The 220756-nt window shown below is 67.9% G+C and carries 220 protein-coding genes, 4 tRNA genes and 4 pseudogenes (1 of these 228 cut by a window edge); 103 read left to right on the top strand and 125 right to left on the bottom strand.

Features of this window, described 5'->3' with window-relative positions:
• Window positions 1–1032, top strand: partial view of a cytochrome P450 gene (locus AB2U09_RS17265; RefSeq protein ID WP_459193972.1) — the 3' portion only. Its footprint begins 318 nt before the window's first position; 1032 of the gene's 1350 nt are visible here — the last part of the coding sequence; its start codon lies beyond the left edge, outside the window; its stop codon occupies window positions 1030–1032.
• A gap of 6 nt (window positions 1033–1038) precedes the next feature.
• Here AB2U09_RS17265 and AB2U09_RS17260 read toward each other — a convergent pair whose 3' ends face one another.
• The 3 genes from AB2U09_RS17260 to AB2U09_RS17250 form a co-directional block, all read right to left on the bottom strand.
• Window positions 1039–1488: a hypothetical protein gene (locus AB2U09_RS17260; RefSeq protein WP_459193971.1), complete on the bottom strand. Its 450-nt coding sequence runs from the start codon at window positions 1486–1488 to the stop codon at window positions 1039–1041.
• A 132-nt stretch (window positions 1489–1620) separates the two neighbouring features.
• A tRNA-Arg gene (locus AB2U09_RS17255) sits at window positions 1621–1693 on the bottom strand.
• Window positions 1694–1822: 129 nt separating this feature from the next.
• A complete protein-coding gene (locus AB2U09_RS17250) occupies window positions 1823–2146 on the bottom strand; it encodes a Sec-independent protein translocase subunit TatA/TatB (RefSeq protein WP_459193970.1) in 324 nt (107 codons plus the stop codon).
• 149 nt (window positions 2147–2295) lie between these two features.
• On the opposite strand from AB2U09_RS17250, the gene AB2U09_RS17245 reads away from it, so the two are divergent.
• The 4 genes from AB2U09_RS17245 to AB2U09_RS17230 all read left to right on the top strand — a co-directional run bounded on the left by AB2U09_RS17245 (window position 2296) and on the right by AB2U09_RS17230 (window position 5637).
• Window positions 2296–2772, top strand: a complete 477-nt coding sequence (locus AB2U09_RS17245; RefSeq protein ID WP_459193969.1) for a redoxin domain-containing protein — start codon at window positions 2296–2298, stop codon at window positions 2770–2772.
• Window positions 2773–2856: 84 nt separating this feature from the next.
• Window positions 2857–3648, top strand: a complete 792-nt coding sequence (locus AB2U09_RS17240; RefSeq protein WP_459193968.1) for an HD domain-containing protein — start codon at window positions 2857–2859, stop codon at window positions 3646–3648.
• 119 nt (window positions 3649–3767) lie between these two features.
• On the top strand, window positions 3768–5060 hold the full coding sequence (locus tag AB2U09_RS17235) for an MFS transporter (RefSeq protein ID WP_459193967.1): 1293 nt from the start codon (window positions 3768–3770) through the stop codon (window positions 5058–5060).
• A 124-nt stretch (window positions 5061–5184) separates the two neighbouring features.
• On the top strand, window positions 5185–5637 hold the full coding sequence (locus tag AB2U09_RS17230) for a hypothetical protein (RefSeq protein WP_459193966.1): 453 nt from the start codon (window positions 5185–5187) through the stop codon (window positions 5635–5637).
• A gap of 177 nt (window positions 5638–5814) precedes the next feature.
• On the opposite strand, the gene gfcR is transcribed toward AB2U09_RS17230, so the two are convergent.
• On the bottom strand, window positions 5815–6450 hold the full coding sequence (gfcR, locus tag AB2U09_RS17225; protein ID WP_459193965.1) for a transcriptional regulator GfcR: 636 nt from the start codon (window positions 6448–6450) through the stop codon (window positions 5815–5817).
• 151 nt (window positions 6451–6601) lie between these two features.
• Here gfcR and AB2U09_RS17220 point away from each other — a divergent pair, with 151 nt between their 5' ends.
• The 6 genes from AB2U09_RS17220 to AB2U09_RS17195 all read left to right on the top strand — a co-directional run bounded on the left by AB2U09_RS17220 (window position 6602) and on the right by AB2U09_RS17195 (window position 13667).
• A complete protein-coding gene (locus AB2U09_RS17220; RefSeq protein ID WP_459193964.1) occupies window positions 6602–7909 on the top strand; it encodes an HAD family hydrolase in 1308 nt (435 codons plus the stop codon).
• Between the two features lie 123 nt (window positions 7910–8032).
• On the top strand, window positions 8033–9097 hold the full coding sequence (locus AB2U09_RS17215) for a Gfo/Idh/MocA family protein (RefSeq protein ID WP_459193963.1): 1065 nt from the start codon (window positions 8033–8035) through the stop codon (window positions 9095–9097).
• 199 nt (window positions 9098–9296) lie between these two features.
• Entirely contained in the window at window positions 9297–10394 is a 1098-nt protein-coding gene (locus AB2U09_RS17210; protein ID WP_459193962.1) for a glucose 1-dehydrogenase, read from the top strand.
• A gap of 155 nt (window positions 10395–10549) precedes the next feature.
• A complete protein-coding gene (gene trmB / locus AB2U09_RS17205) occupies window positions 10550–11608 on the top strand; it encodes an HTH-type sugar sensing transcriptional regulator TrmB (protein WP_459193961.1) in 1059 nt (352 codons plus the stop codon).
• Between the two features lie 350 nt (window positions 11609–11958).
• The gene (locus tag AB2U09_RS17200) at window positions 11959–12741 is read left to right on the top strand and encodes a helix-turn-helix transcriptional regulator (RefSeq protein WP_459193960.1); all 783 of its coding nucleotides are present in this window, start codon (window positions 11959–11961) and stop codon (window positions 12739–12741) included.
• A gap of 86 nt (window positions 12742–12827) precedes the next feature.
• A complete protein-coding gene (locus AB2U09_RS17195) occupies window positions 12828–13667 on the top strand; it encodes a dolichyl-phosphate hexose transferase (RefSeq protein WP_510172082.1) in 840 nt (279 codons plus the stop codon).
• An 8-nt stretch (window positions 13668–13675) separates the two neighbouring features.
• On the opposite strand, the gene AB2U09_RS17190 is transcribed toward AB2U09_RS17195, so the two are convergent.
• The gene (locus AB2U09_RS17190) at window positions 13676–14338 is read right to left on the bottom strand and encodes a gluconate 2-dehydrogenase subunit 3 family protein (RefSeq protein WP_459193959.1); all 663 of its coding nucleotides are present in this window, start codon (window positions 14336–14338) and stop codon (window positions 13676–13678) included.
• Window positions 14335–16347 carry an ArnT family glycosyltransferase gene (locus AB2U09_RS17185; protein WP_459193958.1) on the bottom strand — a complete coding sequence of 671 codons (2013 nt, stop codon included), beginning with the start codon at window positions 16345–16347 and terminating at the stop codon, window positions 14335–14337. Before AB2U09_RS17185 ends, AB2U09_RS17190 begins: the two co-directional genes overlap by 4 nt.
• Before the next feature lie 428 nt (window positions 16348–16775).
• Here AB2U09_RS17185 and AB2U09_RS17180 point away from each other — a divergent pair, with 428 nt between their 5' ends.
• On the top strand, window positions 16776–17567 hold the full coding sequence (locus AB2U09_RS17180; protein ID WP_459193957.1) for a hypothetical protein: 792 nt from the start codon (window positions 16776–16778) through the stop codon (window positions 17565–17567).
• 46 nt (window positions 17568–17613) lie between these two features.
• On the opposite strand, the gene AB2U09_RS17175 is transcribed toward AB2U09_RS17180, so the two are convergent.
• From AB2U09_RS17175 to AB2U09_RS17155, 5 genes are all read right to left on the bottom strand, one after another.
• Window positions 17614–18468, bottom strand: coding sequence for a hypothetical protein (locus AB2U09_RS17175; protein ID WP_459193956.1), 855 nt, complete (start codon window positions 18466–18468; stop codon window positions 17614–17616).
• A gap of 193 nt (window positions 18469–18661) precedes the next feature.
• Complete coding sequence (locus AB2U09_RS17170; RefSeq protein WP_459193955.1) at window positions 18662–19816, bottom strand: ABC transporter ATP-binding protein; 1155 nt, start codon at window positions 19814–19816, stop codon at window positions 18662–18664.
• 20 nt (window positions 19817–19836) lie between these two features.
• Window positions 19837–21447: an ABC transporter permease gene (locus AB2U09_RS17165; RefSeq protein WP_459193954.1), complete on the bottom strand. Its 1611-nt coding sequence runs from the start codon at window positions 21445–21447 to the stop codon at window positions 19837–19839.
• Window positions 21444–22646 carry an extracellular solute-binding protein gene (locus AB2U09_RS17160; RefSeq protein WP_459193953.1) on the bottom strand — a complete coding sequence of 401 codons (1203 nt, stop codon included), beginning with the start codon at window positions 22644–22646 and terminating at the stop codon, window positions 21444–21446. The genes AB2U09_RS17165 and AB2U09_RS17160 overlap by 4 nt, the downstream gene beginning before the upstream one ends.
• A 52-nt stretch (window positions 22647–22698) precedes the next feature.
• Window positions 22699–23859 carry an alpha-1 4-glucan-protein synthase gene (locus AB2U09_RS17155; protein ID WP_459193952.1) on the bottom strand — a complete coding sequence of 387 codons (1161 nt, stop codon included), beginning with the start codon at window positions 23857–23859 and terminating at the stop codon, window positions 22699–22701.
• A gap of 302 nt (window positions 23860–24161) precedes the next feature.
• Between AB2U09_RS17155 and AB2U09_RS17150 the strand changes: the two genes are divergently transcribed.
• From AB2U09_RS17150 to AB2U09_RS17130, 5 genes are all read left to right on the top strand, one after another.
• Window positions 24162–24905 (top strand): beta-ketoacyl-ACP reductase, encoded by a 744-nt coding sequence (locus AB2U09_RS17150; protein ID WP_459193951.1) that lies wholly within the window; start codon window positions 24162–24164, stop codon window positions 24903–24905.
• Between the two features lies 1 nt (window position 24906).
• The gene (locus tag AB2U09_RS17145; RefSeq protein ID WP_459193950.1) at window positions 24907–26547 is read left to right on the top strand and encodes an acyl-CoA carboxylase subunit beta; all 1641 of its coding nucleotides are present in this window, start codon (window positions 24907–24909) and stop codon (window positions 26545–26547) included.
• Window positions 26547–26885, top strand: coding sequence for a DUF8022 family protein (locus tag AB2U09_RS17140; protein ID WP_459193949.1), 339 nt, complete (start codon window positions 26547–26549; stop codon window positions 26883–26885). Before AB2U09_RS17145 ends, AB2U09_RS17140 begins: the two co-directional genes overlap by 1 nt.
• A gap of 63 nt (window positions 26886–26948) precedes the next feature.
• The gene (locus AB2U09_RS17135) at window positions 26949–28100 is read left to right on the top strand and encodes a thiolase family protein (protein WP_459193948.1); all 1152 of its coding nucleotides are present in this window, start codon (window positions 26949–26951) and stop codon (window positions 28098–28100) included.
• Window positions 28097–28474 (top strand): Zn-ribbon domain-containing OB-fold protein, encoded by a 378-nt coding sequence (locus AB2U09_RS17130; RefSeq protein WP_459193947.1) that lies wholly within the window; start codon window positions 28097–28099, stop codon window positions 28472–28474. The genes AB2U09_RS17135 and AB2U09_RS17130 overlap by 4 nt, the downstream gene beginning before the upstream one ends.
• A 167-nt stretch (window positions 28475–28641) precedes the next feature.
• On the opposite strand, the gene AB2U09_RS17125 is transcribed toward AB2U09_RS17130, so the two are convergent.
• The 3 genes from AB2U09_RS17125 to AB2U09_RS17115 form a co-directional block, all read right to left on the bottom strand.
• Entirely contained in the window at window positions 28642–29130 is a 489-nt protein-coding gene (locus AB2U09_RS17125; protein WP_459193946.1) for an HTH domain-containing protein, read from the bottom strand.
• A 137-nt stretch (window positions 29131–29267) separates the two neighbouring features.
• Window positions 29268–30137 (bottom strand): DUF7547 family protein, encoded by an 870-nt coding sequence (locus AB2U09_RS17120; protein ID WP_459193945.1) that lies wholly within the window; start codon window positions 30135–30137, stop codon window positions 29268–29270.
• Window positions 30138–30209: 72 nt separating this feature from the next.
• Window positions 30210–31307 carry a Gfo/Idh/MocA family protein gene (locus AB2U09_RS17115; protein WP_459193944.1) on the bottom strand — a complete coding sequence of 366 codons (1098 nt, stop codon included), beginning with the start codon at window positions 31305–31307 and terminating at the stop codon, window positions 30210–30212.
• Between the two features lie 152 nt (window positions 31308–31459).
• Between AB2U09_RS17115 and AB2U09_RS17110 the strand changes: the two genes are divergently transcribed.
• Window positions 31460–31636 (top strand): DUF7331 family protein, encoded by a 177-nt coding sequence (locus AB2U09_RS17110; RefSeq protein WP_459193943.1) that lies wholly within the window; start codon window positions 31460–31462, stop codon window positions 31634–31636.
• 12 nt (window positions 31637–31648) lie between these two features.
• Here AB2U09_RS17110 and dpsA read toward each other — a convergent pair whose 3' ends face one another.
• The gene (gene dpsA, locus AB2U09_RS17105; protein ID WP_459193942.1) at window positions 31649–32197 is read right to left on the bottom strand and encodes a DNA starvation/stationary phase protection protein DpsA; all 549 of its coding nucleotides are present in this window, start codon (window positions 32195–32197) and stop codon (window positions 31649–31651) included.
• Between the two features lie 158 nt (window positions 32198–32355).
• Complete coding sequence (locus AB2U09_RS17100; protein WP_459193941.1) at window positions 32356–32742, bottom strand: DUF8048 family protein; 387 nt, start codon at window positions 32740–32742, stop codon at window positions 32356–32358.
• Between the two features lie 176 nt (window positions 32743–32918).
• Here AB2U09_RS17100 and AB2U09_RS17095 point away from each other — a divergent pair, with 176 nt between their 5' ends.
• Window positions 32919–35021: an acetate--CoA ligase family protein gene (locus tag AB2U09_RS17095; RefSeq protein WP_459193940.1), complete on the top strand. Its 2103-nt coding sequence runs from the start codon at window positions 32919–32921 to the stop codon at window positions 35019–35021.
• Window positions 35018–36082 carry a phosphotransacetylase family protein gene (locus AB2U09_RS17090; RefSeq protein WP_459193939.1) on the top strand — a complete coding sequence of 355 codons (1065 nt, stop codon included), beginning with the start codon at window positions 35018–35020 and terminating at the stop codon, window positions 36080–36082. The genes AB2U09_RS17095 and AB2U09_RS17090 overlap by 4 nt, the downstream gene beginning before the upstream one ends.
• 257 nt (window positions 36083–36339) lie before the next feature.
• Here the strand turns inward: AB2U09_RS17090 and bioD are convergent, their stop codons facing one another.
• The 9 genes from bioD to AB2U09_RS17045 all read right to left on the bottom strand — a co-directional run bounded on the left by bioD (window position 36340) and on the right by AB2U09_RS17045 (window position 43547).
• Entirely contained in the window at window positions 36340–37044 is a 705-nt protein-coding gene (gene bioD, locus AB2U09_RS17085) for a dethiobiotin synthase (RefSeq protein ID WP_459193938.1), read from the bottom strand.
• Window positions 37041–38252, bottom strand: coding sequence for an aminotransferase class I/II-fold pyridoxal phosphate-dependent enzyme (locus AB2U09_RS17080; protein ID WP_459193937.1), 1212 nt, complete (start codon window positions 38250–38252; stop codon window positions 37041–37043). Before AB2U09_RS17080 ends, bioD begins: the two co-directional genes overlap by 4 nt.
• 63 nt (window positions 38253–38315) lie before the next feature.
• Entirely contained in the window at window positions 38316–38915 is a 600-nt protein-coding gene (locus AB2U09_RS17075; protein WP_459193936.1) for a hypothetical protein, read from the bottom strand.
• Between the two features lie 88 nt (window positions 38916–39003).
• The gene (gene bioU / locus AB2U09_RS17070; RefSeq protein WP_459193935.1) at window positions 39004–40104 is read right to left on the bottom strand and encodes a (S)-8-amino-7-oxononanoate synthase BioU; all 1101 of its coding nucleotides are present in this window, start codon (window positions 40102–40104) and stop codon (window positions 39004–39006) included.
• A gap of 30 nt (window positions 40105–40134) precedes the next feature.
• Window positions 40135–41259, bottom strand: a complete 1125-nt coding sequence (gene bioB / locus AB2U09_RS17065; RefSeq protein ID WP_459193934.1) for a biotin synthase BioB — start codon at window positions 41257–41259, stop codon at window positions 40135–40137.
• 67 nt (window positions 41260–41326) lie between these two features.
• Window positions 41327–41572: a hypothetical protein gene (locus AB2U09_RS17060; protein WP_459193933.1), complete on the bottom strand. Its 246-nt coding sequence runs from the start codon at window positions 41570–41572 to the stop codon at window positions 41327–41329.
• Between the two features lie 82 nt (window positions 41573–41654).
• Window positions 41655–42359 carry a protein sorting system archaetidylserine synthase gene (locus AB2U09_RS17055; RefSeq protein ID WP_459193932.1) on the bottom strand — a complete coding sequence of 235 codons (705 nt, stop codon included), beginning with the start codon at window positions 42357–42359 and terminating at the stop codon, window positions 41655–41657.
• 111 nt (window positions 42360–42470) lie between these two features.
• Entirely contained in the window at window positions 42471–42806 is a 336-nt protein-coding gene (locus AB2U09_RS17050; protein WP_459193931.1) for a DUF7344 domain-containing protein, read from the bottom strand.
• Between the two features lie 75 nt (window positions 42807–42881).
• A complete protein-coding gene (locus AB2U09_RS17045) occupies window positions 42882–43547 on the bottom strand; it encodes a helix-turn-helix domain-containing protein (protein ID WP_459193930.1) in 666 nt (221 codons plus the stop codon).
• A 126-nt stretch (window positions 43548–43673) separates the two neighbouring features.
• Between AB2U09_RS17045 and thrC the strand changes: the two genes are divergently transcribed.
• Window positions 43674–44942: a threonine synthase gene (thrC, locus tag AB2U09_RS17040; RefSeq protein ID WP_459193929.1), complete on the top strand. Its 1269-nt coding sequence runs from the start codon at window positions 43674–43676 to the stop codon at window positions 44940–44942.
• 33 nt (window positions 44943–44975) lie between these two features.
• On the opposite strand, the gene AB2U09_RS17035 is transcribed toward thrC, so the two are convergent.
• From AB2U09_RS17035 to trxA, 3 genes are all read right to left on the bottom strand, one after another.
• Window positions 44976–45647 (bottom strand): metal-dependent hydrolase, encoded by a 672-nt coding sequence (locus AB2U09_RS17035; RefSeq protein ID WP_459193928.1) that lies wholly within the window; start codon window positions 45645–45647, stop codon window positions 44976–44978.
• 132 nt (window positions 45648–45779) lie between these two features.
• Window positions 45780–46859: a hemolysin family protein gene (locus AB2U09_RS17030; protein WP_459193927.1), complete on the bottom strand. Its 1080-nt coding sequence runs from the start codon at window positions 46857–46859 to the stop codon at window positions 45780–45782.
• Between the two features lie 94 nt (window positions 46860–46953).
• Window positions 46954–47406: a thioredoxin gene (gene trxA / locus AB2U09_RS17025; RefSeq protein ID WP_459193926.1), complete on the bottom strand. Its 453-nt coding sequence runs from the start codon at window positions 47404–47406 to the stop codon at window positions 46954–46956.
• A 224-nt stretch (window positions 47407–47630) separates the two neighbouring features.
• Between trxA and AB2U09_RS17020 the strand changes: the two genes are divergently transcribed.
• Window positions 47631–47933 carry a PRC-barrel domain-containing protein gene (locus AB2U09_RS17020; protein ID WP_459193925.1) on the top strand — a complete coding sequence of 101 codons (303 nt, stop codon included), beginning with the start codon at window positions 47631–47633 and terminating at the stop codon, window positions 47931–47933.
• 15 nt (window positions 47934–47948) lie between these two features.
• Here AB2U09_RS17020 and AB2U09_RS17015 read toward each other — a convergent pair whose 3' ends face one another.
• Together AB2U09_RS17015 and AB2U09_RS17010 are read right to left on the bottom strand one after the other, a co-directional pair.
• Complete coding sequence (locus AB2U09_RS17015; protein WP_459193924.1) at window positions 47949–48347, bottom strand: OsmC family protein; 399 nt, start codon at window positions 48345–48347, stop codon at window positions 47949–47951.
• Between the two features lie 95 nt (window positions 48348–48442).
• Window positions 48443–49174, bottom strand: coding sequence for a metal-dependent hydrolase (locus AB2U09_RS17010; protein ID WP_459193923.1), 732 nt, complete (start codon window positions 49172–49174; stop codon window positions 48443–48445).
• A 121-nt stretch (window positions 49175–49295) separates the two neighbouring features.
• On the opposite strand from AB2U09_RS17010, the gene AB2U09_RS17005 reads away from it, so the two are divergent.
• Window positions 49296–49652 (top strand): hypothetical protein, encoded by a 357-nt coding sequence (locus AB2U09_RS17005; protein ID WP_459193922.1) that lies wholly within the window; start codon window positions 49296–49298, stop codon window positions 49650–49652.
• A 39-nt stretch (window positions 49653–49691) separates the two neighbouring features.
• Here AB2U09_RS17005 and AB2U09_RS17000 read toward each other — a convergent pair whose 3' ends face one another.
• Window positions 49692–50033: a hypothetical protein gene (locus AB2U09_RS17000; protein ID WP_459193921.1), complete on the bottom strand. Its 342-nt coding sequence runs from the start codon at window positions 50031–50033 to the stop codon at window positions 49692–49694.
• A gap of 138 nt (window positions 50034–50171) precedes the next feature.
• On the opposite strand from AB2U09_RS17000, the gene AB2U09_RS16995 reads away from it, so the two are divergent.
• The gene (locus AB2U09_RS16995; RefSeq protein ID WP_459193920.1) at window positions 50172–51608 is read left to right on the top strand and encodes a serine hydrolase domain-containing protein; all 1437 of its coding nucleotides are present in this window, start codon (window positions 50172–50174) and stop codon (window positions 51606–51608) included.
• Between the two features lie 18 nt (window positions 51609–51626).
• On the opposite strand, the gene AB2U09_RS16990 is transcribed toward AB2U09_RS16995, so the two are convergent.
• A complete protein-coding gene (locus tag AB2U09_RS16990) occupies window positions 51627–53558 on the bottom strand; it encodes an ABC transporter ATP-binding protein (protein WP_459193919.1) in 1932 nt (643 codons plus the stop codon).
• A gap of 220 nt (window positions 53559–53778) precedes the next feature.
• On the opposite strand from AB2U09_RS16990, the gene AB2U09_RS16985 reads away from it, so the two are divergent.
• The gene (locus AB2U09_RS16985; RefSeq protein WP_459193918.1) at window positions 53779–54939 is read left to right on the top strand and encodes a S1C family serine protease; all 1161 of its coding nucleotides are present in this window, start codon (window positions 53779–53781) and stop codon (window positions 54937–54939) included.
• A gap of 66 nt (window positions 54940–55005) precedes the next feature.
• Here AB2U09_RS16985 and AB2U09_RS16980 read toward each other — a convergent pair whose 3' ends face one another.
• Both AB2U09_RS16980 and priS read right to left on the bottom strand, forming a co-directional pair.
• Window positions 55006–56076, bottom strand: coding sequence for a hypothetical protein (locus tag AB2U09_RS16980; protein ID WP_459194276.1), 1071 nt, complete (start codon window positions 56074–56076; stop codon window positions 55006–55008).
• Between the two features lie 19 nt (window positions 56077–56095).
• Complete coding sequence (gene priS, locus AB2U09_RS16975) at window positions 56096–57256, bottom strand: DNA primase small subunit PriS (protein WP_459193917.1); 1161 nt, start codon at window positions 57254–57256, stop codon at window positions 56096–56098.
• A gap of 103 nt (window positions 57257–57359) precedes the next feature.
• Here priS and AB2U09_RS16970 point away from each other — a divergent pair, with 103 nt between their 5' ends.
• Window positions 57360–58049 (top strand): ZIP family metal transporter, encoded by a 690-nt coding sequence (locus tag AB2U09_RS16970; RefSeq protein ID WP_459193916.1) that lies wholly within the window; start codon window positions 57360–57362, stop codon window positions 58047–58049.
• A 36-nt stretch (window positions 58050–58085) separates the two neighbouring features.
• On the opposite strand, the gene AB2U09_RS16965 is transcribed toward AB2U09_RS16970, so the two are convergent.
• Window positions 58086–58571, bottom strand: coding sequence for a GNAT family N-acetyltransferase (locus tag AB2U09_RS16965; protein WP_459193915.1), 486 nt, complete (start codon window positions 58569–58571; stop codon window positions 58086–58088).
• Between the two features lie 104 nt (window positions 58572–58675).
• On the opposite strand from AB2U09_RS16965, the gene AB2U09_RS16960 reads away from it, so the two are divergent.
• From AB2U09_RS16960 to AB2U09_RS16950, 3 genes are all read left to right on the top strand, one after another.
• Window positions 58676–59674, top strand: a complete 999-nt coding sequence (locus AB2U09_RS16960) for a DUF502 domain-containing protein (protein ID WP_459193914.1) — start codon at window positions 58676–58678, stop codon at window positions 59672–59674.
• Entirely contained in the window at window positions 59671–60084 is a 414-nt protein-coding gene (locus AB2U09_RS16955; RefSeq protein ID WP_459193913.1) for an archease, read from the top strand. The genes AB2U09_RS16960 and AB2U09_RS16955 overlap by 4 nt, the downstream gene beginning before the upstream one ends.
• An 86-nt stretch (window positions 60085–60170) precedes the next feature.
• Window positions 60171–61265 carry a DoxX family protein gene (locus AB2U09_RS16950; protein WP_459193912.1) on the top strand — a complete coding sequence of 365 codons (1095 nt, stop codon included), beginning with the start codon at window positions 60171–60173 and terminating at the stop codon, window positions 61263–61265.
• A gap of 5 nt (window positions 61266–61270) precedes the next feature.
• Here the strand turns inward: AB2U09_RS16950 and AB2U09_RS16945 are convergent, their stop codons facing one another.
• Together AB2U09_RS16945 and AB2U09_RS16940 are read right to left on the bottom strand one after the other, a co-directional pair.
• On the bottom strand, window positions 61271–61468 hold the full coding sequence (locus AB2U09_RS16945) for a hypothetical protein (protein WP_459193911.1): 198 nt from the start codon (window positions 61466–61468) through the stop codon (window positions 61271–61273).
• 166 nt (window positions 61469–61634) lie between these two features.
• Window positions 61635–62018 (bottom strand): hypothetical protein, encoded by a 384-nt coding sequence (locus tag AB2U09_RS16940; protein WP_459193910.1) that lies wholly within the window; start codon window positions 62016–62018, stop codon window positions 61635–61637.
• Window positions 62019–62795: 777 nt separating this feature from the next.
• Here AB2U09_RS16940 and AB2U09_RS16935 point away from each other — a divergent pair.
• A pseudogene (locus tag AB2U09_RS16935) lies at window positions 62796–63305 on the top strand (RtcB family protein); the annotation flags it as partial.
• Window positions 63306–64286: 981 nt separating this feature from the next.
• Window positions 64287–65678: an RtcB family protein gene (locus tag AB2U09_RS16930; protein WP_459194275.1), complete on the top strand. Its 1392-nt coding sequence runs from the start codon at window positions 64287–64289 to the stop codon at window positions 65676–65678.
• A gap of 33 nt (window positions 65679–65711) precedes the next feature.
• Here the strand turns inward: AB2U09_RS16930 and AB2U09_RS16925 are convergent, their stop codons facing one another.
• The gene (locus tag AB2U09_RS16925; RefSeq protein WP_459193909.1) at window positions 65712–66176 is read right to left on the bottom strand and encodes a type IV pilin N-terminal domain-containing protein; all 465 of its coding nucleotides are present in this window, start codon (window positions 66174–66176) and stop codon (window positions 65712–65714) included.
• Between the two features lie 178 nt (window positions 66177–66354).
• Between AB2U09_RS16925 and AB2U09_RS16920 the strand changes: the two genes are divergently transcribed.
• Both AB2U09_RS16920 and AB2U09_RS16915 read left to right on the top strand, forming a co-directional pair.
• Window positions 66355–67206 (top strand): eIF2B alpha/beta/delta subunit family protein, encoded by an 852-nt coding sequence (locus tag AB2U09_RS16920; RefSeq protein WP_459193908.1) that lies wholly within the window; start codon window positions 66355–66357, stop codon window positions 67204–67206.
• Window positions 67207–67309: 103 nt separating this feature from the next.
• Complete coding sequence (locus AB2U09_RS16915; RefSeq protein ID WP_459193907.1) at window positions 67310–67546, top strand: hypothetical protein; 237 nt, start codon at window positions 67310–67312, stop codon at window positions 67544–67546.
• A 51-nt stretch (window positions 67547–67597) separates the two neighbouring features.
• Here the strand turns inward: AB2U09_RS16915 and AB2U09_RS16910 are convergent, their stop codons facing one another.
• The gene (locus AB2U09_RS16910; protein ID WP_459193906.1) at window positions 67598–68344 is read right to left on the bottom strand and encodes a proteasome assembly chaperone family protein; all 747 of its coding nucleotides are present in this window, start codon (window positions 68342–68344) and stop codon (window positions 67598–67600) included.
• Between the two features lie 118 nt (window positions 68345–68462).
• Here AB2U09_RS16910 and AB2U09_RS16905 point away from each other — a divergent pair, with 118 nt between their 5' ends.
• Entirely contained in the window at window positions 68463–69536 is a 1074-nt protein-coding gene (locus tag AB2U09_RS16905) for a mechanosensitive ion channel family protein (protein ID WP_459193905.1), read from the top strand.
• A 43-nt stretch (window positions 69537–69579) separates the two neighbouring features.
• Here AB2U09_RS16905 and AB2U09_RS16900 read toward each other — a convergent pair whose 3' ends face one another.
• Together AB2U09_RS16900 and AB2U09_RS16895 are read right to left on the bottom strand one after the other, a co-directional pair.
• On the bottom strand, window positions 69580–69981 hold the full coding sequence (locus AB2U09_RS16900; RefSeq protein WP_459193904.1) for a universal stress protein: 402 nt from the start codon (window positions 69979–69981) through the stop codon (window positions 69580–69582).
• Window positions 69982–70042: 61 nt separating this feature from the next.
• Window positions 70043–71398, bottom strand: coding sequence for a bifunctional metallophosphatase/5'-nucleotidase (locus tag AB2U09_RS16895; protein WP_459193903.1), 1356 nt, complete (start codon window positions 71396–71398; stop codon window positions 70043–70045).
• A gap of 85 nt (window positions 71399–71483) precedes the next feature.
• Here AB2U09_RS16895 and AB2U09_RS16890 point away from each other — a divergent pair, with 85 nt between their 5' ends.
• The 5 genes from AB2U09_RS16890 to AB2U09_RS16870 all read left to right on the top strand — a co-directional run bounded on the left by AB2U09_RS16890 (window position 71484) and on the right by AB2U09_RS16870 (window position 73863).
• Complete coding sequence (locus AB2U09_RS16890) at window positions 71484–71723, top strand: DUF5816 domain-containing protein (protein WP_459193902.1); 240 nt, start codon at window positions 71484–71486, stop codon at window positions 71721–71723.
• A 168-nt stretch (window positions 71724–71891) separates the two neighbouring features.
• Window positions 71892–72200 carry a DUF7116 family protein gene (locus tag AB2U09_RS16885; RefSeq protein WP_459193901.1) on the top strand — a complete coding sequence of 103 codons (309 nt, stop codon included), beginning with the start codon at window positions 71892–71894 and terminating at the stop codon, window positions 72198–72200.
• Window positions 72201–72287: 87 nt separating this feature from the next.
• Window positions 72288–72926 carry a hypothetical protein gene (locus AB2U09_RS16880; protein WP_459193900.1) on the top strand — a complete coding sequence of 213 codons (639 nt, stop codon included), beginning with the start codon at window positions 72288–72290 and terminating at the stop codon, window positions 72924–72926.
• Window positions 72923–73579 carry a DUF2238 domain-containing protein gene (locus tag AB2U09_RS16875; RefSeq protein ID WP_459193899.1) on the top strand — a complete coding sequence of 219 codons (657 nt, stop codon included), beginning with the start codon at window positions 72923–72925 and terminating at the stop codon, window positions 73577–73579. The genes AB2U09_RS16880 and AB2U09_RS16875 overlap by 4 nt, the downstream gene beginning before the upstream one ends.
• Window positions 73580–73662: 83 nt before the next feature.
• Window positions 73663–73863, top strand: a complete 201-nt coding sequence (locus tag AB2U09_RS16870; protein WP_274323967.1) for a dodecin — start codon at window positions 73663–73665, stop codon at window positions 73861–73863.
• Window positions 73864–73885: 22 nt separating this feature from the next.
• Here the strand turns inward: AB2U09_RS16870 and AB2U09_RS16865 are convergent, their stop codons facing one another.
• From AB2U09_RS16865 to AB2U09_RS16845, 5 genes are all read right to left on the bottom strand, one after another.
• Window positions 73886–74257, bottom strand: coding sequence for a HesB/IscA family protein (locus AB2U09_RS16865; protein WP_459193898.1), 372 nt, complete (start codon window positions 74255–74257; stop codon window positions 73886–73888).
• Window positions 74258–74360: 103 nt separating this feature from the next.
• Complete coding sequence (locus AB2U09_RS16860; RefSeq protein WP_459193897.1) at window positions 74361–74864, bottom strand: GNAT family N-acetyltransferase; 504 nt, start codon at window positions 74862–74864, stop codon at window positions 74361–74363.
• Between the two features lie 59 nt (window positions 74865–74923).
• Window positions 74924–76225 carry a histidinol dehydrogenase gene (gene hisD, locus AB2U09_RS16855; protein WP_459193896.1) on the bottom strand — a complete coding sequence of 434 codons (1302 nt, stop codon included), beginning with the start codon at window positions 76223–76225 and terminating at the stop codon, window positions 74924–74926.
• Between the two features lie 100 nt (window positions 76226–76325).
• Complete coding sequence (locus tag AB2U09_RS16850; RefSeq protein ID WP_459193895.1) at window positions 76326–77489, bottom strand: ArsR/SmtB family transcription factor; 1164 nt, start codon at window positions 77487–77489, stop codon at window positions 76326–76328.
• A gap of 93 nt (window positions 77490–77582) precedes the next feature.
• On the bottom strand, window positions 77583–77843 hold the full coding sequence (locus AB2U09_RS16845; RefSeq protein ID WP_459194285.1) for a hypothetical protein: 261 nt from the start codon (window positions 77841–77843) through the stop codon (window positions 77583–77585).
• A gap of 76 nt (window positions 77844–77919) precedes the next feature.
• Between AB2U09_RS16845 and AB2U09_RS16840 the strand changes: the two genes are divergently transcribed.
• Entirely contained in the window at window positions 77920–78540 is a 621-nt protein-coding gene (locus AB2U09_RS16840) for a hypothetical protein (protein ID WP_459194284.1), read from the top strand.
• A 41-nt stretch (window positions 78541–78581) separates the two neighbouring features.
• On the opposite strand, the pseudogene AB2U09_RS16835 reads toward AB2U09_RS16840, so the two are convergent.
• Window positions 78582–78764, bottom strand: a pseudogene (locus AB2U09_RS16835) (DnaJ domain-containing protein); the annotation flags it as partial.
• 132 nt (window positions 78765–78896) lie between these two features.
• Window positions 78897–79091 (bottom strand): hypothetical protein, encoded by a 195-nt coding sequence (locus AB2U09_RS16830; protein WP_459193894.1) that lies wholly within the window; start codon window positions 79089–79091, stop codon window positions 78897–78899.
• Window positions 79092–79328: 237 nt separating this feature from the next.
• On the opposite strand from AB2U09_RS16830, the gene AB2U09_RS16825 reads away from it, so the two are divergent.
• Window positions 79329–80168, top strand: coding sequence for a CPBP family intramembrane glutamic endopeptidase (locus AB2U09_RS16825; protein ID WP_459193893.1), 840 nt, complete (start codon window positions 79329–79331; stop codon window positions 80166–80168).
• Between the two features lie 11 nt (window positions 80169–80179).
• Here the strand turns inward: AB2U09_RS16825 and AB2U09_RS16820 are convergent, their stop codons facing one another.
• Window positions 80180–80578, bottom strand: coding sequence for a hypothetical protein (locus AB2U09_RS16820; protein WP_459193892.1), 399 nt, complete (start codon window positions 80576–80578; stop codon window positions 80180–80182).
• Window positions 80579–81022: 444 nt separating this feature from the next.
• Between AB2U09_RS16820 and AB2U09_RS16815 the strand changes: the two genes are divergently transcribed.
• A complete protein-coding gene (locus tag AB2U09_RS16815; protein ID WP_459193891.1) occupies window positions 81023–82630 on the top strand; it encodes a GMC family oxidoreductase in 1608 nt (535 codons plus the stop codon).
• Between the two features lie 18 nt (window positions 82631–82648).
• Here AB2U09_RS16815 and AB2U09_RS16810 read toward each other — a convergent pair whose 3' ends face one another.
• A complete protein-coding gene (locus AB2U09_RS16810) occupies window positions 82649–83104 on the bottom strand; it encodes a CopD family protein (RefSeq protein WP_459193890.1) in 456 nt (151 codons plus the stop codon).
• Window positions 83105–83191: 87 nt separating this feature from the next.
• Window positions 83192–83848, bottom strand: a complete 657-nt coding sequence (locus AB2U09_RS16805) for a chemotaxis protein CheC (RefSeq protein WP_459193889.1) — start codon at window positions 83846–83848, stop codon at window positions 83192–83194.
• A 180-nt stretch (window positions 83849–84028) separates the two neighbouring features.
• On the opposite strand from AB2U09_RS16805, the gene hisC reads away from it, so the two are divergent.
• The 5 genes from hisC (at window position 84029) to AB2U09_RS16780 (ending at window position 87435) form a co-directional block, all read left to right on the top strand.
• Entirely contained in the window at window positions 84029–85111 is a 1083-nt protein-coding gene (gene hisC, locus AB2U09_RS16800) for a histidinol-phosphate transaminase (protein ID WP_459193888.1), read from the top strand.
• Window positions 85111–85638 (top strand): adenylate kinase family protein, encoded by a 528-nt coding sequence (locus tag AB2U09_RS16795; RefSeq protein WP_459193887.1) that lies wholly within the window; start codon window positions 85111–85113, stop codon window positions 85636–85638. The genes hisC and AB2U09_RS16795 overlap by 1 nt, the downstream gene beginning before the upstream one ends.
• 13 nt (window positions 85639–85651) lie before the next feature.
• Window positions 85652–86260, top strand: coding sequence for a CDP-alcohol phosphatidyltransferase family protein (locus AB2U09_RS16790; RefSeq protein WP_459193886.1), 609 nt, complete (start codon window positions 85652–85654; stop codon window positions 86258–86260).
• A gap of 64 nt (window positions 86261–86324) precedes the next feature.
• The gene (locus AB2U09_RS16785; protein WP_459193885.1) at window positions 86325–86750 is read left to right on the top strand and encodes an NUDIX hydrolase; all 426 of its coding nucleotides are present in this window, start codon (window positions 86325–86327) and stop codon (window positions 86748–86750) included.
• Window positions 86751–86865: 115 nt separating this feature from the next.
• Window positions 86866–87435 (top strand): helix-hairpin-helix domain-containing protein, encoded by a 570-nt coding sequence (locus AB2U09_RS16780; RefSeq protein ID WP_459193884.1) that lies wholly within the window; start codon window positions 86866–86868, stop codon window positions 87433–87435.
• A gap of 3 nt (window positions 87436–87438) precedes the next feature.
• Here AB2U09_RS16780 and AB2U09_RS16775 read toward each other — a convergent pair whose 3' ends face one another.
• The 5 genes from AB2U09_RS16775 to AB2U09_RS16755 all read right to left on the bottom strand — a co-directional run bounded on the left by AB2U09_RS16775 (window position 87439) and on the right by AB2U09_RS16755 (window position 93208).
• A complete protein-coding gene (locus AB2U09_RS16775) occupies window positions 87439–88224 on the bottom strand; it encodes an SAM hydrolase/SAM-dependent halogenase family protein (protein ID WP_459193883.1) in 786 nt (261 codons plus the stop codon).
• Window positions 88225–88316: 92 nt separating this feature from the next.
• Window positions 88317–89366: an ABC transporter ATP-binding protein gene (locus AB2U09_RS16770; RefSeq protein WP_459194274.1), complete on the bottom strand. Its 1050-nt coding sequence runs from the start codon at window positions 89364–89366 to the stop codon at window positions 88317–88319.
• Complete coding sequence (locus tag AB2U09_RS16765; RefSeq protein ID WP_459193882.1) at window positions 89359–91035, bottom strand: ABC transporter permease; 1677 nt, start codon at window positions 91033–91035, stop codon at window positions 89359–89361. Before AB2U09_RS16765 ends, AB2U09_RS16770 begins: the two co-directional genes overlap by 8 nt.
• A 4-nt stretch (window positions 91036–91039) precedes the next feature.
• Entirely contained in the window at window positions 91040–92221 is a 1182-nt protein-coding gene (locus AB2U09_RS16760; RefSeq protein WP_459193881.1) for a thiamine ABC transporter substrate-binding protein, read from the bottom strand.
• 111 nt (window positions 92222–92332) lie between these two features.
• The gene (locus AB2U09_RS16755) at window positions 92333–93208 is read right to left on the bottom strand and encodes an aldo/keto reductase (protein ID WP_459193880.1); all 876 of its coding nucleotides are present in this window, start codon (window positions 93206–93208) and stop codon (window positions 92333–92335) included.
• Window positions 93209–93331: 123 nt separating this feature from the next.
• On the opposite strand from AB2U09_RS16755, the gene AB2U09_RS16750 reads away from it, so the two are divergent.
• Entirely contained in the window at window positions 93332–93871 is a 540-nt protein-coding gene (locus AB2U09_RS16750) for a multiprotein bridging factor aMBF1 (protein WP_459193879.1), read from the top strand.
• A gap of 120 nt (window positions 93872–93991) precedes the next feature.
• Here the strand turns inward: AB2U09_RS16750 and AB2U09_RS16745 are convergent, their stop codons facing one another.
• Window positions 93992–94552 (bottom strand): response regulator transcription factor, encoded by a 561-nt coding sequence (locus tag AB2U09_RS16745; protein WP_459193878.1) that lies wholly within the window; start codon window positions 94550–94552, stop codon window positions 93992–93994.
• 164 nt (window positions 94553–94716) lie between these two features.
• Here AB2U09_RS16745 and tpiA point away from each other — a divergent pair, with 164 nt between their 5' ends.
• On the top strand, window positions 94717–95367 hold the full coding sequence (tpiA, locus tag AB2U09_RS16740) for a triose-phosphate isomerase (RefSeq protein WP_459193877.1): 651 nt from the start codon (window positions 94717–94719) through the stop codon (window positions 95365–95367).
• 24 nt (window positions 95368–95391) lie between these two features.
• On the opposite strand, the gene AB2U09_RS16735 is transcribed toward tpiA, so the two are convergent.
• Entirely contained in the window at window positions 95392–95775 is a 384-nt protein-coding gene (locus AB2U09_RS16735) for a DUF7344 domain-containing protein (protein WP_459193876.1), read from the bottom strand.
• Between the two features lie 58 nt (window positions 95776–95833).
• The gene (locus AB2U09_RS16730) at window positions 95834–96505 is read right to left on the bottom strand and encodes a helix-turn-helix domain-containing protein (RefSeq protein ID WP_459193875.1); all 672 of its coding nucleotides are present in this window, start codon (window positions 96503–96505) and stop codon (window positions 95834–95836) included.
• Window positions 96506–96621: 116 nt separating this feature from the next.
• Here AB2U09_RS16730 and AB2U09_RS16725 point away from each other — a divergent pair, with 116 nt between their 5' ends.
• Together AB2U09_RS16725 and AB2U09_RS16720 are read left to right on the top strand one after the other, a co-directional pair.
• Entirely contained in the window at window positions 96622–96894 is a 273-nt protein-coding gene (locus AB2U09_RS16725) for a HalOD1 output domain-containing protein (RefSeq protein ID WP_459193874.1), read from the top strand.
• Between the two features lie 45 nt (window positions 96895–96939).
• Window positions 96940–98196: an MFS transporter gene (locus AB2U09_RS16720; RefSeq protein ID WP_459193873.1), complete on the top strand. Its 1257-nt coding sequence runs from the start codon at window positions 96940–96942 to the stop codon at window positions 98194–98196.
• 18 nt (window positions 98197–98214) lie between these two features.
• Here the strand turns inward: AB2U09_RS16720 and AB2U09_RS16715 are convergent, their stop codons facing one another.
• Together AB2U09_RS16715 and AB2U09_RS16710 are read right to left on the bottom strand one after the other, a co-directional pair.
• Window positions 98215–98811: a hypothetical protein gene (locus AB2U09_RS16715; RefSeq protein ID WP_459193872.1), complete on the bottom strand. Its 597-nt coding sequence runs from the start codon at window positions 98809–98811 to the stop codon at window positions 98215–98217.
• A 144-nt stretch (window positions 98812–98955) separates the two neighbouring features.
• On the bottom strand, window positions 98956–101037 hold the full coding sequence (locus tag AB2U09_RS16710; RefSeq protein WP_459193871.1) for a helicase HerA domain-containing protein: 2082 nt from the start codon (window positions 101035–101037) through the stop codon (window positions 98956–98958).
• A 171-nt stretch (window positions 101038–101208) separates the two neighbouring features.
• Between AB2U09_RS16710 and AB2U09_RS16705 the strand changes: the two genes are divergently transcribed.
• On the top strand, window positions 101209–102138 hold the full coding sequence (locus AB2U09_RS16705; protein WP_459193870.1) for a hypothetical protein: 930 nt from the start codon (window positions 101209–101211) through the stop codon (window positions 102136–102138).
• Between the two features lie 53 nt (window positions 102139–102191).
• Entirely contained in the window at window positions 102192–102578 is a 387-nt protein-coding gene (locus tag AB2U09_RS16700; protein WP_459193869.1) for a hypothetical protein, read from the top strand.
• A gap of 42 nt (window positions 102579–102620) precedes the next feature.
• On the opposite strand, the gene AB2U09_RS16695 is transcribed toward AB2U09_RS16700, so the two are convergent.
• From AB2U09_RS16695 to AB2U09_RS16645, 11 genes are all read right to left on the bottom strand, one after another.
• Window positions 102621–103832 (bottom strand): hypothetical protein, encoded by a 1212-nt coding sequence (locus tag AB2U09_RS16695; protein ID WP_459193868.1) that lies wholly within the window; start codon window positions 103830–103832, stop codon window positions 102621–102623.
• A gap of 90 nt (window positions 103833–103922) precedes the next feature.
• Window positions 103923–105224 (bottom strand): MFS transporter, encoded by a 1302-nt coding sequence (locus AB2U09_RS16690; protein ID WP_459194273.1) that lies wholly within the window; start codon window positions 105222–105224, stop codon window positions 103923–103925.
• A gap of 111 nt (window positions 105225–105335) precedes the next feature.
• Window positions 105336–105485 carry a hypothetical protein gene (locus tag AB2U09_RS16685; RefSeq protein ID WP_459193867.1) on the bottom strand — a complete coding sequence of 50 codons (150 nt, stop codon included), beginning with the start codon at window positions 105483–105485 and terminating at the stop codon, window positions 105336–105338.
• Between the two features lie 656 nt (window positions 105486–106141).
• Window positions 106142–106861, bottom strand: a complete 720-nt coding sequence (locus AB2U09_RS16680) for a fumarylacetoacetate hydrolase family protein (protein WP_459193866.1) — start codon at window positions 106859–106861, stop codon at window positions 106142–106144.
• 68 nt (window positions 106862–106929) lie between these two features.
• The gene (dinB, locus tag AB2U09_RS16675) at window positions 106930–108375 is read right to left on the bottom strand and encodes a DNA polymerase IV (protein WP_459193865.1); all 1446 of its coding nucleotides are present in this window, start codon (window positions 108373–108375) and stop codon (window positions 106930–106932) included.
• Between the two features lie 133 nt (window positions 108376–108508).
• Window positions 108509–109219 (bottom strand): hypothetical protein, encoded by a 711-nt coding sequence (locus AB2U09_RS16670; protein WP_459193864.1) that lies wholly within the window; start codon window positions 109217–109219, stop codon window positions 108509–108511.
• A gap of 416 nt (window positions 109220–109635) precedes the next feature.
• Window positions 109636–109803, bottom strand: a complete 168-nt coding sequence (locus AB2U09_RS16665; RefSeq protein ID WP_459193863.1) for a hypothetical protein — start codon at window positions 109801–109803, stop codon at window positions 109636–109638.
• Window positions 109800–110087 (bottom strand): hypothetical protein, encoded by a 288-nt coding sequence (locus AB2U09_RS16660; RefSeq protein ID WP_459193862.1) that lies wholly within the window; start codon window positions 110085–110087, stop codon window positions 109800–109802. Before AB2U09_RS16660 ends, AB2U09_RS16665 begins: the two co-directional genes overlap by 4 nt.
• A 217-nt stretch (window positions 110088–110304) precedes the next feature.
• Complete coding sequence (locus AB2U09_RS16655; RefSeq protein WP_459193861.1) at window positions 110305–112692, bottom strand: type B DNA-directed DNA polymerase; 2388 nt, start codon at window positions 112690–112692, stop codon at window positions 110305–110307.
• Complete coding sequence (locus tag AB2U09_RS16650; RefSeq protein WP_459193860.1) at window positions 112692–112982, bottom strand: DUF8156 family protein; 291 nt, start codon at window positions 112980–112982, stop codon at window positions 112692–112694. Before AB2U09_RS16650 ends, AB2U09_RS16655 begins: the two co-directional genes overlap by 1 nt.
• Window positions 112982–113689 carry a hypothetical protein gene (locus tag AB2U09_RS16645; RefSeq protein ID WP_459193859.1) on the bottom strand — a complete coding sequence of 236 codons (708 nt, stop codon included), beginning with the start codon at window positions 113687–113689 and terminating at the stop codon, window positions 112982–112984. The genes AB2U09_RS16650 and AB2U09_RS16645 overlap by 1 nt, the downstream gene beginning before the upstream one ends.
• Window positions 113690–113896: 207 nt before the next feature.
• On the opposite strand from AB2U09_RS16645, the gene AB2U09_RS16640 reads away from it, so the two are divergent.
• The 6 genes from AB2U09_RS16640 to AB2U09_RS16615 all read left to right on the top strand — a co-directional run bounded on the left by AB2U09_RS16640 (window position 113897) and on the right by AB2U09_RS16615 (window position 124486).
• Window positions 113897–114874: an mRNA 3'-end processing factor gene (locus AB2U09_RS16640; protein ID WP_459193858.1), complete on the top strand. Its 978-nt coding sequence runs from the start codon at window positions 113897–113899 to the stop codon at window positions 114872–114874.
• A 286-nt stretch (window positions 114875–115160) separates the two neighbouring features.
• Window positions 115161–116549, top strand: a complete 1389-nt coding sequence (gene hflX, locus AB2U09_RS16635; RefSeq protein ID WP_459193857.1) for a GTPase HflX — start codon at window positions 115161–115163, stop codon at window positions 116547–116549.
• Window positions 116550–116705: 156 nt separating this feature from the next.
• Complete coding sequence (locus AB2U09_RS16630; RefSeq protein WP_459193856.1) at window positions 116706–118667, top strand: glycoside hydrolase family 127 protein; 1962 nt, start codon at window positions 116706–116708, stop codon at window positions 118665–118667.
• A 578-nt stretch (window positions 118668–119245) separates the two neighbouring features.
• Window positions 119246–120295, top strand: coding sequence for a lamin tail domain-containing protein (locus AB2U09_RS16625; protein WP_459193855.1), 1050 nt, complete (start codon window positions 119246–119248; stop codon window positions 120293–120295).
• A gap of 67 nt (window positions 120296–120362) precedes the next feature.
• Window positions 120363–121127 (top strand): aldo/keto reductase, encoded by a 765-nt coding sequence (locus AB2U09_RS16620; RefSeq protein WP_459193854.1) that lies wholly within the window; start codon window positions 120363–120365, stop codon window positions 121125–121127.
• A gap of 404 nt (window positions 121128–121531) precedes the next feature.
• Entirely contained in the window at window positions 121532–124486 is a 2955-nt protein-coding gene (locus AB2U09_RS16615; RefSeq protein WP_459193853.1) for an MEDS domain-containing protein, read from the top strand.
• Window positions 124487–124645: 159 nt separating this feature from the next.
• Here the strand turns inward: AB2U09_RS16615 and AB2U09_RS16610 are convergent, their stop codons facing one another.
• Window positions 124646–124816 (bottom strand): DUF7576 family protein, encoded by a 171-nt coding sequence (locus AB2U09_RS16610; protein ID WP_459193852.1) that lies wholly within the window; start codon window positions 124814–124816, stop codon window positions 124646–124648.
• A gap of 1 nt (window position 124817) precedes the next feature.
• On the bottom strand, window positions 124818–125084 hold the full coding sequence (locus tag AB2U09_RS16605; RefSeq protein WP_459193851.1) for a HalOD1 output domain-containing protein: 267 nt from the start codon (window positions 125082–125084) through the stop codon (window positions 124818–124820).
• Window positions 125085–125291: 207 nt separating this feature from the next.
• Between AB2U09_RS16605 and AB2U09_RS16600 the strand changes: the two genes are divergently transcribed.
• The 7 genes from AB2U09_RS16600 (at window position 125292) to AB2U09_RS16570 (ending at window position 133867) form a co-directional block, all read left to right on the top strand.
• Window positions 125292–127088 (top strand): DUF7408 domain-containing protein, encoded by a 1797-nt coding sequence (locus AB2U09_RS16600; RefSeq protein ID WP_459193850.1) that lies wholly within the window; start codon window positions 125292–125294, stop codon window positions 127086–127088.
• Complete coding sequence (locus tag AB2U09_RS16595; protein ID WP_459193849.1) at window positions 127088–129454, top strand: VWA domain-containing protein; 2367 nt, start codon at window positions 127088–127090, stop codon at window positions 129452–129454. The genes AB2U09_RS16600 and AB2U09_RS16595 overlap by 1 nt, the downstream gene beginning before the upstream one ends.
• On the top strand, window positions 129451–130221 hold the full coding sequence (locus AB2U09_RS16590) for a chromosome partitioning protein (RefSeq protein ID WP_459193848.1): 771 nt from the start codon (window positions 129451–129453) through the stop codon (window positions 130219–130221). Before AB2U09_RS16595 ends, AB2U09_RS16590 begins: the two co-directional genes overlap by 4 nt.
• On the top strand, window positions 130218–131234 hold the full coding sequence (locus AB2U09_RS16585; protein WP_459193847.1) for a DUF7502 family protein: 1017 nt from the start codon (window positions 130218–130220) through the stop codon (window positions 131232–131234). The genes AB2U09_RS16590 and AB2U09_RS16585 overlap by 4 nt, the downstream gene beginning before the upstream one ends.
• Before the next feature lie 23 nt (window positions 131235–131257).
• Window positions 131258–132211: an AAA family ATPase gene (locus tag AB2U09_RS16580; protein WP_459193846.1), complete on the top strand. Its 954-nt coding sequence runs from the start codon at window positions 131258–131260 to the stop codon at window positions 132209–132211.
• 3 nt (window positions 132212–132214) lie between these two features.
• Window positions 132215–133081, top strand: a complete 867-nt coding sequence (locus tag AB2U09_RS16575) for a DUF58 domain-containing protein (RefSeq protein ID WP_459193845.1) — start codon at window positions 132215–132217, stop codon at window positions 133079–133081.
• Window positions 133082–133165: 84 nt separating this feature from the next.
• Complete coding sequence (locus AB2U09_RS16570) at window positions 133166–133867, top strand: universal stress protein (protein ID WP_459193844.1); 702 nt, start codon at window positions 133166–133168, stop codon at window positions 133865–133867.
• Window positions 133868–134122: 255 nt separating this feature from the next.
• Here the strand turns inward: AB2U09_RS16570 and AB2U09_RS16565 are convergent.
• From AB2U09_RS16565 to AB2U09_RS16555, 3 genes are all read right to left on the bottom strand, one after another.
• Window positions 134123–134299, bottom strand: a tRNA-Trp gene (locus tag AB2U09_RS16565).
• Between the two features lie 66 nt (window positions 134300–134365).
• A complete protein-coding gene (locus AB2U09_RS16560; RefSeq protein WP_459193843.1) occupies window positions 134366–134596 on the bottom strand; it encodes a DUF5795 family protein in 231 nt (76 codons plus the stop codon).
• 421 nt (window positions 134597–135017) lie between these two features.
• Window positions 135018–135914 carry a DUF5794 domain-containing protein gene (locus AB2U09_RS16555; RefSeq protein ID WP_459193842.1) on the bottom strand — a complete coding sequence of 299 codons (897 nt, stop codon included), beginning with the start codon at window positions 135912–135914 and terminating at the stop codon, window positions 135018–135020.
• 395 nt (window positions 135915–136309) lie between these two features.
• On the opposite strand from AB2U09_RS16555, the gene guaB reads away from it, so the two are divergent.
• Both guaB and AB2U09_RS16545 read left to right on the top strand, forming a co-directional pair.
• The gene (gene guaB, locus AB2U09_RS16550) at window positions 136310–137800 is read left to right on the top strand and encodes an IMP dehydrogenase (protein ID WP_459193841.1); all 1491 of its coding nucleotides are present in this window, start codon (window positions 136310–136312) and stop codon (window positions 137798–137800) included.
• An 87-nt stretch (window positions 137801–137887) separates the two neighbouring features.
• Entirely contained in the window at window positions 137888–138319 is a 432-nt protein-coding gene (locus AB2U09_RS16545; protein ID WP_459193840.1) for a GNAT family N-acetyltransferase, read from the top strand.
• A 21-nt stretch (window positions 138320–138340) separates the two neighbouring features.
• Here AB2U09_RS16545 and AB2U09_RS16540 read toward each other — a convergent pair whose 3' ends face one another.
• A complete protein-coding gene (locus AB2U09_RS16540; protein ID WP_459193839.1) occupies window positions 138341–139075 on the bottom strand; it encodes a TOBE domain-containing protein in 735 nt (244 codons plus the stop codon).
• A gap of 64 nt (window positions 139076–139139) precedes the next feature.
• Between AB2U09_RS16540 and AB2U09_RS16535 the strand changes: the two genes are divergently transcribed.
• The 5 genes from AB2U09_RS16535 (at window position 139140) to AB2U09_RS16515 (ending at window position 145504) form a co-directional block, all read left to right on the top strand.
• The gene (locus AB2U09_RS16535) at window positions 139140–140156 is read left to right on the top strand and encodes an extracellular solute-binding protein (protein ID WP_459193838.1); all 1017 of its coding nucleotides are present in this window, start codon (window positions 139140–139142) and stop codon (window positions 140154–140156) included.
• Window positions 140131–140928, top strand: coding sequence for a molybdate ABC transporter permease subunit (locus AB2U09_RS16530; RefSeq protein WP_459193837.1), 798 nt, complete (start codon window positions 140131–140133; stop codon window positions 140926–140928). Before AB2U09_RS16535 ends, AB2U09_RS16530 begins: the two co-directional genes overlap by 26 nt.
• A gap of 884 nt (window positions 140929–141812) precedes the next feature.
• Window positions 141813–143159, top strand: coding sequence for an orc1/cdc6 family replication initiation protein (locus AB2U09_RS16525; protein WP_459193836.1), 1347 nt, complete (start codon window positions 141813–141815; stop codon window positions 143157–143159).
• A 799-nt stretch (window positions 143160–143958) separates the two neighbouring features.
• Window positions 143959–144390 carry a DUF5807 family protein gene (locus AB2U09_RS16520; protein ID WP_459193835.1) on the top strand — a complete coding sequence of 144 codons (432 nt, stop codon included), beginning with the start codon at window positions 143959–143961 and terminating at the stop codon, window positions 144388–144390.
• Window positions 144391–144406: 16 nt separating this feature from the next.
• Window positions 144407–145504 carry a phosphotransferase family protein gene (locus tag AB2U09_RS16515; RefSeq protein WP_459193834.1) on the top strand — a complete coding sequence of 366 codons (1098 nt, stop codon included), beginning with the start codon at window positions 144407–144409 and terminating at the stop codon, window positions 145502–145504.
• A 39-nt stretch (window positions 145505–145543) separates the two neighbouring features.
• Here the strand turns inward: AB2U09_RS16515 and AB2U09_RS16510 are convergent, their stop codons facing one another.
• Together AB2U09_RS16510 and AB2U09_RS16505 are read right to left on the bottom strand one after the other, a co-directional pair.
• Window positions 145544–146638, bottom strand: coding sequence for a DHH family phosphoesterase (locus AB2U09_RS16510; protein WP_459193833.1), 1095 nt, complete (start codon window positions 146636–146638; stop codon window positions 145544–145546).
• 79 nt (window positions 146639–146717) lie between these two features.
• Window positions 146718–147167 (bottom strand): universal stress protein, encoded by a 450-nt coding sequence (locus AB2U09_RS16505; RefSeq protein ID WP_459193832.1) that lies wholly within the window; start codon window positions 147165–147167, stop codon window positions 146718–146720.
• Between the two features lie 122 nt (window positions 147168–147289).
• Between AB2U09_RS16505 and AB2U09_RS16500 the strand changes: the two genes are divergently transcribed.
• Entirely contained in the window at window positions 147290–147727 is a 438-nt protein-coding gene (locus AB2U09_RS16500; protein WP_459193831.1) for a universal stress protein, read from the top strand.
• A gap of 60 nt (window positions 147728–147787) precedes the next feature.
• On the opposite strand, the gene AB2U09_RS16495 is transcribed toward AB2U09_RS16500, so the two are convergent.
• From AB2U09_RS16495 to AB2U09_RS16480, 4 genes are all read right to left on the bottom strand, one after another.
• The gene (locus AB2U09_RS16495) at window positions 147788–148315 is read right to left on the bottom strand and encodes a GNAT family N-acetyltransferase (protein WP_459193830.1); all 528 of its coding nucleotides are present in this window, start codon (window positions 148313–148315) and stop codon (window positions 147788–147790) included.
• Window positions 148312–148677 (bottom strand): universal stress protein, encoded by a 366-nt coding sequence (locus AB2U09_RS16490; protein WP_459193829.1) that lies wholly within the window; start codon window positions 148675–148677, stop codon window positions 148312–148314. Before AB2U09_RS16490 ends, AB2U09_RS16495 begins: the two co-directional genes overlap by 4 nt.
• Window positions 148678–148831: 154 nt before the next feature.
• Window positions 148832–150769, bottom strand: coding sequence for an ABC transporter ATP-binding protein (locus AB2U09_RS16485; RefSeq protein ID WP_459193828.1), 1938 nt, complete (start codon window positions 150767–150769; stop codon window positions 148832–148834).
• A 100-nt stretch (window positions 150770–150869) separates the two neighbouring features.
• Window positions 150870–151385, bottom strand: a complete 516-nt coding sequence (locus AB2U09_RS16480) for a DUF192 domain-containing protein (RefSeq protein WP_459193827.1) — start codon at window positions 151383–151385, stop codon at window positions 150870–150872.
• Window positions 151386–151474: 89 nt separating this feature from the next.
• Here AB2U09_RS16480 and AB2U09_RS16475 point away from each other — a divergent pair.
• The 3 genes from AB2U09_RS16475 (at window position 151475) to AB2U09_RS16465 (ending at window position 153279) form a co-directional block, all read left to right on the top strand.
• A tRNA-Val gene (locus tag AB2U09_RS16475) sits at window positions 151475–151548 on the top strand.
• A gap of 482 nt (window positions 151549–152030) precedes the next feature.
• Window positions 152031–152873, top strand: coding sequence for an aldo/keto reductase (locus AB2U09_RS16470; RefSeq protein ID WP_459193826.1), 843 nt, complete (start codon window positions 152031–152033; stop codon window positions 152871–152873).
• A 232-nt stretch (window positions 152874–153105) separates the two neighbouring features.
• Entirely contained in the window at window positions 153106–153279 is a 174-nt protein-coding gene (locus AB2U09_RS16465; RefSeq protein ID WP_459193825.1) for a DUF7556 family protein, read from the top strand.
• A 237-nt stretch (window positions 153280–153516) separates the two neighbouring features.
• Here the strand turns inward: AB2U09_RS16465 and AB2U09_RS16460 are convergent.
• A tRNA-Lys gene (locus AB2U09_RS16460) sits at window positions 153517–153590 on the bottom strand.
• 117 nt (window positions 153591–153707) lie between these two features.
• Between AB2U09_RS16460 and AB2U09_RS16455 the strand changes: the two genes are divergently transcribed.
• Window positions 153708–155162: a DHH family phosphoesterase gene (locus AB2U09_RS16455; protein WP_459193824.1), complete on the top strand. Its 1455-nt coding sequence runs from the start codon at window positions 153708–153710 to the stop codon at window positions 155160–155162.
• Between the two features lie 84 nt (window positions 155163–155246).
• Here AB2U09_RS16455 and AB2U09_RS16450 read toward each other — a convergent pair whose 3' ends face one another.
• Entirely contained in the window at window positions 155247–155765 is a 519-nt protein-coding gene (locus AB2U09_RS16450) for a GrpB family protein (protein WP_459193823.1), read from the bottom strand.
• 179 nt (window positions 155766–155944) lie between these two features.
• Here AB2U09_RS16450 and AB2U09_RS16445 point away from each other — a divergent pair, with 179 nt between their 5' ends.
• A complete protein-coding gene (locus AB2U09_RS16445; protein WP_459193822.1) occupies window positions 155945–156394 on the top strand; it encodes a DUF5799 family protein in 450 nt (149 codons plus the stop codon).
• A 48-nt stretch (window positions 156395–156442) separates the two neighbouring features.
• Here the strand turns inward: AB2U09_RS16445 and AB2U09_RS16440 are convergent, their stop codons facing one another.
• The 3 genes from AB2U09_RS16440 to AB2U09_RS16430 form a co-directional block, all read right to left on the bottom strand.
• Window positions 156443–156583 (bottom strand): DUF7557 family protein, encoded by a 141-nt coding sequence (locus tag AB2U09_RS16440; RefSeq protein WP_459193821.1) that lies wholly within the window; start codon window positions 156581–156583, stop codon window positions 156443–156445.
• An 86-nt stretch (window positions 156584–156669) separates the two neighbouring features.
• Window positions 156670–157650, bottom strand: coding sequence for an isocitrate/isopropylmalate dehydrogenase family protein (locus AB2U09_RS16435; RefSeq protein WP_459193820.1), 981 nt, complete (start codon window positions 157648–157650; stop codon window positions 156670–156672).
• A 74-nt stretch (window positions 157651–157724) separates the two neighbouring features.
• Window positions 157725–158393, bottom strand: a complete 669-nt coding sequence (locus tag AB2U09_RS16430; protein ID WP_459193819.1) for a cyclase family protein — start codon at window positions 158391–158393, stop codon at window positions 157725–157727.
• Between the two features lie 252 nt (window positions 158394–158645).
• Between AB2U09_RS16430 and AB2U09_RS16425 the strand changes: the two genes are divergently transcribed.
• Entirely contained in the window at window positions 158646–159521 is an 876-nt protein-coding gene (locus AB2U09_RS16425; protein ID WP_459193818.1) for a hypothetical protein, read from the top strand.
• An 87-nt stretch (window positions 159522–159608) separates the two neighbouring features.
• A complete protein-coding gene (locus tag AB2U09_RS16420) occupies window positions 159609–161522 on the top strand; it encodes a HEAT repeat domain-containing protein (RefSeq protein WP_459193817.1) in 1914 nt (637 codons plus the stop codon).
• Window positions 161523–161568: 46 nt separating this feature from the next.
• On the opposite strand, the gene AB2U09_RS16415 is transcribed toward AB2U09_RS16420, so the two are convergent.
• From AB2U09_RS16415 to AB2U09_RS16355, 13 genes and pseudogenes are all read right to left on the bottom strand, one after another.
• Window positions 161569–162396 carry an outer membrane protein assembly factor BamB family protein gene (locus AB2U09_RS16415; RefSeq protein WP_459193816.1) on the bottom strand — a complete coding sequence of 276 codons (828 nt, stop codon included), beginning with the start codon at window positions 162394–162396 and terminating at the stop codon, window positions 161569–161571.
• Window positions 162397–162526: 130 nt separating this feature from the next.
• Window positions 162527–163150, bottom strand: coding sequence for a 3-isopropylmalate dehydratase small subunit (leuD, locus tag AB2U09_RS16410; protein ID WP_459193815.1), 624 nt, complete (start codon window positions 163148–163150; stop codon window positions 162527–162529).
• The gene (gene leuC / locus AB2U09_RS16405) at window positions 163147–164568 is read right to left on the bottom strand and encodes a 3-isopropylmalate dehydratase large subunit (protein ID WP_459193814.1); all 1422 of its coding nucleotides are present in this window, start codon (window positions 164566–164568) and stop codon (window positions 163147–163149) included. Before leuC ends, leuD begins: the two co-directional genes overlap by 4 nt.
• A complete protein-coding gene (locus tag AB2U09_RS16400) occupies window positions 164565–164861 on the bottom strand; it encodes a DUF7989 family protein (RefSeq protein ID WP_459194272.1) in 297 nt (98 codons plus the stop codon). Before AB2U09_RS16400 ends, leuC begins: the two co-directional genes overlap by 4 nt.
• Window positions 164850–165876 (bottom strand): annotated as a pseudogene (gene ilvC, locus AB2U09_RS16395) (ketol-acid reductoisomerase); the annotation flags it as partial. The pseudogene ilvC and the gene AB2U09_RS16400, both read right to left, overlap by 12 nt.
• Window positions 165869–166525, bottom strand: coding sequence for an acetolactate synthase small subunit (gene ilvN, locus AB2U09_RS16390; RefSeq protein ID WP_459193813.1), 657 nt, complete (start codon window positions 166523–166525; stop codon window positions 165869–165871). The pseudogene ilvC and the gene ilvN, both read right to left, overlap by 8 nt.
• 21 nt (window positions 166526–166546) lie before the next feature.
• Window positions 166547–168382 (bottom strand): biosynthetic-type acetolactate synthase large subunit, encoded by a 1836-nt coding sequence (ilvB, locus tag AB2U09_RS16385; protein WP_459193812.1) that lies wholly within the window; start codon window positions 168380–168382, stop codon window positions 166547–166549.
• Window positions 168383–168709: 327 nt separating this feature from the next.
• The gene (locus tag AB2U09_RS16380; protein WP_459194271.1) at window positions 168710–169900 is read right to left on the bottom strand and encodes a LeuA family protein; all 1191 of its coding nucleotides are present in this window, start codon (window positions 169898–169900) and stop codon (window positions 168710–168712) included.
• Window positions 169901–170199: 299 nt separating this feature from the next.
• On the bottom strand, window positions 170200–170448 hold the full coding sequence (locus AB2U09_RS16375) for a hypothetical protein (RefSeq protein WP_459193811.1): 249 nt from the start codon (window positions 170446–170448) through the stop codon (window positions 170200–170202).
• Window positions 170449–170453: 5 nt separating this feature from the next.
• Complete coding sequence (locus AB2U09_RS16370) at window positions 170454–170708, bottom strand: HalOD1 output domain-containing protein (protein WP_459193810.1); 255 nt, start codon at window positions 170706–170708, stop codon at window positions 170454–170456.
• Between the two features lie 121 nt (window positions 170709–170829).
• Entirely contained in the window at window positions 170830–171303 is a 474-nt protein-coding gene (locus AB2U09_RS16365) for an Lrp/AsnC family transcriptional regulator (RefSeq protein WP_459193809.1), read from the bottom strand.
• Between the two features lie 70 nt (window positions 171304–171373).
• Window positions 171374–171658: a hypothetical protein gene (locus tag AB2U09_RS16360; protein WP_459193808.1), complete on the bottom strand. Its 285-nt coding sequence runs from the start codon at window positions 171656–171658 to the stop codon at window positions 171374–171376.
• Window positions 171659–171738: 80 nt separating this feature from the next.
• The gene (locus tag AB2U09_RS16355) at window positions 171739–173229 is read right to left on the bottom strand and encodes an aldehyde dehydrogenase family protein (protein WP_459193807.1); all 1491 of its coding nucleotides are present in this window, start codon (window positions 173227–173229) and stop codon (window positions 171739–171741) included.
• Between the two features lie 170 nt (window positions 173230–173399).
• On the opposite strand from AB2U09_RS16355, the gene AB2U09_RS16350 reads away from it, so the two are divergent.
• Complete coding sequence (locus AB2U09_RS16350) at window positions 173400–174068, top strand: alpha/beta hydrolase (RefSeq protein WP_459193806.1); 669 nt, start codon at window positions 173400–173402, stop codon at window positions 174066–174068.
• 94 nt (window positions 174069–174162) lie between these two features.
• Window positions 174163–175104: a VOC family protein gene (locus tag AB2U09_RS16345; RefSeq protein ID WP_459193805.1), complete on the top strand. Its 942-nt coding sequence runs from the start codon at window positions 174163–174165 to the stop codon at window positions 175102–175104.
• A gap of 25 nt (window positions 175105–175129) precedes the next feature.
• Here AB2U09_RS16345 and AB2U09_RS16340 read toward each other — a convergent pair whose 3' ends face one another.
• The 3 genes from AB2U09_RS16340 to AB2U09_RS16330 all read right to left on the bottom strand — a co-directional run bounded on the left by AB2U09_RS16340 (window position 175130) and on the right by AB2U09_RS16330 (window position 176957).
• Window positions 175130–176080 (bottom strand): VOC family protein, encoded by a 951-nt coding sequence (locus AB2U09_RS16340; protein WP_459193804.1) that lies wholly within the window; start codon window positions 176078–176080, stop codon window positions 175130–175132.
• Between the two features lie 71 nt (window positions 176081–176151).
• Complete coding sequence (locus AB2U09_RS16335) at window positions 176152–176694, bottom strand: DUF1684 domain-containing protein (protein ID WP_459193803.1); 543 nt, start codon at window positions 176692–176694, stop codon at window positions 176152–176154.
• Window positions 176691–176957 (bottom strand): hypothetical protein, encoded by a 267-nt coding sequence (locus tag AB2U09_RS16330; RefSeq protein ID WP_459193802.1) that lies wholly within the window; start codon window positions 176955–176957, stop codon window positions 176691–176693. The genes AB2U09_RS16335 and AB2U09_RS16330 overlap by 4 nt, the downstream gene beginning before the upstream one ends.
• A gap of 119 nt (window positions 176958–177076) precedes the next feature.
• Between AB2U09_RS16330 and AB2U09_RS16325 the strand changes: the two genes are divergently transcribed.
• The 3 genes from AB2U09_RS16325 (at window position 177077) to AB2U09_RS16315 (ending at window position 178614) form a co-directional block, all read left to right on the top strand.
• A complete protein-coding gene (locus AB2U09_RS16325; RefSeq protein ID WP_459193801.1) occupies window positions 177077–177379 on the top strand; it encodes a DUF5779 family protein in 303 nt (100 codons plus the stop codon).
• 93 nt (window positions 177380–177472) lie between these two features.
• Window positions 177473–178150, top strand: a complete 678-nt coding sequence (locus AB2U09_RS16320) for a hypothetical protein (protein ID WP_459193800.1) — start codon at window positions 177473–177475, stop codon at window positions 178148–178150.
• A 53-nt stretch (window positions 178151–178203) separates the two neighbouring features.
• Entirely contained in the window at window positions 178204–178614 is a 411-nt protein-coding gene (locus AB2U09_RS16315; protein WP_459193799.1) for a JAB/MPN domain protein-containing protein, read from the top strand.
• Between the two features lie 34 nt (window positions 178615–178648).
• Here AB2U09_RS16315 and AB2U09_RS16310 read toward each other — a convergent pair whose 3' ends face one another.
• Window positions 178649–178858, bottom strand: a complete 210-nt coding sequence (locus tag AB2U09_RS16310; protein WP_459193798.1) for a ribbon-helix-helix domain-containing protein — start codon at window positions 178856–178858, stop codon at window positions 178649–178651.
• Window positions 178859–179000: 142 nt separating this feature from the next.
• Here AB2U09_RS16310 and AB2U09_RS16305 point away from each other — a divergent pair, with 142 nt between their 5' ends.
• The gene (locus tag AB2U09_RS16305; protein ID WP_459193797.1) at window positions 179001–179426 is read left to right on the top strand and encodes a hypothetical protein; all 426 of its coding nucleotides are present in this window, start codon (window positions 179001–179003) and stop codon (window positions 179424–179426) included.
• A 52-nt stretch (window positions 179427–179478) separates the two neighbouring features.
• Here AB2U09_RS16305 and AB2U09_RS16300 read toward each other — a convergent pair whose 3' ends face one another.
• Window positions 179479–180651: a M24 family metallopeptidase gene (locus AB2U09_RS16300; RefSeq protein WP_459193796.1), complete on the bottom strand. Its 1173-nt coding sequence runs from the start codon at window positions 180649–180651 to the stop codon at window positions 179479–179481.
• 160 nt (window positions 180652–180811) lie between these two features.
• On the opposite strand from AB2U09_RS16300, the gene aroA reads away from it, so the two are divergent.
• Window positions 180812–182101 carry a 3-phosphoshikimate 1-carboxyvinyltransferase gene (aroA, locus tag AB2U09_RS16295; protein ID WP_459193795.1) on the top strand — a complete coding sequence of 430 codons (1290 nt, stop codon included), beginning with the start codon at window positions 180812–180814 and terminating at the stop codon, window positions 182099–182101.
• Window positions 182102–182115: 14 nt separating this feature from the next.
• Here aroA and AB2U09_RS16290 read toward each other — a convergent pair whose 3' ends face one another.
• From AB2U09_RS16290 to AB2U09_RS16280, 3 genes are all read right to left on the bottom strand, one after another.
• Window positions 182116–182922 carry a DUF2071 domain-containing protein gene (locus AB2U09_RS16290; protein ID WP_459193794.1) on the bottom strand — a complete coding sequence of 269 codons (807 nt, stop codon included), beginning with the start codon at window positions 182920–182922 and terminating at the stop codon, window positions 182116–182118.
• 57 nt (window positions 182923–182979) lie between these two features.
• Window positions 182980–183540, bottom strand: a complete 561-nt coding sequence (gene msrA, locus AB2U09_RS16285; RefSeq protein WP_459193793.1) for a peptide-methionine (S)-S-oxide reductase MsrA — start codon at window positions 183538–183540, stop codon at window positions 182980–182982.
• Window positions 183541–183607: 67 nt separating this feature from the next.
• Window positions 183608–184327 (bottom strand): CPBP family intramembrane glutamic endopeptidase, encoded by a 720-nt coding sequence (locus AB2U09_RS16280; RefSeq protein WP_459193792.1) that lies wholly within the window; start codon window positions 184325–184327, stop codon window positions 183608–183610.
• A gap of 228 nt (window positions 184328–184555) precedes the next feature.
• Between AB2U09_RS16280 and aroC the strand changes: the two genes are divergently transcribed.
• Together aroC and AB2U09_RS16270 are read left to right on the top strand one after the other, a co-directional pair.
• Window positions 184556–185782: a chorismate synthase gene (gene aroC, locus AB2U09_RS16275; protein WP_459193791.1), complete on the top strand. Its 1227-nt coding sequence runs from the start codon at window positions 184556–184558 to the stop codon at window positions 185780–185782.
• A gap of 31 nt (window positions 185783–185813) precedes the next feature.
• Window positions 185814–186473, top strand: a complete 660-nt coding sequence (locus tag AB2U09_RS16270) for a uracil-DNA glycosylase (RefSeq protein WP_459193790.1) — start codon at window positions 185814–185816, stop codon at window positions 186471–186473.
• Window positions 186474–186496: 23 nt separating this feature from the next.
• Here AB2U09_RS16270 and AB2U09_RS16265 read toward each other — a convergent pair whose 3' ends face one another.
• The 5 genes from AB2U09_RS16265 to AB2U09_RS16245 form a co-directional block, all read right to left on the bottom strand.
• Window positions 186497–187840 (bottom strand): outer membrane protein assembly factor BamB family protein, encoded by a 1344-nt coding sequence (locus AB2U09_RS16265; RefSeq protein ID WP_459193789.1) that lies wholly within the window; start codon window positions 187838–187840, stop codon window positions 186497–186499.
• A 100-nt stretch (window positions 187841–187940) separates the two neighbouring features.
• Window positions 187941–188375, bottom strand: coding sequence for a universal stress protein (locus tag AB2U09_RS16260; RefSeq protein ID WP_459193788.1), 435 nt, complete (start codon window positions 188373–188375; stop codon window positions 187941–187943).
• Between the two features lie 90 nt (window positions 188376–188465).
• Window positions 188466–190325 (bottom strand): threonine--tRNA ligase, encoded by a 1860-nt coding sequence (locus tag AB2U09_RS16255; RefSeq protein WP_459193787.1) that lies wholly within the window; start codon window positions 190323–190325, stop codon window positions 188466–188468.
• Between the two features lie 77 nt (window positions 190326–190402).
• On the bottom strand, window positions 190403–191314 hold the full coding sequence (locus AB2U09_RS16250; protein ID WP_459193786.1) for a hypothetical protein: 912 nt from the start codon (window positions 191312–191314) through the stop codon (window positions 190403–190405).
• Between the two features lie 158 nt (window positions 191315–191472).
• On the bottom strand, window positions 191473–192378 hold the full coding sequence (locus AB2U09_RS16245; RefSeq protein ID WP_459193785.1) for a PspA/IM30 family protein: 906 nt from the start codon (window positions 192376–192378) through the stop codon (window positions 191473–191475).
• 248 nt (window positions 192379–192626) lie between these two features.
• On the opposite strand from AB2U09_RS16245, the gene AB2U09_RS16240 reads away from it, so the two are divergent.
• Window positions 192627–195428, top strand: a complete 2802-nt coding sequence (locus AB2U09_RS16240; protein ID WP_459193784.1) for a sensor histidine kinase — start codon at window positions 192627–192629, stop codon at window positions 195426–195428.
• Between the two features lie 101 nt (window positions 195429–195529).
• Here AB2U09_RS16240 and AB2U09_RS16235 read toward each other — a convergent pair whose 3' ends face one another.
• The gene (locus tag AB2U09_RS16235; protein WP_459193783.1) at window positions 195530–196120 is read right to left on the bottom strand and encodes a hypothetical protein; all 591 of its coding nucleotides are present in this window, start codon (window positions 196118–196120) and stop codon (window positions 195530–195532) included.
• Window positions 196121–196236: 116 nt separating this feature from the next.
• Here AB2U09_RS16235 and AB2U09_RS16230 point away from each other — a divergent pair, with 116 nt between their 5' ends.
• Entirely contained in the window at window positions 196237–196848 is a 612-nt protein-coding gene (locus AB2U09_RS16230) for a dienelactone hydrolase family protein (RefSeq protein WP_459193782.1), read from the top strand.
• 27 nt (window positions 196849–196875) lie between these two features.
• On the opposite strand, the gene AB2U09_RS16225 is transcribed toward AB2U09_RS16230, so the two are convergent.
• On the bottom strand, window positions 196876–197922 hold the full coding sequence (locus AB2U09_RS16225) for a hypothetical protein (RefSeq protein ID WP_459193781.1): 1047 nt from the start codon (window positions 197920–197922) through the stop codon (window positions 196876–196878).
• Between the two features lie 207 nt (window positions 197923–198129).
• On the opposite strand from AB2U09_RS16225, the gene pyrG reads away from it, so the two are divergent.
• Window positions 198130–199788: a CTP synthase gene (pyrG, locus tag AB2U09_RS16220; protein ID WP_459193780.1), complete on the top strand. Its 1659-nt coding sequence runs from the start codon at window positions 198130–198132 to the stop codon at window positions 199786–199788.
• A 22-nt stretch (window positions 199789–199810) separates the two neighbouring features.
• Here the strand turns inward: pyrG and AB2U09_RS16215 are convergent, their stop codons facing one another.
• Both AB2U09_RS16215 and AB2U09_RS16210 read right to left on the bottom strand, forming a co-directional pair.
• Window positions 199811–201235 carry an outer membrane protein assembly factor BamB family protein gene (locus AB2U09_RS16215; protein ID WP_459193779.1) on the bottom strand — a complete coding sequence of 475 codons (1425 nt, stop codon included), beginning with the start codon at window positions 201233–201235 and terminating at the stop codon, window positions 199811–199813.
• A 121-nt stretch (window positions 201236–201356) separates the two neighbouring features.
• The gene (locus AB2U09_RS16210) at window positions 201357–202676 is read right to left on the bottom strand and encodes a PQQ-binding-like beta-propeller repeat protein (protein ID WP_459193778.1); all 1320 of its coding nucleotides are present in this window, start codon (window positions 202674–202676) and stop codon (window positions 201357–201359) included.
• Window positions 202677–202922: 246 nt separating this feature from the next.
• Here AB2U09_RS16210 and guaA point away from each other — a divergent pair, with 246 nt between their 5' ends.
• The 5 genes and pseudogenes from guaA (at window position 202923) to AB2U09_RS16185 (ending at window position 208299) form a co-directional block, all read left to right on the top strand.
• Window positions 202923–203840, top strand: a complete 918-nt coding sequence (gene guaA / locus AB2U09_RS16205) for a glutamine-hydrolyzing GMP synthase (RefSeq protein WP_459193777.1) — start codon at window positions 202923–202925, stop codon at window positions 203838–203840.
• 502 nt (window positions 203841–204342) lie between these two features.
• The gene (locus AB2U09_RS16200; RefSeq protein WP_459193776.1) at window positions 204343–206976 is read left to right on the top strand and encodes a fibronectin type III domain-containing protein; all 2634 of its coding nucleotides are present in this window, start codon (window positions 204343–204345) and stop codon (window positions 206974–206976) included.
• A gap of 8 nt (window positions 206977–206984) precedes the next feature.
• A pseudogene (locus AB2U09_RS16195) lies at window positions 206985–207134 on the top strand (GMP synthase (glutamine-hydrolyzing)); the annotation flags it as partial.
• An 85-nt stretch (window positions 207135–207219) separates the two neighbouring features.
• Window positions 207220–207564 (top strand): DUF7126 family protein, encoded by a 345-nt coding sequence (locus AB2U09_RS16190; RefSeq protein ID WP_459193775.1) that lies wholly within the window; start codon window positions 207220–207222, stop codon window positions 207562–207564.
• A gap of 54 nt (window positions 207565–207618) precedes the next feature.
• Window positions 207619–208299: a hypothetical protein gene (locus AB2U09_RS16185; protein ID WP_459193774.1), complete on the top strand. Its 681-nt coding sequence runs from the start codon at window positions 207619–207621 to the stop codon at window positions 208297–208299.
• Between the two features lie 31 nt (window positions 208300–208330).
• Here the strand turns inward: AB2U09_RS16185 and AB2U09_RS16180 are convergent, their stop codons facing one another.
• Window positions 208331–209038, bottom strand: coding sequence for an MBL fold metallo-hydrolase (locus AB2U09_RS16180; protein ID WP_459193773.1), 708 nt, complete (start codon window positions 209036–209038; stop codon window positions 208331–208333).
• Window positions 209039–209156: 118 nt separating this feature from the next.
• On the opposite strand from AB2U09_RS16180, the gene AB2U09_RS16175 reads away from it, so the two are divergent.
• Window positions 209157–209822 (top strand): HD domain-containing protein, encoded by a 666-nt coding sequence (locus tag AB2U09_RS16175; RefSeq protein ID WP_459193772.1) that lies wholly within the window; start codon window positions 209157–209159, stop codon window positions 209820–209822.
• 31 nt (window positions 209823–209853) lie between these two features.
• On the opposite strand, the gene AB2U09_RS16170 is transcribed toward AB2U09_RS16175, so the two are convergent.
• The 3 genes from AB2U09_RS16170 to AB2U09_RS16160 all read right to left on the bottom strand — a co-directional run bounded on the left by AB2U09_RS16170 (window position 209854) and on the right by AB2U09_RS16160 (window position 214900).
• Window positions 209854–211959: a beta-glucosidase gene (locus tag AB2U09_RS16170; protein ID WP_459193771.1), complete on the bottom strand. Its 2106-nt coding sequence runs from the start codon at window positions 211957–211959 to the stop codon at window positions 209854–209856.
• A 275-nt stretch (window positions 211960–212234) separates the two neighbouring features.
• Entirely contained in the window at window positions 212235–213194 is a 960-nt protein-coding gene (locus AB2U09_RS16165; RefSeq protein ID WP_459193770.1) for a WD40/YVTN/BNR-like repeat-containing protein, read from the bottom strand.
• 329 nt (window positions 213195–213523) lie between these two features.
• Window positions 213524–214900, bottom strand: a complete 1377-nt coding sequence (locus tag AB2U09_RS16160; protein ID WP_459193769.1) for a MogA/MoaB family molybdenum cofactor biosynthesis protein — start codon at window positions 214898–214900, stop codon at window positions 213524–213526.
• 124 nt (window positions 214901–215024) lie between these two features.
• Between AB2U09_RS16160 and AB2U09_RS16155 the strand changes: the two genes are divergently transcribed.
• The 3 genes from AB2U09_RS16155 (at window position 215025) to AB2U09_RS16145 (ending at window position 218256) form a co-directional block, all read left to right on the top strand.
• Entirely contained in the window at window positions 215025–216071 is a 1047-nt protein-coding gene (locus AB2U09_RS16155) for a zinc-binding dehydrogenase (RefSeq protein ID WP_459193768.1), read from the top strand.
• On the top strand, window positions 216064–216360 hold the full coding sequence (locus AB2U09_RS16150; RefSeq protein ID WP_459193767.1) for a DUF7977 family protein: 297 nt from the start codon (window positions 216064–216066) through the stop codon (window positions 216358–216360). The genes AB2U09_RS16155 and AB2U09_RS16150 overlap by 8 nt, the downstream gene beginning before the upstream one ends.
• A 129-nt stretch (window positions 216361–216489) precedes the next feature.
• Window positions 216490–218256, top strand: a complete 1767-nt coding sequence (locus AB2U09_RS16145; RefSeq protein ID WP_459193766.1) for a sensor histidine kinase — start codon at window positions 216490–216492, stop codon at window positions 218254–218256.
• A 48-nt stretch (window positions 218257–218304) separates the two neighbouring features.
• Here AB2U09_RS16145 and AB2U09_RS16140 read toward each other — a convergent pair whose 3' ends face one another.
• Together AB2U09_RS16140 and AB2U09_RS16135 are read right to left on the bottom strand one after the other, a co-directional pair.
• A complete protein-coding gene (locus tag AB2U09_RS16140; protein WP_459193765.1) occupies window positions 218305–218910 on the bottom strand; it encodes an NUDIX hydrolase in 606 nt (201 codons plus the stop codon).
• A gap of 68 nt (window positions 218911–218978) precedes the next feature.
• The gene (locus tag AB2U09_RS16135) at window positions 218979–219884 is read right to left on the bottom strand and encodes a diacylglycerol/lipid kinase family protein (RefSeq protein ID WP_459193764.1); all 906 of its coding nucleotides are present in this window, start codon (window positions 219882–219884) and stop codon (window positions 218979–218981) included.
• A 50-nt stretch (window positions 219885–219934) separates the two neighbouring features.
• On the opposite strand from AB2U09_RS16135, the gene AB2U09_RS16130 reads away from it, so the two are divergent.
• On the top strand, window positions 219935–220603 hold the full coding sequence (locus tag AB2U09_RS16130; protein WP_459193763.1) for a CehA/McbA family metallohydrolase: 669 nt from the start codon (window positions 219935–219937) through the stop codon (window positions 220601–220603).
• The last annotated feature ends 153 nt before the right edge of the window (window positions 220604–220756 follow it).

Below are 220756 nucleotides of genomic sequence, written 5' to 3'. Positions count from 1 at the left end.
CGCCACCTCATCGGCCCGGCGTTCGAGCCGGACCGCATCGCAGAGTACGCCGAGACGATGGTCGAGCGCACCGAGGAGACCGCCGCGCTGTGGCGCGAGGGCGCCGTCCGCGACGTGAACGCGGACATGATGGAACTCACGCTCGAAATCGTCGCCGACGCGCTGTTCGGCGTCGACGTGGGCCGCGACGTCGACACCGTCGCCTCCGCGCTGCAAGTCGTGATGGACTCCCAAGAAGGGCTCAGCGCCGACATGCTCCCCGTCGACGTCCCGACTCCGGGGAAGCTCAAGCTCCAGCGCGCGGTCGAAGACTTAAAGCGGGTCGTCTACCGGATCATCGACGAGCGGTCGCGCAATCCCGGCGACGACGTGGTCTCACGGATGCTCTCCGTCGAGGACGAGGCGGGCCAGCGCATGTCCCGCGAGCAGGTCCGCGACGAGGTGATGACGCTGCTGCTCGCCGGTCACGAGACCACGGCGCTCGCGCTGACCTTCACCTTCTATCTGCTCGCGCAGCACCCCCGCGTCGAGGAGCGCCTGCTCGACGAACTCGACGAGCACCTCGGTGGCGACCCGCCCACCATCGAGGACGTTCGCGAACTCACCTACCTCGAAGACGTCGTCCGGGAGTCGATGCGCCTCTATCCGCCGGTCCCCGGCATCGTCCGCGAGGCCACCGCGCCGGACGAGATCGGCGGCTACACGATTCCGGAAGGCGCGACGGTCTCGATCAACCAGTGGACCGTCCACCGCGACCCGACGCTCTACGACGACCCGATGGCGTTCCGACCCGGGCGGTGGACCGACGAGATGGAGGGGTCGCTGCCGTCGCTGGCCTACTTCCCCTTCTCCGCGGGACCGCGCCGCTGCGTCGGCGACCGGTTCGCGATGCTCGAAGCCCGCGTCGTCCTCGCCACGCTACTCCAGCAGTACCACCTCGAACTCGTCTCAGACCCGTCGCTCGACCTCGTCGCGACGATCACCGCTCGTCCCCGGAATCCGGTGCAGATGCGCGTCCACGAGCGGACGTGAGATCGGTTATCGGCGCTCCGCCGGTTCCTCACGTTCGGGAACCCACGTCAGTCGCCCCAGCGCTCGTCGGCTTCGGTGGACCGTCTCCTCGGCACCCCAGCGGATGGCGAGAACGTACGCGATCACGGCCGCGACGAGGTAGCCGACGGCCATGATTGAGGCGCTCTCGGTGGACAGCGCGATGACGATGACGAGCGGCACTCGAACGATGACGTCAGCCGCGAAGAACCCGATAGACTCCACAGGCCCGGGCCGCTTGTCGACGACCTCGGCGGCGGCCACGACGACCGCACCGAACACGAGTCCTGCCTCTACCACCGTGAGGGGCAGCGGCCGGCTCACCGACTCGACGAGCCGGGTCGCGATGGAACCGACCGGCAGTCCGACGAAGACGTACGCGACGAGGAGCCCACCGAGATCGAGTACGTCCTCGGTGAGCCGACGCTCGTAATCCATCGGCCGGTTCTTCTGGTTTGACCGGCGTAAGTCTTGTCTTACCAACAAGTAGCCAGCGTACCCGGACGAGACGAACTCGGGCGTTCTGCTGGGGTCGCCGCGGACTGGACCGCTCCGCCGGAAAAAGTGGCACGGGCGTGGCGGGATTCGAACCCGCGATCGAGGGGTTAGGAACCCCTCGCCCTGTCCCCTAGGCCACACGCCCTACCGGTGTGACCGACCGCCGGGAGAAAAACCCTTGCTGTTGCTCGACGGGGTCACGTTCCTCGAAGAAACGAACGGGGGAGACGGTGAGGCCTCTCGGCAGGTCGCGAAAGAGGGGAGAACGGAACCGTCAGTTACTGGACGACGAGGAGTCCGAGGAGTCGATGGCGGCCTCGGTCTCGCGCTCGGCCTCGGTCTTGAGGATTTCGCCGTCCTCGTCGACGATGTTACCCTCGTCGTCGATGGTTGCGCCCTCTTTCATCTCTTCGAGTTCCTGTTCGACCTGCTCGCGACCTTTCTGGAACTCGCCCATGGCCTGGCCGGTCGACCGAGCGAGCTTGGGGATCTTGTTCGCACCGAACAGCAGCACGGCGATCAGCAGGATGACGATCAGTTCCGTCCCGCCCGGCATTCCCCCCATGGGGAACAAGGGGATGAGTGCTTCTTGCAACATCTCTACCCGACGGTTACTCGGTCCCGATTATAACCTTTTTGCTGTCTATCATGGGGGTAGAACGGCTCTCATCAATCTTTCGCCGAGCGGGATCCGGACGGGACATCCGGTGGCACAACGCCCTTGCGGCGGGAAACCAACTATCGATCATGGTCGACGTCGGAGACACCGCGCCGGAGTTCAAAGCACCGCTGGCCAACGGCGACGTGTCCGAGTTCACCCTCTCGGAGCAGTTGGACGAGGCCCCGCTCGTCCTCGTCACCTTCCCGGGCGCGTTCACCGGTGTCTGCACGCACGAGATGGAGACGTTCGAGGAGCGGCTGGACGAGTTCGAGAACTTCGGCGCGTCGATCTACGGGATCAGCGTCGACACGCCGTTCGCGCTCAACGCCTTCCGCGACGACAGCGGCCTGTCCTTCGGGCTGATTAGCGACACTAATCGGCGGATCGTCGACGCCTACGACCTGAGCATGGACTTCGCGTCGATGGGCGTCGAGGACGTCGCCAAGCGCGCCGTGATCGTCGTCGACGGCGACCGCGAGGTCCGCTACGCGTGGGTCGCCGAGGACCCGGGAATCGAACCGGACTACGACGAGGTCCGCGACGCCGTGGAGTCGATGACCTGACTCGGGGTCGCCACCGGAGCGAAACCGGGGAGTCGATCCCCGCCGGGCACGGGGTTTTTGCGTCCGCGGGCGGACCGTACTGCCATGAGCGACCAGTCGTACGACCCCGACGCCGAGCACGACTTCCCCGACGAGCGCCTCAACGAGGTGCTCGCGTACCTCGACGACGACGAGGAGGTCCAGACGTACCTCGACGCGCAGAACGTCAATCCGGTGGCGCGCATGCGGTACAACGACCACGGGGCCAAACACATCAGCATCGTCCGCGACCGCGCGCTGACGCTCTACGAACTGCTCCACGACGGCGGCGTCGAGTTCAACGGCGCGGCCGATCAGGGCCTCGAAACCGCGGACGAACCGGTGATCGTCGGCCTCGCCGCGACGCTGCACGACATCGGCCACGTCGTCCACCGCGACGAACACCCCTACTACTCCATCCCGCTGGCCGCGGACCTGCTCGATCGCATCCTGCCGGAGTTCTACGACACTGCTGACGCGGTCCGAGTGAAAGGGGAAGTCCTGCACGCGATCCTCTGTCACCACACGGAGGAGACGCCGCTGACGACGGAGGCCGGCATCGTCAGAATCTCCGACGGCCTCGACATGGAACACGGCCGGTCGCGCTACCCCTACGAGCGGGGCGGACGCGGGATCAACACGGTGTCGAGCCAGGCTATCGAGTCGGTGACGCTCGAAGCCGGCGAGGACGTCCCGGTGCTCGTCGAGATCGAGATGCACAACGCCGCGGGCGTCTACCAGGTCGACGAGTTGCTGAAGGCCAAACTCAACGGGTCGGGTCTGGAAGCCCACGTCCGCATCGTCGCGCTCAACTCGACCGACGGCGACAACAACATCGTCGAGCGGATCGAACTGTAGGGCCGTCGAGCGGTCCGTCCGCGGCCAGCCGGGCCGCTGGCAGTCGGTCGGGCGGCCGACAGGCGGAAGGGACCGCCGGGGACGAAACGCATTATTCCCTGTAGTCGAAGGGCGATCCAGTGAGCCGCGAGTCCGGCGGATCGCTGCGACTGCTCCGGAACGCGGAGTTTCTGGCACTCGCGGGCACCGCGTTCGCCCGTTCGCAGGCGTACTCGACGATCGCGATCGCGCTGGCGCTGTACGCGGACCTCTTCTCGACCTCCGGGACCGTCGAGGGGCTGTTCGGGACGGCGTTCGCGCTCGTCCAGTTGATCATCGTCCTGCCGCTGGGGCGAGCGATCGACACGGGCAACGCCAAGCGGTACCTGCTGGCCGGCCTCGTCCTGAACGTCGGCGTGTTCGTCGGGTTCGCGATGGTCCAGTCGGTGAGTCACGTCGTCCTGATGCGCGTCCTGCAGGGGTTCAGCGCCAGCCTCCTGTGGATCACGGGGTCGACCGTCGTCGGGGAGATCAGCCCCGACGCCGAGCGCGGGCAGTGGCTCGGGACGTACAACCAGGTCGGCGCGTTCTCCAGCCTCGCCGGTGACCTCGTCGGCGGTATCCTGCTCGCGACGAGCGGGTTCACGCTCACCTACGGCGTCCTCAGCGGCGTGACGCTGCTGGCGGCCGTGGGAGTCTACCTGTTCCTCCGGAACGACCCCGGTGGACAGGCCGACCCCGAGGAGGCGACCGGCCTCGAGACGATCCGACTGTTGCTCGGGCGGTCGGCGATCCGTGCGCTCGTGGTCTTCCGGTTCGGACTGAGCTTCGGGAAGATGGCGGTGATCCTCTTCCTGCCCATCTACGCGCGGACCCGCTACGGGATGAACCCGGTCCTCGTCGGCGGCATCCTCGCGGGCGGGAAGCTCACGAAGTCGCTGACGCAGGGGATGGTCGGGTCGTACACGGACAGGATCGGGCGCAAACACCTGTTCGTCTTCGCGGGCGCGGTGCTGTACGCCGTCGGCGCGGCGGTCATCCCCTTCGCCGAGTACGCGGTCGGGTGGTTCGCGCCGGTGACCGTCGCCGTCGGATCGCTGTCGACGACGCTCCCGCCAGCATTTTTCCCGCTGTTCGGCGCGTTCGCCGTCTGCGGGGTCGCCGACAGCCTCCGCCTGCCCGCGAGCATGGCGCTGTTCGTCGAGGAGGGCGAACACTTCGACGCCGTCGCGGGGAGCCTCTCGCTGCGCTCGATCGCCTGGAAGGTCGGGCAGGTCGTGGGTCCCGTTTCCGTCGGCGCGCTCTGGGACGCCACCTCCGTGTTCGTCGCCTTCTTCACCGCCAGCGCGTTCATCGCCGTCGCCGCCGCCGCGTTCCTCGGTCTCTACCGGCTCGAGCCGGCCCCCGAATACGCTCCGACCACCGGCGACTGAGGGCCATCTCGCCACCGGGATCGAAGCCCGGTGTCGGGCGCCAGACGTGACGAGATACCGGTAGTACCACGCGCATGGTACCCGTTAGCACAATGATTTTTACCGTTCCGCACCAAGTGGACGTATGAGCCAGTCCCCCCTCGACGGGTCCGACAGGGAGGGCCGGAGCGTCGCGGACGCCGACCGGGGAACGGAGTCCACTTCGCTGGTCGGCCGGGTCGTCGAGCGCGTCCGGTCCGTCGGGCGCTCCCTCCGCGCCCGGCTCCCGTCCGTGACGAACCGGCCGGACGAATACGACGCGATCGAACCGTCGGAACCCGACAGACCGGCGCGTAGCGACAGGTCGCGGTCGGTCCAGTGCGTCGGACTGACAGAGGAAGTCCTCGAGGGGGACGGACGCGCAGTGACTGACGATCTCGTTCGGGTTCATGCCGACGAGCGGGACGACCGCGACGGTCCCGACGACGACCGCCCGGAACTCGTCGTCGAGCGGAGCGAGGAGGAGTTGACCCTGAGTGTCCCGGACGACCCCGGCGCGCACATCACCTCGACTCACTGGGAAGACGTCGAGCGGTGAGCGAACCGGCCGCTTCCTGCCCTGCATTGCTTCTGCTCCCTTCTCCGCTGCTCGCGCGAACGAGAGGAAAGGATGGACCGGGCGGTACTGTCGATCGACCGACAGCGAGGGCCGTCGCCGACCCGGAGTGGCGTCGGCGGTCGGTGCTGGAGTTGCCGACCCGAGTTCGAGCGTCGGTTACTCGGACTGACCGACGCGCAGCACCTGGACGAGCGAGTAGACGGGGACGCCCTCGATCTCCTCGACGCCGCGCTTGTCGGTGAGGACCGCGCAGGCGACGGGTTCGCCGCCCTGCTCGCGGATCGCCTCGACCGTCTCGGTCATCGTCGTGCCGCTTGTGATGGTGTCGTCGACTACGTAGCACTCGCGGCCGCGGATCTGCGAGAAGTTCCGCGAGAACGACCCGGAGAGGTCCTCGGTCTCGCCGTCGTCCCACTGGTGTTTGCTCGGCGCGTAGGTCCCGAGATCCGTGTCCAGTTCCCGCGCGACGGTCGTCGCGATGGGCGCACCGGCCTTCTCGATCCCGATGGTCAGGTCGACCTCTTCGCCCTTCTTGGAGAGCAGGTCCGCGACGGCGCGGCCGACGTGGGTGAGTCGGGCGCTGTCGCGGCCGATGGCGCTCCAGTCGACGTGGATGTCGTGGGGGCTGTGAGACTTCTGGGCGGTGGCCGTCGTGGTCGTCGCGCCGCTGCGGGAGACGAGCCATGAGGCGGTCTCTTTCGAGACGTTCAGCTCGTCCGCGATCTCCCCTTTCGAGAGGCCCCGCTCGGCCAGCTCGGCCGCGCTGTCGATGAGATCGTCGATGTTCTTCATGCGTCTTACGTGTGCTTTCGCACGCGGGGGTGTTACCCGTTGTGGGTTCCCGCCGTGCGGTCGCATGCCCCGCACCGCGGGGGCACATACCCGCGAGCGCGCCGGCGCCGACCCCAACCTACACAACGGTCGCCCGCGCTACCCTCGGACAATGGAACGATACGACCAGCTCTACCGGCTCTACGACGAATTCGATACCGAGACGCTGCGAGCCCACCAGGCGTTCGTCGACCTCTTCCCGCCGCTCGACTCCCGGGTCGCGCTCACCTACTGGGAAGACGCCAGCGACGAACTCGAAGCGCGCCGCGCGGAGATCCGCGAGGCCTTCCCGGGCACCGGCGAGACCTACGCGGAGGTCGCCGCCCACGCGACTCGCGATCAGGCGTTCACCGGCCTCGATCTGGCGACCGAGTACGGCAGCCCGGTGAACGCGCTCGTCCTCGACGTCGACGAGACGCTCCGGTCGGCGGGGACCACCGACAACGAAATTCCCCGCGAGACGCTGCACCTCCTGACGGAGTTCCACGAGGCGGGCGTCCCCATCGTGGTCTGCACCGGCCAGACGCTGGAGAACGTCAAGGGGTTCATCGGGCAGGGGCTGGGCAACGCCGTCCTCAACTCCGGGGACGTGAGCGTCGTCTACGAGAGCGGGACGGGCGTGTTCACCCCCGGCCACGGCCCCGACACGAAGCGCCTGCTCTACGAAGAGCTGGACGAGGGGGTCCGATCGGTGTTCGAACGGCTCCGGCAGGGCGTGCTCACCGACGCGCCCGAGCGGGTCGCCCGCGGCTGTCACCTGCAGGGCAACGAGTTCAACGTCACGCTCAAGCCGAACTTCGAGACCGGGAGCGACGCCGCCGGCGACGTCATCGACGAGGCGCTCGTCTACCTGCTCGACCTCCTCGGCGTCGCCGTCGCCGACCACCTCGACGAGGTGAGCGATCCCAGCGACGAGCGAGGAGAGGACGCCTCTCAGGACGACGAAGCCGACGCGGAGATCGTCGGCGCGGCGGCGGGAGAGTGGACCCGCGCGTTCTACGCGGCCCGCGACCCCGAGATCCGGGCGGTACTCGACGAACGCGGCGGCGTGCCCGAGGACGCGACGGTCCCCGATCCGGTGTCGTCGTTCCTCGACCGCGTGGACGTGGCCTACTACGAGGCCGACGCGGCGGAGGTCGTCAGCCGCGAACTCAATAAACCCGTCGGCGTCGACGCGGCCTTCGACGTGCTGGGGATAGACGACCCCTTCGCGCTGGTGCTGGGCGACAGCAAGAGCGACCTGCGGGTCATGGAGTGGATCGCCGAGGAAGACGCGGGCATCGCCGCCGCGCCGGAGCACGCCTCGACCGTCGTCCTCGACCACGTCCGGTCGACGGACGATCTCGTCTTCCCGGCGGGCGACGCCGGCGAGGTACTTCGGACGGTCTACGCGCTCAACCGGCTCGTCGATGCGGCGTGAGCCGACGAGCGATCGGTCGTTCGATCGAACCGATCACACCCGCCACCGTTCGGAGCCACGTATGACGGGATATTTACGGTAGTCCGTACGTACGTTTTCGTAGCACTTCACGGAGTCAATACCATGGTCGATATCTCATCTGTCAGACTCGGCATCGTCGGACTGGGCAACATCGGACACCACCACGCTGAGCGGTTCGTCGATCAGGGGGCGAACCTCGTCGGCGGCGTCGACATCGCGGAGGGCGCCCGCGCCTCCTTCGCCGACGAGTTCGGCGTTCAGACGTACGAGAACCACCACGACCTCTACGAGGAGGTCGACGCCGTCGCGGTCACGACGCCGAACAAGTTCCACGAGCAGTACGTCGTCGACGCGCTCGAAGCGGGCCTCGACGTCCTCGTCGAGAAGCCCCTCGCCAGCACGCTCCCGGCCGCCGAGCGCATCGCCGATGCCACCGAGGACGCCGAGGGGTTCTGCATGGTCGGCTTTCACACCCGCTTCGAGAACCCGGTCGAGGTCATCAACGCCTACCGCGAGAAGGGCCGCTTCGGCGATCTGAGCCACGTCGAGGCCAACTACATCCGCCGACGCGGCGTCCCGGGCCGCGGCTCGTGGTTCACGAGCAAGGAAGTCGCCGGCGGCGGCGCACTCATCGACATCGGCGTCCACGCGGTCGACCTCTCGCTGTACATGCTCGGCTACCCCGAGGTCGAAGAAGTCAGCGGCGTCACGCGCTCGCAGTTCGGCGGCCGCGACGACTACACCTACATCCAGATGTGGGGCGAAGACCAGGGTCCCGAGGGCTTCAACGTCGACGACTCTGCGACGGCCCTGATCCGCTGCGCCGACGACCGCACCATCTCTCTGGAAGTCGCGTGGGCGGTCAACCGACCGAAAAAGCAGGAGTACGTCCTGCGCGGTACCGAGTCCGGCGCGACCTTCCGCCCGGGGGAGGGCGTCACCTTCCACGAGTCCGGCATCGAGGGCGCCGGCCACATGGTCGAGGCGGACATCGAGACGCAGAACCGCGACCCGCACGCGGCCGAACAGACCTACTTCCTCGAACACTGTGCGCGCGGCGAGACGCCCGAGCGCAACACCGTCGAGCAGGGCCTGACCGTCCAGCGCGTCCTCGACGCCATCTACCGCTCCAGCGAGAGCGGCGAAGCCGTCGCCGTCGAGGACTGACGGCGCCACTCCGCTGATTCTGACTACTGCTCGGTTCTCCGCGTTTCGCTGACTTCGCGTTCGCGACTCTCGGTTCGGCCTCCGTTTGCGATCGTCTCCAGTCCCGCTGTCCGCCATTCGTCCCCGAGATAGAAATGACCGCGCAATTGTCCGCCGAAGAAAGGCTTAACTCGGAACAGAGTACATTTTTCAAGAACTGATGAAAGCAATCGCAGTCGAGCGGGGCTCGAAGGGTCCCGCGGTCATCGAGAAGCCCAGACCGGAACCGGCCGATGGGGAGGCGCTGCTGCGGACGCTGCGCGTCGGCGTCGACGGGACCGACCACGAGGTCATCGGCGGCTCGCACGGCGGGTTCCCGGAGGACGAGGATCACATGGTGCTCGGCCACGAGGCCGTGGCAGTGGTCGAGGACGCCAACGGCACCGACCTCGACGAGGGCGACGTGGTCGTCCCGACGGTCAGGCGCCCGCCCGCCGAGGGCTCCAACGAGTACTTCGAGCGCGGCGAGCCCGACATGGCCCCCGAGGGCGAGTACGTCGAGCGCGGCATCGTCGGCGACCACGGCTACATGGCCGAGTTCTTCACCAGCCCGCCCGAGTACCTCGTCCCGTTCCCCGCCGACATGTGGGAGTACGGCTTCTTCGTCGAGCCGGTCAGCATCAGCGAGAAGGCCTTCGAGCACGCCTACGCCTCCCGATCCGCCTTCGAGTGGTCGCCCGAGTCTGCGCTCGTGCTCGGCAACCGCTCGCTCGGGCTGATCACCCTCGCGATGCTGGAGTTCGGCGTCGACAGCGACCGCTCGTTCGCCTCTCAGGACTTCGAGCGGACCTACTGTCTCGGCCGCCGCGAGCGGCCCGACCCGACGGTCGACATCATCGAAGAGATCGGGGCGACGTACGTCAACTCGAACGAGACGCCGCTGGAGGCGGTCCCGGAGGAGCACGAGGCGATGGACTTCGTCTACGAGGCGACCGGCTACGCTCCCCACGCGTTCGAGACGGTCGAGGCGCTCGCGCCCAACGGCGTTGGCGCGCTCCTCGGCATCCCCGACTCCTGGGAGTTCGAGGTCGACGGCGGCCGGATCCACAACGAACTCGTCCTGCACAACAAGGCGCTCGTCGGGACCGTCAACTCCCACGTCAAGCACTTCGAGGGCGCGATCGACACGCTCCGGGAACTCCCGGAGTGGCTGCTCGAGGATCTGGTGACCACCGTCGCGACGCCCGACGACGTCGAGCCCGCCTTCGAGTACGGCCACGACCAGATCAAGGCCATCGTCGAGTTCGACACGCTGTGAGCGGGATCGCGCCGGCGTCTTCCCGGTGACCTCGCTATTATGCGCTCTTTACTGTGAATTCGGTCACTGGGTATCGAGAGCGAGGTGGGAGTCCCGGGGGCAGGACTGTGCGAAGGGACAGACTGATTTAGTGGCTCGCGGAAGGTGCAACCGACATGGCAGGTGACGACCTCCTCGCCTCCCTCGAAGCCGTCTCGGAGCGGTTCAACTTCGGGGAGTACGAGGCGAAGGCGTACCTCACGATCCTCGAACACGGTCAGGTGACCGCCTCGGAGATCTCAAATTACACGGACATCCCGCAGCCGCGCGTCTACGACACGGTCCGGAGCCTCAGCGACATCGGGCTCGTCGAACTCCAGGAGTCCCGTCCGATGAAGGTACTGGCGCTGGACCCCGCGGAGGCGTTCGACGACCTCCAGGAGTCGCTGGACACGCTCGTCGACGACCTCGAACAGCAGTACACGGAACCGGCCCGCGGGACCGAGGCGGTGTCGCTCGTCAAGTCCCGCCCGACGATCCTCCGGTATCTCTCCGAGGTGATCGACTCCGCGAGCTACGAGCTGACGCTGTCGCTGACGCCCGAGCTACTGGAGCGCTTCGAGAGCCAGCTCCGCCGCCAGTACGACGAGGGCGTCGCCATCGAGATCCTGCTGTCGCCGGCCGCGGAGGTGCCGGCCACCGACGAGTACGACTACGAATCGCTCGCGAGCACGGTCAAGAAGCGCCGCGGCGTCACGACGCCCGTGGTCGCCGTCGCCGACGGTCGCTACTCCATCTACGCCACCCGCGAGAGCCTCAAGGGCGATACCGACCGCTACGGCGTCATCTTCGACCGCTCGGAGCTGGGCTTTCTCGTCTCGATGTTCATGAACACGGTCCTGTGGACGACGGCCGACCTCGTCACCGAGAACGGCGAGGAGCTGTCGTTCCCGCGCCGCTACGGGACCATCCGCAGGGCTATCGCCGACGTGGCGACGCTCGACGGCGACTTCTACGCGACCATCGAGGGCCGAGACGTGCTCACCGGCGAGGAGATCGTCGTCTCCGGGAAAGTCACGGAGGCGAATCTCACGCCCAGCCTCGAAGAGGCGTCGATGGTCGTCGAGACCGACGAGGGGCGCATCAACGTCGGTGGGCAGGTCGCCGCCTTCGAGGACATCGAATCGTTCGAGATCCGCATCGGCCGCGGCTCACCGCCGGAACCGGCGGACTGACGGGAACTTGCGGACGAATTCAGAACCGTCGGACTGACGACGCTGTTTCTCCGAGGTGGAATTTTCACGGACGAAGCCCGAGAAGACGTATCGAAAGGCGGTGACGGGTGATCGCCAGGTGGGCCGCTCTCCCCCCTCAAGGTCGAGTAGGCCAGCAGGGACCCTGCATCCCCATCGGACCGCATCCTGTCCTCGTTCCCGCAACGGTATAAACCTTGAACTTTTCACTCCGGTAGAATTCCACGCTGCAAAGAACGTTCCAGAAGTGCAAAGTGACTCCAACACATATGGAATCCGATAATGAGGAAACGAATCGGCGCACCACGGCTGTCGAGGGTGGGGATCAGTCCGTGACAACGGACCAGATCGTCGGGTACGTGCTGAGCTCGTCGGTTCGAACGGACGTGCTCTCGGCGGTTGTCGCCGAGCGCCGTTCGATGGAGGCACTGATCGACGACGTCGACGCCAGCGAGTCGGCGGTGTACAATGCGGTCGGCGAACTCGAACGGAAGGGGTTAGTGCGGACCGTCGACGGCGAGCGGGCGGCGACGGGGAGCGGAAAGCTCGTCGCTGACCTCCTCGAACAGCAGGAGAACCTCTGTCGGCTCCTCGAAGACGACTACTGGCGCGGACACGACATCGGCGCGCTGCCCCGCCGATTCAGGCTCCGACTGACCGAACTCGCCGACGCCGAGGTGTACCGCGCCACCGATACCGACCCCCACGCGGTCGTCAGAGAGGTCAGGGAGCGCGTCGAGCGGGCCGGCACGGACGTCCACATCGTCACGCCGATCTACCAGGCGGAATACGAGGCCGTGATGCCGGACTCGCCGGACGCGCGACTGCTCGTCGACACCACCGTCGCGATGGAGGCGCTCGACCGGATCGAATCGCCCGAAGAGGCCGAGCAGTGGAAGCAGACCCCCGTCCGTGTGCTCGACGTCCCCGTCGGCGTCGGCGTCACCGACCACGAAGCCATGCTCTCGCTGCCCACCATCGACGGCCAGTACGACTCCCGGACGGAAGTGATAGCCGAGAGCGAGCGCGCCATCGAGTGGGGGCGGGATCTCTTCGAGTACTACTGGGACCGCGCCGTCCCCAACGAGGAGTTCCTCGCCGAGCAGCTTCCCTGAACGGCGCAGGCCGCGACCGCTGGACGAAGTGACTGGATTTTGGCGAACCTAAAAACTCAAGGGAGTCGAGTAGAGAGAGGCGAGTAATGAGCCAGCTACGGCGAGACGGGTCGGAACGGTCGGGCGCGGACGAGGACGCCACGACCGGCGACGAGGGACACAACGGCGAGACGGAGTCGAGCGAGGAGGCGGCGAACGAGCGGACCGCGGCGACGACCGAATCGGCAGCAGCTGCCGGGCCCGACGAGGCGTACACGTTCGACGACCTGACCGTGGTGATGGGCACGTACAACGAGGAAGAAGCGATAGAGGCGGTACTGGAGGACGTCGAGCGCGTGACGGACGGGCGGGCAAACGTCGTCTGCGTCGACGGCTCGGACGACCGGACGCCGGATATCGCCCGCGATCACGGCGCTCGCGTCATCGAACAGGAGCCACAGGGATACGGCGTCGCCGTCCGCGAGGCCGTTCTCGCCGCCGACCGGCCGGTCGTCGTCACGACCGACTGCGACGACACGTACCCGATGGACGCGCTGCCCGAGTTCCTCGAAGCGATCAACGACGGCGCCGACGTGGTCAGCGGCGACCGCATCACTCCCGGCGCCGACGCCATGCCGACGCTCAACCGACAGGGCAACCGCGCGTTCGCCCTGCTCGCCAGCGCGCTGATGGGCCGGCGCGTCCACGACACGACCACTGGAATGCGCGCTTACCGCCGCGAGGTCGTCCAGGACATCGCGTGGACCGAGAACACCGGGCTCTCCGCGGAGCTGCTCATCCGGCCGCTCATGCGCGGCTACGACGTGCGCGAACGACCGATCGACTACGACGAGCGCAAGGGCGAGACGAAACTCGACCCCTTCGCCGGCGGCGCCGCCATCGCGAAGTCCATCGTGAAGGTCTGTCTCGAAGAGCGCCGCCGGTAGATCGACTCCTATTCTCCGCCGTTCTGACCGCGCTCGTTCGAACCGCCCTCCTTCGGTCCCCGCCGATAACTCTCCGTCCCGCCGGGGTGACCCTGCGGGTTCTCGATGCCGACCAGCTCGCCGCCGGTCGGCGACGAGTACAGCGCGAACAGCAGTTCGTTGACGACGTAGTAGCGGACGCGCTCGAGGTCGGTCCCCTCCGGGGCAGGGTCGGCCTCGCGGAGGCCCATCCGGTCGAGCGCCCCCTCGCGGTCGTCGGGATCGAGCGAGGCGAACTCGGTCTCGTACCACGCGTCGGTCCACTCGGTCAGGTAGTCGACGGCGTCGGCGACGCCCGCGGCGTGATCCGGTTGCGCGCTCGCTCTCCCGCGGACGAACGTCGCGACGAACTGTTCGACCCCGTCGACCTCGCTCGGGTAGACCGTCTCCGCGATCGCCGCGAGGACGCCGAGATGGTCCGCCTCGATAGGACCGTAAGGGGGTGAGTCGCCGTCGTTTACGTCGGCAGTTGCTTCGGTACTAGCGCCGTCGCCGTCTGTGCCAGGGTCGTCCGCGTCGCCCTCGTCTCGTGCCGCATTCAGGGCGAGCGCGCCGCCGCCAGCGATTCCGGCGGCCGCGAGGGCGGCCAGCGCGTCACGGCGCGTCAGTTCTCTGCGGTCAGTTGGAGTCATGTGTCTGGGTCGGTTGCGGTCAGGTTCGTCTCGACGGAGACGCCACCAGGCGCCGTCTCCGGGATGTAGGCCGCTTCGCCGCCGCAGGAGCGGGCGCCGCGGCAGAGTTCGATCCGCGGCGTCAACGCGCGGACCTCGCCGTCCGACGCGTCGACTGGCACGTCGAAGCGGTACGTGAAGCTCCCGCCCGGCCCGTAGTCGACGAAGGCGCTCAGTTGGACCGTCTCGCGGCCCGAAACGGCGAGTGTCTCGTCCGTCGCGCCGGCCGGTCCGGTGATCCGGGCCTTCCCCTCCGCCAGTCGGAGGCCGAACGTCGCCGTGTCGCTCGTCCGTTGCACGACGTGATAGACGCTCCCGTCGTCGGTCCCGAGCCTGAGCGTGACGCTGTCGGCGCCCGACGGGACGCCGACCGTCGCGTTCATCGCGACCCCCGATCCGGAGACGGCTTCCACGCGCTGGAGCCGCGCGGCCCGCGGCGACCCGTCGAACGGCGCCCACGGCCCCTGATACACGTACCGGTAGCGCGCCCGGTTGGGGAACGCGTCGACCGCCTCGAACGGGCGGTCGTCGAGCGCGTAGACGGCGCGCCCGTCGTATCCGGGATCGTTCCGAAGCGCCTGAAACGGGTGGTTCAGCCAGTTCCCGTAGGGGTCCGGCACTAGGATCAGCGAGTGCTCGGGCGGCCCGTCCGCGAAGGGCTCGTAGGCGGTCTCGTAGGTCTCAGTGACCGCCTCGTTGCGCTCGACGGTGCCACTCGCGTTGCCGACGGTAGCGGCGCCGACGACGGCCGTAGTGACCAGCAACACGGCCGCGAAACCGGCGCGAGCGGCCCGCGCGTCGAAGTCGGCTCTGTCCGCGAGTACGTCACGGACGACCGTGGCGAGCGCAAGGGTGCCCACCGCTGCGAAGGTCGCGGTCGGGACGAGCAGGTCGAAGTGGTAGTACGGGCCGAGGGCGGCGACGAGGCCGTCGCCGGCGCGGTCGAGGTCGCCGAGCACGTTGTAGTTCCCCCAGAAGTAGACGTTCCCCGCGGGGACCGTGAGCCCGATGCCGGCGACGGTCGCCTGTCTCGCGGTGAGTCCCCGACGGACCGCGACCGCCAGTCCGCCCGCGGCGAGGGCAGCACCGACGAGACCCCCTGCAACCCACTTGCTGAAAAACAGCCAGAGGACCCGCCCGTTCGCCTGGAGGGCGAGTGCGGGCGTGTACTCGATCCCGTGATCGAGGATGCGTCGCTCGCCGAACCCGAGGCCGTCGAGCGGGGCGAACGCCTCGTAGGGGAACACCAGCGGCGACCCCGTTACAACCGCGTTGTACCCGAGTGCGACGGCGACGCCCGCGAGGCCGAGCGCCGCCGTGGTCGCCTGCCGCGGCAGGTTCGCTCCGAAGTCCCGCCGGAGCGTCCAGAGGGCGTGGCCGACGAACGGCGTCGCGAACAGGACGGCCGTGTACGGCCGCGAGAAGAAGGCGAGTCCCACTGCCGCGCCCGCCCCGGCCGCCCACCGGAGGTCGCCGGTACGGTCGGCGCGGAGGTAGCAGTACGCGAAGCAGAGGTTCAGCAGCGTCGTCGGCGCGTACGGCAGGAACACCGACGAGTTGAGGACGAACAGCGGCGAGGCGAGGAGGAACGCGGCGGCGACAAGGCCCGTCCGCCGGTCGAAGACTTCGCGGACGACGCCGGCGACGAGCGCGAGATTCCCAGCGGTGATGGCGACGAGGGAGAGCCGGAACCCGCCCGCGAGCTTCCCGAGCGCGAACATCGCGGCGGGGACGGGCGCGTACTTGGGGTAGAGTCCGGCCTCGCTGTCGACGAAGAACCACGGGCGGAACACTCCCTCGACGGGCGGGCGCAAGTAGAGTCGGCCCTCCAGCAACATCGCGGCCTGCTGGAGGTAGACCCCCTCGTCGTGGTTCAGCGAGTGGTACGGGAAGAGGAGGGTGGCGACGAGCCACACGACGACGGCGCCCACGAGCGCCAGTATCGAAATGTTCCTCAGGTGGCGGTCCATATCAAGGCCTTCAAACGGCATCGTCGGCTTGCCCTCGGGCCTCAAAGTTTCTTACGAACGGCCCCACGACAACCTCGGATCTCTCGTGGCACTCTGCGACGCGTCACATCGTGTGTCTGAACAAAGATATAATAAGATCGGATAAATTTATCCGTAATACTGTATTATAAACACATAAATGGGATATAACAATCGTCGGGCACTCAGTTTCGGACTGTCGTCACTATCAGGGCTGGTCATCACCGCGAACGGTTTGGCATCGGGCGAGACAGTCTTCGTAGTCACAGGGATGATGCTGTTCCTGATCGCGGCTGCATTACTCGTCTATCTGATACGGGTAAACTGACTGGGGCGAGTGAAGGATGTATGAGAGACCCACGACAGTCGATGCGGAATTAGAGCGGAAAACGCGGGAGAGGCTCTACAGTATGGAGGAGCGGTTGTCGGAGCTGATAAGGGAAATCCTTGAGGGTATCGAGAGCGAACTGGTTCGGGAGCAGATCAGGACGGTCGCGTTCAACACCAGCAGCGCTCTCCCGAAACGTCAACAGCGCCCCACCGTGAAAATCGAGTTCGTGACGGAACAGCTCGCGTCTGCCCTCGGGGCGACGCGGGAGGAGATCGATCGACTTCACAAGTTCACGCTCGTCAAACAGGAGTACTACGATATCGCAGACGACCTGCTCGACGGCGATGTCGAGGGGCGGCGAGAACCGGAGGTGTATCTCACGAATGAATGCTTGCTGATAGTGCTTATCGAGCGCCTATCCGCGTTGGGGGAACAAGCCGCGGAATACTGGTCGCGTAACGCCGAGACGTTGATCGAAGCACCGTTCACCGAACTGCTCGCCGATCCTGAGTTCGAGCCATACCTCGATATCCTCGACAAACAGGCGCGTCTGTATGGCCTCGTGACCGGCCTCTCAGCCATCGTAGCGGGAGAGCCGGACAGGAAGGGCGCGTTCGAGGACCTCGGGCGGACGTACTATCGGTACGAGCAGTTATTACTGGATCTCCATCAATACGAACGGACGGATTCGGAAGTATGGAACGCATGGACGCTAACGGACGAGGAACGCGTACTGTCGTTGATCAAGGACTACGAGTGGGAGCTGCGAGACGGTCTTCGGACGCTGCCAGACGACCGGTACGAACTTCTCTTGCCGCTCGTCGCCGCCGACGTGGAGGCAATGGTCGCCAGTACAGTCGGTGAGTCCTGACCGAGAACCGGAACCGAAATTCAGTAGTTTCCTTCCGCGGACGCAGTTAGGCCCACCCCCCTCCGCCGCTGTCGCTGTTAATCTCCACGACGTCCTGCAGTCCGTCGTCGAACTTGAGGCGCCACTCGTTGTCTCGGCTGGGGCCGCCCTGGATGTTGACCTTCGACTGGACCTTGATGGAACCCTTGCCGCCTTTCTCCTCGACCTCAAAGTCGCAGTGATGGCCGCCAGAGACGATGTCCATCCCGTCTTCCCCCCACTTCGGAGACGTATTCCACTTGTAGGTGTCGGGTCCGGCACTGCCGTCGTCACCGAGACCGACCATCCCAGCAGCGACCGACGTAGCGCCTAACGCGACTCCAGCAGTGCTCGCACCCGCGATGGAAGCGGCGAGACCGAGCGCACCGGTCGCCACGCTGAATGCGTCGATGCAATCGCATCCCTCCCGTGGTTTCGGATTCATCGCGATCTCGTCGGAGTTTTTCGACGTGAATATCGAGAGTGAGTCCGGATTCTCGTTTTCGAGTCGGATCTGTTGTGATGCGATGGGGATGTCAACGTAGGCGACACTGATTTTGTCGCCGTCCCCGGTTTCGAAGTGGTCCGGAATGTCGGCGTCATCCCCCGTCCAAACGCCCGCGCCCGTGTACTCCCCAGCGATCCTGAAATCATGGTCCCCACTATCTTCCCTGACGTGTTCGACGGCCGAACTCAGGTTGACTCCCCATTGGCTGTAGTACGGATGGGTCGGATGCTTCTCGCCCCAGTTGGCTTCTTGACCCCACGGGCTGTCCGACGCTGCAACCGCTGATTCGGAGAGCAGTTGCGGGATCCCGGTCGACGCCACACCGATCCCGACCGCTCCTTTCGTGAATTTTCGCCGATCATATCTTTTCACCATTGCTACAACTTACACTCAATTGGTTGCGACTTAAACATTGTCTAGAATACATTAACATACCATATATTTTATTGTCAATTAAACACTCCTCGTCAAAGTCGTCATCAGAGGGTAGGACCGTCCGTATCGAGCCTCTATCCTTCCAAAAAACTCGAGTCGGCGTCTCAGCAGTGTTGACGGGCTCGCTCAGGGTCTATTCGGCGGGGAACCAGGCCAGCGGGTGGTCGACGCGGAGGTCGACTCTGACGCGCTGGTCGAGCGCGAGGTCGTCCGCGTGGTTGTGCTCGCAGTAGACGACGTCTCCGCCGTCAAGTTCGACCTGATAGACGAACGACGGTCCCGTGTACTGCCGGTGGACGACTTCGCCGTTGCCCGAGTCCGCGTCGGATTCTGCGTCGGCCTCGAACGACTCCTCCCCGGCCGGCGTCGCCACGAGGTCGTCCGGGCGAACCATCACGTCGATGGTCGCGCCGTCGTACTCCGGATCGAGGCCCTCGATCACGTCGGCGGGGAGCGTCCCGAGGTCCGTCTCGACCGCGCCCGAAGCGAACTCGCCCGTGACGAAGCCGGCCTGCCCGAGGAACTCCGCGACGAACCGCGACTCGGGCTGCTCGAAGACGACCTCCGGGCGCCCGACCTGCTCGACGCGGCCGTCGTTCACGACCGCGACGCGGTCGCTGATCGAGAGGGCCTCCTCCTGGTCGTGGGTGACCGAGACGGCAGTGACGCCCGTCTCCTTGATGATCCTGCGAACCTCCTCGCGCATCTCGACGCGGAGGCTCACGTCGAGGTTCGAGAACGGTTCGTCGAGCAGGAGCACGTCGGGTTCGGGCGCCAGCGAGCGTGCGAGCGCCACCCGCTGGCGCTGGCCGCCGGAGAGGTCGTCGGGGCTGTGCTCGCCGTACTCCCGGAGGCTCACGAGGTCGAGCAGTTCGGCGACCCGCTCCTCGCGCTCGTCGGCCGGCCAGTGCTCGATACCGAAGGCGACGTTCTCCGCGACGGTGAGATGCGGGAAGAGGGCGAACGACTGGAAGACCAGTCCCACGTCGCGGTCGTCCGGCGGGACGAAGGTGTCGGGGCTGGCGACCGTCTCGCCGTCGACGCGGATCGACCCCCTGTCGGGGCGGTCGAGGCCGGCCAGCAGGCGCAGCGTCGTCGTCTTCCCGCAGCCCGACGGACCGAGGAGGGTCAACAGTTCGCCCTCGTAGACGGTCAGCGAGAGGTCGTCGACCGCCCGCTCGGCGCCGAACGCGCGCGTCACGCCGTCGAGTTCGAGCACGGACTCGCCGCGCTCGTGGTCGGAACCGACGCGTTCGTTCGCCGCCGATTGGACAGTGTGTTCGATCATCGTCGGGGGTTCTTGGGGTATCAGTTGTCCTCCTGCGCCAAAAGCACAGCCATCGAGAGCCCGGAGACGACCACGAGCACGAACGCCGGGACCGCCGCCTGCCCGTACATGCCGACCTCTTCGGCTCGCCAGATGAACGTCGCCAGCGTGTCGAAGCCGAGCGGCCGGAGCAGCAGCGTCGCCGGCAACTCCTTCATCGACGTGAGGAAGACGAGCGCGGCACCCGTCACGATGCCGGGGACGATGAGCGGGAGCGTCACCGCCCGGAACGCGCCGGCACGCGACCGGCCGAGCGTCCGCGCGGCCTCGACGAGCCGCTGGTCGACCTGCATCGTCGACGTCCGGATCGAGCCGATGGCCTGGGGCATGAACCGGACGACGTAGGCGAACACGAGCAGCGGGATCGTCCGGTCGAGCGCCGGCGCCACGTCGAGGCTGAACCGCACGAGCACGATAGCGATGACGACCCCTGGCGTCGCGTACCCGACGTAGGGAATCCGGGCCGTCAGCGACGAGAGGCGGGAGTCGCCGGTGATAGACCGGAGCGCGACAGGGAGCGCGACGAGGACGGAGGCCCCCGCGGCGAGCAGCGACACGTAGACGGAGTTCCAGCCGATCGACCACGAGAACGAGAGGCGGGCGAACTCGTAGCCGGGGCCCCCGCGGACCAGCCACATCGCGAAGATGCCGATCGGGAGTACCAGCGCGACGAGGGCCACCAGCGCCGGGAGCACCAGCGCGGGGTAGCGCCACAGGCCGAGGTCGAGTTCCGCGGCGCCACGGTTGCCGCGGCTCGCGTACGCGCCCGAGTCGTCGGCACCGATCCGCGACTCGGCGGCGAGAACGACGCCGGTTACCGCGAGCAGCTGGATCGACAGCAGCGCCGCGTACCCGTGCATGCCGCCCCGATGGCGGCTGAAGATGAACTGGGTGAACACGTCGACGTTCATGAAGTTCGGCGTCCCGAAGTCCGCGAGCGTGTACAGCGCGACCAGCAGCGCGCCCGCAGCGATCCCGGGGAGGATCTGCGGGAGCGTGATCCGACGGAACGCCTCCAGGCGACCGCAGTTAAGCGTCCGCGCCGCCTCGACGAGCGACGCGTCGAGCGAGAGCAGCGACGCGCGCGTCGTGAGGAAGACGTAGGGGTAGGTGTACAGCGTCAGGATCAGCGCCGCGCCGGCGAACCCCTCGACGGTCGGGACAGCGATACCGAGCGGCGCGAGCGCGTCAGAGAGCGCTCCCCGGGGCCCGAACGCCGAGAGCGCGGCGAAGGCGCCGAGGTAACTTGGCACGGCCAGCGGGAGCGCGACGAGCACGGTCCAGAAGCGCCGGAACGGGATGGCCGCCTGCACTGTCAACACGGCCAGCGGGACGCCGATCAGGGCGGCCGCGCCGGTGACGACCGCGACGAGTGCGACGCTGCGAGCGAGGACGGCGAGCGTCTGTGAGTCGACAGCGAGCGCGAGCGCGCGCGGACCGAGGGTCGCGGCGTCGACGGCGAGCCAGCCGAGTGGAAAGACGAGGGCGACGGCGATGACCGTCGCCAGAACGCCGACAGCGACCCCGACGAGGCGGTCGGCGTCACCTGCGACGCGGTCGACCGCCGGTGCGACCCGCTCGCGGACGCTCATCCCAGAACGCCGGCGTCGCGCATGAGTTCCAGCGTCGGTTCGATGTTCGCCAGTTCCGCCAGGTCGATGTCCGGCGGACTGAGCTCGTCGACCGTCGGCAGGCCGCCGACCGGCTGGACGCCGGGAATCATCGGATAGGCGAAACTCACCGTCGCGAAGAACTCCTGGGCCTCCGCCGAGAGCAGGTGTCGGATGAAGTTGGAGACGAGGTCCTGTTTCTCGGTGCCCTTGATGGCGAGCGCGCCGGCGACGTTGACCAGCGCGCCGGCGTCGCCCTCCGTGAACGCAAGGTCGATAGGCGCGTCCGGCCGCTGGTTCTTGACGCGCATCGCGTAGTAGTGGTTCGCGAACCCGGCCGAGATCGCGCCGTCAGCGACCTGCTGGGAGACCACGTACTCGTTCCCGAAGCGCTCGATCCCGGCGTCCTGCATGTCGGTGAGCCACTGCTTGGTGGCGTCTTTCCCCTCGATGAGCCGCATCGCGGTGACGAACGACTTGAACGCGCCGTAGGTCGGCGCCCATCCCATCGAGTTCTGGAGAGCGTCCGCGCTCGGGAACTCGGTAACCGCCGACGGGACGTCGCTGGCGCTCAGTTCGTCGGTGTTGTACGGGACTGCACGGGCCCGACCCGCGACGCCGACCCACGCGTTGTCCGACCCGCGGAAGCCCGACGGGACGGGGTCGACCGCCTCTTCCGGGAGGGGGTCGTACGCATCGTTGTTAGCGACGTAGCCGAGAGAACTGGCGTCGATGGACCAGAACACGTCCGCGTTGGGCGACCCGGCGTCCACCTCGTCGACGATTCGAGAGGCCAGCGACGACGACCCCGCGTCCGAGGAGAAGACGCTGAAATCCGGGTAGATCTCCTGGAGCATCTCGACGAACTGGTAGTAGATGCCGCCCTCCCCGCCGCCGATGTAGAGATTCAGGTCCCCCGAGAGGTCGGGCAGGTCCTGGATAGACGTTCCCTCGGGCGCGGGTCGCCCGGAGGCGAGCGTCCCCGACCCGCGGAACTCCGTGAGCGAGGGGATATCGGCGCTTCCGGACTGGTTCGCGCCACCGTCTCCCCCGTTCGTGTCGCCTCCGTCGGTGTCCGTCGCCGAACCCGGTGCACCCTGACACCCCGCGACGCCGACGGCCGTCCCGGCGGCCAGAGCCTTCAGCATGCGTCGTCGCCCGTACCGCGCGTGCTCTCTCATACTTATTTAGGCTTGCCTAAATAAACAAAAACCTCCCGGTATCGTCCCGCGATCAGTCGTCGGACGCCGCCACGCCCCGCTCGGCCTGTGCGGCGTCGAGCGCGTCGAGACAGGCGAGCCAGTCGCGCATGTGTTCGCCGACGTAGTTGAGGAACTCGCCGTTCTCGTAGTCGAACTCGCCGTCTGCGAGCGCGGTCGCGATGGCATCGAAGACGCCCGCGAAGCTGTCGGCGTCGCCGCCGACGCCGTCGGCGATCTCCCAGACGTGCTCGTTGAGTTCCAGCCCGGGCACCTCGTTGTTCAGGTCGCCGAACGTCGAGCGCGGCGCCTTGTTGTGCTCGCACAGCGGCCCACCGTTGTAGATCTGCTTGCCGAGGACGTCGCAGGCGCGCTTGAGGAAGACGCCGCTCCAAATGTCGTCGAAGCGGCCGACGTCCCACGGGTTGTCGTCCATCGGCAACTGGTAGAAGGCGGGGATCACCTCCCGGCGGAAGGCGAGATTCATCGAGCACACGGTGAGGTACTCGCCCGAAGCGGCGACGAAGTCCTCGCCGTAGTCGTCGGCGGTCAGGCGGGTCTGGGCCTGTCCCTGCAGGTCACCGTCCATGAGGATACGGACGGCATCGAGGTCTGGGACGTTCGTCCACAGGCCCTGCGAGGCGACTACGTCGTCAACCTCGGCGGTACCCGTCTCGACGGTCTCGTCCATCGCGCTGTAGGGGTACCCGCGCGGGTAGAGGCCGTGGTCACCGACGTTCTGGTAGAGGACGTTCACCCAGCGCTCGTCGGAGGAGACTTCCGTGATCTCACCTTCGAACGCGAGATTCGCCATGTGGCGTCCGAAGAAGTCGTCGTCATCGTGGGGCAGCGTGTCGTCGTCGATGAAGAAGCCGTACTCGAAGTCGGCGGCCCACATGTACAGCAGGCCGAAACTCGTCTCGGCGTGGCTCGCCGCCGGGACGACGTGTTCGTACTCTGCAACGCCGTGCTCGCGGTACCACTGCTCGCGCCGCGTCCCGTCGAAGACCTCCCCCGACAGCCCCTCCTCGTCGAGCATCTCGCGCATCGCCTCGGTCTCACAGAAGTCCTCGGTGACCAGCACGACGTGCAGGCGGTCGAGGTCGAAGCCGTGCTCGCGGGCGTTGTCGGCGTAGGCCCTGACGCACTCGTACTCTCGTATCGTCGGTACGACGACGCAGATGTCCCCGGTCATCGGTCTCGTACCAGTACGTGTTTAGGTATACCTAAAGAGTCTGTCGTTGTCCGTCCCGGCGGCCGGATTCCCCGTCGAACTATATTGTTTCCCACGAGGGTACGATATGCTGTTCGCGGGCTGACTTGATATGCGCGATACAGCGCCTTACGGTTTGCAGGGAACATATTCGGAGGGGCTGTCGTCTCGGGGGAGAGAGATGACACGGACATTATGAAAATCAATCAAGGAGAACTATTAACCCGTTTCCGGGGGCCACTGTAGCATATGAGAGCGCACCGACGCGACGGGGGGTGTTCCCCGTGAACCTGGAGGGCCAGACGTGTCTCGTGACGGGGAGTTCCCGGGGCATCGGGAAGGGAATCGCGGTGGACCTCGCCGACCGCGGGGCGGACGTGGTCGTCAACTACCGCTCGTCGGCGGCCGAGGCGGAGGCCGTCGTTGAGTCTATCGAAGACAGCGGTGGGACCGCCATCGCCGCGCAGGCGGACGTGTCCGACTTCGATCAGGTGCAAGCGATGGCCGAGGAGGTGCGCGACGCGCTCGGGCCGATCGACGTACTCATCAACAACGCCGGGGTCACCGTCGACAAGAAGTTCGAGAACATGAACCGCGACGACTGGCAGACGGTGATCGACGTCAATCTCGGCGGCGTCTACAACTGTACGAAGGTCTTCTTCGACGACGTCAGGGAGTCCCAGCACGGCCGACTCATCAACATCTCTTCGGTCGTCGGCCAGCAGGGCAACTACGGACAGGCCAACTACGCCACGACGAAGTCGGGTCTGTTCGGATTCACGCGGACGCTCGCGCTGGAGATGGCCTCCTCCGGGTCGACGGCCAACTGCATCGCGCCGGGGTTCGTCGAGACCGACATGCTCAACGAGGTCCCCGAACGCGTCCAGGAGAAGATCCTGCGGGACATTCCGCTCAACCGCTTCGCGACGGTGGAGGACGTCGCCGGGATCGTCTCGTTCGTCGCCAGCGAGGAGTCGAGCTACATGACAGGACAGGTCATCGGCGTCAACGGCGGCATGGAGTGGTGAGATGAGTCGGAACGACCCAGACGACGAGACCCCACGAACCGACGGCGGGACAGCAGACGAAGCGGCGGCCGACGCGGGCTCCGTGGACACAGACGAAGAAGAATCGGCCCTCGACGAGCTGCGGCGGCGTCGCGAGCAGTCCCGCAAGGGCGGCGGCGAGGAGCGCATCGAGCGCCAGCACGCCCGGGGGAAGATGACCGCCCACGAGCGCGTCGAGTACCTGCTCGACGACGGCACGTTCACCGAGATCGACGCCTTCGTCGAGCACCGGGCAACGTCCTTCGGGATGGACGAGAAGGAGTTCCCCGGCGACGCGGTCGTCACCGGCTACGGCGACGTCAACGGCCGCAAGGTGTTCGTCTTCGCCCACGACTTCACGGTCCTCGGCGGGTCCGTGGGTGAAGTGGTCGCCGAGAAGATCTGCAAGGTGATGGACCGGGCGACCGACGCCGGCGTGCCCGTCGTCGGCCTCAACGACTCCGGCGGTGCACGCATCCAGGAGGGCGTCGACTCGCTGGTGGGCTTCGCCAAGATCTTCGAGCGCAACACGAAGGCCTCGGGGATGATCCCCCAGATCTCGGCGATCATGGGACCCTGTGCCGGCGGCGCGACGTATTCGCCCGCCCTGACTGACTTCACGTTCATGGTGCAGGACACCAGCCACATGTTCATCACCGGGCCGGACGTCATCGAGACGGTCACCGGCGAGCAGGTCTCGAAGGAGGAACTCGGCGGCGCGGGCAGCCACTCCACGAAGTCCGGCGTCGCGCACTTCGCCTGTCAGGACGAGGAGGCGGCGCTGGACAACATCCGGCGACTGCTCTCGTACCTGCCGCAGAACAACATGGAGGATCCGCCGCGGGTGGCCTCGTGGGACGACCCCGAGCGGGAACTCGACGGGATCACCGATATCGTCCCGGAGGCGCCGCGCAAGCCCTACGACATGACGAAGGTGATCGACCGCGTGGTCGACGAGGATTCCTTTTTCGAGGTCCACGAGAACTGGGCGCGCAACGTCGTCGTCGGCTTCGCCCGGATGGACGGTCGCGTCGTCGGCGTCGTCGCCAACCAGCCCCGCGTCAGCGCGGGGACGCTCGACATCGACGCCTCGGAGAAGGCCGCGCGGTTCGTCCGCACCTGCGACTCGTTCAACGTGCCCATCGTGACGCTGGTCGACGTCCCCGGGTTCATGCCGGGGACCGATCAGGAGCACAACGGCATCATCCGCCGGGGCGCGAAACTCATCTACGCCTACGCCGAGGCGACGGTCCCGCTGCTGTCGGTGGTCGTCCGGAAGGCCTACGGCGGTGCCTACATCGTCATGTCCTCGAAGTACCTCGGGTCGGACGTCAACTACGCGTGGCCTGCCTCGGAGATGGCGGTGCTCGGCCCGCGCGGCGCGGTCAACATCCTGTACCGGAAGGAGCTCCAGCAGGCCGAGGACACCGACGCGCGCCGCCAGGAGCTGATGGACGAGTTCCGCGAGGAGTTCGCCCACCCCTACGGCCCCGCCAAGCGCGGCTACCTCGACGACGTGATCGAACCGAAGGACACGCGCAAGCGCCTCATCCGCGATCTGGAGATGCTGGAGCGCAAGCGCGAGGACAGCCCGCCGAAAGACCACGGCAACATCCCACTGTAATGGCCGAAGCAGAACTCTCAGACGGCGGGGACCCGGCGTCGGGCCGACCGGCGGAGGACGACGCGACGGTGACGGTCACCCTCGACGGCGCGGAGGTGGCGGTGTCCATCCCGGCCGACGCCGACGAGGAGGAGGCGGCGGCCATCGCGACGGCCGTCGGCGCGCACCTCCACGACCGGCAGGTGGCTGCGGCCGCCGCGGCCGCCGAGGACGAGGAGTCCGACACGGTCGACGCGTGGAAGCTAGCGAGCCGGATGAAAGCGCGCGGGCGGAGCCGCTGGCCGAAAGACGTGCGCCGCGGCGAGGAGTGGAAGGCCGCCGCGCGGTCGTTCTACTGAGTCGCCGTCCCGTCGGGTGCAGTCACCGTAACACCCACATTCCACCCCTTCGAGGACTCGAACATGACAGTCGCAGTGATCGGCGCGTCGATGACGAAGTTCGGCCAGCGCGACGCCTGGATACGCGAGCTGATCGCCCAGGCGGGCGAGGCCGCGCTCGAGGACGCCGGGATCACCCCCGACGACGTCGAGCACCTGTACGTCTCGAACATGGCGAGCGGGGAGTTCGAGGGACAGGGCGGGATCATGAACGCCCTCGCTCACGACCTGGGCGTCATGCCCGCCTACAGCGAGCGGGTCGACCAGACCTCCTCGTCCGGTGGCGCGGGCATCTACGAGGCGTGGCAGTCGGTCGCCTCCGGCGCCAGCGACATGACGCTGCTCGTCGGCGGGGAAAAGATGACCCACCGTTCGACGGCCGAGGCGACGGACATCATCGCCTCGATCACCCACCCCGCCGAGTACAAACACGGCCTCACGCTCCCCTCGTTCGCGGGGATGACGGCCCGGCACTACCTCGAACGGTTCGACGCCCCCCGCGAGTCGCTAGCGAAGGTCGCCGTCAAGAACCACAAGAACGGCGTCGACAACCCGCACGCGCAGTTCCGGAAGGAGATAGACGTCGAGACGGCGCTTGAGAGCCCGATCGTCGCCGATCCGCTCCGACTGTACGACTTCTGTCCGATCACCGACGGGAGCGCGGGGATGGTGTTCACGACCGAGGAGCGAGCACAGGAGATCACCGACGACTACGCCGTGATCTCGGGTATCTCCGGGGCGACGGACACGCACGTCGTCCACGAGCGCGACGACCCGACCGTCATGGGCGGCGTCGTCGACTCCAGCGACCAGGCCTACGAGATGGCCGGTCTCGGCCCCGACGATATCGATGTGGCGGAACTGCACGACATGTTCACCATCCTCGAGTTCCTCCAGATGGAGGGCTGTGGCTTCGCCGAGCAAGGCGAGGCGTGGAAGCAGATGGACGAGGGCCGCACCGAGAAGGACGGCGAACTGCCGATCAACACCTCGGGCGGACTCAAGTCGAAGGGCCACCCGCTCGGCGCGAGCGGGGTCGCACAGGGCTACGAGATATACAAGCAGCTCGTCGGCGAGGCGGGACCGCGGCAGGTCGAGGCCGACACCGGCCTCGCCTGCAACGTCGGCGGGTTCGGCAACTGCGTCATCACCACCATCATGGAGGCTGGACAATGAGCTTCGACGCGTACGTCTGCGAGAACGGTCACGTCACGTACCCCGGACACACCCTCTGTCCGGACTGTGGCGCGAAACAGACCGAGACGCTCGATCTGGCCGATCGCACCGGCGAGGTCGTGACGTGGACCAAGAGCACGGCGACGCCGCCGGGCGTCCGCGAGCCGAACACGCTCGCGATCGTCGAGTTCGACCTCTCCGGCGAGGACGTGACCGACGAGTACGTCCGCGCTATCGGACAGGTCGCGGCCGAAGCGGTCGAGACGGGCGACGCGGTCGAGCCCGTCTACGCGGAGGAGTTGCGGGACCCCGAAACCGGCATCAAGGTCCCCGAGAGTCAGGACTGGGACGGGTACCGGTTCGAGCCGGTGTAGACTCGCAGTAGCGCGCTTTTGCTTCTCGGAGTCGGTGTTTTTCGTCCGGTGAGAGACCGCGTGGCGACCGGCCAGTGGCCGGCCACTCGCCGAGGCCCCGACCAGCGGTGGGTGTCCGGTGGGATGTGTCGAGTGGGGTGGGTCTGGGGGGAGTGACAGATCGGGCGTCAGTCGGCGGTGGTGGGTGGAGCGGTCGGGTCGGCGACCGGTTCGTCGCCGTCGGCCTCGGCGAGCGCGGTCAACCCATCCGCCACCGAGCGGTAGTCGTCACCGTCCGCGTGCGGGTAGACGGCGGCGAGGTCACCGTCGTCGTAGACGGCCAGCGCGATCGCGGGGAACACCAGCCACTCGCCCTTCTCGCCGGTGTCCATCGCGTAGCACTCGCGCGTCTGGAACGACGGCGCGAGGGACAGTCCTCGCTCGCGCGCCCACGCCGCGAACGCGAGATAGCGATCGCGAGCCGCTACCGCGGACGGGTTCTCGCAGCGAATACGCTTGGGGCAACTGTACACGTCGAAGTCGTCGACGTGGCCCTCCGTTTCGAGGGTGGTGAGCCGCTCACGGAGTCGCGCTCGCTGGCGCGCCGCGGGCGCCGGGAGCGTCTCCCGGACGTACAGTTCGGCGCGCCGGTTCCCTGTCCGCTCGGTCGGCGTCATGGGTATCCGAATGCACGTCGTGGTGCATAATAAACCATTATGTTTATCGCAGTATCTTTGGGCGACCAATCGACGCCGCTCGTCGACGAGGGGCGAAGAAAGAGTCCAGATCCTCCGCCGAGATGGCACTCGGGCCGTTACGATCCGTCGCCGTCGGCTTTCGGACCGCTTCCGTCCGAGTCGGTGTCCCCCTGATCGCCGTCTTCGGAGACGCCGCCTGATTCGTCCCCGTCAGCGCCACCGTCGCTGTCAGTCGCCGATCCGTCGTCAGTGTTCGAATCGGTGTCGTCGGAACCGTCGCCGTCGTCCGAGGGGGCCGCCGAGCCAGCGGACGTGACGGCACCGTCGCCCGTTCCCGGCAGGTCGTCGAGTTCCTGCTTGATCGATTCGAGTTCGGCGTCGACGTCGACGCTCGCCGCGGGTTCGCTGTCGGTGTCGTCACCCCCGTCGCCGTCGCCCGCATCGTCGCGTCCGTTCGCTTCGTCGCCTTCGCTGGTTCCGTCCGGACTCTCCGTCCCGCGGTCCGCTCCCGAAGTATCTTCGCTGCGTTCCCCTGCCGACCGGGTGCTCTCGCGGATGCGCTGCTGGATCTCCGCCCGCAGCTCGCGCGCGTCGTCGAGCAGGTCCGCGGCCTCGTCGTTGGTCGGTCGCCCTTCGACGGCGTCCTGTAACTCCACGAGCGCGTCGTCCAGCCGGGAGAGCGTCGTCTCGCTGGCCGTCTTCGCCCGCTCGCGGACCCGTTCGGTGCTCTCCTGGGCCTGGTCGGCGCCCTCTGCGAGTCGGAGCGCGCGCTGGAGGAGGCGGAGCGCGCGGATGTTCGATTCGAGCACGAGGATCAGGCTCGGGATCGCCACCTCGCTGGTCAACCGGCGCAGGTCCCGCGGGGTCGGGAGGCGCGGACCGTCCCCGGGGCTGGGCGGCTCTAGTTCCGCTTCGAGTTCGCGGAGTGTCCGAACGAGGTCGGCCACCAGTCGCGAGAGGTCCTCGCCGGAGTCGTCGTCGGCCATGTCCCGTCCTTCGCGTGCCGACGGAAAAAACGTCACTACTCTAACGAGGGACCGGCGGTCGGCAGACCGAGCCTAGAGGTCGACGTCCGGGAACGACGGCGGGAGCGGCGCGGGCCGGCCGGGATCGGAGTCGACGGTCGCGAACGCGCACTCCTCCGACGAGGACCGGACCGACGCCATGATTTCGAGGACGTGCGAGGCGAGTTCACCGCTGGTCCGCTGCTCCCAGTCGCTCCGGGCCGCGAAGGCCAGGTCGGCGAGGCCGGCGCCGCGGCCCGCGGTGTACTCGTGAGTCAGCGGGACGGTCTCCCACTCGTCGTCGCCGTCGCTGCGGATCCTGACCGGCCCCTCGAAGTGGTTGGGGTCGGGGAGCGCCAGCGTCGCCTCTGTACCGTAGATCTCGAACGCCGGTGCGGGGAGCGTCGACGCCTCAACGTCGAAGCTCATCAGCAGGTTCGCCGTCGCGCCGTTCGCGAAGTCCACGATGCCGGCCTCGTGGGTCGGCACCTCGACGTCGATCTCCTCGCCCCGCCGGGGCTCGCTCCCGATGGTCCGCGTCTCGTGCGGGCGCGAGACCGACCCGGCGACGCGGGTCGCGCTCCCGAGCAGGAAGACGAGCGCGGTCACGTAGTACGGGCCCATGTCGAACAGCGGGCCGCCGCCTTCCTTGTAGTAGAGGTCGGGATTCGGGTGCCAGCGCTCGTGGCCGGGGGATGTCCAGTGTGCGGTCGCGCCGACGGGGTCGCCGATCCGCCCCTCGTCGATGACCTCCCGGGCGGTCTGGAGGCCCGCGCCGAGGAACGTGTCGGGCGCGGAGCCCACGAGGAGGTCCTGCTCGGTCGCGGTCGCCACGATCTCTCTCGCGTCGTCGACCGTGGTCGCGAAGGGCTTCTCGGTGTAGACGTGGTTGCCCGCTTCGAGCGCGTCGGTGATGACCTGCGCGTGGACGTGCGGCGGCGTCAGGTTGACGACCGCCTCGATCGACTCGTCGGCGAGCAGGTCGTCGGTGGGCATCGCTTCGATGCCGTGTTCGTTGGCGGTCTCCGCGGCGAGGTCTTCGTCGAGGTCCGCGCAGGCGACCAGTTCGAACGCGTCGAAGACGTCGTCTGCCGCGAGGTACTGCGCGCTGATGTTCCCGCAACCGACGAGGCCGACCGAGAGGGGATCCATGCTGCGCCATTCGTGACCAGCCTACTCAATCCCCCCGACTCCGGTCCGAACTTCCGCGACCGCTCGTCGACCGTCGGTACTCGTCGAGGAATCCTCCCAAATAACGGGACCGACCGCAACCCTTATTCCTTTAGGCTTGCCTAAACCCGAACATGGAAGCAACGGACGAGTCGGCGGACGCCCGGCCGTCGGAATCGTCGGAACGAACCACTGCGGAGTGTCCCGACATCTCCGCGTACTCGACCACCGAGACGAAAACCGTCTTCACAGAATCGGACAACGGCGATGGGTGGATCGCGACCGATCTCACCGTCGACGTCCGGCAGTAGCCCGCGGATTCGTTACTTCTCGAGCGCGGCTTCGGTGACCAGCGAGTCCTCTTCGAGGTAGTGCTCGATGTGGTGAGCGTCTTCTTCGGTCTGGACGAGGATCTCGCGGACGATCTCGGCCGTGGCGTGGTCCCCGAGGTCGGTCGCCAGTTCGACGTGTTCGCGCTGGGTCTCGATGATGTCGCCGTACATCTCCAGGTCGTTCGCCAGCGACGTGCGGATGTCGTAGACGTCGTCGCCCTCGAAGTCGACGGGCGAGGTCTCGGCGATGTTCACGGGGTTCGACACCGGCGTCCCACCGAGCGCCTGCAGGCGCTCGGCGAGGATGTCGGCGGCCTCCTCGGCGTGCTCGGCGGCCTCGTCGAGGAACAGGTGCAGGTCGCGGAACTCCGACCCCTCGACGTTCCAGTGGTGCTTTTTCAGCTGGTGGTAGAGCATGTACGTCGCCGCCAGCTCGGTGTTCAGCGCGTCGATGATCTGTTCCGACTTGCCCTTGTCGAGACGCAGCGCGTTCTCATCGACCGTTCCGGCCTCCTGCAGGACGTGCTTCTGGGTGCTCATTGCATTCCGTACTTCGTCCGCTTGTCACTTAAAGGTTGCCACTCTAGAAGAATATTTTCGTATAGCCAAAAACAGATTTAGTTTTAGGACAACCTAATTGTGTGGAATGTGGGTAGTGTCCGCTACTGAGGGCGGACGAGCGCGAGCTTGACGCGGCGTCACGGGCGGGTCAGAACGAGGGCCTCGTCCGCGTCGAGCCGCGCGGTATCGACGCCCGCTTCGGACGGAGCGGCGCGGGCCTGCCGGTCGTGGGCCGCCAGAAGCGCCGCGCGTTCGGGGTCTTCGATATCCATGTCAGCGATGAACTCCTCCCAGACGTGGTCGGGCAATGCGAGGTAGTAGGCGTCCTGGGTTCGACCGACCAACGGGTCCTGATGGAAGTAGTTGCGCCACTCGTAGACGATGTCCTCCACGCCGGGGAGCTCGCGCACGTTCGACTGGTGGGTCCGGACGAGTTCCGCGAGCCGCTCGGCCGTGACGTCGTGGGCGTCGGCGGCGGCGCCGATGACGTCGTCGTCGAACGCTGCGAGTTCGTCCCTCGTCATTCGAGCGAACGGACGGGCGGACAGCATTTATAATCCAGCTGCCGGGGCAGTTTCGTCACCAGCGAGGACGTGCGAGCCTCCGGGGAAGAGGACGGACAGCCGCGCCGTCGGGGACTTCCTGCAGGCCGAGAACCGGGGCCAGTTTATAAACGGCCGCGGCTCGAAGGCCGAGGTAGATGGGTCAGTTACGAACGCTGTTCGAACCCGACCGTATCGCGGTCGTGGGCGCGACCGACCGCGAGGGGTCCGTCGGTCGCGCGATCACGGCGAACCTCCTCGCCGACTTCGAGGGGGACGTGGTCGCCGTCAACCCCACGAAAGACGAGGTGCTGGGCCTGGAGAGCCACGACGCCGTCGGCGACGTCCCCGACGTGGACGTGGCGGTCGTCGTCGTCCCGCCGTCTATCGCCCTCGACGCAATCCGCGAGGCCGGCGAGGCGGGCGTCCGCGACGTGGTCGTCATCACCGCCGGCTTCGGCGAGTCGGGGAGCGAGGGTGCCTCGCGCGAGCGGGAACTCCGCGAGATTGCCGAGGAGTTCGACCTCAACGTCGTCGGGCCCAACAGTCTCGGCGTGATGAACACGGACCTGGGCATGAACGCGACGTTCGGTCCCGAGAACGCCCAGCCCGGCTCGATCTCCTTCATGAGCCAGTCCGGGGCGTTCGTCACCGCCGTCGTCGACTGGGCCAACGACCGGAATCTCGGCTTCCACAACGTCGTCTCGCTGGGCAACAAGGCCGTCCTCGACGAATCGGACTTCGTCGCCGAGTGGGGCGACGACCCCGACACCGACGTGATCCTCGGCTACCTCGAAGACGTGGTCGACGGCCGCGCGTTCGTCGAGTCGGCCCGCGAGGTGTCGAAGGACACGCCTATCGTTGTCGTCAAGTCCGGCCGCACCGAGGCCGGCGCCTCGGCTGCCGCCTCACACACCGGCGCCATCGCCGGCTCGGAGGCCGCCTACGAGGCCGCACTCGACCAGGCGGGCGTGCTGCGGGTCGAGACGGTCCAGGATCTGTTCGACTTCGGGAGCATTCTCGCAGGCCAGCCGCTGCCCGAGCGCGACGGCGTCGCTATCGTCACCAACGCCGGTGGCCCCGGCGTGATGACGACCGACGCGGTCGGCGACTCGGCCCTCTCGCTGGCGTCGTTCACCGACGAGACCATCGAGACCTTCCAGGAAGCGCTGCCCGACGAGGCGAACGTCTACAACCCGGTGGACATCATCGGCGACGCGCCCGTCGAGCGCTTCGCGGAGGCGCTGGACATCGCGCTCGCTGACCCGAACGTCGGCGCCGCCGTCGTGCTCGCCTGTCCGACGGCGCCGCTCTCGTTCGAGGAACTCGCCGAGCGAGTCGTCGACCTGCAGGCCGAGTACGAGACGCCCGTCGCGGCGACGCTGATGGGCGGCTCCTCGACGCGCGCCGCGAACGACACGCTCTCGGCCGCCGGCATCCCGACGTACTTCGACCCGGCCAGAGCCGTTCGGAGCCTCGACGCGCTCCGCGAGTACCGCGAGATCAGCCGCCGCGAGTACACCGAACCCGAGACGTTCGACGTAGACCGCGAGGCGGCCCGCGAGATCCTCGAATCCGCCGGCCGCCGGGACACCAACCGCCTCGGCGTCGAGGCAATGGGCCTGCTCGACGCCTACGGCATCCCCACGCCGGCCGCGGACATCGTCGACTCGCGCTCGGACGCGGTCGACGTCGCCGAGCGCGTCAGCGGCGGCGACGAGGTCGTCATGAAGATCGTCAGTCCGGACATCCTGCACAAGTCCGACATCGGCGGCGTCGCGGTCGGTGTCCCGCCCGAGGAAGTCGGCGACACCTACGAGGACCTGGTGACGCGGGCGCGCAACTACCAGCCCGACGCGACCATCCTCGGCGTGCAGGTCCAGGAGATGCTCGACATGGACGGCGCCGTCGAGACCATCGCGGGGATGAACCGCGACCCGCAGTTCGGCCCGCTCGTCCTCTTCGGCCTCGGCGGCATCTTCGTCGAGGTGCTCGAGGACACGACGGTCCGCGTCGCGCCGGTCAGCGAGCCCTCGGCCCGCGAGATGATAGACGAGATCGAGGCCGCGCCGCTGCTGCGCGGCGCCCGCGGACAGGACCCCGTCGACGAGTCGGCGGTCGTCGAGACCATCCAGCGGCTCTCGCAGCTGGTCACCGACTTCCCGGCTATCGTCGAACTGGACATCAACCCGCTCGTCGCGACCCCCGACGGCGCACAGGCCGTCGACGTGCGACTCACCATCGACCAGGAGAAACTATGAAACCCATTTTCGTCACGTCCACCGGAGAAGGCACCGGCAAGACAGCCATCGCGATCGCGCTCGCGAAACTCGCCCAGGAGGAGGGCATGGAGGTCGGCTACTTCAAGCCGAAGGGCACCCGCCTGAAAAGTCCCGTCGGGAAGACCCGCGACGAGGACCCGATCCTCGCCAAGGAGATGCTCGGCATCGAGGAGGACCTCGCCGACCTCGAACCCGTCGTCTACTCCCCCGCCTTCATCGAGGAGGCCATCCGCGGCAACCGCGACGGCGAAGTGCGCGAGCGCGTCCGCGAGCACTACGACGCCCTCGCCGACCAGTACGACCTCGTCGTCGTCGAGGGCGGCGGCCGTCTCACTACGGGCGGCATCGTCGGCCTGACCGACCCCGACGTGGCTGAACTCCTCGACGCGCGGACGGTCCTCGTCGGCGGCTACGCCAACTCCGCCGACGTCGACGAGGTGCTCGCGGCCGCCCGGCAGTTCGAGGGGAACCTCGCCGGCGTCCTCTTCAACGCCGTCGCCGACGCGAACTTCGACTCGCTGAACACCGACGTCGTGCCGTTCCTGGAGGCCCGCGACATCCCGGTGCTGGGTATCGTCCCGCGGGTGCAGGAACTGGCGGGTATCACCGTCGCCGACCTGGCGGACTCGCTCGGCGCGGAGTTGCTCAACCCCGAGGCCTCGACGGACGGCTTCGTCGAGCGCTTCGCCGTCGGCGCGATGGGCAGCGACGCCGCGCTCCGGCACTTCCGTCGGATGCGCGACGCCGCGATGGTCACCGGCGGCGACCGCTCGGAGATCCAGGCCGCGGCGCTCGAAGCGCCCGGCATCGAAACCATCGTCCTGACGGGCGGGCTCAGGCCCTCGGGCGCCATCCTCGGGAAGGCCGCCGAGGCCGACGTACCGGTCCTGCTCGTCCAGTCGGACACGAAAGTCACCGTCGACCGCATCGAGGACATACTGAGCACCGGCCGCACGCGCGACCCGGAGACAGTCGACCGGATGGTCGAACTCGTCTCCGACCACGCCGACGTGGCCGAGCTGCTCGAAACCAGCGATTAACGGGGGACGGCGCCGCAGTCGAAACCCGCCTCTCCTCCCGGGGTACGATCCTCCTTCCGACGTTTCAGACGCCGATAACGCATCGCTACCGCCGGGAAAGCGGCGGCTGGCCCGGAAAACGATACTCTACACTTAATACGTGAAATCCGTAGTTTCGAATGGAGCCAGCCGGCTCCGTAGTGTCACACACCGGGGCTCGCGCCCCGCCGTTCCCCGTTATACCCCTACCCGGACAGCGGTCGGCCGCCGGCCGCTCGTCACGTGCCCGGAACGGCGTCGCCCGGGAGCGACTCCCGGACGCCGGTGACCGCCGCCGTCGGATCGTCGAGCGACAGCGGCGGCAGCGTCCACACCGGACGCCCGGTCATCTCTCGCAGCGTCTCCGGGTTAGTCCGCTCCGTCACGGAGGCGCCCTCGTACTCGTTGAGGACGATCCCGTGGACCGCACAGTCGCGCCGCTCGAGCGCTTCGACCGTGAGGGCCGAGTGATTGAGCGTCCCCAGCCCGGACCGAGCGACGACGAGCGCCGGGACCCCCAGGTCGGCGATCAGGTCGACGACTTCGGCGTCTCCGGCCAGCGGGACGCGCAACCCACCGATCCCCTCGACGACCCCCACGGCGGCGTCGGCGAGCGCCTCCTCGCAACCCGCGCGGATCGCTTCGTACGAGAGTTCCGTCCCCTCGCGCGCCGCGGCAACGGCCGGGGCGAGCGGCGGTGCGAGCCGTTCGAGACAGGTCGCGGCGTCGTCGCTCCCGCAGGCCTCGGCGACGAATCCGGCGTCGTCGTCCGGCGGATAGCCGGTCTGGGCCGGTTTGATAGCGCGGGCTTCGACGCCCGACTCGCGGAGCCAGCCGACCAGTCCGGCCGTCACGACGGTCTTGCCGACCCCGGTGTCGGTCCCGACGACCGCGAAGTCGGCGACGGCGGACGCGGACAGCGCCTCGGATCCGCCGTCCGTCACAGCAGACCCACCTCCCGCCCGGCGGCTTCGAACACTTCCAGACAGCGCCCGACGTCCGCGGCGGTGTGGGCTGCCGTCGGGGCGACGCGGATCCGAGCGGTCCCCTCGGGGACCGTCGGCGGCCGGATCGCGGGCGCGACGACATCCTCCGCGGCGAGTCGCTCACTCAGGGCGACCGCGTCGGCCCGGTCGCCGACCAGCACCGGGAGGATCTGCGTCTCGCCGCGGACCTCGTAGCCCATCGCTTCGAGTTCCGAGCGGAGCGTCTCGACCGTCTCCCAGAGGCGCTCGGAGCGGTCGGTTTCGCGGGCGATCCGGAGCGACTCGCGCGCCGCACCGACCGCCGGCGGCGCGAGCCCGGTCGAAAAGACGAACGGCCGGGCGGCGTTGAGGAGGTACTCGACCAGCGCCTCGTCGCCGGCGACGTAGCCGCCCTGGCTCGCCAGCGCCTTCGAGAGCGTCCCGAGTTGCACGTCGACGCGGTCGCTCAGCCCCTCGCGTTGGACGACCCCGCCGCCGTCGCCGAACAGCCCCGTCGCGTGAGCCTCGTCGACCATCACCCACGCGCCGAACTCGTCGGCGACGTCGCAGAGCGCCTCCAGCGGCGCCACGTCGCCGTCCATTGAGAACACAGTGTCGGTGACGACGAGCCAGTCCTCCTCGCCTCCGCTGTCGAGCGATCCGGCGGCTCGCTGGGCCATCTTCGCACGGAGGTCACCGGCGTCGGCGTGGTCGTAGACGACCGTCTCGCCGGCGCCGATCCGGCACCCGTCGACGATGCTCGCGTGGTTCAGTTCGTCCGAAAAAACGACGTCCGGCGCGAGCGCGTCTATCGTGCCGACGTTCGCCGCGTAGCCCGACGAGAAGACGAGCGCGCGCTCGACCCCCTTGCAGGCGGCCAGGTCGCGTTCGAGCGCGCGGTGAAGTCCGGTGTCGCCGGTCACGAGCCGCGACGCGCCGGCGCCGGTGCCCACCGAGCGCGCGGCGAGTTCGGCGGCTCGCTGGACGCGGCGGTCGCCCGTCAGCCCCAGGTAGTCGTTCGACGCGAACACGAGCGACTGCTCGCCGTACTCCGGCGCCCCGCCGTGCGGGTCGTCGGCGAAGCGGGCGCGTGCGCCGACGGTCTCCGCCGGTCGGAGGTCGCGGCGGAGCCCCGCACGGTCGCGTTCGTCCAGTCGCGCTCGGAGGTCGAACCCGCGGTCGGTCATACGTGTGTTCGCTCGCGGGCGCCCCCTCGTCCTTTCGGTCCCGCGAGGGGCCCCGCGGGAACGTCACTCGTCGAGGAACGAGACGAAGACCAGCCCGTCGGTCTTCAGTTCGTACTCGACGTCAGTCTCCAGCTCGTTGTAGTTGAACGGCTCGGTGACGACGTGATAGCCGTTCGGCGTCTCCCTGACGAGCGAGACGGTCGTGTGTTCGCGGAGCCGCGCCGTCAGGCGGTCGCGGTCGTCGGCCGTCGCGTCGTCGAGGTCGAACAGGAAGTTCGTCTCGTCGCGACAGCCGTCAGACTGGAGCGTCGACTTGAACTCGCTGTCCACCCGCTTGAACTTCGCGCGGACGCCCTCGTCGCCGTGGAGGCGGGCCTCGATCCAGTCGTCCATCGACCGCCGGAGCGCGAACGTCGCGTCGAGTGCGTCGCGAGCGTTCACGGTCAGGTAGAGGCGGAAGGTCTCCTCGAATCGAGTCGTCTCGTGGGCCAGTTCCGCCGTCTTTCGCTCCAGGTCGGCCTCGCTCTCGACGATCTTCCGGATCGCCGGTGCGTCCGCGCCCCCCGGATTCTCGTTCTCTTTCGACCGCGCGATCGCCAGCAGGAGGTACACCCGGTCCCCACCGAACTCGCAGTACTCCGTAAACGGTGCCAGATCGACCATGGCAGTCCTGCGAGGGCCGGGGACTAAACGCTGGTCGAAGCGTGAGACCGATGGTCAATCGACCGTGGGCGAGAAACGACGCGGCCGCTCAGAACCGCGGCATGATCTCGGCGGGGCCGTAGACGCCGTAGTCGCCGGCCCGGTTGCGGAGGACGGCCGTCTTCAGGTAGCCTAGCGCCGGCCCGTTGACGTTCGCTTCCATGCTCGTCGCGTCGTCCAGTCGGAACGTGTTCGTCCCGCGCTCGCCGTCGAAGGTGCGGCCGGTGACGCGGACGGTCGTCGTGGTCGGTTTCTCGTCGGAGCGCAGGTCGAGCACGCCGCCGACGGACACGTCCTCGGCGTCGCAGACGCCCGCACGTTCGAGGAGCACGTCGTCTGCGTGTTCCATGTCGTGGAACTCCAGCACGCCGTCGTGCTCGTCGACGAGTTCCTCGATCGCCTCGTCGCTCATCTCGCGCGCGGTCTCGACGTCGTAGCCGTCGAGGTGCGCGATGTCTTCGCGGACGGTCCCGCGGTTGTCCTCGTAGCCCGACTTGAGGCCGACGCCCCACCAGATCTCTACCTCCTCGACCTCGACGAACGATTGGGCGGCGAGCGCGGCCGCGCCGGTCAAAAAGCCCGGCGTCGCGCCCGCGCCGCAGACGAAGGTGATGCCGCTCTCCTCCAGCGCCGCGGCGCGGTCGTCGAGCATCCCGATGACGCGCGAGCGCTTCAGCACGTCGACGAGGACGCCCTCGTAGCCGGCCTCGGCGAACCGCTCGGCGATCCGGGGGATGAAGTCGTGTTCGAGGTTCGGGAGGGCGATCAGGACCGCGTCGATCGCCTCGCTCTCGGCGATAACGTCGTCGATAGGCGTCTCCGTCGGATCGCCCTGCTCGCTCGCGACGACCCCGGCGCCCTCGCCGGTCTGTTTCACGCCGTCGCTCGCGGTCGCCGCCCGGGGCCCGCCGTCGGCGGCGTAGTCGTCAGCGTCGTCTCCCCCGGGGCCGGTCGATTCCGCCGGCCCGGAGGCGACGTTCCCCTCCGTCGCGTCGAGGAGTTCGTCGACGTCCAGCCCCTCGTGATCGACGGCGATGCCGTCCCGGTCGCAGGCCGCGACGGGGGTGAGCCCCTCCTTGTGCCGGGATACGTCGAGCGTTCGTCTGCCGATGCCTCCGGTGCCGAGTACCGCCAATGTCACGTCGTCCATGCTGTAGTGTGTCGCCGCTGAACCGCGTCGTCAGTCGGAAACGTTGCTCGTCGCGCTTCCCGCGGCGGTGTCCGCCTCGCCGTCGGGGTCAGGGGTCGGGTCGCCGTCCCGCGCTTTCACCGCGGCCGGGTCGTACTCGTTCGCCTCCGTGTTCGGTTTCAGTCCGGCGCGCTCGACGATCTCGATGTCGTCGGCGGCGGACTGGCCCTCGGTCGTCAGGTAATCGCCGGTGAGCATGCCGTCTGCGCCCGCCTCGAAGGGCAGGTGTTGCTCGTCGGCGTCGAGGTTCGCCTCCCGACCGCCCGTCAGACGCACCCGGGCTTCGGGGTGGAGCAGCCGGTACACCGCGATGGTCTGGATGATCTCCTCGGTCGTGATCCGGGCGCCGTCGTCAAAGCGCTCGCCGAGCGGCGTTCCCGCCACCGGATTGAGGATATTCACCGGCAGCGAGGAGACGCCGACCTCCTGCAGGGCGACCGCCGCGTCGACTCTATCGGTCGGGCTCTCGCCCATCCCCAAAATGACGCCCGCGCAGAGGTCCATCCCCGCCTCTTTCGCGACTTCGAGCGTCTCGACGCGGTCCTCGAAGGAGTGGGAATCGACGATCTCGGGGAAGAAGTTCGGCGAGGTCTCGATGTTGTGATTGTAGTGGTTGATGCCCTCCGCGGCGAGTATCCGGGCCTCCTCCTCGGTGAGGATGCCGAGCGAGGCGTCGACCTCCACGTCGGTCTCGTCGCGGACCAGCCGGATCGCACGGAGGACTTCCTCCCACTCCTCGGGGCGGTGCTCCTTGGAGACGCCCTTCTCGGCGACGACGATGCCGAACCGCTGGGCGCCGTCGCGCTCGGCGCGCTTGGCGGCTTCGAGGATCGACTCGGGGTCGAGGAAGCCGTAGGTGTCGATGCCGGTGTCGAAGTGGACCGACTGGGCGCAGAAGCCGCAGTCCTCGGCGCAGTCGCCCGCCTTCGCGTTGACGATCGAGCAGGCGTCGACCGTCCCGTCGCCGAAGTGCGCGCGGACGGCGTCGGCCGCCGCGGCCAGCTCGTCAACCGGCTGTGCGATCAGCGCGATCCCGTCCCGCCGGGTCAGCCGCTCGCCGGCCAGCACGCGCTCGACGGCGTCGTCTATCGTTCGATTACCGGTCTCGTAAACCACGATCGGATCGTCGGTTGACCGTGCGAAAAAAGTTCTGGTGGCTAGAGAGGTCTGGGGACCGCCGTCGTCACTCGCTGTCGGGTACGTCGATCCGAGCGAAGAGGGACCCGAGAGCGGTCCCCAGGCCGACGAATCCGAGATAGCCGACGAGCGGGTGGACGGAGAACAGCGCGTCAGCGAGGCCGGTAACGAGGTCGAACCCGCCGCCGGTCAGCGCCGCTCCGGTGGCGTCGTACCAGGCTGCGCTCGCGGCACCTCCGAACGCACCGACGAGCGGGCTCGACCGATACCAAATCGGCCGTTTCGGCGTCACGTCGTATCGCTCACTCCGACGTCGGGTAAGGCTGTCGCCGACTCGCGGCCGTCCCGGCGGCTTCGGCCGGCGCGGCGGGCGCTCACTCGCCCCAGTAGAACCGCGGGGCGAGCAGCATGTACGCGAGCGCGGCGACCAGCAGGAAGCGCGGCAGCACGCGATCGAACGCGAGCGGCGCGACGATGGCCGCCGCCTGCACGACGCCGAGGACCCCGGCGTCGCGAGCGAGCAGTTTCGGGTACGGGACCGGGGCGACCATCGCCAGCGAGAGGACCGCTGCGACGGCGAGCAGCCCCGGGATCCACGTGAGGCCAGCGAGGTACGCCGCGGCGAGGATCGTCGCCCCCAGCGTGTTCTGGATGCCTGGCCGGTTCTCCCCCTCGCCGACGAACTCGCTGTACAGCGCGGTCCTGACGATGGAGAAGACCACGAACAGCGAGCCGACACCGAGGGCGGCGGCGGCCTGAGCAGGAGGCGCCGCGGCGAGACCGTCGCCCAGCCAGCCCCACTCGGCGGCCGCGGCGCCGTACAGCAGCAGGGCCGGCGTCGCGCCGAACGAGACCACGTCCGTCACCGAGTCGAGCAGCGGGCCGACGGCCGTGCCGCCGAACTGTCGGGCGACGATGCCGTCGAGGGCGTCGGCGATGGCGGCCAGCAGGACGAGTCGGGCGGCGAGCGTCGGGTCCGAGAGCGCGACGACGCCGGCGACGAAGCCGACGACGGCGTTGGCGAGCGTGACCGCGTCGGCGACTCCGATCCGCTCGCGCACCCGCAGCCCCTCGTTCATACCACCGCTGTCGGTGACGGGGTACATCAATCACGGGGAAGCGCGGCCGTCACCGATCTCGGTCCGACGGGGGCCTCGAGGCGATACGCGAGTCCTGAACCGTCTGGCGGCTCACTCGATCGCGTCGAGGACCTGCACGAGCGAGTCGATGCGGTCCAGCGGCGCGACGATGTCCGCTTCCTGGTCGTAGGAGACGGCGTTCCCGTGGGCGAGTTTCGGGACGTGTCGGTGATAGAGGGACAGGTACACATCCCGGACGTCCGCGGAGTCGATGGCGGTCAGGTCCTCCTCGTACTCGCGGCGGGCCGTCTCGTCGGCCAGGTCCGCGAGCGTGAGTTCGCACTGGTGCTCGTCGAAGGCCCGGACCGCGTACCGACGATACCGGTGACCGAGGAGACCGAAGGCGTCCGTTACCGAGCGCGTCTCGTCGGTCGGGTGCGTTTCCATACAGGGACGTATAGCGCCACCCGGGTAGAACTTCGTACTGCGTACGGCAGGGGTTTATCAGGGGGCGGTCGGGCCCTACGCTTTCTCCTCGCCGAGCGGCGTCACGCGGAGCGTGTTGGCGATCAGCGCGCGATGCCCACGGCGCAACCGCTGGGAGAGCGACTGGCGAGCGATGTCGAGTTCAGCGGCGACCGCGTCGAGCGTCGTCTCCCGGGGCTCCTCGAAGTAACCCAGCTCCCAAGCGGTGTTCAGTGCCTCGTGTTGCTTCTCGGAGAGACCGTACCGGCTGCCCGTCCGGGCGCGGGAGGTCTCGTAGAGCTGTTCGAGGCGGAAGGAGATGTCGTGGCGATCGGTGTACGCGCGGAACTCGTCGAAGGGCTCGCGGTCGTCGAAGCGGATCTTGACGTCCCAGACGCCGGCCTGTCCCTTCGCTTCGAGAATCGTCGCCCCGGCCTGGGTGTAGGCGTAGACGACGGTGTCGACGTTACCCGTCCACGTCGCCCGGTACAGGGACGCGGACTCGAAGTCGTCGAGGCGCCGGAGGTCGTCGACGGTCGGGTCCTCGGCCGCGACCGACTCGAAGGCCTCGAGGTCGGTCTCTGAGACCCAGAAGTACGGCGTCAGCAGTTCGTCCGTGGCGGCGACGCGGTCGATCTCGACGACGAGGTCGGGCAGTCGTTCGAGCGTGGAGGACAGCGCGAACTCCGTCGACGGGATCTGGAACTCGGCGAAGAGGCTCACGACCGGGACAAGCGCGCACGTCGGGAAAACCTCGTTTACGGATTGGCTGGGAGTCGCTACCAGTTACCCGTCGGAAAGCCAGAAGGCATTTGTGACGGTCGGACCGACTGGGAATCGAACGACACGATGACCCCGGTCGAGGCGCTGGCCTGCGAACGCTGCGGTCGACGCTACGCCCCCGGCGACGTCGAGTACACCTGCCCGGCCCACGACGGCGTCGCCGGCATCCTCGACGTGCGCTACGATTACGACGCCCTCCGCGAGCGCGCGGCCGCCGCGCTCGACGGCCCGACCGAGGACCTGTGGACCTACGAACCGCTGCTCCCCGTCGACGGCGAGCCCGTCAGGCTCGGCGCCGGCGGGACCGACCTGCTCGACGCGCCCGCGCTCGGCGACGCGCTGGGTGTCGAGGCGTTCGTGAAAAACGAGACGACGAACCCGACCGGGTCGAACAAGGACCGCGGGAGCGCGGTCGTCGTCTCCCGCGCCCGCCAGCAGGGCCACGACGTGGTCGCCTGCGCGTCGACCGGCAACGCCGCCGCCTCGCTCGCCGGCTACGCCGCCCGCGCCGGCCTCGACTGCCGCATCTTCGTCCCCGCGGACCTCCCGGAGGCCAAGGCCGTCCAGCCGCGCCTCTACGGCGCCACGGTGCTGGGCGTCGACGGCACCTACGCCGACGCCTACGAACTCTGCCGCGAGGTCTCGGCCGAGCGCGGCTGGTACAACCGCAACGCGGCGATGAACCCCTACGCCGTGGAGGGCAAGCGGACCCTCGGGTTCGAACTCGCCGAGCAGGCCCCCGACGCCGACTGGGTGGTCATGCCGATGGGCAACGGCTGCTCGCTCGCCGGCGCGTGGAAGGGCCTCCGCGACTTCGAGCGCATGGGGCTGCTCGACGACGCCCCGCGGATGCTCGGCGTGCAGGCCGAGGGCGCGACCGCTATCTACGACCAGTTCGTCGCCGAATCCGACACCGACCGCGGGGACGACGGGGACGCCGACGCACCGCGCGTCGCAGACGGCGGCGAGCGGTCGTCCGACGAGGCCGACGAGACGACCGCCGACAGCATCGACGTGAGCGTCCCGCACAACGCGGGCAAGGCCTGCCGCGCGCTCCGGGAGAGCGGCGGCGACGCCCTCGTCGTCTCCGACGAGGAGATCCTCGACGCCCAGCGCCTCCTCGGGGAGTGCGAGGGGGTCTTCGCCGAGCCCGCGAGCGCGGCGGCCGTCGCCGGCGTCCGGGCGGCCCGCGAGCGCGGGACCGTCGCCGCCGGCGAGCGCGTCGTCGTCGTCGCCACCGGGACCGGCCTCAAGGACACGGCCAGCGCCCGGCAGGCCGTCGACGACGTGATCGCCGTCGACGCCGCCGGCGACGGGCTCCCCGACGACATCTAATCAGGGGCCGCCGTTCGTCGCTGCGCAGGTCGCTCAGTTCTCGACGTCGCCCATCCGGAGTCGGGCCGCGGTCACGACCGTCCCGGTGACCAGAATCGCGAGCTGCCAGCCGTGACGGACGATCGGGAACATCCGCTCGGGGTCCTCGACGGTGTCCGGGTCGGGGCCGCCGCCCTCGCCGCCGGGATTGGGGTCGACGCCGGTGGAGATGTTGACTTCCTGTGAGGAGCCGCGGCTCTGCGGCCCGGTCTGCTCGGTCTCGGGACTGAGGTCGACGTACGACTGCACGATGCCCCGCTGGTCGGAGATCTCGAAGCGGCCGTCGAGGACGTAGAACTGGTCGTGGAACGGCCACAGCGGGTTGACGCCGTGGTCGACGAAGTCCAGCCCGATCCCCGCGAACGCGAGCGCGGCGATGCTGACCCAGGCGATGCGGATCCCGCGAGGTCCCCACCGGTCGCGCACGAACGAGCGGTCACGGAACCGGATGTCGGCGTACAGCGCCACGCTCCCGAGGATGGGAATGAGATACGTGTGTAACACCGTCCGGTGACCCGCGACCGAGACGAGGGCGATGAACGAATCCAGATCCGGTGCGGCGGTCACGGCGAGGACGACGAGCAGGGAACGGCGGTCGAAGACCGATCCCAGCAGCGCGGCGGCGATCATCCCGCCGAAGGCGAGATGGACCAGCGTCGAAGGCATGGCAGTCCCTGTGGTATCCAGTAGCATAATCTTTCAGGACGATCCCGCCGACGCAACGGGGCCAACGGCCGACGGCGGCCAGGCGTCGGTGCTGGTCGGGGACTTCAGACCGACGGCTGGGTCGAACTCGGCTTACTCCATCTCCTTGTCCATCGGGTCTTCCAGATCGCCGGCGATGGCCTCGAAGGCGTCGGTGGCGGTGACCAGTCCTTCGACGACGCCCTCGGAGAGTACCAGCGCGAGCTCCTGGTTGTTCGTCTGGAACTGGTCGATGAGGTCGCTGACGTTCACGTCCGGGCTGACCGTCATCGGCGGGGCGGCGAGGTCCTCGACCGTCACCTCGCCGGACTCCAGTTCGTCGATCCGGCCGATGACTTCGGGCGTGTAGACGACGCCGACGAAGTCCTCCAGGTCCTCGCCGACGAGCGGGAACCGGACGTTCGGCGACGATCCCATCGTCTCGATGGCCGATTCGACGGAGTCCTCCGTCGACAGCGCGACGATCTCCTCGCGCGGCACCATCACCTCCTCGACGGACATCTCGCCGATCCGCAACGCGTTGAGAACCTCGTCCTGGCGCTCGTCCGAGAGGCCGAGGTTACCCAGCGACTCGCCCATCTGGCGGCGCAGTTCCGACCGGGAACTCGGCAGTTCCTCGCCGGCCTCGCCCTCTGTCCACGACCGAGCGATAGTGATGCCGAACTGCCGGAGGATCCCCTTGGCGACGCGGTCGGCGAGGTAGATGATCGGGTACGTGAGCCTCGACCACCAGTACAGCACCGGCGCACCGTACTTGGCGGCGGTCTTCGTCCGCTCGACGCCGAAGTACGTCGGCGTCTGCTCGCCGACGATGACGTGGAGGACGTTGATCAGCGCCAGCGAGAGGGCGATCGAGAGCGTCGTGTGACCGCTCTGGGGTGCCGCCAGCCCGACGGTCTGGAGGCCACCGGCGATGACGGCCGTCGCGGCCGGTTCGGCGACCACGCCGAGACTGACGCTGGAGATAGTGATCCCCACCTGACAGCCCGAGAGATAGATCTCTAGCTTCTCGGTCATCTCCCAGGCCCGTTCGAGACCGCGATTGCCTTCGAACTCGGATTCCGGGAACTGTCGAACGCGAGTCATGGCGAACTCGATGGCGACGAAAAAGCCGTTCGACAGCAACAGGAACACGCCACCCAGCAGTCTGGCGGCTGTCACCAGCGTACTCATCGCCGTGGTATTGTCTGGTCGGAGACAAAACCGTTGGGGACTCTTAGCCTCCCCGGGCGGCCGCAGCGGGCGATAGCCCTATCCGTCGAACCCGTTAGGTGTTTCGATTGATAAGTTCGCGCAGCTCGGCCTCGTCCTGGACGCCGACGCGGCGTTCGGTCGCTTCGCCGTCGACGAACAGGAACATCGTCGGGACGCCCTGGACGCCGTACTCGCGCGCGAGTCCCTGGTGGGCGTCGACGTCCACCTTCGCGACGGTCGCGTCGGTCGTCTCCGCGAGGTCCTCGACGATCGGTTCGAGCATCTTGCAGGGCCCGCACCAGTCCGCGTAGAAGTCGACGAGGACGACGCCGTCGGCGACGACCTCCTCGAAGTGGTCCTGTCCGTCGACGTGGACCGGCTCGTCGGGAGTCCCGCTGGCCGCGCCTCCCGACTCGGCGTCGGACGCGCCGGTCGCGCCGGGGCCCTCGGACTTGAGTCGCTCTCTCTTCCGTTCGCGGATACGTTCGAGTTCTTCGTCGGTCGGGTCGTCGCTCGCTTCACTCATCGCCCCTGAGTACGTCCTTGCACGGTATAATCTGCACGGCGGCGGATCCCCGGACACCGTCCTGCGCCTCGCGTGCCAGTGTCGGATCCCGGACGCCAGCGTTGGACCCTCGCCGGCAGCGGCGGGTCCGTCATACGGGCGAATGACGGCCGACAGACGGTAATTCGGCGGCCCCGTCAGACGTAGAACAAGATTTTAAGACCCCGCCAACCGACGTTCGGTATATGAATCCCGAGACGGCGCCGCAGGAGATCACGACGCTCGTGGGGCGAGAAGTCTACACCAAAAACGGCGTGTTCGTGGGGGAAGTCGAGGACCTCCGCCTCGACCTCGACGTCCAGCAGGTCACCGGGCTGGCGCTGCACCAGATCAACGGCGAGCTGTTCGACTCCGAGGTCAGGTCCTCGCGCGGCATCATCGTCCCCTATCGGTGGGTACAGGCGGTCGGCGACATCGTCATCGTCAACGACGTCGTCGAGCGCGTCCACGGCACCGACGAGAGCGACGAAGAAGAAGTCCCGGCCTGACCGCGTTCGCCGCTTCTAGAACGCGTCGTCTTCGATCGTGATGTCGGCGTGTAGCGACTCCGTCAGCGCCGAGTGGACGTGGCATATCTCCTCGCCGAGTTCGACGATCTCCTGGCCGTCGTCGCCGAGCGCGGCCTCTGTCTTGACCGTGAACGCGATGGACTCGAGGTCGTCGTCCTCGTCCAGATCGGCCTCGACCTCGACCTCGACGCGGCCGATGTCGTCGTAGCCGGTCTGGTCGGCGGCGACGCGCAGGGCCGGGATGTAACAGGAGGCGTAGTCGGCCGCCAGGACCTGGTTGGGCGAGGGGCCGTCCTCCGAGAGCGCGTCGACGACCAGCTGCCACTCGCCGTCGATCTCGCTTTCGGTCGTGTATCCCTCTTCACAGACGCTCGTGACTTCGATGTCGGACATTGCATTCGAGGCATCGAACCCCCGGTCCTAAAGAATACCTAACCGACCACGTTCGGCCGGCGACGGGGCGAGGACGGCGGGCGACCCGATGGGAGTCAGTACCCTTCGGAGAGGTCGAACGTCTCGTCGCCGTCGAGGACGTGGACCTCCGCGTCGCTACCGGTCGCCGCCACCTCGTTGACGAAGTCCTGCGTGTCGATCTCGATGGGCGGGAAGGTGTCGTAGTGCATCGGGAACACGTGGTCGACGTTCAGCCAGTCGGCGGCGACGGCGGCCTGCATCGGCCCCATCGTGAAGTGGTCGCCGACCGGCAGCGCAGCGGCGTCGGGTTCGAGGAACGGACCGATCACGTCGCGCATCTCCGTCATCAGACCCGTGTCGCCGGCGTGGTAGAACGTCTCGCTCTCCTCGTCGGCGACCTGTGTCGGCTTCGTATCGGAGATGACGAAGCCCGCGGGCATGCCGCCGGAAGTGCCGTAGGTGGTCTCCATGCCGTTCGTGTGGTCGGCGCGGTGCATCGTGACGAACGCGTCGCCGATCTCGACCGTCCCGCCGAGGTTCATGCCCATCCCGCCGACGGCCTCGAAGTCGCCGAACTCGTCGCGGCAGTACTCGACGACCTCGGGCGTGGCGACGAGCTTCGTCCCCTCGTAGCGGTCCACGTCGCCGATGTGGTCGGCGTGGCCGTGCGTGAGCAGGAGGAAGTCCGGGTCGAGTTCCTCCGGGTCGGTGTCGGTCTTGGGGTTCTCGAAGAACGGGTCGATCAGCAGATCTGTGCTCCCCACCGTAACGTGCCACGTCGAGTGGCCGTGCCAGGTCAGTTCCATAGCCGAGTCGAAATACGTGACAGTCCCACTTAATGCCACGACCAGCGGCAGCACGCCCCGGTCTCTGTCGGCGACGCGACCGACCGTGGCGTTTTTGTCATTTCAGTGTCTTGTGCGAGCCGTGTCCGATGCAGTCCTCCGCTGTGCGTACCGCTGGGGCGTCCGCACGGCCGGCGTGCTGACGCTGGGCCTCTACGGCGCACTGTGGCTGGGAGGCGCCGGTGCTGGTGACTTCGTCGACGTCACGATCGTCCTCGCGTTCATCTGTCTGAGCCCCGGGTGTCTGATCCTCGGCTGGGTCGAATCGGGGATGACAACCGTGAGCAGCGCCGCGGAGATGGGCGTGGTCCTCGATGCCGACTCGCGCCAGCGAGCGGGCGCGTCGACTCCCTCCCGTCTCGTCCCGCTCGGATTCCTCCTCACCGGTATCGGGGTGCAGGCGATCGCGCTCACGGTGCTCGTCACGGTCGTCGGTTGAGGCGGGCGGGAACGGACTGGCTGTCGAGAAGTATCGGCTTCACTCGGACTCGCGGTCGGCACGTTGCTGACTCTGTCGGGCCGCACGCTGTTGCTGGCGGCGTTTCTCCCGTTCGCGGCGCCGTTTCTTCTGACTCTCCTGTGCCCGGTTGCTCGCGTAGCGGACCCACGCGTAGGCCTGCCGGTCGAGTTCGCGGAACAGCAGCGCGACCGATCCCACGACGGCCGCGACGACCACGAGCGCGACGATCAGCGGCGAGGAGAGGTGGATCGAGACGTAGGCCGCGACGAGCGCGACGAGCGCGATTTCGAGGCCGACCCGCAGCGCGGGACGGCGCCAGTCCGGCCGACCGGACCCGTCCGTCGCGACCTTCCGAGCCATGCCTCTCCCTTTGGGGAACTCGGTGTTGTACTTTACCCCGTAGATTGCGACGGCGGTAGGACGACGATTTCCGGCCCCCGAAGCGCGAGCGCGCTGATCACCAATCGATATAGGTTGTCGAGACGACACCTCCGAACGATGGCACCCGGCGATCCTTCTCAGGGCGGTGATGGTGGACGACAGGAGGACAGCGTCGAAGCAGCTCTGAAACGCCTGGAATCGTGGTTCGAGGGCGCGGACTGCCAGTGCGCGAGCGTCGCGCTGACCGACGCCTCGGAGATTCTCGCGGCGACAGGATACGGTGATCGGCGACTAGATGCGGACGCGCCCGCAACGGCGGACACCCGCTACGCCATCGGGTCCGTGTCCAAGCCGGTGACCGCGCTGGCAGTCCTCGAACTCGACGCCCGCGGCCGCATCGACGTCGACGAACCGGTCTCTGAGTACGTGTCGTACTTCGAGGACGCGCCGGGCGAACCGATCACCGTCGCGGACCTCCTCTCGCACACGTCGGGGATGCCGAACGACGACCTCGCGTTCGCCGCCGGCGACCTCGACGGCTGGGACGACTTTCGGACGTTCCTCGAAGAGGCCCTCGGCCGCCGCCGGACCGGCGGCGACCGCTTCTGTTACTACAACTCCGGATACGCCGTTCTCGCCCGTCTCGTCGAGTCGGTGACCGGGACAGACTTCGCAGCGTACGTCGAGCGGGAGGTGTTCGACCCGCTCGGCTCGACTCGGGCGACCTACGACAGTTCGATGCTCGGTGACGACGCCGCGGACGCGATGGCCCCGTACGTCCTCGAGGACGGCGAGTTCCGCGAGGCGCCCGTCGGGGAGAACCCGGTCCTATCGAGCGAGGTACTACGCGGTCCCGGTGGACTGATCGCGAGCGTCACCGATCTCGCCAGATTCCTGCAAGCGCACCTCGGTGGCGACTCCCCGTTCGACAGTGCGTCCCTCCAGCGGATGCGAACGCCCGCTGCCACCCGCAAACGGCTTGTCGACGGGACTGAGGTCGCATACGGATACGGGTGGGAGATCCGACCGTTCGGGACCGATACACTGGTCGGTCACAGCGGGAACACAGGCGTTTCGGGCGGGTACGTGGGCTTCCTCGAAGACGACGGCGTCGGGATCGCGGTCGCCTGTTCCGGAGTCGGGGATCAAGGAGGAGCGGCACGCGACGCGCTCGCCGTCCTGACCGGGCGCGATCCGAAGTCGGTCGACCCCGTCCGATCCATCGAGCGACGCGTCCGCGACCTCGCCGGCCGCTACGAGACACCCAGCGGCAACCATCACGCGACCGTGACGGAGGACGGCGCCCGCCTCGACGCGGAGTTCGGCGGCGCGGTCACCCCATTCGAGCTGAGTCTGCTTCCCACTGATCTCGGCTCCGAATGCTATCGGTTCACCGACGCCGACTGCGTCGAGAGCACGACCGACGCGGAGTTCTTCCCGGGCGGGGAGGCCGCAGAACTCCTGTTCGAGGGGATGCTGTTCGTCCGAGTCGGCGAGGCCGACGATCACAAGGATAGAGATCAGTCGCCAGCGGAGAAATCGAACGAGGAGTAACCGGCTCGGCGTCCGCGTTCAGTCGTCGGCGCCGGCGACGCCCGTGGCCGGACTGTCGTCGGTCTGGGACGCCCACAGGCCCGCGTAGGCGCCGCCGTAGTCGACGAGGTCGTCGTGGCTCCCCGTCTCGATGACCTCACCGTCTTCCATGACCACGATGCGGTCGGCGTCTTGGATGGTCGAGAGGCGGTGGGCGATGACGAACGCCGTCCGGTCGGCCGTCAGCGTCTCCAGGTTGCGCTGGATGAGCTCCTCCGTCTCGGTGTCGACGTCGGAGGTGGCCTCGTCGAGGACGATGACGTCCGGGTCGTTCAGGAGCGTGCGCGCGATGGAGACGCGCTGGCGCTGGCCCCCGGAGAGTTTGACGCCGCGCTCGCCGACCATCGTGTCGTAACCGCCGGGCAGGTCGGTGATGAACTCGTGGGCGCCGGCGGCCTTCGCTGCCTCGCGGACCTCCTCGGCGACGTGGTCGGGGACGTCGCTGTAGTTTTCGAGCACCGACCGGAACAGCGCGTCGTCGCCGTAGGCGATGTTCTCGCGGATGGTCCCCGAGAACATGTACGGGTCCTGCTCGACGACGCCGATGCGGTTGCGCAGCGTCTGCAGGTCGAACTCGCGCACGTCCGTTCCATCGATGGTGACCGCGCCGTCGTCGACGTCGTAGAACCGCGGCGGGAGCTTGAGCAGCGTGGACTTGCCCGAGCCGCTGGTCCCGGCGAACCCGACCGTCTCGCCGGCCTCGACGTCGAGGTCGACGCCGTCCAAGATCTGGTCGCCGTCCGCGGAGTAGCTGAAGTCGACGTCCTCGAAGCCGACCCGGCCATCGACCTCGTCGGGGGAATGCCCGTTCTCGGCGGACGTGACGTCGGCGGTGTAGCCGAGGACGCCGAAGACGCGCTCGGCGCTGGATTTGGCCTTCTGGTAGTTGTTGGCCGTCTTGCCGATGCGCGTCATCGGCCCGTCGAGGTACCGCAGGAACATGAAGAACGTGACGAACGTCCCGGCGGTGATCCCGCCAGCGGTGACGGCGTCGGTGCCCCCGAGGATGAGGATGGTCACGAACATCGCGCCGACGAGCAGGCGCAGCGAGGCGAAGAAGGCCTTCCGGACGGTGATAGCGCCGATCTTCTCGTCGCGGTAGCCGCCGGACTGCTCGGCGACGCGGTCGCGCTCGATGTCGTAGCGGTCGAAGGACTTGACGATGGCCGCGCCGCCGAGGTTGTTCGAGAGGCGGGTGTTCATCCGCGCCACGAGTTCGCGGATCCGCTTGTACTTCGGCTCGATCCACATGATGAACTTCGCCGTCGCGAGGGCGATGATCGGCACCGGCACGAGGACGAGCAGGCCGAGCCGCGGCGCGGTGTAGATCATCCAGCCGCCGACGAGTCCGAAGATCATGATCGCGCGGGTGATCTCGCGGATCTCCGCGTTGAAGAAGTCCTCCAGCCGGTTGATGTCGCTGTTGAGGATCGACATCATCCCGCCGGTCTGGTGGTTGTTGAAGAAATCGAGCGAGAGGCGCTGCATGTGGTCGTACGTGTCCAGTCGGAGGTCGTGCTGGATGCGCTGGGCGGTCGTCTGGAAGAAGTAGCGCGATCCGAAGTGACTGATCGACTGGACGACGTAGGCGCCGGCGGCGAGCGTCCCGAGGTAGTACAGCATGTCGAGACGGCCCTGCCTGTCGTCGAGCGGAACCGGGTCCGCAGGGACGAGGTTGAGCGCCGACAGGACGCCGTCGGCGGCCCCCGATGGATTGACCGCGAGGTCGATCGCGGCGGCGATGAGCAGCGCCGGGAACAGCCGCGCGACGCGGTTGATCATCGTCGAGACGACGCCAAGGGTGAGCGGTGCCCAGTAGGGGGTGGCGTACTTGAAGAGACTCAACATCGGATGCCCGTCGACTTCCTCGCGGATCTCGTCGAAACTGCCGTGTGGATCGGGACGTGCCATTCGGTCGACTCCGCTTGACCGCTGACGGCCAAAAACCCCCCTTAGGGGGAGAGACTCTCTGGATTCGACGAACTACCCGGGAGACAGATCGCAAGCAGCGACCCGATACGTTAGTTCGCGAACAGTCGTCAGACGGACCCCGAACGGGTCGAACGGCGGCCGGTCGGCGGGACCGGGAGGCGGCCCGCAGGTTTTTCCGTTCGGTCGCCTTCGAGTCGCTATGGACACGCCCGACTCGTCACGGCGCCGCTTCCTCGCGGCGTGCGGCACGGCGCTCGCGGCCGGGTCCGCCGGCTGTGGCTCCCTGTTCGGCGACGGCGATACCGCTGGCGGGAGCGATACCACTCCGGTCGACCCGTCGACGCCGTCGCCCTCCGGTGACGGCAGCGCCGCCGGCGACTTCGATCAGTTCGCGCAGTCAGGCCAGTCGGCCGCAGACGACTACGCCGAGGTCTACCAGTCGACCGTCGACTCGGTCGCCCAGGTCCAGGTCTACACCGGCGGGCCGAACCCCTCGAGCGGCACGGGATGGGTCTACAGCGACGGCCACGTCGTCACGAACCAGCACGTCGTCGCGGACGCACAGACGGTGTTCCTCCGCTTCAGCGAGGGCGGCTGGCTGGACGCGACAGTCGAAGGAACGGACGTGTACAGCGACCTCGCCGTCCTCTCGGTCCCCGAACTGCCCGAGAGCGCGGCGCCACTCGCGCTCCGGGAGTCCGACCCCGCCGTCGGGACCGAAGTCATCGCCATCGGCAACCCGTTCGGCAGGTTCGTCGGATCGGTCTCCGCGGGTATCGTCAGCGGGGTCAACCGGACGCTCCCCGCGGCGAACGACTTCTCGATCCCCGACGCGATCCAGACGGACGCGCCGGTCAACCCCGGCAACTCCGGCGGCCCCCTCGTCACCCTCGGCGGCGACGTGACCGGCGTCGTCAACTCCGGCGGCGGCGACAACATCGGCTTCGCCATCTCCGCGCCGCTCGTCCGCCGGGTGATCCCCGCGCTGCTCGAAGACGGCGAGTACGAACACTCCTACATGGGCGTCCGTCTACAGACCGTCGGCCCGCTGCTCGCCGAGGCCAACGACGTCGGGGATCACACCGGCGTCTACATCGCCGTCGTCCGCGACGGCGGGCCCTCCGACGGCGTCCTGCAGGGAACCGAAGGGCAGACGACCGTCGAGGGACAGAGCACCGACACCGGCGGCGACGTGGTGATCGCGATGGACGACACACCGACCCCCACCCGCGAAGCCCTCGCGAGTTTCCTCGCGCTGGAGACCAGCCCCGGCGACACCATCGACGTGACCGTCCTCCGCGACGGCGAGGAACGGACGGTCGAACTCACGCTCGGGTCGCGGCCCGACCCGCAGTCCTGAGAAACGGCGTTTTCGAGACAGTCGGCCCGCACCGCTGTCCTGCTCACTCTTGGCGTAGAATCGGCGTCAGTCGAGGCGCTCGGCCGCGTCGCGCTCGACCAGCGGGTCGGCGTTCGCCTCGGGCAGTTGCACGACGTCGTCGGTCGACAGGTCGTAGGCGCGCTGGTCGACGCCGAATATCTCGCCCACGTCGGCCGTGATCCGAACCGTCGCGCGCTCGACCGCCGGCGCGTCGGTAGCCTCCTCGGTCTCGTCTCCGGCCGGGACCGCCCCGTCAGCCGGGGCAGTAGCGTCCGCGGCCGGACGGTCAGCGTCGCTCGGTTCGCTTTCCGGCGACGCTCGATCGTCGCCCCCTCGTTCGTCCGGTGCGGGCGGCTCGGCGGTTGGGCCATCCTCACTCGCGTCGGTCCCGCTCTGGGGATCCGGCTCCGCGGATTCCCCGTCGGGACCGTCACCGGCCATCAGGTCGGCCGCGTCGACGCCGCTCTCGCCGCTCGACGCGTCCGCTGGCGCCTCGTTCGGTCCCTCGGGCGGTACCGGGCGTGAGTCGCCGTCGGCCGAGGCGGGATCAGACGGAACCCCTGCGTCGTCAGGGTCCGGTGTGGGCTCGGGCGGCCCTCCGCTCGGCGCCGCCGCGCCGTCGTCCGCGGCCGGCGTCGCGTCGTCGGTCGGATCCGACGCCGGGTTGCCGGTCCCGCCGGCTCGCGGCTCGGGGCCTGCGCCGGCGTCGGCGACGTTCTCGAGCGGGTCCTCGCCGTCGATGACCGCCTCGACGTTGGCGCGGTTGCGCTCGATGGCGTCGACGAGGGTGTCGAACAGCGTCCGCTCCTCGGTGGTGAGCCCCTCGTCCTCGGTCGGCATGTCCGCGGCGGCCAGCGACGCCATCTTGACGATCTTGCCGACGCGGCGCTCGTAGATCGCCTCGACGGTCTGCTCGGCGGTATCGATATCGTCGCTCAGCCGCGTGACCTCGGGGGCGTCCCACGGGTCGTCGGCCTCGTCGGCGGCCCGCTCGCGCTCGCGGTGGAGCTGCTGGATGAACTCGCCGGCGTCCTGATAGAACGACTCCCGTAGCTGCTGGAGGCTGTCGGTCTGTCGCTCGCGGCTCTGTACCGAGCGCAGTTCGTCGAGGTCCATCATCGCGGTCTCTGCTCCTTCATTCTGGTGCCTTCTCGGCGCGCCCTCTGGCCATCAGGAACGCACCCAGATACTCCGGAACCGATTGGTCGCCCGCCTGCAGATTAAAACTATCGCCCTTCAGTTCGACGGGCCCGGGATCGGTCACCGTGACGTTGATCTCGTGGCCGACGAACGTCTCCGGGACGGCGTCGACCAGCGGGTCGAACGATTCCAGTTCCTCGCGGGAGAGCCGGCGGACCTCCAGCGCGCTCCCGCCGTGGAGGCTCCCCGGCAGTCGGATCAGCCGATTGACGTCGGTCGTCACCGGCTCGTCGATGGGCGCGTTCTGCCGTTCGACGACCTCGGTGACGAACCCGTCGAGGAGCGTCCGCATGCCGACGCCGCCGGCTTCGATGTTGCCGGCCCGGAGCGCTTCGGCGTTGTTCTCGACCGCCCCGTAGACGGTGTTCGCACGCCCCTCGCCGATGCCGTCGAGTTCCTGCAGCCGTTCCTTGGCTTCCTCCTCGTCCATCGCGAGGAGTTCGTCGACGAACTCAAGGAGGCGCTCGTGGACGCGGCCGCCCCACCCGCCGCCCGTCTGGATGACGCGGCTCAGCGACGTGCCGCGCATCTCCTGGTGGGTCAGCAGATCCGGGTCAAGCCCGATCCCGCGCACGTAGTCGACGATCTCCCGGCGAGCGTCGCTCTCCAGTCCCTGGACGGTCTCGTCGCGGACGTGGACGTGGTACCCCCGCCCGCCGGAGAAGACGACGGTCGTGTCCTCGAAGCCGAAGTCTTCGTCGAGGAAATCGAGGAGTCGGGCGAGTGCGTCCTTGCACTTTTCGAGCATCTCGCCGTAACTGTCCTCGCCGAGGGTCACCGAGGGGAGGTGGTCGGCGTCGAGGTCGAAGACGAGATCCGAAGCGCGCCAGGTCTTCTCGCCCATCGAACTCGCGCCGGGGCTCTCGTAGCGCCCGGCCGAGAAGTAGACGTGTTTCGGTTTCTCGCGGGCGAGGAAGTCCTCCAGCGACCCCAGATCGAGCAGCGAGCGGTGGCGGACCATCGTCTCGCCGGGGCCGTCGGTCCAGGGGATGTAGCCCCACTCGCGCTCGTTGGCGTCCGGCGGCGGCGTCAGGTCCGTCCGGCGGTAGTGGTCGCCGAAGCGCCCCCGGAGGTACGCCCGCGTCTGTTCCTGCACGGCTACCCCGTTTCGAACGGGGCGCTAAATCGGTTTCGCTCACCGACGACCCGGCCCGATCCGTCCCGTGCCGTTTTCCGGGACGCAGCCGAATAGAGAGGCGATGACGCTCCTCCCGCTGCTGTACGGCCTCGGCACGGCGGTGCCGCTGGTCGTCGGAGCCGTCGCGGGCGTCTTCCTCTCGCCGCCGCGACGCTTCGTCGCCGCCCTGCTCGCGTTCGCCAGCGGGTCGCTGATCACGGGGCTCGCCTTCGAACTATTCGAGCCCGCGTTCCGGATCGCCGGCGCCCCGACCACCGCCGCGGCGACGTTCGCCGGGACCGCCCTCTACGTCGGCGTCAAATCCCGTGCGGGGACCGACGAGGGGGCCAGCGGTATCCCGCTCCTCGCAGCGGTCGTCTTCGACGGCGCCGCCGAGAACCTGACGCTCGGCGTGTCGCTGCTCGGGGGGTCGGCCGGCGGGTCGCTGGCGATCCTCGTCGGCATCGCCGCGAACAACCTCCCCGAAGCCGTCGCAGGCGCGCTCGACATGACCGAGAATGGGCGCTCTCCGGCACGGACGCTCGGCGTCTGGACGGTGACTGCGGCCGGGCTGGCGGCGATGGTCGTCGTCGGATACGTCGCGTTCGCCGCCGTCGGCGAACGGACGCTGGCCGCGGTCAGAGCCGCGAGCGGCGGCGCCGTCCTCGCGTCGCTGGCGGTCGAGATCATGCCCGACGCCTACGAGGGAGGCGGCCCGTCGGTCGCCTTCGCCACGGCCGCGGGACTGCTCGTGACGTTCGTCCTCGTCTGAGATCCCGGTGGCAGTCGACCGGCCGCAACCTCGCGATTACCCGCCGAGCAGCTTCGAGAGGCGGTCGGTCAGCCCCTCTTCCTCGCCGAGTTTGAGGTAGTAGGCGTCGCCGCCGTCCTCGTAGTAGTTGTCGATGCGCCGCTCGATGGTGAACCCGATATGCTGGTAGAAGCGGATGGCGGCGCGGTTCGTCGTGCGTGCGTGACAGGTCACGGAGCCGTAGTCGTCGGCGACGCGGGCGACGAGGGCCTCGCCGAATCCCTCGCCCTGATACTCGCTGTCGACGGCGAGAAAGAGGATGTAGCCGTCGCGGCGGACCGCGGCGAAGCCGACGAGCGTGCCGCGGTCGGCCCGGTCGAGGAAGAGGTAGACGGTCGAGCGCTTGTAGGCGTTCTCGAAGAAGCCCCGGCGCTGGCGGAGCACACCCTCTTCGGCGCGGATGCGCTCTTTGAGTTGCCAGGCCTGCTCGACGTAGTCGGCGTCCCCGGGGTCGACGACACGACGCTCGACGTTGACGCTCACTATCGGTCCAGTAACGGGTAAGTCACTATAATTCCATCGGCAACGACCAGCGCGGCGATAGGCGGCCCCGAAAGGCTTTCGGCGGACCCAGATGACTCCCCCGTATGGTTTTGCTGTCATCCGCTCCCGCGTCGGACGAGCCCAGACCGACGCTCGGAGCAAAAATCCGGCAGGTCCTCATCTCCGGCGCCGCGCTGACGATCCCGCTCGTCATCACGGTCATGATCCTCGTCTTCGTCATCAACTTCATCCTGCGGGCCATCACGCCGGTGGTCGAGATCGCGAACAAGTACTTCGACATCGGACAGAACGTCGACCCGCTCACGATGAAGCTGCTCGCCATCGCGACGTTCGTCGGGATGGTGTTCGTCCTCGGGCTCGTCGCCGAGACGCGCTCGGGTAACCAGCTCGAACGGGTGTTCGACACCGCGATGGCGCGCATCCCCGGCGTCGGCTCGGTCTACACGAGCTTCAACGAGATGACCGAACTGCTGCTGTCGAACGACGCCGAGAGCTTCCGCGAGGTGAAACTCGTCGAGTTCCCCCGCTCGGAGTCGTACTCGCTGGCGTTCGTCACCGCGGAGTCGCCGCCGACCGTCGCCGACACGACCGGCCACGAGGACATGACGACGCTGTTCATGCCGATGGCGCCCAACCCGGTGATGGGCGGGTACGTGATCCACGTCTCGACCGAGCACGTCTACGACGTGGACCTCAGCGTCGAAGAGGGGATCCGCTCGATCGTCACCAGCGGCGTCGCGACCGGCGATTCCGGGCGGCCCGACGCCGACGAGGAGTTCGCGAGCCTCGACGCCATCCGCCAGCAGGCCCGCGACGGGATGCACGACATCGGCGTCTGGGGGACACAGACCGTCGACGACCTGAGCGACTTCACTGGACAGGCGGCCGACGACATCCGCGAGCAGGCCTACCGGGAGTTCGCCGCGATCCACCCAGACCTCGACGAGTCAGCGGTCGAGGACGAGGAAGAAGTCCGCCACTACATGCTCGACCAGTTCGAAGACGGCGACGGGGCGGAGAGCACTGTCGGGAGCCGGACCGACGACGAACGCGACGCGAAATCTGCAGGTGACGACGCGTGAGTTTCGACCTGCGGGATCACACGGCCGACGTGGCGGTCGAGGCGACCGGCGAGTCGCTGGACGCCGTCTTCGGCGCCGTCGCCGACGGCATGGCGGCGGCGATGTGCGACGAGATCCCCGACGCGGGCGGCGACCGGTTCGAGTTCGCCGTCGCGGCCGAGAGCCGGGAGGCGCTGCTGTTCGACTACCTCGACGAACTCATCTACGAGCGCGACGTCCGCGGGGTCCTCCCGGTTAGCAACGAGGCGACCGTCCGTGAGTCCGACGGCGAGTGGCTCGTCGAGGGGTCTGCCCGCGGTATCCCGTTCGACCGCGTCGAGGCGCGCGACCTGAAAGCCGTCACCTACTCCGAGATGGACCTCTCGGAGACCGACGACGGCTGGCACGCGTACGTCGTTTTCGACGTCTGATCGGCAGTGAAATCCCGCTTCCGCGGCGGCGCTAGCACACCCCCGATACTGAGGTGTTTTTCAGCAGTGAGTCCCTAGCGCAGCCCATGAACGGAACGCGGAGGCGATCGGCCGTCGGGAGTGTGGTCGGGATGGTCGCGGTCGCGCTACTCGCCGGGCGAGCGAGCGCTCACGTCGACTACGTGACGGACCCACCGACGGCGACGCGCGACGCGATCGAATTCGCCGTCGAAGTGCTCTCGAACTCGACGAACGCCGCGCTGCTCGGCGGCGGTACTGCGGCGGTTCTCGTGCTGCTGGCCGGACTGGTTCTGATCAGGCCGACCATCCCGGACGTGGACGCGCTCCGTGACGCGCTCGCCACCTACCGCGAGTACGTGCCATGGATGCTCCGGCTGAGTCTCGGCCTGCCGCTGATCGGCGCGGGATTCACAGGCTATCTGTTTATCCCCCCGTTGCAAGTCCAGGCGCGGATCCTCCAGGTCTCGCTCGGCTTCCTGATCCTGTTCGGGCTCGCGACGCGGGTCGTCGCCGCGGCGGGGCTCCTCACGTATCTGGCCGCGCTGGCGTTCAACCCACAGCTCGTCCTCGCTATGGAGTACGTCCCCGGGTTCCTCGCCATCGTCCTGCTGGGCAGCGGCCGGCCAAGCGCCGACCACATGCTCCAGCAGGTCGCGAGCACCCCCGGGACCTACTACGGGCGCGTCGATCCCGTCCACGGCGTCGCCGACTGGTTCGCTGCGAAGGTCGGCCCCTACCAGCAGTACGTCGCGACCGTCCTCCGCGTCGGCCTCGGGGTCGCGTTCGCTTACCTCGGCCTCGTCGAGAAGCTCGCCAACCCCTCACAGGCGCTGCTCGTCGTCGAGCGGTACGAACTCACGAACGTCGTCCCGGTCGACGCCGGCCTGTGGGTGCTCGGCGCCGGCCTGACCGAGATCGGCGTCGGCCTGCTGCTGTTCGTCGGCCTCTACACCCGCGGGGCGGCCGCAGTGGCCTTCTCGATGCTCGTGCTGACGCTGTTCGGCCTGCCCGACGACCCCGTGCTCGCCCACGTGACACTGTTCGGGATGCTCTCGGCGATCTTCACGCTCGGCGCCGGCCCGCTCTCGCTGGACGCCTACCTCGCGACCGCCGACCGACGCGACCCGGACCGCGAGGAGGCGACGCCAGCGGCCGACTGACTCGACTACTCGCCGTCTCTCAACCGCTGTCTCGTGTCGAGGACACTCTGGATTATCGCCACCGTGGCGATGAGAAACAGATATATCGAGATCGAGAAGCGGTCTATCAGCTCCAGAAAATCGGCGGCAGTCACACCGAGCAGTACGACTTTGACGAACTGCAGCGTTCTCCCGGCGCGTGTTCTCGAACGGAGTACTCTCACGTCGTGAACACCGATTCGGCCGCTCCACCGTGCGGAGAATCTCCCCCAGAAACCCGACGAAGAGCGAGTGGTGCGGGACGTTCGTCGCGTTCGTTGCAGCGATCAGTGTCCGGTTCTACCGAGTCCGGTCGACTGCGGACAGAAGCGTAGAGACTGTCTGTGTCCGTCATTCCGTCTCTCCAACCTGGATAGTCGCGCCGCTCGGGAAGACGACGTCCGCACCGGTCGGCGCCGGTCCGTCGGACTCGAATTTCGTGAGCGCGACGCCGACTACCTCGTCGCCCGTCCCATCGTAGGAATTGGTCCGGCGCTCTACCGTAATCACGAGTCGCCCGTCCTTCCATTCGGTATCAGCGGCCCAGAAGTAGGCGGGCGCGGCAGTAGCTGTCCGGAGATTCGTGAAGACGGCGAACTCCCCGTCCGAGAGGTTGTCGACGGCTTCAGCGTACTGCGCTGCATTCGCCTGCTCGGTCACCGGGAGCCTGTCTTCCTGCCGAAACAGTCGCGCGTACAGGTACTGTCCCGGTTCCCCCGTGAGGCCGTGTCGCATAATCGGCTCGCTCAGGGGACGAATCGTGGCCATTCCCGTCGGGTTGTACACCGCTGGCGTCTCGGTCGCAGAAGGAGTGCCGCTACAACCGGTTAGCAACGCTGTTCCGCCGACGATACTCGAGAGGAGGGCGCGTCGCTGCACACCACAACTGGTTGTCGGGATGATATTATTCTGTCTGTTGCTTCCCGGATCGCACCCGGCCACGTCGCGGTCATCGAGTACTCCTCGCTCGAACTGGAGCGGCGCCCACAGCGATAGAATCCAGCGCCGTCTCGTAACGCGTTTACCCCCTGTCCTACCGACCGGATCTGTGCAGCCGAGGGACTCGATCGACTGCGGTGGCGCGCGCTGTCGCGAGTTTCATCTCGCGACGTAGTCGTGCGAGGGATGAGTAACGCAGGAGTTTGCGACGAGTAACGCAATCGGTTGGGGAGGCCTGTGGCCGTCTGCGGTGCTGTGCAGTGCGGTTGCTATCGCGGTCGCAGTGCGGTCCCTGGCGGACTGAAAGGGCGAAGCGGGCTCGCGTTCATCTAGTCGCCTGAGCGGGCACTATCCGCGCGGGCGGTGCGGAGAGCGCGGATATCCCGCTCAGCGACCGCGAGCGCGCCGAGGGCTTTCATCTCTCAGTGTACCCTGCGGTAACGGTTCGAGCCACTCCGAGCGAGCGCGCTGAGGGCTTTCAACGCTCAGGGAACCCTGCGGTAGTACTCATCAAACGTCATCGCACACACGAACAGCGAAACCTATTCCGGCGCCCGCGGCCGACGTTCGGGCATGACCACCTACGACGCTGACGGCGTCACCCTGGAGAAGGTCAGGGACTACGTCTGGGAGATCCCGCAGGAAGGCGACATGAACAGACCCGCACGCGTCCTCGCGAGCGAGGAGCTGCTCGACGAGATCAGCGACGACAAGACGCTCCAGCAGCTCAAGAACGCGACGCACCTGCCCGGCGTCCGCAAGTACGCGCTCTGCATGCCCGACGGCCACCAGGGGTACGGCTTCCCCGTCGGCGGCGTCGCCGGTATCGACGCCGAAGAGGGCTGTATCTCGCCGGGAGCGGTGGGCTACGACATCAACTGCTTGCCAGCTGGGACCGATGTCCGTCTCTCGTTTGGTCGGCGGATCCCTATCGAGCGACTCGAATCCCGATTCGAGAACGAGAAGGCAGTCGTTCCGGCGGACGGTGAGAGGACCTCACAGATACGCCTGTTCACCGAGTCCGACTCACGAGAGGTGTACGAAGTGAAAACAGCGACGGGAGACACCGTCCGTGCGACGTCGGATCACCCGTTCGAAACCCCGAACGGCCAGGCAGAACTGGCCGACCTATCCGAAGGGGACTCCGTTCTTCTCAGTCCGTTCCGGGGGATCGAACACGAGGACCCCGAGGAGTTCGTCGTTCTCGACAGTTCGGACTTCGAGGATGCGAGCGATCAGCTCGTTGGGTTTTTGGAACAGAACGACCTGTTACCACTTACATCGACCGACGAGGCGTTCAACCGGCTGTTGAAGCTCGTCGGATTCCACACCGGTGATGGGGCATTCAGGGGGAAACAGTCCTGGTTCTACGCGGATCCGGAAGACCTCGAAGATATCCGCCGTGACATCGAAGCGCTCGGATTCACACCCTCCCGGATCTACGAACGCGACCGCGAACACGAGATCAACGGGAAAGAGTTCGAACGAACGGAGTACAGCATCAAGGTCGGTGCCCACGGGTTCAAGCAACTGCTCCTGAAGCTGGGTACTCCCCAGGGGAGGAAAGTCGAGAATGACTTCGGTGTACCGGAGTATCTAGAGCGGCTTCCCGATTGGCAGCGCGCGCTGTACCTCTCGGGGTACTTCGGCGCGGAAATGAATGCGCCAGCCGCTCAGCACGACAAGAACCTGTACTGTCCGAAAGTATCCCAGAACCGTAGCAAAGAGACAGCCGATGCCGGTGAGCAGTTCTACGAAGACATCGCCTCGTATCTCGACAGCATCGGTATCGGAACGAACGGTATCGAGCGATTCGACGCCGAAAGCCGGGACGGCGTCGAACGTCTTCGTCTCGGAGTGAAAAACGACTCCGATAATCTGATCCGTTTCTACGAGAAGGTCGGATTCAGCTACAATCGAGAGAAACACCGAAAGTCGCTGGTCGCGCTCAAGTATCTCAAACTGAAAGAACAGGCGATCGACCGACGGCGTCGGATCGCGAGCGAAGCGCAGGTGCTCGCAGACGGTGGTGCGTCGATCGAAGGCGTCAAATCACGATTCGACATAAACGAGAGGTTCATCGAACGGAGCGTGTGGAGCGGGCGCGAAGGAGACCCCAGACCGCCAGCCGACTTCCCCGATTTCGAGGCGTTCCGCGAGGAGACGACTGTCTCAGACGACGGGACCGTCGAAACCGAGATCGTCTCCATCGAACGAGTCGGTACGGAAACCGTGTTCGATATCGGTGTCACTCACGATGCCCACACGTTCGTTGCGGACGGGTTCGCCGTTTCTAACTGCGGCGTCCGGATGATGAAGACGGACCTCACCTACGCGGACGTGCAGGGCCGCGAGGAGGAACTCGTCGACGCCCTGTTCGAGGCCGTCCCGTCGGGGCTCGGCGGCGGCGGCGTCCACCAAGGGACGAAGGGGGACGTCGACGCCATCCTCGACCGTGGGATGGAGTGGGCGCTGGAGGAGGGCTTCGCAGTGCCGGAAGACCTCAAGCACTGCGAGGACGAAGGCGTCCGTCACGACGCCGACCCGGATCGCGTGTCGCAGAAGGCCAAGGACCGCGGCAAGAACCAGATCGGGAGCCTCGGCAGCGGGAACCACTTCCTCGAAGTCCAGCGCGTGACGGACGTCTACCGCGACGACGTGGCCGAGCGGTTCGGCCTCGCCGAGGACCAGATCGTCGTGCTCATCCACTGTGGCTCCCGGGGACTGGGCCACCAGGTCTGTACGGACTACCTGCGCGACATCGAGCAGGCCCACGCCGGTCTCCTCGACGAGCTGCCGGACAAGGAACTCGCCGCGGCACCGGCGGGCTCGCAGCTGGCCGGTGACTACTACGGCGCGATGTGCGCCGCCATCAACTTCGCGTGGGTGAATCGGCAGCTCATCATGCACCAGACCCGCGAGGTCTTCGCCGACGTCTTCGACAACTCGTGGGAGGATCTGGGGATGGACCTGCTCTACGACGTGGCCCACAACATCGCGAAGAAGGAGACTCACGAGGTCGAAGACGGCGAGGAGCGCGAGCTGTTCGTCCACCGGAAGGGCGCGACACGCGCGTTCCCGGCGGGCAGGGAAGAAATCCCGCCGGCCTACCGGGACGTGGGCCAGCCCATCATCATCCCCGGGAGCATGGGCGCGGGGAGCTACGTCCTGCGCGGCGGCGAGCACTCCCTCTCGGAGACGTTCGGGTCGACGGCCCACGGTGCCGGCCGGCTGATGAGCCGAACGCAGGCCAAACAGGAGTTCTGGGGCGGCGACGTACAGGACGACCTCCGCGAGCAGAGCCACGTCTACGTCAAGGCCCAGAGCGGCGCGACCGTCGCCGAGGAGGCGCCGGGCGTCTACAAGGACGTCGACGAGGTGGTGCGGGTCTCCGACGCGCTGGGCATCGGTGACCGCGTGGCGCGCACCTTCCCCGTCTGCAACATCAAGGGCTGATCTGCGGGGGATTTTCGGCTCCCCGCTCGGAGGTCAGTCGCTTTCGTCCCACGAATCGAGGAGGGTCTCGTTCCCGGCCGGCGGCGCGTAGTACACGGACACGTCATCGCGAGTGGACACGCGGCGACCGAACGCGTTGCGGTCGCTGAGCTGGACCTGATCGCCCGGCCCGATGACCGTCGAGTTCTCCGTGTTCGCGAGCGTGGCCCAGCCGACCGCGGTCTCGCCGCTCCGGATCGTGAGGTTCCCCGCGGTGAAGGTGTCGCCCCGTTCGTGTTCCACGAAGAGCACGGACGACTGGTCGATGTACTCGAAGGAGAAGTTCGCGTTCGGACCCGGGTCATCTTCTCCCGGGTCCACCAGGACGAAGAGGCCGACCGACCCCGTGACCAGCAGCGTGACGGCGATCAGGATAGCGACGCCGGTGAACTCCGAGATCGCACGCTCGGCGGGGTCGCGGGCGGACTCGTCGCGTTCACGGGCACCGTCTCCGACCATATAGGGCAGATAGGTCGATCACCCCCTAAACCAGCTTCGGCGAGAGTATCAGATTCGATAGGCCAGCTGGCGGGAGGCGGTCGAGGTGCGGTCGAACCCACCGATTCGACCGGTGCCGGAACGAAACCGCAGGGCGGGAGGGGGAAAGCCTTTGAGCGCGAGCGGCGACGTATCCGGTATGATAGACGGGACGGTCGAGGAGATCGCGGACATGCAGACGCACAGTTCCTCCGTCGTCGCGGTCAAGGCGGCAGAGGCACTGCTCTCGCTGACCGAGCGGGAGTATCCGACCGTCGAGGAGTACGTCCGGACGCTGGAGCGCAACAGCCACGCGCTCCGCCGCGCGAACCCCTCGCACGCGTCGTTGCAGACCACTCAACGCGAGATCGTCTCGACCGTCGAGGACGCGGACGCCGCGGACGTCGCGGCCGCGAAGGAGGTGACTCACGACATCGTCGAGTCGGTCGTCACTCGCATCGAGTCGGCCAAGGAGCGCGCGGCCGAGCGAGCGGTCGAGTACCTCGAAGCGGACCGGACGATCCTCACTCACGATTACTCCTCGACCGTCCTGCAGGCGATCGAGCAGACGGTCGACGCCGGCGCCTCGCTGGAGGTCTACTGCACGGAAGCGCGGCCTCGCTACCTCGGGCGGAAGATGGTCCGGACGCTCGCGGAGATAGACGGCGTCGACGCCCACCTCATCGTCGACGGCGCGGCGGGCCACTACCTACCGGAGGTCGACCAGGTCGTCGTCGGGATGGACTGCATCGTCGAGGACACGCTGTACAACCGCGTCGGGACCTACCCCCTCGCCGCGACCGCGGCCGACGTCGACGTCCCCGTCCGCGTCGTCGGCTCCGAAGCGAAGATGGTCACCGGTGGCTTCGCCTTCGAGAACGAACACCGACAGGCCAGCGAGGTCATCCGCGAACCCGCCGACGGCTTCGCGGTCGAGAACCCCGCCTACGACGCGACCCCGACGCGCCTCCTCGACGCCGCGATCACCGACGAGACAGTCCACGAGTACTGACGGCGGCCGATCGGCCGAGAACTCGTTCTCGCACGGTCGGCATTTGAAGCCCGCAAGTGCATTCACGTATCTGGAGGCTAGATGGACAGTTGGAGGTCACAGCATGGGAGTCCTCGACTCGTTCGGCGCACTCGTCAGTAGCATCATCGCATCGATCGTTTTGCTGGTCTTCGCCATCGTGAGCTTCTTCATCACGGTGTTTATCGTCGAGGCCGGCGCGGGCCTCGCCGGGTACTCGCCGAGCGGCGACTTCGTCGCGCTCTCGGCGGCGATCCTCGCGGCCGCGGCCATCGTCGGCGGCGCGTCGCCCCTGACGAGTCTGGGCGGTGAAGTCGAGTAAGGCCGATCCGCGCGAGTCGAACGGTATCGCATCGACGGCAGCGGCCGTCGACTACATGTACATCCGGTCTTCGGGCTGTTGCTCCTCGCGGGCCTGTTCGATGCGGGCGGCCAGATCCTGGTAATGTCGCTCGACGTTCGCCGCGAAGTTCTTCATCGGCTCCGTGTCGACGCCGAGATCGTACACGTCGTCGATGGTCTCGACGAGGCGAAGCGCCGCTTCTGCGTCGGGCGCCTGTGCGTGGGCCGGCGTCGCGTAGACGCAGGTCCGGAGCGGCGAGTCGATGCCGCGGGCCAGCAGGCTCGCCTTCACGCCGTCGGTGAAACCGCTCGCCATCGGGGGGATATCCGCGTCCTCCAGTCGGGCCGCGCGGTAGTCCTCGGTCGCGACGAAGAAGGTCCGGTGGTCCTCCTCGGCGTGGGGCATCTGGACGCCCGAGAGGACGACGGTCTCGCCGACGTCCGCGGCGGCGGTCCAGTCGAGCAGCGCGTCGCTGAACGAGCGGGCCGCGGTGGCCGGGACGAACAGTTCGCTCACGAGGACGGCGACTTCGACGCCGTCGGCGGCGAACAGCCTGACCGGATGGCGCGGCGTCCCGTCGTCGAACGGCGTGATCGTCGGCAAGTCCGGCGTGGTCACGTGCCCGGTCGGCGTCAACTCGAGTTGCTGGACGAGGTAGTCCACGGCCGTCAACCCCGCCAGCCCGAACTCCGAGAAGCCGGCGATCAGCGTGTCGGCGTCGATGTCTCCGGTCTCCTGGACGTCGAACGTCGGCTCGGCGATCGCGTGTCCGTCCATACCACCCGTTGGGTCACCTGGCACAAGTCGCTTTCCGCGACGCACTCGCTGTCGCCGGGATCGCCCGAGGGCGATCCGGTGACACAATTCTTTTGACGAGTGCGGCGTTGCTGTGGGCATGGACTGGCTGTGGTCGCTCGCGTCGCTGGTCGGACAGGCAGCGCCGCCCGCGACCGACACGGCCACTGCCGGGGGAACGCCGACGGCGCCCTCGTGGGCTCCACCCGGCGTCGAGCGGTTCGTCGAGCAGTTGCCGATGCCGGTGATCCACATCCTGCAGGTGATCGTCGTCATCGTCCTCGCTTACGCGGTCTCGCAACTGCTCGTCCAGCTGCTCGGCCGCCGCATCGCCCGCCGATTCCGCCGCCCGAGCCTCACTCGCACGGCGTTGCGGGGGATCAGAGTCGTCGTCTTCGGCTTCGCGGCACTGACGATCCTGGGCATCTACGGCCACGATCTCAGCGACCTGACGCTGTCGGTCGCGGTGTTCTCGGCCGTGGTCGGTGTGATCCTCGCGCCGATCGTCGGCAGCGTCATCAGCGGGGTGTTCCTGCTGGCCGACCAGCCCTACGAGATCGGCGACATGATCGAACTCGCCGACCGCGGCCAGCGCGGCTTCGTCGAGGACATCACGCTCCGGTACACGAAGATCTTCACGCTCGACAACACCTTCCTCGTGATCCCGAACGGGACGATGCGCGAACGGGACGTGTACAACTACTCCGCCGAGGACACCCGTACCCGGCAGACGCTCGACGTCCTGATCACCTACGAGAGCGACATCCCGCGGGCCAGAGAACTACTGGAGGAAGCCGCCCGGGGCGTCGACGGCGTGGTCGGTGGCGGCCCGCGGATCCGCGTCGGAGCGGCCCGGTACCCCGCCAAGCCGACGTGTTACATCGACGAGTTCGGCGACCACGGGATCAACCTCCGACTCCGCTACTGGATCGAGGAACCCTACTGGCTGCTCCGGGCCCGCTCGCACGTCCAGACGGCCTTCGCCGAGGCCATCGCCGAGGAGGACGTCGAGATCGCCTACCCGCACCAGCACCACGTCTTCGACGAGACGAGCGGCGAGATGCGCGTCGGCGTCGGCGACCGGCCCGCGGGCGGCACGAGCGAGCGCGTCGACCCGCGGATCCCCGAGGAGGAGTCGGCAGTCGACGGCGAGCGCGAACCGGGCGGAGAGTAGTCGAGAAAGCGTCGACGGCGAGCGCGAACCGGGCGGAGGGCGGTCAGAGTTCGGCGGTGACGACGTCGCAGTCGAGTTCGTCGCGCAGGAACGTCTCGACGTCGGGGTCGTCGACCAGTCGCCGGATCATCCGGCGCCAGCGGCCGGCCTGTTTCTTGCCGATGACGACGATGTCCGCGTCTTCGGCGACGATCTCGTCGAGCAGCGTCTCCTCGACGAGGAGGCCCTTGCGGACGACGTACCGGGCGTTCGACTGCGGGCCGAACGCGTCCTCGACGGCGTCTTTCAGGTCCCCGCGCGTCGCATGGTGGTTGTCCTGGTACTGGTTGATGTGGAGGACCGTCAGCTGGGCGTCTCGCTCCGCGGCGAGTTCGATCGCCCGGGAGAGCGTGGCCTCCGAGTGCTCGGAGAGCGGGTAGCGGACTGGGACGACGACCTGCGTCATCTCGCGAACGTTCTCGGTCCCCCCGCCTCAAGCTTTCTATTGCGCTCGCAACAGGTACCGACTACTCGCTCGCCACGGCGTCGGGGATCCGGCCTTCGAGCGGGGCGTCGATCCCCTGGTCCCGGGCGTACTCGACGACGACCTCGTACTGCAGGTCGTCGCGCTCGACGGCGTGATCTTCCGTGAGCGTCGGGAACTCGAGGTCCGTGATGAGGATGTAGTTCGGGACGGCGACGGTGTAGCGCGCCTCGGGGTCGACCGGCTCGCCGTCGACGTAGGGGACGTACTCGCCGTCCTCGACGGCGACGCGCATCCCGCTGACGTGGGCGTACCAGTAATCGGAGAGCGCGTCGACCTCGCGGCCGTCGGCCTCCGCGACGACGGAGCGCAGTTCCGCGCCCGTGACGGAGGCGACGGCGACCGGCTCCTCGAAGGGGCTCACGCTCACCAGATCCGCGACGGTCACCTCGCCCGACAGCGGCGGCCCCTCGCGGATGCCCCCTCCGTTCTGGAGCGCGACGTCGGCGCCGGTCTTCCAGCGGTAGGCGTCCGCGACGAAGTTGCCGAGCCGCCACTCGCCGCCGAGGCGTCGCTCGCGGTCGCGCGAGAGCGGGTCGGAGACGTTGGCGACGACCTCGTCGAGTCCCTCCGCGGCGACGCGGTCGCGCAGCGCCGACTCGACCGCGGGGTCGGGGTCGGCCTCCTGTGCGTCGTGGACCGTGACCTCGCCCGATCCCAGATCGATCTCGTGGACGTACTGGCCGGTCGCACCGGGTCGAGAGATGGGCGTCTCGCCGGCGGCGCCGGCGTGGTGGTGGTGCGAGTGGCCGGCCAGCACCGCGTCGATGTCGGTCTCGCTCGCGATGGCGTGCGCGTCGTCGTCGGTGGTGTGGGCGAGCGCGACGACGTAGTCGGCGCCCTGCTCGCGTAGGCGAGGGGCCCACTCGGCAACGGTCTCGACGGGGTCAGCGAAGTCGAGGGCGTCCGTGCCGGGCGTCATCTCCGGCGTCGCGGGGTCGAGGACACCGACGACGCCGACCGTCGCGTCGCCGACGGGGACTGTCGTCGCCGGTTCGATCCCGGCCTCGACGCCGAATCGCTCGCCGTCGAGGGAGACGTTCGCGAGGACCCACTGCTGGGGGGAGTCCGCGACGATGGACTCCAGCGCGTCGAAGCCGTGGTCGAAGTCGTGGTTGCCTACCGTCTCGACGTGGGGGCCGACGGCCTCGAAGAACTCGAGGGACTGGCGGCCGTCGGTCACCAGCGAGAGGACGCCCGGGCCAGTGTTGTCGCCGGAGCCGGCGACGAGCGCGTCCGGGCCGCTGCGAGCGGCGACGACGCCGGCGACGCGGGCGATCCGCTCGGGCGTATCGTAGGCGTTCTCGAGGTCGGTGTAGTGGAGAAGCCGTAGCGACATCTGTCTTCGACCAGCCTCCCCGCGGGCAAATCCGCTTCGATGCCGCGACGGAAGGGTTTAGGGCGGCCTCCCCGATACCCCACGCATGGAGACGAAGACCGGCCCCGACGAGGAGCGGCTGTACGTCGACACCGAGGACGTCGAGCGCGGGTCCGACGGCCCGTTCTTCGTCGTCTACCGGACCGCCGACAGGGAGCGACGCTGGGGGTACTACTGCGGCAACTGCGAGTCGTTCCGAACCGCCATGGACTCGATGGGTCGGATCAAGTGCACCGACTGCGGCAACCTCAAGAAAGCCGACGAGTGGGACGCCGCCCACGAGTAAGCGCCCGTAACGCCTCGATACTCCAGAATCAGATTTTCCAGCGTCACGGCGCCACCCGTCCGGATCGGTCGGTAGGCGCCGCAATATCTCCACACCGGCGACCCGTCGGCGTCCCGAACCGTGAAACGTAGGAACACTTATCTGGTGGGGCGTGGTATCGCAGCACGAATGAGGGCTGTTACCAAGCACCTCGACGAGAAGGCCCAGTCGATTTTCGCAGACCTCGGATACACGGTGACCGACCGCGGGGGAGAGTACCTCGCCGAGCGCAAATGGCGCGCCGTCCACGTCACACCCGCCGAAGAGTTCGACGAGACGCCCGACTCCGGCGAGTACAGGTGTTTCGTCGCCTGGTCCGAGGACGTACCCGAGCTAGAGCAGCGACTGGAGTCCGCCGACCCGGACTACGAGTGGGCGATCATGGGGGTCGACGAGGACGGGGACTACGAGGTCGCCTGCCACCGCGAAGCGGCCTGACCGGCGGCGAACAGGTTATTTTTCCGATATCATCGCTCCGAGAGAGCCGCCAGCGTTTCAATGGTGGGGTCGCATCAGGCACTAGAGATGGCACAGAGGGACCTCGGTGAACTGCTGACCGACACGCGGTTGAACGCCGCCGTCGGCTGGGCGCTCGTCGGCGTGTTCGGGCTCGTCACCGTCGAGAGCCTGCTGGACGGTGACCTCCTGTGGGCGGCCTTCGCCGCGACGGTGGGGGTCACCGTCGCGCTACCCGCGCTGGTGCGGGGCAACGTGCGGGCGATGGGGCCGGCGGAAGTCGTCCTCCTCGCCGGCCTCCCGGTCGTCGCTCGCGCGCTCGTGACCGTCCGGATGACCAGTACCGTCGCGGTGTACCTGTCGATCGCGGCGTTCGCGCTGCTGGTGGCCGTGAACCTCCACCTGTTCACGCCGGTCGAGATGAGCGTCGGCTTCGCCGTCCTGTTCGTCGTCGTCACCACGCTGGCCGCGGCGGGCCTGTGGGCGCTCGCCCGCTGGGGGTCGGACGTCCACCTCGGGACCACGCTACTGCTCGATCCCGGTCCGGACGGGATGCTCACGGACGCCGACCTCGAACAGATCGAGCACGAACTCATGGTCGAGTTCGTCGGTTCGGGCATCGCCGGCCTCATCGCCGGCCTCGTCTTCCAGGTGTACGTTCGCCGACGGACGAGGGTCTCCGAGCGGATCGAGGGTGGTGTCGCATGAGACTCCGCGACCGCCTCGGTATCACCGAGCGCCGCCAGCGCCAGTTGACGTGGCTCATGGAGCTGGTGATGCTCGGCGTCTTCCTCGTCGGCGTCTGGAAGCTGAACGTCAAGATCATGGCCAACGCGGGCGTCGCGCTGCTCATCGCGCAACTGGTCCCCGTGCTCGAACGCGACTACGGCGTCCCGCTCGACGCCGGCCTGACGCTGTGGATCACCAGCGCCGTGTTCCTCCACGCCTTCGGGACGATCGGCGTCCCCGGCGGACAGAGCTTCTACCAGACGATCGACTGGTGGGACCACATGACCCACGCGCTGTCGTCGTCGGTCGTCGCCGGCGTCGGCTACGCCACGGTCCGCGCGCTCGACGAACACTCAGACCAGATCGAACTCCCCTCACGGTTCGTCTTCGTCTTCATCCTCCTCTTCGTCCTCGCTTACGGCGTCTTCTGGGAGATCATCGAGTTCTCCATCGGCGTCGCGGCCACCATGGCCGGGACCGATACCATCCTGACCCAGTACGGCCTGACCGACTCGCTGTGGGACCTCATCTACAACACGCTGGGGGCCGTCGTCGTCGCGACGTGGGGAACCGCTCATCTCTCCGGCGTCAGCCAGTACATCGAGGAGCGGTTCGAACAGCGGGCCGCCTGAGCGATCCGCAGCAGTTCCCCGCGCTCGTCGGCCGCGATCCCGCCCGACCCTTTTGTGTCGGGCCGACGTACTGTTCGCTCGCGATGGTATTCAAGAAGATCACACTGATCGGGACCAGCACCGAGAGCTTCGACGAGGCCGTCGACGACGCGGTCGAGCGCGCCGAGGAGACGCTCCAGAACGTCTACTGGGTGGAAGTCGAAGAGATGGGCGTCGAGATCGCGAGCGTCGAGAACAGGGAGTACCAGGCGGAAGTCGAGGTAGCGTTCGAACTCGAAGACTGAGACGGCCGTTCGGAGGCGGCGGTCAGGTGCGGAAGCTCTCGCCGCAGCCGCACTCGCTGACGACGTTGGGGTTCTCGACGTGGAACCCCTCGCCCTGCAGTCCGCCTTCGAAGTCCAGCACCGATCCTTCCACGTAGTTGATGCTCGCGGGGTCGACGATCACGCGCAGCCCGTGGTGTTCGTAGACCGTGTCGTCCTCCTCGGGTTCGTACTCGAAGCGCATCCCGTAGGACAGGCCCGCACAGCCGCCCTGCTGAACGAACAGGCGGAGTCCAGCCACGTCGGTGTCCATGTCCTCGTCTTCGAGCAGCGACAGGGCCTCCTCGGCGGCCGCCTCCGTCACCGCGATCTCCTCGCCGCCCGGCTCGGGGACGTCGTCCGTCGTGGAACTCATACACGTGAATTCTTCGCCGAACGTGTTAACCCTGTTGGCGAGGGGTCCCGTTCGCCGGTTTTCGCGGGATCGCTGGCGGTCACCGTCCGCCCGTCGGCGTCCGCTACAGCCGTTTGCGGACGATGTACTCGGGCGCGGTGGTGCCGAGGAGGTCGGCCTCGCGTTCGTCGACGCGCTCGAATCCGACCGCCTCGTAGAAGGCCAGACCGCGCTCGTTCTCGGCGAGCACCTCGGCCTCGTAGACGCCGACGTCGCGGTCGTACAGCGCCTGTTCGGCCTCGGTGAGGAGGTTCCGGGCGATGCCCTGGCGCCAGTGGTCGGGGTCGACGTAGAGCCGGTAGACCTGGTGGACGCGCCGCGGCGGGTGCGGACCGACGTGAATGTACCCGACGATCCGGTCGTCGATCACGGCGACGAAGAAGTCCTGCGCGTCGTGGTCGATGCCGGACTCGATGGCGTCGTCGACGTACCACTCGTCGAGGACGTCGTCGACGGCGTCCTCGCCGAGGATGTCGTCGTAGGCGGCGTGCCAGGACTCCCGTGCGACTCGCTGGATACCGGCCACGTCGGCCATGTGCGCCGGTCGATAGAGCGGATCGGCTGTCATGCCCGAGCGAACGGGGGTATCGCAGAAAGACCTGACGGCCCGCGGTGGGCCGCGATTCGCTATTCGCCGCTACCGCCGCCGTCGTCGCTCTCGCCGTCGAACCGCGCGTCGACGCTGTGCGCGTGGGCTTCGAGCCCCTCCGCGTCGGCGAGCGTCGTGACCGTCTCGCGCAGGTCGGAAAGCGCCTCCCGGGGCAGTCGCTGGACCGTCGTCGACCGGAGGAACGTGTCGACCGAGAGGCCGCCGGTGACCTTCGCCTTCCCGTTCGTGGGAAGGACGTGGTTGGTCCCCGTCGCGTAGTCACCGGCCGCGACCGGGCTGTACGGGCCGAGGAACGCGCTCCCGGCGCTCGGGATGCGGTCGAGCAGCGCGTCGGCGTCGTCGGCCTGGATCGAGAGGTGTTCGGGGGCGTACTCCTCGCCGAAGAGGACCGCCTCGCTCATCGAGCGCGCGAGGAAGACGCCGCTGGCGTCGTTGCCGAGCGCGGCGCGGATCGTCTCCTCGCGCTCGCGGCCGCTGGCGTGGTCGTCGACGGCCTCCGCGACGGCCTCCGCGGTCGCCTCGTCGTCGGTGACGGCGACGACCGAACTCGTCTCGCCGTGTTCGGCCTGCGCGACCAGATCCGCGGCGACCAGCGACGGATCGGCGGTCTCGTCGGCGACGACGAGCACCTCGCTCGGGCCGGCGAGGAAGTCGATCTCCACGTCGCCGCGCACCTCGGCTTTGGCCGCGGTGACCCACTGGTTGCCCGGGCCGACGACCTTCTGGACGGCGGTGATCGTCTCGGTCCCGTACGCGAGCGCGGCGACCGCCTGCGCACCGCCGACCTGATACACCGCGTCGGCGCCGGCCTCGTGGATAGCCGCCAGCGTCACGGGGTCGAGCTCCTCCGCGGGAGGCGTCGCGACCGCGACGTGCTCGACGCCGGCGACGACCGCCGGGATCACGCCCATCAGGACGCTGGAGGGATAGGCGGCCGTCCCGCCCGGGGCGTAGACGCCGACGGTCTCCAGCGGGCGGAACCGACGCCCGAGTTCGCGGCCGTCGAAGTCCTCGGTCCAGTCCTCGGGCCGCTGGCGCTCGTGGAACGCGCGGATGTTCTCCGCGGCGTCCGCGATCGCGTTTCGAACGTCGTCGTCGATCTCCTCGTGAGCGCGTTCGACCTGGTCGGTCACGTCGATGTTGCCCACTTCGACGTCGTCGATCTCCCGCGAGAGGTCGCGGAGCGCCACGTCGCCCTCGGTCCGCACGCGGTCGACGATCTCCCGCACGTCGTCGCGGACCGCCTCCACGCCCGCGTCGCGGTCGAACAGCGCCGCCCGGTCGTCCGGCCCCAGCGCGTCCACGCTTCGCACGTTCATGCGTCGCCGTTGCCGCGACTGACCCATACGACTTGCTATCGGGAACGACTCACTGGGCGACGAACGGACAGCGCGAAACCTGAGAGCGTGACGGCCGCCGTCAGCCCTGGTAGTACCACCAGACGGTGACGACGACGATCATGAACAGCCCGCCGAGGAAGAACGCGACCGCGGGGTCGGCCAGCAGGCCGTCCCCGCCGCTCTCTGAGAGCTGGCGCGCGCCCTCGACGGTTTGGGCCGGCAATTCGGTGCCGCTGGGCGCGGGCGTCCCCGATTCCATCCCGGACGGGGACGGCGTCGGGGACGGCGGCTCGGTCGGCGTAGCCGTCGGGGTAGCCGCGTCTGTCGGCGTCGCGGTCGGGGTGGTCGTCTCGGTCGCCGTCGCAGTGGGCGTCCCCGTTGGGAGCGGGGTCTCGGTCGGCGTCGCCTGCGGGGTCGGCGTTCCCGCGGGGGTCGGCGAGGGGGTGCCGGCGGGGGTCGGTGAGGGCGTTCCTGCCGGCGTCGGTGATGCCGACGGCGCGGCAGTCGTCGACGCCGTGAGGTCGGCCGTCGGTTCCGGAGTCGGACTCGCGGTGGCGGACCCGGCGTCTGTCGACGTGCTCTCGCCGCCGAAGATGCCGACGTCGTCCTCCGGCGTCGGCGTCTCGGTCGACGTTCCCGCGGTGTCCCCGACAGTTTCGGCGCCGTCGAGGTCGCCTGCGCCGCCGCCGTCGCCTCCGTCGGCGCCGTCGCCCGCGCCAGCACCGTCGCCGCCCGACTCCGGCTCGCTGCTCCCGCCGCTGGATCCCATCCCGACCGAGATGTCGTACTCGCCGAGACGGCCGCCGTTCTGACCGAACAACTGCTGGATCGCGAGGGTTGCGAGCCCGAGCAGGCCGACCGCGCCGAGCAGACGCATCAGGGCGGTCTTCAGCCGCGAGCGGTGGTGCTCTTGCCCCGCGAAGAGGACGAGCGCCTCGCTGGCGGGCGCGTAGATGGTCATCTCCGTCCCCTTCTCGGAGTAGCCCTCGCCGGCGGGCTGGATCAGCTCGGCGTCTTCCAGCCGCTCGACGTGATAGTGGACGTTCTGGAGGGAAGTTCCGACCTCGTCGCGGATCTCCGGGGGCGTCTTCGGCTCGTCGTAGAGCGTCCCGAGGATCTGACGCGCGGTGTCCGAGGAGAGCGCCGCGAGGGCCTCCTCGGTCGCTTCGTCGTCGAGGTCGAGGACCCGGGGCTCGTCCGGCGTCCGGGTTGTCTCCGACTTGAACGGCAGCAGCCGACCCATTGTCCGTCCTGAGTGTGCCGAGCTTAATGGCTTTTCCCAAGAGACAAAAACTCGTTTGAAGCTGCAAACGGGCCGAGAGCGGTCGTGCTACGTCTATCTGTAGACGCGAGAGAGGACGTGCAACGACGACAGGATCACCGCGAGTCCGACTTCGCCGATGACGGCGAACAGTAAGGCCAGCGATCTGTATGCCGGCGGCACGACGACGGTGTAGACGTACCAGCCGGTGCCGGCCGCCAGCGCGAGGAACAGCAGGTGGACCACCACCCACGCGCCGAGCGTCCGCAGGAGACGGACGGCGCGAGCCAGCAGCGGGTCGGTCCGTCCGGTGTCCGAAACGTCGTTGTCGGCCACGTCCCAGAAGCTCCCCCGGGCGTGTGACCCGCCCGCCGCCGCCGAAGTCGATCCGGTCCGTGTCGACCGTTCGCTCGTGGCCGTACCCGTTCTCCGAGTGGGGTTGCGCCGGGCGTTCCACCCCGCGTCACCTCCCGGATTCGCGCTCGATTTTGCCGTCGCCGAAGACTCGCTGGGCGACGTATCGGCTGACCATCGGGCTGACCCAGCGTTCGAGGGCCCAGCGCTGGTCGTCCGCGACCGGGTTCCGGAATTCGTCCCCGTCGAAGACCGTGTCGACTCGGCCGACCGCGAGCTGCTGGAGCCGGTTCCCGTCGTTCTCCGGGACCCAGAATCTGTTCGCGTTCCCGTCCGCGAGGCGCGCGTCCGATCGGTCGAAGTAGTCGAAGCGCCGCGGTCGGTCGAGCTTCTCGCGTCGGCCGAGTCCGATCGGGACTCCGTCGACGCGGATCCCGACTCGGCGGACGCTGAACGGGACTCCGACGAGCGGGGCTGTGACCGTCCCGTTTTCGACCGCGAGCGTGACGACGTGGATCGCGCTCCGGCCGCTGCCTGCCCGGATTCCGACTCCGAACGTGCTGTAGAACCTGTTTTCGACGACTCGTCCGCCCGTGACGAGGACACGTCCGTATCCGGGGATGGCGCTTCCGCGTCCGGGGACGATCGATCGAGTTCCCAGAGCGACGGGTCGCCGTAGGCGTCGACGTACGAATCGTGACCGAGCCTGTCGTATCGCTGTCGCTCCTTCGGGTCGAGGAGCGCCTCTTTCGCGGTCGTGAGCCGCTTGAACCGCTCGACCGCGTCCGGTGCGGTGCTCACGTCCGGATGGTGTTCCTTGACCCGGTCGCGGTAGGCGGCGCGGATCGCGTCGTCGTCGGCGTCGGGCCCCACCCCCAGCACGCCGTAGAACGTCGTGTTCATACGCCCCAGTGTCCCTGTGGACCCTTTCTTTCGACCTCACCTACAAGTAGCTTCCTACCGCCGAAGATCGTAAAATTCGGGACTTCTGCCGCGAAACGTACCGAATCGGGACTGCTACCGGGGATCGACGGGCTATCCCGATTTCTTCAGTCGTCCCCCGTCCGTGACGGCCCGGGTCGCCGTCGCGTCGGTCCGTCCGGTCGACCCGAGTTCCGGGTGACAGTTCTGGCAGACCCAGACGACCGTTCGGTGAGTCATCGTCTCCGTCCGCTCGCGCCGCCTCCACACGTGGAATACGTCGTCGCCGCAGTGGTCACATTCTACCATCGTACCCTACTGTGTGTTAGACGTTCACATATAGCTTGCCCTGAACGGAGTATTACGCCTCCGAGGGGCGTAAAAGGACCTAATATGCGCCGTTTCCGGGGTCCGCAGTGAGACAGCGGCTATCGGCGACTGGGCGAGACGGCGTTCGAAGCGCGCTGTCCGGGTCCAGCGGGGCAGCGAGCGCCGTGCTCGCCGTCGAGGGAACGGCTTTTGGGGGAGTCGGGACAACCGTCGGGTATGTCAGCGAGAGAACGGTCCCCGCTGCGGACGATCGTCGCGCTGGTCTCCGCGATCGGACTCGGTGCCGGGGGCCTGCTGCTCGGATTCGCACTGGTGACGGTCACGGTCGCCGTCCTGATCCTCGGCCTGAACGTCGAGCCGTCGCCGACGATGCAGATCGTTCTCAGCCTCATCTTTATCCAGGGGATCGGGTGCGCCGGCGTCGCCGTCGCCTACCTGAAACTACGCCCGATAGTCGGCCCGAAGATCCGGTCGCTGCTCGGGTTCGGCGGCCTCCCCGCCCGGTTCGACATCGACGCTGCAGTGCCCTCCCTGCGGCAAGTCCTCATCATCGTCGTCGGCTACGTCCTCGCGCTCGGCGGTGCCTTCGCCGGGTCGATCCTCATCACCCTCTTGCAGGTCAATCCCGGGACCAACCAGGCCGCCGAGATGGGGCTCGAAAATCCGGAAGTCCTCCTCGTCCTCATTCCCGCGTCGATCCTGATCATCGGTCCCGGCGAGGAACTGCTCTTCCGCGGCGTCGTTCAGGGCCGCCTCCGCGAGGTTTTCGATCCGGTCCTCGGCGTCCTCCTCCCGAGTGCCGTCTTCGCCGGCCTCCACTGGTTCGCTCTCTCCGGTGGCTCCCCGACCGGGAACCTCGTCGCGCTCGGCATCCTCGTCGGCCCCGCCCTCGTCTTCGGCGCGGCCTACGAGATTACGGACAACATCGTCGTTCCCGCGCTGATCCACGGCATCTACAACGCGACGCTGTTTACGATGCTGTACCTCTTCGTCGCGTTCAGCGACCAGTTGCCTGACCCACAGAACGCGTCGACCGCCGTGCTGGCCCTCGTCTGAGCGGTCCTCGATCAGACGGCGGAGGCGGCGAGAAGCACTACCGGGAAGGCGCCGAGCGCGACTGCGCTGACGAAGCCGAGCTGTGCGGTCGCCTCGTCCACATGGCTGCCCATCTCACCCTCGCGGATCGAATAGGCGACGTAGAAGCCGATCGGTGTCGGGAGCAGGGTCGCCGCACGACCGACGATCCCGCCCGACTCGGCGACGAACACGAGCGCGAATCCGAAGACCGTGAACAGGACGGTAGCCAGGACGAAGAATATCCCGGCCTCCATCACCGGCTCGGGCGCTTCCGCGTCGCCATCCGGCGGCGGTGGCGGTTCGTAGTGGCGGAGCGTGACGACGGCGACGCCCGCCGCCCCGACCGCCGAGACGACGGCGATGGCAGCGATCTCCGGGTCTATCGGCATCGGCTTGCCCTTTGCCCGGGCGGGTCTTAACCGTAGGTCACTCCCGTCGCTCGTCGAGATGTAACGAAATGTACGCCCGGAACACTAACGACCGACATCATCCCTGGCGGCGTGCCGGGTCAGCCGGGAAACCCTCGTGCCGGGCGGGTCGCCCGTTCGGGCGACCGGATACCGAGACGGCGTGAGCCGCTCAGCGAATCGGCGCTTGCGGCGCCACTCGTGTGTCGCGTGCCCGGGTTCGCCGCACTGTCATCGCTCCCATCCGGGTACGCTCGGGCGGGGACTAAAGGCACGCAGTCGGGATAGTCGCCGCGGACGATTAAGTACTCCGCACCGGCTTCCCGTCCCATCGCGCCGCCCGCGACTCGACGCCACGCGCTCGGCATGACAACGCATAAGTTTAGGTTTGCCTAATCCCGGCGTGATGAGACAGGGGGCCGGACGGTGAGCGCGACCGACGGCGTCGATCGAACGCCGAGCGAGCGCGTCGACGTCTGCGTCGTCGGCGCGGGGCCGGCGGGCGCGCTGGTCGCCCAGCGTCTCGCTGATCGGGGCCACGACGTCGTCGTCCTCGAAGCGGGGCCGCGATTCGACTCCGATAGCCGTCTCGAGCGGATGGAGCGGGCGATCAGGCCGGCCCACGACCCGCACTCGGTCTGGGACATGGGCGGCGAGCGCGACGCGTTCAGCGCCAGCGGCGATCGGTTCTATCCGCTCAACGCCATGCGGGTGAAGGGCGTCGGCGGGTCGACCCTCCACTGGCAGGGGATGGTGATGCGGCTCCACGAGTCCGACTTCGAGCGCCGCTCGCGCGACGGCGTCGGCGCCGACTGGCCGGTCGACTACGACGATCTGCGCCCCTACTACGCCGAGGCGGAGTCCGCGATCGGCGTCGCCGGCGCCTCGGACAACCCCTTCGGCCCGCCGCGTGAGGAACCGCACCCGATGCCCGCGTTCCCGCCATCCTACAGCGACTCGCTGTTCGCCGAGGCCTGTGAGGAACTCGGCATCGCGATGCATTCCGTCCCGAACGCGCGCAACTCCGAAGCCTACGACGGCCGCGGGCAGTGCGTCGGATACGGCACCTGCGACCCGGTCTGCCCCTCGGGCGCGAAGTACAGCGCCGACCACACCGTCGCCGCCGCCGAGGAGGTCGGCGCACGCGTCCTCGACCGCGTCCCCGTCCAGCGCCTCGAAACTGACGGGAGCGGCGAGCGCGTCGACGCGGCGGTCTACGCGACGCCTGACGGAACCGAACACCGCCAGGAAGCCAGGCAGTTCGTCCTCGCCGCCGGCGGGGTCGAGATCCCGCGGCTCCTCCTGCTGTCGACATCCGAGACGCATCCCGACGGCCTCGCTAACTCCAGCGGGCTCGTCGGCCGGTACTTCATGGAGCACCTGTTCGCCGGCGTCGGCGGGACCCTCGACGAACCCACCCGGCAGAACCACGTCGGCTTCATGACGAGCGAGTCCCACCAGTTCTACGACAACGACTTCGACGGCGTCGGACCGATGAAACTGGAGTTTCTCAACTACGCCGGCCCGTCACCGGTCGAAAAAGCCCTCGGCGCCGACGAGTGGGGCGACGACTTGCTCGCCTCCCTCCGGGAGAGCTACGGGACCCACGTCGCGATGGGCGGACTCGTGGGTCAGCTCCCGCGGAAGTCCAACCGGATCGCGCTCGACCCGACGACGACGGACGACCACGGTAATCCCGTCCCGGACGTACAGTGGTCGCTGGACGAGCGGACGCGACGCACGCTCACCAAAGCGAACGGGATCCAGCGGCGCGTGCTGGACGAACTGGGTGCCGACGTGGAGTGGACGGTCGGCCCCGACAACACCGGCCCGGCGGCCCACCACATGGGGACGACGCGGATGGGGACCGAGCCCGAGTCGAGCGTCGTGAACCCGCGACTGCGGACCCACGACGTGGCGAACCTCTCGGTCGCGTCGTCGAGCGTCTTCGTCACGAGCGGCGCGATGAACCCGACGCTCACCATCGCCGCGCTGTCGCTGAAGGCGGCAGACCACGTCGACGAGGACCTCTAAAAGCGCAGGGGACCGCCGTCAGGCGAAACCGCCTGCGAGCAGCCCGCCGACGATTAGCAGGAGGCCGGCGACGACCGACGCCGCGAGGAAGAACGGACGGGCGTCGCGGGCCGGCTGGCGGACCTTCTTCTCGTCGAAGCCGTCTGCGAGCTTGCTCGACCCGACCTCGACGAGCCCGGCGAGCGCGAGCCACAGCGCGACCATCGTCAGCACGAGGTGCCCGCGCGGCTGGCCGGTCAGCGACTCGACGGTGTAGAGCTGTCCGGCCATGTGGCCGCCCGAGGCGAAGAGGACGAGCGCGCTCGCCCGGGAGACCCACCGCAGTCGCTCGACGACGAACCGCAGCGGTTTCGCGTTCGCGGTGCCGTCACGGGCCGTCGGCCACACGGCGACCGTCACGAAGATCACGCTCCCGGCCCACACTCCGGCGAACAGGAGGTGGAGCACGTACATCGCAAAGTCCAGTGCTGCCATGTCCGACCGCGAGGACTCGACCTCCTTGAACGTACCCACTTCGCCCGCGCTGGCCGGCGCTCCGTCGCCGTCCGCGGCGGGACGGCCCTACAGTTCGCTCGCGTCGAGTTCGTCGACGTACTGGCCGTCGACGGCCGAGGAGAGCTCGTCGAGTTCGATCTTGTCGATGAGGTTCACGAACGCGCCGGGGTCGGGGACGAGGAAGATGCGGATCTCGAAGTCGGCGTCGCGTTCGGCCATGTCGACGACGGCGTCGAGGACGATCGACAGCGAGTCGGTGTGGACGTGCGAGAGCGACTGTTCGGCGATCTCCGGGCCGGTTCCCGTGAACACGTCGGGGGTGCCGATGTCGATGGTCGTCCCGAGGGTGTTGGCGATCCCGTCGATGAACCCGGAGGTCATGATGTTGCAGATCTCCTGGAGGGCGCTCTCGTGCATGTCGTTGAACCCGTCGGTCGCCGCGACGCCGGTCAGCAGGCCGGCGAGCTCCGCCGCAGTCGCGTCCGCGAAGGTGAGGAAGAACGTCCCGTAGGGCGGCTCGCGGAGCCGGACGTTCGCGCTGTAGCGTTCTTCGGCACCGATCTCGCCCGGGATGTCCGAGGGGTCGACGAACGCGAGGCTCTTTATCTTCACCGTCGATTCGACGCCGGCCATCGTCTCCAGGGCGGCGGCGACGTTGCCCGCGCCGTCCTTGATGAGACGGTTGATGATCCGGAGCTTCCGGATGTCGATCAGGATGGGCATCTGTAGCCCGGTTCCCCGACGGACCTGTTAGCCGTTTCGGCCCCCATATCAGAAGTCGAAACTGGGCGCCCGTCGCCGGGCGAACGGTGAGGCGTGTGACCCGACAGCGGGAACGGTGCCCGTGTGACCCGTCGACGCGCGACGAGCACCCTTAAGACCCGCCGTCCGCATCTCTCGGGTATGGAACCACGGGACCTCTCCTCCCACGCCGTCTACCGCGCCGGGAGAGGGATAGAGGAGGTCGCCCGCGAGCGCGGGCTCGACCCGGACGACCTCGTCAAACTCTCCTCGAACGAGAACCCCTTCGGCGCCAGCCCGAAGGCCGTCGACGCCGTCCGCGAGCACGCCGACCGCGTGGCGAGTTACCCGAAGACCTCCCACACCGACCTCACGGCGAAGATCGCTGACCGCCACGAGGTCGCCGACGAACAGATCTGGCTGACGCCGAGCGGCGACACCGCGCTCGACTACCTCGCTCGCGCGTTCATCGACCCCGGCCAGCGCGTCCTCGTCCCGACGCCCGGCTTCGCCTACTACCCGATGTCGGCCCGCTACCACCACGGCGAGGTCGACGAGTACGAACTCTCGAAGGCCGACGACTTCGCGCAGACGCCCGAGGCCGTCCTCTCTGCCTACGACGGTCACCGCATCGTCTACGTCACCAGCCCGCACAACCCGACGGGCTCGGAGATGAGTCTGGACGACGTGCGGACGGTCGCCGAGGAGACCGACGACCAGACGCTCGTCGTCTACGACGAGGCCTACGTCCACTTCTCGGACTCGCCATCGGGGGTCGAACTCGTCGAGGAGCGAGACGACGTGGCCGTCGTCCGCACGTTCTCGAAGGCGTACGGTCTCGCCGGGATGCGCCTCGGTTACGCCGTCACGCCCGAGGCGTGGGCCGACGCCTACGCCCGCGTGAACACGCCCTTCAGCGTGACAGAACTGACCTGCCGGGCCGGCCTCGCGGCGCTCGACGACGACGAACACGTCGAGAAGACCGTCGAGACGGCAAGGTGGGCTCGCGAGTACATGCACGAGAACCTCGACGCGAAGACATGGGAGAGCGGCGGGAACTTCGTCCTCGTCGAGGTGGGCGACGCGAGCGCCGTCGCCGACGCCGCCCAGAACCGGGGCGTCATCGTCCGCGACTGCTCCAGTTTCGGCCTGCCCGAGTGCATCCGGATCAGCTGCGGGACGGAGGAACAAACGCGTCGCGCCGTCGAAACTATCAACGAGGTCGTCGCGGAGGTCACGGCCTGATGCGCGTCGCCGTGACCGGGACGCCCGGGACGGGCAAGACGACGGCCGTCGAGTTGCTCGCGGCCGACGATAGCGGTCCCGCCGCCGATCTGGACGTGCTCCACCTCAACGACGTGATCCACGAGGAGGACTTCGTCGTCGAACACGACGAGGAGCGCGACTCGGCCGTCGCCGACCTCGACGCCCTGGCCGAGTACCTCGCCGACCGCGACGACGTGCTGTTCGAGTCCCACCTCGCGCACCACTTCGACGCGGACAGGGTCGTGGTGCTGCGCTGTCACCCCGAGGAACTGGAGCGGCGGCTCACCGAGCGCGGCGAGCCCGAGGCGAAGGCCGCGGAGAACGCCGAATCGGAGGCGCTCGACGTGATCCTCGCGGAAGCGGTCGAGCGCCACGGCGAGGATTCGGTCTACGAGATCGACGCGACCGACCTCGACCCGGAGGCGACCGCCGCGGCCGTCGGGGAGGTCGTCGCCGGCGAGCGCGAACCGCAGGTCGGTACAGTTTCGTTCGTGGATCATCTATGACTACGCCCACAGGATGACACTCGACCGGTTCCGGCCCGCGGTGAAAGGCGCGCTCGCGCCGTCGGTGAGCCTCGCCAAGCGCGTCGGCCTGACGCCCAACGGCGTGAGCGTCCTCGCGCTCGCTCTCGCGGTCGTCGGCGCGGCCGCCTTCGCGTTCGCCCCCCGCCGCGACCCGCTGCTGTACGTCGGCGGTGCCGTCGCCGTGGCGCTCAACGGCTGGCTCGACCTCGTCGACGGCGAACTCGCCCGCGAAACGGGCACCGGGAGCGCCGCCGGCGACCTGCTCGACCACGTCATCGACCGCTACGCCGACATCGTCATCATCGTCGGCCTCGCCGCCGGGCTGGAAGCCTACGCCCTCGGCCTCGCCGCCGTCACTGGCGTCCTGATGACCTCCTATCTCGGCACGCAGGCCCAGGCGGTCGGTCTCGACCGCGTCTACGGCGGCCTCGTCGGCCGCGCGGACCGACTGGCGCTGGTCGTCGCCGTCGGCGTCGTCGCCGCCTTCGTGACGGAGCCGTTCTCGGGGCTGACCGTCGTCGGCTGGCTGCTGGTCTTCTTCGCCGTCGTCGGCCACTTCACCGCGCTCCAGCGGTTCTACTACGCGATGAAGGCGCTCTGACTGCCAGGGAAACGCGGCCGTCGATCACAACGGTTATTCAGACGACATCTGTACGTCGCGGCCTATGAGCTGGCGCGACATTCGACCAGTAGCGGTCGGGGTTCCGCGACGCGGGGACGAGGTCCTGCTCAGTCGGTTGCACGACGACGACGGCGTGGAGACGTTCTACCGCCCGATCGGCGGTGGGGTCGAGTTCGGCGAGATGAGCGACGAAGCACTGGTCCGCGAGTTCGACGAGGAACTCGACGTGGAGGTGGTCGAGGCCGAGTTGTTGGACACCCTTGAGAACACGTTCACGTTCGACGGACAGCGCGGCCACGAGATCTGGTTTCTCTACGACGTGTCGCTGGCAGAGTCGTGGCCCTACGAGCGCGACGAGTTCGAAGGCCGTGAGCCAGAGGCCGGCGAGACCTACAGGGCGGTCTGGAAGTCCGTCGACGCGCTCGACGACGTGACCGTCTACCCCGAACACCTCGCGTCGCTGCTCTGACCGTCCCAGTGGGCGCCGGACGTGACCGAGAGCGACAGGCCCAAATCGCCGGAGAACGTGCCGATCACACGGAGCGCGTGCCGCCGTGAAACAACCAGGCACGACTTCGCACACCATGTCAGAGACACACCTCGATCCGTCGAGAACCAACAGGATCGGCACAGAGATCGGACTCGTCCTCGAAGACCAGCGCACCGCCGAGTTGCGGCAGGTGATCTACACCGACCGGCAGGTCGTCCTCCTCCGGGACGAATCCGGCGGGACGACGCTCGTCCGCCGCAAGAGCTTCGACGCCGAACTCGGAACGCGCTACCGGCCGCGACCGGGCGCCGAGATGCCGAGCGACGCCGGCCAGTACGACCGCCTGCGCGAGCGGCTGGCCGCCTACGAGCGCGCGGACGGCCGCAAGGCGAAACACAAGGCCGACGCGCTGCGGGAAGCGCTCGACATCCTCTCCGAGCCCGACCCGGAAGAGGGCGACGACGGTGACGACGAAGACGAACTCGACGATCCGGAGGTTCCCTTCGAGGAGGTCCCGGGCATCGGGCCGAAGACGGCCGGGAAGCTACGGACCGCCGGGTACGTCACCGAGAGCGACGTGCGCGGTGCCGAGGACGACGCGCTGCTCGCCGTCGCCGGCCTCGGCCCCGAGAACCTCGAAAATCTCCGGGAGTTCCTCGACTGAGGCTCACCACTCGATCAGCACGCCGTCGCCGACCCCGAGCCCGAAGGCCTCGTCGCCACGGCCCTGATTCACGGCGAACTCGACGTTGCCGTGGCTGCCGACGGTGACGAGGCGCTCGCCGACGTCGAGCGCCGCGTAGGCGTCCCGAACGGGGACGGACTCGCCGCCGACGCGCACGCTCTCGCGCTCGGCCACCGTCTCGCCCGGGACGTTCGTGATGACGTTCCCGAACCCGTCGACGACGAGCACCTCGCCGCGGGCCGACGACTCGCCGACCTCGGGCTCCGGGAACGCCAGATCGACCCACTCGTCTGTCCGACTGCAGCGGTCTACGTCGCCGACAGCGTCGACGTCGTGGACGTCGGCGGCGGCGGGAGCGAACACGTCCCGCCCGTGGAAGGTGTTGCTCGCCGTCGCGTCGTCGCTGTAGACGACGTTCCAGACGGTGAAGTCCTCGCCAGCGTCACCCTCCCCGCTGTCGTCGCTCCTCCCGACGAGTTCGCGGGCGACCGGGACGGCGACGCCGTTGTCCGGTGCGACGATCCGGTGGTCGCCGGCCTCGACGACGATCGCCGCCCGGTCGGTCCCCACGCCGGGGTCGACGACGACGCAGTGAGTGGCTGGCGGGAAGTACGGGATCACCTCGCAGAGCCAGAACGCCGCCGCTCGCACGTCCTGTCGGGGGAAGTCGTGCGCGATGTCCTCGATGCGCGCGTCGGTACGCGAGCAGATCACGCCCCGCATCGCCGCGGGGTACGGGCTCGGGAAGTCCGAAGCGAGCGTTATCATACGCCGATACAGGGCTATTCGTCGGTTAATTCACTCGGTATTGGACGAGGAATTCGAGCCGGCTGCAGTCCCGGAGACGGATGTCCTCGTAGTCACAGCACCCGCGCGTCGGAAGGATCGAATCCGAGCGTCAGGAACTCCTCGTCGTGCGCCTCGGGCGTCCGGAAGACGAGGGTCCGGTCGCCCCAGTCGGCGTAGTAGCGGGTGGTCTCGCCGAGGAACTCGGCGGTGTCGACGGCGACCTCGAAGCGGTTGTCGCCGGCGCCGACGACTAGATCCTCCGGCCGGACGCAGAAGGTGAGCGAGCCGTCCGTACTGTCGCCGTCGATCCCTCCGGCGCCGTCGTCGACGCGGAACTCCGTGCCGTCGACGGCCACGGTGGCCGTCCAGTCGGCGTCGCTGCGGACCACGTCGCCGCGGAAGAGGTTGTTCTCGCCGACGAACGAGGCGACGAACTCCGTCGCGGGGCGTTCGTACACCTCCCGCGGCGTGCCGACCTGCTCGACGCGGCCGTCGTGCATGACGGCGAGGCGATCGGAGATGGCGAGCGCCTCCTCCTGGTCGTGGGTGACGTACACGGTGGTCACGTCGAGTTCGGCCTGGATGCGCTTGACCTGCCGGCGGAGCGTCTCCCGCAGGCGGGCGTCCAGCGCCGACATCGGCTCGTCGAGCAGGAGGATCTCTGGGGCGGGCGCGAGCGCCCTGGCGAGCGCGACGCGCTGCTGTTGCCCGCCGGAGAGCTGGTCGGGCTCGCGGCCACCCATTCCCGAGAGGTCGACGAGGTCGAGCAGTTCGGTCACGCGCTGGTCGACCGATTTGCCGCCCGGAGGGTCGGCGAACTTGAGTCCGTAGGCGACGTTCTCGTGGACGTTCATGTGCGGGAAGAGGGCGTAGTTCTGGAAGACGATGCCCACGTCGCGGTCTTCGGTGGGGACCCCGGACACGTCCTCGCTGTCGAACCGGACCGTACCGCTCGTGGGGGTTTCGAGGCCGGCGATAGTCCGCAGGGTCGTCGTCTTGCCGCAGCCGGAGGGGCCGACGAGCGTGAAGAACTCGCCCTCCGCGATGTCCAGTGAGACGCCGTCGAGGGCGACGGTGTCGGCGAAGGACTTGCGGACGGCATCGAGTTCGAGGCTACCCACCGAGACCACGCCCCTCGCCGAGGCGGTCGATGACGACGAAGCTCACGGCGGTCACGACGAGCAGGACCACACCCATCGCGGTCGCGGGGCCGAGCCGTCGGCCGATGAATCGCTCGATCGCTACTGGCATGGTGTAACTGGTTCCGCCGGTCGCCAGTATAACCGTCGAATCGAACTCGCCGATGCTGATGGCGAAGGCGAAGGCCATCCCCGCGAGGATGGCCGGGACGACCAGCGGCAGTTCGATGTCGAGCATGACGCGAGCGCGGGAGGCGCCGAGCGAGCGCGCTGACTCGACGATGGAGTCGTCGATACCGGCCAGCGCCGGCGCGACGTTCCGGGTGACGAACGGGTACGCGCCGACGGCGTGGGCGGCGACGATGGCGACGGGACCGGCAACGGTGAACCGGTAGCCGAAGGCCTCGGTGCCGAAGACGAACCCGCGGAGGAGGCCGAGGCCGACGACGACGCCGCTGACGGCGAACGGTGCCATCGCGAGCGTGTCGATCAGCTTCCGACCGCGGAAGTTCCGCGTGCTGACGACCGCGAGGAACACGCCCATCGGCACCGCGAGCAGGAGCGTCCCGCCGCCGAAGAGAAGGGAGTTCGTCACCGCGGTCAGCGGCTTGATCTGGAAGTCGTAGGCGGTGGCCTGCCGCTCGATCAGGAACTGGTAGTTGCGCAGCGTGAACCCCTCCGGGCCGGTGACGCTCGCGACGACGAGGCTGACGATGGGGACGGCGAAGACGACGACCGCGACGGCGGTGTACCCCCACGCGAACAGCCGACTCTTGGTGACCGACCCGAAGAGATCCATCCGTTCGGCCGGGCGGGCGGCGCTCGCCGCGCGCTGGCGGGCCTCGTAGCGGAGGTAGGCGTAGGTGAGTGCCAGCGAGAGGCCCATCTCCATGACGGCCAGTGTCGAGGCCGTCCCGTAGTCGAGCTGGCTGATCCGGTGGTAGACCCACACCTCGACCGTCGCCTTCGAGAGTCCGCCGAGCGCGAGGACGATGGCGAACGACATGAACGAGAAGATGAAGGTGAGCAGCACGCCTGTCAGGATGGCCGGGAGCAGTTGCGGGACGATCACGTCGCGGAACGCCCGGATCGGCGAGGCGCCCAGCGACCGGGCGGTCTCGGTCATCTCCGCGTCGACGCCCTCCCACGCCGCGGCCGTGATCCGGGCGATCAGCGGCGCGTCGTAGAACGCGTGGGCGAGGACGATGATCGCCAGCGTCCCGCGCAGGTTCACGATGGGGAGCCCGAGACTCCCGAGGACGGCGTTGACCACGCCGTTTTTCCCGAAGGTCGCGACGAACCCGATGGCGACGAGGATCGTCGGCATCACGAACGGCAGCGCCGTCAGCGAGCGGATCGTCTTGCGGCCGGGGAACTCGAAGCGCGCGAGGACGTACGCGCCGGGGACGCCCAGCAGGACGCTCGCGATCGTCGAAAGCACTGCCTGATAGACGGTGAACCCGAACAGGTCGATGTAGAAGTCGTCGGCGAGGATGTCGCCGAACCGCGCGAGCGAGTAGACCCCGTCGACCCTGACGGCGTCGACGAGGACGATCCCGACCGGGTAGAAGAAGACGAGTCCCAGGAGCGCGAGCGTCGCCACTGCGAGCGCGGCGACGCCGACGCGTTCGGCGACCCGACCGGCGTTCATCGACTCAGTTGCTGGCGATCTGCTTGGACCACTCGTCGAGCCACGGCTCGACGTTGCCCATCAGCTCGTCGTAGCCGAAGCTGACGATGGTCTCCGGTTCGTGGACGAGGTCGTCGAAGTCCGAGGGGAGCGTCGCGTTGTCGACCGCGGGCAGCGCGACGTTGCGCTGGGCGATCTCGGCCTGGACGTCCGGACGGAGGACGAAGTCGATGAACTCCGTCGCCAGCCCCATCTTGTCGGTGCCGGCGAAGGGCGCGGCGCCCTCGACGTACGCGTAGCCCTCGCCGTTCGGGAAGCCGATCTGGTGGCGCGCCATGTCCTGGTCGTAGCGGTCCGCGTACACTTGGTCGGTCGAGAACGAGACGACCATCGGCGCCTCGTCGTTCGAGTAGGCGTCGTAGGCGGTCCCCCAGTCTTTGAGGATCTGCGTGCCGTTGTCCATCAGCCGGCTCCAGTAGTCGAGGTAGCCGTCCTCGCCGAAGTGGTCGACCGTCCAGAAGAGGAACTCCTTCCCGGTCTCGCTGTTCTGCGGGTTCGGGACGAGGAGGCCGTTCTCGTAGGGGTCGCTGGCGAGGTCGTCGAAGGTCTCCGGCGCGCCGGCGCCGCGCTCGTCCAGCGCGTGCTGGTTGTAGACGAGGCTGATGTAGGAAGCGCCGACCGGGATGGCCCGCTCCTGCGGGTCGAAGCGGTAGTCGTCGACGACGTGGCCCGCGTTCGACAGCGCGGACGTGTCGAGGCTGGCGAACAGCGAGTCGCCGTCGCCAGTCTCGCGGTCGGCCTTCACGAGGTTCTCGGGGGTCAGCCCGAGGAACAGGTCGGTGTCGATGGTGACGCCCTGCTGGCGCCGCTGGAGGAAGTAGTCCATGTTGCTCTCCGGCGGGAACCACTTCAGCTTCGCGTCGAACTCGGACTCGAACTGCTCTTTGAGCCACGGGCCCGGACTGGAACTCGGCGCGTCGACGAACGAGGGGTACGTCCCCACGCGGAGGACCGGCGTCCCCCCCGAAGCGGTACCCGTGACGGTGCCGTCCGCCGTCCCCGTCGAGTCGGTCGATCCGTCGCCCGCGTCCGTCGATCCGTCGCTCGTCTCGGTCGCCTCCCCGTCGCTGGTCGGTTCCGCGCTGCACCCCGCGGTGAGGCCCGCCACTCCGGCGCCCACTGCTTTGACGAAACGTCGTCGGTCCATAACCGGGGAATACAGGTGACGAATGAAATACCCCGCGATCCGTCCCGACCGAATCCGGCCAGAATCGCCCGTATCGGGCCGTACGTGTCCGAAAGATAGGTATTCGAGTTATCAGGACAGGTCGGCCGGGACGGGCGACTCCTCGGACCGTCGCTCGTCGACCATTGCCCGCTGTTCGTCGTCGCTCATCGGTTCGAACGACTCGGCGGCGTCGAGGATCGGCCCGACGAGTCGCGGGTCGCCCGCGTTCGTCAGCGTCGTCACGTCCTGCGAGAGGGTGTAGCGGAGACACCGCGCCAGTTCGTCGGGGTCGTCGTACGGCTCGTACCAGGTGTTGTACGGCCGGTCGTCCTCGGCCAGGTCCTCCGGCCAGGGCTGCTTGGCGAAGGTCTTGATGGAGATGACGCCGATGCCCTGATCTTCCAGTTCGCTCGCCAGGTCGAGGTACTCGTGGTCCGCGCCCTCCTTCGCGGCGACCGTCGCGTTGACCGGGAACATGGCGGTCGCCAGGTCCGGGATGCGCTCGACGGCCTCGCGGACCACTTCGGGAGTACCGTGGCTGGTGACGCCGATGTGGTCGATGATCCCCTCCTCCTGGGCCTCGCGGTAGGCCTTCAGGGCGCCGTCGTCGCCGGTGATCTCGTCGATCTCCTCCTGCTCGGTGACGGCGTGGAACTGGTAGAGGTCGATGTGGTCGGTCCCGAGGCGGTCGAGCGACGCCTCGAGTTTCTCCCAGGCGCCCTCGTAGCTTCGTTCGAGCGTCTTGCAGCCGAGGAAGACCTCCTCGCGGCGGTCGGCGAGCGTCGGCGCGAGTTTGACCTCCGCCGTGCCGTACTGGGGCGCCACGTCGACGTGGTTGACGCCGCGGTCGAGGACCTCCGCGGTCAGTTCGTCCGCCTCGTCCTGTTCGAGGAAATCGAGCGCGATGGCCCCGAACGTGAGGACGGAGCTCTCCTGGCCGGTGTCGCCGAGCGGTCTCGTTTCCATGGGGCCCCTACGTGCGAGCGCGGCAAAAAGGCGCGTGTCGACGCGGCGTGTGTCACTCCGTCCGCTCCGTCCGAAGGTATCGCTGGCGTATACTTTATGAACAGTCGCCGGTAAGGGTGGACCATGGTTCAGTGTGAGATGTGCGGGAAGGAGACGAGTTCCCCCAACCGCGTGAAGGTCGAGGGGGCGGAACTCGACGTCTGCGACGAGTGCACGGACTTCGGGACCGAGGTGAAACAGCAGACCTCCTCCGGCGCGTCGACCAAGTACTCGACGTCCTCGTCGAGTTCGTCGAGCGACTCCTCCTCGTCGTCTTCGTCATCGTCGTCGTCGAGTTCCGGCGGCTCCTCGCGCTCGCGTCGGGACATGTTCGACGAGATGGACGAGCTCGCACAGGACTACGACGAGATCGTCCGCTCGGCCCGGGAGTCGACGGGCATGAGCCAGGAGGACCTGGCCCAGCGGCTCAACGAGAAGGCCAGCCTCATCCGGAAGATCGAGCGCGGTGACACGCTGCCGAGCGACGAGGTCCAGCGCAAACTCGAGAGCGCGCTCGACGTCGACCTCTCGGCCGGCGGGACGGCCGACGAGTCCGAGTGGTCCGGCGGCGACTCCACCGGCGAGTACACGCTCGGCGACGTCGTCGAACGGAAGGACTCCTGAACGAAGTCACGAGCCGCGCTCGCACAGCGTAGGCGAGCGGGGCGACGCTAAACAGGGGAACACGATCCGAACAACGGCGCTGTGATTTTTCGGGAGTGAGTGCGCTGGGTCGCGCTCGCGCTACTGCTTTCTGGCCACGTACTCGGGACCGAGTTCGTCGGCGATGCCCTGGACGGCCTCTTCCATCTCCTCGATCTCCCGCTGGAGGCGCTGGAAGGTCTCGCTGTCGGCGAGTTCGGACTCGGTCTTCTCGACCTGGAGGACGTTGCGCTTGAGCCGTTTGGAGGTTAGTTCGCGCATCCGGTCGTTGTACTCCGAGAGCTTCATCAACCGATCGACGACCGTTTCGAGGCCCTCGCGGGTCACGGGCTTGACCACGTAGTCGTCACAGCCCATGTCGATGATGTCGAAGTCGGGGTCGACGGCGGTCACCATGGCGACCCGGCACTGGAGGCCGCGTTCTTCGATCGCCGCGAGGACCTCGTTCCCGGAGACGATCGGCATCCGCCGGTCCAGCAGGACCACGTCGAGGTCGGAGGAGAGCATCTCTATCCCCTCGACGCCGCCGTACGCCGTTCGAACGTCGTACTCGTCGTCGAGGTATTCCGTGTACAGTTCCGCGAGGTGCGTCTCGTCCTCCACGACCAGCACCGTCCCTCGCTTGTCGGTCCCCTGGGTCACAACGGATGTACGTTACGAGGTGACTGTCTTAACTCTCACCCCTCGGCGGCCGCGCTCGCGCCGCGCGGCTGACACCCGGCCGGCCGCCGCCGTCCGCGCGGGCCCGGGGCGCCAGGCTCGCCGGACTCACAACCTATTTCTCCGTCCGGGTTCGCCTCCCGCGTATGTTCGTTCTGGTCAATCTGAAAGCCTACCCGTGTGACCCGGTCGCCGTCGCCGAGGCGGCCCGCGACGTGAGCGAGGACAGCGGCGTCCGCGTGGCCGTCGCCCCGCAGGCCGCCCACCTCTCGGCGGTCGCCGAGACCGGCGTCGAGACGTGGGCCCAGCACGTCAGCCCGGTCGAACACGGCAGCCACACCGGCAGCACGCTCGCCGAGGCCGTCGCCGACGCCGGTGCCGAGGGCACGCTCATCAACCACTCCGAGGCCCGGCGCAAGCTCGCGGACATCGACGCGAGCCTCGACGCGGCCGAGCGCGCGGGACTGGAGACGGTCGTCTGCGCGAACAACCCCGAGCAGGTCGGCGCCGCCGCCGCGCTCGGCCCGGACGCCGTCGCCGTCGAGCCGCCGGAACTCATCGGCACGGGGACGCCCGTCAGCAAGGCCGACCCCGACATCGTCACCGACGCCGTCGAGGCGGCAGCCGCGGTCGACGACGCCGTCGACGTGTTCTGCGGCGCCGGTATCTCGACGGGCGACGACCTCGACGCCGCCCGCGATCTGGGCGCCTCGGGCGTCCTGCTGGCCAGCGGCGTCGCGAAAGCCGACGACCCGAAGGCCGCGCTCGAGGATCTCGTCGCGCCGCTCGCGGAGTAGGGAGACTACCGCTCGCAGAAGCGCTCAGGCGGTGGCGGTCGGAAGATCGACGCACTCGCGGACCGACTCGGGCGCCGTGAGCGCGACCGAGCCGTCCTCGCGGTCGTGGGAGACGACGCCCGCGTCAGCGAGTTTCGGAACGTGAACGTGATAGAGCTTCGCGTGGGCCGACTCGACGGCGGCGTCCTCCACGTCCCCCGTGCCGGTGTCCCGCTTCCACGCGGCGAGTTCGACCGCGAGGTCGGCCAGCGCGACCCGGTCGTGACTCTCGGTCGCTCGTTCACGACGGTCGAGAAGTCGCGCGAGGACGACCCTCCGCTCGGCGGGTGCGAGCGCCTCGAAGACGAGATCCGCATCGGCGTCGAACGAGTCCGCAGCGACGATATCGCAGAGATCTGTTTCGGTCATCTCGCTTCGAGAGACGCGCTCGACTCCAATCAGGCGTGGCCTTCGATCGTAACGGCGTTTAAGTACTCCCGTCGGTGCCGTTCCGGTCGTCGATAAGCAGCGCGTTCCGGACGAGTGCCTCGGATCCCCGGCGGATCCGCTGTGAGGCCGCGTTCGCGGAGATCCCCATCTCGTCGCCCAGTTCGGTCGCGGAGGCCTCCCGCGGGACGTCGAAGTACCCCTCGCGCACCGCCGTCGCGAGCGCCTCGTACTGGCCGGAGGTGAGGTCGAACTCCCGCTGGCGCGGCCCGGAAGGGTGCCACAGCGAGCGCACCTCGAAATGCCGGCCTGTCTCGTCGAAGTGGTCCTGAAACGCCGAAACCATCTCCTCCTCGCCGAACCGGAGCCGCAGCGTCCAGGTGTCCCGCTGTGCCGCCGCCTCGACGATGGCCGCGTGGTGGTCGACCATCTCGTGGACGAGTTCCTTGAACGGGTCGGCCCACCTGAGTCGGTACAGAACGGCGTTGTCCGTCCGTTCGGCGATGGAGACGGACTCGACCTCCGGGTCGGCTTCCAGCGCGTCGTGGAACGCCTCGAAGTCGCCGCCGGTCGCCCAGAGGAACGGGAGCACCTGATCCGGCCCGTGGGTCGCGTTGCGGTCCGCGTCGACGGCGATGTCGGGGGTGGCAGCGAGCGCCGACTCCAGTGTGAACGACGACGCCGGCACGGAGAACTTGCCGAGTACACTCATGAGTACGTTCGGGTCCGGAGCCCAATAAGCGCGCGGCGGCGATTCGTTGCGGGGTAGCTACGGGCTTGTCATTCCCGGAGCCACCGCTATACCGGTGGCGTCCAAACGGGCCGTCGATGGAACACGACGGAGAAACAGACGTCACGCGACGGACGCTCGACACCGACGCGGAAGAACCCGCCGCCGAAGTGGCCCTCGCCGTCGCCGAACTGGAGGGCAAGGACCCGACGGAGGTCGAAAACATGTACGACTGCATCGATCACGTCCTCGATCACCTCTTTTCGACCCCGCCGTCGCCGGACGCCCGGATGGAGGTCACCTTCAGTTACGAGGGGTACCGCATCACCGTCGAGCAGAACGGAACCGCCAAGTTCCTGAAGGCCGCCTGAGGCGCTGTCGGCGCCTATTAAGGGCCGTCCGTCACTAGCCCGTCCATGGTCGGAGATACGGGCGACGACGTGTCGGGGGAGGAGGATCGGCCGGCTCCCGTCCCCCCGAGTTCGTACCTGCTCGTCGTCCTCGGTGCAGTCAGCTACCTCCTCCTGATGGCGAACTGGTTCGCGCTCGCGGCCTTCCTCGACCCCATCGCCGACGGGCTGGGCCTCTCCGATACCCAGTCGGGTGCACTCGTCGGCGCCGTTCCGCTGACGTACGTCCCGCTCTCGCTGCTGTCGGGGCTCGTCCTCGACCGCATCGGCGCGCGACGAGGGATCGCGATCTCGGTCGCCATATTCGGCATCGCACAGCTGCTCCGCTCCGGTACTTCCGGGTTCACTGGAATGGCCGCGACGACGGTCCTGTTCGCCGTCGGCGCGACCGGGATCACGTTCGGCCTGCCGAAGCTCGTCGCGAGCGTCTTCCCCTCGCGCTTGCTGGGGACGATGTCGACGGTGTACATCCTCGGCTCCTACGCCGGGACGGCCTCGGCCTACAGCGTCGGCCGTGCTATCCTCGGCCCGGCGCTCGGCGGGTGGCGCCCGACCTTCCGCGCGCTCGGCGCCGCGGCGCTCGCCTTCCTGCTCGTCTGGGTCCCGGTCGCCGCATGGCACGCCCGCCGGCACGGGACGCCACACGGCGACGGCGGCGACAGCGAGTTCTCGCTCACCTCCCTCCGGAGCGACGTGGCACAGGTATTCTCCCACCGGGTGATGCGGCTGCTCGTCGTCGTCGGTACCGCGTATCTCCTGCTCGGCCACAGCCTGCAGGGGTGGCTCCCCACGCTCGCCGGCTCCCGCGGCGTCTCGCCGGAGACCGCCGCGACCGTCGCCACGCTGTTCGTCGTCGGGCAGGCCGTCGGGACCGTCGTCGTCCCGCCCGTCTCGGACCGCTTCGGCCGGAGACGAGAGGGTGTCGTCGCCTGTGGACTCGCCGCAGCGGCGGGCGTCGCTGCATTAGTGTTCGTCGGCACCGCGGTCAGTGCCGGCGCGGCCGCGCTCCTCGCCGGGAGCGGCGTCGGCGGCGTCTCGCCGCTCGTCCGCGCCATCCCGACGGAGATCGAGGACATCGGCCCCGCGCTGACGGCGACCGCGGTGAGTCTCGTCTTCGCCGTCGGCGAACTGGGCGGCTTCTTCGGCCCGTTCCTCGTCGGCGGACTCCGCGACCTGACCGGTTCGTTCCTCCCCGGCCTCGCCGTGCTCGCGGTCGGCGCGCTGGCGATGGTCGCCGCCGGGGTGCGACTGCCCGAGATCTGATCGGGCCTCCGCGGTCGCTCACACCTGATAGCCGAACCGCGTCACCGGCCCGATCTCCGCGGGGATTCGAAACAGCGTCGCCTCGATAGGTCCGATCCCCTCCTGCTCGCAGTCGCCGTCCCGCTCGGCGTCCTCGTACGCCAGCCTGATCGCGGTGGCCCCCTCGAGACCCTGGTCGGCCGCGCCCCACCGGAGCCGCTCTAATCGGTGGGTCACGCACTTCTCGACGTAGTACTGGTGGACGACGAGGGTCGCCGTCGAGAGGTCAGTCTCGGCCGCGAAGGAGCGAGCCGCCTCCGCCCCCGTCGTCGCGCCTGAGAAGTCCAGTGCGTCCCGTTTGTCCGCGCCGGTGACCGTCCAGTACTCGTCGGCCATCCGGGTCGGCGTCCCCAGCATACGCTCGTCAGTTGATCGAGCCGACGAACGGACCGCTGGCTCGCCGTCCTCGTTCCGGACGGTGTGAGCGGCCGGGTCCGAGACGCTATGTTCGAAAGAGCGTTCCGTGACCGTGGGCGTCTCGGTCGACGCTCCGCCGCTGTTCGCACAGCCGGACAGTCCGGCGAAGAGGGCTGCGGTCCCCGTCGCGAGGACCCGACGCCGGGAGAACGGTGACATACCCGAACTGTTCGTCGGGTTGACGTGAGTTTTGTGATCGGAGGCGTGTTCGGGCGTCAGGAGCGGGTGCCCGCGGCTGCCGGTGGTCTGAGACAGGTGATCGAAGAAAATCGGACACAGCGTGCGGTCTCGCGAGCCGGCCGGTCAGAGGAGTTCGACTTCGTCGTTGTCGGCTGCGACGGACAGGTCGCCCGACTGGTCGTCCTCGGACTGATCGTCGCCAGCGGTGTCGGGATCGGTGATCTGCAGGTCGTCGAGACCGTCGTCGCTGTCTTCGTTCGAGACTGCGTCCTCGGTAGATACGCCTCCGGCGCCCGTGGGGTCGTCTGATACGTCCTCGAGGTCGCCGTCGTCGAGCGCCTGCTCGACCTGCTGGACGAACGAGTCGACGCTCTCCAGGTCGGTGCGCTCGGCGAGGAGTTCGGGGACGCGGTAGTCGTAGCGGCCGCGGCCGACGTGTTCGACCAGCCCGCGGACGCGCAGGCGGCGGTTGCGCGCGTAGGCCGCGGTGCGGTCCTCGGAGCCGCCGGCGGCGAACAGCGCGTCCATCGGCGTACCGGGGCCGTGGTCGCGGTAGTAACGGAGCATCTGGCGTGTCTCCGGGCTCAGGTCCGCGAGGTCGTCGGCCAGGTCGCTGGCGAATGCCGAGGCGTCCTCGACCGAGTCGGCGTCGACTGTCGTCGTCCCGGCCTCGAAGGCGTCGGTCGCACGGTCGCCGAGCGGGTTCTCGTCGACGCCGTCGAACCCGCGGGTCACCGCCGAGGTGAACGACATCCCGCCCTCGGAACCCGGCGAGGATTCGTCCGCGCCGTCGACGATGCCGCCGTCCGTTGCGGCGCTATCAGCTGTATTTCCGCTCCCGGCGTCATCACTGAACGCGCCGGCCATGTCGAACATCCCGTCGGCAGGGCCGCCGTCGTCACTCGCTTCGACTGCGCCGTCGTCGGCAGCGCCGGCCGAATCGGTCCCGTCGCCGCCCCAGGTCATCGCGCTCTCCGCGTAGCCGTCGTCTTCGCGGGCGGTCTCGTCGGGCAGCGGCGGTTCGTCGGCCGCGTCGTCCCACCCGTCGTCCGGGTCGTCGACCCACTCGTCGGCGTCGGCGAACGACGACTGGTCGCCCTTCTCCGCGGCCCGGCGCTCGCGCATCCGCTCCTGTTCGGTGCGGCCCGGGTTGGCGCCCTTGACGTGGTCGACCAGCGCCTGCGTGAACTGGTCGGCCATGCGCTGCATGTCGCGGGCGTCCTGAAGTTCGGCCTCCAGTTCGGCGATGCGTGAGTTCTTCTCGTCGAGCTGGTCGCGCAGTTCGGCGATGCGGTCCTCGGTCTGCTCTTTCTCCTCGCTGATCTCCGCGAGTTCGGAGACCAGATCGTCGCTGACGGACTTGAGATCCGGGCGCTCGAAGTCGTCGAGGCCGGGCGTCGCGCCGGCGTCGAAGGTCTGCTTGCGGTGGAACTGGACGCGCTGGACCTGCTCGGCCCAGTCGTTCATCATGAACGCCTCGCCGTCGTCGAGATCCTCGACGGCCTCGGCGTAGCTGTTGTCGAGCACACGACTCACGACCTTGGTGTCGTTGTTCCAGGTGAGCCGGTGCCAGACGAGCCAGTCGCACTGGGTGATGAAGTCCTTCTTCACGTCGGCGGGGCGCTGGCTGATGCCGACGATGCCGAGGCCGTGCTTGCGCCCGCGCTTGGAGATCTTGATCAGCATCTTGCCGCACTCGCCGACGCTGCCCTTCTGGGGGATCCACTCGTGGCACTCCTCGACGAGCATCAGGAAGGGCTGTTTGAGCTTCTTGGCCTTCGCGAACAGCCGCTTCGACACCTCCGTCAGGAGTTCGGCGGCCTCCTCTTCGTCGAGGAACGAGGAGACGTCGAGGATGATGGGGACGTTCTGTTCGAGGGCGAGGCTGGCGATCTTCTCGGCGTGCTCGACGGTGATCTGGATGTCGCACTCGTCGTCGGCGCCGGCGTGGAGGATCTCGTACTCCTCTTTCAGGCCGTAGTACTCGCCGTCGATGTCGACGATGAGCATGCCGAAGCCGTTGTCGAGGAGCTTCTCGACGACGACGCTCGCGGTGTTAGACTTGCCCGAGCCGGACTTGCCGGTGATGAAGCCGCGGCCGGTCAACAACTCGACGACCGGCAGGTCGACCGACCGACCGGGCTCGCCCGACCCGCAGGGTCCGTCGCTGACGTCCGCGACGGTGATCGACTCTGTCTCTGCCATTACCGATCGGGAGCCGCGGCGGAGCCATAAGCCCCCGTCAGACTTCTGTCTGACGAGCGCTTCGGGAACTCGAACAGGGGACAGGGGAGGCCACTACTTTCAATGGGGAGTGGATGACAACAAGGCGCACATTGAATCATATATTTATGATCGGTTCTTTTCTATCGATCCATGGTAAAGTGGGTCGACGAAAAGGTATTACAGCAGTATTTTATTGAGAACTCTGAGGAGTACTCTCTATTTATAGAAGGACAAGAAAGAGAGATCACAGACTGCGAACCGAATAGTAAGGGGTTCGACTACTTCCCCGATCTTGAATGCTACATCGATGGAGAGATGTACCCGGCAGAGGTCGAATGGCTATCAAGCAAATACGATCACTTTGACCACGACGACCACCAGCATTACGTGGATCAAGGGCTCTTTCTCGTCGTTTTTCGGAAAGACGAAGAAGTGAGGAATTTTCTGCAGGTCGAAATTGATCGAGATCACTTCGTTAATTGGTTCGATAGAAACGCAGAACGTCTCATTAACAACAGTATAGAGGAATATGAGAAAGAGGCTGTAAAAAGTCGAGACTATCCGAAAGTGTGGGGCGTGTATGTTTCTACGAGCGGAGAGATGAATTTCCAGACGGGGGAACAAGAAAGCGTCTGGGGGTTCACAGAGGACCGGTTTAACCAACCGCGAGCAGCTACCTTGATTAGACAGGTTCAAGAGAAGGATATTGTATTGTTCGTGGGTCCAATTACGACTCGATCTCAATATACTGGAGATTTCAATCCACGCTCAGGCGTGGACAAATACCTTGAACAGTATTTACCAGAAAAGGCGCTCTCGATCAATCAAGTTGCGGCGTTTAGAGTCACAGAAGGTTATTGGGATGAACGGGACAGCTCTGAATTCAGAGAAATCTGGAACGACAGCCGCTATCCCCACCGCTTCCAATTCTCTCAGAACCCAATATTCAGGTTCGAAGATATTCCTGCTCACGAACTAGCAGAGAGCACCTTTCGACCACTCCACCAGATTATGCACCACAGTATAGATGAGCTTGAATATCCACACTTCATGGAAATCGTCAGTAATTTTTCTGGCTGATTACTTCTAAGGGAAAGCGAAGGGTTAACCGATTTAACATCAGAGCCCTAACGATGCGTAGAGTGGTTGCGACCGATGGAGTGGATGGGACCGTGACGCGCTACGAGACCACCGTCGAGGAGGGGACGGTGTACGTCGGCGCGCCGGACGGGCCGCTGGAGATCGGGTCGCTGGAGACGGTGCTCGACGCCGTCGGCGGCCCGTCGTGGACGATCAGCTACTCGACCGGCGAAATCGAGCGCCACCCGGAGATGGACACCAACGACGCGGGGCTCACCGTCGACGTGGTCGACATGATGCACACCATGACCTTCGGCGAGCGCTTCGTCGAGACGATGGCCGCCCACCCGACCGAGACCCCCGAGGACGGCGATCTGTCCCCACGGATGGGGCTGTTCGTCGGGAAACTGCTTGACAACCTCGAAAACGGCGTCGACTGATGCCGCGTCAGCCCGCCTGAACGACTCGCACCGGGTCGGCACTCACACTGGCACTAGCTGCCGGTCCGCGCTGTCCGCGGGTGTCAGGCCGGCATCGTTGGCGTGGGTCATCGTCCCGTTGTCGCCGTAGAAGCCGAAGCCGATGTAGACGAGCGTCGTCCCGTCGGGCGTGCGGATCTCGAAGTCGTAGTCGCCGGCGAGCGCCGCCACGTTCTCGGGCGAGGGTGGGGCCGCCGCGAGTTGCGCTTGCCCGCCGTCGCTGGGGTAGTAGACGTACAGCGATTCGTTCGCGCCCAGATCCTCGGTCAGCGTCAGCGTCGTCGTCTGGTTGTCGTGAGTGGCCACGACGGTGGATTCGGCCGGCAGGGCGTCGGGGCCGTAGTTGATGAGCGTGAAATAGGGGTCGTTCGCTGTCATGTCGACCGAGACGGCCGGCTGTGCGACCGCGCGGTCGCTCCAGAGCGGTTCGAGCGGTTCCGTGTCGCCGGTCGCCAGCAGTTCGAGATCGTAGGCGTAGTCGAACGTGGCGCCGTCCTGTTCGTAGGCGACGCTCGCGTTCAGCGAGCGGACCCGCCCGTCCTCGTTGACGACGACCGTCGCGTTGAACCGCTCAGTCGCGACGGAGCCGTCGAACTCGGACTCGTTGACTCCCGTCGCGGTGAGCGTCGTCAGGTTCTCGCCGCCGACGGTCTCCGTGGACGCGACGGTGAAGTTCCCCAGCGAGAGCGTCGCCGCGAGGAGCGCTTCGCCGGTGGCCTGCTCCTCGACGTAACGCCGCGGCAGGTCGTCGGCGTACGGGTCCGCCGGGTCGGCCGTGGCGTTGAGGTACTGCTTGCTGTACTCCGTCCGGTTCTCGTAGTCGACCTTGGTCACGAGGGCCGTCTCGTTGGCCCACTGGTCGGTGACGAACCGTAGCGTCTCGTTGCCGTCGTCGACCGTCCCGGCCGACCGGAGCCGGAACGGCGTGACTCCCTCGCCGAACGTCGAGGTGGTCGACTGGCTGACCGCGAAGGTGTCGTTGACGCTGTACTCGCTCGCGAGCGCGAGCGTCGCGCCCGTCTCCGCGACCGCGTCGGTGTGCGCGTCGACCAGCGCCGTCTCGTTGACGACGCCCTGGTTCCCGACGCCCGGCGGGAGCGAGTCGTTGCCCGCCGTCTGTCCCATCGCGGGCGCGACGCCCCCCGCGCCGAACAGGCTCATCGTCAGTAGTGCCGTGAACGCCACTGCACCGAGTCCTCGTGTCTGTTCGTGCATCGATTTCACTCACCACTGGCCCGCTGATAAGCAGACGTGTCAGTTCAGAAATAACCTCGCCTTTCCGGCCGGTAACCGCCCTATACGGCGCTATGCGGCGATCGAGCTTCCCTTCCGACGGGCGAGCACGAGCCCGACCAGCGCGGCGATCACGGCGAACCCGGCGAGGGTGAGAAACAGCGCGGTCGCGTCCGCGAACTCGAGGATCCCCCCGGCGATGGTCCCGCCGAGCGCGCCGACGCCGAACACGCCGAGGTAGGTGAACCCGTAGGAGAGCCCGCGGGTTCCCGACGGCGTGTACTCGGCGACGGTCGCCTGGTACATCGGCTGGACGACGAACAGGAACACGCCGAGGACGGCCCCCAGCGCCATCAGCGGGGCCAGGCCCGCGTTCGAGACCGGGACGAACAACAGCGCGAGGACGGCCAGCACGCCGAACGCGCCGGCGATACCGTACTCGACGGGGACGCGGTCGGTGAGCTTCCCGCCCGCGTACTGGCCGAGGACGCCGATCAGCAGGAGGCCGGCGTAGAAGTACTTCTGCGGTTTGAGCGTCTGCCCGTCGCCGGCTTCGACGCCCAGCGCCGAACTGACGCCGGCCGGGAGCAGCTGGTCGACCGGGATCGGTTCGAAGCCGGGGAGGTCCTGCAAGAGTTCGGGCAGGAACGTCAGGACGCCGCGGTAGTACAGCCCCGAGCACATGACGACGACGAACACCAGCACGAAGCTCCCGGCGAACAGCCGCCGTGACTCCGTGAGGAACTCCCCTAGCGAGTCGACGCCGCTGTCGGCCTTCGACCCGCTCGCGCTTCCGCCGTCCGCGGCGGCCTCGGCGTCGACGGCCGCCGTCTCGTCGAAGTTCGCCTGCGAGGCGTACACGGCCGCGGCGATCGCAGGCGCGCCGAGGACCAGCGCGACCGTGCGCCACTCGACGAACAGCAGGAGGACCGCCGCGAGCAACGGGCCGAGCCCGATCCCGACGTTGCCGGCGATGCCGTGGTAGGCGAGGCCGGTGCCGCGCTCGGAGACGCCCTTGCTAATGAGCGAGAGGCCGGCCGGATGGTAGACGCTGGCGCTCGCGCCCCACAGGACCAGCGCGAGCGCGACGACCACCATGTTCGGCGCGAGACCGAGCAGGATGTACGACAGTCCCATGCCGAGCAGGCACGCGCTGATGAGCCGCCGGGAGCCGATCCGGTCGACGAGGATCCCGCCCGGCAGCGCCCCGAGACCGAACAGTCCGTAGCCGAGCGTGACGATCACGCCCACCGTCGCCGTCGTCACGTCGAACTGCGCGACCCCGAGCGCGATGGTCTCGAACTCGGTGAGCCAGACGACGACGAACAGCGGCACCGCCATCTCGTAGGTGTGGACCGCGCCGTGAGCGAGCATCACGAGCGCCGTGATCGCCCGGTCGTTCGCGTTCACTACGCCGTGGTACTCGTTGGCCCCCCTTGGTTTCGGCGGTCTCGGAACGTCAGTGAGCGGGGAACCGTCGGGATTTCACGTGATTTCGGGATCGATCGCCCTGGCGAACACGGGTACGTCCCGCGAGAACGTTTCCCCTTCGAACGACAGTGTCACGCCGGCGGATCTCGGGGCGGAATCGGCGATAGTCTCCACGGCCGGCGCCGAACGGGCTTCGTCGCTCACGTCCGTCTCCAGCCAGATGACGGGTCGGTCGACGGAAGCGGACGCCGGCGGCCGCCCGATCGCTGAGTCGATGGTCACACTATCGATTCGTGACGCTGCTTCCCGAGAGACGGGCGATCTGCCGACTCTCGCACTCGTCACGGCGCCCCACGCTTCGAACGACATGGTATCGTACTCCGGCTGACCGCTCCCGCTTCGCGAAGAGACGAACCGAACGGTCTCGTTCGACGGATGGTACTCCACACCGTCTCCGTACTCCGAATCTTCGGTGATGGTTCGCTCGACCGAGATCGGAGTACCCTCGCACCGCACCGGCCTGTTTCGCGAGGTGTCCTCGGTCGGTTTTGCGTCGGTCCCTTCGGTTCCCAGCCCGCCCTCACCGACAGGCCGGCCTCGATTCGACGCGTCCCGGGCTTGTGTCGCTGCTCCGAGGCAGCCCGCACTGATCGACGTACCGACGGTCCCGAGCAGACAGAGATACGTCCGACGGGAACTGTCCATACGCTACAACAATTGGTTTTCGTAATAAGTTTTGTGAGTTTACATCTCTGTCGGTCGGTTTCGAGTCGGACGTTTCCTCCCGGAGACGGTTCGTCGGAGCAGCTCTCCGGACGGAGTGCCAGTGAATCGCGGCCAGCCGTGAAATCGGCAGTCGACTACTCGGCTTCGACGACCGTATTCCGCAACGTCCCGACGCCCTCGTAGGTGATCTCGACGGTGTTGCCGGGTTCGACGGTGCCGGGGTTGGCGGGGCTCCCGAACGCGATGGCGTCGCCCGGCCGGAACGTGAACCGACGAGAGAGGTAGGAGACGACCTCGTAGGGGTCGAACAGCATCAGTTCCGTGTTGGCGTCCTGCCTGACCTCGCCGCCGACCAGCGTCTCGATGTCCAGATCGGTCGGGTCTACGTCGGTCTCGATCCACGGCCCGAGCGGCGCCGAGGTGTCGAAGGCCTTCCGGGCGGTGCGGCCCTGCTGGTCGAGCGCGTCCACGTCGTTCAGAATCGTGTAGCCGCGGACGACTTCGGGAACCTCCTCGGGAGTCACGTCGCGACAGCGCTCGTCGATCACGGCGACGAGTTCGCCCGCGTAGGTGAGTTCGTCGGTCCACTCGGGGTAGCGGATCGGGTCGTCCGGGCCGACGAGCGATGCGGGGGGTTTGATGAAGAAATCCGGCTCCTCGGGGCGCTCGTAGTCCATCTGGTCGAGCGTCTCGGCGTAGTTCCGGCCGACGCAGTACAGCGCCGACGGAGAACAGGGATAGGTGAGTTCGCCGTCGCGCCCGACGACGTACTCGCCGTCGTCGGCGATCACGGTCCCGTCCTCGTAGCGGCCGCTGACCACGCCCTCCGAGGTCTGGAGTCTCGCCAGTCGCATGCCCGTCCGTTGCGCGCTCCCCTACAAAGATCCCCCGACTCGCTGGGCGTTCGACGGCCGTCCGCCGCTCACTCGTACTCCCAGAGGGAGAGCTGGCCGTCCCGCTCCTCGGGTCGTTCGTCGTCGGGTTCGTCAGTGGACTCAGAGTCCGCAGACTCGTCGTCCGCGGCCGCCTCGTCGCCGGGCGTCCCGCCCTCGTCGGCCCAGTCGTCGAGCGTCCACCCGTCGTCGGCACCGTCCTCCGCCGTCTCGCCGTCACCGGCCCCGTCCACGAGCGCCCCGTCTTCGTCGGCCCCGTCCGCGAGCGGCTCGCTGTCGTCGGTCTCCGCCGACTCGGCCGCTCCCTCGAACCCGGTCAAACTCGCCTGCTCGCCCTCGGCGAAGTCGAGGTTCGAGACGCGGACGCCGAGCTTGCGGACGCGGGCGTCCTCGAACTCCTCCAGTAGATCGAGCGCCGTCGATTCGAGGAGGTCGGCGTCTTCGACGGGGCCGGGCAGCGACTCGGCGCGCGTGTTCACGTCGAACGGCGGCGTGACGACTTTGATCCCGATGGTGCGGTAGAGCGCGCCCTCCCGCTGGGCGCGCTCGGCCACGTCGGCGGCGAGCGCGCGCACCTTCTCCCGTTTTTCTTCGACGTCCTCGGTCGGGTCGGTAAACGCCGACTCCCGCGAGAGGCTCTTGGGTTCGCCGACGGGCGTCACCTCGCGGGGGTCCTCCCCGCGGGCGAACCGCCGGACTTCCAGCCCGCGCTCGCCGAACCGGTCGCGGATGCGGTCAGGGTCCGCCGCGGCCAGATCCCCCGCGGTCTCGATGCCCATGTCACGCAGTTCGCGGGCGGTGACCGGGCCGACGTTGTGGATCTCGTCGACCTCCATCGGCGCGAGAAAGTCGCGGACCTCACCGGGTTCGACGACCACGAGCCCCTCCGGTTTGTCGTAGTCGCTGGCGATCTTCGCGGCGCTCATCGTCGGCGCGACGCCGACGCTCGCGACGACGCCGACCTCCTCGCGGATGCGCTCGCCGAGGTCGCGGGCGAACTCGGTGACCCCCGGCAACTCGGAGTCGGCGCCGTCCCAGTCGACCCGGTCGGTCACGTCGAGGTACGCCTCGTCGATGCTGACCTCCCGGACCACGTCGGCGCTCTCGTGGAGGACCGCCTTCACGTCCGCGGCGACCTCGTTGTAGTAGTCCAGGTCGACCGGGCGGTAGAAGCCCGCTTCCTCGACGTCGAGGCCGGGATCTTTCGCGGCCTCGACCTTCCGGGGCAGACGCTCCAGCGCCTCGGAGATAGCCATCGCGCTTTCGACGCCGAACTCGCGGGCCTCGTAGCTCGCGGTGGCGACCGCGCCGTGGGGTTCGTCGGACTCGTAACCCATCCCGACGACGAGCGGCTGGCCGCGCAGCGCGGGCTCGCGAAGCCGCTCGCAGGCGGCGTAGAAGCAGTCCATGTCGACGTGGCAGACCACCTGATCGGGCGTCGGCGCGCTCCCGAGACTCCCGAGGTCGCCGCTCACGGCCGGCCCCCCGTCGCCGGGTTTCGCCGCGTCCGCCGGGTGCGCTCGGTCGCGTCCATCTGCTCAGTCACCCCTCTAGTTCGGGCCGTGAAGAACCCCTCGGCGCGTCGGGAGTGGTCGCTCGGCGAAATCGTCATCCGTCCGCTCGAGCCGCTGTGGGGGTGTCTGCGCCCGTCTGCGTCCGCGTCGCCGTTCCCGCTGGCGTCCCAGTCGCAGTCGACACGGCTGTGCCGTTCGGCGCCGGCGTCGCCGTCCCAGTGCCGTTCACTGCGGTACCGTTACCGGGCGTCGCGGTCACGTTGCCTGCCGTCCCGTTCGGAGTCACGGTGCCGTTCGGTCCCGGAGTCGGCGTCGGCGTCACCGTCGCGGTCGGTGTGGCAGTCGGCGTCGGCGTGACGGTCGGGGTCGCCGTGGGCGTCGGTGTCGGCGTGGGGTCCGCGGGCCGGCGGTCGAGGACGAGTCGCTGCCCGTTCGACCCGTTCCAGACGATCGCGAACGCCTCGTAGGCCGCGTTGGGGACGACACACGACGTGCCGCGGGTCACGTTCACCACTGGTGTCGCGCAGGCCTCACCGTCCGTCCCCGCGAAGTTGCCGATCCAGCCCCGGGTCTCGGCGTCGACGTAGACGTGCGAGCCGTTGAGTCGGTCGCCGCCGTAGTGGGTGACGACCACGTCCGTCCCGTCGGTCTCGAAGGAGAAACTCGCCCGCGGGCGGTCGTCTCCGCTCGCACCGCCGCCGGACAGGGAAGTGACCACCGACATCGCCAGCAACACCGCGGCCACGGCCATGAGGACCAGCAGCGCCTGCTCCGAGATCCCGCGGTCGGCCCAGCGTCTGTTCACGGGTCGTCTTTCCGGTCCTCCCCAATAGAGTTACTGCCCGACTGGACGCGGCGCCGTCGCTCGAACGTTCGTCGACCGATAAAAACCTCGAGGCGCGACGGGGTGGCCAGGGCCCGTCGCAGTCGCACGCTGATTCGTGCACGGTGCCAATGTTCCGGGAGTTCACGACGCTGGTTCACGTCGGGAGCCCCGTATGGCTCCATCTGTGTGTTAGTCACACACATACTTAGTCCTTCCCCCTGCGGCGAGGGGTACGAGGGTCGGCGTCGTGCCGTCGGTCCACCAGTTCGGTCGCGGGATAGGACCGCCGACAGGTCCGGCAGTAGGCACTCGCAGTCGTCTCCGCGGCGTTCAGCGCCGTGTGCCCCTCCGGGCACGCCACGCGGTACGGGTCCGCGAGCAGGTCGTGTAACTCCTCAGGGGCCACCATCCGTCGCCCCCGCCAGCGCGTCCGCTCGCTCGTGGTCGCCGATGCAGCCACAGCGCGGGCACGTCGCCGCGCCCGCGGTCCCGACGCCGAACTCGAACCCGCAGCCGTGACACCGGTACACCACTCGCGAACCGGGCGGCCGTCCGCCCGTCATCGTGCGTCCTCCCGACTACCGGTGTCTCGTCCACCAGCGCCCCGGCCGTCGGTCCCGGCGATCCGCTGGCAGTAGGCCACGGCGGCGTCGGCCGCGGTCGAGCCGTATCCCTCCGCGACGACGCCCGTCTGGGTCGCCCGCCAGCCGCCGCTGCACTCTTCGAGGACGATAGTCGTCCAGCGTCGCCGTCTGCACAGCGACCCGTCGTCCACTCCGTCCGGTCCGTCCCGTACGGACGCCCCGACGCTGGCCGCCGGGTCGTCGTCGTATTCGTTCGCCGTCATACCTCCGACCAACGACCCCGACAGGAAAGCGGTTAGCCGCATCCGCGGCGGAAGTGAAAGTGATTTCGCACCGCGAATCCCCGTCACGTCTTGCGATCGGAAGTGAAACCCCGGTTGTGAAAGTAGTCGGCCAGCAGCCGGCTCGAATCCGGTAGCCGAGAACCAGACCACGAGAACCAGAGAAAAGCCGGGCGGGACACAACGGTCGTCCCAGTACTCACTCGAACGCGGACAGCGAGACGTCGCGGCCGTCGCGGAGATACCGGCGGATCCGGCCGCGGTCCCACCCGAGCGGCGAGACGACGCTCTCGGCCGCGCGGACGAGCCGCTCGCGGTAGAAATCGACGTCGTAGTCGCTCGCGTCCTCGAACGAGAGGCAGACGCGGTCGGGGCCGCGCTCGTCGTCGTCGACGACGACGTACTCGACGCTCGTCCCCGGCGGGCGTTCGAGTCCGTGGGCGGCGGCGCGCTCCAGCGCCGCCACGGTTCGGGTCCGCTGGCTGTACGCCTCGACCGATTTCGAGACGCGCTGGCGGATCAGCAGATCTTCGGGATCGACCGCGCGACGTTCCAGTCGGCCGATTGCGACCGCGAGTCGGTCGCAGACGGCCTCCGGGTCGGGAGCCGGCGGATCGGGGGCCGCGGAGCCGCTGCCCGAACCCTCACCACGTGCGGCGCGCCACTCCCGATCGAGCGTCCGTATCAGCTCCCGCTGGACCGCGGCGACGAACGGCGGCGTCGAGTGCTGGCGCGTCTCGATCCCGCGGTACTTGAATACGTCTTCGGCGTCGGCGTCGACGCCGGCCACCCGCCCGAAGTACTTCGTCAGCGCTCCCGCCCGCGAGTCCCGCATCGGGACGAAACAGATCCAGTCGAAGTGGGCCTCGACCTCCAGCGGGATCTCCGCGTCCTCCGGCGTCGCGTCGGAGTCGACCTCCGCGACGACCTCGCCGATGGGGACCGGGTCGTCGACGCGCGGCTGGACCCAGAGGCTGTCGACGATCCCGTGGACGACCCGCCAGCCGGCGGCCTCCAGCCGTTCCTTGGCGTCGAGGACGATCTCCCGCGCGTAGGCGTTGATGGCCTCGTGGCACTCGATCCGGCCGAACTTCGCGTTGCGGTAGCCCTGGTAGCCGAAACAGGAGACGAGGACCCACTTGAGCGCGTCCACCCGCCCCTCCAGCGCGGCGATGCGCTCGGCGAGCGGGGAGTCGCCGTCCGGTTCGGCGTAGGTCGCCTGGTAGTCGCCGCTCCCGACCGCCGCCAGCGTCTCGGCGTCGGCCCGCTCGCGCAGGGCCGCGAGCTCGTCTTTGAACGCGGCGCGGTCGTCGATGAGACCGCCGAGCACGTCCGCGATGAACCCCTCGTCGTCGCAGACGCTGTAGCCGAGCGCGGGCACGTCCTCCCGGTCGCAGCAGTCGCAGCCGACCGTCTCCGGGCTGACGTTGCACTCGCGCATGATGTTGGGGTACAGCGACGCGAAGTCGACCTCGACCACGTCCTCGCGAGCGTGCGAGCGAGGGCTCGCGGAGCAAAGCTCCGCGGTCGTCTCGTAGAGCCCGGGTTCGGGCGCGAACGTGAACCCGCCGCGGTCGGCGTCGTGGAGCCGCCGGACCGGCTTGAACGCCTCCGGCTCCCACTTGTTCCACGGCGCGAGCACGTCCCGCTCGCGCGCCTCCCGGATCTCGATCGAGGTGAGAATCGTGCCGATGGACCCCCTCGACGTCTCCTGGAGCGGACGCCACGACCGCCCCACCAGATCGAGCAGGCCCGGCAGCCCGCACTTCCCGAACAGGAAGGTGTTCGACCGGTCGACGAGCGCGCGGCCGGGGACCGCGTAGCGGGCCGGCGAGTGGCCCACCTGCCCGTAGCTCTCGTAGGTGCTCTCGCCGGCGAGGCGCTCGTACCCGTCGGCCCGCCCCAGCCGGAAGTCGGCGAGTCCGATCTCCGCCGCCCGGTCGTGGCAACGGGGAACTATATCCGCCGTCGAACAGACCAGCACGTCCGGGTCGACGGCGTCGATCCGCTCTCGCAACGCGGAGAGAACGGTCCGATCGATCGCCCCGCGGGAATCGGTCGCACCGCTGGCCGCGGCGCCCGCCGTCCGGGCATCGACGAGGCGCTCGCCGTCGACGCGGAGCGCGGTCAGGTCGTCCTCCGCGAGGGCGCGCTCGGGGATCGAGAGGTCGAGGCGACGCAGTTCTCGGCCGGGAACGGGCGCGGTGTCGGTGTCCACGCAGTAGCGGAACCCCGGCGCGAGGTCCACGTCGTACAGTTTGACCGTCGCCGGCGCGTAGTCGGCGGCGTACTGGGACAGGATCTCGTGGGCGAGCGTCCACACCTCGTCGACGCGGGCGAGGTCCACCCGCAGGACGGGACTCGGTTCGTCCTCGTCCAGCGCGAGAAACCGACGCTCGACCTCCGTCGCCACGACCTTCGGGTCGGCCGCGAGCGCTTCGGCGAGGTCCGTGCGAGCTGGATCCGGTGCCTCGACGTACAGCGACGGCGCGTAGTCGTCGTTCACCCGCGTCTCGACCCCGTCGGCCGTCGCGTGCCACTCGCGGACCGACCCGTCGGACCGGAACTCCGGGGTGAGCAGGGGCATCAGTCGCGCTCCGCGGGCGGACGACCCGTTCCGGGGTCGGACTCGTCCTCGTCGACCCGCTCGCGCAACTGCCGGAGTTCGTGCTCCTGTGCGAGCAGGACCGACAGCAGGAAGGCGAACTCGGGGTCGGCCCCGTTGGCGTAGCCCGCGGCGTCGGCGTGGTTCCGCGCCCGCTCGAACAGGCGATCGAAGTCGTCCTGGTACCGCCGGCGTAGCCCCCGGCGGAAGGGGCGCCAGTCGTCTTCGAGGCGCCCGAGGAAGTCGCGATAGGTGGGGTTCGTCCGCCCCATCAGTCCGCACCTCCGGCGGCGGCCGCGGCGGCGAGCGTGGCCTGTTCGACCGGGTCCGGCGAGTCGATCACGCCCGGCTCGGCCCCCAGCCCGGACGACTCGGGCGTGACGCCGAGCAGGTCGACCCAGTAGGGGATGGTCGTCTGCCAGTAGCCCTCGTCCCAGTAGACGGTCGTCTCGACGCCCGGCCCCTCGAAGCGGTGGCCCAGCTTCGTCCGCTCGCAGCGGATCTCCCGGTCGGCGTACTCGGCCGCGGGACCGGGGTCGCAGTCGGCGGGAACGCTGAGGAGCGTCGGGATCTCGCGGGCGTCGGCCAGCGCCGCGAACGTCCGGACGGTGCTATCGAGCAGGCGCTCGCGCTGGTAGCGGGGCACGTCGTCGTCGCGGTAGAGCGAGGCGATGTTCGGCGCGACGAGCAGCCCCGTCCGCGCGTCGACGCGCTCGACGACGCGACGCCCGAGCGCGTGGTGCTGGTAGGCCGTGAACGCCCGCGCGATGCGGAGTCGGCGGAGCCGTCGCGGACTGTCTACGATGTCGTACAGTGCATACGTCGAGGCGGTGTTGCGAGCGTCGACCCAGTAGGCCACGCCCGACGTGTCGGCGAGTGTCGACAGAGCGATACGATGGATCGCCGTCGATCGCGGTCCGGGACAGCGTAACAGCGTCAGCCCCGGATCGAGGGTCGGAACGTCGACAGGTTCTGTCATCGCCAGTGTCCGACGGGCGCGAAGGCGTAAAACGCCAGCCTACCCCAGAGCGGAAGTGAAAGTGGAATCGATCGCCAGACGGCGGCGGAATCGGCCGCTGTGCGGCAGTGAAACTAAACGGCCTCGACACCGGTAGTCGCGGTGCGTCGCGGGCGCGGCCGGCCGCCCGACGACACCTCTATTCGGCTGTAGACCCAACGAGCGGCCGTGACGCGGAGGGTTCGGCTCCGGGACGGGATCGAGATCACGTTCACCGGCGGCGAGCGGTTCGTCTGCGACGGAAGCGGCGCGGCCGACGCGACGCTCGTCAGCCACGCGCACGGCGACCACCACGCGAACGCCCCGGCGATCGTCGCGTCGGATCTGACCGCGGCGCTGATCGCCGCACGGCGCGAGAACGCGGACCCGACGGCCGTCGACCACCCCGCGGTCGAGTGCTTCCCCGCGGGTCACGTCGCTGGATCGCGGGCGATGCGGCTCACCGATCCCGACACCGGTCGTCGCTACCTCTACACCGGCGACTGCTCGACGCGGGACCGCTTTCACCTCGACGGCTTCGACCCCATCGACGCCGACGTGCTGATACTGGAGACGACCTACGGCACGCCCGAGTACCGGTTGCCGCCCACGGAGGAATCGGTTGGCGCGATCCAGTCGTGGCTGGCGGAGACGATAGACCGGCCCGTCCTGCTGTTCGGCTACGCGCTGGGCCGGGCGCAGAAACTCCAGAGGATCCTCGCCGACTCGCCGCGCGAGCGGGTGTTCGTTACGGACTCCATCGCGGACGTGAGCGACGTGATCGAGGCCCACCGCGAAGTGACCTTCCCCGGCGAGCGCTACGGGGCCGACGTGAACCTGGGTCCCGGCGACGCGCTGGTCTGTTCGGGGTCGCCCCGGAGCCCCTGGGTCCAGTCGCTGGTCGAGTCGAACGGCGCCGTCACGGCCGGGTTCTCCGGGTGGGCGCTCGACAGCTCGTTCGTCTACCGCCGGGGCTACGACGAGGGGTTCGTCCTCTCGGACCACTGTGACTTCGAGGAACTCTGTGCCGTCGTCGAGGCCGTCGACCCCGAGCAGGTGTACACCCAGCACGGCTTCGCCGACGAGTTCGCCGCCCACGTCACGAGCGAACTCGGCTACCCCGCGCAGTCCCTGAAGGCGAACCAGGCGACGCTCGGTGACTTCTGAGCGATCCGTGGCACCAATTCACACACCACGGCAACGCTCTTGACGGACGCGCCTGATCGAGAGAGTACGGCGATGGAGCTCAGCAACTTCTTCTGAACCGGTCCGTTGCCTTTCATCGCGGGGCCGCCCGTGCCATTGCCGATAGCTGGCGGCGTCTTCGGGTACCCAGTAGTCGGCGCGGCGTGAGACGGCGACAGGACCGGCGTGTTCACCCGTTCGAGAGCCGTGAGACCGGCTCTCGAATCTTGTCGTACCGTTCGCCGACCGATCCCAGTCAGAGAGACAGATGTCACGAGACTCACGACAGCACGCAACGACGGAACGGACGACAAATGCGCGAACGGGGGCAGGAGGTGCGATCGTTGCCGCACGGGCGGCGGATCCACCGGTCGAGACCGGGGAGATCCGGGCGCTGGCCGACGCGGCCGGGTACGACGTGCGCGACGAGGTGACGCAGGTCCGCGCCGAGGACCCGGGAACCTACTTCGGCGCCGGGAAGGTCGCCGAACTCGCCGATCGCGTCGCCGACGTGGACGCCTCGCTCGTCGCCGTCGACGGCGAGTTGACGCCCCGACAGACGACCGACCTCCGGGAGGCGCTCCCCCGTGGTACGGAGGTCTTCGACCGCTATCGGCTCGTGCTTGCTATCTTCGCTGACCAGGCGACGACCCGGCGCGCGCAACTCCAGGTCGAACTCGCGCGGCTGCGGTACGACCTGCCGCGGCTGAAGGAGCGCTCGGACGTCGGCGGGCTGAACAAGCGCGTCGAGAAGGGGACGCCCATCGACGGCGTGCAGAACCGGATTGCGGATCTCGAACGGAAGCTGGCGGCCCTGCCCAGCCCCGCCGAGCAGCACCGCGCGGAGCGCCGCGATCAGGGATTCGATCTGGTCACGTTCGCCGGCTACACGAACGCCGGCAAGTCGACGCTGCTGCACCGGCTCGCCGACGATCTGGAGCCGATCGATGGAGAGGACGACGGGGACGCCGCCGCCAGTGGCTCGACGGCCGAGTCAAATGGCGTTGTCGACGAAGCTCACCCCGACGCCGCGATGGACACGGCGAGCGTCGCGGACCGGCTGTTCGAGACGCTGGAGACGACGACCCGACGGGCGACCATCGACGGCCGGCCGGTGCTGTGCACCGACACTGTCGGGTTCGTCGCCGACCTGCCCCACTGGCTAGTCGAGTCGTTCAGCGAGACGCTGTCGGACGCCGCCGCGGCGGACGCGGTGGTGCTGGTCGCGGACGCGAGCGACCCGCCCGCGGAACTGCGCGAGAAGGTGGAGGTCGCCCTCGACGTGTTCGACGCGCAGGGCGTCGACGAGTCGGCGGTCGTCACCGCGCTGAACAAGGTCGACCTGCTCGACGAGGAGACTGGCGCCGAGCGCCGGGAAGCGGTCGCGGGACTGGCGCCGAACCCCATCCCCGTCAGCGTCCGCGACGGGACGAATCTCGACCGGTTGCTCGCAGCCGTCGTGGAGCGGCTGCCCACCGAACGCGCCGAACTGACGCTGCCCAACTGCGACGACGCGATGGCGATCGTCTCGCGTGCGTACGACCGCGCGACCGTCGAGTCCGTCGAGTACGGCGCCGAGACGATCGAATTCGCGGTCCGCGGTCGACCGACGGTCGTCGAGCGGCTCCGGGCCGACGCCGAGGCCGTGTCGGGCTGACGTGGTGGACGAGAGAGTGGCCGCGAAGGCGTCGGAGCGAACCGGTGCAGCCGCGAGCGAAACTGCTCCCCACCGGGTTCACTGTCGTCGGATCGACCGGCGTCGTATCGGTGGGGTACCCAATCGCTTATGTGACGGCCACACGCCGGTAGCCGTATGGTCCGGCAACAGACGGCACACGCGGAGCCGCTGGGTCTCGACGACGTGACCGTCGACGACGGGTTCTGGAATCACTACGTCGAGCGGGTCCGCGAGCGGATGTTGGACTACCAGTACGAGCAACTCGAGGACAGCGGGTGCCTCGACAACTTCCGGATCGCCGCCGGCGACGCCGACGGCGAGTTCGAGGGGTTCTGGTTCGCCGACACCGACGCCTACAAATGGATCGAGGCGGCCAGCTACGTGCTCACGGCCACCGACGACCCGGCGCTCGAGGAGCGCGTCGACGAGGTGATCTCGCTTATCGAAGCCGCCCAGACGGAGGACGGGTACCTCAACACGTGGATCGCGATCGAGTACCCGGACAGGCGGTGGACGAACCTCTCGCTCGGCCACGAACTCTACTGCGCCGGCCACCTCATCGAGGCCGCCGTCGCCCACCACCGCGCGACGGGCGACGAGTCGCTCCTCGAAGTCGCACAGGCGTTCGCCGACCTGATCGACGACGTGTTCGGCCCCGATGGACGTCAGGGCGTCCCCGGTCACGAAGAGATCGAACTCGCACTCGTGCGGCTCTACCGGGTCACCGGCGAGGAGCGGTACCTCGACCTCGCGTCGTTCTTCGTGGAGGGACGCGGCCACGCGCTCGAGTACGAGTTCGAGGACACCGCGGACCGGGCAGGGGACGAAGAGATGTGGGAGGCCATCGAGGACGGCCTCTTCGGCGACGACGGGTACGACGGGACGTACGCGCAGGACCACGCGCCGATCCGGGAGCAGGACACCGTCGAGGGGCACTCGGTCCGCGCGATGTACTACTTCGCTGCCGCCGCCGACATCGTCCTCGAGACCGGCGATAGCGAACTGTACGACCAGTTACAGACCCTCTGGCGGAACATGACCGAACGCCGGATGTACGTCACTGGCGGGATCGGATCCACCCACCACGGCGAGCGGTTCACCGAGGACTACGACCTCCCGAACAGGACCTCCTACGCCGAGACGTGCGCCGCGGTCGGGAGCGTCTTCTGGAACCACCGGATGTTCCAGCTCTCCGGCGACGTGCAGTATCCCGAACTCGTCGAGCACACGCTCTACAACGGATTCCTCGCCGGGCTGTCCCTGGACGCGACCGAGTTCTTCTACGCCAACCCTCTCGAGGTCGGTCCGGACGGGCACGCCCTCGCCGACGAGAATCCCGACCGGTTCTCCAACCAGCGACAGGGCTGGTTCGACTGCGCGTGCTGTCCGCCGAACGCCGCCCGCCTGATCGCCTCGCTCGGGCGCTACATCTACGCCCGCGCGACCGACGAGCCAGCCGTCTACGTCAACCAGTTCGTCGGAAGCGAGGCCGCGCTCACCGTCGACGACACGGACGTCCGGCTGCGACAGGAGTCCGATCTCCCGTGGTCCGGCGACGTGACACTGACTGTCGAGGCGGCTGAACCGACCGAGTTCTCCCTCCGCGTCCGCGTCCCCGAGTGGTGTACCGACGTGACGGCGACGGTAGCAGGCGAGTCGCATACTGTCGACCCCGAGGACGGCTACGTCGAGGTCGACCGAGAGTGGGCGGACGGCGACGAACTCACCGTCACCTTCGGGATGGCCCCCGAACAGCTGGTGGCCCATCCCGCGGTCGACGCCGCCAGCGGGAACGTCGCGCTCCGGCGCGGCCCGATCGTCTACTGTCTCGAAGGCGCCGACCACGACCGGCCGCTCTCCCACTACGCGGTCCCGGAGGACGCAGCGATCGAGGCCTCGCACGAATCCGACCTCCTCGGCGGAGTTACGATCCTGGAAGGCGAGGCTCGCGTGCCCGATCAGGACGACTGGGCCGACGCGCTCTACCGTCCGGCAGCGGAGACCGACCGCCTCAGCGAGTCGTTCACCGCGGTCCCGTACTACGCCTGGGCGAACCGCGATCCCGGCCAGATGCGCGTCTGGCTCGAATCCGAGTAACTCCCGGCTCTCGATTCTCGATCGCTTCGATACAGAGACGCGATAATCGAGGTGCGGTGGCGCGCGCTGTCGAGCGTGCCCGCCTCGTGGCGGGCCGCTCGAAATAGTCGTGCGAGGGATGAGAAGCGCAGCCTGCGAGCATCGCAATCGGCTGGGGAGGGTGTGGCTGTCTGCGGCGCTGTTTCCTGGCGGACTGAAAGGGCGAGACGGGCTCGCGTTCACTGTAGTCGCCTGAGCGGGCACTATCCGCGCGGGCGGTGCGGAGAGCGCGGATATCTCGCTTGGTTCGAGAGAGCGAAGCTCTCTCGTCATCCCGAAAATCTCCGATTTTCGGAGACAGCGACCGCGAGCGCGTCGAGGGCTTTCAACTCCCACTGTATCTTGCGGTCGGTTCGTCAGCTAGCGCGCCGAGGGCTTTCATCACCTGCCGTTCCCTGCAGTCGCGATTCCTGCTAGCGAGCGGGCCGAGGGCTTTCAACGCTCATCGTTGAGTACGAACGGAATCACTCCTAGCGAGCACACGACCATCGCCATGACGAGAGGCCAACGCTCATACTGCTAGCGACGAACCGCGACGTATGGACGGACGGCGGTTCGCGGCGGTCGTCGCGCTCGCGGCGCTCGCGGTTCTGAGCGGCTGTGCCGGGTTCAGCGTGGACGTCGGCGAGAGCACCGACAATCCGACCGCAGCGGCGCCGGACGTGGCGAACGGGACGGCCGCAACTGTCGTGGAGGTGGTCGACGGCGACACCGTCGACGTGCGCTACGAAAACGGGTCCGTCGACACCGTGCGGTTGCTCGGAGTCGACACGCCCGAGGTCCACGCCGACAACGACCCCGCGGAGTACGAGGGGGTGCCGAACGACGAGTCGGGGGCGGCCTGTCTCGAAGCGGCCGGCGAGAACGCCAGCGCCTTCGCCCGCGAGTGGCTGTCCGGGGAGCGCGTGACGCTCGTCGTCGACCCGGGCGCCGACCGGCGCGACCGCTACGACCGGCTGCTCGCGTACGTCCACGTCGACGCGCCCGCGGACAGCGTGGCGGCCACCAGCGGACCGGCCGAAGGAGTCGACTTCAACGAACGGCTGGTGGCGACGGGTCACGCCCGCGTCTACGACAGCACGTTCGCGCGCTCGGACAGCTACTACGCCGCCGAGTCCGACGCGCAGGACGACCGGCGCGGCCTCTGGCGCTGCCGCGATCCAGACACTGACGGGTCGGCTGTCTCGGACGGGTCGACCGTCCGTGACGACTCGGACGGGAGCGACGCCGACGGTGCCGACGCGCCGCTCGCGACTTCCGACAGCGGCCTCACCGTCGAGCGGGTGCACGAGGACGCGGCGGGCAACGACCACGAGAACCTCGACGACGAGTACGTGGTCTTCGGCAACGACGCCGACACGCCGCTCTCGCTCGGTGGCTGGGTCGTTCGCGACGAAGGCGGCCACAGCTACGCGTTCCCCGACGGGTTCGCGCTCGACTCCGGAGAGACGGTCACGCTTCGCACGGGCGCGGGCGAGGACACCGCCGACACGCTCTACTGGGGCAGCGACTCGGCGGTCTGGAACAACGGCGGCGACGTCGTGGTGGTCGAGCGCGACGGCGAGACGGTCCTCCGATACGCGTACTGAGTGGGTTCGACCGCGTACTGAGTGGGTCGACCGGCAGCCCCAACTGACTGGCGGCGTATCAACGGGTATGGATCTCCCACCGGTCGGCCTCGGAACGATGGGCATCGCCGATCCCGCAACGATCGAGCAGGCTATCGACGTGGGCTATCGCCACCTCGACACGGCGAAGGTCTACGACAACGAGTCGGTCGTCGGCGAGGGTATCGTCGCGAGCGAAGTGCCGCGGGAGGAGCTAACCGTCGCGACGAAACTGTGGATCGACTCGCTGGCACCCGGAGACGTGCGACCGGCCACCGAAGCGGCACTCGACCGACTCGGCCTCGACGCCGTCGACCTGCTGTACGTCCACCGGCCGCGCGGCGACTACGACCCGGAGACGACGCTGCCCGCGCTCGACGAATTGCGCGAGGAGGGACTCGCCCGCAACGTCGGCCTCTCGAACTTCGAACCGGAGCAACTCGACCGGGCGCGCGAGGTGCTCGAATCACCGATCGCGGCCCACCAGGTCGAGTTCCACCCCTACTACGGCGACCGCGAACTGCTCGCCGACGCGCAGGCACACGGCTACCCGCTGGTGGCCTACTCGCCGCTGATCGGCGGCGACGCGTTCGACGACCCCGTCCTGCAGGACGTCGCGGAGAAACACGACACCTCGCCGGCCGCGGTCGCCATCGCGTGGGTGCTCTCGCACGACGGCGTCGTGACGATCCCCAAGGCCTCCTCGGTCGAGCACCTCGAAGCCAACTTCGCGGCCCGACAGCTGGATCTCGACCCCGAGGACGTCGACCGCATCACCGACATCGATCGCGAGCGGGAACTGTTCCCGGAGTGACCGGGCCGGCGCTCGTGTGATCGCTGGCCCGGGCGACCGGAATCTCCCGAGCGATCGGAGCGGCCGCCGGATGACGACAGTGTGAGTTACTGCCACAGGAGAGCGCGGGGCACGCGGCCCACCCGACGCGGAGGGCTACCTGGTAACTACGCCGATGCCACTCACAGCTAACCAGACGGCATGCCGGGCGTAGCTCACCCGGACGTGGCACGTATTGTCACTCAGTAATCGTGTCCCTTATACAGGATAATGGACTCCTAGCAGCAACGACAGAACTGGGGTTGATCCCCGGATTCCTCGATCATCATGAAACAGCAGATACACCTTCGATCGGATCGGTCCGGAATCGAGCGCGCCGGCGGGGGGCGAACGCACTCGGGAGGACGCGGAGTGAGCCACGCGCGATGAGTCTGGAACCGCGCACCGACGGCGAGCAGCGACCGCCGATCGATCTGGAGAGCGGGGTCGAGGCGCTCAGGCAGAGCCCGGAGTTCCGCGGGCCGATCGAGCCGATGGACGGCCACGACCACGCCAACGACCACTTCGCGCTCGTCTACGAGGGCGAGGACGAGCAGTACGCCGCCGCGGTCCCGTTCCTGCGTCAGGGACTCGAACGGGGCGAGAAATGCATGTACGTCGGCGACGAGCGCTCGTTCGAACGGGTCGAGGCGGCGATGCGCGAGCGCGGGATCGACGTCGACGCCGCGCTCGCCTCCGGCGCGCTGGTCTTCGCGACCGTCCGTGACACGTATCTCGCTGCCGGTTCCTTCGACCCCGAGGCGATGTCGACCGTCTACCAGAACGCCATCGACTCGGCCACCGCGGAGTACGAGGGGCTGCGGATCGTCGCCGAGACGGACTGGATTCTCGAGAACGACGTGCCGATCGAGGAATTCATGGCCTACGAGAGCCGGATGAACGACATCTTCGCGGAGGAGGCCGCTATCGCGCTGTGCCAGTACAACCGCGAGCGGTTCCCCCCGGACGCGCTCGTCGACATCGTCCGCGTCCACCCCCACCTCATCTACGACTCCACCGTCTGCAACAACTTCTACTACACGCCCCCCGAGGAGTTCTTCGGACCCGCCCGCCCCGGTCGGGAGGTCGACCGGATGCTGGGGACGCTCCGGGAGCGCGCACAGGCGAAAGCGTCGCTGGAGGACCAAAACGAGTCGCTGCGCGCCCAACAGGAGATCATCTCCCGGGCCGACATCGACTTCGAGGCGAAGCTCCGACGGTTTCTCGACCTCGGCCGCGAGTACTTCGGCCTCGACATCGGATTCCTCGCCCACGTCACCGGCGAGCGCTTCGAGATCGTCGACGCCGTCGGCACTCACGAACTGATCCAGCCCGGGAGGGCGGCCGACCTCTCGGGGACCTACTGCCGGGAAGTCGTCGAGAGCGAGCGACTGGTCGAGGTCACGAACGCCGGCGAGCAGGGTCGGATCAGCCCGACGGCCTACGAGACGTACGGCCTCGACAGTTACATCGGGACGCCGGTGATCGTCGGCGACGAGCAGTACGGCACGCTCTGTTTCGGCTCGCAGGAAGCCCGCGCCGAGCCCTTCTCGAAGGCCGAGCGCACGTTCCTCGAACTGACCGGCCAGTGGGTGAGCTACGAACTCGAACGCGAGCACCGGCAGGCCCAGCTGAGCGCGCTCAACGACATGAGCCGCGACCTGATGGACGCCGAGACCCACGCCGAGATCGACCAGTTGACGGTCGAACACGCCGAGGAGGCGCTCGGACTCCCGGTCACGGCGCTGGTCCGCTACGACAGGACCAGCGGCGAACTGGTGACCGCCGAGGAGACCGGCCGCGCCGCGGACGAACTCCCGACGGCGGCGCTGAGCGAGACGCCGTCCGGCCCGCTCTGGCAGGCGTTCACTGGTAGCGAGGGGCGGATCGTCAGGGACGTCGGGTCCGTCTCCGGGGCGGGCGACGACGTCGCGCAACTCGCCGCGATCCCGCTCGGTCCCCACGGCCTGTTCGTCACCGCGACCGAGTCGCCAAGCGGGTTCTGCGACGCCGAACTCGACTTCGTCCAGACGATGGCCGCGACCGTCGAGACGGCGTACAGCCGCGCCGACCGCGAGCAACTGCTCCAGGAGCGCGAGGAGACGCTGGAGGACCAGAACGAGTCGCTCTCGCGGCTCAACCGCATCAACGACACCATCCGCAGCATCGGACAGGCGCTCGTGCAGGCGTCCTCCCGCGAGGAGATCGAGTCGGTCGTCTGCGACCAGCTGGCCGACGTCGGCCCCTACGAACTGGCGTGGTTCGGCGACCACGACACGGTCTCCGACGAGATCACGCCCCGCGAGTGGGCCGGTGCCGAAAAGGGGTATCTCGACGAGGCGACCATCACCGCCGACGAGAGCATCACCGGTCGCGGCCCCTCGGGGACGGCCGTCGACACGCACGAACCGCAGGTCGTCAACAACATCCTCGACGACCCGGCCTTCGAGCCGTGGCGGGAGGCTGCGCTCAACCGCGGCTATCACGCGTCCATCGCCCTGCCGCTCGTCTACGGCGACGTGCTCTACGGCGTCCTCAACGTCTACGCCAACCAGCCCGGCGTGTTCGACGAGCTCGAACGCTCCGTGCTCGCGGAACTGGGCGACACCATCGCCTACGCCATCAACGCCGTCGAGAGCAAGAAAGCGCTCGTCAGCGACGAAGTGACCGAACTGGAGTTCCGCGTCGAGGACGACCGCCTCGAAATCGTCGAACTCGCCCGGGAGACGGGCTGTGACCTGTCGCTCGAGGGCGTCGTCCCCTCCACCGACGGGCAACTCCGGGTGTTCATGTCTGCCCGCGGCGTCGAGGCCGAAGACGTCCTGGCGTTCGCGCCCGACCTGGCGACGACCGAACTGTCGGTCGTCTCCGAGTACGACGACGACGGCGTCCCGGTCTGTCTGTTCGAGGCCGCCCTCTCCGAGGAGAGTCTCTGCGAGACCGTCCGGCGACACGGCGGTCGCCCGCGGACCGTGACCGTCGAGGACGGCGCGGCGACGGCCGTCGTCGAAGTGGCGGCCGACGCCGACATCCGGGCGTTCGTCGAGATGTTCGTCGGCAACTACCCCGACTCCGAACTGGTCGCCCAGCGCAGCGAGGAGCGACCGCGACGGACGCCGGCGGAGTTCCGCGCGACGCTCACCGAGCAACTGACCGACCGCCAGCTCGAGGCGCTCCAGACGGCCTACTTCGGCGGGTACTTCGACAAGCCGCGCGGCCAGACCGGCAGCGAGATCGCCGAGTCGATGGGCATCTCCCAGCCGACCTTCAACACGCACGCCCGCGCCGCCCAGCGGAAACTCTGCCGGGAACTCTTCGAGGCCGGCATGGTCGAGGAGTGAGCCGGCCGCTCGACTGACCAGATTCCGGGCCGAGAAACTGTCGGACCGAAAAGCCGCTACCTGGCGCTGGAACTCTCTGTCGTTCTCGCGGGCAGCGTCGGGAGTGAAATCGCGGACTGAATTACGGACCGAATCGCGGGCCGAGCCGATAAACCGGGATCAGCGAGCGGCTTCCCAGGCGGCCAGACAGCCGTCGTCGCAAAAAGAGACGACGAGTACCTCGCCGTCGGTGCCGACGCGCGTGGTCGCGGGGTACCACTCCGGGCCCGCGAGTCGGTCGCCGCAGTGGCCGCAAACGTCGAACGTCTCCCGGTCGGCAGCGGACGCCATCTTACTCGTCGAGTACCAGGTCGCCGTTCCCGGACACTTCGACGTCGTACCCGTAGTAGGAGAAGGAGACGCTCGCCGAGGCCTCGCCCTCCGAAGCCCGGTAGAACGCGTCGAGCGCGTCCGGGTCGACGGCGTCGTAGAGCGGAACGGAGAGATCGAGGACGCCGACGCCAGCCTGCTCGGCGATCGCGTCGATGACGGCTTCGCTCGCGGACTGGTCGTCGTCGATCTGGTACGTGACTCGCGTTTCGATGGGTGACTGTTTCATCTACTACTACCCAGGCGGTATTCCCCCTAATGACTTCTATCTCGATGTAAAGCGTCGGCGCGAACGGGGGGCTATCAGTCTAGAAGGGGCCCGTCACAGCGTCGCCGACGATGGGGTGCGACTGGGTCGCCGGCCGCGGTACCGATCCCCCGACGGGAGCGCGCCGGCACAAGACCAATAGGTACCCCGTGCGACTCGGCTACACGAATGGCCCTCTCCGACGTGTTTCTCGCACCCCTCGGGTTAGCGGCCGCCCTGGTCACGATCCCGATCGTGATCCTGTATCTCATCAGGCCCGACCCGGACGAAGTTGAACTCCCCACCTTCCGCTTCGTGGCCGACGAACAGCGCCAGCGGGCGACGACCCCGCTGTTCGAACGGATCTCCCGGAGCCTCCTCTTGCTCGTCCAGATCCTCGCGGTCCTGTTGCTCGCGGGATCGCTGGCGGCGCCGTACGTCCCCGTCGAGGAGCGCGCCGCCGTGGAGGAGACGGTGCTCGTCGTCGACACGAGCGCGAGCATGGCGACGACCGACGACGGACAGACGCGGCTCGCGCGTGCGCTGGGGGCCGCCGACGAGGAGGTGACGACGCGAACGTCCATCGTCACCACGAGCGGCGGCGGGCAGGTCGCGCTCCGTCGCGGGCCGCCCAGCGCTGCCCGCGAAACGCTCGAACGGCTGGAGCCGACGGCGGCGCCGGGTGACCTGCGCGGCGCCGTCGCGCAGGCGAGCTCGCTCGCCGACGAGGGCGTCCGCGTCGTGGTCCTCAGCGACTTCGCCGGCGACGAGTGGCGCGACGCCGTCACCGAGTTGCGCGCCCGCGACCGCAGCGTCTCCCTCCGGCAGTTCGCGGGCGGCGGAGGGGACAACGTCGGCATCGTCGACCGACGGTTCGGCCAGTCCGAGGTGACCCTCTCGGTACAGAACTTCGGCGACGAGACGACGACGCGGACGGTCAGCCTCGGCGACCGAACCCGGGAAATCGAACTCGCCGCGGGCGACGTCGGGACCGTCACCTTCCCGGTCCCAGCGGGCACCTCCGAAGCGCGGCTCTCGCCCGGTGACGACTTCGCAATCGACGACGTCGTCCCCATCGCCGCGCCCGAGGACCCGACCGTCGACGTGCTGGTCCTGACGAACGATCGGAACCGCTACCTGACGACGGCGCTGTCCCTGCTCGAGCAGGTCGACCTGACCGTGGACAACCCGCCGACCACCGTCGAGGACGAGTACGACGTGATCATCTACAGCAACGTCGACGAGGACTCGCTGCTGCCCGGCAACGTCGAGGCCGGCCGGACGGCCATCGCCGAGGGGGGCGGCGTCGCCGTCCAGGCGCAAGAAGAGATGCCGGACAGGTTGAGCGACCTCCTCCTGATCGAACCCGACGGGGAGATCGGGTCGTCGCCGACTATCCGCTCGACGGCCGACACGGACCTGACCGCGGACATCGACTTCCAGCCGCCCGACGAGTACCTGACTGGGTCGCTGCGCTCGGGGCAGGCGCTCGTCGAGTTGCGCGACGGCACGCCGCTGCTCGCGACCGACGAGCGCGACGGCGGCCGCCTGCTCTACTACGGCTACATCGAGGAGCGGTCGAGCTTCAAGTACAACTACCAGTACCCGGTGTTCTGGAAGCGGGCGATCTTCCACCTCGCCGGCCGCGAACCGCTCGATTCGCTCAACCGCGAGACCGGCGAGACGGTGCAGTTCGGCGCCGAGCAGATCGAGGGGCCGTCCGGCCGTCTTGCCGGCCCGACCCTCACGCTACGGGACGTGGGCGTCTACAGCACCGACGGCCGCGTCCGGAGCGCGGCGCTGCTGGACGAAGGGGAATCCAGCGTGAACGTCGCGCCGCTGAGCGAGCGACCGAGCCCCGGTGGGAACGTGACCCGCGAGGAGACCAGGACGGTCCCCCAGCGCGTCACCGAGTACGCCGCCATCGCGGCCCTGCTCGTGGTCGTCCTCGAGATCGGGTATCTCCGCCGGCGGGGTGAGCTGTGATGGAGGTCTCCCACACGTTCGGCGACCTGACGGTCGGCGTCGAGCACCTCTGGCCGGCCGCAGCGATCCCCGTCGCCGTGGCGCTGCTTGCGTACCTGATCTTCCGCGGGGAGGGAGGGCCGCGCTCGGCCTCGCCGCGGAGCCGTCGGCTGCTGTTCGCGAGTCGCGTCCTCGTGGTCGTCCTTCTCGTCGTCGGCGCGATGGGGCCGTACACGGTCCAGACGCGCGAGACGCCGGGCGAGCCCCGCGTGACGCTGCTGACCGACGAGTCGGCGAGCATGGGCGTCTTCCCGAACGCGACCGACGATCTGGTCGACGGCATCGAGGGCGCCGGCGTCCCGGTCACGACGGCGACCGTCGCCAGCGGGAGCGACTCGCGGATCGGCGACGGCATCGCCGCGAACCTCCGGGAGAACGGCACCGTCGTCGTCGCCTCCGACGGTCAGGTCACCGACGGGCGGAGCCTCGCGGCCGTCGCGGAGGACGCGCAGCGACTCAACGCGACCGTGAGCGCGGTCGAATTCTCGCCCGAGCGGACCGAACGCGCCGTCTCGATCGGAGGTCCCACCACCGCGAGCGTCGGTCTCTCGACGGAGTACGTCGTTTCGCTGTCCGGCGTCGAGGCCGACGACCCCGTGACGATAAGCGTCGAGATCGACGGCGAGACGGTCCGCGAGGATTCGATCGCCGCGGGCGAGAGCATCGTAGTCAACCACACCTTCGAGGACGTCGGCGACCACCGGGTGACCGCCACGGTCGAGGGCGAGGACCGCTACCAGCGGAACGACGTCGCCTACCACGATATTCGGGTGGTCGAAAAGCCCGACGTGCTGTACGTCTCCGGCGGCGAGTACCCGCTGCAGAGCTACCTCGGGTCGCTGTACAACGTGACGAACGCGACGGCGGTCCCCTCCGATCTGGACGACTACTCGGCCGTGGTCGTCCAGGACACGCCCGCCACCCAGCTGGGTAACGTCAGCGCGCTGCAGGAGCACGTCATCGACGGCGGGGGACTCGTCACCGTCGGCGGCGACAACGCCTACCAGCAGGGCGGCTACGACGAGTCGCCGATCGCCTCCATGCTCCCGGTCCGGATGGGCAACGCCACCGGCGGCCGGACGAACATCGTCATGCTGGTCGACATCTCCGGCAGCGCCGAGGAGGGGCTGGGTACCCAGAAGGGCATCGCGCTCGACGTACTGGACCAGCTCGGCGACCGCAACCAGGTCGGCGTCGTCGCGTTCGGCGGGGAGGCCTACCGGATCGCCGACCGCCAGCAGCTCGGCGACGTGCGCGAGGAGATCGGCGAGCGGATCCGTCGCCTCGAAACCACCCGCGGCGGGACCGACATCGCCAACGGCCTGCTCGGGGCGAACGACATGCTCGGGAACAACCCCGGAACGGTCATCCTCCTGAGCGACGGCGTCGACGATCCCGACCGCCCCGCCGCGGTCGCCAACCAGCTCAATCGCGAGGGCGTTCGCGTGATCACCGTCGGAGCGGGCGACCGCGTCAACGCGGGCAACCTCCGGCGCATCGCTCGGGCGGGCGGTGGGTCCTACTTCGGCGCCAACGAGACGAGCCGGCTCCGCCTGCTGTTCGGCGGCGCCTCCCGGCAGTTCCGCGGCCAGAACCTCACCATCGTGAAACAGAACACGTTCATCACCTCGGGCGTGACGCTGACCGCGAACCCCTCGAAAGCCAACGAGGTGGCCGTCAAGGCCGGCGCCGACTACCAGGTCGCGACCGCCGACGGGACGCCAGCCATCGCCTCCTGGCGGTTCGGCCTCGGCCGCGCCGTCTCGATCACCGCCTACGACGGGGACGGCACCCTCGGCGACCTGCTTGACCGCCCGGACTCGCTCGTGGTGACAAAGTCCGTCAACTACGCCATCGGGGACCCCGGTCGCAGCCGCGAGGGCGTGACCGACGTCAGCGATGCCCGCGTCGGCGCCACGGCGACGCTCACCTACCGCGGCGACGAGCGCCCGACCGTCGAAAACGTCAGCTTCCAGCGGATCGGCGACGGCGTCTACCACGGTGAGTTCGTCCCCCGGGAAGCGGGCTATCAAAGTCTCCTCGACACGACCTACGCGGTGAACTATCCGCTCGAATACGCCCGGCTGGGAGTCGAGCCGCGACTGGAGCGGCTGGTCGACATGACCGGCGGGCGCGAATTCGGCCCCGACGAGGGAGCCGAGATCGCCAGACTCGCCCGCGAGCAGTCCACGCGCGTCCGGTCCGTCCGCGACACCTGGGGATGGCTCGCGCTGCTCGGCGCGTTCGTCGTCTTCTCAACGGAAGTGATCCTCCGGCGAGTTCAAGTGTACCGCGGACGGACGTCCCTCACGAGTGGTCTCCCATGAGTGCAGTCGGTCGTAACATCAGTCTGGGGCTCGTCGCACTGGTCCTCCTGACGGTCGCCGGCGCCGCGGGAGCGACGGTGTTCTACCAGGACTCGGCCCAGCAGCTCAGAGACAACAACGACGACCTCCGGACGGAGAACGACGGGCTGACCGAACGACTCAACGAGACCCGGACCCGGCTCGTCCAGACCCGCGAGCAGCTCAACGAGACCCGGGCGAAGCTGAACACGCGGACCGAGGACGTCGACCAGGTCGCCGGGGAGCTCAACCGAACGGAGCGCCGGCTGAACTCGACCCAGGAGGAACTGCTCCGGACCCGCGAGCAACTGGAGAACGCCCGCGGGAACGTCAGCAGACTCGAAAGCCGGGTCGAGGAACTCGAAGCCCAGCGCGACGAACTCCGGGACCAGGCCGCGGATCTCCGCGAGCAGCGAAACCAACTCGACTCGACGATCTCCGACCTTCGCTCCAGAGTCGATACGCTCGAAGCCGACCTGGAGGACGCCCAAGCCGAGATCGATGATCTCGAAACTAAGCTCGCCGACCGCGACGACCGGATCGAGAACCTCGAGTCGAACGTCAGCGATCTCGAAAACGAGGTCGACCGGAAAGACGACGAGATCGACAGCCTCCAAGACGAGGTGAGCGAACTCCAGCAAGATCTCTCTGATCGAAACTCCGAGATCGACGACCTCGAATCGGACCTGGATACCCTCTGCTCCCAGCCGAAAAACCAGAACGAGACGACCTGCGAGGGGTACGGATGACGGACGACCGAACGGACCGTGGCGCCGAGGACGATGTCGAGGCCAGCGGTGAGGCCGGTGCCGGGGACGAGTCCCGGACCGATTCGGACGACACCCGCGAGCAGATGGCCGCGGCGGTCACGGAGATCCGCCGTGAGGGCTGGAAGGCGGCCCTCGTCACCGGCGTCGTCGACGCGACCGCGGTCTTCCTGGCCGCGAACCTGCTCCTCGCTGTCCTCGAACCGACTGTGCTCCCGGCGCGGTTCGTCCTGCCGGCTGCGCTGGCCGAGCCGCTCGGCGATGCACTGGGTAGCGGGATCGAGCGGGCGGGCGTCCCAGGATCGGCGGCAGTCGCGACGGTCGCGGGACTGGCAACGCTGGCGCTCGTCGTCTGGCTGCGCGTCCGGAAGCCGCTGGTCGAACAGTTCGAGGCCGTCAACCCGCAGGTCGCGGAGAAGCTCAGGACGGCCCGCGACGCCGTGGAGGCCGACGCCGACTCGCGGATGGCCCGCCGGCTCTACGCGGAGGTGCTCGCGGACTTGCGCCGGAGTTCCTCCCTCGAGCTGGTGAACGTCGGCCGACTCGGCGCCGTCGCGGTCGTCATCGCCGCGCTGAGCATCGCGACCGTTCAGGTCGCGGTCGTCGACGTCGCGCTGCTCGATCGGGCCGAACCGACCGGCGACGACGCGCCGGAAGCGTCCCAGAACTACACCGGACTGCGGGACGGCGAGCACGTCCTTGGCGACCGCGAGGAGGTCTCCGCCGGCGACAAGAACCAGACCGCCGAGATCGAATCCACCGGAGGTGGTCGCGACGTGGACGACGATCGCACGTTCCCGGATCGGCAACAAAGCGGCGGAAACGGGGACGGATCCGGGAGTTCCGACAGTCAGCAGGCCGAGTTCGCGTCCCCGGACCAGGTCGACGACGCCGACCTCGTTCGGGAGTACAACCGCCGGATCCGCGATCAGGACCGCGAGCGAACGAGCGACGACGAGTCGAGCGACGGAGACAGCGGCGGACAGTCGGGCTGACGTTCCAGACCATCCTTACACCCATGCAAGACGAACCCGAAATCGACGACGACCGAGTGGAGTCCCTGCAGACGAAAGTCGCGACCGCCCGCGAGGAGGTCGGCAAACGCATCGTCGGCCAGAGCGAGGTACTCGAGCAGCTGTTCGTGTGCATCCTCGCCGACGGCAACGCGCTCCTCGAATCGAACCCCGGGCTCGGCAAGACCACCATGGTCCGGACCGTCGCGGAGGTGACCGACCTGTCCTTTTCGCGGGTCCAGAACACGCCCGACCTGATGCCCTCGGACATCACCGGCACGGAGATCATCCGCGAGACCGAGGACGGCCGGGAGTTCGTCTTCGAGAAGGGACCGATCTTCGCGAACGTCGTGCTCGCCGACGAGATCAACCGCGCGACGCCGAAGACCCAGGCTGCCCTGCTGGAGGCGATGCAGGAGCGCCAGGTCACCGCCGGCGGCGAGACCTACTCGCTCCCCGAGCCCTTCTTCGTCCTCGCGACGCAGAACCCCATCGACCAGGGCGGCACCTACGCCCTCCCCGAGGCCCAGACGGACCGCTTCATGCTCAAACTCCTCGTCGACTACCCCGAGCAGGCCGAGGAGCGGGACATCGTCGACCTGTACACGAGCGGCCAGCGGCAGGTCCCCGTCGAGCAGACGCTGACGCGGGCGGAGATCCGCGAAGTGCAGGACCTCGTCCGCGAGATCCCTATCGCCGAGGACCTGCGCGACCGGGCCATCGAACTCGTCCGCGCGACCCGCGAGACCGAGGCGATCGAGTTCGGCGCGAGCCCGCGCGCGAGCATGGCGCTCGTCGTCGCCTCGAAGGCCCGCGCGTTCCTCCACGGGCGCAACCACGTCTCCGAGGACGACATCGAGGCGCTGGCCGCGCCCGTCCTCCGCCACCGCATCATCCTCGACTTCCGCGCCGAGCGCGACGGACAGACCCCCGACGACGTCATCGAGTCGATCCTCTGAGCCGTGACGATCTACCCAGACTTCCTCGACGAACTCGACCGCTTCGACGCGGCGCTCGACCGGGAGACCGCCGCGCTCCGCCAGGGCGAACAGGAGTCGCCTCGCGTCGGCGAGGGGCTCACCTTCAGCGACTACCGCCGCTACTCCCCCGGCGACGACACCCGACTCGTCGACTGGAAGCTGTTCGCCCGCACCGAGGAGTACTACATCAAGCAGTTCGAGGAGGAGCGGAACCTCACGGTCCACGTCCTGCTCGACGCGTCGGCGTCGATGGACTACGGCGACGACGACGCCCACAAGTTCGAGTACGCCGCCAAGATCGGCCTCGGCTTCTGCTATCTCACCGCCGAGGAGCACAACGACTTCCGGTTCTCGACGATGGCCGAGCGCGCTGACCGACTCGACACCGGCCGGTCGAACCGCGGGGAAGTGCTGGCGCTCATCGACCAGGTGAACGGGCTCGAACTGGAGGGGCAGGTCGACTTCGAGACGGTGCTGTCGGCCTACGCAGACCGGATCCGCTCGCGCTCGCTCGTCGTCGTCCTGACCGACTGCCTGGGCGATCCCGAGGCCATCGAATCCGGCATCTCCGCGCTGGCGCGCAACGACGTGGACGTGTTACTGGTGCGGGTGATGGCCCCCGAGGAGCGCGATCCCGACATCGTCGGGGACGCGCTGTTCGCGGACCCCGAAACCGATACGACCCGCCGCTCGTATTTCAGCCAGTCGCTCGTTGAGTCGTATCAGTCGCGGCTGGACGCCCACGTCGACGAAGTAAAACAGCGGGTGACGGGGCTGGGCGCCGACCACGTGCTCGTGGATACGGGCGACGACTACTTCGATTCCTTCGCCAGCGTCTGGTTAGGGTGATCGGCGCGAGTTTTGTTTCCCAGCGCAATTTCCGTTTCACTGGGTCTTTTGACCGATGGTCACGTATCCGCGAGCGATCACAGTATGAGTCCGCAACGATTGCTGATCCCTATCGAATTTCCCGACCCCGAGCCCCTCCCGTCGACGTTCATCAGCGGGTTCTCCACCTGCGAGGTGACCCTGTTCGGGATCTACGACCTCCCCGACGACGTCGACGACGACGAGCGCCACCGCAAAGAGATCGAGGCCTACAACACGCTGTACTCCCTCGCCAACGAGTTCGTCAAGACGGGCGAAACGGCCGAAGTCGAACTCGCGATCGGCACGGATATCCCCGACAATCCGACGGAGCTCGCCAGGGAGCGCGATTTCGACGCCGTCCTCGTCCCGAACCCGATCACGACCCTCGGGCGCGTGATCGTCCCGATCCGGGACGAGGAGTTCGCCGAACCGATCGCGAACTTCGTCGGGACGCTGAACCCCGAGGAGATCATCCACACGAAGCTCCTGCACGTCGCCGAGAACGAGGACGACGTCGAAGCCGGCGAGCAACTCCTCGCGCGAGCGCGAGAGCATCTCGTCGACGAGGACTACCCCGAAGTGCGGACCGAGACGGAGGTCGTCGTCGACGACGACCCGGCGCTGGCGATCAGCAATGCCGCCCGAGACTACGACCTGATCATCATGGGCGAGACCGAAGACCCCGGCCAGGACCGCGTCTTCGGCAAGACCTACGAGATAATCGCCGACAAGACCGATCACCCCGTCGTCGTCGTCCTGAAGTGAGTTATCGATCGAACTGTCCGTTGCCGAGATAGCTGCCGTTGCGGCGGTCGTACCCTGTGACCGCCCCCTGATTGTTGCGACGCAGAGTTCTCGATCTGGAAGTAGAACGACCACTGCGAACCGACTGGTTTGCGTCGTTCGGGGGATCAATTCCCGACGAGATCGGTCCCTCGATTTCTGGGTGGCGGTTGTCGCCGAACAATATCGTGTCGTGAACCGCTGTGCGCAGCTATTAGAGGCGGTAAACGCGAGGAATGGGGTCGGAGGGATTTGAACCCCCGATCGACTGATATCTCCGGTAGCGCCTCGGAACTCCAGAGGGTCATCACACGGTCGGTGATCAGCCGGCCGTTCAGTATATCAGTCTGGAGTCTCGTCCCGGGCGCCGTTGCCTCTGGAGTCAGTCGCCATGCCGGACTTGGCCACGACCCCGCCTGCATGCATCGGTATGCCCAATCCCACTAAAGGGGTTTCGGTCTCTGCCGATCGCGGGCCGGATCAGTCCTCGTCGTCGATCTCGGACCAGTCGCAGTCCTGGCACTTGTAGCCGGTCACGAACGACGTGACGCCGGGCATGTAGCCGACCGACAGGACGTTGCCGCCACAGTCGGGACACTCCCGGTCGGCGTCCTGGATGGCCTCGGCGTCCATGACCGATTCGCCCTCGATGAGTTCCGCCAGCCGCTTGGGCGTGACCATCCGCCCCTGCACGACGCGATTGTCTGCCATACCGTTGCATAGCCACGCCCGCCCGTAAGCCCTTCCACTCGCGGCTAGGAGACGTGATTGCTGCAGGAGTCGGAACGAAAACAGACAGCACAGCAAACAGCGTGAAAGCCCCGACCGTCTCGACTCCCGGGCCTTGCTGCGCTCCTCGGTCGTTCCATTCCCTGTGGTGCTTACGTCGTCCGGGTTCGTCGAGACGGCCGCCCCTTTCATTCCCACCCGTGTCGGCTGATCGGTCCGTCTGTGCGGGTAGGAATGAAAGGGGCCGCTCGCTCCGGGAAGACGAGCGACGTAAGCACTGGAGCGAACGAAGTGAGCGAAGCGCGCAGCGAGCTCCTCGACCGGAGCAAGCGGGGGCTTTCACGCTGTTCTCGATGAGGTCTGTAGCGGTGCGGTTCGCGTTATACGCTTCTATCCCACTCACTCACATCCACGGTGCGCGTTCGTCGTCGGTGGTGACGTAGTCCGAGACGCGACTGGGGACGGATTCGTCCGCTTCGTCCGCTTCAGCGCCGTCCACAACCTCAGAGTCGCCACTGTCCGCGACGGTCCCGTTGGCCAGCTCCTCCGGGACCGCGTCGTACTCGCGGTCGCCGGAGGGGTCGAAGGCGAACAGGGCGGTCACGCCGAGGACGGCGAGCGCGATGGGCGCATCGCCGGGGACGAGGCCGAAGATCGACAGCGGGAGCACGCCGAGTGCGACCGCGCTGCCGAAGCGGAAGCGGTCGATGTCGACGACGGCACGGAGTTGCGGACCGAGCAGGGCCACGAGGAGCGCGAAGCCGACACCGACGCCGGCAGCGGCGACCGCCCGAGCGACCAGTTCGAGGTCGGTCGTCACCGTCAGCGCGACGCCGCTCGGGTCGAAACTCGCGACGAGGCCGAGGGTGATGACGACTGCGGGCCGCGGGAGGTACTCGCCGATGCGAGCGCTCGCGGTCTTCGCGGCGACGGCGAGGATGACGAGGCCGGCGAAGCGCTCGAAGACGGCCATCGAGAGCGCGTCGCGGATAGTCGGCGCGAGCGCCGCCTCGACGGCGGCGACGGGGATCAACACGGCACCGACCGCGAGGATGGCCGTCGCCTGCTCGCGGCGACTGCCGTCCAGCTCGGCGAGGACGACAGCGACGGTAGCGCTCCCACCGAAGATGAGCAGGCCGACCTCGAGGATGCCAACGGGGTCGTCGAGTGCGCCCGCGAGGACGAGCGCCGGGAAGATGCCGTCGACCAGCGGGAGACACATGATGGTCGCGAGGAGTCGCGTCGCGCCGCCGACCTGTCGCTCGACGGCGAGTGCGACCGGGTGCTGAGAGCTACTCATGCCACTCAGCGATGGCCGTCTCCCGCGGCCAACGGATATCCCGACCCCCGATACGGTCTCCGGCGGGCGACGAACTGTACCGAGTTCGCGTCGGATTGCCCCCGGTTTGCGCCGGATTCCGAGGCGGGTGTCTCCGCGAAGTCCCGTTTGAAGAAGTCGGCAGAAGCTGTGAACGCGACGGCTCGGGCGTCGCGGTGGGTCTTCTGGCCGATGCCAGCAGCGGCGGGACTGGCGGAGTGCATATCTGTCATTATTATCGTACCGAGTATAAGAATTGCGTGAGAATCGGCCACACGCGTCGTGACGGGGCGGATCGATGGGAGGGGATCTCGGGAACGGCTGGCACGGAGCGGGCGTCTCGCAACGTTTTTGGGCGGGCGGCGGCGACGGTTTACATGGCGAACGATCCCGAACCTTTCTCGGAGAAACTCCGCGTACCGGAGGCGCTGACGTTCGACGACGTGCTCCTCCGCCCCAAGGAGAGCCGGGTGGAACCCGACGACGCCGACACGGCGACACACGTCTCGAAGAACGTCCAGCTGCAAGTGCCCGTTCTCTCGGCGGCGATGGACACCGTCACCGAGAGCGACATGGCCATCGCGATGGCCCGCGAGGGCGGGCTTGGCGTCATGCACCGCAACATGGACGTCGAGGAGATGGTCGCCGAGATCGAGCGCGTCAAGCGCGCCGACGAACTCATCATCCGCGACGTGGTGACAGCCTCGCCCGATCAGACGGTGCGAGAGGTCGACGAGCTGATGGCCCGCGCCGGCGTCTCCGGCGCGCCCGTCGTCAGCGAGGACGACGAGGTCCTCGGCATCATCTCGGGTACCGACATCCGCCCGTACCTCGAAGTCGGCGAGTCCGACGAGGTGCGCGAGGCGATGACCGACGAGGTCATCACCGCCCCCGAGGACGTCACCCCCCGCGAGGCGCTCGAACTCATGTACGAGCACAAGATCGAGCGCGTCCCCATCGTCGACGACGACGACCGCCTCATCGGGCTCATCACGATGCAGGGCATCCTCCAGCGCCGTGAGTACGACGCTGCGGCCCGCGACGAGGACGGCGCGCTCCGCGCCGGCGTCGCTGTCGGTCCCTTCGAGGCCGAGCGCGCCCAGGCCGCCGACGAGGCCGGCGCCGACGTGCTATTCATCGACTGCGCGCACGCGCACAACATGAACGTCATCGAGAGCGCCCGCGAGATCACCGAGGAAGTCGACGCCGACGTGGTCGTCGGCAACGTCGGCACCCGCGAGGCAGCCGAGGCCGTCGTCGACTTCGCCGACGGCATCAAGGTCGGGATCGGCCCCGGCTCCATCTGTACGACCCGCGTCGTCACCGGCGCCGGCATGCCCCAGATCACCGCCGTGGCACAGGTCGCCGACGTGGCGAGCCAGCACGACGTGCCAGTCATCGCCGACGGGGGAATCCGCTACTCCGGCGACGCCATCAAGGCCATCGCCGCGGGCGCCGACGCTGTTATGCTCGGCTCGTACTTCGCGGGCACCGACGAGGCGCCGGGTCGCGTCGTCACCATGAACGGTAAGAAGTACAAGCAGTACCGCGGCATGGGTTCCGTCGGAGCGATGCAGTCCGGTGGCGGCGACCGCTACCTGAAGGACGTCGACGAGGACGAGGAAGACGAGATGATCCCCGAAGGCGTCGAGGCGGCCACCCCCTACAAGGGGACGCTGGCGAGCGAACTCCACCAGCTCGTCGGCGGCATGAAGTCGGGCATGGGCTACGTCGGCGCCGAGACGATCCCCGAATTCAAGGAACGCGCCGAGTTCGTGAAGGTCTCGCAAGCCGGCCAGCAGGAAGGCCACCCCCACGACGTCGTCATCACGGACGAAGCCCCGAACTACAGCCCCGACGGCTCGTAAGCGGCGTTTCTCTCGTCCGCGAACTTCCACCGGTCCTCGCCCGTTCGACCGAAATTCTCAGGGGCGCTCAATCACGACCCTACGGTCATGAGTGTCGACGTTCGCGTCGCCGAGTCCGAGAGCGACCGGGAGGCCGCGCTGTCGGTTCGGCGCGAGGTCTTCATCGAAGAACAGGGCGTCCCCGAGGACATCGAGATGGACGGAAAGGACGACGGTGCGACCCACTTCGTCGCCACCGACGGCGGGGACCCGGTCGGCGCAGCCCGGCTGCGCGAGGTCGAGTCCGGTGTCGGCAAGGTCGAGCGCGTTGCCGTCGTCGCCGACCGCCGCGACGAGGGAATCGGCCGCGAACTGATGCGAACGCTCGAGGAGACGGCCGCGGACCGTGGGATCGACCGACTCGCCATGCACGCCCAGACCCACGTCGAGGAGTTCTACCGGGGTCTGGATTACCGGACGACGAGCGACGTGTTCGAAGAAGCCGGTATCGAGCACGTCGAGATGGAGAAATCCCTCTGAATCGGCGGTGAGTCGGCTACTTTAGCGGTCGGCTGGCGGGCCGCCATCTCCTGTTCGACTGGCTGCGGCGGCCCCGGGTGCGGCCGTCGCCCGCGTCGCCGTGGCCTTGAACGACGCGCGGACCGGCGTTCCGGGTTCCAGTCCGAGCGCGTCGAGACTCGTCTCGGTCACGCGAACGGCGAGCGGATCCGTGGCGCCGACGTCGATACGCACGAGCGCCGTTCCATCGCCGCGTTCGACGGCGGTGACTTCCCCGGCGAAACGGTTGCGGGCACTCGTCTCGCCGCCTTCGGGCGCGCTCTCGGGATCGTGGAGCGTCACGGCGTCGGAGCGAAATGAGACCTGTACGCCGTCGGCGTCAGTGAGCGCCAGCGCCCGAACGGTCCCGGCCTCCGTCTCGACGGTCGCGAGGTCGCCGTCGCGCTCGATGACCTGACCGTCGAGTACGAGTCGCTCGGTCGCGGCGGTCCCTGCCAGCGCGGCCTGCAGGCGCTCGAACCTGGCGAGCAACTCACGAGCGCCGTCCGTCAGTCGGCTTCCCCCGCCTTTGCGTCCCCCGCGCTCGCGCTCGACGAGCGGCCCGGCCGCGTCTTCGAGGTCGCCGATCCGAGCGTGCGCGCGCGAATACGACCGACCGAGAGCCGATGCCGCCGCATTGAGCGAGCCGTGTTCCGCGACGGCGTGCAGCAGCGCTGCATCCCGGCGGTCGAACGTCTCCTCGCCGACCCGCAAGTGCGCCTCGAACCCCGCGTCCATACAGTCGGGTGAAGCGGTGTCACCAAAATCGTTATGTCTCGTCCGACATAACGTCGATATGTCTATGCCGACACAACGGTCGGAGAGCGACCGGCCGGACGGTCACCGGACCAGAAGTGGCCGCTCCCGCGCGGGGGACGGGGCGTCGGGCATCACCCGCCGCGGATTCCTGACCGCCGCAGGAGGGGCTGGTGGGGCTGGGCTCGTTTCCGCGTTCGGTGGCTGCGTCGGAACCCCCGGGAGCGTCGCCGGGGTCGGCGCAAGCCACGGAGGCGGAGACAGCGACCCTGTCTCCGTCCTCGCCGCTGGGAGCCTCCAGCTCGCGTTCTCCGAAGGGCTACAGGAGGCCACCGACCTGCCGATCCGGGTCGAATCCCACGGGTCGGTCACGGCCGCGCGGCTGGTCGCCCGCGGCGACCGCGACCCCGATATCGTCGCACTCGCCGACCCCGCGCTGTTCGACGGCCCGCTCGCCACAGACTGGCACGCCGCATTCGCGACGAACGCGCTCGTGGTCGCCTACGACGAGGGGAGCGCGGGCGGCCGCCGCGTCGCCGAGGCCGACCGCTGGTTCGATCCGGTTCTCTCCGGCGACGCGACGCTCGGCCGGACCGATCCCGACCTGGACCCGCTGGGCTACCGGACGCTGTTCGCGCTGGAACTCGCCGGGGAGTACTACGACCGACCCGGCTTGCGCGATGAGATCGTCGAACCGCGACAGGTGTACCCGGAGACCTCCCTGCTCTCCAGATTCGAGACCGGTGACATCGACGCGGCGGTCGTCTACCGGAGCATGGCCGTCGACCGCGGCTACGACTACGTCGAACTCCCCGCGGCCGTCGACCTGAGTGATCCCGAACGCGCGGAGGCGTACGCCGAAGTGGACTACGACCTGCCGAGCGGCGAGACGGTCCGTGGTGCACCGGTCGAGTACGCGGCAGTCGCCCGGCGTGGCGCCGACCGCGTGGTCGAGACGTTTGACACCCTCGGCGGTGGCGACTACCTCGATTCTCACGGCTTCACCGTCCCCGAGAGCTATCCTCACTACAGTGGTGATGTCCCTCGTGTCCATCGCCCGTGACCGCTCGTCGTGGGAGGTCGCCGCGCTGCTGGTCGGCGCGGTGTTGCTCGCCCTCTACGCGCTGCCCGTCGGCTGGTTGCTCGTCGCGCGGTCACCGGCGAGCATTCTCGCTTCGCTGGGCGAACCGTTCGTCGTCTCGGCGGCGCGGAACACGCTCGTCTCGGCGACCGCGAGCACGGCGATCGCACTCGCGTTCGGGCTACCGCTCGCCTACTGGCTCGCCCGTGCGGAGTTCCGCGGGCGGACGCTGGTGACCGCCGTCGTCGCCTTCCCGCTGGTCCTGCCCCCGGTCGTCAGCGGGATGGTGCTGTTGAGCGCCTTCGGGCCCAATGGGCTCGGCGGACTCATCGGTGCGTCCATCGACGGGACGCTCGCGGGCGTCGTCCTCGCGCAGACGTTCGTCGCATCGCCGTTCGTCGTCCTCTCGGCTCGGAGCGCGTTCGAGGGAGTCGACCGTCATCTCGAAGAGATCGCCTGGACGGCGGGCGTCTCGCGCTGGCGAACCGTGCGGCGCGTGACGCTCCCGCTGGCCTGGCGGGGGATTCTCGCCGGCGCGACACTGGCGTTCGCTCGCGCTGCGGGGGAGTTCGGCGCCACGCTCATGCTCGCGTACTACCCTCGCACGCTTCCGGTACAGATCTGGGCGACCTTCCAGGGACGGGGCCTTGACGCGGCCGTCCCGGTCGCCGTCGTTCTCGTTGCCGTCGCTTCGGGCGCGCTTCTCGCTCTCAATCTACTCGGCGGGTCCTCGCTGGTCGGTGCGGGTAGGTAATGGTCGGTGAACCACGGAAGCGGGAACACGGTGTTCCGAACGGGGGATCGAACCGGCGAGACGTACCGACGGCGTGGCCCCACGGACGAGCCACCTCCACGGACAAGCCACCTTTCTCGCCACTCAGGCACACACCCCGTGTGCGAAGTGAAATACTGATACCGAGCGTGACGGGCCGAACCCCCCACACCCCGTGTGCGAGATGAAATCGGTGAGAGGGTGGGGGGTGGATCGCGGAGAGGGACTGGGATTCCAGCGGAGACGACTGATGTGCGGTCATCGACCCGTCACGGCGACGATCTTCGAGCAGATAACCGAAACTCGATCCGTCACTAGAAAAGAGTGGATTTATGATGGAGAGATGGTAACCTGTTCCGTAGTCCATCTAGGGTCCCCGAATTAGAAACAAGCAGAATTATTATATTTAGTTGAATCATGATCTGTCGGTCTCCCGATCGGGCACGCCCGACTGTGACACCCGAAAATTTCATCCACTGCTCGTCTGGTTCCCGAATGTCGCCGAAGACCGCACGACCGGCCGACCTCCCTCTCGCCGATTTCATCTCGCACACGGGGTGTGGGTGGTGACGAGATCGATCATCTCGCCGTCGGTCTCGCCGTCGGGGTAGTGAACGAACATCTTCCACTACTCCCCGTGATGATTCTCAGCAGTTCCCCACAATCGCGGCTCGGAATGACTGGGGACGCCGCTCGCTCCGCGATTTCACTTCGCAGACGGGGTAGGGGTGGAAATTGACTTTGCCACCGGTCACCGCCTATTCTTCACAGTTCTTGTGAGACGGGCCGAAGCACCGATATACAGGGTATTTAATCTCGCACGCGGTCTCAGGAGTTATATATAGGAGGACGTACAGACGGGTATCATGGCTAATGGCGACGACAGCTCGTTACTTTCTGAATCCATCAAGGGTCGTCTCCAGGAGGGCGTGCAGAATTCGGTCTTCAAGGACAAGGGGCTGCTCGACCCGGACGTCGTCATCGACGAGGACCGAATCGTGGGGCGGGAACAGCAGCTAGAGGACATCATCACCTACCTGCGACCGGCGCTTCAGGGCAACAAGCCGCCGAACATGCTCCTCTACGGTCCCTCTGGGACCGGCAAGTCGCTGATCATCAACGCCGTCTGCGAGCAGGTGCTGGAGCTCTCGAAGTCCCAGGACGACCGATTCGGCGTCATCAGGATCAACTGTCAGACGATCAAGTCACACGACCGGGCGGTCTACCGGCTCGCGAAGAACGCCGCGACGGAGGCCGGCGTCGATCTGGGCGTCCCCGAGAGCGGCATCTCGACCGACCAGAAGCTCAACCGCTTCTACGAGATCCTGAGCGAGAACTTCGACTCGGTCATCATCATCCTCGACGAGGTCGACCTCCTCGTCGGCCGCCAGCGCGACCCCAACGCCGAACCCGCCTACTCGAAACTCCTCTATCAGCTCTCCCGAGCGACGCAGCTCGGCCGGATCGACGGCCACGTCTCTGTCGCGGCGCTCACGAACGATCCGCGATTCATGGAGGATCTGGACGGTCGTGCGGAGAGTTCGTTTAACCCGCAGGACGTCGTCTTTCAGGACTACGACGCCAACCAGCTCCAGGCCATCCTCGAACGGCGGCGCGACGCCTACCAGGAGGGCGTCCTCGAAGACGGGATCATCCCGCTCAGCGCCGCCTTCGCCGCGCAGGACCACGGGGACGCGCGGAAGGCGATCGACCTGTTCAGGAAGGCCGGTGAGATCGCCGACCGGGAAGGCCAGGAACGAGTCCAGGAGGACCACGTTCGGGACGCGCAGGAAGAGGCCGAACGCGACCGCACCCTGACGCAGATGCAGGGCCTGTCGGCTCAGAAGAAGCTCTCGCTGTACGCGACTGCCATCGTTCCCGTTTACTCCCAGCGCAGCCTGAACGCGGTCCCGAGCACCGTCGCCTATCGCGTCTATCAGTACCTGACCGGACTCGTCGACACCGAGGAGAAGTCCCGCGACTCGTACCTCCGGTACATGAGCGAGGCGGAGACGTACAACTTCATCACCTCGGAGAAACGCGGTCGCGGCTACGGCAGCGGCGTCCACAAGGAGTACACCTTCATCGACGACCCGAAGGTCGTCGCGGAGACGCTGCAGGCCGACATCAGGCTCGAGGAGGTCGAGAGCAACGAGGAGCTGATCGAATCCGTCGTCAACGCGCAGATCGAGGAGTTTTTCGAGGAGCACTGAGGCTTCAGCCCGATCACGAAATTCATCTCGCACACGGGGTGTCCGTTCGCTTCCGCACGCGGGTTTCATCTCGCACACGGGGTGTGCGTCCGTCTGACGCCGGTTTCATCTCGCAGACGGGGGGTTCGCCCCGTTCGAGTTTCATTTCGCACACAGGGCGACCACCGATTCGACGCCAATTCATTCCGTACGAAGGGTCTCCGTACGTCAACCGGCGAATTCATCTCGCACACGGAGGGGTTCCACCAGTCTCAGAATTCATTCCGCAGACGGAGGGGTTCGACGGTCGAGCCAGGCTCCCCGGTCAGCGGCCGGTTTCGTGGTCTCCCGTTGTGACTCCGACTCACCGACTGTTCCAGACGCTGTTGTGACTCTTTCTCGCCGGCCGATCCACGCACTGTTGTGACTCCGGCTGGCCAGCCGACCCACGCGTCGAATTCCGTTCTCGTAGCTCCCATCAGGTACGGTAATTCATCTCGCACATGGGGTATCCCGCCGGGAAACCGACTCGAATCGACACCCCCGCGGCCAGTCGTGATCGACCGACCGGTCGACAAGCAAATTCATCTCGCACACGGGGTCCCGAGCCGAAAGACGCACGTCAGACACCGTCCCACCCGTTCACGACGGTCGGCGGCCACGAGCGTGCGATCGATGCCAGCGGACAACCAGTGGAATCCCCGCACGGATGGTCACGCTCGCGTTGCCATCGGGTCCGGCTTTCACTGAAGCGTGTCGCGCAGTCGCGAGGGAGAGCGATGGCGGGCACTTTTTCACCGGGGACCGACTCCCTGTGAGCATGAGCGACCGAGAGGAGTTCCTGGCCGGTGAGCGGCCGGAAGACGTGTTCATGTACTTCGCCGAGGACGCCGTCTCGGGCATCGACGCGCTGGCGGGCCACGGCGAGCGGGTCGATGGCGGCGTCGTCCTCGTCGTCGAAGGCGACAGCGGTCGGAGCGCCTTCCAGCGAGCCACCGACAAGGATCCGATGGCCTTCGCGAAGCAGGCGATGGCCAACGAGGGCACCGTCGACGCCGACGCGACCGGCGGGGTCTGTCCCGACGCCGACGAGACGGAGGGTCCCCACGACGCCCGGTTCGTCTTCGCCTTCGCCGAGGAACAGAACGAGGAGGTCGAGGGCCTCTACAACGAAGGTGACGTGATCCACGGCTACGTCCAGTGTTCCTGCGGGACGGCCTACTCCGAGAAGTGGCTCGCCGGCGAGAAGTGACGGCCGGCGCCCGACCGTGAGCTACCCCGGACCCGACGGCGACGACGGTCTCTCGACCGCGGCCGTAGCGGCGACGGTGTCGGCGATACGTCCCGACTGGACGCTTATCGACGCCGAATCACTCCCGGAGGGGAGCGACTTCGTCTACGGCGTCACCGTCCGAGACAGCGACGGTCGTGAACGCGACGCCGTCTTGAAGTGCCGACGCTCCGGCGGCGCTGCGACAGCGCGTCCCCCGGAACGATTCCTGGCCGAAGTCGACCTGCTCGCTCTGGCGGCCCGCGAGACGGACCTGCCAGTCCCGGACGTCTTCGGCGTCTGCGAGACGCACGAGACTCCCGATTCGGTGCCGGCCCCCGAGTGGGTGCCGACCCCCGCTTTCCTCATGGAACGGATGCCGGGGGAACCCCCCTCGTGGGTACCGGACGAGGAGTCAGCAGCCAGTCAACGCCTGCTCCGGGAGTCGGGCCGATACCTCGCCCGGATCCACGACCTCCGGCGATACGACCGGTTCGGCGACCTGATCGCTGGCCCGGACGGCGAGCACGTTGCCGGTCCCGACGGCGAACCGGTCGTCCCCGACAGTCGAACGACCTGGCGCGAGCGCCTGCGTGACGTCGTCACGTCTGCGCTCGACGACTTCGACGACAGCGACGCGGACCTCGAAGCCGACCTGCGCGAGTACGTCGACGACCGACTGACGACCCTCGACCTGACGGCCGAGTCGGTGTTGCTCCACGGCGATTACCGCCCGGGGAACATGCTGGCGGCCCCCGATACCGGCGAAGTCACGGCCGTCCTCGACTGGGGCGCCGCACAGGCGGGCGACCCGCGCTACGAACTGGCGTGGGTCGTCCGGGAGTTCTCCCGGCAGGCCCCCGCCGGCTCACCCACTCGCGAGCGGGTGCGCGAAGCGATCCTCGCGGCCTACGAAGACGAACGCGACCAACCGTTCGAACACGACGACGCCTTCGAGCGCCGGCAGTCGTTCTACCTGGCGGTCACGTGGATCACCGAACTCGGCTGGTTCGACGTCTGGTGGGGCGGCGCAGACGAGTCGATCCGCCGCCGGCGTATCGAGACGCTCCGCGAGAACCTCGAAGAACTAGTTTGAGCAGCCTGTGCAGTCGGCGCAGTCTGGCGGGCTGCGGGTTTATCGCTCGGTGTCGACGCCTTCTTCCGCTTCTTCGGGCGGCAGATTCCGGAAGGCGTCGAGGATGGCCTGCTTCGCGACGGCGCCGCGGGTCGTCCAGTGGTGAGCGTAGTCGAGCATGTCGTCGTAGACGTCGGGCTTGCAGCCCGCGGCGCGGGGGTGGCCCCCGCCGTTGACCTGCTCGGCGACCTCGTGGGCGCGCTCGAAGCCCTCGGAGCCGCGGATCGAGGCGCTGCCGGCCGGTTTGACGATGACCGACGCGTCGGCGCCCTGCTGGCGGAGCGCCTCGGCGACCTCGTTCTGCGAGCAGCGACCGTATGTGACGCCGACAGTCCACTCGCCGACCTCGCGCAGTTCCGCGCGCTCGACGGCCTTCTCGATGAGCGCCTCTTTCTCGACGCGCTCCTCTTCGAGGAACTCCTCGACGGCCTCGGGGAAGTCGACGCCGTAGCGGCGGATCACCCTGACGTACTCCTCGGGCTCGGCCCACATCGCGTAGTCCGCGAGGTCGTCGCTGCGCTCGTCCTCTTTGATCCAGAGGTCGTGGTCGCGTGTGACTCGCGCGAGGTCCTCGAACTTCTCAGAGAAGTCGACGTCGAGTTCGGCCAGGGCGACGTCGGTCGTGCAGACCTCCTCGGAGTCACCGACGGTGAGGTCGACGCCGGCCTCCTCGACGGCGGCCGCGAGGTCGTCGTCCCACTGGTGGTGGTCGAACCAGCGGACGGTCGTCCGCTCGGCGAGCGCGTCGAGGCCCTCGACGTCGTCGGTGCTGTCGGGACAGAGGTCACAGATGAAGACGCTCGCGTCGTCGGGCGCGTACTCGACGGCCCACTCGATGCTCTGGCGGAGTTCGTGGGGTCCCGAGGGGACCATGGCCGCCTCGTCGCCGTGGACCTCGCGGATCAGGGCGACACAGCCCAGTCCGTCGGCGTCCGTGTCGGCGATGACGACCGTCTCCGCGCCGGACAGCGCGTCCACGGCCTCACTCTCTTTTTTCGTCTCCTGCAGCGAATCGGGGTAGAAGAATCCCTCGCCCGGCAGGACCGACTTTCGTTCGAGCGGGAGTCGGTCGCCGTCGATGAGCCAATCGTCCATATCGGGCGGAGCGGCCGCGAGGCAATGAAGCCCCCGGTTACGCGAGGGTCGGACCGATGCGTGGCTGGGCTCGACGCGTTCAGACGACCTGCTCTTCGCTCTCTGTCGCGTCGAGCTGGCGGACGGTGAGTACGGGGCGGTCACAGCGGCGGACGACGGCGTCGGCGACGCTCCCGAGGACGAACCCGTGGTCGCCGTGGCGGCCGCGCGTCCCCAGCGCGACGGCGTCGGCGTCGACGTCCTCCACGTACTGGGTGATCTCGGCGCCCGGGCGACCGTTGCGGACGGCGGTCGTGACCGAGCGGCCGGACCGCTCGCGCACGTCGTCGAGTGCCTCCTGGGCGGCGGCTTCGAGGGCGTCGACCAGGTCCTTCCGCAGCTCGTCTGGCGAGGCCGCCACGTCCCCCCGGTCGACCACGTAGAGCGCGTGGACGTCCGCGTCGAACTTCGCGGCGACGTCCAGCGCGACGTCGACAGCGCGCGACGCGCTCTCGGAGCCGTCGGTCGCGATGACCACCGTGTCGAACATGGTCGAACCATCCCCGCCCAGGCCCATAAACCACGCGAGACACGCCGTGGCATCCGCCGGCCATCACCGGCCGCGCCCGGACCTCGGTGACTTTTTGCCCTCTCCTGACAGAGGTGTGGACGATGAGCCTCGACATCGAGCAGGTCCTCGTTCCCGTCGACGCCACGGACCAGGCCGAGGAGGCCGTCCGCTACGGGCTGGCGGTCGCCGAGCGCTACGACGCCGCGGTCCACGTGCTGCACGTGATCGACGAACCGGTCAAACGGGGGATCGAGACCGGCGAGGTCGACGCCGAGACCGTCGCCGACGAACAGGTGACCTTCGCCGACGAGACGAACGAGCTCTCTGACGACGTCCCCGTCACGCACTCGACGGTCGTCGGGTTCTCCCGCTCGCGACTCCGCCAGCACCCCGGCAGCGCCATCCTCGACGTGGCTGAGGAGTTGTCCGTCGACTTCATCGTCGTCCCGCGCGAGCACGGCATCGAACCCGACGAGACGCTCGGCAAGTCCGCCCAGTACGTCGTCGAGTACGCCAGCCAGCCCGTCCTCTCCGTCTGAGATCTCTTCGTCCAAAAAAGACTTTTCGGGACCGGACGACGCGGGACCGGACCATTCGATTCAGGCCAGCCGGATCGACATCTCGAGTTCGAAGCTCTCGGAACTGCTCGTCTCGAACCCGAGTTTCTCGTAGAGGGCGATCGCCGGATCGTTCCAGCGCTCGACCGTGAGCCACACCTGCTCGACGCCCTCCGCGCAGCCTTGGCCCAGCAGCCCCCGCAGGAGTTTCGTCCCGATGCCGGCGCCCTGGTAGTCGCCGAGGACGAACACGGCGAGTTCGTACGCTTCTTCGCGGTCGGGCACAAGGATGGCGTGGCCGACCGTGTCGCCGTCGTCGACGGCGACGACGTTGATCGACTCCTCGGACAGCAGCGTGTCGAGCCACTCGCGGATGGCCTCTTCCCTGACCGGCGAGATCCCCTGGGCGCGGTCGGCGGGGTCGAACTGGCCGTACATCTCGACGAGGGCGTCGAAGTCGTCGACGCTACTCGCCTCGATCCGGATCTCGCGGCCGTCGCCGTCCGTGAACGACAGCGGCGGCTCCGGGAACGAATCGGTCGGCTCGTCGGGATAGGTGCGTCCGGTCATCGAACGAGTGTCACCGTCGTCGTGGCGTTCAGCAGGACGAACTCGGCCACCTCACCGAGCTCGATCTTTCCCATCGGGCTGCGCTGGCCGCCCCCGATGACGATGCGGTCGAACCCCTCCTGTTCGGCGAACTCCGAGAGCTGACTGCCCGGATGGCCCGGGAGCTGCTCGACTTCGACGTCCATCTCCGCGTCGGCGATCCGGTCGCGGATGCGCGATCCGACGTCGTCGACGTCGTAGTCTTCGGACGTGTCGAGGACGGCGACAGTGAGGTCGTCTCCGGCCTGGCGAGCGCGAGCCAGCGTCTCCTCCAGCGCGTCGAACCCGTCCGGGCTCCCGCCCATGCCCAGGAGGACTTTCATGTCCGAGCCTCTCGCGTCCGGACGCAAAAAGCTTCCCGCCTGTCGCGGCCCGCGCCCCGTGGTACCCGACCGCACCCGCAAACAAATGCCCCAGTCGGCGACCGTACTCGCAGGCGAACGCGGTCCGGTCGTGACCGAACCGGTGAACGGGGCGTCAGTCGTCGTCCGAGGCTTCGGTCTGGGCCCGCCGTCGGGCCGCCCGCTCGACGAACTCCTCGGGAAGTTCGTCGATCTCTCCGGCCTGCACGGCCCACAGCTTGGCGTAGAGGCCGTCGTCTTCAAGCAGCTCTTCGTGAGAGCCGCGCTCGACGATCTTCCCGTCTTCGAGGACGACGATCTTGTCGGCGTCCTTGATGGTCGACAGGCGGTGGGCGATGGCGAACGTCGTCCGGTCGGCGGTCAACTTGTCCAGCGAGCGCTGGATGAGCATCTCCGTCTCCGTGTCGACGTCGGAGGTCGCCTCGTCGAGCACGAGGATGTCGGGGTCTTTGAGGATGGCCCGCGCGAGCGCGATGCGCTGGCGCTGTCCCCCGGAGAGTTTGACGCCGCGCTCGCCGACCTTCGTGTCGTAGCCGTCGGGGAGATTTTGAATGAACTGGTGAGCTTCGGCCATTTTCGCCGCCTCGACGATGTCCTCGCGGTCGGCGTCGAAGGTGCCGTACTCGATGTTCTCTTCGACGGTCCCGTAGAAGAGGAACGTCTCCTGGCTGACATAGCCCATCGCCTGCCGGAGGCTCGGGATGGTGACTTCCCGGAGGTCGGCGCCGTCGATCCGGATGGCCCCCTCGTCGACGTCGTACATCCGCAGCAGGAGCTTCATGACGGTCGATTTCCCGGCGCCGGTCGGGCCGACGAGCGCGACCGTGTCGCCACCTTCGACGTCGAAGGCGATGTCCTCGACGATGTTCTCGCTGTCGTCGTAGCCGAACGAGACGTCGTCAAACTCCACGTGGCCATCGGAGACGACGAGTTCCTCGGCGTCGGGATCCTCGACGATGCGACTCGGCGTGTCCATCAGCCCGAAGATGCGCTCGCTGGAGGCGTAGGCGCGCTGGTACATGTTGATGATCTGCCCGAACTGCGCCATCGGCCAGATGAACCGCTGGGACAGCAGGATGAACCCGACGAACTGCCCCACGGAGAGCTTGCCGGTGAAGAACCACGGCGCGCTGCCGGTCGCTTCGTACGTGACGACCCAGATCCCGCCGACGAGGAAGGTCGCGACGAAGCCGACGCCCGAGAGCAGTCTGAGTCCGGGGAAGAACTTGATCCGCGTGTTGATCGCCGCCCAGTTGGCGTCGAAGTAATCCTCCGAGACGTCCTCCACCCGGTCGGACTCGAAGCGCTCGGTGTTGGCGGTCTTGATGACCTGGACGCCGCCGAGGTTGTTCTCCAGCCGGGAGTTGAGCTGGCCGACCGACGAGCGCACGTCGGCGTACTGGGGCTGGATCGTCTTGACGAACTTGTAGGTGAAGAAGGCGATCATCGGGACGATCACGAGCGTCACCAGCGCGAGTTGCCAGTTCCAGTACATCAGGATGGCGGCGATGGCGAGCACCATCACCGACAGCCGGAAAAAGGAGTTCATCCCGTCGTTGAGAAACCGCTCCAGCCGGTTCACGTCGTTCGAGAGGATCGACATCAGCTCCCCGGTCTGCTTGTCGGAGAAGAATTCCATGTTCAGCCGCTGCATCTTGTCGTAGGTGTCGGTACGGACGTTGTGCTGGATGTTCTGGGCGAAGGAGTTCCAGCCCCAGTTGCGCGTCCAGTGGAAGCCCGCACCGACCACGAACGCCGCGGCGATGAGGGCGACTGTGAACCAGATCTGCCCTACCGCCCCGGTCGGGAGCCACGCGTCGGGGACCAGTGGGATACTGTATGCAGTGGTGTCGCGGAAGGTCGCGTCGATCGCCAGTGTCAACAGAAGCGGCGGGAGGAGGTCCAGCACGCGTGCGAAGACGCTGCTGATCAGGCCGACGACGAACTGCGGGAGATTGTCGCGACCGTACTCGGCGAACAGCCGACGCATCGGCTGGTCGACCCGGTCGCGGACGTCGTCGAAGACCTCCTCCTCGTCGAGGTCTACACTCATCGACTATCTTCAGGGAGTCGTCCCGCAAAAGCGCGTCGAAGCCGTGAGAACCCTTCCCGTATCGAAAGCCGGGAGTGGCTCGGGAGTGCCCCGGTTCAGATCATCCGCTGGCGTTCTGGGCCGCCGCCGGGATCGCGATCCGATCGCCCGCGTCGACGCCCGTCTCGTTCGCCCACCCGCGCGGGACTTCGAGGACCCACTTCGCGCGTGCTCGATAGGTTTTCTCGGGACTTCCCTCGGGGACGCCTGCGTGGTGGACAGCTGTCACTTGCTCATCGGCGCCGATGAAGACGATGTCCAGCGGGAACGCCATGTCGCGCATTACGTAACCGTGGTTCCCTTCCGAAGGGTGGTCGAACAGCATTCCTTCGCCCATCGGAAGCTCCGAGGTGTTGCTGAGCCCGAGCCAGCGCTTGGGTTTCGTGTCGGCGACTCGCGCCTCGACCGCGGCGAGTTCCGTCCCGTTCTCGTCGTAGGCGGTGACTGTGACCCGCTCGTAGCTGTCCGGGTTCGGCGGGTTGATCTGGTACATCAGGCCTGACTGGCTGACGTAGACGCCGCCGACGAAAAAGAGGAGAAAGACTGCGAGCCCCCAGACGATGCGGCTGTCGACCATGTTCCCAGCGAGGAGCGGCCCGCTCGTAAGCCTGCGGGTTCGACCGAGAGAGAAAGGGTTATTCCGAGTCAGTCGGTACGTTCGGGCGAGGGTTCGTGGTCTAGTTGGTTATGACGCGGCCTTTACAAGGCCGAGACCGGTGGTTCAAATCCGCCCGAACCCATCCGATATATGAGGTAAGCGGCCGTCTCTGGGCCCTTTCCTCAGACACTCACCACTGGAGACGTTGCCGCGTATCCATTGCTCGCAGACGACTTCTAGTAGGTGACGACGGCGAGTGATTGGTCCGTAGAGTCACCGAGCTATCGCCAGCCCTCGGGCGGGGAGTGGAGGGGTCAAACCTAAAATCTCTCTAGGACAAGGACCGTATCCCCCCATCGTCCCCCTATGAGGGATTCGTTTTACATCTCTTTGGGCACCAACAACGACTCCGAATAAACGCAAACGAAAGTGAACGGTGGTTTCGAAGCTACACAGCTTCGACCGTTACTGAGTGGAGGGGGCCGCGGTGAGGATGGAAGGGAGTACAGACAGTGATCTGACGAAGGGGATCCGCGTCGCGCTCGCCGATCGATAACGGAGAAAACCGCGAGGATCAGTAGTTTGAACCCGCTACCATCCCAACGCCGAGGCGGTGACAGTTCTATGACGACGGTTCCGACGAAGACGCTCCCGAGCGGCGACGAACTCCCGCAGCTCGGCTTCGGCACGTGGGACATCGGCGGCGAGACGGTCAAAGAAGGCGTCCGCACAGCCCTCGATGCCGGCTACACGCACGTCGATACGGCCGAGGGGTACATGAACGAGGAGGAGATCGGCGAGGTACTCGCGGAGTACGACCGCGAGGAAGTCTTCCTCACGTCGAAGGTGCTCCCGAAGAACCTGAACTACGACTCGCTGATCGAGTCCTGCGAGGACTCTCTCGATCGACTGGGGACCGACTACCTCGACCTGTATCTCATCCACTGGCCGAACCCCGCGGTCTCGCTGCGCGAGTCGATGGACGCGATGGCGACGCTCCACGAGGAGGGGCTCGTCAAGAACGTGGGCGTCTCGAACTTCAGCGCCTACCAGCTGAGCTGCGCCCAGCACGTCTCAGACGTCCCAATCGCCGTCAACCAGATCGAGTTCCACCCGTGGTTCCAGCGGCCGGACCTGGTCGAGTACTGCCGCGAGACCGACACCGTGATCGAGGCCGCGGCGCCCCTCGCCCGGACCGAAGTCTTCGAGGACGAGGTCGTGCAGAATCTCGCCGAGCGGCACGACAAGAACCCCGCACAGATCGTGCTCAAGTGGGCGATCGAACGCGATATCGTCGCGCTTCCGAAATCGTCCTCGCCCGACCATATCGAATCAAACTTCGAGCTGTTCGACTGGTCGCTCGACGACGAGGACCTCGCGGCGCTGGACGACCGGGACCGGAACCATCCCGTCTACGACCACCCGGCACGGGACTGGTCCGGCGACGTCTACGGCATCAACCAGTAGCGAACGGATTCGAGACTCCGTTTCGGCAGCCCGACTATCGCTTTTTTCGCCCGGTCGCCCGATGACTACCCGTAGTCGTCGATACTATCGTCGGATAACTATATTATATCCCGATCACACTCTGCGGATAGAAAGCCACGTTAGTTCAGGATACGAAATCAGATGTTTAGATGCTAGCTACGATAGCACCAGAACCAGAACATTCATAGTGGCGTCCTGTGAACATGAGGGTATGTGTACCGAGACGCGGTCGCCCGGCGACAGCGCGGCGAGCGACGCCGAGGTCGTCGCGACGGTAGACGGGGCGGGCCGAGACGCCCGGTTCGTGGTCGCGGACATTGCCCGCGAGGAGGCGTGGATTTCGGCCACAGCAGCCCGGGCCCGTTCGCTCGACGACTGGAGATAACGCGACCGCATCGACCTCGTGGCCGTTCCCGGGGCCGATCTCGACTATTTTGCAGCCACTTCGGCGCTCGGTAACTACGACTGGTGAGACAGTCCGACGGCAACGGGGTCCGAACCTCCGCCCGGACGTGCTCGGTTTGCCGCGCGCGCCTGTTCTAGTTCAAATCCTGCCAGTCCCGTCGACACTCACGGGCCTGAACACACGCTACGCGCTGCTCGCGGATAGTTCACGACAAAACGGGCCGGAAGGGATTTGAACCCTCGACCGTCTGATTAAGAGTCAGACGCTCTGCCGGACTGAGCTACCGGCCCTCGAATTCGAATTACGGAGGTTGATTGAAATACGTTACTGTTCGGGGACGGGAGCGGGGACGAGAACGCGGCAAAATGTGGGGAATTATATGTCTCGTCGCCCTGTGACGTGACACGATGAGTACCGGCATCACGATGGCGTCGATGTCTCGCTACGCCATCCTCGGGTGTGGGAGCGTGGGCCACGCGGTCGCCGAGGAACTCGTCAGCGAGGGCAAGGAGGTCGAGATCATCGACCGCGACGAGGGTCGCGTCGAAGCCCTCCGCGACCAGGACCTCGACGCCAACGTCGCGGACATCCGCGACGAGTCGGTCGTCGACGAGGTCGCCGACTGCGACGTCGTCCTGATAATGTCCTCCGACGTCGAGGCCAACTCGGCAGCCGTCGGAAACATCCGCGAGCGCGGCGGCGACCATTTCATCGTCGCACGCGCCTCGGACCCCGTCTCCGCCGACGAACTCACCGAGCTCGGCGCCGACGTGGTGATCAATCCCTCGTCCGTCATCGCCGACTCCGCGCTGCGCGCGCTGGAGACCGGCGAACTCGAGTACAAGGCCCGCAACCTCGCCGAGGTCATCGACGACACCGGCGGACGCATGGCCATCCTCGTCCACCGGAGCCCCGACCCCGACTCCATCGCGAGCGCGGCCGCGCTGCGCGACATCGCCGCCAGTCGCGACGTGGAGGCGGACATCATCTACGAGGGCGAGGTCGGCCACCAGGAGAACCGAGCGTTCGTCAACCTGCTCGGCATCGACCTCGTCTCCCGTGACGACGTGGACATCGACGACTACGACACCGTCGCGCTCGTCGACTACGCGAAGGGCGGCGCGCCAGCCGCCGAGGACATCGACATCCTCGTCGACCACTACGAACACGAGAACGAGGCCCTCGACGCACGTTTCGAGGACGTCCGCTCGAACGTCTCGGCCACTTCGACCATCCTGACCAAGTACATCCAGGAACTCGACCTCAACCTCAGCCAGGAGGTCGCCACCGCGCTGCTGTACGGCATCCGCGCCGAAACGCTGGATTTCAAGCGGGACACGACGCCGGCCGACCTCACCGCCGCCGCCTATCTCTACCCCTTCGCCGACCACGACACCCTCGAACAGGTCGAGTCGCCGTCGATGTCCCCCGAAACCCTGGACGTGCTCGCCGAGGCCATCCGCAACCGCGAGGTCAGCGGGAGCCACCTCGTCTCGAACGCGGGGTTCATCCGCGACCGCGACGCCCTCGCGCAGGCCGCCCAGCACCTCCTGAACTTGGAGGGGATCACGACCACGGCCGTCTTCGCCATCGCCGACGACACCATCTACCTCGCCGCCCGGTCGAAGGACATCCGGATGAACATCGGGAAGGTCCTTGACGACGCCTTCGGCGAGATGGGCGAGGCGAAGGGCCACTCGACCGACGCCGCCGTCGAGATCCCGCTCGGGATCTTCACCGGCATCGAGACCAGCGAAGACAACCGCGAGACGCTCCTGCAGCTCACCGAGGAAGCCGTCCGCAAGAAGCTCTTCGACGCCCTCGGCGTTGAGTCCTCCTCCGGCGAGAGCAACGGAAGCTAACCGTCTTTTCTCGGCCGGAAAGTCACGGGTGAGAACACCGTCAGCGCTTCCCCCTTTGGAGTTTCAGTGCCGGAGAATCAGCGATTAGCCGTCCATCGCTCGGTCGAGAATATCCCGAATGTACGCTCCTTTCTCGGCGGTGTATCTTTCCCTGTTCTCGGGGTGTGCTTCTGCCAATCTCTTCTTCAAGGAGGCGTACTGGTCGGCCGCTTCGTGGTGTTCGCGCAGGTACTCCCTGAAGGCGAGTTTCTCCCGATAAAAGTCGCTCCCTTGCTCGGTGATCGAGAGATAGTGTGTTCGGTTCGTAGGCGGTCCCTTTGCGAGAAAGAGTCGCCCCTCGACGTCTCCGGGCCGATGTTCGTACCCGTGTTCTTCGAGTATCGGGACGAGGTCGTTCGCCTCGTCTACCTCCTCGACGACGGCGAGGATATCGATGATCGGCTTTGCCACCATCCCCTCGATAGCAGTGCTACCGATGTGTTCGAAATCGAGGAACCACTCGCCGGCGATCTCGGTCAGTCGCTGTACCTCTCTTTCGTAGTGGTCTCTCCATTCGTCCCGATACGGTTCGAGTTCGACAGTCCCCCGTTCCAATCCAACCACGACTCCCAGGAATCGCGGTGCGAGAATAAGCCTTGGGAGGGACCGATTGATGACAGACGAGTGCCAACCGACGGTCCACTGTCGAGAAAGTGGGACACGAGGAGGGGGGATCGGCGTCACAGTCGCGACGGGCGACGCGAGCGAAAACGCTCATACATCAGAGACACGAACGACGAGCCATGAGCGACAGCGACTGGAGCGACCGGATCGTCGGGGAGCGGATGCAGGTCGACCAGGAGTTCGCCGAGAAGGTCGCCGCCTCGAACTTCTCCCGCCAGCAGTGGGGCCTCATCATGACTGCCGTGGAGTTCGAGATCGAGAACCCCGAAGACCCCGAGACCGCCCGCCTCGTCGCGGACACCAGCAAGGTCGAGAGCATCGTGCCCGAACTCGACAACATGGATCGCGCGGCCGGCATGGCCGCGCAGGGCGGCGGGGGAGAGTCCGGTGACTCCGGCGGACTACTCGACGGGGTCAAGGACGCGCTGGGGCTGGGCGGTGGCGGCGGCGTGGACCGCGAGCAACTGGCCGCCGCCGAGGAGATGGCGCAGATGTACGCCGGCGACCTACAGGAGAAACTGGAAGCGCGCGGGAAGTGGGAAGAAGTGTGCGTCCTCGCACGGGAGTGACCGACGGACGTCGGTCGGCGCGGCCCGTCTCCGGGACCCGTCCAGTCGTCACTCGTTCGTGAACCGGGTCAGTCCTTCGGCCTCGTAGATGTTGATGAGCTCGGTGACGAGTTCGTCGTCGGACTCGTCGTCCACCTTGAGCGTGTCTAGCCGCTCGATCGTCTCCTCGTCGAGTTCGACCTTCGGCATACAGTCGACAGTAGACGTACTGAGAAAGGCAAATTTCGGGGACCGAACGGGGATCGTTCGGCGCTCGAACGTGAGAACGCGGTGATTCAGAGCCGGTCGACGACCGCTTCGGTCACGTCTTCGGTTGACGCATCGCCGCCAAGGTCCGGGGTGCGCGGGCCGTCAGCGAGAACGCCTTCGACGGCCTCGCGGACGGCGGCCGCCTCGTCGTTGTATTCCAGGTGGTCGAGTAGCATCGCGGCCGAGAGGATCATCGCGGAGGGGTTGGCGATCCCCTCGCCGGCGATGTCCGGCGCGGAGCCGTGGACCGGCTCGAACAGCGCGTTCTCCTCGCCGACGTTCGCGCTCGGGAGCAGGCCGAGGCCGCCGACGAGGCCCGCGGCCAGGTCCGAGAGCATGTCGCCCGCGAGGTTCGGGCAGATGACCACGCCGTAGTCCTCGGGATGCATGACGAGGTGCATCGCGAGCGCGTCCATCAGCGCCGTATCGTAGTCGATGTCGAAGGAGTCGCCGACTTCCTCGGCGGTCTCGAGGAACAGGCCGTCCGTCTCGCGCATGACGTTGGCCTTGTGCGCGATGGTCACGTCGTCGAAGCCGTTGCGCTTCGCGTAGCGGAAGCCGAACTCGGCGATCTCGCGGGAGGCGTCCTCGGTGATCACGCGGGTCAGCGTGCGGACGCCGTCGTCGATCTCCGCCTCGATACCCGAGTAGACGCCTTCGGTGTTCTCGCGGATGAACACGAGGTCGGTGTCGGGCTGGACGGCGTCGAGACCGGGGTACGAGCGGGCCGGTCGGACGTTGGCGAACGAGCCGACGACGTCCCGGAGCGGGAGGATTACGTCGGCGGCCGTCTCGCCGGCTGCGCCGAACAGCGTCGCGTCGGCGTCGGCGGCGAGTTCGCGAGTTTCGGTGGGGAGCGCTTCGCCAGTCTCCGCTTTCACGGCGTCGCCGGCCTCACCCTCGACGAAGTCGAAGTCGACGTCGATCGCTTCGAGGACCTCGACTGCCGCCGGCGTCACTTCCTGCCCGATCCCGTCGCCGGGGATCACGGCGATCTCGTGAGTCATGACGCAATCTCCCGCCGGTGTCGAAAAGAGCGTGTCGATGTGTGGCAGCGACCGCACCGCTCGGCGCTCGCCGGTCAGTCCCCGGAGTCACTCGCGTACGCGACCGCTCGAACCGGCGACGCGTCGGCGTTGGCGAACCGGAGCGGATAGGCGTGCAGTTCGAAGCGCTCGGGCGGCCGATCCAGCCCGCGTAGGTTCTCCACGATCAGGCGCTCTTCCTCGAACAGCGCTTCGTGGACCGGGAACCCCTCCGGTTCGTCGTCGTCGGCATCTTCGGTCGGCGTCGGGTCCGGGTTGACGGTATCGACCCCGAGGTCACAGCCGCGGTCGGCGAGCCAGGCCGCCGCCTCTGCGGTGAGATACGGGTGGTCGAAGTATTGCTCGCTCCCCCAGTGGCGATCCCAGCCCGTAACGACAGCGACGAGATCAACCGTCGCCGGATCGACGGTGAGCGCATCCCGGAGTGCGTCGACACCCACCGATTCCCTGGGTTCGAGCGGACGGAGATCGGCGCATGCAGCGGAAAACCGGAACCGCTCCGGCGGGAACTCGTCGAGCGATGGCCCGTCTACGAGGTGCGCGGGCGCGTCGACGTGCGTGCCGGTGTGAGTGTCTAAATCGAGGCGCGTCGTCCGGTATCCGTCGCGGTCGCGCGTCGCGGCGGGTTCGACGCGGATCGGTTGCGTTCCCGGATACACCGGCATCTCCGACTCGATCGCGTGAGTGAGATCGACGGGCTGCACACGTGTGGTTGCGTCCCCTGCGGTGATAGCCGTTGGGCTCCCGAATGCTGGCACGCACCGCGCAACTACTCCGTCGTATCGTGCGAAAATGTAATGTGGGTGTGGTTATATCACCGCAACCATGGGTAAACGGTGTAACAGCCCGCGGGCGGGGGAAGACGAACGCGCATGGGCACGAGACGAACGTCCAGAGCCGCGAGGGGAACGGGGCGGTCGAATGACCGACGAAGCTCGAACCGGGGGGAGCCGGCGATGGGGCTGCTGAGCGGCATCGGCAAGCAGCTCTCGGTGGCCGGCAGGGCGTTGCGAGTCCTTCTCTCGGCGCCGCAGGTGTTCATCTACCCGATCCTCGCGGTGGTGTTCGGACTCGGGATGCCGATAGTGTTCGTCGGCGGGGGCTTCCTCGTGGACCCGACGCTCGGCAAGCTGGGCGTCGTGGCCTACGTCGTCGGGTTCCCGCTCCTGTTCGCGTTCCTGATGGTCGCGTACTGCTACGAAGTGAACGAACTGTTCGAGGGGCGGTCGCCGGGCTTCGCGTCCGGCCTCCGTCGTGCGGCCGGACGGATCAAGATGGTCGTCCTCGGCGGCCTCGTGATCGGGGTCGGCGGGATGGCGACGCACTACGTCGGCGACTCGATCCCCTTCGGCGACGCGCTCGGCGTGGGAAGCCGCTGGGGGCTCAAGATCGCCGGCGTGTTCGCGTTCCCCGCCATCGCGACGAGCGACGGGGCGCTGAAGGAGACGTTCGCGAAGGTGAAGGCGGGCGTCGAGGACCAGTGGGGCAAGTCGATCGTCGCCACGGTCGGCACGCGGGCGGTCGGGATGGTGATCTTCTGGACCGGGATGCTCGCCGCCATCGCACTGGCGGTCCTGGCGTTCCTCGGCGAGTTCGCTATCGAACTCCCGCCGCTCGGCGCGTTCACGCTCCCGGTAATCCTCCCGGTCGCCGCGATCGTCACCGCGATCACCGTCCAGTTCACCGTCGACGGCGTCGTCAAGACGGCGCTGTTCCGGTACGCGATGGACGGCGAACTGCCGCCGGCGCTCGGCGGCGACGCCGATGCGCTCCTGTCAGACTCTCCGGGAGCCACAGGCCGCTCGCACGGGTCGCACGCGGTCGACGACTGACCCCCTCGGCGGGTTCGCCGGGACCCTCGGAACCGACGGAACGTGTCGAACAGGTATCCTTTTTTGCCGGACAGCACACGGGGTCCTATGGACGTCGAGCCGCTGGTCGTCCGCTGTCGGGGCGAGTCGGTCGAATTCGACGCCGTACGCGCGGTGTTCGCCGAAGCGGGACTGACGCCGGACGAGTCGGTCACGTGGCGCCCCGGCCGCGATCGGTTTCTCTCCGAGCGCCACCCTGCACTCGGGCGCGTCAGAGCGGTCCTGCCGGAAGCCGACGGCCACGATCTCAGGCTGCGAGCCGACCCGTTGACGCGGATCGACTGGCTCCGCGCGGTCACACTCTTCGAGCGAGCGTTCGACGCGGGCGGTCTGGCGTGGGGGACATCCCGCCCCGGCTACAGGCCCAGAGGGCCGGACGAGCGAACGGTCACGGCGACCGACCCGCACACCGTGGGCGCGGTGGCGTACTTCGACAGCGAGACCGTCGACAGGATCGATCGTGAGACTCTCACAGCGGCGCCCGCGCTAGCGATTCGCGAGGACAACGACGGGCGAGTCACGCTCGTGAGTGCACTCTCCACCGACAGCGATCGGATCGAACCGGTCCAGAGCGCCATCCGTGGGGCCGGACGGACACCGTCGCGACAGTCGATCGGGACCTACAGCGACTACAACGACCGCGAACCCGGATACACGCGTCCGTCGTTCGAGGAGGGACCCGTCCAGTTCTCGGCGCCGGCGTCCGAGGCGTCCGGCGGGCCGGTGGCATTGCTCGACCACCTCGGGATCTGGGACCGCGAAGACGTTCGCGAGGGGTTGTGGGACGACTCGGAGCGAACGGTCGACGCTCTCGCGACGGTGCTCGACGACGAGCGCGAGGTCGTCCGCCGCGAGGCGACCTGGGCGCTCTGGTACGGGGCCCGCGGGAATGCCGACGTCGACGTGGCGTCCCACCTCGCGCGCCGACTCGACGACGAATCGGCATCAGTCCGTGCGCTGGCCGTCGACGGACTCAGACGCGCGGGCAAGGCGTCGGATCCCGTCGACTCGGACGCCATCGCGCTGGTCCGGTCCATGGCGCTCGACAGCGACGACGTCGACCTGCAGATCACCGCGATCCGGTCGCTGGGGACGCTCGCCGGTGAGACACACGCCTCGGCGGCCGTGGACACGTATCGCGACGTATTCGAAGACAGCTCCGACCGGACCGTCCGCGAGGCGACGGTCGCGGCCGCCGCCGATTTCGCCGACGAGGACCACGTTCCGTACGCGCTCGACCTGCTGTTCGACGCGCTCGTCGACGGGGATCCGGACGTCAGGAAGACGGCCGCCGGCGAGTTTCCGACTCCACCGAAAGGGAAGAGCTACGGATCGATCGGGCGGCGGAAGCGAGACGGACTCTTCGACGCGGTCGAACGCCACGAGTCGACCGTCCACCGGGCGCTCGAGGACGAGGACCCGTCGGTCCGGGCGATCGGCGTCCGACTCGCCGTGGGGTTTCTCGACGAGCGAGCGATAGAAGCGCTGAACCGGGCGTCGACGGACCCGTCGCCCGAGGTCAGACGGGCGGTTGCACGCGCTGTCAGTCTCATCGCTCCCCCGACGTCGACCGACTCGCTGGCGAACATGCTCGCCGACGAGAGCGCGCTGGTCCGCCGCTCCGCCGCACGTCTGCTGGCCGACTACGCCGAACACAAACCCCAGACGGTGACGCCACATCTCGACGCCGTCGTCGACGCGCTCGGAGACGACGAGGACGTCGACAGGTGGCTAGTCGAGGTACTCGAGCAACTCGGCACTCCCGAATCGATCGAGGTCCTCGTCGACTTGCTCGGCGACGACCGTCAGAGCGTTCGCCGGCGAGCGGTCGGCGCACTACGGGATGCCGGCGACGTCCGGGCGCTCGACCGCCTGCGTGAACTCGCGGACGCGACGCCCGACCGGGCGACCAGAAACATGGCGCGCGAAGCGATACGGGCGATCGAACGGCGCTCGCCGTAGCCGTCCCGGCGCCAGTGCCGGCGGAGAATCGGTCGTGGACATCGAGTCACTCGGTGGCCAGACTGCCGGTTTCGAGGTCGAGAGCCCGTGATGGACCCCCCTCTTCGTCCGCTGGCACCAGGCGCGGGTCGTCTTCGGCCGCCAGTTCCCAGCACCCGTCGACCGTCCGCGACCAGCAGTCGGTGCCGTCGTCGGCGACACAGTGGAGGGTTCCACCCCGGGTCCGGAGCACCGTGACTGCCCGGCCGTCGTCGCGGGTACCTCGCGCGTACTCGTTGACGGCTTCGTCGAAGGAGCGACGCCACAGCTGACTCCCGTCGGCGTCGAGGACGACACAGTTCCGACCGGAGGGGTACACTGTCGGCTCGTCGACCATCTCGAAGTCGATGTGCTGTTTCACCGTCCCTGCCGGTCCGGCGAAGGCGCCGACGATCTTCCCCGTCCGCTCGTCGAGACGGAGATACTGGTGAGTGGCGCGGACCGGCGTGTCCCAGACGAACAGGCAGCAACTCCCGTCCCGGAGCTTCAGTCCCCACCTGTAGACGGTGTCCAGTCGTCGCCACAGTTCGGTCCCCTCGGCGTCGAACCCCCACAGGTGACACGAGTCGCCGCGCGAGGTGGACGACGCCTCGGGTCCGGCAGTCTTGATCACCGTGACTCCGTCGACCGCAACTACCCTCTCCACGGCGGTCGAGAACTCGACGATCCGACCACCGACCCGGAACTCCCTGGGACCCCACGACTCCACGGGCTCCCCCGTCTCGGTATCGAACTCGTAGAAGCGGCCGTTGTCCGCCCGGGCGACCCGTCGCTCGCCCAGATCCGACAGCCCGCCGTCGAAATCCTCCCACGTCGGTTCGCCGGCGCGTTTCATGGCGGTCCCACGGCTACGAGTCGTTTGAAAGTTCCGCTAGATAGTCATTTTGGGGGAACCGGTGCCCGGGAACATCGAATACAGCGACTCGGGGATCCGGTGTCGAACGAATAGACGCGGAGGACTGCCGTCAGTCCGCGCTCTCGAGGTACGGCAGCGAGTCGGCGGTCTCGGCGATCGCGTTCTGGTTGGCCTTCATCAGCGCGGTGGTGTCCCAGTTGCCCTCGACGAGGGCCTCGCGCTGGGCGCGGTCGACGCTGACGTTGATCTCGTTGTCGCCGTAGGTCACCGTCTCGGCGCGCACGTCGACCTCGATGTCGCCGTCGGGGTTGTCGTCGACCCACTGCTGGAGGGCGTTGATCGTCTCGTGGTCGGCGGTGACGGTCGGGATGCCGAGCGCGAGGCAGTTGCCCGCGAAGATCTCCGCGAAGCCCTCGCCGATGATGGCATCGATGCCCCAGCGCATGAGCGCCTGCGGGGCGTGCTCCCGGGAGGAGCCGCAGCCGAAGTTGTTGTTGACAACCATGACGTTGGCGTCCTGGAAGCGCTCCTCGTTGAACGGGTGGTCCTTCTCGTTGTCGTCGTCGTCGAACCGCAGGTCAAAGAAGGAGAACTGGCCCAGGCCGTCGAAGGTGACGACCTTCATGAACCGCGCCGGGATGATCTGGTCGGTGTCGATGTCGTTGCCGCGGATCGGGATGCCCGTCCCCTCCACGTAGTCGACCGACGGGATGTCCTCTGTCGGGTCGCTCATTGGACGGCCACCTCCTCCAGGTCGCGCACGTCAGAGACCTCGCCGGTGATCGCCGCCGCGGCGACCATCCGCGGGTTCATCAGGACGGTGCGCCCGTCCTTGGAGCCCTGGCGGCCGACGAAGTTCCGGTTCGAGGACGAGGCACACGCCTCGTCGCCCTCCAGTTGGTCCTCGTTCATGCCGAGACACATCGAACAGCCGGCGTTGCGCCAGTCGAAGCCGGCGTCCTCGAAGATGTCCTTCAGGCCTTCCTCCTCGGCCTGTTTCTGGACGCGCTGGCTGCCGGGGACGACGAACGCACGCACGTCGTCGTCGACCTCGCGACCCTTCACGATGCGGGCCGCGCGGCGCAGGTCCGGCAGGCGGGCGTTCGTACAGGAACCGAGGAAGGCCACGTCGATATCGTAGCCGTCCATCGTCTCGCCGGGCTCGACGCGCATGTGTTCCTGGGCGCGACGGGCCGTGTCGACCTTGTCGTCGGCCAGGTCCTCCGGCGCCGGGATGGGGTCGTGGATGCCGATGCCCTGCCCGGGCGTGGTGCCCCAGGTGACGACCGGGTCCAGCTCGCTCGCGTCGATGCGGACCACGTCGTCGTACTCGGCCGTATCGTCGCTGCGGATGGACTCCCAGTACGGCTTCAGCTCGTCGAACTTCTCGGGGTGCTCCTGGAAGTAGTCCGTCTGCTCCAGCCACTCGTAGGTGGTCTCGTCGGGGTTGACGTAGCCCGCGCGAGCGCCGCCCTCGATGGACATGTTACAGATGGACATCCGCCCTTCCATGTCGAGGTTCTCGATGGCCTCGCCGGCGTACTCGTAGACGTAGCCGACGCCGCCCTCGGTGCCCAGCCGGCGGATGATCTCCAGAATGATGTCCTTCGCCTCGACGCCCTCGCCGAGTTCGCCGTCGACCTGGATCTTGCGGACCTTCTGCTTCTCCATCGCGATGGTCTGGGTCGCCAGTACGTCGCGGATCTGGCTGGTCCCGATACCGAACGCGAGCGCGCCGAACGCGCCGTGGGTCGACGTGTGAGAGTCGCCACAGACGATTGTCTTGCCGGGCTGGGTCAGCCCCTGCTCCGGGCCGACGACGTGGACGATGCCCTGCTCGCCGCTGGTCGGATCGAGGAACTGGATGCCCGCGTCGCGGACGTTCTCCTCGAGTTCCGACATCATGTTCTCGGCCGCGTCGTCGCCGTAGGGGCGAGACTGGTCGGCCGTGGGGACGATGTGGTCGACCGTCGCCAGCGTCAGGTCGGGCCGGGCGACTTCGAGGTCCCGCTCCTGGAGCATGCCGAACGCCTGCGGGCTCGTGACCTCGTGGATGAGGTGCAGCCCGACGAACAGCTGATCCTGCCCGTTCGGCAGCGTCGTTACCTTGTGCCGGTCCCAGACCTTGTCGTACAGTGTGCCCTGACTCATACTGATCCGTCTCGCCCTTCGGAACCCCGCTGGAAGACGCGATTGGCGTCCTCCGCGTCCGCTTCGGGGTGTTCGTGATCGACGTCTCGCATCGTCTGTTCGCCCTCGTCCGTCGCGTCCGCGCGGCCTCCGTCGGCGGCCACCGCCGGCCCCCGCTGGAAGGCGAAGTCGTCGCCGAAGGCCTTCCCGGTGTGGGGGTTAGTGTGGCTGAACTCGGCCATCGTCGCCTTCGGGGCCGCGTCGCCGACGGTCTCCGTCGTGGGTTCGGTCGTGTGTGTCGTGTCGTCTGTCATCTGTCTGGTGCGCTCGCTACTCCTCGTCGGCCCACGCGAACAGCTCGCGCAGGCGTCCGCCGACTTCCTCGATCTGGTGGTTGGCTTCCGCGTCGCGGTACTGCTTGTACGCGGGCCGATGCGCCTGGTTCTCGTTGATCCACTCGCGGGCGAACTCCCCGTTCTGGACGCCTTTGAGGATCTCGTCGAAGCCGTCGCGGTCGATGATCTCCTCGCCGCGGGTGAGTCCGCCGTACTCGGCGGTGTCGGAGACGGAGTTCCACATGCCCATGTGGCCGCCCTCGTACATGAGGTCGACAATGAGCTTCAGCTCGTTCAGGCACTCGAAGTAGGCCATCTCGGGAGCGTAGCCCGCGTCGACCAGCGTCTCGAAGCCGGCCTTGACCATCTCGGTGACGCCGCCACAGAGGACGGCCTGCTCGCCGAACAGGTCGGTCTCGACCTCTTCCTGGAAGCTCGTCTCGATGACGCCCGCGCGGGCGCAGCCGATGGCCTGCGCGTAGGCCAGCGCCTCCTCCTTGGCGGCGCCGGTCGCGTCCTGCTCGATGGCGATGAGGCCCGGGGTGCCCTCGCCGCGCTTGTACGTGCGGCGGACGAGGTGGCCGGGGCTCTTGGGGGCGACCATCGTCACGTCGACGCCCTCCGGGGGCTCGATCTGGCCGTAGTGGATGTTGAACCCGTGGGCGAACTGCAGCGTGTCGCCCTCCTCCAGACCGTCCTCGACGGCCTCGAAGACGGCCGGCTGGACGGTGTCCGGGACGAGCATCACGGTGATGTCCGCCTCGGCGACGGCGTCGTCCGGCACCTCGACGCGCAGGCCGTCGGCCTCGGCCTCCTCGCGGGAGGCCGACCCCTCGCGGAGGCCGACGATCACGCCGACCCCGCTGTCGGCGAGGTTCTGGGCCTGCGCGTGGCCCTGGCTGCCGTAGCCGAGGATGGCCACGGTCTTGTCTTCGATGTACGATTCGTCGGCGTCGCCGTCGTCGTAAACGGGAACTGTGAATTCGTCAGTCATCTGTAGCTGTCTCCGCAGTCTCAGCGGTGTTTGATACCTTCGTCGTTTTCCGTCGCTCGTCTTCCAGGACGTCCGCGCCGCGCTCGACGGCCGCGGCGCCAGTCCGGACGACCTCTTGGACGTCGAACTGGTCGAACGCCGCGATGGCCGCCTCGATCTTCTGCTGGCTGCCGGTGACCTCCACCGTGATGGTCTCCGGCGAGGCGTCGACGACGTTGCCGTCGTACATGTCCGCGACCGCGTTCACGTCGTCTGGCTTCTCGCCGTCGACCTTCACGAGCACGAGTTCGCGCTGGACGGCCTCGGGTTCGAGTTCCTCGACCGAGACCACCGGCACGAGCTTCTTCAGCTGCTTTTTCGCCTGGTCGACGCCCGGTTCGGGCTCCTCGATGACGATGGTCATCCGGGCGATCTCGTCGTCGTCCGTGGCGCCGACCGTCAGGCTCTCGATGTTGAACTGCCGGCGGCTGAAGAGTCCGGAAACCTCGGCGAGGACGCCGGGCTCGTGTTTCACCAGCGTCGACAGCACCGCCTTGCGCGGCTGGTGGGTGGCTTCGGCTTCCGGGTCGATGCGAATTCCCTGCGAGTTCCGTCGGCCCTCCGGACGCATGCGATCGTCCGGGTGCGGGCCCTCCATGCCTTGTGTCATCGGTGTTCCTCCGTCGTCATTTCAGATGTCTCCCAGCTGGTCGCCGTTCAGTGCGAACAGGCCGTTGTCCCCGCCGCTGGGGACCATCGGGTAGACGTTCTCCGCGGGGTCGATGATCGCGTCGATCACCGCGGGACCGTCGTAGCTGCGGGCCTCCTCGATGACCTCGTCGACCGAGTCGTAGTCCTCCAGGCGGAACCCGCGAGCGCCGAACGCCTCGGCGAGCATGTCGAACTGCGGGATCCACGGGTACTCCGAGGCCATCCGGCGACCCTCGTAGAAGCCGTCCTGCCACTGGCGGACCATGCCGACCGCCTCGTTGTTCAGGACGACGTACGTGATGTCCAGGTCCTCGCGAACGGCCACGGAGAGTTCCTGCACCGTCATCAGGAAGGAGCCGTCGCCGTCGAAGCAGACGACCTCCTGGTCGGGCGCGGCGATCTTCGCGCCGATGGCCGAGGGGACGCCGTAGCCCATCGTGCCCAGTCCGTGGCTGGAGACCCACGTGCGGGGCTCGGTGTACGTCCAGAACTGGCTGGCCCACATCTGGTGTTGCCCGACGCCGGTCGTGACGATGGCGTCGTCGTCGGCCAGTTCGGAGAACCGCTCGACCACGTACTGTGGCTTGAGCGGCTCGTCCTCCGGCATGTCGTAGGTCATCTCGTACTCGTCTTTCCACTCGGCGCACTGCTCGCGCCACTCGGCGTAGGCCTCGGGGGAGGTGTCCATCGCCTCGTAGGCGACGGGCATCGCGTCGTCAAGCTGGCGCAGGACCTGCTTCGCGTCGCCGATCAGCGGGTGGTCGGCCTCGATGTTCTTGCTGATCTCGGCCGGGTCGATGTCCACGTGGATCAGTTCGGCGTCGGGCGCGAACGTCTCGACGCCGCCGGTCAGGCGGTCGTCGAAGCGCGTCCCGATGGCGAGCATGCAGTCGGTGTTCGTGATCGCCATGTTGGCGTAGCCGGTGCCGTGCATCCCGGCCCACTCGAGGCTCAGCTCGTGATCCTCGGGGAACGAGCCGATGCCGGGCATCGTCGTGATGACCGGGATCTCGTACTCTTTGGCGAACTGCCGGAGTTCGTCGCTGGCCTCGGCCTTGATCACGCCACCGCCCGAGAGGATGACCGGTCGCTCGGCGTCGGCGAGCGCCGCCGCGGCCGAATCGACGGCGTCCTCGTCGGCGGTCGTCGGCGGGTTGTAGGTGTCGGGCGTCTCCGCCTTGCCCGGGAACGACTCGGTCTCGTCCTGGGTGACGTCCTTCGGCAGGTCGACCAGCGTCGGCCCCTGCCGGCCCTGGTCGGCGAGCGCGAACGCCTCGCCGACCTCGGTGCCGACGGTGTCGGCGTCGTCGGCGAAGTAGCTGTGCTTGGTGACCGGCTGGGTCACGCCGACGGTGTCGGTCTCCTGGAAGGCGTCGTTGCCGACCATCTCGGTCGAGACCTGGCCCGTCAGCGCGATGACCGGGTCGGAGTCCATCGAGGCGTCGGCCAGCCCCGTCACGAGGTTGGTCGCGCCCGGCCCGGAAGTCGCCAGGCAGACGCCCGGCTTGCCGGAGACGATCCCGTAGGCGTCCGCGGCGTGGGAGGCACCCTGCTCGTGGGCCATCGTGATGTGGGTCAGTTTCTCCGAGTCGTACAGCGCGTCGTAGACGGGCATGATCGCCCCGCCCTGGACCCCGAAGAGGGTCTCGGCGCCGGCCTGCTCCAGCGCCGCGACGACCGACTCCGCGCCCGTCGTCACGGTGTCGTTCGTGGTGGCGCCGCGCTCGTCGCCGGCGTCGGCTGTCTCGCTCGTGGCCTGTTCGTCCGCGTCTGTGGTCTCGCCCTCTGGTGGCGACACCGGTGTTTGCTCGCTCATATGTTGTGTTGTGGCTGTGGTCTCCGCTTCGCGTCGAACCGATGCGTCCGCCGAGAATGGAAAGCTGTGACTGGTGGGGCTAGGGCGCCCCTACAATACGGACGAGAAGCGTACCGCTGGGTGCGAGGACTGCCTCGCTCCGACCAGCGGTTCGTGTCATCACTACGAGTATCTGTACATCGGCGGCTATAAATTTTCCGAGTCGGCCGCACGCAGGCGTCGGTCGTCGGCGTCGCCGCTCGGCGGGACACCCGGCTCGTACCGGCCGCTCGCGCTGGATAGTGCTCTCGCTGACTGGGCTGGGCGACCGTGGAGGCGGGCATCGTCCTACGCCCGGACCTCCTCGCTCTCGGCGTCGCGCTCGACGCCGACGTCCTGGGCGAACTCCTCCAGGACCTCCATGGTGACGCGGTTGTCGTCCGCGCCGTACTCCTTGACGCGCCGGGTGACCTCGCGCAGTTCCTCGTCGGTGGGTTCGTAGCCCGCCTCGACCAGCCGCTCGCGGACCGAGTGCTGGCCGGTGTGCTTGCCCAGGACGAGTTCGCGCTCGGCCCCGACCATCTCCGGGGTCATGACCCCCGGCTCGAACGTGTCGGAGTTCTCGATGACGCCGGCCGCGTGGATCCCGCTCTCGTGGGAGAAGGCGTTGCGGCCGACGACCGGCTTGTTCGCCGGCACCGGGATGTCGCTTTTGCCCTCGATGATCCGGGAGATCTCGGTGATCCGGGTCGTGTCGATCCCGGTGTCGACGTCGTACAGCGACTCCAGCGCCATGACGACCTCCTCGTAGGCCGCGTTGCCCGCGCGCTCGCCGATGCCGTTGACCGAGACCTGCGCCTGCGAGGCGCCGGCCTCGAAGCCCGACAGGGCGTTGGCGGCGGCCAGCCCGAAGTCGTCGTGCGTGTGCACGTCGATGCGCGCGTCCGCGCGGTCGACCACCTTCGCGATCATGTCGCGGAAGCGGCCGGGCGTCGCGACGCCGCAGGTGTCGGGGATGTTGATCCAGTCGGTCCCCGCGTCGCTGACGGCCTCGCAGACCTCCATCAGGAACGCCTCGTCGGTTCGGGTGGCGTCCATCGGGGAGAACATGCACTCGACGCCGGCCTCCTTGACGCGCTCGACCGACTGGACGGCGCGCTCTTTGGCCTGCTCGCGCGTGGCGTGCATGGAGTCTTCGAGCTGTACGTCGCTCGTCGAGACGAACACGTGGACTAACTCGACGCCCGAGTCCAGTGCCGCTTCGACGTCTTTCTCGACGACCCGGGCCAGTCCACAGGTCGTCGTCGAGGTCGCTTCCGCGATGTCGCGGACGGCCTCGAATTCCGCGTCGGAGTTGACAGGGAACCCGGCCTCGATGACGTGGGTGCCCATGTCGTCCAGCACAGCCGCTATCTCTCGTTTGTCTTCGTAGGAGAACGACGTGCGTGGTGACTGCTCCCCGTCGCGGAGCGTGGTGTCGAAAATGCGTGCCTCGTCAACTTCTGAGGTACTATTTAGAGTACCCTGGAAGAACTCGATCCGCCGGCGAAGCCGACGTGCCCTCGGTGTTGGACATTGTACTCTATCGTGTCCCCTCGGAGCACATAAAGTCTCCGCTCGGCACGGGTCCACGGTAGCGCGTGTCACGGATCGGTTCGACAAGGACGGCCGGATCCGCCGGAGACACGCTCCAGCGGTTCATTCGAGGAAGGAGAACGTCGTCCCGCCGCAGTTAGGACAGCTACCGACCGACGGGCATCGGGTCCCGCGGCCCGAGCGCGAACAGGAGCGTCCCGCACGAATCGCATTCGATCCGTCTCCGCATCGGTGCTCGCCGCTCAGCCGTCCATCGGGTTGCGGCCGTTCGAGTCGGACTTGGCCGCAGTCTGTGTGTCGGACCCGGTCGCCGCCCGCGAATCGGTCGCTCCGTCTATCGAATCAGAGTCGGGCTCCCCTTCCACGGGAGTTGCGCGGACGAGGACCACCTCGTGCAGGTCGCGCGCGTGTTCGTTGAACGTCTCCTGTGCGTCGTCCCAGCTCTCGTAGCCGTCCCGGGTCTCGCACGTGTAGCAGACGCAACGGAACATCCCTCTCAGTCGGGCCCCCGGTCGCGGACCGCGACGATACGCTCGTCTTCCAGCACAACTTCGCGACCGGCGTAGTCGAACGAGACCTCGACTGTCGCCTCCGACTCGGCGAGGAGCGTCTGCAGCGCCTCCGGGTCGAGGACGTCGCCCAGCGGAGGAAGCTCGAAGACGTCGACCCCGGTGTCGGTCGCGACCGCGGAGACGATGTCCGTGAATAGCTCTTCGCTCTGTCTACGTGGGCTCCGCTGGTTGGGTCCCATCAATGAACCACTTGGAAGCTTCAAACTAAAGTATTATCGCATAATTACAACAAGACGCTCCAGAAAGGCGTGTGAGTTTGACTTTCCCAAGAACAATCGCTGATATTACATTCAAGATCTGTCAGTCGCTGTCAACGACGCCGGTGCCGAAGTGGTTGAACGGTCGGTAGTGACTCGCCCCCATCAGGCGCTCGCTTTCGAGCCGCAGCCCCAGATCAGAGAGATTTTCGGCGATTTCGGTGATCTCCTCCGAGCTGTTCGTGACGGCGACGACGTGGAGGTTCTCGTTGCCGCTCAGGATCTCCTGGACGTGGACGACGTTGGCAATCTCAAGCGCTCGTTCGGCGAGGGCGCTCCGCTCTTTGACCGGGGCCGTACAGACGAACCGGAGTCTGATCGGGAACCCCGCGTTCTCGTAGTTGATGATCGGGATGTAGCCCTCGATGACGCCCTCGGCCTGGAGATCGCTGATCCGGTTTCGGATGGTCTGAGCGGAGACCGGGAGCTCGTCGGCCATGTCGACCGGCGTCGTGTTGCGAGCATCTCGCTGAAGCAACTGGAGGATGCCGTAGTCGATCTCGTCCAGTTCTGCCATGAGTGACTATTGTCTCTACGCTAGCCTGCAATGATTCTTTTGACCGGGAGGAGTTCGGGGCGGGCGGCGCTCACAGCGCCGACGGCGAGAAGTCGGGATAGACGAGCAGGACGATCCCGGAGATGGAGATCAGCAGCGGGTCCAGCGGGACCGCGAGCGGGCCGTCGACCATCGACGAGAGCCCGACGAGTGTGAGTGGAACGCCGACAGCGGTCGTCACGCGGCGCTCCCGCGTCGAGACGAGTTCCTCGTGAGACTCCTCGGGGTCCCGCAGGAGCTGTGAACTCGCGCGGCCCACGCAGCCCACCACGACGGCGACCGCGAACAGGTGTACCGCGGTATCGACGAGCGACATACCCACACAGCGGGCGGCCCGAGTATATCAACGTTCGGCCGCGACGGGTCGACAGGCTGTTTCGACGGCGGGACGCCCTCTCAGAATGGGTACTCCCGCGGTTCCCGCTGGATCGAGATCCACTTCGTCTCGGTCACCTCGTTCAGGATGGTCCCGTCGTTGTACCCGCCCATCCCCGACGCTCGCGTTCCGCTGAACGGGACGTGGGCCTCGTCGTTGATCGGCTGGTCGTCGATGTGGACGTGGCCGGTCTCCATCCGGTCGGCGACGTCCATCCCCGTCCCCAGGTCGCCGGCGTGGACCGACCCCGAGAGGCCGTACTCGGTGTCGTTGGCGATCTCGACGGCCTCGTCGACGTCCGAGAATGGGATGACCGGCGCGATGGGCCCGAAGTGCTCGTTGCACGCCGCGGCCATGTCGTTGGTCACGCCGGAGAGCACGGTCGGTTTCACCACGAGCGAGTCGTCGACGCCGTCGATCTCGGCGGTTTCCCCGCCCGTTTCCAGCGTGGCGCCCGCGTCGACGGTCTCCTCGACGTAGCCGAGCATCTGGTCGCGCTGGGACTCGTCGATGATCGGCCCGACGATCGTGTCCCCGTCGTGGGCGCTCCCGACGGGCAGCGACTCGGCGCGGTCGACCAGCGCGTCGACGTAGTCGTCGTAGATCGACTCGTGGACGACGTGGCGGTTGATCGAGATGCAGACCTGCCCCTGGTGGACGAACGAACCGAAGGTGGCGCTGTCGATCGCCTGCTCCAGATCGGCGTCGCCGGTGACGACGTGGGCGTTGTTGCCGCCGAGTTCCATCGCCTGCGCGGCGAGGTTCTCCGCGGCCGTGGCGGCGACCTGCCGACCCACCGGCGTCGACCCGGTGAACGCGACCATGTCGCTCTCGGGGTGGGCGACGACGGCGTCGCCGATGTCCGATCCGTGTCCGGTGACGACGTTCAGCAGTCCCGCCGGGAGCCCGGCGTCCTCGAACAGCTTGGCGAAGAGGAGCCCGCCCGTTATCGCGGCGTTTGTCGCGGGTTTGAGGACCACCGCGTTCCCGGTTGCGATGGCCGGCGCGACGGCGCGCATCGAGAGGTTCAGCGGGAAGTTCCACGGCGAGATGGCCGTCACGACGCCGCGGGGTATCCTCCGGACGATGTTCTCCTTGCCGTCGATGTTCGAGTCGGCGAACTCGCCTTTCATCTGGCGGGGCATCCCCGCTGCCTCACCCATCTGATCGCTGGCGATCTGGACCGACGTCTCTCCCATGATCTGGCCGCCTCCGGCTTCGACCGCCAGCAACTCGATCACTTCCTCACGGCGGTCCTGTAGCACGCCCAGCGCCTCCTGGACGACTTGTTCACGTCTCGCCGGCGGCTGGGCGGCCCACTCCTCCTGAGCCGCGGCGGCGGCCTCGTAGGCGGCGTCGACGTCGTCCTCGGTCCCCGCTGGCACCTCTGCGACCGTCTCCCGCGTCGAGGGGTCCGTGACCGCGATCGTCTCCGCGCCGGCCGCCTCGGTCCACTCCCCGTCGATGTACAACGCCGTCCAGTCGGCGTCGATAGCATAGCTGTCTGGCACGAGTGGCCGTTGTACGGGATCGAAGCGGAAAAGTCGGCGGCCGGCACGCGCCGAGCGGGCCGCGACTCGCCGGATCGCCGGGGTTTCAAGCCCGCGCAGCGAAGCAATCGAACGATGGATCTTTCGAGGACCGACGCCGTGGCCCGTCCGCGGCCGGGAGGTAGCTTCGAGTGACCGGACCGCACCAGGACCAGCCGCTGGTCACCGCGGGCGCGCCGCTGTCGGTCGCCGACGCCGCGGCGGTGCTCGTCCACGGTCGCGGCGGGACCGCCGAGGGGATCGTCGCGCTCGCCGACGACTTCTACCGTCACGGGCTCGCGCTCCTCGCCCCGCAGGCGGACCGCAACCGCTGGTATCCGAACACGTTTCTCGCGCCGACCGTCGCGAACGAACCGCATTTCTCGTCGGCGCTCGACGCGGTCGGCGACGCCGTCGAGACGGCCGTGGCCGCCGGCGTCCCGCCCAACCGGACGCTCCTGCTGGGGATCTCACAGGGCGCCTGCGTTCTGAGCGAGTTCGTCGCCCGCGCGCCGCGGCGCTACGGGGGCGTCGCGCTGTCGAGCGGCGGCCTGATGGGACCGGAGGTCGACGACTACGTGGGTTCGCTCGACGGGACGCCCGTGCTGGTCGGCGGCCACGAGGACGACGACCGGGTCCCGGTCGAGCGCGTCCGCGAGACCGCCGCGGTCTTCGACGCCCTCGACGGCGACGTGACCGAGCGCATTCACGAGGGGGAGGGCCACGGGATCACCGACGCCGAACTCGCGGCCGTCGGCGAACTGGTCGCCGAACTCGTCGGCGAGACGGACGGGCGCTCAGCCGCGGATTCCGACGGGTGAGCGCGCCGTCCTGAGAGGGGCGGAAACGACCGATATCCCGGGTTTGAGTGTGTCGACAAAGGGGTTATCGGCGTCGAAGACCTATCGGGGAACCATGCCGGCAGACATTCCCGGAATCCATCACGTCACCGCGATCGCCGCCGACCCGGGGCGCAACTTCGAGTTCTACACGGAGACGCTCGGGTTACGACTGGTCAAGCGCAGCGTCAACCAGGACGACGTGTCGGTGTATCACCTCTTCTACGGCGACCGCGGCGGCACGCCGGGTACGAGCATGACCTTCTTCCCCTACACAGACGCCCGCCCCGGGCGCGTCGGGACCGGACAGGCCACGACCGTCCAGTTCATGATCCCGGCCGCATCGGTCGACTTCTGGGTCGACAGGCTCGACGCCGAGGGCGTCGACGTCGACGAGCCCCGCGAGCGCTACGACGACACCGTGATCCCGTTCCGCGACCCCGACGGGCTCCCCGTCGAACTCGTCGCGCGGGCCGATACGCCGGCCGGCGACCCCCCGGACGGCCCGGTCCCCTCCGAACACGCGATCCGCGGATTCTTCGGCGTCAGCCTCTCGCTCGCGACGGCCAGCCAGACCGCGAACCTGCTCAAGACGATGGGATTCCAGCCCACCCGGAGCGAACACCGCCGCCAGCGCTTCGAGGCCAGCGGGGAACTCGGGTACGTCGTCGACATCCTCGAAGACCCGGAAGCGCCCCGGGGCGAGTCGGGCGCGGGCACCGTCCACCACGTCGCCTTTCAGGTATCCGACGCCGAACAGGCCCAGTGGCACGACGCGCTGGTCGAGCGGGGCCTGCGGCCGACGCAGATCATCGACCGCAAGTGGTTCAAGTCGATCTACGCCCGCACCGAGGGCGGCGTCCTCTTCGAGTACGCCACGAAGAGCCCCGGCTACACCGTCGACGAGGACCTCGACGAACTCGGCGAGAAGCTGGTACTCCCCGAGTGGCTCGAAGACCGCCGCGACGAAATCGAATCCAATCTCCCGGAACTGACCGTCGCGCCGCGGTCGCAGTGAGCCGAGTACCGGCAGGACGGCTCGTCTAATCGAGCGGCGGCAGCTGCCCCGTGATCATCTCGCGGTCGGCTTCCAGCCACGGGGGCAACACCAGCGAATCTGCGGGGCCGGGTTCGCGCTCCTCGACGCCCAGTCCCGGCCGCTCGGTCGCCAGTTCGAAGAGGATGCCCGCGCCGTCGCGGACGTACAGCGACTCGAAGAAGTGCCGGTCTTTCACGCGGGAGGGATCGAGGTCGCGCTCCGCCAGCAGGTCCCGCCACTCCCGCAGTTGCGCCCCGTTCTCGACGCTCAGCGCGACGTGGTGGATCGATCCGCGACCCTCCCGGCCGTAGGGCGCGTCGTCCGTCAGCAGGTCGACGGTCGACTCGCGGCCACGGGGAAGCCGATACCGGACGGCGTCGTCCCGCTCGGCGACGAGTTCGAACCCGAACGTGTCGAGGAGGCTCGCCGTCACGTAGGGGTCCGCAGAGCGCATCGAGACGCCGCGGATTCCCCGTATCGCGTGTTCTGCGGGGACCGAACCACCGGTCCACGGGTGGGGGGCTCCGTCGTCGAGATCGGTCGGCGCCGCATCGGCGTCGTCGACGCCCACGAGTTCGACGCTCGTCCCGTCGAGATCTTCGAACGCGAGGATGGAGTCCCCGAACCGCCGGGTGCATTCGACGGCAACGTCGTGGTCGGCGAGTCGGTCGCGCCAGAAGGGGAAGGAATCGGCGGGAACCCGTAGCGCGGCAGTCGTGATGTCGGGTTTCCCGATCCGACTGGGCTCCTCCCGTGGGTAGGTGAAGAAGGTGAGGACCGAGCCCGGCGTCGCCCGCTCGTCGCCGTAGTAGAGGTGGTAGACGAACGGCTCCTCGAAGTTCACCGTCCGGAGGACGAACCGCAGTCCGAGCACGTCCGCGTAGAACCGGCGGTTCTCGGTCGGGTCGCCCGCGATCACCGAGACGTGATGCACGCCGAGCGTGTCCGAGAGCACTACCGGACGTAGGCCCCCGGCCCCGATAAGTGTGCCAGTAACCCGGCCGTCGCCCGGGGGCGTCAGTGCCGCTACTTGTGTTTCTCGCCGGCGGGGACGGTCGTCTCCAGCCAGTTCTCCTCGGGCGGGTACGGGCAAGCGAACGTCTCGCTGAACGCGCAGAACGGGGAATAGGCGAGGTTGAAGTCGATCGTCACCTCGTCGCCGTCGGCGAGATCGCCCTCCGGTTCGAGTTCCATGTATCGGCCGCCGTCGTAGGTCTGCTGGCCGGTCGTCTTGTCGCGGAACGGGACGAAGATGGCGTCGTCCTCGGGACCTTGCTTGTACCCGTGGAGTTCCCGGGACTCCCCGTCGAGGTCGAACGAGAAGGTGACCACGCGCTCGTAGCGGACAGTCCGGCCGTCGCTGGTCTCCATCTCGATGGGGTCCGGTTCGTCGTGGACAGTCACCGTGGCCTCGACGCGGTAGTCGGGGTCGGGTTCGAAGTAGTCTAGCCCGTCGAAGTCGTCGCGCTCCTCCGGCGGGATGGGCGATTGAGGGTGCTCGGCGAAGAAGTCGTCTTTCTCTGCCCTGTTGGCCCGGAGTTGGTCGGCCCAGTCGTCGGCGTGGCTCATGCCTCGTCATTGCCAACCGAACCGGATGAGTCCGACGGTCTCGGCGCGTGATTTCCAGTGAGTTTGTCCTCGACGATCCCCTCGACCTGCTTCAGCGTCACGTAGACCGCGAGGAACAGCGCGAGAACTACGATCGGCAGTCCGAGCGCACCCCAGGTGAGGCTGAATACCGCGACGAGATAGAGCGCGACCAGCTGGAAGAACAGGTACGCGGCCCGTCGAGGGGTCCCGGAAACGTCGAAATACTCCGCTATCGCGGTCATGTTTCGAAGACGACACATCGAAATAAATGCTTTGTGAACCGGCTGTCATCTCTGCGGACGATACCGAACGTCGTCCCTTCGGCGCCTACCTTTTTCTCGGTCGACGGTGAGATGGGGGTATGAGCGAGATCGACCTCGACCTCCAGGCGGTCGAGGAGGAACTGACCGACGACGGGGACGGCGACGACGAGGGCGGACGGGTCGTCCTCGGCGTCCTCGACGGGTCGACGCCGGACGAGGAGTGGATCGATATCGTCGAGGACGGCGGGACGCTCGTGCTCTCGGTCGAAGGGAACGTGAACGAACTCGCCTCGGGGTTCGCCCGGGACGTCCGGGACGCCGACGGCGACCTCATGCACTTCCGGGGCTTTCTCGTGGTCGTGCCCCCGGGCGTCACCATCGACACCAGCCGGCTCGACTGAGCAGGCCCCAGTCGCCCCGCGCTAGACGACCGAACGTGAAACCCCGAGCGGTGCGTCTCGCCGCTTATGAGGGCGGAGTCCCTACGTGGAGATATGCCGATGAAAGCCACCGGGAGGGCGTCGTCGTGGCGAGAGATAGACGAGTGGGACGGCGGGATGGGCTGGATCGCCCATCCCGACGAGAAGATGCAACGGGCCAGTCACGCGCTCGTCGACGGCGACGACGTGTGGCTGGTCGACCCGATCGACGTCGAAGGGCTCGACGAGCGACTGGCCGACCTCGGGACGGTCCGCGGCGTCGTCGTCCTCCTCGACCGCCACACGCGCGACTCGGCGGCTATCGCCCGACGACACGACGTGCCCGTCTACGTCCCCGCGTGGATGGACGACGTGCGCAACGACCTCGGCACGCGCGTCGAGCCGATCCGGCGGGGTCTGCCCGACTCCGACTACGACCTGCACCGACTCGTCGACAACAGGTTCTGGAAGGAGGCCTTCCTCTACGACGAGCACTCGAAGACGCTCGTCGTCCCCGAGGCGGTCGGGACGCCCTCGTACTTCCGGGCAGGCATGGAACGGCTGGGCGTCCACCCGATGCTGCGCATGCTGCCGCCGCGGTCGCTCGGCCGGTTCGCGCCGGAGCGGATCCTCGTCGGCCACGGCCACGGCGTGTTCGAGGACGCGGCCGGGGCGCTCGCCGAGGCGCTCGACAGTTCCCGCTGGCGCGCGCCGCGGCTCTACGCCGAGGCCGCCGTCGACTTTCTCCCGTGAGTTCGCCCCGGGCGAGCGACGGATATTTGCCCGGCCCCTCAGAAGGTCCCGGTGTGGTGTACGCGACCCGCGGCCTGGTCGAGTCGTGTCTGCGGTTCGCCAGCGAGGCCGACCCCGACCCGGTGACCATCTCGCTGTCCGTGACGCCGGCCGGGGACCTGCCCGACGCCGACCTGCCGCCGGAGACGCCCGTGTTCACGCACTTTTACTACCCCGACTCGGCGGGGTCGGTCAACTTCGTCTTCGGCGTCGACATGGGGACGCCCGTCGGCCAGACGCAGGGGCGGTTCGTCTCCCACCCGAACGGCGAACTGCGCGTCCGCCAGCGGGACGACTTCAAGGAACTCATCTTCGTCGCCGTGCCGCCGTGGAACGACGGGTCGGTCGCCGTCTTCGACCGCCGCGGCGAACAGCAGCCGCTCGAACTGCTCGACGTCGAACCCCCTGAAGAATTCCCGGAGTGACCGGGGCGGCCGGAGCGGTGCCGGACGGAGCCGCTCAGTCCAGATAGCCCAGGTCTTCGAGCTGGTCGGCGATCTCGGAGAACTCGGCTTCGGTCAGCTCGCCCTTCTGCTCGTTCTGGATGACGATGCTGCGGAGCAGAAAGCGGACGAGATCGCTGGTGCTCGAGAAGCTCGTCCCCTCGATGGTCTCCTCGACGCGGTCGGCCAGATCTTTGGGGATCGAGACGGTGGTGTAGTCGGTCATACCCACGGGATAGGCGTGGTCGCGGTTAGTCGTTGTGTCTGCGGGCGGGCAGGAAGTCGCCGGTACCGCCTGTTCCTCGCTCCGTGTCCCCGTGTCACGGAGGTCACAAGAAATACGGGCCGAACGCGCGAACCGTACTGTGATGCCCTCCAGCGATCAACCCGATTCGCTCCGTGCGGACCTCGTCCGCCGGTGGAAAGAAGAGCTGTTCTCCGCGGACACGGTCGTCGCGCTCGTCGCCGTCGCGGTGGCGATCCCCGCCGGTCTGGTCGCCGCGATCGTCGTCGACCCGTTCGCACTGTACGCCGTCTGGTTCGCGACCGCCGTGGGACCGAGCCTCGGTTACTGGCGCGGTCTCCGGATCGAAGTCCCCCTCAAGCCGGCCGCGAGCGTCGGCCTCGCGATGGCCGCCGCGATCGCCGTCGTCACGAGCGCGTTCGTGGCCGTCGCGCTGGCGCTCAACGCCGGCGAGGACCTCGCGGTGACCGGTGGCGCCGTCGTGGGCCTGCTCTTCGGCGCGCTCACGAGCCGCGTCGCGTTCCACCGGCTGGCCGGCCGGACGGACTGACTGGCGCCGAAGCTGTCCCGACCGACGCCGGAACTGACCTCACCGCGCCGACTTACAGCGTGAGTTCGACCGGGTAGTCGGTGAGGTTCTCGTAGCCGTCCTCGGTGACGACGACCAGGTCCTCGATTCGGACGCCGCCGACCTCCGGGTCGTAGAGGCCGGGTTCGATCGAGATGACGTGACCCGGCCGGAGTTCCTCTCCGCCCGGTGCGACGCTGGGCCCCTCGTGGACGTCCAGCCCGACGCCGTGGCCGGTGGAGTGAATGAAGCCCGTCTCCGTGGCCTCGTCGCTGCGGAGGGTCGGCTCGCCGGCTTCCTCGTAGATGTCACAGACGACGCCGTGGACGTCGCCACCGGTCGCCCCGGGTTCGACCGCGTCGAGCGCCGCGCGGTAGGCCTCCTCGGTGAGGTCGTACCACTCCCGCACGGTCTCGCTCGGCTCGCCCTTGCAGAAGGTCCGGGTCATGTCGGCGTGGTACTTCGTCGCCTTGTTCTGCGGGAAGATGTCGACGATGATCGGCTCGCCGGCGGCGAGCGGGCCGCTCCCGCGGTCGTGGGGGTCGGCGGCGTCGGCGCCGCAGGCGACGATGGTCTCGTCGAGCGCGCACCCGTGGCGCAGCAGCGTCACCTCGATCTCGGTCTTGACGGCCTCGCTCGTCAGCGGCTCGCCCTCGTGGAAGAGCGTCCCGTCGCGCACCTCGGCCGCGGCGATGAGGTCCTCGGCCGCCTGCATCGCGGCCTCGTTCGCCTTCTGGGCCTCCCGGACGTTGTCGACTTCCTCGTCGGTCTTGATCGCTCGGATGCCCGACACGGTGTCGTCGCGGTCGGCGGTGACGCCCACGTCGAGTTCGCGCAGGCCGTCCGCGACGTGGACGGGGAACCGCGGCGGCACGGCCACAGAGTCCACGTCGTAGGCGTCGAGGAAGTCCGCGAGGACGCGGTAGGAGGCCTCGCGGCGGTCGTACTCCTCGCTGTACTCGCCGTAGCCGTGGTCGATCGAGCGCTCGACGGTCGCGGCGCGGGCCTCGCGTTTGGCCCGGCCGAACTCCAGACTGCGGTGAAAGAGCAGGCGGACCTCGCCGTCGTAGAGGGTGACGAAGGGGTCCGGCGCGTCGAACCCGGAGAGGTAGTACTGGTTCGAATCGGTCGAGTCGGCGTGGACGAGGTAGCCGTCGAATCCCTGTTCGTCGAGAAACGCGTCCAACTCCGAGAGGTCCGGATCCATACCACCACGAAACGGCGCGTCCGATAAATAGGGTACGGCGTCGGCCGCCGAGCCGACGGCGGCCGCGGCGGCGAGAACGGTCGGCGGATTTCGCCCGTCCACCGGGACCGGACCTGCCGAGTCCGGTAGCCTGATGCACCGGGGGACCGACCCGGGGCACATGGACGCCACTATCGAGCGGTCGGCGGTCGCGGGTCGGGCGCGCGCCCCGCCGTCGAAGAGCTACACGCACCGGGCGATCCTCGCCGCGGGCTACGGGAGCGAGGCGACGGTCCACGACCCCCTCGTCAGCGCCGACACGCGGGCGACGATGCGCGCCGTCGAGGCCTACGGCGGCGAGACGACCCTCTCGGAGGACGGCGACACCCTCGATGTCGCGGGCTTCGACGGCCTCCCCGACGTGCCCGCCGACGTGATCGACTGCGCAAACAGCGGGACGACGATGCGACTCACCACTGCGACGGCCGCCCTCGCCGACGGCCTGACCGTGCTGACCGGCGACGGGTCCCTGCGCTCGCGCCCGCAGGGCCCGCTGCTGGATGCCATCGAGCAACTCGGCGGCCGCGCGGAGAGCACGCGCGCCAACGGGCAGGCGCCGCTGGTCGTCGGCGGGCCGGTCGACGGCGGCACCGCCTCGATCCCCGGCGACGTGTCCTCGCAGTTCGTCACCGCGCTGCTGATGGCCGGCGCCGTCTCCGACGACGGAATCACGGTCGACCTGGAGACCGAACTCAAGTCCGCGCCGTACGTCGATATCACGATCGAGGTGCTGGAGGCGTTCGGCGTCGACGCCGAGGAGATCGACGGCGGCTACCGCGTCGAGGGCGGCCAGTCCTATGCCCCCGAGGGCGGCGAGTACCACGTCCCTGGCGACTTCTCCTCGATGTCGTACCTGCTGGCCGCGGGCGCCCTCGCCGCCCCCGACGGCCTCGTCGTCGAGGGCGCCTACCCGAGCGCGCAGGGCGACTCCGCCATCGTCGACGTCCTGGAGCGGATGGGCGCCGACATCGAGTGGGATCGCGAGGCCGGCGAGATCACGGTCAGCCAGTCCGATCTGACCGGCGTCGAGGTGAGCGTCGCGGACACGCCCGACCTGCTCCCGACCATCGCCGTGCTCGGCGCCGCCGCCGACGGGACCACCTCCATCGTCGACTGCGAGCACGTCCGTTACAAGGAGACCGACCGCGTCAGCGTCATGGCCGACTCGCTCACGGAGATGGGCGCCGCCGTCGTCGAAGAGCAGGACCGCCTGTCCATCCGCGGCAGCGAGACCGGGCTGCGCGGCGCGACCCTTCCCGGCCGCGACGATCATCGCATCATCATGTCGCTCGCCGTCGCCGGCCTCGTCGCCGACGGCGAGACCACGATCACCGAGGCCGAGGACGTCGACGTCTCGTTCCCCGGCTTCTTCGACACGCTCGCCGATCTGGGCGCGAACGTCTCGAAGTAGAACCAGCGACTATCTCAGACCGTCGACTGCGTTGTCGCGGCTGAGGACTCGTCCGTGGCCGCGTCCGGTTCCGGACAGATCGACCCCACGTCGCGCCACTCGTGACCGATGTCCCGCATGAGCAGCGCGTTGTCGAACGTCACCGCGCCGGCCGGGAACCGGGGCTCGTCCTCGAAGAAACTCGCGCTCACGTCCGCGACAGACAGCGGCGTCACCCGCCACTCGTCGGTCGCGAGTTCCACGCCGTCGAAGCGCTCGCCAGCGTCGCCGGCGGCAGGCGAGTAGCCGACCGCGCCTCGCCGGTGGTACTCCGAGGCGGCCGCCACGGAGTCGAAGACGCTGTCGGCGGGGATTTCGTCGGTCTCGCTGGCCGTCACTGACATCCGGGTCTCGCCGTCGCGGCTCCGCATCGTCACGGCGTAGCGGCCGTCGCGCTCGTCCACGTCGAAGTCGGCCCGATAGTACTCACCGAACGAGCGGCGGCCGACGGCCGCGGTGAGCCGAGAGGACGTGTCTCGGCGCGGGACGTAAACGCCCGCGCGCCGCTCGCCGTCTGCTCCCGCCGCTCCGCCGCTGTCGTCGCTCCACTCGACGCCGATGCGGTGCGCGGCGTTCTCCGAGCGGGTGCCCACGAAGGAAGGAAGACCGCGCGGCCGAACGTCAGTCAGCCTGAGCAGACAGATCCCGCCGACGGCGTAGCCGTCGACCGTCCGCGGTTCGAAGGGGTCCGGGAGGACGGCGTCCAGCGCAGTCGCTTCGATCCGGAAGTTGACGAGAATGCGCCGGTCGATGACGCCGCGGAGCGACGGGAACCGTGCCATATCCGGCCGTTCGATCGGCCGGCTGATATATCTTCGCGAGAGAAATCGGGGAATCAGTCAGTCGTCAGACTGCGCCGTCTTCGATGCGAACTGCTCGCGGACCTTCTTGACCTTCGGTTCGGCGTGGAACTGGCAGTAGCGGTCGCCCGGGTTCTTCTCGTAGTAGTCCTGGTGTTTCTCCTCGGCGACCCAGAAGGTCTCGAGCGGTTCGATCTCGGTGACGATCTCGTCGTTCTCGTAACTAGTGAAGTCGCCGCCCTGCTGGAGATTGTGGACGAACCGCTCGACGATCTCCTGCTGCTCGCCGTCGTGGTAGTAGACGGCCGAGCGGTACTGCGATCCCACGTCGGGACCCTGCTTGTCCTTCGTCGTCGGGTCGTGGATGCGGAAGAACACCTCCAGCAGGTCCTCGTAGGCGATGACGTCGGGGTCGTACTCGATCTGGACGACCTCGGCGTGGCCCGTCGACCCGGAGCAGACCTCCCGGTAGGTCGGGTCGTCCGCGTGCCCGCCGGCGTAGCCCGAGGTGACCTCGTGGACGCCGTCGAGTTCCTTGAACGCCGCTTCGATGCACCAGAAACACCCGCCGGCGAGCGTCGCCGTCTCGGTCTCGGTCATACCCCCGAGTTCGGTCCCGAACCGTTTGAACCCAGCGGAGACTGCAAGCGAACGAGCGCTGATCCGCTCACAGCGTCGCGATCGCCAGTCCGGTCGCGAGCAGGTTCGCGCCGAGGTGGGCGACGGTGCTGGAGGCGGTCCCCCACCGCGCGCGGAGCGCGCTGAAGATCACCGCGAGGATGATCAGCGACGCCAGCCTGACCGGAGAAGCCCCTCCGTCGACGATCACGTGTTTCAGGACGAATCCGGCCGCAGCGACCGCGCTCCCGGCGAGGACGCCGTACGAGCGCATCAGCGCGGTCTGGATGACGCCGCGCCACGCCAACTCCTCGGCGAGCGGGACGACGATGCCGTTGACGACGAAGAGGACGGCGAGCACCCAGGTCGCCGCCCCCGGCTCGACGACGGCCGTGGGCGCGGTGGTATCGGGCTGGCCGAAGATGGCCGTGATCGCCAGCACTGCGGCGACGAGCGCGACGAAGTACGCGATCACGCCGCCGATCCCGGCCCCTACCGCTCGGAGCGAGAGATCGTAGTCCCAGTCCTCCAGATCGATCCCCCGGCGGCGGCCCAGCCAGGCGATCGCGACGGCCAACAGCGGGAAGCCGACGCCGACAAGGAGCATGTCCGCGCCGCGTCCGCTCTCGACGACGTCCGTCAGGACGGCGACGAGTTCCCACCGCAGTATCGCCTCGACGACCACCCACAGAACCATTGCGCCGACCCCGAGTGCGGACGTCCCTCGAAATCCCCCTTCGTCCGCCGCGACCGATCGCTCTGTCGACATCTCTGTTCGGGTCCGACTCCCGGAGTCGTGAAATACGTACCGCCGGGCGGGATCGCTGCCGAAGCCGGCCGATACCGCCGCCGAGACCGGCCGGTACCTCCGTCGAAACCGGCCGATCGGCACCGGCGACGGACGACCGGAACGACTCCACCGCGCGGATCCGCCGCGGTGCGGCCACATCCGCCCACATCTTCAGAACTATAAGCCCGGCCGACCGACCCCGTGGTAATGAACGGCAACGAGTTCGGGCGCCTCTTCCGGTTCACGACGTTCGGCGAGAGCCACGGGGAGGCGATGGGCTGTACAGTGTCCGGGTGCCCGGCGGGAGTCGAGATCTCCGAGGACGTGATCCAGGAGGAACTCGACCGCCGCAAGCCCGGCCAGTCGATGATCACCACCTCCCGCGGGGAGCCCGACGAGGTCTCCATCAAGTCCGGCACGCTGGAGGGCTACACGACTGGAACGCCAATCGGCATGGTCATCCAGAACAAGGACGCCCGCTCGGGCAAGTACGAGCCGTTCATCACCGCACCGCGGCCCTCCCACGGCGACTACACCTACTCCGCGAAGTTCGGCACGCGCAACTGGGGCGGCGGCGGCCGCTCGTCGGCCCGCGAGACCGTGAACTGGGTCGCCGCCGGCGCCGTCGCCAAGCAGGTCCTCGACCAGTCTGACTACGACGTACAGGTCAAGGCCCACGTCAACCAGATCGGCGATATCACTGCCGAGGACGTGACGTGGGAGGACATGCTCGAACACACCGAGGAAAACGAGGTCCGCTGTGCCGACCCCGAGACGGCCGAGGAGATGCGCGACGCCATCGACCGCTACCAGCAGGAAGGCGACTCCATCGGCGGCTCCGTCTACTTCGAGTGCCGCGGCGTCCCGCGGGGCCTCGGCGCGCCTCGCTTCGACTCGTTCCCCGCCCGCCTCGGACAGGCGATGTTCTCCGTCCCGGCGACGACCGCCGTCGAGTACGGACAGGGCCGCGAGGCACGCGAGACCCGCGGTATCGAGCGCAACGAAGACTGGGAGTTCGACGACGGCAGTCGCGACGACGTGGTCAGCGAGGAGGGCGATCCCGTCCCCGTCGGCAACGACCACGGCGGCCTGCAGGGCGGCATCACGACCGGCGAACCGATCTACGGCGAGGTGAGCTTCCACGCGCCCGTCTCCATCCCGAAGACCCAGACTACGGTCGACTGGGAGACCGGCGAGAAGAAGGAAGCCAAGGTCGTCGGCCGTCACGACCCGAGCCTGCCGCCGCGAGCCGTCCCCGTCCTCGAAGCGATGCTGCGGATCACGATCCTCGACTTCATGCTCCTCGGGGGCCGGATCAACCCCGACCGCCTCGACGGCCGCCCCGGCGAGTACGATACTGCCTACCACCCCGAGAGTCCGCAGAACGACCCCGACGACGCGGACACCATGACCGAGACGGTCGACGAGGACTGATGGACGTGCAGCCCATAGGGGACTCAAACTGATGGACGCACGCCAAGACGAGCTGTCCAACCCGTTCGGGATGGACGAAGAATGCACGAACTGCCCGGAACTGGTCGAGACGCGCGAGCGGGTCGTCCACGGATATGGCGACGTCGGCGCGGACTTCGTCGTCATCGGCGACCAGCCCAGCGCTGCCGCCGACGAGACGGGCGTCCCCTTCGCCGGCGACCAGTCGCTCGTCTGGGACGTCCTCGACCGCGTCGGCCTCGTCGAAGGCGACCCCGGCGCCGAAGAACCGGTGCCCGACGACGTCTACCTGACCTACGTGACGCGGTGTCGCCACCCCGACCGCCCGGCGACCGACGACGAGGTCCGCAACTGCGAGGCCTACCGCTCCAGCGAACTGCGGATGATCAACCCGGAGATCATCGTCCCGGTCGGCCAGCGGGCCATCGAGGCGCTGGCCTTCCAGTACACAACCAAGAGCGAGGACGACCTCGACGTCGTCGAGCTGCACGCGACGACGATGCGCGGCCGCGGGTTCGAACTCGTGCCGATGCTCGATCCCGTCGACCAGACGCCCGAGCAGACCGAGGCGTTCGTCGAGCACTTCGCGGACCTGCTCGGCACCGACTACCGCCAGACGAAGGGCCGGCAGGGGAGCCTGGAGACCGGACGCGGCCCTGACAACGGCGAATAATCGGCCAAAAACCACTTTCGCGCCTATTCTTCGACCGATCGGAACGCCCGGAGCCGCCCGTCCGCGCTCGTGAAGAGGAGGTCGTCGGCGACGACGGGTGTCGTGCCGATTCCGTCGGCCGAACGAGTCCACAGTTCGCTCCCGTCGGTCGGATCGAGACAGAACAGCGTCTCCTCGGTCCGGACGAGAACCGTCTCCGCGGCGACGACCGGCCAGCCAGCCCGCGCGTCGAGCGAGTGCGTCCAGCGCTCGGAGCCATCGCTCGCCGACAGCGCGCGCAGGACCGGTCCGTCGCCGTCCCCGGTCACGACGTACAACGAGTCGGGGCCGACGGTCGGCTTGAACCCACTTCCTTCGGGCGGGAATCGGTCGTCCCATGCCGTCTCGAACGGCGGGACTGGGGTCTCGAAGGCGACGACCTGCCCGAAGATGTTGACCGTGCCGTAGAGACGTCCGTCCCGGTAGCACAGCGGCAGCGGCGAGTCGTGCGGGAGCGGCGTCGGCTGTCGCTCGGCATCCGGGGCGTCGGTCTCGTCGCCCGGAAGTGTCGTCTCGCCGTCCGCGACGGCGACCGACCACGGACCGGAACCTCGCGGGTGCCTGAAGAAGACCGACTCGTCGCTGGCGATCAGCCGGCCCACGGGAGCGGAGCCGTCGACGGAGGTCCGCCAGCGTTCGCTCCCGTCGGCCAGCGACCGCCGCACCAGCGCGTCGTCGGCTCGCTCGGAGACGTAGAGGCCGTGGGAGGCGGCGAGAAATCCGACGACGTCGCCGGTCTCGACCCGCCACAGTTCCGTCCCGTCCGCGGCGTCGAGCGCGACGACCGCCTCGTCTCCCTCGACGTACACTCGGCCGTCGCGGACGCTGGGGCGTCCGGCCGTGATCCCGACGGACTGCTCCCAGCGCCGCTCGCCGGTCCGCGCGTCGAACGCGTGGACGGCCCCCTGGCTACCCCCGACGAACACCGTCTCGTCGGCGACCACCGGCGCACTGAACTCGTCGCCGGCTTCGACCGACCAGAGTTCGCCGATCGGTTCCGTCGGTCCAGCGGCCCCGGTAGCGTAGTTCGTCTGCCCCTGATCGGCCCCGGGAATCGGCCACGACGAGGAGACGGCTTCGGGAGTGGCCGGTTCGCGAGCCACGGCCGTCGGCGAGGCGGTGGTCGTGTCCGTCGGCGATCCAGTGCTCGGGTCCGTCGGCGACCGCGTGGGAGATGGCTCGGTCCGGGACGGTGTGTCCGCTGGAGTGCTGTCGTCGCCCGCCGAGCGGTCCGTCGGCGTGTCGGTTCCCTCGTCGGCGGCACAGCCCGCCAGGCCGAGGCCGGCGAGCGTAGCGAGCAGAGCGCGTCGGGTTCGGTGCGGGGACATACGTCGGCGTTCCGGCAGTCGCGGTAAGTACCTTCTGGCCGGACAGGACGATACTCACTCCGGGAGCTGCCGCGAGAAGCGCCTTCGACCCGCCGGAGACTCAGTCCCCGATGTCGACGACGAGGACGGGCGTGTGGACGTCCTCGACGACGCGGTCGGTGACGCTCCCGAGGTTCTCGACGCGGTCGCGGCCCGTCCGCCCGTGCGTGCCCATCACCACGAGGTCGATCCCGGTCTCGTCGACGTAGTCGACGATTTCGCGGTGGGGGATGCCGTCGCGCATCTCGGTCTCGGTGACCAGCCCCGCGTCTTCGAGGTCGAGCCGCAGGTCCTCGACGGCGCGCTCGCCCTCGACTTCGAGGGATTTGACGATCTCGTCTTTCGTGTCCGATTCGGCCGCGCGGTAGCGTCGGCTATCGACGACGTACAGCACGTGTACCGTCGCGTCGTTGTCCCGGGCGATCGAGATGGCGTGATCCACCGTCTCGCTCGTCCCCTTGCTCCCGTCCGTCGGCAACAGGATATCGTCGTACATGGCCGGGAGTTAGACGGCCGGGTAAATAGTGGTGGGTGGCGGTTCCCGACCGACGAGACCCCGGCAGCTTCGGCCCGTCGGTCGCCGGCGCTAGCGACCAGTGAAACTCGGGTGGTCGCTGACGTGTTTCGGGAGGTACCGCCGCTTCCGCGGGAGGCCCTCGGTCTCCTCGCGGACGCGCTCGCGGAGTTCTTCCGGCGTCATCTCGATCTCCTCGTCGGTCGCGCGGACGTTCACGTCGAGCGTCCCGCTGTCGACCTCGCGGTCGCCGACGACGGCGTAGTAGGGCACCCAGTCGGTCTCGGCGCGGGCGATGCGCTTGCCGACGGTCTCCGAACGCTCGTCCACGTCGGCCCGCACGTCTGCCGCGACGAGGCCGTCGACGAGGTCGTCGCAGTAGTCGGTGTGTTCCTCGCCGACGGGGATGAAGCGGACCTGCGTCGGCGAGAGCCACGTCGGGAACCGCGGCGTGTCCATCGTCGCCGTCTCCTCCAGCAGCGCCGCCACCACGCGCTCGATCCCGCCCGACGGCGAGTAGTGGAGGATCGGCGGGTGGTGGCTCCCCTCGGCGTCGGTGTAGGTGATGTCGAACCGCTCGGCGCTCTCGACGTCGATCTGGACCGTCGGGTTCTCGATGGGGCGGCCGAGGCCGTCGATGGCCGCGAAGTCGATCTTCGCCGACCAGTAGTGGTGGCGCTCGGGGATGATCTCCACGAGCGCGGGCTTGTCGAGTTCGGCGACCACCTCGGCCACCCACGCCTCGTTGCCCTCGTAGAACTCGCGGGTCACGCGTAGCGCGGGCTGGTACTCCAGCCCGAGGTCGTCGCTGGTCTGCAGGGCGAGTTTCGCCTGCCGCATCAGTTCCTCGCGAGCGCCCTCCGTGTCAGCGGTCGCGGTGTGCATGTCCGGCATCGTGAACGAGCGCAGCCGTTTCAGGCCCGTGACCTCGCCCTTCTGCTCGCGGCGGAACGAGTACGTCGACATCTCGTAGATCCGCAGCGGCAGGTCGCTCGCTGCGATGTGCATGTCCCGCATGATCGAGAACTGACCGAAGCAGGCCGCGAAGCGCAGCATCATCCGGCGGTCGCCGGACTCGAAGCGGTACTGGCGCTCGCCGAACTTCCCCGCGTGCTCGTCGATGGGGCGGGCGCCCAGATCGTACATGATCGGCGTCTCGACGGGCATCCCGCCGTAGTCGACGACGAGATCGTTGACGTACTCCATCAGCGAGTCGCGGACGAGCTTCCCGCGGGGGTACCACCGCAGGTTCCCCACGTCAGAGAGGTCGTCGTAGCCGACGAGCGACTTCTCCTGCATGAGTTCGACGTGGGGCGGCTCCTCGCCCGGCGAGGCGGTCACGTCCTCGACTTCGTCCTCGATGAACGCCCGCATATCCGCGCTCACCTCGTCCTTCGCGGCGACCGCGTCTTCCGTCGATCCGTCGGGCCACATCACCTGCCACTCGCTCGGTTCACGGTCTGGCTCGCCGGCCTCGTCCCCCTCGCCCGTCCCCTCGTCGCGGTGGGCGGAGACGTGGCGGGAGAGCTCCGAGAGCGGGTGGCCCTTGCAGGACACCTCGAAGGACTTGTACCAGCCGAACGGCGCCCGGAGCACCTCGTAGCCGTCGGCTTCGAGTTCGGACTCCAGCCCGCGCATCACCTGTTTGGCGGCGTCGGGGTTCGCCAGGTCCTCGCTCAGGTGGGCGTAGGGGTACAGCACCACTCGGTTGGTGTTGAGTTGTCCTGTCACGTCCTGGAGCTCCGCTGTCGCGTTCGCGACGACGCCGTCGAGGTCGGTCTCGTCGTCGGACTCGACGCTGATGAAAGCGGTCACGCACTCCTCCATGCGTCCCTCCATCGGGACGCCCTCCGTCTCCGCGAGGTCGTCGGGGCCGGCCTCCTCGCGGGCCTCGAACTCCAGGTGGTCCGAGTGGATGAACAGGAGTCGCATACTCGAACGTGTCGGCCCGCGAGCAAAAGTGTGCTGCCGTAACTCCTTCGAGTCGGGTACCAGTCGGTCCGCGATCGTCACTCAGTTCGGATCGAATTTCCCTCGTCAACCGACGTACCAGCCGGTTCCGATTCGGCCGTTCCGGATATCTCTCCCGTCTCTTCCGTCTCGGCCGGTGAACGGCCGGCGACGCCCTCAGTCGACGTGTCGGTCACGGGATCCTCCGTCCCGGTTCGACCCCGAGTCGACGAGCTGACGGTTCGGTTCGGCGTGGCGCCGCGCCCGGGCCGGTTCGTATCCGTCCGGTTCCGTCGCTCGGTGTCCGTCGCCGGCGGCTCCGGGACGAGCGGTTCGCCGTCGAGGGTTCTCACCCGAGGTTCGATCTCCCGGCGGGCGTACGCCTCTGAACCGACGGTCGCTGAGAGCGACCCGTCTCTGCGGAGCCGGCGCGCCCGGACTTCAAGCGGCGGCGGCGGTTGGCTCGCTGCCGCGGGAGCGACCAGCGACGCCGGGGTATTGCTGCCGGCCGTTCCACCGCCGGTGTCGTCTCGCCCGAGCGAGACGCCGGTCAGTGCGAAGGTGAGTGCCGTCGGGACGGCGGACGTCGAGAGCGTTAGCTCCGGCGACCACTCGGCCTCGTAGGCGGTCGCCGTCGAGCCGAATCCGACCTCGTGCTCCTCGCTGGATCGCTGGGACTCCGGCGCGTCGCGCCACGCGAGGTCGCCGAGCGTCTGCGAAGCCATCACCGAGCGGTCTTCGTCGAGTGCGACGACCTCGACGCCGTGCAACGCCGCTACCTTCGTATCTACGCTCTGGACCCGGGCGGAAACGGCGAGGGGGACGGTAACGGGCGCTGCCGCGTCGAACGGTTCCCGGATCGACAGCGACAGATCCGCGGACGAGAACGGCCCGTTGTACACGCACCCACCGATACCGAGCGCGAGCCCGAGCCCGCCGAGTCGCAGGAGATTTCGACGTGGAAACGTCATCGGTCTCCCCTCGCCGAGTCCCCGCTGTCACCCGGCGCCACCCCGTGTGCGGTCGCCGACGCTCCGAACATACCGCCTCGTCGGATATACCGGTAAAAAAGATTACGCAGGGACCGACCACAGGGACGCTGGCGGCGAGGCGCCGCCGCGGTCTGTGACTACTGCTCGTCCTCTTTCAGTTCTTCCAGTTCCGCCTCGACCTCGGAGTCGTCGACCGACACGTCCTCGGCGCCCTCGCCGTTGGCGTCGACGTCCGGCGCCTCCACGTCCGCGGCGTCGACCTCGACGTCCTCAGTTCCGACGTCTGCGCTCCCGGAGTCGGACCCACCGCCGGCGTCGACGCTCTCGTTCTCGGTCTCCGTCGTTCCCTTGCCCATCTCGCCTTTCAGCGTGTCCAGTTCGGCGTCGACGGAGCTGTCGGTGCTGAGCTGTTCGAGTTCGCGGTCGATCGAGTCCTTGTCCGAGAGGACGTCGTCGAACGCGCCGGTCTCCTGCAGTTCGTCCATGGCCTGCGAGCGGGCTTCCATGTCCTCGGTGCGCTCCTCGGCGCGCTCGATGGCGCGACCGACGTCCTCGAACTCGTCGCCCGCGCCGGTCATCGCCTCGGAGACCTTGGCGCTGGCCTCGGCGGCCTCGTAGCGGGCCTTCATCGTCTCCTTTTTGGTGCGGAACTCCTCGATGCGGCTCTCGAGCTTGTTCTTCTGCTCGACGAGCTTGTCCTGCTGGCCCTGGAGCTCGGCGATCTGGCCCTCCAGGTCCTCGATCTGGTTCATCTTCTGCTTTTTCTTCTCGAGGGCCTTCCGGGCGAGGTCGTCGCGGTCCTGCCGGACCGCCTCGCGTGCCTGCTCGTTGTGCTTCTCGACGTTCTCCTCGAGCCGGCGCTTCTGGATCTCGAGGCGCTTTTTCTGGGTCGTCAGGTCGGCGATGCCCTGCTTGACGTCCTGGAGCTGGTCGCGAAGTTGCTCGTAGGAGTAATCGAGCGTCTCGGAGGGGTCTTCTGCCCGGTTCAGGACAGCGTTGATCTTCGAGCGGACGACGTAGGAGGCGCGCGAGAGTATTCCCATACCCCCGCTTTGTGCCCGAGCCTTTAATTGTTTTTCAGCCCGAATTTGCCGCTCCGACGCACGAACGCCGGCCCGCCTGCCCCGTCTCACCGGCACCGATCCCCTCCCGCCGGCCCGACCGGCGAAGCGGAATCGCCGATCGCCGGTACCCGACCGTGACGCGAGCGCTGGGCGACCCCGGACTGCCGATTTCACGACCGAGATTCGCGCCCAAACCGTTATTGCGGGCCTCAGAGACAACTGGATCAATGAGTCCTGCGGCCACCGACGATATCAGGGTCCTCCACGTCGACGACGACCCGGACATCGCGGAGCTGACGGCGACGTTTCTCGAACGGGAGGACGAACGGTTCGTCGTGGACACGGTCGGCGACGCGGACGAAGGGATGGACTGCCTCGCGTCCGGGGTCTTCGACTGCGTGGTCTCGGACTACGACATGCCGGGCCGCAACGGGATCGAGTTCCTCGAGGCGGTGCGCGAGCAGTACCCGGACCTCCCCTTCGTCCTGTTCACCGGGAAAGGGTCGGAAGCGGTGGCCAGCGACGCCATCTCCGCGGGCGTGACCGACTACCTCCAGAAGGAGGGCGGGACCGACCAGTACGCCGTCCTCGCCAACCGCGTCGCAAACGCCGTCGAACACTATCGGACGCGCCGGCAGGCCGAGCGGAGCGAGAACCGTCTCCGCGAGATCGTCGACTCACTGCCGGAACATCTCTACGTCGTCGACGAGAACGGAACCTGCCACCTCGCCAACGAATCGCTTGCGGCCTTCCACGGGACGACCGTCGCGGGGCTCGAAGGGTCCGCGGTCGATGAGTTCCTCGACGACGAGATCGCTGCCGGGCTCCGCGCGGCCGTCTCGAGGGTCATCGAGTCCGAATCCCCGGAGCGACTTCACGAGGTCGAACTGACCGATGCGTCGGGTGAGGCCCGGGTCTTCGAACCGCAGTTGCTCCCCTACGAGTTCGCCGACGCCGAGTCGGAGTCCGTGCTCGGGATCTCCGTCGACGTAACCGAGCGCCGGGAGCGCGAACGTGAACTCGAACGGACGAACGCGCTGCTGTCGACGCTGTTCGACACGCTCCCCGTCGGCGTTCTGGCGGAAGACGAGTCACGGAACGTCCTCACGGCGAACGCCCAGCTGTTCGACCTGTTCGAGCTGCCCGGGGCGCCCGAGGACGTCAGCGGGTCGGACTGCGAGCGGCTGGCCGAGACGATGGCCGACTCGTTCGCCGACCCGAACGGGTTCCTCGACCGGGTCGACGAACTGGTAGCCGAGCGCGAGCGAGTTCGCGACGAGGCGCTCTCGCTCCGGGACGGACGGACCCTCTCCCGGAGTTACCGCCCGATCGAACTCGCGGACGGCGACGGCCACCTCTGGGTGTACCGGGACGTCACGGCCCAGAAAGCGCGCGAGCGGAAGCTCAACCGACTCCAGGAGCGGACGCGCGCCCTCATGCACACGCGGACGAAGACCGAGACCGCTCGGATCGCGACCGACGCCGCCGACGAGGTCATCGACGCTCGACTGAGCTCCGTCCACCTGATCGACGACGCTGGTGAGTCCCTCCGGCCGGCCGCCATCGTCGACTCGGTCCGCGACGTGTTCGACGACATCCCCACGTACCCCCGGGACGCTCCCGAGGGGACCCGCGCCGCGCTCGTCTGGGACGTCTTCGAACGCGGTGAGCCGCTCCGCATCGACGACGTCCCGGAGTACGGCGGACTGACCGAGGGCACGCCGGCCCGGAGCGTCATCCTCTACCCGATGGACGACCACGGCGTGTTCATCGTCTCCTCCGACGAACCGGGCGCGATCACCGAGACCGACGAGACGCTCGTGGAAATCCTCTCGACGACGCTCACGACGGCCCTCGACCGCGTCGAACAGGCCCGCCGCCGCCGTGAACGCGAACAGCGCCTCGAACACCTGCAGGACGTGACCCTCGATCTCATGCAGGCCGAGAGCCGGCGGGAGATCGCGGACCTCGTCGTCGCGGAAGCCGAGGACATCCTCGGATTCCCGCTCGTGATGGTCCGTTCGTACGATCCTGACGAGGAGCGACTCGACCCAGTCGCGTCCAGCGACAGCGTCGCCGAGGTGTTCGACGATGGCCCCACGCTCCCACAGGAGAGCGAACAGTTCGTCCGGGACGCGTTCGAGACCGGCGAACCGCAGACCTTCGACGACGTGAGCCGGTACGTGGGCGACGACGCCGACACGCCGCTACAGAGTCTGCTGGTCTTCCCGCTCGGCGAGTTCGGGACGCTGTCGGCCGGGTCGACCGAGCCAGCGACCTTCGACGAGACGGATCTGTTCCTCGGCCGAATCCTCGCGACCGCGGCCAACGCGGCGTTCGAGCGCGCCGACCACGAGTCCGAACTCAGGCGCCAGCGCGACGAACTCGAGCGGAAAAACGAGCGCCTCGAGGAGTTCACCAGCGTCGTCTCCCACGACCTCCGGAACCCGCTGACCGTCCTGAACGGCGCACTGGAGATGGCCGAGGAGACGGGCGCTCCCGAGCACTTCGAGCGGTGTCACCGCTCGGTCCAGCGGATGGAGAACCTGATCGAGGATCTGCTGGCGCTGTCGAGACAGGGCGAGACCATCGCCGAGCCCGAGCCCGTGGATCTGGGGCGATCCGCGAGGGACAGCTGGCGGAACGTCGAGTTCGGCGACGGCGAACTGGTCGTCACGACCGACCGAACCATCGTCGCCGACGGCGACCGCTTCCCGCAACTGCTTGAGAACCTGTTCCGGAACGCGCTGGAACACGGCGGCGGCGACGTGACTATCACGGTCGGTGACCTCGACGACGGGTTCTACGTCGCCGACGACGGCCCCGGTATCTCGGAGGACGTTCGCGACCACGTGTTCGAGTCCGGCTTCTCGACCTCGCCGGAGAACACGGGCTTCGGCCTCGCCATCGTCGAACGGATCGCAGAGGCCCACGGCTGGACTGTCGCGGCCACTGAGAGCGACGCCGGCGGCGCGCGCTTCGAAATCACCGGCGTCGAAACAGCACCGCGAGTCGACAACGGCGACTGACGCGATCTCTCGCGTCGGATCCGCTCGCAGAATCGGACACTGATTGCAGCGGACTACTCGCGGGGATCTCTGCTAAGTACGTCTGCGAATTGAGCGGCATCCTACCATTCACAGCGTATTCTGTGGTCGTCGATATCTTCTTCTTCGAGACGAGGAGAGAGGACCAGTAATTTTCGGACGCGGTCGCCCGTCTCGGGAACTGCCGATCGGGTGATGGTTGGAGGCGCTTCCGGAGTGAACGTCCGCTGTTCCGTGCCGGTACTCGCCGCGATAGCGTGTCCATCGATCGCTATCGCGACCTGCCACCCCGCACAGGCTAAACTCCGCGCAGTTCCTTCGGTGTAGGGCTGTTGGGTATCCATTACCACGAACTCGTAGGATATCCCATCGGGCCCCTGATACTGACCGATGATACCGTCGTCAGCTCCCAATGGTGACCAGGCACCGTGGTTTTCGCGGATGCCGCGATAATCCCACTCGCCCGTCGAATCTGGTAGGAACGACCCCGGTCCGGAATCAGTTACAGTTCCTCGTGAGGTGTCGGTCTCTCTGTTTTGCGACGTCTTCGTCACGCCGGAGTTCGTCTCGGAGTCGGCACCTGGTTTCGGTGTCGGATCAGAACCGCTGTTCGAACAGCCCGAAGTAGCTGTGAGAACAGCAGTTAGTCCGAGACAGAACTGTCTCCGATTCATTAATTCAACGACAGAGTCGTTTGGTAAATACTTTCTCTGTACTGAGCGGTTCCGATTCTGTCCCCTCCCCCAGATCCGACGACAGTTTTGAGGGACTGACTCGCCTCTGTACAGCTATGAGCGAACCGGTGGTCCTCCCCGGTGCCCGCGACGTTCGGGGCACGCTCGATACACCGGACGGGGAAAGCAGGGAAGATCCCCCGGCTTGCGTCGTCGCCTGCCCGCCACATCCGCAATTCGGCGGCTCGCGGTCGGACCAGCGCCTCACGGCGGTCGCCGACGCGCTGACCGAGCGCGGGATCGCCTGTCTCCGGTTCGATTACGGGCCGTGGGACGAGGGTGCCGGCGAGTTGCGGGACACGCACCAGTGCGTGGACTGGGCGCGCGAGCGCTACGACGCGGTCGGGCTGTTCGGCTACAGCTTCGGCGGCTGTCTCGCGCTCGTCGCCGCAGCCGACGAGTCTGATCTCGCTGCCGCCTCCGCGCTCGCCCCCGCTCCCCAGATAGACGAAGACATCGACGCCGTCGCCGCGATCGAGGCGATCACCTGTCCCGGGCAGGTCGTCTACGGCGAGCGTGACGACACCGTCGAGTGGCGGCCGGTCGTCGAACGAGCGGAGGGTTGCGGGTTCGCAGTGACCGAACTCGCCGCCGACCATCACTTCGTCGGGCAGGCCGATGCGGTCGCCGACGCCGTCGCCCCGTTCCTCGCCGACGCGCTCGACTGACCGGCGCCTCGAACTCGGGGTCGCGGGTCAGTCGAGGCCGGACAGCGTGATGTCGCCGAAGTCGGATTCGACCCTGAGACGGTGATCGGCCCCGCCCATGTCGGCCTCGACGCGCTCCTCGTCCGCGTCGACGCTGACGTCGCCGGGCAGGCCCTCGGTCGATATCTCCCCGCCGTCGGTGACTGCGAGCACCCTGCACTCGACCGACGACGCCAGACGCAGTTCCACCTCGGCGTCGTCGACGACCACGGCCCCGTCGGAGTCGAGTCCCCGTATCTCGGCTTCGACGTCGCCGTCGTCGGTCCGGATCCGGTCGACGTCGGTGGCCCCCCTGACGGTCACGCCCCCGTCGTCGGTCTGGATCCGACCGACACCGGCCTCCGTGACCGTCACGTCCCCGTCGTCGGCTCCGGCCGAGACCGTCCCCTCGGCGTCGTCGATCTCGACGTCCCCGTCGTCGACCGTGACGTCGACGTCCCCGGCGACGCCGCTGACGGTCGCCTCGCCGTCGTCCACCATCAGCGTCAGGTCCCCGTCGAGGTCGGTGATCTCGCCGTCGCCGTCGTCGACGGTCGCGTCGAGGTCGCCGCTGACGCCCTCGACGGTCAGCGACTCGTAGTCGGCGGCGACCGACGAGACCTCGACGGAGTCCGGGACGGTCACCGACAGGTCCGCGGTCGTCGCGTGGACGAGTCCGTCGCCCGTCTCCCTGGCGACCGAGAGGGAGAGTCCGTCCCCCGAGCGGTCGCGCCGCAGGGACACTTTCGAGAGTGCGTCCTCGTTCCCGAAGCCGTCGCGTTTGGTCAGTTCGGCGACGACGGCGTCGACGTCGCCGGTCCTGACCGACAGGTCCCCGTAGTCGTTCTCGACGCTCAGCGGCCCCGCCGCGTCGAACTCCTCCGTCACGGTGGCCGACGCCGACTCGACGGTGACACAGCCAGCGCTCGCGCCGAAGGCCACCGTCGCCACCGCGCCGAGGAACCCGCGTCGACTCCGTCTCCCGCTGTCGGTCGTTCGTTCGTCCGGGTCGGCGGATCCGTCACCCGTCCACCGGGTTCCCACGTTCGTTCTCATGACAACTCTCTGTACTCCCCCACGCTACCTAAAAATCGACAGGGAGTCAGGCCCCCGGAAACTCTGGGAAACACTTAAGTAGACGATGTCGCCCCACCGGGTCGATGCGAACGCGACGCGGGTGTCGGGAACCGGGTCCTGTTGGACGAACGATGGAGAACGAACGGGTCCCGAAACGGTTTTGGGCGGTCACCGCCGACGGTCAGTATGCCGACGGAGCCAGAGACAGAGTACGACGAAACTCTGGGGAACAAGTTCGTTTTCGTCACTGGGGGCGTGATGTCCGGTCTGGGCAAGGGCATCACCGCCGCGAGTACCGGGCGCCTGCTCTCGAATGCCGGGTTCGACGTGACGGCAGTCAAGGTGGACCCGTACCTCAACGTCGACGCGGGCACGATGAACCCCTTCCAGCACGGGGAGGTGTACGTCCTCAAGGACGGCGGCGAGGTCGACCTCGACCTGGGGAACTACGAGCGGTTCCTCGACATCGACATGACCTCGAAGCACAACGTGACCACGGGGAAGGTCTACCAGTCCGTCATCGAGAAGGAGCGGTCGGGCGACTACCTCGGGAAGACCGTCCAGGTCATCCCGCACGTCACCAACGGCATCAAGCGGCGCATCCGCGAGGTCGCCGAGGGCAGCGACGTGTGCCTCATCGAGGTCGGCGGGACCGTCGGTGACATCGAGGGCATGCCGTACCTCGAAGCCCTCCGGCAGTTCGCCCACGAGGAGGACGAGGACGACATCCTCTTCGTCCACGTCACGCTCGTCCCCTACTCGAAAAACGGCGAGCAGAAGACCAAACCGACCCAGCACAGCGTCAAGGAACTGCGGTCGATCGGGCTCCAGCCCGACATTCTGGTCGGCCGCGCCGACGACCCGCTCGACCCGGAGACCAAGGAGAAGATCGCCCTCTTCTGTGACGTCCCCACGGACGCCGTCTTCTCGAACCCCGACGTCGAGGACATCTACCAGGTCCCGCTCGTCGTCGAGGACGAGGGCCTCGACGAGTACGTCATGGAGCGCCTCGATCTGGCCGACAGCGCGCTCCCCGAGAGCGAGCGCCACAACGAGTGGCGCAACCTCGTCACCCAGGAGCAGACCGGCTCGATCGACGTCGCGCTCGTCGGGAAGTACGGGCTCGAAGACGCCTATCTCTCCATCTACGAGTCGCTGAAACACGCCGGCCTCGCCCACAACGTCAACGTCGACACCGAGTGGATCCACGCCGAGAAGCTCGCCGACGGCCACGACGGCGAACTGGCCGACGCCGACGCCGTCGTCGTCCCCGGCGGGTTCGGCTCGCGCGGCACCGAAGGCAAGATGGAAGCCATCCGCTACGCCCGCGAGAACGGCGTCCCCTACCTCGGCCTCTGTCTCGGCTTCCAGCTCGCGGTCGTCGAGTACGCCCGTAACGTCCTCGGACTCGAGGGCGCCCACTCCGCGGAACTCGACGAGGACACGCCCCACCCGGTCATCGACATCCTGCCCGAGCAGGAGGGCGTCGACGACATGGGCGGGACGATGCGCCTCGGCGCACACGTCACCGAGATCGAGGAGGGTACCGTCGCCCACGAGATCTACGGCGCCGACACCTGTACCGAGCGCCACCGCCACCGCTACGAGGTCAACCCCCAGTACATCGACGATCTGGAAGCCGCGGGCCTGCGCTTCTCCGGGAAGTCCGGTCGCCGGATGGAGATCCTCGAACTCCCCGAGCACCCCTACTTCGTCGGGACGCAGTTCCATCCCGAGTTCCGCTCGCGGCCCGGCCGCGCCAGCCCGCCGTTCGTGGGCCTGCTCGGTGCCGCGCTCGACCTGCAGGCCGAATCGGGCGACGAGGAACTCGCGGCGAATCAGTAAACCGCCGATCGGCTTCGATTTTTCACGCCGTCGTCAGCGCGATCAGTCGGTCGCCCGCCATGGTCTCGCGATAGAACAGCGACTCCTCGACGACCGCCGGCGGGAACCCGAGTTCGCCGTCGCGACTCCAGCGGACGGCGCCCGATCCCGCGTCGATGGCGTGCAGCGTCCCGTCCGTCCCCATCTCGGACGCCCTGGTCCACAGATACACCGTCTCGCCGGCGACGCGCGGACGAGCGTTCCCCGGTTGCACGTACGTCGCAGCGGCGCCGACGTCCGGCGCCCAGTCGTCGATCCGCTCGCCGGTCTCCAGGTCGATCGCCGCGACGCCGGGTTCGGCGTCCCGTCCGACGTAGACCCGGTCCCCTGTGACCGCCATCCCGGTGACGATCGCGTCGTCGCTGTAGGTCCAGAGATGCTCCTCGGACCCGACGTGAACGGCCTCGATAGCGGTCGTCCCCGACTCGAAGTTGTGCGTGAACAGCGCGACGTCGCCGGCGACCGACACGTCGACCGGAGCGTCCTCCTCGTCGAAGGTCCGCTTCCAGCGCTCCTCCCCCGTCTCGCTGTCGAACGCTCGCAGGGCCTTGACGTCGGCCGCGACGATGGTGCCGTCGTCGGCCAGCCCCGCGCTCTCCGTGAGCGCTACCTCCTCGGAGGTCTGCTCCCAGCGGACCTCGTGACTCTCGGTGTCGATCGCCGTCAGGTACGTGTCGCCGATCGCGTACCGCCCGGAGACGACGTAGAGGGTCCCGTCTGTGTGGAGGAGATCCCCGTAGTTCGACCCGACGTGCCACTGTTCGTCGCCCGTCGCCGGGTCGAGCGCTTTGAGACCGTTATCGTCGAAATAGTAGACGCTCCCGTCGTGGTACGAGGGGAACGGGAAGGCCTCGTCGTGCATCTTCGTTACCCACTCCTCCTCGCCCGTGGCCGCGTCGAAGGCCTTGCAGTCCCAGCGGTCCGCGCCGGAGTCGTCCTGGCGCTTTGTCCCGACGAAGACGCGTCCGTCCGCGACGACCGGCCGCGTCACCTCCAGAAATCCGCGCTCCCATCCCAGCTGGACGGATTCGCCGGGACCCCTGCCGTTCGGATTCGAATAGGTGTTCGCCGTGTCGTAGGCGTCCATCGGCCACGATCCTCCGACAGCCACCTCGGTGTGCCGGTTCAGTTCCCCCTGCGAAAGCTCCGTGTTGCGTTCCGTCTGTTCTCCTGATTGTTCGTCGTTCTCGGGCTGTTCGTCGTCGTTTCCGGACTGCTCACTCCCTTCCCCAGCCGCATCGTCGACTCCCCCGGTCGGCGTCCCGTCGGCGGATCCCCCGCCCAGGCAGCCCGAGAGCGACGTTCCAGCGACCCCAGCGGCCAGCACAATCGCATGCCGGCGCGTGTATTGCCGTTCGTCTCCCATAGACATGTGGTAGGTCAACGGGTAGACAATAAGCACTGTCATTTCCTGTGCGGCAGGGACGTACGACGAAACGATTCGGGCGTGACCGTCGGGCGGACGGAGCGATCGACGGTCGGTAGCTGGGTATCGACGTACGAGCGGTGAATCGTCGAAGCGTCCCGACTCAGGGGGGCGTCAGTGCCATCAGCCGGCGGCCCTCGTACATCTCGCCGAAGAAGACGGACCCGTCGCCGATCAGCGGTGGTTCCGAGTGGTACTGCCTGGACTTCCACTGGGTTTCCCCGCTGTGGGCGTCGATGCAGTGTAGCTCTGAATCCGCGAACGACACGCCCCTCCACGCGTACAGCGTGTCTCCCGCCAGTTGAACCCGCGGCATGAGGTCGGTGACGTAGGTGGTGATCGCGTCGACCTCCGTCGACCACTCCGATAGCTCGTCGCCGCTCTCCGCGTCGAGCGCGAGAACTCCCGGCTCCTCGAGGCGACCGGCGTACACGTTTCCGTGCCCGAGCGTGAGCGGGCCAGCCAACCCCTCGTCCTCGCGCGTCCACACCGATTCGCCGTCCGCCACTCGGAGTGCCTCGGCGGCGACGACTTCCCCGCCTTCCTCGTGAGTGAAGTACGCGACCCCGTCGGCGATCGAAACGTACCGCGGTATGCGTTCGTCGAACGATTTCGTCCAGACCGTCTCTCCGGTCTCCGTCTCGAACGCCCTGACCGCGTTCTTCCCCGGAACGACGAGCGTCCCGTCCGCAGAGACCGCACTCCCCCAGTTGGTATCCTCCACGTTTTCAGTCCGCCAGCGTTCTTCCTCGCTCTCGAGGTCGATCGCAGCCAGGGTCCCGTCGCCGGTGACGATGTACATCACCCCGTCCTGTGGGAGCAACTCCCCGTAGACGGTCTCGATCTCGAACACCTTCTCGGCGGTTTCGGGGTCGAGACCCACTAACGGGCCGTCGTAGGTGTAGACGAGCCCGTCGTAGAACACGAGCGGGCTGAACTGCTCGTACTTCAACTCGGTCTCCCACAGCGTCTCACCGTTTTTCGGGTCGATCGCTTCGATGAATTTGCCGTTGCCTTTGCGAATGTACAGCCGGCCGTCGGCGAGAATGGGACCCCCCGAGTCGGGTAGATCCCGTATCCACGCCTTCGTGCAGTCCGCGTCGGGGCCGGAGTAGTCCGTCGTCGCGGCGCTGTTCTGTGGGTTCTGCCCGTACATGGGCCAGGATCCGCCGGCAGTCGCGACCGCGTCGAACTCCGGCGTCGGCGTCACCTCCTCGTCGTCTCCGCCCCCGTCGTCTCCGCCCCCGTCGTCCGCCCCGGTTTCGCCGCTATCGCCCCCCGATTTCGTCCCGGTACCGTCTCCGCTTTCCCCCGACTGGCCGTCACCGTCTCCGCCCCCCAGACATCCCGCGATGGAAGCGCCGAGCGCCGTCGAGCAGCCAGCGATCCACTCGCGTCTCGTCACCGGTTTTCGATCGGACATTTAACTGTTCGGTGCATATACAATCACATTTACTAACTGTTTTGGTTGGCTGTGGGCCTGCGGTCTCGCGGACACGACACCGCGGCGGTCCGGAAGTGGTCACCACTGCGGGTGGGGACTCACGGCCGCCGGCGAACGCCGAGTTCACAACCGTTTTAGCCGTGCCAGTTCGAGAGCGGATATGCGAACCGAACGAAAGTCAGCTTCTCCCTCTCCGGCACTGGACCACGAACGGGGTGTCGCCTGATGGTCGACGTCGACTCCTTTATCGACGAGAAGGTCGAGGAGATCGCCGACGCGGTCGGCGACGCGCACGCCGTCATCGGCCTCTCGGGCGGCGTCGACTCCTCGACGGCGGCCGCCTTGGCCTACGAGGCCATCGGCGACCAGCTGACTCCCGTCTACGTAGACACTGGTCTCATGCGCAAGGGCGAGACCGACCAGATCCGCGAGACCTTCGACTACATGGAGTCGCTGCGGATCGTCGAGGCCCAGGATCGCTTCGTCGAGGCGCTCTCCGGCGTCACCGACCCCGAGGAGAAACGCCACATCATCGGCGAGCAGTTCATCCGCGAGTTCGAGGAGGTCGCCCGCGAGGTCGAGGCCGACTACCTCGTGCAGGGGACCATCTACCCCGACCGCATCGAGAGCGAGGGCACCATCAAGTCCCACCACAACGTCGGCGGCCTCCCCGAGCGCATCGACTTCGACGGCATCGTCGAGCCGATGCGCGACCTCTACAAGGACGAGGTCCGCGAGGTCGCCCGCGAACTCGACCTCGAGGAGATCATCTCCGAGCGGATGCCGTTCCCCGGCCCCGGCCTCGCGGTCCGCATCATCGGCGAGGTGACCGAGGAGAAACTGGAGGTCGCCCGCGAGGCCAACCACGTCGTCGAGGAGGAACTCGAGGAGCACGAGCCGTGGCAGGCGCTCGCCGCCGTGCTCGGCAAGGCCACGGGCGTGAAAGGCGACAACCGCGTCCACGGCTGGGTCGTCGCCGTCCGCTCCGTGGAGAGCCGCGACGGCATGACCGCCCGCGCCCAAGAGGTCGACTGGGACACGCTCCAGCGCATCCAGAGCCGCATCACCGGCGAGAACGAGAACGTCTCCCGGGTCCTCTACGACGTGACCCACAAGCCGCCGGCGACCATCGAGTACGAGTAGCGACGCCTCGAGCCAGACCGAGGCTCGATCGACCCGGCCGACGTCGTGACGCTCTTCGAGGGACTCGAACCGGGTGAGAACTTCGAGCGACCCATCGCTTTGGCGGTGGGATTCAACGTGGACTCACGTTCTGTCCGCCGCTAAGCAAGGAGGATAGCCACCGTTCACCGTCAGCGTCCCGCTGTTCACGCGCACGCCCACGGTGCGCGAATCCGTAGTTTGAGAGCCGACAACTCGTGTTCTCGGGGACAATCTGTTCCACGGCGATGCCGTATTCGTTGCCGTCGTCGAAGACTACCATGTACAGCGCGTCACGCCCGAACTGGCTCGTTCGAAGACAGCGGCTAGTTTTCCCCGCGCCCTGCGATTCCGTTCTGGCCGTACGAGGATTTACTCCCCGACTAGTCTGCTCTTTGTCCCCACACCCAGCCAATCGGTGCCGATATATATCACAAATACTATCGAACAATTTTATAATTATGTAACATAATGGCTATATTTGATGTACGGTAAACATCTTGGGGGGCGGCGTGGGAGGACCACGTCGACCGACGAGGGGACTAGAGCGACGGACGAACGATCGATCTCGCGGCGGGAGGCGCTGAAGGCCGTCGGCGCGGGAGCGGGGATGCTGGCGGTTGGAACGTCGGCGGTGACCGGCCAGACGACACAGGACGGGTACAGAGTGCCGGCGAACTCCGAAGGACCGCGGTGCCTCTACCTGAACGACTTCGGTGGCGAGGGTGACAACCAGCAGGGGTTGATCCACTTCCTGCAGTACGTGGACTACCTGCGCGTCGAGGGCATCTGCTCCACCCAGCCCCTCGGGAGTACGAGCGAGATCAACAGTCAGATCGACATGTACGCGGAGCACTACGAGAACTACGTCACTCACTCGGACTACCCTACGCCGGACGAGCTTCGTAGCCTCGTCTATTCGGGCGCGTCGAGTACCCAGTCCGGGTCGACGCCGTCGGGCGTCAGCGAGACTGCCCAGCGTATCATCGACCGTGCGAACGCCGACAGCGAGGACCCGCTGTACGTGTGCGTCGGCGGATCGATGACCGAAGTCGCTCAGGCGCTTCACGAGGATCCCTCGATCACGGACTCGATCCGGGTCCACTCGGTCGGCTCCTGGAACACCGAGCAGGATCCCAACGCACGGGACTACGTCTACAACGAACACCCCGACCTCTGGTGGGTCGAGAGCGACGACGCGTACGTCGGAACGTGGACCAGTACGAACGTGGACACCTGCGAGTACATGGAGAACAACGTCCACGGTGTCGGGGCGTTCGGCGACTACTGGGAGACGATCACCCCCTGCTGTAACGATACGGGCTGCTGGCAGACGGGTGACTTCTTCACGTACGCGCTGTTGTTGCACGGCGATCCGTCCGATCCGACGGGCGCGTCCTGGGGCGGTAGCTGGCAGCCGACGGACCACGGTTCCGACTACTGGACGGACGGGTCGGCGAGTAGCGTCGGTCGGTTCGCCGACGAGTACTTCGCGGACTTCGCACGGCGTCTCGAGTGGGGGGTGACGGAAGGCATCCAGGACGACCAGCCACCGACGACGCCGGGGAACCTCTCCGCGTCGGACGAGACGCAGACGACGGTCGACCTGTCGTGGGGGGCTTCGACCGACAACGGCGAGGCCGGTCTGGACCACTACGTGGTCTCCGTCGACGGGTCATCTCACACCGAGGTGCCCGCGGGAACGACGAGCACGACGGTTTCGGGTCTCGCGCCGGGGACGAGCTACGAGGTGAGCGTCACGGCCGTCGACGGCGTGGGCAACACGTCCGATCCCGCGAGCACGACGGTCACGACGACGGGCGGGTCGGTCGTGACGGCGATCAACGCGGGCGGAGACAGTTACGCGTCCGGGGGGATCACCTACGAGGCGGACCCGCTGACGGAGGGCGACACGAATTCGACCGGTGACGCCATCGAGGGCACGAGCGACGATACCCTGTACCAGACCGAACGCTACGGAGAGTCGCTCACCTACGACCTCTCGGTGCCGAACGGGAGCTACACGGTGCAGTTGCAGTTCGCGGAGATTTACTGGAACAGCACGGGCGAGCGATCGTTCGACGTTGCCGTCGAGGGCACCCAGCAGATCTCGGGACTGGACCTCTACGCGGAGGTCGGCCACGACACGGCACTGGTCGAGACCATCGAGGGCGTCACCGTCTCCGATGGCTCGCTGACGATCGAGTTCACCGCGAGTGCCGACAACGCGAAGGTGAGTGCGATCCGCGTGTTGGACTCCGACGACGGTGGCGATGGAGACGAGACCGCACCGACGACGCCCTCGAACGTCAGTGTCGACGGGACGACGGCCTCGTCAGTCGACCTCAGCTGGGACGGCTCGACGGACGACGGCGGCTCCGGTATCGACGCCTACAACGTCTACGTCGACGACAGCCTCGACCACACCGTCTCGGCCGACTCGACCGGCACCACCGTCACTGGCCTCAGCGCCGAGACCCAGTACACGCTGGGCGTCTCCGCGGTCGACAGCGCCGGCAACGAGTCCGACCAGGCGACCGTCACTGCGACGACCCAGACGTCGAGCGACACCGAGGCACCGACGGCCCCCTCGAACCTTTCGACCGACGAGACGACGGCTTCCTCGGTCGACATCTCGTGGGACGGCTCGACGGACGACGGCGGCTCCGGCCTCGACACCTACAACGTCTACGTCGACGGCTCCCGGGACCAGTCCGTCGCGGCTGACACCACGTCCGCGACCGTCTCCGGGCTCTCCGCCGACACCGAATACGCCATCGGCGTCTCCGCGGTCGACGGCGCCGGAAACGAGTCCGACCAGGCCACCGTCTCCGTCACCACCGACGCCGACGGCGGCGGTAGCGACCCGATCGCCACGATCGACCCCAGTACCACGTCGGCCAGCACAGGCGACCTCGTCCAGTTCAGGGTCACCGAGGAGACCGGTTCGGACACCTGGATCACCGACCTCCAGTGGGACCTCGGCAACGGTAGCACCGGCAGCGGCTGGTACACCGACGAGCGCTACCAGTCCGCCGGCACCTACACCGTCACGCTCACGGCGACCGACAACGAGGGGAACACCTCCACCGACGAGGTGACCGTCACGATCAGTTGAACGAGATCGAGAGTGGCGACGACACGACCGCCCGCGCACAGGACGTCGACTGGGACACCCTCCAGCGGATCCAGTTGCGAATCGCCGGCGAAACCGAGAACGGCGCACGAGTTCTCTACGACGTGACCCACAAGCCGCCGGCGGCCTTCGAGTACGAGTCCCGGGCGGCGTTCGGATTTCGTTTGCCGGGGTGGCGACGCCCGAAACGTGAGACACAAGCCCCCGGGTATCGTCGGTGTCGGTATGAACGCAGTTTTCGCGGGGAGCGACACGGAAGGGCTGGCCGACGAGTTGCGCGAGCGCGGGGCGACGGTGGCCGTCGTCGACGGCGTCGCCGACCGGCCGGCCCTCGAAGACGCCGGCGTCCACGACGCGGATCTCTTCGTCCTGACCGACGTCGGCCAGGCGACCTCGATCGTCGTCGCCAGAGACCTCAACCCCGACGTCCGGGTCGTCACGTACACCGACGACTCCCTGCCGGAGTTCGTCAGCGGCCAGCAGGTCCTCGGGATGGACCCCGCGCTGTTCGACGTCGAGACCGTCGCCGACGAACTGGCGAACGGCGCCGACGCCGACGCCGACGACTGAGCCCCGGGGCGGTTCTCCACGAAGCTTTTAGCCACTCGCAGAATAGTTGGAACGATGACTGATCCGTCCCCGATCGAGCGGTTCGCCGGTGCCCTCCCGGGAGCGCGGTCGGAAGTGCGCGTCTACCGCGACCGGCTGGAGTACGACTCCGGCGGGCTCGGTAGCCTCTTCCGGGGATCGAAGACCGTCGCGTACGAGGAGATCGACCTCGTCCTCCGCCGCGACGGACGACTCGACCGGCTGCTCGGCGCGGCGAGTTACGACCTGATCCGGTCGGGCGAGCCGACCGTCAGACTGCGCCACGTCGCCGACACCGACGGGGTGGAGCGGGCGCTCGACGGGCGCGTTCCGGGCCCGCACGAGCGTGTCGAGGCGATGGACGACGATGCTGCCCTGACGGAACTACAGCGCGAACGCGTCGCGTGGCGGCGCTGGCCCGACGAGGAACCGCTCCCCCGCTCGGCGGTGGTGACCGACTCCGAGCTGACGGCGGCCTACGGCGACACGGAGCGACCCGAACGCCCCGAAGTTTCCCGTCCGAGCGATTCGCGGCCCTCCGGCGTCACTGCCGCCGACTTCGAGAACGGGAACTTCCCCGGCGGGGGCGGGAGCGGCAGCGCCGACTTCACCGGCGGCTCCGCCCGCCACTCGCCGGGCCACGCCTCCAACGAGGGCGGCGCCGAGAGCAACGTCGGGAGCGACGGGGCCGGCGACATGGGCGATACCGGGTTGTGACGCCGACCCGTCTCCCGCGAGTCCCTCCTCGTCACTGCCGAACCGGCGCGGATTCTCGGGCGTGACCGAGGCTGGCGGCGAGGTCGGCGAACCGGTCCGCTCCGCCGCGTTCGAACGGAACGCCGTGGCCGATGGCAGCCACCTCGAAATTGGGGGACTCGTCGGCGAGGCGCCGAACGCTCGCGCGGTTGTGGTCGGTGTCGCTGGACAGGAACCACGGCGACGGTCGCAACTCCCCGTCGGACTCCATCGCGAGGTCGCCGAGCAGCGCGACACCCAGTTCCTCGCTGACGTAGGCGACGTGGCCCGGCGTGTGACCCGGCGTCTCGTACGCGGTGAAACTCCCGACGGTGTCGCCGTCGGCGAGCGGGACGACGTCGTTGTCCGGCGGCGTGTACAGCAGCCCCATCGCGCGCTGGAACCCGCCTTTGGGGAACCTGAGCGGTGGGCTGGTGCGACCGGCGACCAGCCCGGCGTCGCGCTGGCCGACGTAGATGGGCACGTCGAGCCCGTCGAAGCGGGCGAGGCCGCCGACGTGGTCGACGTCGAAGTGCGTGACGAACACCCGGTCGAGGTCGTCGAGGGCGAACCCCGCCTCGGCGACGGCGGTGACCACGTCGCCGCCCTGCCACGGCATTCCGGCGTCGACGAGCGTCAGATCGCCGCCGTCGTCGACGAGGTAGGCGTTGGTCCCGCGCAGATCGATCCACCAGACACCCTCGCGCAGTTGCGTGACCATGTGATCTGGTTCGACCGGAACACGGATAAACCGTCGTGGGACCGACAGACCGGAGCGCCACCGGGTCGGCCTACCGACCACCAGCATATTTTTGCGCGACCGCCGCGCCCGGTCCCCCATGCGAGCGGACGACACTCAGCCGGTCCACGAGCGAGTCGCCGACGAGGCACGCGAGCACTTCGACGGCGACGACACCGGCCACGACATGGCTCACGCCTGGCGCGTCTATCGACTGGGCCGTCGCCTCGCCGAGCGCGAGAGCGCGAATTTCGCCGTCGTCGGCGCCGCTGCGCTGGTCCACGACCTGCACCGGCTACGCGGCGACGGGTTCACCCACCCGCGCGAGACGCTCTCCGCGGTCCGGGAGATCCTCGCCGCCGCCGACTTCCCGGAAGACTCGCGGGAGGCGGTCTGTCACTGCGTCGCTCACCACGAAGAGTACGACTTCGCCGAGACGACCGACCTCGACCACGTCCCGACTGCCGAGGAGCGGGTCCTGCGGGACGCTGACAACCTCGACGCGCTCGGCGCGGTCGGGATCGGGCGGGCGTTCACCTTCGGTGCTCACCACGGTCAGGGGATGTACGACCCCGACCGCGAGGTGCGCGAGACGTACGACCGGAGCGGCCGCGACAACACGGTGATCCAGCACGCCCGCGAGAAACTGCTGCGCCTGCCCGACGCGATGGAGACCGACGCCGGGCGCGAACTCGCCGCCGAGCGTGCGTCCTTCGTCGAGGAGTTCGTCGAGCGGTTCGAAGCGGAGTGGCGCGGAGAGAAGTAGACCCGTTCGATCGGTGCGCCACACGACCCCGCTATCGCTCGATCGTCGCGTCCAGTCGGAGGTCCCGCGAGGAGCGACCCACGGAGACGACGTGCTCGCCCGCGTCGACCGTCCAGCCGTCGGACTCGTCGTACCGGCCGAACGCCCGCTCGTCGAGGTCGACGGCGACTCGGCGGGACTCGCCGGGGTCGAGCGCGAGTGCGACGAAACCACCGAGTTCCCGCGGTGGGCGATCGAGGTCGTCCGGCGCCTCCGGGGAGTCGACGTACGCCTGTACGACCTCTCGACCCGATCGCTCGCCCGTGTTCTCGACGGTGACTTCGACCGTCGCCTCGTCGACGGCCTCGGCGTCGCTGTACTCGAATTCGGTGTAGGACTGACCGTGCCCGAACGGGTACGTCGGGTCGGCGTCGGTCGCGTCGAAGTGGCGGTAGCCGACGAGCAGTCCCTCCTCGTAGTGGACTTCACCGTCGACGCCGGGGAACCGCCGCTCGGTGTTGGCCGGGTACTCCTCTTCGGGTGCGAAGGTGACGGGGAGCCGCCCGCCGGGGTCGCTGTCGCCGTAGAGGACGGCCGCGGCGGCGTCGCCGTGGGCCTGCCCGGGGTACCAGCCCGCGACGACCGCCGCCACGTCCTCGCGCCAGGGCGTCTCGACCGGCCCGCTCGTGTTGAGCACGACGACCGTGCGGTCGTTCGCCGCGGCGACCGCCTCGATCAGTTCGTCCTGCTCGCCGGGGAGCGCGAGCGTCTCCCGGTCCGCGGCTTCGGTGGCCTGGTCGCGGACGAAGACGACCGCGACGTCGGCGTCTTCGGCGGCCGCGACGGCGTCGTCCATCGACACGTCGGGACCTTCGTCTTCAGTGTCCTCACCGCCGCCGAACCCGTCGAACAGCGAGATGTCCTCGATCCGCGGGGCGCCGTGGGCGACCGAGACGTCTCCGTCCGCGCGGGCCTCGATCCCCTCGACGGGGGTCGTCTCCGTGAACGGCGTCGTCTCCGAGGAACCACCACCGCCGGTGATGGCGTCGTCGACGTTCGGGCCGATCACCGCAATATCCGCGTCGTCTTCGAGCGGCAGAGCGCCGTCGTTCTCCAGCAGGACGGTCCCGCGGACGGCGATCCGCTCGGCCAGTTCCCGGTGTTCCGGCGTGTCGATTGCGCCCTCGTCGTCGCGAGTTCCGCCCAGCAGCCCGTGTCGATCCAGCTGGGTCAGGAACCGCTCGACCATGTCGTCGAGCCGCGACTCGGGCACGTCGCCGGCCTCGACGGCGTCGGCGAGGTCCTCGCGGAACAGGCCGCCGCTCCGGGGATCGGGCATCCCGTCGGCGTAGTCGAAGCCGCTGGGGTCGAACTCGTCGCCGGGCATCCCCATCGACTCGAACAGCTCCCGGGCGGAGATGCCGGGCATCTGCAGGTCGAGGCCGCCGTTGGCGGCGTCGACGACGCTTTCGGTCCCGAACCAGTCGGACATCACGGCCCCGTCGAAACCCCACTCCTCTTTGAGTACCTCGGTCAGCAGGTGCTCGTGTTCGCTCATGTAGGTCCCGTTGACGCGGTTGTACGCCGACATCACGGCGCCGGCGCCCGCCTCGACCGCGTCGCGGAAGCCCGGGAGGTACAGTTCCCGGAGGACGCGCTCGTCGACCTCGGCGCTGACCGAGGCGCGGGCCGTCTCCTGGTTGTTCGCGGCGAAGTGCTTCGGCGTCGCGATCACGTCTTCGGACTCGATCCCCTCGACGACGCCGGCCGCGAACCGGCCGGTGACGACGGGGTCCTCGGCGTAGTACTCGAAGTTGCGCCCGCAGTGGGGCACCCGGACGAGGTTGAGCCCCGGTCCGAGGAGCACGTCCTGATTCCGTGCGGTCGCCTCGCGGCCGAGCGCCGCGCCGAACTCGCGGGCGAGGTCGGTATCGAACGACGCCGCCAGCGCCATCGGCGCCGGGAACGCCGTCGCCGGCTCGTCCGTTCGGACGCCGAGCGGACCGTCCGAGAGCCTGACCGCCGGGAGGTCGAGTCGCTCGATTCCGGGGACGAAGCCCGTCGCCGTCCCGTCCGTATCGGCCGCGCCGTGGGTGAGCGAAACCTTCTCGTCGAGCGTGAGGCCGTCGAGCAGGTCGCTGACTCGCTTCGAGGTCATTGATTGGACGTTCAGTCAGCACGGTCTTAACCGTTGCGCCGGCCTCCGTCTCCGCCGAGAGTCGTTGCGTACAGGAAATGGAGACGGGGATCGAGGAGACAGGGGAAAAAGGGGTGGAACGGTGCGGAGTGAGGGGGCGGAGTGGGACGGAGTGGAGGGTAGGGTGGGAGAATGGGGAGAGCGGTTCCGCGGCGAATTCGGGGGTCGGTCTTCGACGGAGGGATAGGGAGGGGTGGGGAGGAGCGGCCGAACGACGCCCGTCTACGTGAGGCGGATCAGTGTTCGAGGATGGCGCCGCCGGAGCCGACGGCGATTTCGGGGTCGCTCCGCAGGAGGACGGCCTTCAGGTTCTGGCCGGCCGGAGTGGTCTGGGGCTTCCACTCCTCGCTCTCGCGGTCGTAGACGTTGCCGCCGCCGCCGACGGTGAGACCGTCGTCACCGTCGACTTCGACGTCGCGCAGGCCCGCGTCGCCGGTGTCGGTGGGCGTCCACTCGACGCCGTCCCAGTGGAAGATCATCCCGCCGCCGCCGGATACCCAGACGTCGTCGGCGCCGTCGGAGTCGACGCCGTAGAAGTTGACGTTGGCGTCGGCGAGACCGACCTTGTCCCACGTCGAGCCGTCCTGCGTGTGGAAGACGGACTTGTTGCCGTCGACGATGTGGCCCTTGCGGTCGTCGTAGAAGTCGACGGCGTTGATTGCCGAGCCCGATCCGGGCGTGACGTAGTCCCACGTCTGGCCGGCGCCGTTCTCGAAGCTGTAGTACAGCTTCCCGGAGTCGCCGGCGACGTAGACGTTGGCCTCGCCCGCTTCGCCCGTGACGGCCACGTCGTTGAAGTTGTTCGTCACGTCCATCGGCGCGGAGTGGTCGTTCAGGTTGCCCGTCGTCACGTCGTACTCGCCGATGGAGCCCGAGGAACCGACGAACCAGAGGCGCTTGCCGTCGTCGGTCACGTCCGCGCCGTAGAGGTTGTTGCCGTTGCCCGTCGGACCGCCGTCGAGGATCTTCTTCCATCCCTTCGCCGTCCGCTCGAGGACCACGCCGGCGTCTCCCACAGCGTACGCGCCGGCGGACGTCTCCTCGACGTCGGAGAGCGTTCCGCCGACGGGTGACTTGACCGCGGTCCACTCCGAGTCGGTTTCGGCCGCAGACGCGACCGAAGGGAGGGCCGCCGCACCGAGCGCTGCGCCAGTCGCTTTCAGCACGCTTCGTCGGGTCGCGTTGCGTTCGGACATTGCATCCGGTCGATGCGACGGCTTGCACTTAATTGGGACAAGCGTTTGGACAGATTTAACGCCGTTTTACGGCCTGAAACGCCGAAATTCTGCTGTGTCCATCTGCCGAAACGACGGATTCGACATAGAAGTAACACGACGGCCAATCCGGATTAACCGACGTAAAACGCCGAAAGGTTGAAGTGGTAAAACGAACCGCCGGACAGCGGTGGGGTGCGTGCCGAATACGTTCGCCCCCTTGCCCGGATCGACTACCCGATTATTGGGGTATCGATGGCGGGCGGCGCTCGGAACGGAGCCGGCCGGCCTTCAGGAACCGACGGCAGCGTTCAGTCGTCGCGGCGCGCCAGCGAGACGAGGTGGGCCATCTCCTCGACGATCAGTTCCTCGGTGCCCAGTCTGGCGGCGGCCTCGCTGCCGGGCAGGCAGAACACGGCGACGCCTTCGACCATCCCAGCGGTCGCTCGCGAGGCGATGGCCCGCGTCCCGACCTCCTCGTAGGAGAGGATCCGGAACAGCTCGCCGAAGCCCGGGAGTTCGCGGTCGAAGAGCGGGCGGGCCGCCTCGACGGTCACGTCGTCGGGCGTGACTCCCGTCCCGCCGGTCGTGACGACCACGTCCACGTCGTCGCGACCGGTAAGGTGCAACAGGGCGTTCTGGACGCCGTCGAGGTCGTCCCGGAGGATCTCCCGGGTGACGACCTCGTGTTCGGTCGCCTCGATGGCCGCCTCGACGACGTCACCGCTCGGGTCGTCTTCCCGCGTGCGCGTAGACGACACCGTCACGACGGCGACGCCGAGAAGGTCGACGTCCGCCGCGTGCGTGTGCTCGTGGTCGTGGGCACCCGCCTGCTGAATGCGGCCGTGGCCGTGCGTATTCGTCTCGGCGCGGTCGCGTTCGGCAGTGTGAGCCTGCCCGTGGTCCTGCTCGGTTGCGTGGGACTGTCCGTGGTCCTGTTCGGCCGCGGGTGACTGCCCGTGGCTGTCTTCCGTCGTCTGGGCGTGCCCCGCGTCGTGTGTCTCCCCACGTGACCCGGTATCGTGGCCGTGTTCTGCGGGATGATCCTGCTGGTCTTGCTCGCGGCGCTCCGCGGCCTCGGCGGAGTCCGACCTCGCCGCGGCGGAACTCCCGCCGGTCGCACTCGCCGACTCGGAATCTGTCTCTCCGGCGTCCGCGAGTGGGTCGGCGTCGGTATCGTCTGCAAGCGGGTCGGCGTCGGTATCGTCCGCGAGCGGGTCGGCGTCGCTGTCCTCGGACTCGTCCGACGGACCGGGATCGGAACTCGACGGGGCGAGCGGGTCGGTGCCCGATTCGACCCGTGCGGCAGCGCCGGGGTCGTCGCCGCCATCCCCCTCTGACGGCGCGAGCGGGTCCGAATCCGGCGCTGCCGGGCCGTCGTCCGTCCCGGAGCGCTCCGCTTCGGTGTCTCCGACCGGTGAACCCCCCGACTCCGGAGCGGTCGCCGAGTCGTCGATGTCGACCTCGTCGGTCGCGTCGCCTACCGCTGGCTCTCCGGATTCGACGCCGTCCCCCGCTTGCTCGTCCGCTTGCCCCTGTTCGTCCGGTGGTGCCTGTTCGTCGGCGTCCCCCTGTCCGTCGGCCCCCTCGGTGGACTCGTCCGGCGCGGAGTCCGGTGTCTCCTCGTCCTCGTCGTCCTCGTCGTCACCGTACCCCCTGCTGGTGTCGCGGGACTGGAAATCGACCATGGGATCGATACCCGTCAGCGGACCAAAAAGGCCAGCATGCCCGCCGGGTCCCGCCGGGCGATGCGGTCGGCGTCCACCGACAGCGTTCGCCACAGTTTTGCACGCTGCGCCAGTGGTTCGAGGCATGCACGCTGTCCAGTTCGCGGACCACGGCGACCGCGGCGTCGTCGAGTACGCCGAGCGGCCCGACCCCTCCGCGGGACGCGGCGAGGTGCTCGTCGACGTGAAGGCGGGCGCGTTGAACCACCTCGACGTGTGGACGCGCCGCGGTCTCCCCGGCGTGGACCTCGACCTCCCGCACGTCCCCGGGAGCGACGCCGCCGGGGTCGTCGAGTCGGTCGGCGAGGGCGTGACGCGGTTCGAACCCGGCGACCGCGTCGCCGTCTCCGCGGGTGTCAGTTGCGGCGACTGCGAGTTCTGCCGCGACGGCGAGCCCTCCCAGTGCGTCGACTACCACATCATCGGCGAGCACGTCCCCGGCGTCCACGCCGAGTACGCCGCCGTCCCGGAGGACAACCTCGTCGCCGTCCCCGAGGGCGTCGACTGGGCGACCGCCGCCGCCGCGCCGCTGGTCTTCGGGACCGCGTGGCGGATGCTCCTGACGCGCGCCGACCTCCGCGCCGGCGAGTCCGTCCTCGTCCTCGGCGCGTCGGGCGGCGTCGGCCACGCCGCCGTCCAGATCGCCGACTTCGCGGGCGCGGAAGTGTTCGCCACCGCCAGCACCGAGGAGAAACTCGAGTTCGCCCGGGAGATCGGTGCCGACCACGCGATCAACTACGAGGAAGTCGACTTCGCCGAGGAGATCCGTGAGCTGACCGACGGCCGCGGGGTCGACGTCGTCGCCGACCACGTCGCCGGGGAGACGTGGGACGACTCGCTGAAGACCCTCGCCAAGGGCGGCCGGCTGGTCACCTGCGGCGCGACCGACGGCGCCCGCCCGCAGACGAACGTCAACCGGCTGTTCTGGAACCAGCTATCCGTCCTCGGCTCGACGATGGCGACGCCCGGTGAACTCGACGACGCGCTCGCGAAGGTGTGGGACGATACCTTCGAGGTGCGCGTCCGCGAGCGACTGCCGATGAGCGAGACCGCCCGCGCACACGAACTGCTCGAATCCCGCGAGGGCTTCGGAAAGGTCGTCGTCGTCCCGGACAGTGAGTACGATGAGTGACGCGACCGACGACGGCAAGACGGTCCAGGTGAACCCCGACACGGCGGGCTACGACGTGCCCGACCCGGAGGACAAAGAGTTCGGCGCACGTGGCTGGCTGCTCGTCCTGACGCTGGTCGTCACGCTCATCGTGATCCCCTGGTCGATCATCGCGCTCCCGGCCGCCGACGGCGTCCTCGAATCGCTCCCGCTCGGATGGCGCGACGCCTACCTCACGCTGCCGCTCATTCCGGCCCTGTTCCTGGGCGCCATCGGCGCGTGGACCGCCGTGGCCAACCGCCGGCAGTGACCCCGAACGAGCCATCGAGCGCCTCACGGACCGACTCGGCGGGACCCACGCCGACACGCCCGTCGATCCAATTCTGATAGCCGGCCACGTAGACTTATTTCGGGGCATCAACAACTCCCGGCCACACCGATGGCGACGTCGACGCTCACGCCGCTCCTGTTGCTCGGGGCAATCCTGGGAAGCGGCGTCGCCGCATTCGTCTGGACGTTCCGCGACGCGCCGGGGGCGAAGCCGCTCGCGGCGTTCGTCGTCGCCGGCAGCGTCTTCTCGCTCGCGCAGGGCGTCTCGCTCGCGTCGCCGGGACTCGAGGCCAAGCTCTTCTGGACGAACGTCGCGGCGACCGTCTCGACGGCGCTCCCGCTGACCTGGCTGGCCACGGTCCTGATCTACGCCGAGAGCGACCGCGCCGTGCGCGGCCGAACGCTCGCGATAATGCTCGTCGAACCGGTCGTATTCGGCGTACTCGTCTGGACCAACGCCGACCACGCGCTCGTCTGGACGGACCGCTACATCTCCTTCGCCGGCGGGTCGCCCGTCCTCGTCACCGAACTCGGCCTCGCCATGTTCGCGCACTTCTCCTACTCGCTGCTGCTCGCCGCCGTCGGCTGTCTGGAACTGCTCCGGGTGACCGTCAGGACGGACGGCTTCTTCCGCAGCCAGGGGACCGCACTCATCGCCGCGGTCTTCGTTTCCGTCGCTACAGCCGTCCTCACCGTCTACGGCGCCTTCCCGGAGCAGTACGACGTCAGCGGTATGGGGTTCGTCTTCACGGGCCTCGTCATGACCGCCGTGCTCTTCCGCGGGCGACTCCTCTCGATCACGCCCGCGACGCGACAGCTCGGCCGGGAAGCCGTCATCGACGAGATGGACGACCGGATCGTCATCCTCAACGACGACGACCGGATCGTCGACGTCAACCCCGCCGCCGTCCGCCTGCTCGACGTCGACCCCGACGCGGTCGTGGGCGCGCCGCTCGAGCGGGTCGCCGGCGAACTCGCCGACGTCATCGACGCCCCCGAGTCGGGACAGGCCGAACTCACGCTCGACGGCGCCGACGGCCGCCGCTACTACGACGTGCGCGTCTCGCCGCTGTACCGGAGTTACGGCGGCCTCGCCGGCCGCGTCGTCAGCATCCGCGACGTGACCGGTCGCCGCCAGCACGAACAGCGCCTCGACGTGCTCAACCGCGTCCTCCGGCACAATCTCCGCAACGAGTTGAACGTCGTCCGCGGCAACGCCGAACTGCTCCGCCGGGACGTGGACCGACTCGACCCCGACGTCGAACGGCGGATCGACCGCATCGAGGGGACGGTCGACACCGTCTCCGCCCGCAGCGAGAAGATCGGACAGGTCTCGCGGGCGCTCGACCGCGACTGTGATGGGACGCTCGACGCGGCGGCCCGACTGGAGGAACTCGCCGAGGTCATCGAAGGTCGGTATCAGGGAGTGACGGTCGATATCCGCGTCCCCGACGAACTGACCGTCGTCGGCGGCCCATCGCTGGAGCGGGCGTTCGAGGAACTCCTCGAGAACGCCGCCGAACACGGCGGCGACAGCCCGACCGTGGACGTGACCGCCACTCGGACCGACGGCAGGTTCGCGACGGTCCGCGTCGAAGACGACGGCCCGGGGATCGACCGACAGGAGCGCGTCGTCATCGAGGAAGAGCGGGAGACCCCGCTCGAACACGGTAGCGGCGTCGGCCTCTGGCTGGTCAACTGGGTCGTCCACGAGTGCGGCGGCGACATCGAGTTCGCCGAGACCGACGACGGGACCGCCGTCGTCGTCACGCTGCCCGACGCGGACGCCGAGGGCGGGTTCGGGTCCGCCGACCGATCCGCGGACGACTCCGCGGCGGAGACGGAGCGTTCGCACGGACTGAGCGCTGACGACTGAGGATCGGCGTCACAGAAGGGATTTTTCGGCCAGAATCGGGCCGCCGACTCACTCGAAGTCGCGGCGCATCGCGATCTCGAACCAGGGGCAGAGTCGCAGTTGGCGGTACCACCGCGGGTGCTCGTAGAGGCGCTCGTACGGTACCCACATGATGCCGCCGACTTCCTCGGGGTCGGGGTCGAGCGACGTGTCCAGCAGCGTCGCCTTCAGCACCGCGCAGACCTCGTGTTCGACGCCCTCGTCCATGTAGTAGCGCTTGTACTCGAAGCGGTCGGTCACGCGGAGGTCGTCGTACTGGTCGGGCGTGACGCCCAGTTCCTCTTCGAGGCGCTGGCGGGTCGCCTCGATCTGCGTCTGGCCCTGCACCGGGTGGGAGGCGACCGTGCCGTCCCAGTAGGTGTCCCAGAGGCGCTTTTTCGGGCTGCGCTGGGCGAGCAGGATGCGGTCGTCCTCGTCGAACAGCAGCGAGGTGAACGCCCGGTGGCGGCGTCCGTCGCCGGTGTGGGCGTCGAGTCGGTTGACCAGTCCCTGCTCCTCGTCGTTCTCGTCGACGGCGATCACCGACTGCTCGGCGTTCTCGTGGTACTCTTCGTCGGCACCGGCGCCCGAGGCGTCCTCGGGACCGCCGGACGCCCCCGCGTCCTCCGAACTCATGGGACTCACAACGGACAGCGGGTTCAAACAGTCTTCGACTCGACGTGAGCTGTCCCGTCGGCTCTCGTTTACTGGCCCGGCCACGCGGGCGGCGCCGGTTCGTAGGCCTCGCCGACGCGGAACTGCATCGCGCCCTCGCGGACGGTCGCGTCGAGTTCGCGGCGCGCTTCGATCTCCCCGTCGAGGCTGAACTCCATGGGTCTGTCCATCGCTGCGACGGTGAGTTCGTCCGTGGTGAGCCGCGTGACGTGCGACGGGTTCCGGTCGAGCAACCGGCCGAGCGCGCCGTCGGCGAGGTAATCGATCGCCGGCGCTTCCTCGACGATGACGGCTTCGAGTTTCCCGTCTTCGAGGTTCGCCTGCCCCCGGCCGCTGCCGAGGAACCGCCGCCCGTTACCGATGAGCAAGACGATGGCTTCGCCCGTCCACAGCGGATCGTGGGACTTGCCGACCCGGATGTCGAGGGCGGACCCCTCGTAGTCTCTGGCGTCCGCCAGCGTCTGCAGCGCGTAGGCGAGCGAGCCGATGCGGGCCTTCGTGCCGTCGTCTGTGTCCTCGCTGGCCTGGGCGATCAGCCCGCCCATACAGGAGTTGACGAAGATCCGGTCGTCCGCGACACCGAGATCCAGCCGCCGGAGGTCGCCCTCTGTGGCGACGTCGAACGCCTGTTCGACGGTCTCGACGCCGATGTTCAGCGCGAAGTTGTTGCCGGTGCCCGCGGGGACGACGCCGATCTCCACGTCGTCGAGCGCGTCGGCGTCGTCGACGCCGCGGACGACTTCGTTCACCGTCCCGTCGCCGCCGCAGGCGAGGACCTGGTCGGCTTCGGCCGCGGCAGCGCGAGAGAGCGTGACAGCCTCGCCCGACTCGGTGCTGTGGCGGACCTCGATCCCGAGCGCCTCGGCGCGTTTTCGCGCCGTTTCAGCGTCCGTCCCGTTGCCGCTCTCGGGGTTCCGGACCATCACGCGGTGCATGTCTGTACACGGGGCGGCAGGTCTTTACGCGTGTCGCCCCTTGCTAGCACGTGTTCGCCGTCGACCTGCACCTCCACACGCGACCGTTCCACAACCCACGCGGTGCTCCGACGGCCTTCGATCCCTACGGCGCGAAGCTGATGGCTGCGACGGCGCGCAACCGGGGGCTCGACGGACTCGCGCTCACGAACCACGACTACGCCGTCCCGTACCGCAACGGCGACCCGGTGTTCGTCCCGGGCATCGAAGTGACGACCCAGCACGGACACGTCCTCGTCGTGGGGCCCGATCCGCCCCGCCGAACCCACGACCAGAAGCCCCACCCGGCAGCCGTCGTCGAAGACGCCCACGACCGCGGCTGTGCGGCCATCATCGCCCACCCGTTCCGCGACAGCACCGTGATGGAAGTCGACGCGCCGTTCGACGCCGTCGAGATCAACGGGAAACATCCCGAGCGGAAGCCGAACGTCGACGCTATCGCCGAGGAACGTGGGATCCCAGTGGTCGGCGGGAGCGACGCGCACTTCCCGTTCGAACTCGGGCGCGTCCACACGCTGGTCGACGCCGAGAAGCTCACGCCCGAGAGTCTCGTCGCGGCGATCCGCGACGGCCGCGTCAGGCCCGGCCGGCGGACGTATCTCACCGACAGGGTGTTGCTCCCGATGTACGACGCGATCCACGACGTCCGCGACTTCGCACAGCGGACGGTCCCGAGTTGAAAAGCCGTCTCCGAACCCTCACCCGACGCGTTCGTCGAGGATCAGCCTCATCGACGAATCCTCGTTGTGCGTCGGTTCGCGGCGACGAGCCGCTCACCCGACGCGTTCGTCGAGGATCAGCCTCATCGACGAATCCTCGTTGTGCGTCGGTTC

It is taken from the genome of Halosimplex yunnanense (assembly GCF_054504345.1).
This window is presented reverse-complemented; position numbering and strand designations above follow the sequence as displayed.

What these genes read in the sequence shown, in the direction of transcription:
- AB2U09_RS16760 (WP_459193881.1), bottom strand. Translation starts at nt 92,221, where the DNA reads ATGGACCGACGACGTTTCGTCAAAGCAGTGGGCGCCGGAGTGGCGGGC.
- AB2U09_RS16860 (WP_459193897.1), bottom strand. Translation starts at nt 74,864, where the DNA reads ATGACAGCCGATCCGCTCTATCGACCGGCGCACATGGCCGACGTGGCC.
- AB2U09_RS17145 (WP_459193950.1), top strand. Translation starts at nt 24,907, where the DNA reads ATGAGTCGGAACGACCCAGACGACGAGACCCCACGAACCGACGGCGGG.
- AB2U09_RS16170 (WP_459193771.1), bottom strand. Translation starts at nt 211,959, where the DNA reads ATGACCTCGAAGCGAGTCAGCGACCTGCTCGACGGCCTCACGCTCGAC.
- AB2U09_RS16710 (WP_459193871.1), bottom strand. Translation starts at nt 101,037, where the DNA reads ATGGCAGAGACAGAGTCGATCACCGTCGCGGACGTCAGCGACGGACCC.
- AB2U09_RS17160 (WP_459193953.1), bottom strand. Translation starts at nt 22,646, where the DNA reads ATGAGAGAGCACGCGCGGTACGGGCGACGACGCATGCTGAAGGCTCTG.
- AB2U09_RS16435 (WP_459193820.1), bottom strand. Translation starts at nt 157,650, where the DNA reads ATGACTCACGAGATCGCCGTGATCCCCGGCGACGGGATCGGGCAGGAA.
- AB2U09_RS17180 (WP_459193957.1), top strand. Translation starts at nt 16,776, where the DNA reads ATGGAGGAGCGGTTGTCGGAGCTGATAAGGGAAATCCTTGAGGGTATC.
- leuD (WP_459193815.1), bottom strand. Translation starts at nt 163,150, where the DNA reads ATGAGCGACCCGACAGAGGACATCCCGTCGGTCGACTACGTGGAGGGG.
- AB2U09_RS17035 (WP_459193928.1), bottom strand. Translation starts at nt 45,647, where the DNA reads ATGCCTTCGACGCTGGTCCATCTCGCCTTCGGCGGGATGATCGCCGCC.
- AB2U09_RS16325 (WP_459193801.1), top strand. Translation starts at nt 177,077, where the DNA reads ATGAGCGAGATCGACCTCGACCTCCAGGCGGTCGAGGAGGAACTGACC.
- AB2U09_RS16695 (WP_459193868.1), bottom strand. Translation starts at nt 103,832, where the DNA reads ATGCACGAACAGACACGAGGACTCGGTGCAGTGGCGTTCACGGCACTA.
- AB2U09_RS17090 (WP_459193939.1), top strand. Translation starts at nt 35,018, where the DNA reads ATGAAACCCATTTTCGTCACGTCCACCGGAGAAGGCACCGGCAAGACA.
- AB2U09_RS16265 (WP_459193789.1), bottom strand. Translation starts at nt 187,840, where the DNA reads ATGTCCCCGCACCGAACCCGACGCGCTCTGCTCGCTACGCTCGCCGGC.
- AB2U09_RS16490 (WP_459193829.1), bottom strand. Translation starts at nt 148,677, where the DNA reads ATGAAAGTCCTCCTGGGCATGGGCGGGAGCCCGGACGGGTTCGACGCG.
- msrA (WP_459193793.1), bottom strand. Translation starts at nt 183,540, where the DNA reads ATGACCGAGACCGAGACGGCGACGCTCGCCGGCGGGTGTTTCTGGTGC.
- AB2U09_RS16425 (WP_459193818.1), top strand. Translation starts at nt 158,646, where the DNA reads ATGGGGCTGCTGAGCGGCATCGGCAAGCAGCTCTCGGTGGCCGGCAGG.
- AB2U09_RS16925 (WP_459193909.1), bottom strand. Translation starts at nt 66,176, where the DNA reads ATGGTCGGAGACGGTGCCCGTGAACGCGACGAGTCCGCCCGCGACCCC.
- AB2U09_RS16755 (WP_459193880.1), bottom strand. Translation starts at nt 93,208, where the DNA reads ATGGAAACGAGACCGCTCGGCGACACCGGCCAGGAGAGCTCCGTCCTC.
- AB2U09_RS16135 (WP_459193764.1), bottom strand. Translation starts at nt 219,884, where the DNA reads ATGCACCGCGTGATGGTCCGGAACCCCGAGAGCGGCAACGGGACGGAC.
- AB2U09_RS17170 (WP_459193955.1), bottom strand. Translation starts at nt 19,816, where the DNA reads ATGATCGAACACACTGTCCAATCGGCGGCGAACGAACGCGTCGGTTCC.
- AB2U09_RS16885 (WP_459193901.1), top strand. Translation starts at nt 71,892, where the DNA reads ATGAGGGCTGTTACCAAGCACCTCGACGAGAAGGCCCAGTCGATTTTC.
- AB2U09_RS16200 (WP_459193776.1), top strand. Translation starts at nt 204,343, where the DNA reads ATGTACGGTAAACATCTTGGGGGGCGGCGTGGGAGGACCACGTCGACC.
- AB2U09_RS16330 (WP_459193802.1), bottom strand. Translation starts at nt 176,957, where the DNA reads ATGACCGCGATAGCGGAGTATTTCGACGTTTCCGGGACCCCTCGACGG.
- AB2U09_RS17195 (WP_510172082.1), top strand. Translation starts at nt 12,828, where the DNA reads ATGAGCCAGCTACGGCGAGACGGGTCGGAACGGTCGGGCGCGGACGAG.
- AB2U09_RS16665 (WP_459193863.1), bottom strand. Translation starts at nt 109,803, where the DNA reads ATGACGGGCGGACGGCCGCCCGGTTCGCGAGTGGTGTACCGGTGTCAC.
- AB2U09_RS16375 (WP_459193811.1), bottom strand. Translation starts at nt 170,448, where the DNA reads ATGTTCCGTTGCGTCTGCTACACGTGCGAGACCCGGGACGGCTACGAG.
- AB2U09_RS16360 (WP_459193808.1), bottom strand. Translation starts at nt 171,658, where the DNA reads ATGTCGCTCGTCGATACCGCGGTACACCTGTTCGCGGTCGCCGTCGTG.
- AB2U09_RS16455 (WP_459193824.1), top strand. Translation starts at nt 153,708, where the DNA reads ATGAGTACCGGCATCACGATGGCGTCGATGTCTCGCTACGCCATCCTC.
- gfcR (WP_459193965.1), bottom strand. Translation starts at nt 6,450, where the DNA reads ATGAAGAACATCGACGATCTCATCGACAGCGCGGCCGAGCTGGCCGAG.
- AB2U09_RS16905 (WP_459193905.1), top strand. Translation starts at nt 68,463, where the DNA reads ATGGACTGGCTGTGGTCGCTCGCGTCGCTGGTCGGACAGGCAGCGCCG.
- AB2U09_RS16610 (WP_459193852.1), bottom strand. Translation starts at nt 124,816, where the DNA reads ATGGCGTCCGCTGCCGACCGGGAGACGTTCGACGTTTGCGGCCACTGC.
- AB2U09_RS16445 (WP_459193822.1), top strand. Translation starts at nt 155,945, where the DNA reads ATGAGCGACAGCGACTGGAGCGACCGGATCGTCGGGGAGCGGATGCAG.
- AB2U09_RS16790 (WP_459193886.1), top strand. Translation starts at nt 85,652, where the DNA reads ATGACACTCGACCGGTTCCGGCCCGCGGTGAAAGGCGCGCTCGCGCCG.
- ilvB (WP_459193812.1), bottom strand. Translation starts at nt 168,382, where the DNA reads ATGAGCGAGCAAACACCGGTGTCGCCACCAGAGGGCGAGACCACAGAC.
- AB2U09_RS17095 (WP_459193940.1), top strand. Translation starts at nt 32,919, where the DNA reads ATGGGTCAGTTACGAACGCTGTTCGAACCCGACCGTATCGCGGTCGTG.
- AB2U09_RS17055 (WP_459193932.1), bottom strand. Translation starts at nt 42,359, where the DNA reads ATGAACGAGGGGCTGCGGGTGCGCGAGCGGATCGGAGTCGCCGACGCG.
- AB2U09_RS16260 (WP_459193788.1), bottom strand. Translation starts at nt 188,375, where the DNA reads ATGTACGACGATATCCTGTTGCCGACGGACGGGAGCAAGGGGACGAGC.
- AB2U09_RS16580 (WP_459193846.1), top strand. Translation starts at nt 131,258, where the DNA reads ATGCAAGACGAACCCGAAATCGACGACGACCGAGTGGAGTCCCTGCAG.
- AB2U09_RS17080 (WP_459193937.1), bottom strand. Translation starts at nt 38,252, where the DNA reads ATGACCGACCGCGGGTTCGACCTCCGAGCGCGACTGGACGAACGCGAC.
- AB2U09_RS16180 (WP_459193773.1), bottom strand. Translation starts at nt 209,038, where the DNA reads ATGGTCACGCAACTGCGCGAGGGTGTCTGGTGGATCGATCTGCGCGGG.
- bioU (WP_459193935.1), bottom strand. Translation starts at nt 40,104, where the DNA reads ATGGACGACGTGACATTGGCGGTACTCGGCACCGGAGGCATCGGCAGA.
- AB2U09_RS16160 (WP_459193769.1), bottom strand. Translation starts at nt 214,900, where the DNA reads ATGGTCGATTTCCAGTCCCGCGACACCAGCAGGGGGTACGGTGACGAC.
- AB2U09_RS16365 (WP_459193809.1), bottom strand. Translation starts at nt 171,303, where the DNA reads ATGGCAGAACTGGACGAGATCGACTACGGCATCCTCCAGTTGCTTCAG.
- AB2U09_RS17125 (WP_459193946.1), bottom strand. Translation starts at nt 29,130, where the DNA reads ATGACGCCGACCGAGCGGACAGGGAACCGGCGCGCCGAACTGTACGTC.
- AB2U09_RS16700 (WP_459193869.1), top strand. Translation starts at nt 102,192, where the DNA reads ATGCGTAGAGTGGTTGCGACCGATGGAGTGGATGGGACCGTGACGCGC.
- AB2U09_RS17075 (WP_459193936.1), bottom strand. Translation starts at nt 38,915, where the DNA reads ATGGTCGATCTGGCACCGTTTACGGAGTACTGCGAGTTCGGTGGGGAC.
- AB2U09_RS16215 (WP_459193779.1), bottom strand. Translation starts at nt 201,235, where the DNA reads ATGACAGTGCTTATTGTCTACCCGTTGACCTACCACATGTCTATGGGA.
- AB2U09_RS16750 (WP_459193879.1), top strand. Translation starts at nt 93,332, where the DNA reads ATGGTTCAGTGTGAGATGTGCGGGAAGGAGACGAGTTCCCCCAACCGC.
- AB2U09_RS16420 (WP_459193817.1), top strand. Translation starts at nt 159,609, where the DNA reads ATGGACGTCGAGCCGCTGGTCGTCCGCTGTCGGGGCGAGTCGGTCGAA.
- AB2U09_RS16645 (WP_459193859.1), bottom strand. Translation starts at nt 113,689, where the DNA reads ATGACAGAACCTGTCGACGTTCCGACCCTCGATCCGGGGCTGACGCTG.
- AB2U09_RS17250 (WP_459193970.1), bottom strand. Translation starts at nt 2,146, where the DNA reads ATGTTGCAAGAAGCACTCATCCCCTTGTTCCCCATGGGGGGAATGCCG.
- AB2U09_RS16600 (WP_459193850.1), top strand. Translation starts at nt 125,292, where the DNA reads ATGGCCCTCTCCGACGTGTTTCTCGCACCCCTCGGGTTAGCGGCCGCC.
- AB2U09_RS16230 (WP_459193782.1), top strand. Translation starts at nt 196,237, where the DNA reads ATGAGCGAACCGGTGGTCCTCCCCGGTGCCCGCGACGTTCGGGGCACG.
- AB2U09_RS17165 (WP_459193954.1), bottom strand. Translation starts at nt 21,447, where the DNA reads ATGAGCGTCCGCGAGCGGGTCGCACCGGCGGTCGACCGCGTCGCAGGT.
- AB2U09_RS16335 (WP_459193803.1), bottom strand. Translation starts at nt 176,694, where the DNA reads ATGAGCCACGCCGACGACTGGGCCGACCAACTCCGGGCCAACAGGGCA.
- AB2U09_RS16990 (WP_459193919.1), bottom strand. Translation starts at nt 53,558, where the DNA reads ATGGCACGTCCCGATCCACACGGCAGTTTCGACGAGATCCGCGAGGAA.
- dpsA (WP_459193942.1), bottom strand. Translation starts at nt 32,197, where the DNA reads ATGAGCACCCAGAAGCACGTCCTGCAGGAGGCCGGAACGGTCGATGAG.
- AB2U09_RS16155 (WP_459193768.1), top strand. Translation starts at nt 215,025, where the DNA reads ATGCACGCTGTCCAGTTCGCGGACCACGGCGACCGCGGCGTCGTCGAG.
- AB2U09_RS17020 (WP_459193925.1), top strand. Translation starts at nt 47,631, where the DNA reads ATGAATCCCGAGACGGCGCCGCAGGAGATCACGACGCTCGTGGGGCGA.
- AB2U09_RS17155 (WP_459193952.1), bottom strand. Translation starts at nt 23,859, where the DNA reads ATGACCGGGGACATCTGCGTCGTCGTACCGACGATACGAGAGTACGAG.
- AB2U09_RS16850 (WP_459193895.1), bottom strand. Translation starts at nt 77,489, where the DNA reads ATGGGTCGGCTGCTGCCGTTCAAGTCGGAGACAACCCGGACGCCGGAC.
- AB2U09_RS17100 (WP_459193941.1), bottom strand. Translation starts at nt 32,742, where the DNA reads ATGACGAGGGACGAACTCGCAGCGTTCGACGACGACGTCATCGGCGCC.
- AB2U09_RS16225 (WP_459193781.1), bottom strand. Translation starts at nt 197,922, where the DNA reads ATGAGAACGAACGTGGGAACCCGGTGGACGGGTGACGGATCCGCCGAC.
- AB2U09_RS16245 (WP_459193785.1), bottom strand. Translation starts at nt 192,378, where the DNA reads ATGGGAATACTCTCGCGCGCCTCCTACGTCGTCCGCTCGAAGATCAAC.
- AB2U09_RS16290 (WP_459193794.1), bottom strand. Translation starts at nt 182,922, where the DNA reads ATGGCACGGTTCCCGTCGCTCCGCGGCGTCATCGACCGGCGCATTCTC.
- AB2U09_RS16820 (WP_459193892.1), bottom strand. Translation starts at nt 80,578, where the DNA reads ATGCCGATAGACCCGGAGATCGCTGCCATCGCCGTCGTCTCGGCGGTC.
- AB2U09_RS16440 (WP_459193821.1), bottom strand. Translation starts at nt 156,583, where the DNA reads ATGCCGAAGGTCGAACTCGACGAGGAGACGATCGAGCGGCTAGACACG.
- AB2U09_RS17120 (WP_459193945.1), bottom strand. Translation starts at nt 30,137, where the DNA reads ATGGCCGACGACGACTCCGGCGAGGACCTCTCGCGACTGGTGGCCGAC.
- AB2U09_RS16525 (WP_459193836.1), top strand. Translation starts at nt 141,813, where the DNA reads ATGGCTAATGGCGACGACAGCTCGTTACTTTCTGAATCCATCAAGGGT.
- AB2U09_RS16995 (WP_459193920.1), top strand. Translation starts at nt 50,172, where the DNA reads ATGGCACCCGGCGATCCTTCTCAGGGCGGTGATGGTGGACGACAGGAG.
- AB2U09_RS16895 (WP_459193903.1), bottom strand. Translation starts at nt 71,398, where the DNA reads ATGTCGCTACGGCTTCTCCACTACACCGACCTCGAGAACGCCTACGAT.
- AB2U09_RS16735 (WP_459193876.1), bottom strand. Translation starts at nt 95,775, where the DNA reads ATGACCGAAACAGATCTCTGCGATATCGTCGCTGCGGACTCGTTCGAC.
- AB2U09_RS16190 (WP_459193775.1), top strand. Translation starts at nt 207,220, where the DNA reads ATGAACGCAGTTTTCGCGGGGAGCGACACGGAAGGGCTGGCCGACGAG.
- AB2U09_RS16590 (WP_459193848.1), top strand. Translation starts at nt 129,451, where the DNA reads ATGAGTGCAGTCGGTCGTAACATCAGTCTGGGGCTCGTCGCACTGGTC.
- AB2U09_RS17215 (WP_459193963.1), top strand. Translation starts at nt 8,033, where the DNA reads ATGGTCGATATCTCATCTGTCAGACTCGGCATCGTCGGACTGGGCAAC.
- AB2U09_RS16270 (WP_459193790.1), top strand. Translation starts at nt 185,814, where the DNA reads ATGGACGCACGCCAAGACGAGCTGTCCAACCCGTTCGGGATGGACGAA.
- AB2U09_RS16165 (WP_459193770.1), bottom strand. Translation starts at nt 213,194, where the DNA reads ATGTCCGAACGCAACGCGACCCGACGAAGCGTGCTGAAAGCGACTGGC.
- AB2U09_RS16505 (WP_459193832.1), bottom strand. Translation starts at nt 147,167, where the DNA reads ATGTTCGACACGGTGGTCATCGCGACCGACGGCTCCGAGAGCGCGTCG.
- AB2U09_RS16540 (WP_459193839.1), bottom strand. Translation starts at nt 139,075, where the DNA reads ATGGACGCGGGGTTCGAGGCGCACTTGCGGGTCGGCGAGGAGACGTTC.
- AB2U09_RS17135 (WP_459193948.1), top strand. Translation starts at nt 26,949, where the DNA reads ATGACAGTCGCAGTGATCGGCGCGTCGATGACGAAGTTCGGCCAGCGC.
- guaB (WP_459193841.1), top strand. Translation starts at nt 136,310, where the DNA reads ATGGCGAACGATCCCGAACCTTTCTCGGAGAAACTCCGCGTACCGGAG.
- AB2U09_RS17030 (WP_459193927.1), bottom strand. Translation starts at nt 46,859, where the DNA reads ATGAGTACGCTGGTGACAGCCGCCAGACTGCTGGGTGGCGTGTTCCTG.
- AB2U09_RS16485 (WP_459193828.1), bottom strand. Translation starts at nt 150,769, where the DNA reads ATGAGTGTAGACCTCGACGAGGAGGAGGTCTTCGACGACGTCCGCGAC.
- AB2U09_RS16255 (WP_459193787.1), bottom strand. Translation starts at nt 190,325, where the DNA reads ATGCGACTCCTGTTCATCCACTCGGACCACCTGGAGTTCGAGGCCCGC.
- AB2U09_RS16210 (WP_459193778.1), bottom strand. Translation starts at nt 202,676, where the DNA reads ATGTCCGATCGAAAACCGGTGACGAGACGCGAGTGGATCGCTGGCTGC.
- AB2U09_RS16305 (WP_459193797.1), top strand. Translation starts at nt 179,001, where the DNA reads ATGCCCTCCAGCGATCAACCCGATTCGCTCCGTGCGGACCTCGTCCGC.
- AB2U09_RS16560 (WP_459193843.1), bottom strand. Translation starts at nt 134,596, where the DNA reads ATGGCAGACAATCGCGTCGTGCAGGGGCGGATGGTCACGCCCAAGCGG.
- AB2U09_RS16495 (WP_459193830.1), bottom strand. Translation starts at nt 148,315, where the DNA reads ATGACCGGACGCACCTATCCCGACGAGCCGACCGATTCGTTCCCGGAG.
- AB2U09_RS16795 (WP_459193887.1), top strand. Translation starts at nt 85,111, where the DNA reads ATGCGCGTCGCCGTGACCGGGACGCCCGGGACGGGCAAGACGACGGCC.
- hisC (WP_459193888.1), top strand. Translation starts at nt 84,029, where the DNA reads ATGGAACCACGGGACCTCTCCTCCCACGCCGTCTACCGCGCCGGGAGA.
- AB2U09_RS16785 (WP_459193885.1), top strand. Translation starts at nt 86,325, where the DNA reads ATGAGCTGGCGCGACATTCGACCAGTAGCGGTCGGGGTTCCGCGACGC.
- AB2U09_RS16585 (WP_459193847.1), top strand. Translation starts at nt 130,218, where the DNA reads ATGACGGACGACCGAACGGACCGTGGCGCCGAGGACGATGTCGAGGCC.
- AB2U09_RS17000 (WP_459193921.1), bottom strand. Translation starts at nt 50,033, where the DNA reads ATGGCTCGGAAGGTCGCGACGGACGGGTCCGGTCGGCCGGACTGGCGC.
- thrC (WP_459193929.1), top strand. Translation starts at nt 43,674, where the DNA reads ATGACCCCGGTCGAGGCGCTGGCCTGCGAACGCTGCGGTCGACGCTAC.
- AB2U09_RS16730 (WP_459193875.1), bottom strand. Translation starts at nt 96,505, where the DNA reads ATGAGTGTACTCGGCAAGTTCTCCGTGCCGGCGTCGTCGTTCACACTG.
- AB2U09_RS17245 (WP_459193969.1), top strand. Translation starts at nt 2,296, where the DNA reads ATGGTCGACGTCGGAGACACCGCGCCGGAGTTCAAAGCACCGCTGGCC.
- AB2U09_RS16715 (WP_459193872.1), bottom strand. Translation starts at nt 98,811, where the DNA reads ATGTCACCGTTCTCCCGGCGTCGGGTCCTCGCGACGGGGACCGCAGCC.
- AB2U09_RS16500 (WP_459193831.1), top strand. Translation starts at nt 147,290, where the DNA reads ATGAGCCTCGACATCGAGCAGGTCCTCGTTCCCGTCGACGCCACGGAC.
- trmB (WP_459193961.1), top strand. Translation starts at nt 10,550, where the DNA reads ATGGCAGGTGACGACCTCCTCGCCTCCCTCGAAGCCGTCTCGGAGCGG.
- AB2U09_RS17050 (WP_459193931.1), bottom strand. Translation starts at nt 42,806, where the DNA reads ATGGAAACGCACCCGACCGACGAGACGCGCTCGGTAACGGACGCCTTC.
- AB2U09_RS16880 (WP_459193900.1), top strand. Translation starts at nt 72,288, where the DNA reads ATGGCACAGAGGGACCTCGGTGAACTGCTGACCGACACGCGGTTGAAC.
- AB2U09_RS16235 (WP_459193783.1), bottom strand. Translation starts at nt 196,120, where the DNA reads ATGAATCGGAGACAGTTCTGTCTCGGACTAACTGCTGTTCTCACAGCT.
- AB2U09_RS16680 (WP_459193866.1), bottom strand. Translation starts at nt 106,861, where the DNA reads ATGCGACTGGCGAGACTCCAGACCTCGGAGGGCGTGGTCAGCGGCCGC.
- AB2U09_RS16870 (WP_274323967.1), top strand. Translation starts at nt 73,663, where the DNA reads ATGGTATTCAAGAAGATCACACTGATCGGGACCAGCACCGAGAGCTTC.
- AB2U09_RS16630 (WP_459193856.1), top strand. Translation starts at nt 116,706, where the DNA reads ATGGTCCGGCAACAGACGGCACACGCGGAGCCGCTGGGTCTCGACGAC.
- AB2U09_RS16620 (WP_459193854.1), top strand. Translation starts at nt 120,363, where the DNA reads ATGGATCTCCCACCGGTCGGCCTCGGAACGATGGGCATCGCCGATCCC.
- AB2U09_RS16960 (WP_459193914.1), top strand. Translation starts at nt 58,676, where the DNA reads ATGGTTTTGCTGTCATCCGCTCCCGCGTCGGACGAGCCCAGACCGACG.
- AB2U09_RS16985 (WP_459193918.1), top strand. Translation starts at nt 53,779, where the DNA reads ATGGACACGCCCGACTCGTCACGGCGCCGCTTCCTCGCGGCGTGCGGC.
- AB2U09_RS16145 (WP_459193766.1), top strand. Translation starts at nt 216,490, where the DNA reads ATGGCGACGTCGACGCTCACGCCGCTCCTGTTGCTCGGGGCAATCCTG.
- AB2U09_RS16655 (WP_459193861.1), bottom strand. Translation starts at nt 112,692, where the DNA reads ATGCCCCTGCTCACCCCGGAGTTCCGGTCCGACGGGTCGGTCCGCGAG.
- AB2U09_RS17240 (WP_459193968.1), top strand. Translation starts at nt 2,857, where the DNA reads ATGAGCGACCAGTCGTACGACCCCGACGCCGAGCACGACTTCCCCGAC.
- AB2U09_RS16690 (WP_459194273.1), bottom strand. Translation starts at nt 105,224, where the DNA reads ATGCTCGCTCACGGCGCGGTCCACACCTACGAGATGGCGGTGCCGCTG.
- AB2U09_RS16510 (WP_459193833.1), bottom strand. Translation starts at nt 146,638, where the DNA reads ATGGACGATTGGCTCATCGACGGCGACCGACTCCCGCTCGAACGAAAG.
- AB2U09_RS16545 (WP_459193840.1), top strand. Translation starts at nt 137,888, where the DNA reads ATGAGTGTCGACGTTCGCGTCGCCGAGTCCGAGAGCGACCGGGAGGCC.
- AB2U09_RS16400 (WP_459194272.1), bottom strand. Translation starts at nt 164,861, where the DNA reads ATGACAGACGACACGACACACACGACCGAACCCACGACGGAGACCGTC.
- leuC (WP_459193814.1), bottom strand. Translation starts at nt 164,568, where the DNA reads ATGAGTCAGGGCACACTGTACGACAAGGTCTGGGACCGGCACAAGGTA.
- AB2U09_RS16605 (WP_459193851.1), bottom strand. Translation starts at nt 125,084, where the DNA reads ATGAAACAGTCACCCATCGAAACGCGAGTCACGTACCAGATCGACGAC.
- AB2U09_RS16950 (WP_459193912.1), top strand. Translation starts at nt 60,171, where the DNA reads ATGAACGGAACGCGGAGGCGATCGGCCGTCGGGAGTGTGGTCGGGATG.
- AB2U09_RS16705 (WP_459193870.1), top strand. Translation starts at nt 101,209, where the DNA reads ATGGTAAAGTGGGTCGACGAAAAGGTATTACAGCAGTATTTTATTGAG.
- trxA (WP_459193926.1), bottom strand. Translation starts at nt 47,406, where the DNA reads ATGAGTGAAGCGAGCGACGACCCGACCGACGAAGAACTCGAACGTATC.
- AB2U09_RS16595 (WP_459193849.1), top strand. Translation starts at nt 127,088, where the DNA reads ATGGAGGTCTCCCACACGTTCGGCGACCTGACGGTCGGCGTCGAGCAC.
- AB2U09_RS16140 (WP_459193765.1), bottom strand. Translation starts at nt 218,910, where the DNA reads ATGAGTTCGGAGGACGCGGGGGCGTCCGGCGGTCCCGAGGACGCCTCG.
- AB2U09_RS17230 (WP_459193966.1), top strand. Translation starts at nt 5,185, where the DNA reads ATGAGCCAGTCCCCCCTCGACGGGTCCGACAGGGAGGGCCGGAGCGTC.
- AB2U09_RS16470 (WP_459193826.1), top strand. Translation starts at nt 152,031, where the DNA reads ATGACGACGGTTCCGACGAAGACGCTCCCGAGCGGCGACGAACTCCCG.
- aroA (WP_459193795.1), top strand. Translation starts at nt 180,812, where the DNA reads ATGGACGCCACTATCGAGCGGTCGGCGGTCGCGGGTCGGGCGCGCGCC.
- AB2U09_RS17220 (WP_459193964.1), top strand. Translation starts at nt 6,602, where the DNA reads ATGGAACGATACGACCAGCTCTACCGGCTCTACGACGAATTCGATACC.
- AB2U09_RS17010 (WP_459193923.1), bottom strand. Translation starts at nt 49,174, where the DNA reads ATGGAACTGACCTGGCACGGCCACTCGACGTGGCACGTTACGGTGGGG.
- AB2U09_RS16660 (WP_459193862.1), bottom strand. Translation starts at nt 110,087, where the DNA reads ATGACGGCGAACGAATACGACGACGACCCGGCGGCCAGCGTCGGGGCG.
- hflX (WP_459193857.1), top strand. Translation starts at nt 115,161, where the DNA reads ATGTCACGAGACTCACGACAGCACGCAACGACGGAACGGACGACAAAT.
- AB2U09_RS16465 (WP_459193825.1), top strand. Translation starts at nt 153,106, where the DNA reads ATGTGTACCGAGACGCGGTCGCCCGGCGACAGCGCGGCGAGCGACGCC.
- AB2U09_RS17015 (WP_459193924.1), bottom strand. Translation starts at nt 48,347, where the DNA reads ATGTCCGACATCGAAGTCACGAGCGTCTGTGAAGAGGGATACACGACC.
- AB2U09_RS16775 (WP_459193883.1), bottom strand. Translation starts at nt 88,224, where the DNA reads ATGATAACGCTCGCTTCGGACTTCCCGAGCCCGTACCCCGCGGCGATG.
- AB2U09_RS17185 (WP_459193958.1), bottom strand. Translation starts at nt 16,347, where the DNA reads ATGGACCGCCACCTGAGGAACATTTCGATACTGGCGCTCGTGGGCGCC.
- AB2U09_RS16480 (WP_459193827.1), bottom strand. Translation starts at nt 151,385, where the DNA reads ATGGTCGACAGCCGCATCGTCTGGGGGCTCGCAGTCTTTCTCCTCTTT.
- AB2U09_RS16720 (WP_459193873.1), top strand. Translation starts at nt 96,940, where the DNA reads ATGGTCGGAGATACGGGCGACGACGTGTCGGGGGAGGAGGATCGGCCG.
- pyrG (WP_459193780.1), top strand. Translation starts at nt 198,130, where the DNA reads ATGCCGACGGAGCCAGAGACAGAGTACGACGAAACTCTGGGGAACAAG.
- guaA (WP_459193777.1), top strand. Translation starts at nt 202,923, where the DNA reads ATGGTCGACGTCGACTCCTTTATCGACGAGAAGGTCGAGGAGATCGCC.
- AB2U09_RS16625 (WP_459193855.1), top strand. Translation starts at nt 119,246, where the DNA reads ATGGACGGACGGCGGTTCGCGGCGGTCGTCGCGCTCGCGGCGCTCGCG.
- AB2U09_RS16890 (WP_459193902.1), top strand. Translation starts at nt 71,484, where the DNA reads ATGGAGACGAAGACCGGCCCCGACGAGGAGCGGCTGTACGTCGACACC.
- AB2U09_RS16520 (WP_459193835.1), top strand. Translation starts at nt 143,959, where the DNA reads ATGAGCGACCGAGAGGAGTTCCTGGCCGGTGAGCGGCCGGAAGACGTG.
- AB2U09_RS16300 (WP_459193796.1), bottom strand. Translation starts at nt 180,651, where the DNA reads ATGGATCCGGACCTCTCGGAGTTGGACGCGTTTCTCGACGAACAGGGA.
- AB2U09_RS17210 (WP_459193962.1), top strand. Translation starts at nt 9,297, where the DNA reads ATGAAAGCAATCGCAGTCGAGCGGGGCTCGAAGGGTCCCGCGGTCATC.
- AB2U09_RS16875 (WP_459193899.1), top strand. Translation starts at nt 72,923, where the DNA reads ATGAGACTCCGCGACCGCCTCGGTATCACCGAGCGCCGCCAGCGCCAG.
- AB2U09_RS16805 (WP_459193889.1), bottom strand. Translation starts at nt 83,848, where the DNA reads ATGCCCATCCTGATCGACATCCGGAAGCTCCGGATCATCAACCGTCTC.
- AB2U09_RS17110 (WP_459193943.1), top strand. Translation starts at nt 31,460, where the DNA reads ATGGAAGCAACGGACGAGTCGGCGGACGCCCGGCCGTCGGAATCGTCG.
- AB2U09_RS16415 (WP_459193816.1), bottom strand. Translation starts at nt 162,396, where the DNA reads ATGAAACGCGCCGGCGAACCGACGTGGGAGGATTTCGACGGCGGGCTG.
- hisD (WP_459193896.1), bottom strand. Translation starts at nt 76,225, where the DNA reads ATGAACGTGCGAAGCGTGGACGCGCTGGGGCCGGACGACCGGGCGGCG.
- AB2U09_RS17140 (WP_459193949.1), top strand. Translation starts at nt 26,547, where the DNA reads ATGGCCGAAGCAGAACTCTCAGACGGCGGGGACCCGGCGTCGGGCCGA.
- AB2U09_RS16830 (WP_459193894.1), bottom strand. Translation starts at nt 79,091, where the DNA reads ATGGTAGAATGTGACCACTGCGGCGACGACGTATTCCACGTGTGGAGG.
- AB2U09_RS16780 (WP_459193884.1), top strand. Translation starts at nt 86,866, where the DNA reads ATGTCAGAGACACACCTCGATCCGTCGAGAACCAACAGGATCGGCACA.
- AB2U09_RS16910 (WP_459193906.1), bottom strand. Translation starts at nt 68,344, where the DNA reads ATGGACGGACACGCGATCGCCGAGCCGACGTTCGACGTCCAGGAGACC.
- AB2U09_RS16825 (WP_459193893.1), top strand. Translation starts at nt 79,329, where the DNA reads ATGTCAGCGAGAGAACGGTCCCCGCTGCGGACGATCGTCGCGCTGGTC.
- ilvN (WP_459193813.1), bottom strand. Translation starts at nt 166,525, where the DNA reads ATGACACAAGGCATGGAGGGCCCGCACCCGGACGATCGCATGCGTCCG.
- AB2U09_RS16185 (WP_459193774.1), top strand. Translation starts at nt 207,619, where the DNA reads ATGACTGATCCGTCCCCGATCGAGCGGTTCGCCGGTGCCCTCCCGGGA.
- AB2U09_RS16920 (WP_459193908.1), top strand. Translation starts at nt 66,355, where the DNA reads ATGATAGACGGGACGGTCGAGGAGATCGCGGACATGCAGACGCACAGT.
- AB2U09_RS16810 (WP_459193890.1), bottom strand. Translation starts at nt 83,104, where the DNA reads ATGGCAGCACTGGACTTTGCGATGTACGTGCTCCACCTCCTGTTCGCC.
- AB2U09_RS16150 (WP_459193767.1), top strand. Translation starts at nt 216,064, where the DNA reads ATGAGTGACGCGACCGACGACGGCAAGACGGTCCAGGTGAACCCCGAC.
- AB2U09_RS16250 (WP_459193786.1), bottom strand. Translation starts at nt 191,314, where the DNA reads ATGACGTTTCCACGTCGAAATCTCCTGCGACTCGGCGGGCTCGGGCTC.
- AB2U09_RS16530 (WP_459193837.1), top strand. Translation starts at nt 140,131, where the DNA reads ATGTCCCTCGTGTCCATCGCCCGTGACCGCTCGTCGTGGGAGGTCGCC.
- AB2U09_RS16320 (WP_459193800.1), top strand. Translation starts at nt 177,473, where the DNA reads ATGCCGATGAAAGCCACCGGGAGGGCGTCGTCGTGGCGAGAGATAGAC.
- AB2U09_RS16570 (WP_459193844.1), top strand. Translation starts at nt 133,166, where the DNA reads ATGAGTCCGCAACGATTGCTGATCCCTATCGAATTTCCCGACCCCGAG.
- AB2U09_RS16310 (WP_459193798.1), bottom strand. Translation starts at nt 178,858, where the DNA reads ATGACCGACTACACCACCGTCTCGATCCCCAAAGATCTGGCCGACCGC.
- AB2U09_RS17175 (WP_459193956.1), bottom strand. Translation starts at nt 18,468, where the DNA reads ATGGTGAAAAGATATGATCGGCGAAAATTCACGAAAGGAGCGGTCGGG.
- AB2U09_RS16555 (WP_459193842.1), bottom strand. Translation starts at nt 135,914, where the DNA reads ATGAGTAGCTCTCAGCACCCGGTCGCACTCGCCGTCGAGCGACAGGTC.
- aroC (WP_459193791.1), top strand. Translation starts at nt 184,556, where the DNA reads ATGAACGGCAACGAGTTCGGGCGCCTCTTCCGGTTCACGACGTTCGGC.
- AB2U09_RS16915 (WP_459193907.1), top strand. Translation starts at nt 67,310, where the DNA reads ATGGGAGTCCTCGACTCGTTCGGCGCACTCGTCAGTAGCATCATCGCA.
- AB2U09_RS16970 (WP_459193916.1), top strand. Translation starts at nt 57,360, where the DNA reads ATGACGCTCCTCCCGCTGCTGTACGGCCTCGGCACGGCGGTGCCGCTG.
- tpiA (WP_459193877.1), top strand. Translation starts at nt 94,717, where the DNA reads ATGTTCGTTCTGGTCAATCTGAAAGCCTACCCGTGTGACCCGGTCGCC.
- AB2U09_RS16900 (WP_459193904.1), bottom strand. Translation starts at nt 69,981, where the DNA reads ATGACGCAGGTCGTCGTCCCAGTCCGCTACCCGCTCTCCGAGCACTCG.
- AB2U09_RS17115 (WP_459193944.1), bottom strand. Translation starts at nt 31,307, where the DNA reads ATGGATCCCCTCTCGGTCGGCCTCGTCGGTTGCGGGAACATCAGCGCG.
- AB2U09_RS17130 (WP_459193947.1), top strand. Translation starts at nt 28,097, where the DNA reads ATGAGCTTCGACGCGTACGTCTGCGAGAACGGTCACGTCACGTACCCC.
- AB2U09_RS16765 (WP_459193882.1), bottom strand. Translation starts at nt 91,035, where the DNA reads ATGAACGCCGGTCGGGTCGCCGAACGCGTCGGCGTCGCCGCGCTCGCA.
- AB2U09_RS16615 (WP_459193853.1), top strand. Translation starts at nt 121,532, where the DNA reads ATGAGTCTGGAACCGCGCACCGACGGCGAGCAGCGACCGCCGATCGAT.
- AB2U09_RS16940 (WP_459193910.1), bottom strand. Translation starts at nt 62,018, where the DNA reads ATGCGACACGGCCTCACGGGGGAACCGGGACAGTACCTGTACGCGCGA.
- AB2U09_RS16345 (WP_459193805.1), top strand. Translation starts at nt 174,163, where the DNA reads ATGCCGGCAGACATTCCCGGAATCCATCACGTCACCGCGATCGCCGCC.
- AB2U09_RS16535 (WP_459193838.1), top strand. Translation starts at nt 139,140, where the DNA reads ATGCCGACACAACGGTCGGAGAGCGACCGGCCGGACGGTCACCGGACC.
- AB2U09_RS16980 (WP_459194276.1), bottom strand. Translation starts at nt 56,076, where the DNA reads ATGGACCTCGACGAACTGCGCTCGGTACAGAGCCGCGAGCGACAGACC.
- AB2U09_RS16650 (WP_459193860.1), bottom strand. Translation starts at nt 112,982, where the DNA reads ATGGGGCGGACGAACCCCACCTATCGCGACTTCCTCGGGCGCCTCGAA.
- AB2U09_RS17260 (WP_459193971.1), bottom strand. Translation starts at nt 1,488, where the DNA reads ATGGATTACGAGCGTCGGCTCACCGAGGACGTACTCGATCTCGGTGGG.
- AB2U09_RS17190 (WP_459193959.1), bottom strand. Translation starts at nt 14,338, where the DNA reads ATGACTCCAACTGACCGCAGAGAACTGACGCGCCGTGACGCGCTGGCC.
- AB2U09_RS16280 (WP_459193792.1), bottom strand. Translation starts at nt 184,327, where the DNA reads ATGTCGACAGAGCGATCGGTCGCGGCGGACGAAGGGGGATTTCGAGGG.
- AB2U09_RS16865 (WP_459193898.1), bottom strand. Translation starts at nt 74,257, where the DNA reads ATGAGTTCCACGACGGACGACGTCCCCGAGCCGGGCGGCGAGGAGATC.
- AB2U09_RS16240 (WP_459193784.1), top strand. Translation starts at nt 192,627, where the DNA reads ATGAGTCCTGCGGCCACCGACGATATCAGGGTCCTCCACGTCGACGAC.
- AB2U09_RS16175 (WP_459193772.1), top strand. Translation starts at nt 209,157, where the DNA reads ATGCGAGCGGACGACACTCAGCCGGTCCACGAGCGAGTCGCCGACGAG.
- AB2U09_RS16370 (WP_459193810.1), bottom strand. Translation starts at nt 170,708, where the DNA reads ATGGGACCCAACCAGCGGAGCCCACGTAGACAGAGCGAAGAGCTATTC.
- AB2U09_RS16725 (WP_459193874.1), top strand. Translation starts at nt 96,622, where the DNA reads ATGGAACACGACGGAGAAACAGACGTCACGCGACGGACGCTCGACACC.